Source organism: Nocardia sp. CA-145437 (assembly GCF_050956485.1).
In the GTDB taxonomy this organism is placed as follows: domain Bacteria; phylum Actinomycetota; class Actinomycetes; order Mycobacteriales; family Mycobacteriaceae; genus Nocardia.
Genome location: NZ_CP191204.1, coordinates 6,706,944 through 6,931,641 on the forward strand (window position 1 = coordinate 6,706,944; position 224,698 = coordinate 6,931,641).

Annotated in this window: 221 protein-coding genes, 3 rRNA genes, 2 pseudogenes and 1 riboswitch (1 of these 227 running past the window's edge); of the genes and pseudogenes, 97 read left to right on the forward strand and 129 right to left on the reverse strand. The window is 68.6% G+C overall.

The annotated features are described in order from the left end of the window. Nucleotides 1-45 precede the first annotated feature (45 nt). The gene (locus ACQPYY_RS30960; protein ID WP_357281786.1) at nucleotides 46-537 is read left to right on the forward strand and encodes a YajQ family cyclic di-GMP-binding protein; all 492 of its coding nucleotides are present in this window, start codon (nucleotides 46-48) and stop codon (nucleotides 535-537) included. Between the two features lie 76 nt (nucleotides 538-613). Here ACQPYY_RS30960 and htpX read toward each other — a convergent pair whose 3' ends face one another. Both htpX and ACQPYY_RS30970 read right to left on the reverse strand, forming a co-directional pair. Further along, nucleotides 614-1,495, reverse strand: coding sequence for a zinc metalloprotease HtpX (htpX, locus tag ACQPYY_RS30965; RefSeq protein ID WP_379092320.1), 882 nt, complete (start codon nucleotides 1,493-1,495; stop codon nucleotides 614-616). A gap of 168 nt (nucleotides 1,496-1,663) precedes the next feature. Next, on the reverse strand, nucleotides 1,664-2,686 hold the full coding sequence (locus ACQPYY_RS30970; RefSeq protein WP_357281789.1) for a polyprenyl synthetase family protein: 1,023 nt from the start codon (nucleotides 2,684-2,686) through the stop codon (nucleotides 1,664-1,666). 179 nt (nucleotides 2,687-2,865) lie between these two features. Here ACQPYY_RS30970 and ACQPYY_RS30975 point away from each other — a divergent pair, with 179 nt between their 5' ends. Then, entirely contained in the window at nucleotides 2,866-4,140 is a 1,275-nt protein-coding gene (locus ACQPYY_RS30975) for a geranylgeranyl reductase family protein (protein ID WP_433591944.1), read from the forward strand. Beyond that, entirely contained in the window at nucleotides 4,137-4,556 is a 420-nt protein-coding gene (locus ACQPYY_RS30980; RefSeq protein WP_379092313.1) for a helix-turn-helix transcriptional regulator, read from the forward strand. The genes ACQPYY_RS30975 and ACQPYY_RS30980 overlap by 4 nt, the downstream gene beginning before the upstream one ends. A gap of 56 nt (nucleotides 4,557-4,612) precedes the next feature. Here ACQPYY_RS30980 and ACQPYY_RS30985 read toward each other — a convergent pair whose 3' ends face one another. After that, nucleotides 4,613-6,262, reverse strand: a complete 1,650-nt coding sequence (locus tag ACQPYY_RS30985; RefSeq protein ID WP_433591945.1) for a purine-cytosine permease family protein — start codon at nucleotides 6,260-6,262, stop codon at nucleotides 4,613-4,615. 196 nt (nucleotides 6,263-6,458) lie between these two features. Between ACQPYY_RS30985 and ACQPYY_RS30990 the strand changes: the two genes are divergently transcribed. Beyond that, nucleotides 6,459-6,896 (forward strand): VOC family protein, encoded by a 438-nt coding sequence (locus ACQPYY_RS30990; protein WP_433591946.1) that lies wholly within the window; start codon nucleotides 6,459-6,461, stop codon nucleotides 6,894-6,896. Between the two features lie 49 nt (nucleotides 6,897-6,945). On the opposite strand, the gene ACQPYY_RS30995 is transcribed toward ACQPYY_RS30990, so the two are convergent. After that, a complete protein-coding gene (locus ACQPYY_RS30995) occupies nucleotides 6,946-7,449 on the reverse strand; it encodes a DUF2505 domain-containing protein (RefSeq protein WP_379092304.1) in 504 nt (167 codons plus the stop codon). 39 nt (nucleotides 7,450-7,488) lie between these two features. Between ACQPYY_RS30995 and ACQPYY_RS31000 the strand changes: the two genes are divergently transcribed. The 4 genes from ACQPYY_RS31000 to ACQPYY_RS31015 all read left to right on the forward strand — a co-directional run bounded on the left by ACQPYY_RS31000 (nucleotide 7,489) and on the right by ACQPYY_RS31015 (nucleotide 14,609). Then, nucleotides 7,489-7,983, forward strand: a complete 495-nt coding sequence (locus ACQPYY_RS31000) for a DUF3592 domain-containing protein (RefSeq protein WP_379092301.1) — start codon at nucleotides 7,489-7,491, stop codon at nucleotides 7,981-7,983. Between the two features lie 151 nt (nucleotides 7,984-8,134). Then, complete coding sequence (locus ACQPYY_RS31005) at nucleotides 8,135-8,848, forward strand: demethylmenaquinone methyltransferase (protein ID WP_379092298.1); 714 nt, start codon at nucleotides 8,135-8,137, stop codon at nucleotides 8,846-8,848. Between the two features lie 145 nt (nucleotides 8,849-8,993). Continuing rightward, nucleotides 8,994-13,424 (forward strand): molybdopterin-dependent oxidoreductase, encoded by a 4,431-nt coding sequence (locus ACQPYY_RS31010; protein ID WP_433591947.1) that lies wholly within the window; start codon nucleotides 8,994-8,996, stop codon nucleotides 13,422-13,424. Between the two features lie 117 nt (nucleotides 13,425-13,541). After that, the gene (locus ACQPYY_RS31015; RefSeq protein ID WP_433591948.1) at nucleotides 13,542-14,609 is read left to right on the forward strand and encodes an alpha/beta hydrolase; all 1,068 of its coding nucleotides are present in this window, start codon (nucleotides 13,542-13,544) and stop codon (nucleotides 14,607-14,609) included. A gap of 4 nt (nucleotides 14,610-14,613) precedes the next feature. On the opposite strand, the gene ACQPYY_RS31020 is transcribed toward ACQPYY_RS31015, so the two are convergent. Then, nucleotides 14,614-15,648, reverse strand: a complete 1,035-nt coding sequence (locus ACQPYY_RS31020; RefSeq protein ID WP_433591949.1) for an aldo/keto reductase — start codon at nucleotides 15,646-15,648, stop codon at nucleotides 14,614-14,616. 85 nt (nucleotides 15,649-15,733) lie between these two features. Between ACQPYY_RS31020 and ACQPYY_RS31025 the strand changes: the two genes are divergently transcribed. Further along, complete coding sequence (locus ACQPYY_RS31025) at nucleotides 15,734-16,366, forward strand: TetR/AcrR family transcriptional regulator (protein ID WP_433591950.1); 633 nt, start codon at nucleotides 15,734-15,736, stop codon at nucleotides 16,364-16,366. 64 nt (nucleotides 16,367-16,430) lie between these two features. Here the strand turns inward: ACQPYY_RS31025 and ACQPYY_RS31030 are convergent, their stop codons facing one another. After that, on the reverse strand, nucleotides 16,431-17,009 hold the full coding sequence (locus tag ACQPYY_RS31030) for a TIGR03086 family metal-binding protein (protein WP_433591951.1): 579 nt from the start codon (nucleotides 17,007-17,009) through the stop codon (nucleotides 16,431-16,433). 173 nt (nucleotides 17,010-17,182) lie between these two features. On the opposite strand from ACQPYY_RS31030, the gene ACQPYY_RS31035 reads away from it, so the two are divergent. Beyond that, nucleotides 17,183-17,416, forward strand: a complete 234-nt coding sequence (locus ACQPYY_RS31035) for a hypothetical protein (protein ID WP_379092279.1) — start codon at nucleotides 17,183-17,185, stop codon at nucleotides 17,414-17,416. An 88-nt stretch (nucleotides 17,417-17,504) separates the two neighbouring features. Continuing rightward, nucleotides 17,505-17,759, forward strand: a complete 255-nt coding sequence (locus tag ACQPYY_RS31040) for a hypothetical protein (protein WP_379092276.1) — start codon at nucleotides 17,505-17,507, stop codon at nucleotides 17,757-17,759. Here the strand turns inward: ACQPYY_RS31040 and menD are convergent. Continuing rightward, entirely contained in the window at nucleotides 17,756-19,390 is a 1,635-nt protein-coding gene (menD, locus tag ACQPYY_RS31045) for a 2-succinyl-5-enolpyruvyl-6-hydroxy-3-cyclohexene-1-carboxylic-acid synthase (protein WP_433591952.1), read from the reverse strand. The two genes, ACQPYY_RS31040 and menD, sit on opposite strands and share 4 nt — an antisense overlap. 88 nt (nucleotides 19,391-19,478) lie before the next feature. Between menD and ACQPYY_RS31050 the strand changes: the two genes are divergently transcribed. Then, nucleotides 19,479-20,306, forward strand: a complete 828-nt coding sequence (locus ACQPYY_RS31050; protein ID WP_379092270.1) for a siderophore-interacting protein — start codon at nucleotides 19,479-19,481, stop codon at nucleotides 20,304-20,306. A gap of 101 nt (nucleotides 20,307-20,407) precedes the next feature. Here ACQPYY_RS31050 and ACQPYY_RS31055 read toward each other — a convergent pair whose 3' ends face one another. Then, nucleotides 20,408-20,854, reverse strand: a complete 447-nt coding sequence (locus ACQPYY_RS31055) for a DUF6918 family protein (protein ID WP_379092267.1) — start codon at nucleotides 20,852-20,854, stop codon at nucleotides 20,408-20,410. A 351-nt stretch (nucleotides 20,855-21,205) separates the two neighbouring features. On the opposite strand from ACQPYY_RS31055, the gene ACQPYY_RS31060 reads away from it, so the two are divergent. The 8 genes from ACQPYY_RS31060 (at nucleotide 21,206) to ACQPYY_RS31095 (ending at nucleotide 27,759) form a co-directional block, all read left to right on the forward strand. Beyond that, complete coding sequence (locus ACQPYY_RS31060) at nucleotides 21,206-22,099, forward strand: 1,4-dihydroxy-2-naphthoyl-CoA synthase (RefSeq protein WP_379092264.1); 894 nt, start codon at nucleotides 21,206-21,208, stop codon at nucleotides 22,097-22,099. Between the two features lie 72 nt (nucleotides 22,100-22,171). Beyond that, nucleotides 22,172-22,564 (forward strand): VOC family protein, encoded by a 393-nt coding sequence (locus ACQPYY_RS31065; protein WP_433591953.1) that lies wholly within the window; start codon nucleotides 22,172-22,174, stop codon nucleotides 22,562-22,564. 90 nt (nucleotides 22,565-22,654) lie between these two features. Further along, nucleotides 22,655-23,863, forward strand: a complete 1,209-nt coding sequence (locus ACQPYY_RS31070) for an inorganic phosphate transporter (protein WP_379092258.1) — start codon at nucleotides 22,655-22,657, stop codon at nucleotides 23,861-23,863. 9 nt (nucleotides 23,864-23,872) lie between these two features. Next, nucleotides 23,873-24,142, forward strand: a complete 270-nt coding sequence (locus ACQPYY_RS31075) for a hypothetical protein (RefSeq protein WP_379092255.1) — start codon at nucleotides 23,873-23,875, stop codon at nucleotides 24,140-24,142. Nucleotides 24,143-24,236: 94 nt separating this feature from the next. Then, nucleotides 24,237-24,545: a DUF3349 domain-containing protein gene (locus ACQPYY_RS31080; protein ID WP_433594772.1), complete on the forward strand. Its 309-nt coding sequence runs from the start codon at nucleotides 24,237-24,239 to the stop codon at nucleotides 24,543-24,545. Nucleotides 24,546-24,603: 58 nt separating this feature from the next. Continuing rightward, on the forward strand, nucleotides 24,604-25,740 hold the full coding sequence (menE, locus tag ACQPYY_RS31085) for an o-succinylbenzoate--CoA ligase (RefSeq protein ID WP_433594773.1): 1,137 nt from the start codon (nucleotides 24,604-24,606) through the stop codon (nucleotides 25,738-25,740). A 169-nt stretch (nucleotides 25,741-25,909) separates the two neighbouring features. Then, nucleotides 25,910-26,923, forward strand: coding sequence for an ATP-binding cassette domain-containing protein (locus tag ACQPYY_RS31090; RefSeq protein WP_379092249.1), 1,014 nt, complete (start codon nucleotides 25,910-25,912; stop codon nucleotides 26,921-26,923). Beyond that, nucleotides 26,920-27,759, forward strand: coding sequence for an ABC transporter permease (locus ACQPYY_RS31095; protein WP_433591954.1), 840 nt, complete (start codon nucleotides 26,920-26,922; stop codon nucleotides 27,757-27,759). The genes ACQPYY_RS31090 and ACQPYY_RS31095 overlap by 4 nt, the downstream gene beginning before the upstream one ends. 66 nt (nucleotides 27,760-27,825) lie before the next feature. Here ACQPYY_RS31095 and ACQPYY_RS31100 read toward each other — a convergent pair whose 3' ends face one another. After that, on the reverse strand, nucleotides 27,826-31,497 hold the full coding sequence (locus tag ACQPYY_RS31100; RefSeq protein ID WP_433591955.1) for an AfsR/SARP family transcriptional regulator: 3,672 nt from the start codon (nucleotides 31,495-31,497) through the stop codon (nucleotides 27,826-27,828). A gap of 149 nt (nucleotides 31,498-31,646) precedes the next feature. Here ACQPYY_RS31100 and ACQPYY_RS31105 point away from each other — a divergent pair, with 149 nt between their 5' ends. Together ACQPYY_RS31105 and ACQPYY_RS31110 are read left to right on the forward strand one after the other, a co-directional pair. After that, nucleotides 31,647-32,102, forward strand: coding sequence for an SRPBCC family protein (locus ACQPYY_RS31105; protein WP_379092240.1), 456 nt, complete (start codon nucleotides 31,647-31,649; stop codon nucleotides 32,100-32,102). 60 nt (nucleotides 32,103-32,162) lie between these two features. Further along, entirely contained in the window at nucleotides 32,163-33,032 is an 870-nt protein-coding gene (locus ACQPYY_RS31110) for a 1,4-dihydroxy-2-naphthoate polyprenyltransferase (RefSeq protein ID WP_379092238.1), read from the forward strand. 23 nt (nucleotides 33,033-33,055) lie between these two features. On the opposite strand, the gene ACQPYY_RS31115 is transcribed toward ACQPYY_RS31110, so the two are convergent. From ACQPYY_RS31115 to ACQPYY_RS31130, 4 genes are all read right to left on the reverse strand, one after another. Beyond that, the gene (locus tag ACQPYY_RS31115; protein WP_357281832.1) at nucleotides 33,056-33,436 is read right to left on the reverse strand and encodes a phage holin family protein; all 381 of its coding nucleotides are present in this window, start codon (nucleotides 33,434-33,436) and stop codon (nucleotides 33,056-33,058) included. Between the two features lie 67 nt (nucleotides 33,437-33,503). Beyond that, a complete protein-coding gene (locus ACQPYY_RS31120; RefSeq protein WP_387302247.1) occupies nucleotides 33,504-34,094 on the reverse strand; it encodes a Clp protease N-terminal domain-containing protein in 591 nt (196 codons plus the stop codon). After that, a complete protein-coding gene (locus ACQPYY_RS31125; RefSeq protein WP_147207290.1) occupies nucleotides 34,094-34,315 on the reverse strand; it encodes a helix-turn-helix domain-containing protein in 222 nt (73 codons plus the stop codon). The genes ACQPYY_RS31120 and ACQPYY_RS31125 overlap by 1 nt, the downstream gene beginning before the upstream one ends. A 69-nt stretch (nucleotides 34,316-34,384) precedes the next feature. Then, nucleotides 34,385-34,618: a hypothetical protein gene (locus tag ACQPYY_RS31130; RefSeq protein ID WP_433591956.1), complete on the reverse strand. Its 234-nt coding sequence runs from the start codon at nucleotides 34,616-34,618 to the stop codon at nucleotides 34,385-34,387. A gap of 195 nt (nucleotides 34,619-34,813) precedes the next feature. Here ACQPYY_RS31130 and ACQPYY_RS31135 point away from each other — a divergent pair, with 195 nt between their 5' ends. Then, a complete protein-coding gene (locus ACQPYY_RS31135; RefSeq protein WP_433591957.1) occupies nucleotides 34,814-35,698 on the forward strand; it encodes a helix-turn-helix domain-containing protein in 885 nt (294 codons plus the stop codon). 38 nt (nucleotides 35,699-35,736) lie between these two features. On the opposite strand, the gene ACQPYY_RS31140 is transcribed toward ACQPYY_RS31135, so the two are convergent. After that, nucleotides 35,737-36,822 carry a PLP-dependent cysteine synthase family protein gene (locus tag ACQPYY_RS31140; protein WP_379092226.1) on the reverse strand — a complete coding sequence of 362 codons (1,086 nt, stop codon included), beginning with the start codon at nucleotides 36,820-36,822 and terminating at the stop codon, nucleotides 35,737-35,739. Then, the gene (locus ACQPYY_RS31145; protein WP_357091000.1) at nucleotides 36,819-37,130 is read right to left on the reverse strand and encodes a DUF4229 domain-containing protein; all 312 of its coding nucleotides are present in this window, start codon (nucleotides 37,128-37,130) and stop codon (nucleotides 36,819-36,821) included. The genes ACQPYY_RS31140 and ACQPYY_RS31145 overlap by 4 nt, the downstream gene beginning before the upstream one ends. A gap of 253 nt (nucleotides 37,131-37,383) precedes the next feature. Between ACQPYY_RS31145 and ACQPYY_RS31150 the strand changes: the two genes are divergently transcribed. From ACQPYY_RS31150 to ACQPYY_RS31160, 3 genes are all read left to right on the forward strand, one after another. Further along, entirely contained in the window at nucleotides 37,384-37,614 is a 231-nt protein-coding gene (locus ACQPYY_RS31150; RefSeq protein ID WP_213559159.1) for a BldC family transcriptional regulator, read from the forward strand. A gap of 82 nt (nucleotides 37,615-37,696) precedes the next feature. Then, the gene (locus tag ACQPYY_RS31155; protein WP_357281842.1) at nucleotides 37,697-37,885 is read left to right on the forward strand and encodes a hypothetical protein; all 189 of its coding nucleotides are present in this window, start codon (nucleotides 37,697-37,699) and stop codon (nucleotides 37,883-37,885) included. 174 nt (nucleotides 37,886-38,059) lie between these two features. Then, nucleotides 38,060-38,260, forward strand: a complete 201-nt coding sequence (locus tag ACQPYY_RS31160; RefSeq protein WP_357281844.1) for a hypothetical protein — start codon at nucleotides 38,060-38,062, stop codon at nucleotides 38,258-38,260. Nucleotides 38,261-38,268: 8 nt separating this feature from the next. On the opposite strand, the gene ACQPYY_RS31165 is transcribed toward ACQPYY_RS31160, so the two are convergent. The 7 genes from ACQPYY_RS31165 to hemL all read right to left on the reverse strand — a co-directional run bounded on the left by ACQPYY_RS31165 (nucleotide 38,269) and on the right by hemL (nucleotide 46,324). Then, nucleotides 38,269-39,459 (reverse strand): Rieske 2Fe-2S domain-containing protein, encoded by a 1,191-nt coding sequence (locus ACQPYY_RS31165; RefSeq protein ID WP_433591958.1) that lies wholly within the window; start codon nucleotides 39,457-39,459, stop codon nucleotides 38,269-38,271. 140 nt (nucleotides 39,460-39,599) lie between these two features. Next, the gene (ccsB, locus tag ACQPYY_RS31170) at nucleotides 39,600-40,589 is read right to left on the reverse strand and encodes a c-type cytochrome biogenesis protein CcsB (RefSeq protein WP_379092215.1); all 990 of its coding nucleotides are present in this window, start codon (nucleotides 40,587-40,589) and stop codon (nucleotides 39,600-39,602) included. Further along, on the reverse strand, nucleotides 40,589-42,208 hold the full coding sequence (gene resB, locus ACQPYY_RS31175; RefSeq protein ID WP_433591959.1) for a cytochrome c biogenesis protein ResB: 1,620 nt from the start codon (nucleotides 42,206-42,208) through the stop codon (nucleotides 40,589-40,591). Before resB ends, ccsB begins: the two co-directional genes overlap by 1 nt. A 1-nt stretch (nucleotide 42,209) precedes the next feature. After that, nucleotides 42,210-43,034 (reverse strand): cytochrome c biogenesis CcdA family protein, encoded by an 825-nt coding sequence (locus tag ACQPYY_RS31180; protein WP_433591960.1) that lies wholly within the window; start codon nucleotides 43,032-43,034, stop codon nucleotides 42,210-42,212. Nucleotides 43,035-43,039: 5 nt separating this feature from the next. Beyond that, a complete protein-coding gene (locus tag ACQPYY_RS31185) occupies nucleotides 43,040-43,678 on the reverse strand; it encodes a TlpA family protein disulfide reductase (RefSeq protein WP_433591961.1) in 639 nt (212 codons plus the stop codon). A 70-nt stretch (nucleotides 43,679-43,748) separates the two neighbouring features. Then, nucleotides 43,749-44,354 (reverse strand): histidine phosphatase family protein, encoded by a 606-nt coding sequence (locus ACQPYY_RS31190; protein WP_379095695.1) that lies wholly within the window; start codon nucleotides 44,352-44,354, stop codon nucleotides 43,749-43,751. A 632-nt stretch (nucleotides 44,355-44,986) separates the two neighbouring features. Further along, entirely contained in the window at nucleotides 44,987-46,324 is a 1,338-nt protein-coding gene (gene hemL / locus ACQPYY_RS31195; RefSeq protein WP_433591962.1) for a glutamate-1-semialdehyde 2,1-aminomutase, read from the reverse strand. A gap of 272 nt (nucleotides 46,325-46,596) precedes the next feature. Here hemL and ACQPYY_RS31200 point away from each other — a divergent pair, with 272 nt between their 5' ends. After that, on the forward strand, nucleotides 46,597-46,980 hold the full coding sequence (locus tag ACQPYY_RS31200; protein WP_379092207.1) for a hypothetical protein: 384 nt from the start codon (nucleotides 46,597-46,599) through the stop codon (nucleotides 46,978-46,980). Between the two features lie 47 nt (nucleotides 46,981-47,027). On the opposite strand, the gene ACQPYY_RS31205 is transcribed toward ACQPYY_RS31200, so the two are convergent. The 5 genes from ACQPYY_RS31205 to hemB all read right to left on the reverse strand — a co-directional run bounded on the left by ACQPYY_RS31205 (nucleotide 47,028) and on the right by hemB (nucleotide 49,915). Beyond that, entirely contained in the window at nucleotides 47,028-47,252 is a 225-nt protein-coding gene (locus ACQPYY_RS31205; protein ID WP_433591963.1) for a hypothetical protein, read from the reverse strand. A 116-nt stretch (nucleotides 47,253-47,368) separates the two neighbouring features. Further along, nucleotides 47,369-47,605: a hypothetical protein gene (locus tag ACQPYY_RS31210; protein ID WP_379092201.1), complete on the reverse strand. Its 237-nt coding sequence runs from the start codon at nucleotides 47,603-47,605 to the stop codon at nucleotides 47,369-47,371. Further along, nucleotides 47,605-48,117: a hypothetical protein gene (locus tag ACQPYY_RS31215; protein WP_433591964.1), complete on the reverse strand. Its 513-nt coding sequence runs from the start codon at nucleotides 48,115-48,117 to the stop codon at nucleotides 47,605-47,607. Before ACQPYY_RS31215 ends, ACQPYY_RS31210 begins: the two co-directional genes overlap by 1 nt. Before the next feature lie 279 nt (nucleotides 48,118-48,396). Next, nucleotides 48,397-48,906: a hypothetical protein gene (locus tag ACQPYY_RS31220; RefSeq protein WP_379092197.1), complete on the reverse strand. Its 510-nt coding sequence runs from the start codon at nucleotides 48,904-48,906 to the stop codon at nucleotides 48,397-48,399. Nucleotides 48,907-48,937: 31 nt separating this feature from the next. After that, nucleotides 48,938-49,915, reverse strand: coding sequence for a porphobilinogen synthase (gene hemB / locus ACQPYY_RS31225; protein ID WP_379092194.1), 978 nt, complete (start codon nucleotides 49,913-49,915; stop codon nucleotides 48,938-48,940). Between the two features lie 184 nt (nucleotides 49,916-50,099). Between hemB and ACQPYY_RS31230 the strand changes: the two genes are divergently transcribed. Beyond that, nucleotides 50,100-50,420, forward strand: a complete 321-nt coding sequence (locus tag ACQPYY_RS31230) for a hypothetical protein (protein ID WP_357090974.1) — start codon at nucleotides 50,100-50,102, stop codon at nucleotides 50,418-50,420. An 87-nt stretch (nucleotides 50,421-50,507) separates the two neighbouring features. Here ACQPYY_RS31230 and ACQPYY_RS31235 read toward each other — a convergent pair whose 3' ends face one another. The 6 genes from ACQPYY_RS31235 to ACQPYY_RS31260 form a co-directional block, all read right to left on the reverse strand. Further along, the gene (locus tag ACQPYY_RS31235) at nucleotides 50,508-50,750 is read right to left on the reverse strand and encodes a hypothetical protein (RefSeq protein ID WP_379092191.1); all 243 of its coding nucleotides are present in this window, start codon (nucleotides 50,748-50,750) and stop codon (nucleotides 50,508-50,510) included. A 321-nt stretch (nucleotides 50,751-51,071) separates the two neighbouring features. Beyond that, on the reverse strand, nucleotides 51,072-52,634 hold the full coding sequence (locus ACQPYY_RS31240) for a bifunctional uroporphyrinogen-III C-methyltransferase/uroporphyrinogen-III synthase (RefSeq protein ID WP_357090970.1): 1,563 nt from the start codon (nucleotides 52,632-52,634) through the stop codon (nucleotides 51,072-51,074). Then, nucleotides 52,631-53,695, reverse strand: a complete 1,065-nt coding sequence (gene hemC, locus ACQPYY_RS31245) for a hydroxymethylbilane synthase (RefSeq protein ID WP_379092187.1) — start codon at nucleotides 53,693-53,695, stop codon at nucleotides 52,631-52,633. The genes ACQPYY_RS31240 and hemC overlap by 4 nt, the downstream gene beginning before the upstream one ends. Continuing rightward, a complete protein-coding gene (locus tag ACQPYY_RS31250; protein ID WP_379092184.1) occupies nucleotides 53,692-55,080 on the reverse strand; it encodes a glutamyl-tRNA reductase in 1,389 nt (462 codons plus the stop codon). The genes hemC and ACQPYY_RS31250 overlap by 4 nt, the downstream gene beginning before the upstream one ends. After that, entirely contained in the window at nucleotides 55,077-55,889 is an 813-nt protein-coding gene (locus ACQPYY_RS31255) for a redox-sensing transcriptional repressor Rex (protein WP_379092180.1), read from the reverse strand. The genes ACQPYY_RS31250 and ACQPYY_RS31255 overlap by 4 nt, the downstream gene beginning before the upstream one ends. Nucleotides 55,890-56,233: 344 nt before the next feature. After that, the gene (locus ACQPYY_RS31260; RefSeq protein ID WP_379092177.1) at nucleotides 56,234-56,494 is read right to left on the reverse strand and encodes a glutaredoxin family protein; all 261 of its coding nucleotides are present in this window, start codon (nucleotides 56,492-56,494) and stop codon (nucleotides 56,234-56,236) included. Between the two features lie 102 nt (nucleotides 56,495-56,596). On the opposite strand from ACQPYY_RS31260, the gene ACQPYY_RS31265 reads away from it, so the two are divergent. Beyond that, nucleotides 56,597-57,631, forward strand: coding sequence for an HAD family hydrolase (locus ACQPYY_RS31265; protein WP_379092174.1), 1,035 nt, complete (start codon nucleotides 56,597-56,599; stop codon nucleotides 57,629-57,631). Nucleotides 57,632-57,693: 62 nt separating this feature from the next. Here the strand turns inward: ACQPYY_RS31265 and ACQPYY_RS31270 are convergent, their stop codons facing one another. From ACQPYY_RS31270 to ACQPYY_RS31310, 9 genes and pseudogenes are all read right to left on the reverse strand, one after another. Beyond that, complete coding sequence (locus ACQPYY_RS31270; RefSeq protein WP_379092171.1) at nucleotides 57,694-58,713, reverse strand: lysophospholipid acyltransferase family protein; 1,020 nt, start codon at nucleotides 58,711-58,713, stop codon at nucleotides 57,694-57,696. Continuing rightward, nucleotides 58,710-59,741 carry an NAD-dependent epimerase/dehydratase family protein gene (locus ACQPYY_RS31275; protein ID WP_357091348.1) on the reverse strand — a complete coding sequence of 344 codons (1,032 nt, stop codon included), beginning with the start codon at nucleotides 59,739-59,741 and terminating at the stop codon, nucleotides 58,710-58,712. Before ACQPYY_RS31275 ends, ACQPYY_RS31270 begins: the two co-directional genes overlap by 4 nt. A 222-nt stretch (nucleotides 59,742-59,963) precedes the next feature. Beyond that, nucleotides 59,964-60,065: a 30S ribosomal protein bS22 gene (locus tag ACQPYY_RS31280; protein WP_003402602.1), complete on the reverse strand. Its 102-nt coding sequence runs from the start codon at nucleotides 60,063-60,065 to the stop codon at nucleotides 59,964-59,966. 195 nt (nucleotides 60,066-60,260) lie between these two features. Further along, entirely contained in the window at nucleotides 60,261-60,506 is a 246-nt protein-coding gene (locus ACQPYY_RS31285) for a helix-turn-helix domain-containing protein (protein WP_154790969.1), read from the reverse strand. 208 nt (nucleotides 60,507-60,714) lie between these two features. Then, on the reverse strand, nucleotides 60,715-61,536 hold the full coding sequence (gene proC / locus ACQPYY_RS31290; RefSeq protein ID WP_379092168.1) for a pyrroline-5-carboxylate reductase: 822 nt from the start codon (nucleotides 61,534-61,536) through the stop codon (nucleotides 60,715-60,717). Nucleotides 61,537-61,601: 65 nt separating this feature from the next. Beyond that, nucleotides 61,602-62,498 (reverse strand): thioesterase family protein, encoded by an 897-nt coding sequence (locus ACQPYY_RS31295; protein ID WP_433591966.1) that lies wholly within the window; start codon nucleotides 62,496-62,498, stop codon nucleotides 61,602-61,604. Between the two features lie 102 nt (nucleotides 62,499-62,600). Next, nucleotides 62,601-63,521 carry a sugar phosphate isomerase/epimerase family protein gene (locus ACQPYY_RS31300; RefSeq protein ID WP_379095692.1) on the reverse strand — a complete coding sequence of 307 codons (921 nt, stop codon included), beginning with the start codon at nucleotides 63,519-63,521 and terminating at the stop codon, nucleotides 62,601-62,603. 22 nt (nucleotides 63,522-63,543) lie between these two features. Beyond that, nucleotides 63,544-63,837, reverse strand: a pseudogene (locus tag ACQPYY_RS31305) (hypothetical protein); the annotation flags it as partial. Nucleotides 63,838-65,354: 1,517 nt separating this feature from the next. After that, the gene (locus tag ACQPYY_RS31310; RefSeq protein WP_433591967.1) at nucleotides 65,355-66,347 is read right to left on the reverse strand and encodes a hypothetical protein; all 993 of its coding nucleotides are present in this window, start codon (nucleotides 66,345-66,347) and stop codon (nucleotides 65,355-65,357) included. Nucleotides 66,348-66,412: 65 nt separating this feature from the next. On the opposite strand from ACQPYY_RS31310, the gene ACQPYY_RS31315 reads away from it, so the two are divergent. From ACQPYY_RS31315 to ACQPYY_RS31335, 5 genes are all read left to right on the forward strand, one after another. Continuing rightward, the gene (locus tag ACQPYY_RS31315; protein ID WP_433591968.1) at nucleotides 66,413-67,330 is read left to right on the forward strand and encodes a hypothetical protein; all 918 of its coding nucleotides are present in this window, start codon (nucleotides 66,413-66,415) and stop codon (nucleotides 67,328-67,330) included. A 110-nt stretch (nucleotides 67,331-67,440) separates the two neighbouring features. After that, a complete protein-coding gene (locus tag ACQPYY_RS31320) occupies nucleotides 67,441-68,292 on the forward strand; it encodes a hypothetical protein (RefSeq protein ID WP_433591969.1) in 852 nt (283 codons plus the stop codon). A 53-nt stretch (nucleotides 68,293-68,345) separates the two neighbouring features. After that, complete coding sequence (locus ACQPYY_RS31325; protein ID WP_433591970.1) at nucleotides 68,346-68,966, forward strand: hypothetical protein; 621 nt, start codon at nucleotides 68,346-68,348, stop codon at nucleotides 68,964-68,966. A gap of 55 nt (nucleotides 68,967-69,021) precedes the next feature. Continuing rightward, nucleotides 69,022-69,570: a hypothetical protein gene (locus ACQPYY_RS31330; protein ID WP_379092147.1), complete on the forward strand. Its 549-nt coding sequence runs from the start codon at nucleotides 69,022-69,024 to the stop codon at nucleotides 69,568-69,570. A 269-nt stretch (nucleotides 69,571-69,839) separates the two neighbouring features. After that, nucleotides 69,840-70,196 carry a hypothetical protein gene (locus ACQPYY_RS31335; RefSeq protein ID WP_433591971.1) on the forward strand — a complete coding sequence of 119 codons (357 nt, stop codon included), beginning with the start codon at nucleotides 69,840-69,842 and terminating at the stop codon, nucleotides 70,194-70,196. A gap of 102 nt (nucleotides 70,197-70,298) precedes the next feature. Here the strand turns inward: ACQPYY_RS31335 and ACQPYY_RS31340 are convergent, their stop codons facing one another. The 3 genes from ACQPYY_RS31340 to ACQPYY_RS31350 all read right to left on the reverse strand — a co-directional run bounded on the left by ACQPYY_RS31340 (nucleotide 70,299) and on the right by ACQPYY_RS31350 (nucleotide 72,787). After that, entirely contained in the window at nucleotides 70,299-70,988 is a 690-nt protein-coding gene (locus ACQPYY_RS31340) for a response regulator transcription factor (RefSeq protein ID WP_357090946.1), read from the reverse strand. After that, nucleotides 70,985-72,235, reverse strand: a complete 1,251-nt coding sequence (locus tag ACQPYY_RS31345) for a sensor histidine kinase (protein WP_379092141.1) — start codon at nucleotides 72,233-72,235, stop codon at nucleotides 70,985-70,987. The genes ACQPYY_RS31340 and ACQPYY_RS31345 overlap by 4 nt, the downstream gene beginning before the upstream one ends. A 165-nt stretch (nucleotides 72,236-72,400) precedes the next feature. After that, nucleotides 72,401-72,787, reverse strand: coding sequence for a winged helix-turn-helix transcriptional regulator (locus ACQPYY_RS31350; protein ID WP_379092138.1), 387 nt, complete (start codon nucleotides 72,785-72,787; stop codon nucleotides 72,401-72,403). An 88-nt stretch (nucleotides 72,788-72,875) separates the two neighbouring features. Between ACQPYY_RS31350 and ACQPYY_RS31355 the strand changes: the two genes are divergently transcribed. The 3 genes from ACQPYY_RS31355 (at nucleotide 72,876) to ACQPYY_RS31365 (ending at nucleotide 75,250) form a co-directional block, all read left to right on the forward strand. Further along, a complete protein-coding gene (locus ACQPYY_RS31355) occupies nucleotides 72,876-73,535 on the forward strand; it encodes an NADPH-dependent F420 reductase (protein ID WP_433591972.1) in 660 nt (219 codons plus the stop codon). 34 nt (nucleotides 73,536-73,569) lie between these two features. Continuing rightward, a complete protein-coding gene (locus ACQPYY_RS31360) occupies nucleotides 73,570-74,133 on the forward strand; it encodes a TetR/AcrR family transcriptional regulator (protein WP_433591973.1) in 564 nt (187 codons plus the stop codon). A 79-nt stretch (nucleotides 74,134-74,212) separates the two neighbouring features. Continuing rightward, complete coding sequence (locus ACQPYY_RS31365; RefSeq protein WP_433591974.1) at nucleotides 74,213-75,250, forward strand: medium chain dehydrogenase/reductase family protein; 1,038 nt, start codon at nucleotides 74,213-74,215, stop codon at nucleotides 75,248-75,250. A gap of 90 nt (nucleotides 75,251-75,340) precedes the next feature. Here ACQPYY_RS31365 and ACQPYY_RS31370 read toward each other — a convergent pair whose 3' ends face one another. The 6 genes from ACQPYY_RS31370 to ACQPYY_RS31395 form a co-directional block, all read right to left on the reverse strand. After that, nucleotides 75,341-77,389, reverse strand: coding sequence for a CocE/NonD family hydrolase (locus ACQPYY_RS31370; RefSeq protein ID WP_433591975.1), 2,049 nt, complete (start codon nucleotides 77,387-77,389; stop codon nucleotides 75,341-75,343). A 242-nt stretch (nucleotides 77,390-77,631) separates the two neighbouring features. Beyond that, entirely contained in the window at nucleotides 77,632-78,369 is a 738-nt protein-coding gene (locus ACQPYY_RS31375; protein ID WP_379092123.1) for a phosphoglyceromutase, read from the reverse strand. A 4-nt stretch (nucleotides 78,370-78,373) separates the two neighbouring features. Beyond that, nucleotides 78,374-79,312 (reverse strand): ROK family protein, encoded by a 939-nt coding sequence (locus tag ACQPYY_RS31380; protein ID WP_433591976.1) that lies wholly within the window; start codon nucleotides 79,310-79,312, stop codon nucleotides 78,374-78,376. A 76-nt stretch (nucleotides 79,313-79,388) separates the two neighbouring features. After that, nucleotides 79,389-79,967 (reverse strand): YbjN domain-containing protein, encoded by a 579-nt coding sequence (locus ACQPYY_RS31385; protein ID WP_379092117.1) that lies wholly within the window; start codon nucleotides 79,965-79,967, stop codon nucleotides 79,389-79,391. Continuing rightward, nucleotides 79,964-81,370, reverse strand: a complete 1,407-nt coding sequence (gene mshA / locus ACQPYY_RS31390; protein WP_433594774.1) for a D-inositol-3-phosphate glycosyltransferase — start codon at nucleotides 81,368-81,370, stop codon at nucleotides 79,964-79,966. The genes ACQPYY_RS31385 and mshA overlap by 4 nt, the downstream gene beginning before the upstream one ends. Before the next feature lie 98 nt (nucleotides 81,371-81,468). Next, nucleotides 81,469-82,293 carry an alpha/beta fold hydrolase gene (locus ACQPYY_RS31395; RefSeq protein WP_379092111.1) on the reverse strand — a complete coding sequence of 275 codons (825 nt, stop codon included), beginning with the start codon at nucleotides 82,291-82,293 and terminating at the stop codon, nucleotides 81,469-81,471. A gap of 110 nt (nucleotides 82,294-82,403) precedes the next feature. On the opposite strand from ACQPYY_RS31395, the gene ACQPYY_RS31400 reads away from it, so the two are divergent. The 5 genes from ACQPYY_RS31400 to ACQPYY_RS31420 all read left to right on the forward strand — a co-directional run bounded on the left by ACQPYY_RS31400 (nucleotide 82,404) and on the right by ACQPYY_RS31420 (nucleotide 87,570). Next, entirely contained in the window at nucleotides 82,404-83,138 is a 735-nt protein-coding gene (locus tag ACQPYY_RS31400) for an SDR family NAD(P)-dependent oxidoreductase (protein ID WP_357281898.1), read from the forward strand. A gap of 145 nt (nucleotides 83,139-83,283) precedes the next feature. Beyond that, complete coding sequence (locus tag ACQPYY_RS31405; RefSeq protein ID WP_357281899.1) at nucleotides 83,284-84,318, forward strand: 3-oxoacyl-ACP synthase III family protein; 1,035 nt, start codon at nucleotides 83,284-83,286, stop codon at nucleotides 84,316-84,318. Between the two features lie 6 nt (nucleotides 84,319-84,324). Further along, nucleotides 84,325-85,206: a hypothetical protein gene (locus ACQPYY_RS31410; RefSeq protein WP_433591977.1), complete on the forward strand. Its 882-nt coding sequence runs from the start codon at nucleotides 84,325-84,327 to the stop codon at nucleotides 85,204-85,206. Between the two features lie 31 nt (nucleotides 85,207-85,237). Next, nucleotides 85,238-85,990 carry a glycosyltransferase gene (locus ACQPYY_RS31415; protein ID WP_433591978.1) on the forward strand — a complete coding sequence of 251 codons (753 nt, stop codon included), beginning with the start codon at nucleotides 85,238-85,240 and terminating at the stop codon, nucleotides 85,988-85,990. Then, nucleotides 85,987-87,570 (forward strand): class I adenylate-forming enzyme family protein, encoded by a 1,584-nt coding sequence (locus ACQPYY_RS31420; RefSeq protein WP_433591979.1) that lies wholly within the window; start codon nucleotides 85,987-85,989, stop codon nucleotides 87,568-87,570. The genes ACQPYY_RS31415 and ACQPYY_RS31420 overlap by 4 nt, the downstream gene beginning before the upstream one ends. Here the strand turns inward: ACQPYY_RS31420 and ACQPYY_RS31425 are convergent. The 3 genes from ACQPYY_RS31425 to ACQPYY_RS31435 form a co-directional block, all read right to left on the reverse strand. Further along, nucleotides 87,544-89,082 (reverse strand): hypothetical protein, encoded by a 1,539-nt coding sequence (locus ACQPYY_RS31425; RefSeq protein WP_433591980.1) that lies wholly within the window; start codon nucleotides 89,080-89,082, stop codon nucleotides 87,544-87,546. The two genes, ACQPYY_RS31420 and ACQPYY_RS31425, sit on opposite strands and share 27 nt — an antisense overlap. A 71-nt stretch (nucleotides 89,083-89,153) precedes the next feature. Beyond that, nucleotides 89,154-90,359, reverse strand: coding sequence for a L,D-transpeptidase (locus ACQPYY_RS31430; RefSeq protein WP_379095689.1), 1,206 nt, complete (start codon nucleotides 90,357-90,359; stop codon nucleotides 89,154-89,156). Between the two features lie 97 nt (nucleotides 90,360-90,456). Further along, on the reverse strand, nucleotides 90,457-91,548 hold the full coding sequence (locus ACQPYY_RS31435; protein ID WP_433594775.1) for a UDP-N-acetylmuramate dehydrogenase: 1,092 nt from the start codon (nucleotides 91,546-91,548) through the stop codon (nucleotides 90,457-90,459). A gap of 44 nt (nucleotides 91,549-91,592) precedes the next feature. On the opposite strand from ACQPYY_RS31435, the gene ACQPYY_RS31440 reads away from it, so the two are divergent. From ACQPYY_RS31440 to ACQPYY_RS31450, 3 genes are read left to right on the forward strand one after another with little or no spacing between them, the layout of a single operon-like run. After that, the gene (locus ACQPYY_RS31440) at nucleotides 91,593-92,078 is read left to right on the forward strand and encodes a DUF2505 domain-containing protein (protein ID WP_433591981.1); all 486 of its coding nucleotides are present in this window, start codon (nucleotides 91,593-91,595) and stop codon (nucleotides 92,076-92,078) included. A gap of 31 nt (nucleotides 92,079-92,109) precedes the next feature. Continuing rightward, nucleotides 92,110-92,625, forward strand: a complete 516-nt coding sequence (locus ACQPYY_RS31445; protein WP_379092093.1) for a DUF2505 domain-containing protein — start codon at nucleotides 92,110-92,112, stop codon at nucleotides 92,623-92,625. Next, nucleotides 92,595-93,395: a class I SAM-dependent methyltransferase gene (locus tag ACQPYY_RS31450; protein ID WP_433591982.1), complete on the forward strand. Its 801-nt coding sequence runs from the start codon at nucleotides 92,595-92,597 to the stop codon at nucleotides 93,393-93,395. Before ACQPYY_RS31445 ends, ACQPYY_RS31450 begins: the two co-directional genes overlap by 31 nt. 109 nt (nucleotides 93,396-93,504) lie before the next feature. Here ACQPYY_RS31450 and ACQPYY_RS31455 read toward each other — a convergent pair whose 3' ends face one another. Next, nucleotides 93,505-94,992, reverse strand: coding sequence for a hypothetical protein (locus tag ACQPYY_RS31455; protein WP_433591983.1), 1,488 nt, complete (start codon nucleotides 94,990-94,992; stop codon nucleotides 93,505-93,507). An 82-nt stretch (nucleotides 94,993-95,074) separates the two neighbouring features. Further along, entirely contained in the window at nucleotides 95,075-95,689 is a 615-nt protein-coding gene (locus ACQPYY_RS31460; RefSeq protein ID WP_379092084.1) for a hypothetical protein, read from the reverse strand. 112 nt (nucleotides 95,690-95,801) lie between these two features. Between ACQPYY_RS31460 and ACQPYY_RS31465 the strand changes: the two genes are divergently transcribed. After that, on the forward strand, nucleotides 95,802-96,992 hold the full coding sequence (locus tag ACQPYY_RS31465; protein WP_433591984.1) for an LmeA family phospholipid-binding protein: 1,191 nt from the start codon (nucleotides 95,802-95,804) through the stop codon (nucleotides 96,990-96,992). A 10-nt stretch (nucleotides 96,993-97,002) separates the two neighbouring features. Here the strand turns inward: ACQPYY_RS31465 and deoC are convergent, their stop codons facing one another. After that, entirely contained in the window at nucleotides 97,003-97,662 is a 660-nt protein-coding gene (deoC, locus tag ACQPYY_RS31470) for a deoxyribose-phosphate aldolase (protein ID WP_433594776.1), read from the reverse strand. Between the two features lie 62 nt (nucleotides 97,663-97,724). Here deoC and ACQPYY_RS31475 point away from each other — a divergent pair, with 62 nt between their 5' ends. Continuing rightward, a complete protein-coding gene (locus ACQPYY_RS31475) occupies nucleotides 97,725-98,285 on the forward strand; it encodes a GNAT family N-acetyltransferase (RefSeq protein WP_379092074.1) in 561 nt (186 codons plus the stop codon). 58 nt (nucleotides 98,286-98,343) lie between these two features. Beyond that, nucleotides 98,344-99,225 (forward strand): formyltetrahydrofolate deformylase, encoded by an 882-nt coding sequence (gene purU / locus ACQPYY_RS31480; RefSeq protein WP_379092071.1) that lies wholly within the window; start codon nucleotides 98,344-98,346, stop codon nucleotides 99,223-99,225. A 65-nt stretch (nucleotides 99,226-99,290) separates the two neighbouring features. On the opposite strand, the gene ACQPYY_RS31485 is transcribed toward purU, so the two are convergent. The 6 genes from ACQPYY_RS31485 to ACQPYY_RS31510 form a co-directional block, all read right to left on the reverse strand. Beyond that, nucleotides 99,291-100,295, reverse strand: a complete 1,005-nt coding sequence (locus ACQPYY_RS31485; protein ID WP_433591985.1) for an alpha/beta fold hydrolase — start codon at nucleotides 100,293-100,295, stop codon at nucleotides 99,291-99,293. 147 nt (nucleotides 100,296-100,442) lie between these two features. Beyond that, nucleotides 100,443-101,465 (reverse strand): alpha/beta fold hydrolase, encoded by a 1,023-nt coding sequence (locus tag ACQPYY_RS31490; protein WP_433591986.1) that lies wholly within the window; start codon nucleotides 101,463-101,465, stop codon nucleotides 100,443-100,445. 169 nt (nucleotides 101,466-101,634) lie between these two features. Then, complete coding sequence (locus tag ACQPYY_RS31495; protein ID WP_357090891.1) at nucleotides 101,635-101,919, reverse strand: DUF2516 family protein; 285 nt, start codon at nucleotides 101,917-101,919, stop codon at nucleotides 101,635-101,637. Between the two features lie 141 nt (nucleotides 101,920-102,060). After that, on the reverse strand, nucleotides 102,061-102,738 hold the full coding sequence (locus ACQPYY_RS31500; RefSeq protein ID WP_379092062.1) for a heparin-binding hemagglutinin: 678 nt from the start codon (nucleotides 102,736-102,738) through the stop codon (nucleotides 102,061-102,063). Next, on the reverse strand, nucleotides 102,735-103,271 hold the full coding sequence (locus tag ACQPYY_RS31505) for a helix-turn-helix domain-containing protein (protein ID WP_357281927.1): 537 nt from the start codon (nucleotides 103,269-103,271) through the stop codon (nucleotides 102,735-102,737). The genes ACQPYY_RS31500 and ACQPYY_RS31505 overlap by 4 nt, the downstream gene beginning before the upstream one ends. 136 nt (nucleotides 103,272-103,407) lie before the next feature. Then, the gene (locus ACQPYY_RS31510; RefSeq protein ID WP_357282049.1) at nucleotides 103,408-104,703 is read right to left on the reverse strand and encodes a DUF445 domain-containing protein; all 1,296 of its coding nucleotides are present in this window, start codon (nucleotides 104,701-104,703) and stop codon (nucleotides 103,408-103,410) included. 186 nt (nucleotides 104,704-104,889) lie between these two features. On the opposite strand from ACQPYY_RS31510, the gene ACQPYY_RS31515 reads away from it, so the two are divergent. The 3 genes from ACQPYY_RS31515 (at nucleotide 104,890) to ACQPYY_RS31525 (ending at nucleotide 108,505) form a co-directional block, all read left to right on the forward strand. Then, nucleotides 104,890-105,630 (forward strand): TetR/AcrR family transcriptional regulator, encoded by a 741-nt coding sequence (locus ACQPYY_RS31515; RefSeq protein ID WP_379092058.1) that lies wholly within the window; start codon nucleotides 104,890-104,892, stop codon nucleotides 105,628-105,630. Between the two features lie 129 nt (nucleotides 105,631-105,759). Further along, complete coding sequence (locus ACQPYY_RS31520) at nucleotides 105,760-107,193, forward strand: ABC1 kinase family protein (RefSeq protein WP_433591987.1); 1,434 nt, start codon at nucleotides 105,760-105,762, stop codon at nucleotides 107,191-107,193. Between the two features lie 70 nt (nucleotides 107,194-107,263). Next, nucleotides 107,264-108,505, forward strand: a complete 1,242-nt coding sequence (locus ACQPYY_RS31525; RefSeq protein ID WP_379092052.1) for a saccharopine dehydrogenase family protein — start codon at nucleotides 107,264-107,266, stop codon at nucleotides 108,503-108,505. A gap of 13 nt (nucleotides 108,506-108,518) precedes the next feature. Here ACQPYY_RS31525 and ACQPYY_RS31530 read toward each other — a convergent pair whose 3' ends face one another. Continuing rightward, a complete protein-coding gene (locus ACQPYY_RS31530) occupies nucleotides 108,519-109,475 on the reverse strand; it encodes a hypothetical protein (protein WP_433591988.1) in 957 nt (318 codons plus the stop codon). A gap of 81 nt (nucleotides 109,476-109,556) precedes the next feature. On the opposite strand from ACQPYY_RS31530, the gene ACQPYY_RS31535 reads away from it, so the two are divergent. Beyond that, the gene (locus ACQPYY_RS31535; protein WP_433591989.1) at nucleotides 109,557-110,180 is read left to right on the forward strand and encodes a TetR family transcriptional regulator; all 624 of its coding nucleotides are present in this window, start codon (nucleotides 109,557-109,559) and stop codon (nucleotides 110,178-110,180) included. Nucleotides 110,181-110,186: 6 nt separating this feature from the next. Here the strand turns inward: ACQPYY_RS31535 and ACQPYY_RS31540 are convergent, their stop codons facing one another. Next, a complete protein-coding gene (locus ACQPYY_RS31540) occupies nucleotides 110,187-110,735 on the reverse strand; it encodes a TetR/AcrR family transcriptional regulator (RefSeq protein WP_433591990.1) in 549 nt (182 codons plus the stop codon). Nucleotides 110,736-110,867: 132 nt separating this feature from the next. Here ACQPYY_RS31540 and ACQPYY_RS31545 point away from each other — a divergent pair, with 132 nt between their 5' ends. The 5 genes from ACQPYY_RS31545 (at nucleotide 110,868) to ACQPYY_RS31565 (ending at nucleotide 114,998) form a co-directional block, all read left to right on the forward strand. Then, nucleotides 110,868-111,803 (forward strand): esterase/lipase family protein, encoded by a 936-nt coding sequence (locus ACQPYY_RS31545; RefSeq protein ID WP_433591991.1) that lies wholly within the window; start codon nucleotides 110,868-110,870, stop codon nucleotides 111,801-111,803. Nucleotides 111,804-111,928: 125 nt separating this feature from the next. After that, nucleotides 111,929-112,636 (forward strand): ESX secretion-associated protein EspG, encoded by a 708-nt coding sequence (locus ACQPYY_RS31550; protein ID WP_379092037.1) that lies wholly within the window; start codon nucleotides 111,929-111,931, stop codon nucleotides 112,634-112,636. A 49-nt stretch (nucleotides 112,637-112,685) separates the two neighbouring features. Continuing rightward, nucleotides 112,686-113,537: a polyphosphate kinase 2 family protein gene (locus ACQPYY_RS31555; RefSeq protein ID WP_379092034.1), complete on the forward strand. Its 852-nt coding sequence runs from the start codon at nucleotides 112,686-112,688 to the stop codon at nucleotides 113,535-113,537. 88 nt (nucleotides 113,538-113,625) lie between these two features. Next, nucleotides 113,626-114,432: a DsbA family protein gene (locus ACQPYY_RS31560; protein ID WP_433591992.1), complete on the forward strand. Its 807-nt coding sequence runs from the start codon at nucleotides 113,626-113,628 to the stop codon at nucleotides 114,430-114,432. Next, the gene (locus tag ACQPYY_RS31565; RefSeq protein WP_433591993.1) at nucleotides 114,432-114,998 is read left to right on the forward strand and encodes a vitamin K epoxide reductase family protein; all 567 of its coding nucleotides are present in this window, start codon (nucleotides 114,432-114,434) and stop codon (nucleotides 114,996-114,998) included. The genes ACQPYY_RS31560 and ACQPYY_RS31565 overlap by 1 nt, the downstream gene beginning before the upstream one ends. 10 nt (nucleotides 114,999-115,008) lie before the next feature. Here the strand turns inward: ACQPYY_RS31565 and ACQPYY_RS31570 are convergent, their stop codons facing one another. Continuing rightward, entirely contained in the window at nucleotides 115,009-116,121 is a 1,113-nt protein-coding gene (locus ACQPYY_RS31570; RefSeq protein WP_379092025.1) for a S1C family serine protease, read from the reverse strand. A 66-nt stretch (nucleotides 116,122-116,187) separates the two neighbouring features. After that, entirely contained in the window at nucleotides 116,188-116,925 is a 738-nt protein-coding gene (locus ACQPYY_RS31575; RefSeq protein ID WP_433591994.1) for a ZIP family metal transporter, read from the reverse strand. Between the two features lie 106 nt (nucleotides 116,926-117,031). Between ACQPYY_RS31575 and ACQPYY_RS31580 the strand changes: the two genes are divergently transcribed. Further along, nucleotides 117,032-118,084: an NAD(P)-dependent alcohol dehydrogenase gene (locus ACQPYY_RS31580; protein ID WP_433591995.1), complete on the forward strand. Its 1,053-nt coding sequence runs from the start codon at nucleotides 117,032-117,034 to the stop codon at nucleotides 118,082-118,084. Between the two features lie 64 nt (nucleotides 118,085-118,148). Here ACQPYY_RS31580 and ACQPYY_RS31585 read toward each other — a convergent pair whose 3' ends face one another. From ACQPYY_RS31585 to aceA, 6 genes are all read right to left on the reverse strand, one after another. Continuing rightward, nucleotides 118,149-118,340, reverse strand: coding sequence for an antitoxin (locus tag ACQPYY_RS31585; protein ID WP_357281948.1), 192 nt, complete (start codon nucleotides 118,338-118,340; stop codon nucleotides 118,149-118,151). A gap of 75 nt (nucleotides 118,341-118,415) precedes the next feature. Next, nucleotides 118,416-118,796, reverse strand: a complete 381-nt coding sequence (locus ACQPYY_RS31590; RefSeq protein WP_357281949.1) for a VOC family protein — start codon at nucleotides 118,794-118,796, stop codon at nucleotides 118,416-118,418. Nucleotides 118,797-118,906: 110 nt separating this feature from the next. Beyond that, nucleotides 118,907-119,611 carry a helix-turn-helix transcriptional regulator gene (locus ACQPYY_RS31595; RefSeq protein ID WP_433591996.1) on the reverse strand — a complete coding sequence of 235 codons (705 nt, stop codon included), beginning with the start codon at nucleotides 119,609-119,611 and terminating at the stop codon, nucleotides 118,907-118,909. A gap of 200 nt (nucleotides 119,612-119,811) precedes the next feature. Further along, nucleotides 119,812-122,127 carry a 5-methyltetrahydropteroyltriglutamate--homocysteine S-methyltransferase gene (gene metE / locus ACQPYY_RS31600; RefSeq protein WP_379092013.1) on the reverse strand — a complete coding sequence of 772 codons (2,316 nt, stop codon included), beginning with the start codon at nucleotides 122,125-122,127 and terminating at the stop codon, nucleotides 119,812-119,814. A gap of 218 nt (nucleotides 122,128-122,345) precedes the next feature. Next, nucleotides 122,346-123,218 carry a 3-hydroxybutyryl-CoA dehydrogenase gene (locus ACQPYY_RS31605; RefSeq protein WP_379092010.1) on the reverse strand — a complete coding sequence of 291 codons (873 nt, stop codon included), beginning with the start codon at nucleotides 123,216-123,218 and terminating at the stop codon, nucleotides 122,346-122,348. Nucleotides 123,219-123,488: 270 nt separating this feature from the next. Further along, nucleotides 123,489-124,778: an isocitrate lyase gene (gene aceA, locus ACQPYY_RS31610; RefSeq protein ID WP_213559092.1), complete on the reverse strand. Its 1,290-nt coding sequence runs from the start codon at nucleotides 124,776-124,778 to the stop codon at nucleotides 123,489-123,491. Nucleotides 124,779-125,294: 516 nt separating this feature from the next. Between aceA and ACQPYY_RS31615 the strand changes: the two genes are divergently transcribed. After that, a complete protein-coding gene (locus ACQPYY_RS31615) occupies nucleotides 125,295-125,774 on the forward strand; it encodes a DUF1772 domain-containing protein (RefSeq protein WP_433591997.1) in 480 nt (159 codons plus the stop codon). A 75-nt stretch (nucleotides 125,775-125,849) separates the two neighbouring features. Here the strand turns inward: ACQPYY_RS31615 and ACQPYY_RS31620 are convergent, their stop codons facing one another. Together ACQPYY_RS31620 and ACQPYY_RS31625 are read right to left on the reverse strand one after the other, a co-directional pair. Further along, nucleotides 125,850-126,062, reverse strand: a complete 213-nt coding sequence (locus tag ACQPYY_RS31620) for a hypothetical protein (protein ID WP_433591998.1) — start codon at nucleotides 126,060-126,062, stop codon at nucleotides 125,850-125,852. Beyond that, nucleotides 126,059-126,493, reverse strand: coding sequence for a hypothetical protein (locus ACQPYY_RS31625; protein WP_433591999.1), 435 nt, complete (start codon nucleotides 126,491-126,493; stop codon nucleotides 126,059-126,061). The genes ACQPYY_RS31620 and ACQPYY_RS31625 overlap by 4 nt, the downstream gene beginning before the upstream one ends. Nucleotides 126,494-126,775: 282 nt before the next feature. Here ACQPYY_RS31625 and ACQPYY_RS31630 point away from each other — a divergent pair, with 282 nt between their 5' ends. The 3 genes from ACQPYY_RS31630 to ACQPYY_RS31640 all read left to right on the forward strand — a co-directional run bounded on the left by ACQPYY_RS31630 (nucleotide 126,776) and on the right by ACQPYY_RS31640 (nucleotide 131,286). Beyond that, nucleotides 126,776-129,388: a tetratricopeptide repeat protein gene (locus ACQPYY_RS31630; RefSeq protein ID WP_433592000.1), complete on the forward strand. Its 2,613-nt coding sequence runs from the start codon at nucleotides 126,776-126,778 to the stop codon at nucleotides 129,386-129,388. A 121-nt stretch (nucleotides 129,389-129,509) separates the two neighbouring features. Continuing rightward, on the forward strand, nucleotides 129,510-130,247 hold the full coding sequence (locus tag ACQPYY_RS31635) for a nucleotidyltransferase family protein (RefSeq protein ID WP_433592001.1): 738 nt from the start codon (nucleotides 129,510-129,512) through the stop codon (nucleotides 130,245-130,247). Between the two features lie 13 nt (nucleotides 130,248-130,260). Further along, nucleotides 130,261-131,286, forward strand: a complete 1,026-nt coding sequence (locus ACQPYY_RS31640; RefSeq protein ID WP_379091995.1) for an XdhC family protein — start codon at nucleotides 130,261-130,263, stop codon at nucleotides 131,284-131,286. Between the two features lie 14 nt (nucleotides 131,287-131,300). On the opposite strand, the gene ACQPYY_RS31645 is transcribed toward ACQPYY_RS31640, so the two are convergent. The 6 genes from ACQPYY_RS31645 to ACQPYY_RS31670 all read right to left on the reverse strand — a co-directional run bounded on the left by ACQPYY_RS31645 (nucleotide 131,301) and on the right by ACQPYY_RS31670 (nucleotide 136,392). Continuing rightward, nucleotides 131,301-132,401 (reverse strand): ABC transporter substrate-binding protein, encoded by a 1,101-nt coding sequence (locus tag ACQPYY_RS31645; RefSeq protein ID WP_433592002.1) that lies wholly within the window; start codon nucleotides 132,399-132,401, stop codon nucleotides 131,301-131,303. A 79-nt stretch (nucleotides 132,402-132,480) separates the two neighbouring features. After that, a complete protein-coding gene (locus tag ACQPYY_RS31650; RefSeq protein ID WP_433594777.1) occupies nucleotides 132,481-133,275 on the reverse strand; it encodes an ABC transporter permease in 795 nt (264 codons plus the stop codon). 32 nt (nucleotides 133,276-133,307) lie between these two features. Beyond that, nucleotides 133,308-134,060 (reverse strand): ABC transporter permease, encoded by a 753-nt coding sequence (locus ACQPYY_RS31655; RefSeq protein WP_433592003.1) that lies wholly within the window; start codon nucleotides 134,058-134,060, stop codon nucleotides 133,308-133,310. Next, on the reverse strand, nucleotides 134,057-134,860 hold the full coding sequence (locus ACQPYY_RS31660) for an ABC transporter ATP-binding protein (protein WP_357281969.1): 804 nt from the start codon (nucleotides 134,858-134,860) through the stop codon (nucleotides 134,057-134,059). The genes ACQPYY_RS31655 and ACQPYY_RS31660 overlap by 4 nt, the downstream gene beginning before the upstream one ends. 85 nt (nucleotides 134,861-134,945) lie before the next feature. Next, on the reverse strand, nucleotides 134,946-135,299 hold the full coding sequence (locus tag ACQPYY_RS31665) for a hypothetical protein (protein WP_379091983.1): 354 nt from the start codon (nucleotides 135,297-135,299) through the stop codon (nucleotides 134,946-134,948). A 160-nt stretch (nucleotides 135,300-135,459) separates the two neighbouring features. Beyond that, nucleotides 135,460-136,392, reverse strand: coding sequence for a hexose kinase (locus tag ACQPYY_RS31670; RefSeq protein WP_379091980.1), 933 nt, complete (start codon nucleotides 136,390-136,392; stop codon nucleotides 135,460-135,462). A gap of 116 nt (nucleotides 136,393-136,508) precedes the next feature. Between ACQPYY_RS31670 and ACQPYY_RS31675 the strand changes: the two genes are divergently transcribed. After that, nucleotides 136,509-136,949, forward strand: coding sequence for a DUF4254 domain-containing protein (locus tag ACQPYY_RS31675; protein ID WP_379091977.1), 441 nt, complete (start codon nucleotides 136,509-136,511; stop codon nucleotides 136,947-136,949). Between the two features lie 287 nt (nucleotides 136,950-137,236). Here ACQPYY_RS31675 and ACQPYY_RS31680 read toward each other — a convergent pair whose 3' ends face one another. Further along, complete coding sequence (locus ACQPYY_RS31680) at nucleotides 137,237-138,754, reverse strand: ATP-dependent DNA ligase (RefSeq protein WP_433592004.1); 1,518 nt, start codon at nucleotides 138,752-138,754, stop codon at nucleotides 137,237-137,239. Nucleotides 138,755-138,859: 105 nt separating this feature from the next. Here ACQPYY_RS31680 and ramB point away from each other — a divergent pair, with 105 nt between their 5' ends. From ramB to ACQPYY_RS31720, 8 genes are all read left to right on the forward strand, one after another. After that, nucleotides 138,860-140,269: an acetate metabolism transcriptional regulator RamB gene (ramB, locus tag ACQPYY_RS31685; RefSeq protein ID WP_433592005.1), complete on the forward strand. Its 1,410-nt coding sequence runs from the start codon at nucleotides 138,860-138,862 to the stop codon at nucleotides 140,267-140,269. A gap of 343 nt (nucleotides 140,270-140,612) precedes the next feature. Then, nucleotides 140,613-141,848: an urea ABC transporter substrate-binding protein gene (gene urtA, locus ACQPYY_RS31690; RefSeq protein ID WP_379095680.1), complete on the forward strand. Its 1,236-nt coding sequence runs from the start codon at nucleotides 140,613-140,615 to the stop codon at nucleotides 141,846-141,848. A gap of 247 nt (nucleotides 141,849-142,095) precedes the next feature. Next, nucleotides 142,096-142,983 carry an urea ABC transporter permease subunit UrtB gene (gene urtB / locus ACQPYY_RS31695; RefSeq protein WP_379091965.1) on the forward strand — a complete coding sequence of 296 codons (888 nt, stop codon included), beginning with the start codon at nucleotides 142,096-142,098 and terminating at the stop codon, nucleotides 142,981-142,983. Continuing rightward, nucleotides 142,980-144,167 carry an urea ABC transporter permease subunit UrtC gene (urtC, locus tag ACQPYY_RS31700; protein WP_433592006.1) on the forward strand — a complete coding sequence of 396 codons (1,188 nt, stop codon included), beginning with the start codon at nucleotides 142,980-142,982 and terminating at the stop codon, nucleotides 144,165-144,167. The genes urtB and urtC overlap by 4 nt, the downstream gene beginning before the upstream one ends. Next, complete coding sequence (gene urtD / locus ACQPYY_RS31705; protein ID WP_379091959.1) at nucleotides 144,164-145,030, forward strand: urea ABC transporter ATP-binding protein UrtD; 867 nt, start codon at nucleotides 144,164-144,166, stop codon at nucleotides 145,028-145,030. Before urtC ends, urtD begins: the two co-directional genes overlap by 4 nt. Further along, nucleotides 145,014-145,706, forward strand: coding sequence for an urea ABC transporter ATP-binding subunit UrtE (urtE, locus tag ACQPYY_RS31710; RefSeq protein ID WP_357281988.1), 693 nt, complete (start codon nucleotides 145,014-145,016; stop codon nucleotides 145,704-145,706). Before urtD ends, urtE begins: the two co-directional genes overlap by 17 nt. Nucleotides 145,707-145,718: 12 nt before the next feature. After that, nucleotides 145,719-146,543, forward strand: a complete 825-nt coding sequence (locus tag ACQPYY_RS31715; protein WP_433592007.1) for a GntR family transcriptional regulator — start codon at nucleotides 145,719-145,721, stop codon at nucleotides 146,541-146,543. Between the two features lie 115 nt (nucleotides 146,544-146,658). Continuing rightward, on the forward strand, nucleotides 146,659-147,198 hold the full coding sequence (locus ACQPYY_RS31720) for a carboxymuconolactone decarboxylase family protein (RefSeq protein ID WP_357090805.1): 540 nt from the start codon (nucleotides 146,659-146,661) through the stop codon (nucleotides 147,196-147,198). A gap of 9 nt (nucleotides 147,199-147,207) precedes the next feature. On the opposite strand, the gene ACQPYY_RS31725 is transcribed toward ACQPYY_RS31720, so the two are convergent. Continuing rightward, the gene (locus tag ACQPYY_RS31725; RefSeq protein ID WP_433592008.1) at nucleotides 147,208-147,852 is read right to left on the reverse strand and encodes a GNAT family N-acetyltransferase; all 645 of its coding nucleotides are present in this window, start codon (nucleotides 147,850-147,852) and stop codon (nucleotides 147,208-147,210) included. Nucleotides 147,853-147,962: 110 nt separating this feature from the next. Further along, nucleotides 147,963-148,742, reverse strand: a complete 780-nt coding sequence (locus ACQPYY_RS31730; protein ID WP_433592009.1) for a TetR/AcrR family transcriptional regulator C-terminal domain-containing protein — start codon at nucleotides 148,740-148,742, stop codon at nucleotides 147,963-147,965. Between the two features lie 123 nt (nucleotides 148,743-148,865). Here ACQPYY_RS31730 and ACQPYY_RS31735 point away from each other — a divergent pair, with 123 nt between their 5' ends. From ACQPYY_RS31735 to ACQPYY_RS31750, 4 genes are all read left to right on the forward strand, one after another. Then, complete coding sequence (locus ACQPYY_RS31735; RefSeq protein WP_433592010.1) at nucleotides 148,866-149,243, forward strand: VOC family protein; 378 nt, start codon at nucleotides 148,866-148,868, stop codon at nucleotides 149,241-149,243. Between the two features lie 133 nt (nucleotides 149,244-149,376). After that, on the forward strand, nucleotides 149,377-149,730 hold the full coding sequence (locus tag ACQPYY_RS31740) for a YciI family protein (RefSeq protein WP_357281998.1): 354 nt from the start codon (nucleotides 149,377-149,379) through the stop codon (nucleotides 149,728-149,730). A 29-nt stretch (nucleotides 149,731-149,759) separates the two neighbouring features. Then, nucleotides 149,760-150,974 carry an RNA polymerase sigma factor gene (locus ACQPYY_RS31745; protein WP_433592011.1) on the forward strand — a complete coding sequence of 405 codons (1,215 nt, stop codon included), beginning with the start codon at nucleotides 149,760-149,762 and terminating at the stop codon, nucleotides 150,972-150,974. Between the two features lie 137 nt (nucleotides 150,975-151,111). Beyond that, nucleotides 151,112-151,618: a transglycosylase SLT domain-containing protein gene (locus ACQPYY_RS31750; RefSeq protein ID WP_379091943.1), complete on the forward strand. Its 507-nt coding sequence runs from the start codon at nucleotides 151,112-151,114 to the stop codon at nucleotides 151,616-151,618. Between the two features lie 40 nt (nucleotides 151,619-151,658). On the opposite strand, the gene ACQPYY_RS31755 is transcribed toward ACQPYY_RS31750, so the two are convergent. Then, nucleotides 151,659-152,510 carry an SDR family oxidoreductase gene (locus ACQPYY_RS31755; protein ID WP_433592012.1) on the reverse strand — a complete coding sequence of 284 codons (852 nt, stop codon included), beginning with the start codon at nucleotides 152,508-152,510 and terminating at the stop codon, nucleotides 151,659-151,661. A gap of 109 nt (nucleotides 152,511-152,619) precedes the next feature. Between ACQPYY_RS31755 and ACQPYY_RS31760 the strand changes: the two genes are divergently transcribed. After that, nucleotides 152,620-153,018, forward strand: a complete 399-nt coding sequence (locus tag ACQPYY_RS31760; protein ID WP_379091937.1) for a winged helix-turn-helix transcriptional regulator — start codon at nucleotides 152,620-152,622, stop codon at nucleotides 153,016-153,018. An 8-nt stretch (nucleotides 153,019-153,026) separates the two neighbouring features. Further along, the gene (locus ACQPYY_RS31765; protein ID WP_433592013.1) at nucleotides 153,027-153,506 is read left to right on the forward strand and encodes a nucleoside deaminase; all 480 of its coding nucleotides are present in this window, start codon (nucleotides 153,027-153,029) and stop codon (nucleotides 153,504-153,506) included. A 75-nt stretch (nucleotides 153,507-153,581) separates the two neighbouring features. Here ACQPYY_RS31765 and ACQPYY_RS31770 read toward each other — a convergent pair whose 3' ends face one another. The 4 genes from ACQPYY_RS31770 to ACQPYY_RS31785 all read right to left on the reverse strand — a co-directional run bounded on the left by ACQPYY_RS31770 (nucleotide 153,582) and on the right by ACQPYY_RS31785 (nucleotide 158,048). Then, entirely contained in the window at nucleotides 153,582-154,244 is a 663-nt protein-coding gene (locus ACQPYY_RS31770) for an MAE_28990/MAE_18760 family HEPN-like nuclease (protein ID WP_433592014.1), read from the reverse strand. A gap of 24 nt (nucleotides 154,245-154,268) precedes the next feature. Further along, nucleotides 154,269-155,372: a DUF262 domain-containing protein gene (locus ACQPYY_RS31775; RefSeq protein ID WP_433592015.1), complete on the reverse strand. Its 1,104-nt coding sequence runs from the start codon at nucleotides 155,370-155,372 to the stop codon at nucleotides 154,269-154,271. A 142-nt stretch (nucleotides 155,373-155,514) separates the two neighbouring features. After that, nucleotides 155,515-156,918, reverse strand: a complete 1,404-nt coding sequence (gene lpdA, locus ACQPYY_RS31780) for a dihydrolipoyl dehydrogenase (protein WP_433592016.1) — start codon at nucleotides 156,916-156,918, stop codon at nucleotides 155,515-155,517. A gap of 128 nt (nucleotides 156,919-157,046) precedes the next feature. Further along, nucleotides 157,047-158,048 (reverse strand): dipeptidase, encoded by a 1,002-nt coding sequence (locus ACQPYY_RS31785; protein ID WP_433592017.1) that lies wholly within the window; start codon nucleotides 158,046-158,048, stop codon nucleotides 157,047-157,049. A 118-nt stretch (nucleotides 158,049-158,166) separates the two neighbouring features. Between ACQPYY_RS31785 and ACQPYY_RS31790 the strand changes: the two genes are divergently transcribed. From ACQPYY_RS31790 to aspA, 3 genes and pseudogenes are all read left to right on the forward strand, one after another. Beyond that, the gene (locus tag ACQPYY_RS31790; RefSeq protein WP_433592018.1) at nucleotides 158,167-160,236 is read left to right on the forward strand and encodes a prolyl oligopeptidase family serine peptidase; all 2,070 of its coding nucleotides are present in this window, start codon (nucleotides 158,167-158,169) and stop codon (nucleotides 160,234-160,236) included. A gap of 39 nt (nucleotides 160,237-160,275) precedes the next feature. After that, nucleotides 160,276-160,638: pseudogene (locus ACQPYY_RS31795) on the forward strand (cyclic nucleotide-binding domain-containing protein); the annotation flags it as partial. Nucleotides 160,639-160,767: 129 nt separating this feature from the next. Beyond that, on the forward strand, nucleotides 160,768-162,174 hold the full coding sequence (gene aspA / locus ACQPYY_RS31800; protein ID WP_433594778.1) for an aspartate ammonia-lyase: 1,407 nt from the start codon (nucleotides 160,768-160,770) through the stop codon (nucleotides 162,172-162,174). A gap of 22 nt (nucleotides 162,175-162,196) precedes the next feature. Here aspA and ACQPYY_RS31805 read toward each other — a convergent pair whose 3' ends face one another. The 10 genes from ACQPYY_RS31805 to ACQPYY_RS31850 form a co-directional block, all read right to left on the reverse strand. Further along, entirely contained in the window at nucleotides 162,197-163,039 is an 843-nt protein-coding gene (locus ACQPYY_RS31805) for an alpha/beta fold hydrolase (protein ID WP_433592019.1), read from the reverse strand. Between the two features lie 81 nt (nucleotides 163,040-163,120). Continuing rightward, nucleotides 163,121-163,753, reverse strand: a complete 633-nt coding sequence (locus ACQPYY_RS31810; protein WP_357090781.1) for a TetR/AcrR family transcriptional regulator — start codon at nucleotides 163,751-163,753, stop codon at nucleotides 163,121-163,123. A gap of 691 nt (nucleotides 163,754-164,444) precedes the next feature. Further along, nucleotides 164,445-165,053, reverse strand: a complete 609-nt coding sequence (locus tag ACQPYY_RS31815) for a peroxidase-related enzyme (protein WP_433592020.1) — start codon at nucleotides 165,051-165,053, stop codon at nucleotides 164,445-164,447. Then, nucleotides 165,046-165,558, reverse strand: a complete 513-nt coding sequence (locus tag ACQPYY_RS31820; protein WP_433592021.1) for a hypothetical protein — start codon at nucleotides 165,556-165,558, stop codon at nucleotides 165,046-165,048. Before ACQPYY_RS31820 ends, ACQPYY_RS31815 begins: the two co-directional genes overlap by 8 nt. Next, nucleotides 165,555-166,571, reverse strand: coding sequence for a putative FMN-dependent luciferase-like monooxygenase (locus tag ACQPYY_RS31825; protein ID WP_433592022.1), 1,017 nt, complete (start codon nucleotides 166,569-166,571; stop codon nucleotides 165,555-165,557). Before ACQPYY_RS31825 ends, ACQPYY_RS31820 begins: the two co-directional genes overlap by 4 nt. Continuing rightward, entirely contained in the window at nucleotides 166,568-167,317 is a 750-nt protein-coding gene (locus ACQPYY_RS31830; RefSeq protein ID WP_433592023.1) for an ABC transporter ATP-binding protein, read from the reverse strand. The genes ACQPYY_RS31825 and ACQPYY_RS31830 overlap by 4 nt, the downstream gene beginning before the upstream one ends. After that, on the reverse strand, nucleotides 167,310-168,179 hold the full coding sequence (locus ACQPYY_RS31835; protein ID WP_433592024.1) for an ABC transporter ATP-binding protein: 870 nt from the start codon (nucleotides 168,177-168,179) through the stop codon (nucleotides 167,310-167,312). Before ACQPYY_RS31835 ends, ACQPYY_RS31830 begins: the two co-directional genes overlap by 8 nt. Continuing rightward, entirely contained in the window at nucleotides 168,172-170,043 is a 1,872-nt protein-coding gene (locus ACQPYY_RS31840) for an ABC transporter permease (protein WP_433592025.1), read from the reverse strand. The genes ACQPYY_RS31835 and ACQPYY_RS31840 overlap by 8 nt, the downstream gene beginning before the upstream one ends. Next, nucleotides 170,044-171,207, reverse strand: coding sequence for an ABC transporter substrate-binding protein (locus tag ACQPYY_RS31845; RefSeq protein ID WP_433592026.1), 1,164 nt, complete (start codon nucleotides 171,205-171,207; stop codon nucleotides 170,044-170,046). A gap of 69 nt (nucleotides 171,208-171,276) precedes the next feature. Further along, nucleotides 171,277-171,394: riboswitch (SAM riboswitch) on the reverse strand. 153 nt (nucleotides 171,395-171,547) lie between these two features. Then, complete coding sequence (locus ACQPYY_RS31850) at nucleotides 171,548-172,183, reverse strand: HAD family hydrolase (RefSeq protein WP_433592027.1); 636 nt, start codon at nucleotides 172,181-172,183, stop codon at nucleotides 171,548-171,550. Between the two features lie 158 nt (nucleotides 172,184-172,341). On the opposite strand from ACQPYY_RS31850, the gene ACQPYY_RS31855 reads away from it, so the two are divergent. Then, the gene (locus ACQPYY_RS31855) at nucleotides 172,342-173,169 is read left to right on the forward strand and encodes a GNAT family N-acetyltransferase (RefSeq protein ID WP_433594779.1); all 828 of its coding nucleotides are present in this window, start codon (nucleotides 172,342-172,344) and stop codon (nucleotides 173,167-173,169) included. Between the two features lie 165 nt (nucleotides 173,170-173,334). On the opposite strand, the gene ACQPYY_RS31860 is transcribed toward ACQPYY_RS31855, so the two are convergent. The 8 genes from ACQPYY_RS31860 to ACQPYY_RS31895 form a co-directional block, all read right to left on the reverse strand. Next, entirely contained in the window at nucleotides 173,335-173,772 is a 438-nt protein-coding gene (locus ACQPYY_RS31860) for a MarR family winged helix-turn-helix transcriptional regulator (RefSeq protein WP_433592028.1), read from the reverse strand. Then, a complete protein-coding gene (locus ACQPYY_RS31865) occupies nucleotides 173,765-174,190 on the reverse strand; it encodes an SRPBCC family protein (protein ID WP_433592029.1) in 426 nt (141 codons plus the stop codon). Before ACQPYY_RS31865 ends, ACQPYY_RS31860 begins: the two co-directional genes overlap by 8 nt. Nucleotides 174,191-174,334: 144 nt before the next feature. After that, on the reverse strand, nucleotides 174,335-176,362 hold the full coding sequence (fusA, locus tag ACQPYY_RS31870) for an elongation factor G (protein WP_433592030.1): 2,028 nt from the start codon (nucleotides 176,360-176,362) through the stop codon (nucleotides 174,335-174,337). 175 nt (nucleotides 176,363-176,537) lie between these two features. Next, nucleotides 176,538-176,885 carry a YrdB family protein gene (locus ACQPYY_RS31875; RefSeq protein WP_379091901.1) on the reverse strand — a complete coding sequence of 116 codons (348 nt, stop codon included), beginning with the start codon at nucleotides 176,883-176,885 and terminating at the stop codon, nucleotides 176,538-176,540. Between the two features lie 210 nt (nucleotides 176,886-177,095). Further along, complete coding sequence (locus tag ACQPYY_RS31880; RefSeq protein ID WP_433592031.1) at nucleotides 177,096-179,249, reverse strand: TerD family protein; 2,154 nt, start codon at nucleotides 179,247-179,249, stop codon at nucleotides 177,096-177,098. Between the two features lie 66 nt (nucleotides 179,250-179,315). After that, nucleotides 179,316-179,432 (reverse strand): 5S ribosomal RNA (rrf, locus tag ACQPYY_RS31885). A 168-nt stretch (nucleotides 179,433-179,600) separates the two neighbouring features. After that, nucleotides 179,601-182,707 (reverse strand): 23S ribosomal RNA (locus tag ACQPYY_RS31890). Nucleotides 182,708-183,030: 323 nt separating this feature from the next. After that, nucleotides 183,031-184,547: ribosomal RNA gene (locus tag ACQPYY_RS31895) — 16S ribosomal RNA — on the reverse strand. Together the 16S, 23S and 5S rRNA genes form the textbook arrangement of a ribosomal RNA operon. 446 nt (nucleotides 184,548-184,993) lie before the next feature. Between ACQPYY_RS31895 and ACQPYY_RS31900 the strand changes: the two genes are divergently transcribed. Together ACQPYY_RS31900 and ACQPYY_RS31905 are read left to right on the forward strand one after the other, a co-directional pair. Continuing rightward, nucleotides 184,994-185,275: a hypothetical protein gene (locus tag ACQPYY_RS31900; RefSeq protein ID WP_433592032.1), complete on the forward strand. Its 282-nt coding sequence runs from the start codon at nucleotides 184,994-184,996 to the stop codon at nucleotides 185,273-185,275. A 58-nt stretch (nucleotides 185,276-185,333) separates the two neighbouring features. After that, a complete protein-coding gene (locus ACQPYY_RS31905; protein WP_379102249.1) occupies nucleotides 185,334-186,206 on the forward strand; it encodes an SDR family NAD(P)-dependent oxidoreductase in 873 nt (290 codons plus the stop codon). Between the two features lie 12 nt (nucleotides 186,207-186,218). Here ACQPYY_RS31905 and ACQPYY_RS31910 read toward each other — a convergent pair whose 3' ends face one another. After that, nucleotides 186,219-187,349: a DUF4386 domain-containing protein gene (locus ACQPYY_RS31910; RefSeq protein ID WP_433592033.1), complete on the reverse strand. Its 1,131-nt coding sequence runs from the start codon at nucleotides 187,347-187,349 to the stop codon at nucleotides 186,219-186,221. 8 nt (nucleotides 187,350-187,357) lie between these two features. Continuing rightward, nucleotides 187,358-188,308 (reverse strand): NAD-dependent epimerase/dehydratase family protein, encoded by a 951-nt coding sequence (locus ACQPYY_RS31915; protein ID WP_433592034.1) that lies wholly within the window; start codon nucleotides 188,306-188,308, stop codon nucleotides 187,358-187,360. A 148-nt stretch (nucleotides 188,309-188,456) separates the two neighbouring features. Here ACQPYY_RS31915 and ACQPYY_RS31920 point away from each other — a divergent pair, with 148 nt between their 5' ends. Further along, on the forward strand, nucleotides 188,457-189,158 hold the full coding sequence (locus ACQPYY_RS31920) for a TetR/AcrR family transcriptional regulator (protein WP_433592035.1): 702 nt from the start codon (nucleotides 188,457-188,459) through the stop codon (nucleotides 189,156-189,158). Nucleotides 189,159-189,374: 216 nt separating this feature from the next. On the opposite strand, the gene groL is transcribed toward ACQPYY_RS31920, so the two are convergent. From groL to ACQPYY_RS31970, 10 genes are all read right to left on the reverse strand, one after another. Then, complete coding sequence (gene groL / locus ACQPYY_RS31925) at nucleotides 189,375-190,997, reverse strand: chaperonin GroEL (protein WP_379102259.1); 1,623 nt, start codon at nucleotides 190,995-190,997, stop codon at nucleotides 189,375-189,377. Nucleotides 190,998-191,239: 242 nt separating this feature from the next. Next, on the reverse strand, nucleotides 191,240-191,542 hold the full coding sequence (locus ACQPYY_RS31930; protein ID WP_357284604.1) for a hypothetical protein: 303 nt from the start codon (nucleotides 191,540-191,542) through the stop codon (nucleotides 191,240-191,242). Nucleotides 191,543-191,649: 107 nt separating this feature from the next. Next, nucleotides 191,650-192,405, reverse strand: a complete 756-nt coding sequence (locus tag ACQPYY_RS31935; RefSeq protein WP_433592036.1) for a Clp protease N-terminal domain-containing protein — start codon at nucleotides 192,403-192,405, stop codon at nucleotides 191,650-191,652. Between the two features lie 66 nt (nucleotides 192,406-192,471). Beyond that, nucleotides 192,472-193,554 carry an NAD(P)/FAD-dependent oxidoreductase gene (locus ACQPYY_RS31940; protein ID WP_433592037.1) on the reverse strand — a complete coding sequence of 361 codons (1,083 nt, stop codon included), beginning with the start codon at nucleotides 193,552-193,554 and terminating at the stop codon, nucleotides 192,472-192,474. A gap of 108 nt (nucleotides 193,555-193,662) precedes the next feature. Further along, entirely contained in the window at nucleotides 193,663-194,541 is an 879-nt protein-coding gene (locus ACQPYY_RS31945; protein WP_376963863.1) for an RNA polymerase sigma-70 factor, read from the reverse strand. 32 nt (nucleotides 194,542-194,573) lie between these two features. After that, nucleotides 194,574-195,029, reverse strand: coding sequence for a hypothetical protein (locus ACQPYY_RS31950; RefSeq protein ID WP_376963860.1), 456 nt, complete (start codon nucleotides 195,027-195,029; stop codon nucleotides 194,574-194,576). Between the two features lie 132 nt (nucleotides 195,030-195,161). Continuing rightward, a complete protein-coding gene (locus tag ACQPYY_RS31955) occupies nucleotides 195,162-195,515 on the reverse strand; it encodes a UBP-type zinc finger domain-containing protein (protein WP_376963857.1) in 354 nt (117 codons plus the stop codon). Further along, nucleotides 195,515-196,996: an ATP-binding protein gene (locus ACQPYY_RS31960; protein ID WP_379102265.1), complete on the reverse strand. Its 1,482-nt coding sequence runs from the start codon at nucleotides 196,994-196,996 to the stop codon at nucleotides 195,515-195,517. Before ACQPYY_RS31960 ends, ACQPYY_RS31955 begins: the two co-directional genes overlap by 1 nt. A gap of 12 nt (nucleotides 196,997-197,008) precedes the next feature. Then, a complete protein-coding gene (locus tag ACQPYY_RS31965) occupies nucleotides 197,009-198,682 on the reverse strand; it encodes an FAD-dependent oxidoreductase (protein WP_376963851.1) in 1,674 nt (557 codons plus the stop codon). A gap of 18 nt (nucleotides 198,683-198,700) precedes the next feature. Next, nucleotides 198,701-198,901 (reverse strand): hypothetical protein, encoded by a 201-nt coding sequence (locus ACQPYY_RS31970; protein WP_379102268.1) that lies wholly within the window; start codon nucleotides 198,899-198,901, stop codon nucleotides 198,701-198,703. Nucleotides 198,902-199,163: 262 nt separating this feature from the next. Here ACQPYY_RS31970 and ACQPYY_RS31975 point away from each other — a divergent pair, with 262 nt between their 5' ends. Together ACQPYY_RS31975 and ACQPYY_RS31980 are read left to right on the forward strand one after the other, a co-directional pair. Continuing rightward, nucleotides 199,164-199,622, forward strand: coding sequence for an SRPBCC family protein (locus ACQPYY_RS31975; protein ID WP_433592038.1), 459 nt, complete (start codon nucleotides 199,164-199,166; stop codon nucleotides 199,620-199,622). 15 nt (nucleotides 199,623-199,637) lie between these two features. After that, nucleotides 199,638-200,336, forward strand: coding sequence for an SIMPL domain-containing protein (locus ACQPYY_RS31980; protein WP_376963842.1), 699 nt, complete (start codon nucleotides 199,638-199,640; stop codon nucleotides 200,334-200,336). 4 nt (nucleotides 200,337-200,340) lie between these two features. Here ACQPYY_RS31980 and ACQPYY_RS31985 read toward each other — a convergent pair whose 3' ends face one another. Then, entirely contained in the window at nucleotides 200,341-201,369 is a 1,029-nt protein-coding gene (locus ACQPYY_RS31985) for a beta-ketoacyl-ACP synthase III (RefSeq protein WP_433592039.1), read from the reverse strand. Nucleotides 201,370-201,656: 287 nt separating this feature from the next. Here ACQPYY_RS31985 and ACQPYY_RS31990 point away from each other — a divergent pair, with 287 nt between their 5' ends. The 4 genes from ACQPYY_RS31990 to ACQPYY_RS32005 all read left to right on the forward strand — a co-directional run bounded on the left by ACQPYY_RS31990 (nucleotide 201,657) and on the right by ACQPYY_RS32005 (nucleotide 207,065). Continuing rightward, on the forward strand, nucleotides 201,657-202,373 hold the full coding sequence (locus ACQPYY_RS31990) for a phosphatidylserine decarboxylase (RefSeq protein WP_379103678.1): 717 nt from the start codon (nucleotides 201,657-201,659) through the stop codon (nucleotides 202,371-202,373). After that, nucleotides 202,370-203,260, forward strand: coding sequence for a CDP-diacylglycerol--serine O-phosphatidyltransferase (pssA, locus tag ACQPYY_RS31995; protein WP_376963833.1), 891 nt, complete (start codon nucleotides 202,370-202,372; stop codon nucleotides 203,258-203,260). The genes ACQPYY_RS31990 and pssA overlap by 4 nt, the downstream gene beginning before the upstream one ends. A gap of 53 nt (nucleotides 203,261-203,313) precedes the next feature. Further along, complete coding sequence (locus ACQPYY_RS32000; RefSeq protein WP_433592040.1) at nucleotides 203,314-205,584, forward strand: AAA family ATPase; 2,271 nt, start codon at nucleotides 203,314-203,316, stop codon at nucleotides 205,582-205,584. Between the two features lie 140 nt (nucleotides 205,585-205,724). Next, entirely contained in the window at nucleotides 205,725-207,065 is a 1,341-nt protein-coding gene (locus ACQPYY_RS32005; protein ID WP_379102276.1) for a hypothetical protein, read from the forward strand. A 12-nt stretch (nucleotides 207,066-207,077) separates the two neighbouring features. Here ACQPYY_RS32005 and ACQPYY_RS32010 read toward each other — a convergent pair whose 3' ends face one another. The 5 genes from ACQPYY_RS32010 to ACQPYY_RS32030 form a co-directional block, all read right to left on the reverse strand. Further along, the gene (locus ACQPYY_RS32010) at nucleotides 207,078-208,442 is read right to left on the reverse strand and encodes a DUF5933 domain-containing protein (RefSeq protein ID WP_433592041.1); all 1,365 of its coding nucleotides are present in this window, start codon (nucleotides 208,440-208,442) and stop codon (nucleotides 207,078-207,080) included. Between the two features lie 185 nt (nucleotides 208,443-208,627). Next, nucleotides 208,628-209,776 carry a glutamate--cysteine ligase gene (locus ACQPYY_RS32015; protein ID WP_379102281.1) on the reverse strand — a complete coding sequence of 383 codons (1,149 nt, stop codon included), beginning with the start codon at nucleotides 209,774-209,776 and terminating at the stop codon, nucleotides 208,628-208,630. A 16-nt stretch (nucleotides 209,777-209,792) separates the two neighbouring features. Beyond that, a complete protein-coding gene (gene sodC / locus ACQPYY_RS32020; protein ID WP_379102284.1) occupies nucleotides 209,793-210,470 on the reverse strand; it encodes a superoxide dismutase[Cu-Zn] in 678 nt (225 codons plus the stop codon). A 150-nt stretch (nucleotides 210,471-210,620) separates the two neighbouring features. Next, nucleotides 210,621-211,190, reverse strand: coding sequence for a LytR C-terminal domain-containing protein (locus tag ACQPYY_RS32025; protein ID WP_433592042.1), 570 nt, complete (start codon nucleotides 211,188-211,190; stop codon nucleotides 210,621-210,623). 91 nt (nucleotides 211,191-211,281) lie between these two features. After that, nucleotides 211,282-211,599 carry a DUF3263 domain-containing protein gene (locus ACQPYY_RS32030; RefSeq protein ID WP_379102288.1) on the reverse strand — a complete coding sequence of 106 codons (318 nt, stop codon included), beginning with the start codon at nucleotides 211,597-211,599 and terminating at the stop codon, nucleotides 211,282-211,284. Nucleotides 211,600-211,804: 205 nt separating this feature from the next. Here ACQPYY_RS32030 and ACQPYY_RS32035 point away from each other — a divergent pair, with 205 nt between their 5' ends. The 3 genes from ACQPYY_RS32035 to ACQPYY_RS32045 are packed head-to-tail and all read left to right on the forward strand — an operon-like array spanning nucleotide 211,805 to nucleotide 214,275. Then, the gene (locus ACQPYY_RS32035) at nucleotides 211,805-212,428 is read left to right on the forward strand and encodes a peptide deformylase (protein WP_433592043.1); all 624 of its coding nucleotides are present in this window, start codon (nucleotides 211,805-211,807) and stop codon (nucleotides 212,426-212,428) included. A 6-nt stretch (nucleotides 212,429-212,434) separates the two neighbouring features. Further along, nucleotides 212,435-213,409, forward strand: coding sequence for an N-acetylglutamate synthase, CG3035 family (locus ACQPYY_RS32040; protein WP_433592044.1), 975 nt, complete (start codon nucleotides 212,435-212,437; stop codon nucleotides 213,407-213,409). Between the two features lie 50 nt (nucleotides 213,410-213,459). Beyond that, a complete protein-coding gene (locus ACQPYY_RS32045) occupies nucleotides 213,460-214,275 on the forward strand; it encodes an exodeoxyribonuclease III (protein ID WP_433592045.1) in 816 nt (271 codons plus the stop codon). Nucleotides 214,276-214,292: 17 nt separating this feature from the next. Here ACQPYY_RS32045 and ACQPYY_RS32050 read toward each other — a convergent pair whose 3' ends face one another. The 4 genes from ACQPYY_RS32050 to ACQPYY_RS32065 form a co-directional block, all read right to left on the reverse strand. Beyond that, on the reverse strand, nucleotides 214,293-214,931 hold the full coding sequence (locus ACQPYY_RS32050) for a hypothetical protein (RefSeq protein ID WP_357284658.1): 639 nt from the start codon (nucleotides 214,929-214,931) through the stop codon (nucleotides 214,293-214,295). 138 nt (nucleotides 214,932-215,069) lie between these two features. Beyond that, complete coding sequence (locus ACQPYY_RS32055; RefSeq protein WP_433592046.1) at nucleotides 215,070-216,896, reverse strand: acyl-CoA dehydrogenase; 1,827 nt, start codon at nucleotides 216,894-216,896, stop codon at nucleotides 215,070-215,072. Nucleotides 216,897-217,060: 164 nt separating this feature from the next. Beyond that, nucleotides 217,061-217,237 (reverse strand): hypothetical protein, encoded by a 177-nt coding sequence (locus tag ACQPYY_RS32060; protein WP_379102300.1) that lies wholly within the window; start codon nucleotides 217,235-217,237, stop codon nucleotides 217,061-217,063. A 162-nt stretch (nucleotides 217,238-217,399) separates the two neighbouring features. Next, nucleotides 217,400-219,319 (reverse strand): acyl-CoA dehydrogenase family protein, encoded by a 1,920-nt coding sequence (locus tag ACQPYY_RS32065; protein WP_433592047.1) that lies wholly within the window; start codon nucleotides 219,317-219,319, stop codon nucleotides 217,400-217,402. A 124-nt stretch (nucleotides 219,320-219,443) separates the two neighbouring features. Here ACQPYY_RS32065 and ACQPYY_RS32070 point away from each other — a divergent pair, with 124 nt between their 5' ends. From ACQPYY_RS32070 to ACQPYY_RS32085, 4 genes are all read left to right on the forward strand, one after another. Continuing rightward, nucleotides 219,444-220,070, forward strand: coding sequence for a TetR/AcrR family transcriptional regulator (locus ACQPYY_RS32070; protein WP_379102304.1), 627 nt, complete (start codon nucleotides 219,444-219,446; stop codon nucleotides 220,068-220,070). Nucleotides 220,071-220,109: 39 nt separating this feature from the next. Next, nucleotides 220,110-221,315, forward strand: coding sequence for a homogentisate 1,2-dioxygenase (locus ACQPYY_RS32075; RefSeq protein WP_433592048.1), 1,206 nt, complete (start codon nucleotides 220,110-220,112; stop codon nucleotides 221,313-221,315). 1 nt (nucleotide 221,316) lies between these two features. Beyond that, nucleotides 221,317-222,495, forward strand: coding sequence for a fumarylacetoacetase (gene fahA, locus ACQPYY_RS32080; RefSeq protein WP_433592049.1), 1,179 nt, complete (start codon nucleotides 221,317-221,319; stop codon nucleotides 222,493-222,495). A gap of 102 nt (nucleotides 222,496-222,597) precedes the next feature. Next, on the forward strand, nucleotides 222,598-224,698 hold the 5' portion of the coding sequence (locus ACQPYY_RS32085) for an MMPL family transporter (protein ID WP_433592050.1). Its footprint extends 164 nt past the window's final position; the window shows 2,101 of its 2,265 coding nt (coding positions 1-2,101); the start codon lies at nucleotides 222,598-222,600; the stop codon falls past the right edge of the window.

Sequence of the window (224,698 nt, forward strand, 5' to 3'; positions counted from 1 at the left end):
GGTGTTGGAACATCCCGAATATCCGGTCTCGGACAGGAGAAGAGTGTGGCGGATTCGTCGTTCGATGTGGTCAGCAAGATCGATCGCCAGGAGGTGGACAACGCCCTGAACCAGGCTGCCAAGGAGCTGAGCCAGCGCTACGACTTCCGCGGCACCGGGGCGAGCATCGAATGGTCGGGCGAGGAGAAGATCATCCTCAGCGCCGAGTCCGAGGACCGCGTGAAGGCGGCCCTGGACGTGTTCAAGGAGAAGCTGATCCGCCGCGACATCTCGCTCAAGGCGTTCGACGCGGGCGATCCGCAGGCCTCCGGCAAGGTGTACAAAATCACAGGCACCCTGGTCCAGGGCATCACCACGGAGAACGCGAAGAAGATCGCCAAGAAGATCCGTGACGAGGGCCCCAAGAGCGTGAAGGCGCAGATCCAGGGCGAGGAATTGCGCGTCAGCAGCAAGAGCCGCGACGACCTCCAGTCGGTCATCTCCCTGCTCAAGGGCAGCGACTTCGAGATCGCCCTGCAGTTCGTGAACTACCGCTAGGAGCGGTGGGACAGGTTGGGGGCTTCGCCCCCACACCCCCGAAGAAGGGATCCCGGGGGCATGGCCCCCGGCCTCCTCACTGGCGGGGGCCGCCCGCCAACTCCTCGAGGCGGGCGATGCGGTCCGCCATCGGGGGGTGGGTGGAGAACCAGCGGGCCATCTTGTCGCCGGCCCGGAAGGGGTTGGCGATCATCAGATGGGACTGGGCGGTCAGCTGCGGTTCGGGGGGCAGCGGGGCGGCCTGGGTGCCGCGTTCCAGTTTGCGCAGGGCCGAGGCGAGCGCCAGGGGGTCGCCGGTGAGTTCCGCACCGTCCTGGTCGGCCTGGTATTCGCGGGAGCGGGAGACGGCCAGTTTGATGAGCGTGGCCGCGATCGGTCCCAGCAGTGAAACCAACAGCAGCGCAATGACATTCGGACCCTCGCCATTGCGGTTGCCGCCGCCGAAGGCGCCCGCGAAGAAGGCCAGGTTGGCCAGGCCGGAGATGACCGAGGCGAGCGCGCCCGCGACCGACGAGATCAGGATGTCGCGGTTGTAGACGTGGGACAGCTCGTGCCCCAGCACCGCGCGCAGCTCCCGTTCGTCGAGGATCTGCAGGATTCCGGTGGTGCAGCAGACCGCGGCATTGCGCGGATTACGGCCGGTGGCAAAGGCATTGGGCGCGTTGGTGGGGCTGATGTACAGGCGCGGCATGGGCTGGCGGGCGGCCGTGGCCAATTCGCGCACGATGCGGTACATGGCGGGGGCTTCCAGCTCGGTGACCGGCTGCGCGTGCATCGCCTTCAACGCCAGCTTGTCGCTGTTGAAGTAGGCGTAGGCATTCATGCCCACCGCCAGCACGATCGACAGGATCAGGATCGTGGGGCTGCGGAAGAGCGCTCCCACGAACACGATCAGCGCCGACATCCCGACCAAGAGTCCGAACGTCTTCAACCCGTTCGCATACCCGTGACTGTGCAATTCTTGCCCTCCGCTTCGCTCCGGGCGGGTTCGCGGCCCTGGAGGTCTCGTTCTTCCCTCCCTCCGCTCGGTCCGGAACGAGACGGGCCGCGAACCACCAAGTGGCGCCCATACGGGTCGTTACACCTGGTCAACGATACGGGCCGGGAACAGGTTCCCCCGGGAGCGTCAGCCGACCCGTTCGATGGTGTAGCGGACCAGCTGCTCGAGCGCGTCGTTGGCCGGGCCGCCGGGCAGGGCCGAGAGTTCGGCGTGGGCGATGTCGGCGTAGCCATGCAGCTTCTCCTTGGCCAGCACCAGGCCGCGCGAACGCGACAGCAGGTAGAGGGCCTCCTCCACGTCGGCGTCGGTCTGCGGCGGGGTGGCCAGCAGCTTGCGCAGACGGTCACCCTCGGCGCCCTCGTCGCGCAGCGCGTAGAGGACGGGCAGGGTGTGCACGCCCTCGCGCAGGTCGGTGCCGGGGGTCTTGCCGGACTGCTCGGACGCCGAGGAGATGTCGATGATGTCGTCGGCGATCTGGAAGGCGGTGCCCACGGCGTCGCCGAGGCGGGCCAGGCGTTCCACGTGGTCCAGGCTCGCGCCGGAGAAGGTGCCGCCGAAGCGTCCGGCGGCGGCGATCAGCGAGCCGGTCTTCTCCCACACCACGCGCAGGTAGTGCTCGACCGGGTCCTGGGACTGCCGGGCGCCGATGGTCTCACGCATCTGGCCGGTGACCAGCTCGGCGAAGGTCTCGGCGATGATCCGGACCGCGTCCGGGCCGAGGGTCGAGACCAGGCGGGAGGCGTGCGCGAACAGGTAGTCGCCCGCGAGGATGGCGACGGAGTTGCCCCAGCGGGAGTTCACGCTGGGGGCGCCGCGGCGCATGGAGGCCTCGTCCATGACGTCGTCGTGGTACAGGGTGGCCAGGTGCACCAGTTCCACCACGGTGCCCGCGACGACCAGGTCGGGGCTGGTGGGGTTGGGGCCGAGCTGGCCGGTGAGGATGGTGAACAGCGGGCGGAAGCGCTTGCCGCCGGCCTTGGCCAGGTGCAGCGCCGCTTCCTGCAGGAATTCCTCGCCGTCGGACAGCTCGGTGATGAGCAGGTCCTCGACCTCGATCAGGCCCTTGCGCACTGTGGCGGCGAGCTCGGGATCGCCAAGATCCACCCCCGCGACCACGGTGCTCTCATCGCTCACAGCTGATGCGCTCATTTCTTCTCCCAGTGCCGCGTCCGACCCCACGCCAAAGAACCTAGCGTGTGCGTCGATCACCCCCTATGGACACCACCGTAGTGCGACCAACGAAACACCCGCCACGCGAATCGAAACGCCCGGCGGCGAACCCCGGGGCAAATATGCGCGCGCGGTGATGTGCTGCGAGTATTGGTCGCATGGGTTCATCGGAAGTCGCGCCCGAGCAGGGGAAATCGTCGGATGTTCTGCCGGCGCACGCCGATATTCTGGTCGTCGGCGCTGGTCCCGCCGGGTCCGCCGCGGCCGCGTGGGCGGCGCGCGCGGGACGGGACGTGCTGATGACCGATTCGGCGCTGTTCCCCCGCGACAAGACCTGCGGCGACGGGCTCACCCCGCGCGCCACGGCCGAACTGGAGCATCTGGGGCTCGGCGACTGGGTGCGGGCGCACACCGTGAACCGGGGCCTGCGGATGGCCGGGTTCGGGCGCGAGGCCCTGCTGCCCTGGCCCAACGGGTCCTTCCCCACCTACGGAAGTGCCGTTCCGCGAACCGAACTCGACGACAAACTGCGCGAGACCGCGGTCAAGGCGGGGGCGCGGATGGTGGACGGCGCCAAGGTGGTCGAGGTGGCCCGCGAGGGCGACCGGGTCACCGGCGTGACCATCAAGACCGACGGCGGGCTGCGCGCGGTGTCCTGCAAGACGCTGATCGTGGCGGACGGGGTGCGCTCCCCCGTCGGCAAGATGCTGGGCCGCACCTGGCACCGCCAGTACGCGTACGGGACCGCGGCGCGGGCGTACATCAAATCCGAGCGCAGTGACGACGAGTGGATCACCTCACATCTCGAATTGCGTGATGCGAACAATGAATTGATTCCCGGTTACGGCTGGGTCTTCCCGCTCGGCAATGGCGAGGTGAATATCGGCGTCGGTTCGCTGGCCACCGAAAAGCGGCCCTCGCATATCGCGTTGAAGCCGTTGCTTCAGCACTATGTGTCGCAGCGGCGCGCGGAATGGGGTTTCGAGGGCGAGGCGCGGGCGGTGGCGTCGGCGCTGCTGCCGATGGGGGGCGCGGTGTCGAACCTGGCCGGGCGCAACTGGGCGCTGGTCGGCGACGCCGCGGGCTGCGTGAACCCGCTCAACGGCGAGGGCATCGACTACGGCCTGGAGGGCGGGCACATGCTGGCCGGGCTGCTGGACCAGCCGGACCTCACCCATATCTGGCCGGACCTGCTGCGGGAGCGCTACGGCCGCACCTATTCGGTGGCGCGGCGACTGGCCGGACTGGCCACGCATCCGCGCACGGTGCCGCTGGGCGGGCCGCCGCTGATGCGGTCGAAGCTGTTGCAGCGCACCGCGGTCCGAGTGATGGGCAATCTGGTGACCGACGAGGACCTGGATCTGACCGCCCGCCTGTGGCGGGGCGCGGGGCGGGCCTCGATGCGGATCGACAAGCTGCAGCCGTTCTCGTGAACGCCCGGCCGGTTCCCGAGGAGCTGCTGCCGCATCTGCGGCGAGCGCGGGATCTGGCCGACCGGAATTACGCGGAGCCGCTGGACCTGGACAGTCTGGCGGCGGCCGCGGGGGTGTCGAAGTACCACTTCCTGCGGTGTTTCGCGGCCACCTACGGCAAGACGCCCGCCCTGTATCTCGCCGAGCGGCGGATCGAGCGGGCGCAGGATCTGCTGCGCGCCACCAATGTGACGGTGACCGAGGCCTGCATGCTGGTGGGCTACAGCAGCCTCGGGTCGTTCAGTCGTAAATTCACCGACCTGGTGGGGATGTCGCCCTCGGAGTATCAAGCGAAGTTCGCTGCCGAGGGGGCACCCCATATTCCCGGTTGCTACGTCTTCATGCACGGTCTCTCGGATCGGAAACGCGCGGACTGACGCGACCCCGTGGCGAGGCCACGGGGTCGCGGGGTGAATTCAGCTGGGCGCGGGTCTCATCGAGACGGCAGCACGTGGATTCCGGTCTTGTCGGTGGAGAGGGCCAGCGAGCTGATGTACTGGATCTCGCCCTCCGGTCCCGGCACCGCGGACGCGATCATGTCGGGTCGCTCGAACTCCATGCCGGTGACGACGCAGGTCAGCGTCTCCCCCGACGGGTTGCCGTGCTCGTCGAACATGGGCAGGTCGATGCCGTCGTGGTCGCGGCGCAGGTAGTACTTGCCCTTGGTGAGGAAGGCGGTGAGCGGGGTGGCCAGGAACGAGACCAGCACGGCCACGATGGGCGAGTACGGCTTCAGGGTCTCGCCGAAGATCCCGAAGAAGGTCATGATCGACAGCGCCGCCGACAGGCCGAAGCCGACCAGGCCGACCGGGTTGAAGTCGTAGAGCATGCCGCGGCGGAACTCCGGTTCCTTGGGCGAGAGCTTCAGGAGGTACTTGTTGATCGCGATATCCGTTGCGACGGTGACGATCCAGGCGATACCGCAGTTGGCGTAGAAGCCGAGGATGTTGTTGAGGAAGTCGAACATGTTGGCTTCCATCAGGATCAGCGCGATGGCCAGGTTCAGGCCGAGGAACACGATCCGGCCCGGGTAGTTCTTGGTGACGCGGGTGAAGGAGTTGGTCCACGCCAGCGAACCCGAATACGCGTTGGTCACATTGATTTTGATCTGGCTGATCACGACCAGCACCACGGCCAGGGTCATGGCCAGCCAGGACGGCATCATGTCGCGGTAGATCTCGAGGAACTGGTGCACCGGCTGGTTGGCGATGTCCTGCGCGCCGGGCAGGTTGGCGATCAGGTAGACCGCCAAGAAGAGGCCGACGACCTGCTTGATGGCGCCGAACAGCACCCAGCCGGGTCCGGCCAGCAGCATCCAGCCCCACCACTTTCGGGCGTTCTCGGGTGTCCGGGGCGGCATGAAGCGCAGGTAGTCGATCTGCTCGGCGATCTGGGCGATGAGCGAGAGGCAGACGCCGGCGGCGAGCAGCGCGCCGGACAGGCTGACGCCCTTGCCGTCCTGACCGCCGTAGGACAGGAAGGCTCCCACCGAGTCGGGGTGGCGGACCAGCAGGAAGCCGAACGGCAGCACCATCAGGATCAGCCACAGCGGGGTGGTCCACACCTGCAGTTTGGCGAGGGTGTTCATGCCGTAGATGACCAGCGGGAAGATCATCACCGTGGACACCAGGTAGCCGATCGGGAGCGGCACGTGCAGGCCGAGTTGCAGGCCCTGCGCCATGATCGAGCCCTCGAGGGCGAAGAAGATGAAGGTGAAGGAGGCGAACACGATGTTCGTCACCACCGAGCCGTAGTACCCGAAGCCGCTGCCGCGGGTGATCAGGTCCAGGTCGACGTTGTAGCGGGCCGCGTAGTAGGCCAGCGGGAAGCCGGTGATCATGATGATGATCGCGAAGATGCCGATGCCCAGCAGCGCGTTGCCGGTGCCGTTGGCGATGCCGATGTTCGCGCCGATGGAGAAGTCGGCCAGGTAGGCGATGCCGCCGAGCGCCGAGACGCCGACCACCGCCGGACTCCATTTCCGGTAGCTGCGGGGCGCGAACCGCAGCGTGTAATCCTCCAGCGTCTCCTTGGACGCGGCCACCGCGTTCGCCGTGGGGGTTTCGACTTGAACCACCGGCACTCCTCGTTCGGGCTCGTCGCGAGCTGTTTTCCGATTCGAGGGTGGTCAGCGATTGTTGATCTTGGCTTTCCGGACGATTGCACGGCTGTTACGGCGACCTCACTGAGGTTCCGAGTGTGTGAACTCAGCAATCCGGGCGTGAATCGCGCAATTTCGGAGAAGCCGGCGGCGGGGGCTCGTCCATAGCCTGGAAACCATGACGACCATTACCAATGTCTCGCTCGTGACCGTCTACGTGACCGACCAGTCGGCCGCCAAGACCTGGTACATCGACAAACTGGGTTTCGTCGAGGGCAGCGATGTCACCATGGGCGACAACGGCTTCCGCTGGGTGACGGTGGCGCATCCGGATCATCCGGAGCTGGAGGTGACGCTGATGATCCCGGGTCCCCCGCTGGACGACAATCTCGCCGAGGCCATCCGCCGGTCACTGGCCAACGGCACGCACGGCGCGCTGGGCCTGCGAACCGACAACTGCCAGAAGACTTTCGACGAGCTCACCGCCAAAGGCGTGGAGTTCGTGCAGCCGCCCGCGGAGCGCCCCTACGGCGTCGAGGCCATCATCCGCGACAACTCCGGCAACTGGCTGGTCCTCACCGAGCCACGGGAGTTCGATCCGAACTTCGGGCAGTAGCGACCGGGCCCGTGGATGCGGGACCACCCCCGCATCCACATTCCCGGGATCAGGCGTTCTGTGCGGCGAACCAGGTTTCGACGGACTTGCGTTCGCTGTTCATGACCTTCTTGAGCAGGTTCTCGACCAGCGGTTCGATAGCCCCGCCGACCAGCGGGACCTTCACGTCGACCGTGCCGGTGGCCTCGATCTCGGAACCCTCGGCGGTGGGCCGCAATTCGAACGCGCCCGCCATCTCGGTGGTGATGCCACCGGAGCGGCCGCTGAAGCTGCCCCGCGCGACGCCGTCGGTCAGCGGACCCCAGGCGTCGGTGCGCTCCAGCATGAGCTCGCTCTTGAGGACCTTCTTGACGATGCCGGGAATCTGGTCCTCGGGGGCCTTTTCGGTCATCTGGATCCGAATCGTGCCGGGCCCGTCCGGGTGGGTGAGCTCCAGCGTGGCGGTCGGCGCCGCCGCGAAGCGGGACTGCCACATCTCGTCATTGGTGAGTGCCCGGTGAAGCTCTTCGACCGGGATGCTGTACTGCACGGTGAAGCTGAATTTTCGGGACATGGCGACGACCGTAGCCCAGCGATGGAATAGCCTGCTGAAGTGTCGGAAACTAGCCAGTCTCCCAGGACTGAACAGCGGCAGGCGGTTCGGTGGCGGCGGGCTCGGCTCGGGATCGTCATCGCCGCGGCGACGGTCAGCTTCCTGGCCGTGCTGCTGGTGCTCGCGGCCTGGCGCGACGACCATCTCATCAATAGCGATCGGGGCGTGACCAGCGCCGAAGTGCTCTCGGCGGGCACGCTGCGGTCCGCGGTCATCTTCGTCACCCCCGACGGCGAGACCCACAACCCGAAGACCGGCGTGCTGTACCCGACCAAACTGACCGCCGGCGAGCGCATCAATGTCGAATATCGGCGCAGCGATCCCGATCTGGTCCGGGTGGCGGGTCGCGATGCCCGTGTCGCCGTCATCCCCGCACTGTCGGTCATCGTGGTCGCCTGGGCCATCGCCATCCCCGCCCTCTGGCTGCTCGGCTCGCCCCCGACCCGCTGGCTCGGCGCACTGCGGGCCCGCGTGCGAACTAGGCTGCGACAATAGACAGTCCCGACATTCGCCCAAAGGTTCGCGGCCCGTCTCGTTCTGGACTGAGCGGAGCGGAGGAGCGAAGCGGAGGAGCGGAGGGAGGGAAGAACGAGACCTCCAGGGCCGCGAACCCGCCCGGAGCGAAGCGGAGGGCAAAATAAGCACCGTGGCGAAAATCAGGCAGCGGGAGTCGTTTCGGGCCCAGCTGGACAAGCAGCCGAACGAGGTCGCGTCGATGTTCGACGGGGTCGCGAAAAGGTACGACATCACCAACACGGTGATGACCGGCGGCATCGACCGGTACTGGCGGATGGCGACCCGGAAAGCCCTGGCGCTGCGGCCCGGCGAGCGGGTGCTGGATCTGGCCGCCGGAACCGGCGTCTCGACCGTGGAACTGGCCAAATCCGGAGCCTGGTGCCTGGCCGCCGACTTCTCCCAGGGCATGCTCGCGGCCGGACGCTGGCGCAATGTGCCCATGGTCGCCGGTGACGCCATGGCCCTGCCCTTCGCCGACGACTCCTTCGACGCCGTCACGATCTCCTACGGGCTGCGCAATGTGTCCGACCCGGACCTGGCGCTGCGCGAGATGCTGCGGGTGACCAAGCCCGGCGGGCGGCTCGTGGTGGCCGAGTTCTCCACCCCCACCCTCCCGCCGTTCCGGACGGTCTACATGGAGTACCTGATGAAGGCGCTGCCGCAGGTGGCCAGCGCGGTCAGCTCCAACCCGGACGCCTACGTGTACCTGGCCGAGTCCATCCGGGCCTGGCCCAACCAGCCGCAGCTGGCCATGCGGATCGCGGACGCGGGCTGGTCGGCGGTGAAGTGGCGCAATCTCACCGGCGGCATCGTGGCGCTGCACCGCGGCTACAAACTGGGCTGACGACCGCCTCCGACCTGTGGCGTTGCTCACGATAGCGAGATCGGCCCCCACCTCACAGCCGCGAAAAATGGCTGTGAGGTGGATTGTCATCTGCCGATAACTTTCGGTAAATCCCCCGCAACTCGGGGTGGCTTAACTCGGAACCATGCCCGAACAGCCGACGCCCCCGACGAGCACCCGGACCGCGTGCTCGTACTGCGGGGTGGGCTGCGGCATCACGGTGGAAACCACCACCGGCCCGCTCGGGCTGCCGGTGATCGCCAAGGTCAAGGGCGACAAGGAACACCCGGTCAATGCCGGTCGACTGTGCACCAAAGGCAACACCCACGCCGAGATGATGGCCGCGCCCGGCCGCATGGAGACCGCGTACCGCCGCCCCGAACGCGGCCAGCCGCCCGTTCCCATGCCGGTCGACGAGGCCGTTCACGAAGCCGCCCAACGACTTCGCGTGATCCTCGACACGGATGGACCCGACGCCATCGCGCTGTACGTGTCCGGCCAGCTGTCGATCGAGGCCCAGTACCTGGCCACCAAACTCGCCAAGGGCCACCTGCGCACCGTGCACATGGAAGCCAATTCGCGGCTGTGCATGGCCAGCGCGGCCAGCGGTTACAAGCTGTCGCTGGGCGCGGACGGGCCGCCCGGCTCCTACGACGACCTCGACCACGCCGACCTGTTCTTCGTGATCGGCGCGAACATGGCCGACTGCCACCCGATCCTGTTCCTGCGCATGGCCGATCGGCTCAAGGCGGGAGCGAAACTCATCGTGGTGGACCCGCGGCGCACCGACACCGCCGCGCGCGCCGACCTGTTCCTGCAGATCAAGCCGGGCACCGATCTGGCACTGCTGAACGGGCTGCTGCACCTGCTGGTCGAGAACGGCGACATCGACGCCGACTTCATCGCCGAGCACACCGAGGGCTGGGAGGACCTGCCCGACTTCCTGGACGCCTACACCCCGGACCTGGTCGCCCAGGTCACCGGGCTCGCCGAGGCCGACATCCGCACCGCCGCCGAGTGGATCGGCGCGGCCGGCGAATGGATGTCGCTGTGGACCATGGGGATCAACCAGTCCACGCACGGCACCTGGGCCACCAACACCATCATCAACCTGCACCTGGCCACCGGCGCCATCTGCCGCACCGGCAGCGGGTCGTTCTCCCTCACCGGGCAGCCCAACGCCATGGGCGGGCGCGAAATGGGTTACATGGGACCGGGACTGCCGGGCCAGCGCAGCGTGCTCGCCGACGCCGACCGGGCCTTCGTGGAAGCCGAATGGGGACTGGAACCCGGCACCATTCGCGCCGAGCCCGGGCCCGGGTCGATCGAGATGTTCCGCGGTCTGGCCGACGGGCGGATCAAGGCCTGCTGGATCATGTGCAGCAATCCGGTCGCCTCCATGGCCAACCGGCGCACCGTGATCGCCGGGCTGGAGGCCGCCGACCTGGTGATCGCCCAGGACGTGTACACCGACACCGCCACCAACGCCTACGCCGACCTGCTGCTGCCCGCCACGCTGTGGGCGGAGGCCGATGGCGTGCAGGTGAATTCGGAACGCAACCTGACCCTGCTGCAGCGCTCGGTCGAGCCGATCGGCGACGCCCGGCCGGACTGGCAGCTCATCGCGCAGATGGCGACGGCGCTCGGCTTCCCCGGCTTCGACTACGCCTCCAGCGCCGAGATCTTCGACGAGATCCGCCGCTTCGCCAACCCGGCCACCGGATACGACCTGCGCGGCATCGACTACGACCTGCTGCGCGCCGGACCCGCGCAATGGCCGTGCCCCGATCCGGCCCAGCGGCGCAACCCGATTCGCTATGTGAACGACGGCGTCAGCCAGGCCCTCTTCACCGACGCGGACGGGAACACGCCCCGCCTGGCCTTCGCCACCGCGAGCCGCAAGGCCGTGTTCTGGCCGCGCCCGCACCTGCTGCCCGCCGAGATGCCCGACGAGGACCACCCGTTCGTCCTCAATACCGGCCGCCTGCAACACCAGTGGCACACCATGACCAAGACCGGGAAGGTGGCGAAACTGAACAAGCTCAACGGCAAGCCGTTCCTGGAAGTGCACCCCGACGACGCCGCCCGCCTCGAGGTCCGCGACGGCGACCAGCTCGAGATCGCCTCGCGCCGCGGCCGCGCCGTGCTGCCCGCCCTGCTCAGCGACCGCGTCCTGCCCGGCACCTGCTTCGCGCCCTTCCACTGGAACGACGAACAGGGCGAATACCTGACCATCAACGCCGTCACCACCGACGCGGTGGACCCGATCTCGCTGCAACCGGAGTTCAAGGTCTGCGCGGTGCGCCTGCGCAAGGTCGCGGCCCTGAGCACGGCGACGACCGGCGACCCCGAGACGGAAACGGACGCCGCCGGACGGATTCCGGCCACACCCGAGCTCGGCGGCGCACCCGTGCCCGCGGTCGGCGGCGTGGATCTCGGCGGCCCGCATCCGCTGGCGGTCATGCTCGGACTGGAGACCGCCACCGCGCCCACGCTCAGCGAGGTCGAGCGCATCTACCTGGGCGGGTATCTCGCGGCGCTGCAGAGCCTGCCGGTCAGCGGGGTACCGGTGCTGCCGACCACCGCGCCCATCTCCGACCGCAGCCGGGCGTGGATCGACGGCCTGCTGGGCGGGATGTACTCCCGTGGCGCGCAGCCGCTCTCGGCCGGGGTCGCGGAGGTGTCGATCGGATTCGCGGCGGACGTGGGCGCCGGATTCACCGGCCGGTCCGACGGCGGCGAGAGCGCGGAGGCTCCGGCGCGGACCGTCACGATCCTGTGGGCCTCGCAGACCGGAACCGCGGAGGATCTGGCCGCGGCCCTGACGACTCATCTCGTGGAGTCGGGCTTCGCGCCGCGGCTCCTGGACATGGACTCGGCCGAACTGTCCGATCTCACCGGGGATGTGCTGGTCATCAGCAGCACCTTCGGCGACGGCGGGCCACCGGACAATGGCGCGGACTTCTGGGAACGATTGAACGACAGCGCGATCCGGCTGACCGGGATGCGCTTCGCGGTGTTCGCGCTCGGCGACTCCTCCTACGACGACTTCTGCGGCCACGGCCGCAAGCTGGACGAACTGCTCGCCCAGCGCGGCGCGACCCGGCTGCTGCCGCGCGTGGACAGCGAGCCCGACCACGAGGACGTGTCCGCGGCCTGGTTCGACGCCGTGACCGGCGTGCTCGCGGACGCAGCGGGCGACGCGGCCATCGGCGGCGGGAACCGAGGCGGGTCCGGTGCGGGACCGCGGGGCGGACATTCCACGCCGCCCTTCGGCGCTCCGGGCGGCCGGGGTTCCGGCGGCGCGTCCGTCGGCGGCACGCCCACCTGGAACGCTGCCGGTCGTGGCGGCGCGGGCGCTTCGAGCCCGCTCGGACACGGTGCCGGCGGCCCCGGAAGCGCCCGGGGCGCAACGGCTGTCGCTCCGGTTCGGACCGGCGCCGCCGCGCCATTCACCCGGAATTCTCCGGTGCTCTCGAAACTGGTTCGCAATGAATTGCTTTCCCGCGAAGGTTCCGGGAAAGAGGTGCGGCAGTTCGGGTTCGATCTGAGTGATCCGGAGACCACCTACGAGGTCGGGGATTCGCTGGGCATTCGGCCCGCGAATTGCGAGTCACTGGTGCGGGAATGGCTGGCGGCGACAGGTCTCGACGGCCATCGGCTGATCGAGATCGACAATGGCGAGCTACCGCTGGCCGAGGCGCTGCGCACGCATTACGACATCACGCGGGTGAGTGCGGATCTGTTGTCGTTCGTGGCCGAGCACAACGCCAATCCACGCCTGGCCAAGCTGTTGCGCCGGGACAATCGCAATGAGCTGGACGGATATCTGTGGGACCGGCAGGCGGTGGACGTGCTGCGCGATTTCCCGGTGCGGGCCGATCTGGTCGAGTGGCTGGGCGCGCTGAAGAAGCTACAGCCGCGCCAGTATTCGATCTCGTCGAGTCCGCTGGTGAGCCCGGACGAGGTGCAGCTGACGGTCGGCGTGGTGCGCTACGGCGATCCGGCGGCCATCGGGTCGGCGGCCCGGCGCGGCGGCGTGAGCTCGACCTTCCTGGCCGATCGCGCGCATGCCGAGGTGCCGATCTTCCTGCAGCGGGCCCCGCACTTCCGGCCGCCGCTGGACCCGACCGCGCCGATGATCATGGTGGGCCCGGGCACCGGCATCGCGCCGTTCCGCGGCTTCCTGCAGGAGCGCCGGGCGCTGGGGTGCACGGGCCGCAACTGGCTGTTCTTCGGCGATCAGTACGCGAAGGACAATTTCTATTACCGGGCCGAGCTCGAGGACATGTTCCGCTCCGGTTTCCTGACCCGGCTGGATCTGGCGTTCTCGCGCGATCAGCGGGAGCGGATCTACGTGCAGCACCGCATGATCGAGCACGGCGCGGAGTTGTGGGCGTGGCTGCGTGAGGGCGGGCATTTCTACGTGTGCGGTGACGCGGCGCGAATGGCGAAGGACGTGGACGACACCCTGCTGAGGATCGCGCGCATTCACGGCAAGCTGAGCGAGGACGGCGCGCTGGCGTTCAAGAAGCAGCTGGTGGCGGAGAAGCGGTACGTGCGCGACGTGTACTGACTGGTTCGATTCCGGCACCTCAAATGTGAAACTGTGGTATTTGTAACTCGCCCGTCCAGTCTCACCGGCGGGCGAGCCGTCCCGCGACGGCTGCCAGCAGCACGAAGGGCCGGGAGCGTGAACGGTCGGATCAGTCGAATCACCGGACGAATCGCGGTGGCGGCCCTCGCGGCCGCCGCGACCCTGAGCCTGGGCTGCGTGCCCGCCGGCGCGGACCCCACCGCAGCCCCCGTCGCCCCCGGCGTCAGCGTCCCCGACTTCAAGACCGAGGACGGCTCCTACATCAAGAGCGTCGCGGCCCTTGACAGCCGCCATGTTGTCTTCACCGTCTACTCCGCGGCCATGAACCAGACCTTCCCGGTCGATGTCCAGCGCCCGGCCGACACCTCCGAACCCGCGCCCACGCTGTATCTGCTCAACGGCGCGGGCGGCGGCGTGGACGCGGCGACCTGGCAATTGCGCACCGACGCACTGGATTTCCTGTCCGACAAGAACGCCAATGTCGTGCAGATTATCGGCGGCGCGTTCAGCTGGTACACCGACTGGATGCAGGCCGACAAGTCGCTCGGCGTGAACAAGTGGTCCACCTACCTCGGCAAGGAACTGCCGCCGCTGATGGACGCGGCGCTGGGCAGCACCGGCAACAACGCCATCGCCGGGATCTCCATGGCCGGTCTGCCCGTGCTGAATTCGGTGATCTTCAACCCCGGCCTGTTCAAGAGCGCCGCCGTCTACAGCGGCTTCTTCCAGACCACCACGCCACTGGCCCGCGAGGCCATCAAGATGGTCACCGAGCTCTACGGCGGCGGCAAGGTCGAGAACATGTGGGGCCCCGAGGGCGGCCCGATGTGGGCGGCCAACGACCCCACCCTGAACGCCGAGAAACTGCGCGGCACCAACCTTTTCATCTCCACCGGCAACGGCATCCCGGGCGCGTTCGACATGCCCGGGGCGCGCGGCCGCATGGAGAAGCCCGAGGACACCGCCAAAACGGTCGCGCTGGGCTCGCTCATCGAGGCCAATTGCGAACTGTCCACGGTGATCCTGCAGAAGCGCCTGGAATCCATGCGCATTCCGGCGACCTTCGAATTCCGCAGCAGCGGCACCCACATCTGGGGCTACTGGCAGGACGACCTGAAGGCGTCGTGGCCGGTGCTCGCGCAGGGTCTGTTCCCGCCCGCGTAACCGCCTACACGACAGGCGGATTGACGCGCGCGAAGTCCCCCAGCCGGTAGTACGGGTAGTAGGGGTAGGGCGGCGTCACCGCGCTCACCTTGTCCAGCCGGGCGATCTGCTCGGCGTCCAGGCTCCAGCCCACCGCGCCCAGATTCTGGCGCAACTGCTCCTCGTCGCGCGCGCCGACGATGACGGTGGCCACGGTCGGGCGGCGCAACAGCCAGTTCAGGGCGATCTGCGGGACGGTGCGGCCGGTTTCGGCGGCGATCTCGTCGAGCACGTCGACCACGTCGTAGAGCAGCTCGTCGTCGACAGGCGGCCCGGCCTCGGCGGTCTTGTGCAGGCGGCTGCCGGGCGGAAGCGGTTGGCCGCGACGGATCTTCCCGGTGAGCCGCCCCCAGCCGAGCGGACTCCAGACCACCGCGCCGACACCTTGGTCCAGGCCCAGCGGCATGAGCTCCCATTCGTAGTCGCGCCCGGCGAGCGAGTAGTACACCTGGTGCGCGACATAGCGCGGGAAGCCGTGCCGGTCCGCGGCTGCCAGGGATTTCATCAGCTGCCAGCCCGCGAAGTTGGAGGCGCCGACGTAGCGGATCTTGCCGGAGCGCACCAGCGAGTCGAGGGCCGAGAGCACTTCCTCGACGGGCGTGCCCGCGTCGAAGGCGTGCAGCTGGAACAGGTCGATGTGCTCGACACCGAGCCGGCGCAGCGAGCCCTCGACCGCCGAGATCAGCCGGGCGCGACCGGATCCCGCGTCGGCCGGGCCCGGCCCGGTGGGCAGGGTGGCCTTGGTCGAGATCAGCACGTGGTCGCGGCGGCCCCGGATCGCCTCGCCCAGTACCTCTTCCGACGCGCCGTCCGAGTAGACGTCGGCGGTGTCGAACAGGGTGACGCCCGCGTCCAGGCTGATGTCCACCAGGCGGCGGGCCTGGGCCGCGTCGGTGTCGCCCCAGGCCGAGAAGAGTTCGCCGCGGCCGCCGAAGGTGCCCGCGCCGAAACTCAGGGCCGGAACCAGCAGACCGGACGCGCCGAGCCGACGGTATTCCATGATCACCACTCCTAACGGAACCATAGTTTCATTAACACCGAGGACGCTACACTCGTCTCGCCGCAAACGGAACTGGAGACCCGTTATGAACCAGGACACAGCGAGCCCCGGCTCGGTCCGCCCCGGTGGACGCACCGCGCGCGTCCGCGAATCCGTGCTGCGCGCCGCGGGCGACCTGCTGGCCGAACGCGGCTACGCCACCCTCGATCTGGCCGAGGTCGCGACCCGCGCCGAGGTCGGCAAGACCACCGTCTACCGCCGCTGGCGCACCCCCGCCGGACTGGTCTCCGACCTGCTCGCCGAGATGGCCGAAACCTCACTCCCCCACAGCGATACCGGCACCCTGCGCGGCGACCTGGTCGCCAATGCGCGGCTGGTCGGGAAGACCCTCACCGACCCCCGGCAGGGCCGCCTGTTCCGGGCCGTCATCGCCGCCGCCACCAGCGACGACACCGCGGCCGCGGCGCTGCGCGCCTTCTACGACACCCGGCTCACCGAATGGTCGCCGTGCGTCGAAGCCGCCGCCGCACGCGGCGAGGTTCCGGCCGGAACCGACCCGCGCGCCGTGCTTTCCGCCGTCTCCGCCCCGCTCTACTACCGCCTGCTGGCCAGCGGCGACCCGGTCGACGAGGCCACGATCACCGCCGCGGCGACGGCCGCCGCCCTCGCCGCCGAACAGGGCGTATTCGTCTCCGGCACAGGGCGATCCGCGCCCTGAGTCTGCCGTCCCGGGGCGTGGGCGCGACCCCTCGCCGCGCCCGCGCCCCGGCTCCGAGCCCTGATCAGTCCCGGGTCCAGGCCGGATCGCGGCCGGTCAGTCCCAGGACGCGGTCCAGCAGCGGCGCCTCGGCCGGAATGTCGACCACCGGCCCGAAGAGTCCCGGGATGCCATCCCTCGGGGTGTCGCGCAGCATGCCCAGCAGCACCGCGAGATCCGCGCCGGCCGGATCGTAGGGTCGCTCCGTCGCGCGGGCCAGGTCCCAGCCGTGCACGATCAGCTCGTCCAGCGCGAACTCGGCCATCGTCGCTGCGGGGGCGAGGATGCCGCCGACCTCGGTCTCCCCCGACCACGCGGCCGGTTCGCGCCAGGCCGCCACCAGCGACTTCAACTGCGCCGGAATGCGGTCCCGCCAGTCCCCGGGCAGGGTCCCGGCACCGGGCTCGGGCGGCTGCGAGCGGCCGATCATCTCCTTGGTGGCGCCCTGACGGAAGCCCTCGGTGAAGCCGAGCACGTGGACCAGCATGTCGCGAACGCTGATCCCGGACGGCGTGCGGCGCTCGAGGTCGGCGGCGGAGACGGCGGCGACCACCGCCTCCAGCCCACCCGCGGCGGCTTCCAGATCGAATTCCGGAGTGGTCATGGTTCCTCCCGGAGGCATGCCGAACCGCCGGTGCGGCCCGGTCGGTCATAAGGACGGGGCGGGGCCGCGGAATTCATCGCCGGGCGCGCGAATGCGCTTGCACCGCCGCGTCGCAACCGGTTCGTTAGGTGCGATCAGCGGCGAAAAGCCCTGGTGGGGAGGAGAATTGATAGATGAAGGGTGATCGTGTGGAGATCGTCGTCGACACCGGCGACGGGTCTCGGAACTACGAAATCGTGGCCACCAGAGCGGGCCGCCGCATCGAAACCCGCATCGCGCGCGGGATTGTCGAAGTCAGTGAGGTGACCAGAACCGGGGGACCGGTACGCACGGCCCGCTTCATGGCCGGGCGGGTACTCGCCCTGGTCGAGTATCCCGCCGACGACAGCCCCCACCCCGGCGAGTGACGCCCGGCGGCGGTTGCCGATCGCCGTGAGCAGGGGCATTCTCGAAGGTGGCCGCCTGCACGACCCCACCGGCAGAGAGGAGCCAGCGATGATCGATCGAATCGACGCGGTGCCCGAGGCCGACTACGTCGAACAGCACATCGCCGCCTACCCGGCGGACGAGCCCTACCCCGATGCCGACGCCTACCCGGACCGCGACGTGCGCGCCGAGCGGGTCGTCGACTCCGATACCGAGATCACCCCGCTGCCCGCCGACGACAACGGCTGGACCGCGTCCGAGGGTGACCTCGTCGAGCAGGCGATCCCCGTCCCGATGGGGGACGACTGGGACCTGCCCGGCTAGTTCGACACTCCCGCGCGCACGGTGGCGTGCAGTTCCCGCAGGCTCGACCGCTCGGTCGCGACCTCGAGCACACGGATGCCGTGCGCACGCCCGACCAGCTCGTCGGCCAGCTGGGACGGGTCGACCTGGCGGTGCGGAATCCGGTAGGCGGCGCACAACGCCGCCAGATCCATGCCGTGCGGGGTGCCGAAGACCCGCTCGAACACGCCCGCGTACTGCGGGTCGCCCTGTTCGAGCAGTTCGAAGATGCCGCCGCCGTCGTCATTGGCGACCACGATGGTGAGATCCTCCGGCCGCGGCTCGCCGGGGCCGATGAGCAGGCCGGACGCGTCGTGCAGGAAGGTCAGGTCGCCCATCAGCGCGATGGTGCGGCCGGGATGGGTGAGCGCCGCGCCGACCGCCGCCGAGACGGTGCCGTCGATGCCGGCCACACCGCGATTGGACAGCACCCGAATGCCGGGGCGCGGGTGCGCGACCAGGGCCGCGTCGCGGACCGGATTGGACGCGCCGAGCAGCAGCTGGTCGCCGTCGCGCAGGGCGCCGAGCACCACCGCCGCGACGTGCAGACCGGTCGGCTTCGGGTGCCCGGCCAGCTCGGACCGCACCACCGACACGGCCTTCTCGTTCAGCTCCCGGCACAGCTCCAGCCATTCCGGCCGGGGCGCGCCGTGCGTCACCGCGCGGGTGCCGGTGCCCACCACATTGCCGGATACATCGGGCCAGCGCGGGCCCGTGGTCAGCGCGAACACGGTGACCTCCGGGTCGGCGAGGACCTTGGACACCTGCCGGTGCAGGGTCGGCCGGCCGGTGATGATGGCCTGCTTCGGCTTCAGCAGCGGCAGGGCCAGCGGATGCAGGGCCGGGCCGTGCATGGGCGCGGTCGGCTCGGCCACGGTCGGCAGCGCCGCGAGCTCGGGGCGATGGCCCGCGCCGTGGCCGGAGATGACCACGGTGTCCGGGGTCAGGTCGATGTCGAGCGGCACGTCCAGGGTCGCGTATTGGGTTGCGGTCCAGGGCTGTTCGCCGTCCCGGCCGGCGGGCAGCGAGTCGCCGGCGGCCAGGTCCGGGACCAGCGGTTCGCGCAGCGGGATGTCGAAGTGCACGGGCCCGGCATTGCCGGAGCGGGTGCCGCGGGCGGCGGCCAGCACCCGGCACACCGCCGAGCGCCACACGCTGTTCTGCTTCGGGTAGAGCTCGGCGCCGGGCTCGTCCTCGGCCAGTCCGAGGCTGATGGCGGCGCGCACCTGGCTACCGAACAGGCCGAACTGCTCCACCGTCTGATTCGCGCCGGTGCCGAGCATCTCGTAGGGCCGGTTGGCGCTGAGCACGATCAGCGGGACGCGGGCGTAGTTGGCCTCGAGCACAGCGGGCCCGAGATTGGCGACGGCGGTGCCGGAGGTCATGACGACGGGCACCGGGCGGCCGCTCGCCACGGCCAGGCCGACGGCGAGGAATCCGGCGCTGCGCTCGTCGATGCGCATATGCAGCCGGATCTTCCCGGCCTGGTCAGCGGCCTGTAAGGCGAAGGCCAGCGGCGCGTTTCGCGATCCCGGGCACAGGACCACGTCTCGCACTCCGCCGCGCGCGAGCTCGTCGACGACGACGTGCGCCTGTGCTGTCGATGGATTCACGCCTCCAGCCTCTCAGACAGCCCGGCCGGGCGCTGCGTCGGCCCGATCACACCTATACCGAAAAGTTAGGGTTTGCTAACCTAATCGAATGGCGAAGCGCAGCAAGCATGTCAAGCCCGAGCACCGGGAAATCCTCACCGCCGAAGTACTGGCCAGCAAACGGATCAGCCCGCATTTCGTGCGGGTCACCCTGGGCGGACCCGGCCTGACGGGCTTCACCGCCATGGGCTTCGACCAGTGGTTCCGGCTGTTCATGCCGGGCCGCGACGGCGACCTCCGCCTGCCCACCTCGGCCAGCAACCTCGGCTGGTACGCGCAATACCTGATGATGGGCAAGGAACACCGGCCGCTCGCCCGCAACTACACCGTCCGCGACTACCGGGCCGCCGGATTCGGCGAATACGGCAGCACCGCCGAGATCGACATCGACTTCGCCATCCACGGCGACGACACCCCCGCCTCCGCGTGGGCGAACACCGTCACCCCCGGCTGCAAGGCCGGACTGCTGGACGAGGGCATCACCTACCAGGCCCCCGACCACTGCGAGTGGACGCTGCTGGTGGGCGACGAGAGCGCGCTGCCCGGCATCGCCGGCGTGCTGCGCTCACTGCCGCGTGAGGCGAAGGGCGCGGCCTACATCGAGATCCCGTCCGCCGAGGACAAGCAGGAACTGGGCGAGCCCGCGGGCGTCACGGTGAACTGGCTGGTCCGCACCGACGCGCACGGCGAGGTCGGGGTGCTGGCCGCAGAGGCGGTGCGGCAGGCCGAGATTCCCGGCGCCGGCGTCTACGCCTTCGTGGCGGGCGAGCAGAAGCTGGCCGCCGGCGTGCGGCGGCATCTCGCGCAGGAGCGCGCGATCCCGAAGGCGGACATCACCTTCACCGGCTACTGGCGGGTCGGCAAGTCCCAGGGATGAATCGGTCGCGAGTGCCCCCGAACCACCTCGCGGGCATTCGCACACGACCTCGGACGGACCCCGTTCGCGGCCCCTCGCCGGGCCGCGAACCGGTCGGTTGATTAACCAGCGTGACGCTGAACCAGGTCACCCAGACGCGGAAGAGCCTCGGCGACATGCTTCTTCGCCGACGAGCGCATGGAGTTGTAGACCTTGGTCAGCGCCGGACGCGACGAGGCCTCGGCCCGCGCGTCGGTGACCGACAGGAGCGCGTCGGCGACCTCGTCCTGCTTGGACACCAGCAGATCGGCGAACGAACCCGCGCCACCGTTCTGGTACTCGGCCCAGTACGGCTCGAGCTGCTCGACGAACTTGGGCACGAAGGACTCCAGCGCGTCACCCACGATCGAGGGGCTGACCTTCTTGATCGCGGCGTAGCCGCCCTTGACGACGAGGCCCGACGCGCCGCCCTTGTCCGACACCTCCTCGTCCAGAACCTTCTCCGCATCCGCGATGAAGGCGGGACGCTTGGCGTCATCGAGCAGGGATTCAGACAGTGCTGCAACCACTTTCAGGTTCCTCCGGATAGTTTTTCGATGAACGAGCGCACGCAACTATACGCACCGGTGTCCCCGCGCACACGATGCCAATGCGCTGCTACTGCCACAGCAGCAACAGCACTGTAAAGCACCCGCAATCGATTGGCAGCGTTTCACTTTCGGCGACTGTTCCCCGGTCGTTCATTTCCCCACGGGTAACAAGTGACCGCTTTGGCCTTCGGACGGTCCATCGGCTAACGAGCAGCGCCCTTGTCGGATGGCCGAATTCCGCCGCCGCGATTCCGGGTGACCTGCGAAACACCGCGCCGAACTGCGGTGGGTCTTCACCACGGCGAGAACCGGAACAGTATGTTCACTCCCGTGACCTTCAATGCGACGCTGTGGCGGCCCGTTCCGGGATTCGAGAACCTCACCGACATCACGTACCACCGGCACGTCGAGCAGGGCACGGTCCGGATCGCCTTCGATCGCCCCGAAGTCCGCAACGCCTTCCGGCCGCACACCGTCGACGAGCTCTATCGCACCCTCGACCACGCCCGGATGACCTCCGACGTCGGCGCGGTCCTGCTCACCGGGAACGGCCCCAGCCCCAAGGACGGCGGCTGGGCCTTCTGCTCCGGCGGCGACCAGCGCATCCGCGGCCGCAGCGGCTACCAGTACGCCTCCGGCGAGACCGCCGACACCGTGGACGCCGCCCGCGCCGGACGCCTGCACATCCTCGAGGTGCAGCGGCTCATCCGCTTCATGCCCAAGGTGGTCATCGCCCTGGTCAACGGCTGGGCCGCGGGCGGCGGGCACAGCCTGCACGTGGTCTGCGACCTCACCCTGGCCTCCCGCGAGCACGCCCGGTTCAAGCAGACCGACGCCGACGTGGGCAGCTTCGACGGCGGATACGGCAGCGCCTACCTGGCGAAGATGGTGGGACAGAAGTTCGCTCGCGAGATCTTCTTCCTGGGTCGGCCGTACACCGCCGAGGAGATGCACGCCATGGGCGCGGTCAACGCGGTCGTGGATCACGAGCAGCTCGAAGACGTCGCGCTGGAGTGGACGGCCGACATCCTGGGCAAGTCGCCCCAGGCCATCCGGATGCTGAAGTACGCGTTCAACCTTCAGGACGACGGACTGGTCGGTCAGCAGCTCTTCGCGGGCGAGGCGACGCGGCTGGCCTACATGACCGACGAGGCGGTCGAGGGCCGTGACGCGTTCCTCGAGAAGCGCGACCCGGACTGGACGCCGTACCCCTACTACTTCTGACGCTCCGGAACTCGCGGGGCCTTCGCCTCGAACCTTCGGGCGCGGCAAACGACGAGCTGTCATGCTGCACTCATGGAGATACTGAGCAGTCGGGTCATTCTCCGGCCGAGCGATTACGAGCGGACCCTGGCCTTCTATCGGGATGCGCTGGGGCTGGCCATCGCTCGCGAATATCCGGGCGGGACGGTCTTCTTCGCCGGGCAGGGACTGCTCGAGGTGGCCGGGCACGGGCGCGCGGGCGACGCGCCGAGCGGGTTCGCGGGGGCGATCTGGTTGCAGGTGCGTGACTGCGCGGACGCCGCCGCGGAACTCGCGCTGCGCGGGATCGCCATCGACCGCGCGCCCGTGCGCGAACCCTGGGGACTGATCGAGATGTGGCTCCGGGACCCCGACGACGTGCCGCTGGTGCTCGTGGAGATCCCGGCCGATCATCCGATCCGGCGAGACATCCGGGGCGACGACTGAGGCCCGCGGGCCTTAGCACGAAGGTAACTGTGAAACACGTCCGGGGCACCGGTTAACAGACCGTAAAGACCATGACGCAAACTGATCGGTGTGTCTGCCGAACTGCTCGTTCTGCTGATCGTTGTTTGCACAGCCTTGGCGTTCGACTTCACCAACGGATTCCATGACACCGCGAACGCGATGGCTACCTCCATCGCCACCGGGGCGTTGCGGCCGCGTACCGCCGTACTCCTGTCCGGGGCGCTGAATCTCATCGGGGCTTTCCTCAGTGTGGCCGTCGCGGCGACGGTGGCCTCGGGCATCGTCGACCTGTCGGAGGTGAGCGGACGGGCCCTGCTCGACATCGTCTTCGCGGGTCTGGTCGGCGGCATTCTGTGGAATCTGTTCACCTGGCTGTTGGGTTTGCCGTCCAGTTCCTCGCACGCCCTGTTCGGCGGCATCATCGGCTCGACACTGGCCGCCCTGGGCCTGCACGGCGTGATCTGGACCGCGGGCAGCAAAGGCGTCATCGCCAAGATCATCATCCCGGCGGTGCTCTCCCCCGTCGTGGCCGCGCTGGTCGCCTCGGCCGCCTCCTGGCTGGTGTACCGGATCACCAGCGGCAGCAACGAGAAGACCGTGTCCCGCGGTTTCCGCTGGGGACAGATCGGCACCTCGTCGCTGGTCTCGCTCGCGCACGGCACCAATGACGCGCAGAAGACCATGGGCATCATCTTCCTGGCGCTGATCGCGCACGGTTCGGCCAAAGCCACCGATCCGCTGCCGCTGTGGGTCATCGTGTCGTGTGCCGTCGCCATGGCCGCGGGCACCTGCCTGGGCGGCTGGCGCATCATCCGCACCCTGGGCAAGGGCCTGGTCGACATCGCGCCGCCGCAGGGCTTCGCCGCCGAATCCACCAGCGCGGCGATCATTCTCACCTCGGCCCACTTCGGCCTGCCGCTGTCCACCACGCAGGTGGTGACCGGATCCATCCTCGGCTCCGGCATCGGACGGCCCGGCGCGGAGGTGCGCTGGAACGTGCTCGGCCGCATGGTGGTCGCCTGGGTGCTGACGCTGCCGCTGGCCGGTGTGGTCGGCGCGATCTGCTGGGCCGTCCTGCACGGCATCGGTGGCACGGTCGGCGTGCTGGTGGTGTTCGGGCTGCTGATCGCCATGGCCGCGCTGATCTGGTACCGCTCCAAGCGCGCCGTGGTGAACTCGCACAACGTCACCGCCGACTGGGAGGGCGAGCCCGCTCCGGCCGCCCCCGCGGCGCCGGCGCAGCCCCACCGCAATGACGACACCGTCGGAATCGGCTAGGAGACCGCGATGCACACCCTGCTCTCCAACCTCTCCGACCTGTGGCGAGTCGTGCTCGCCGCCATGCTCTTCGGGGCCGGGCTGCCCACCGTCTTCGCCGTCGGCATCCGCTGCCGGGCCCATGTGGACGACGGCGCGACCGGGGTCACCCGCACCGCCGCGCTGGTCGCCTCCACCGTCTGCTTCGCGGTGGTCATGATCGCGGTGGTGGTCGGTGTGCTCTTCATCGCACGCGGCTTCCTCGCCACCCGACTCGGAATTCACCTGCTCGGCGCGTGACGCCGCCTCATCGAAAGGCACGCTCGTGAGTACCCCCGAACAGCCGACCCCGCCCGCCGCCGACCCGGCTCCCGCCGCGCCGCCGCGCCAGAACGTGCTGCAGAAGGTGCTGGACTGGCTCAAAGCCGGATATCCGCAGGGCATCCCGCAGTCCGATTACGTGGCGTTGCTGGCCGTCCTGCACCGGCGGCTCACCGACTACGAAGTGCACCTGGTGGTGGAGCGGCTGGTCCGGGACCGGGTCGCGACCCCGGACATGGATCGCGAGGACATCGAGCGCGCCGACATCGAGGCGGCCATCGCCCGAGTTGCCAAGGAGCAGCCCGGCGAGGACGATATCGCTCGGGTGGCCTCCAGGCTCGCAGCCGGCGGTTGGCCGCTGGCGACACCGACGTCCGACTGACCGCACTAGACGGAATGACACGATCGCGAACGTGAGCAATACCCTCCGAATCCTTCCCATGCCCACCGGCGCAGCGGTGGGCGAAGTATTGCCGCATCTGCGAGAAGCCTTGGAGGGCAACGGCCCGGCCTGGCTGCCCGTTCCCACCGCCGACCGCCGTGAGACCCAGCGCCTGAGTTCCAGCCTGCGGCCCGGCGAGGCCATCGACGAGGAAGTGGCCCTGGTGGTCACCACCTCCGGCACCACCGGAAACCCCAAGGGCGCCATGCTCAGCGCCGCCAATCTGCGGGCCAGCGGCGACGCCACCCACGAGCGCCTGGGCGGTCCCGGACAGTGGCTGCTGGCGCTGCCCACCCATCACATCGCGGGCATCCAGGTGCTGCTGCGCAGCATCCTGGCCGGGACCGAACCGACCGTGCTCGATGTCTCCGGCGGCTTCCTGCCCGAGGCCCTGGTCGGCGCGATCGCCGGCATGCGCGGCCCGCGCCGCTACACCTCCCTGGTCCCCACCCAGCTGATCAAGGCCCTCGACGAGCCCGCCGCCACCGCCGCCCTGGCCGGACTCGACGGCGTGCTGGTCGGCGGGGCCGCCACCCCGAAACCCGTGCTGGACCGCGCCCGCGCCGCGGGCATCACCGTCTTCCGCACCTACGGCATGAGCGAGACCTGCGGCGGGTGTGTGTACGAGGGAGTACCGCTGACGGGCACCGAGGTACGCATCGAGGACGGGCGGGTGCTGCTCGGCGGCGACATGATCGCCCAGGGCTACCGCAATATCCCCGACCACCCCGCCTTCGCCGAACCCGGCTGGTTCCGCACCGAGGACGCGGGATTCGTCGAGGACGGCGTGCTCACCATCACCGGCCGCCTCGACGAGGCCATCATGACCGGCGGGCTGCTGGTCATCCCGCAGGTCGTCGAGGCCGTGCTGATCACCCACCCCGCGGTCTCCGAATGCGTGGTCCTCGGCCTGCCCGACGACCGGCTCGGCCAGCGAGTGGCCACCGCCATCGTCCCAGCTGCCGGGGCCGACGCCCCCACCCTCGACGAACTGCGCGACCACGTGGTCGCCGAACTCGATGCCATCGCCGCCCCGCGCGAGCTGGCGGTGCTCGACGAACTGCCGCTGCGCGGGCCCGGCAAGCCCGACCGCGCCGCGCTCCGCCGGCTCCTGCTGGCCGCCTCCCCCAGCTGACGCTCGATCGATCCGGGCCCGCCCATCCGCCGATGGACGGGCCTTTTCGCTGCTCAGGGCACCCCCGGAACCCCGCGCAAGCGGCCCTTGCGTCGGCTCGCGACGCCCTTGCGTGCGCGTGCAATCGCCATGCAAGCGGGGTGCAAGGCGCGGTCCGCAAGGTGTAGCCATGACTTCTTACACACCTGCTGAGACGCTCGCCATCGAGGCGGACGGCCTGGTCAAGGTCTTCGGGGAGCAGCGGGCCGTCGACGGCGTCAGTCTCGCGGTGCCGCGGGGGGCCGTCTACGGCGTGCTGGGCCCGAACGGCGCCGGCAAGACCACGACCATCCGCATGCTCGCCACCCTGCTCCGCCCGGACGGCGGCAGCGCCCGCATCTTCGGCCGCGACGTGGTGGCCGAACCGACCGCGGTCCGCTCCCTGATCGGCGTGACCGGCCAGTACGCGTCCGTCGACGAAAAGCTCACGGCCACCGAGAATCTGGTGATCTTCTCGCGACTGCTCGGCCTGTCCCGGGCCGAGTCGCGGCGCAAGTCCGCCGAACTGCTCGAGGAATTCGGCCTGACCGAGGCCTCCGACAAGGCGCTGGAGAACTTCTCCGGCGGCATGCGGCGCCGCCTCGACCTGGCCGCCAGCCTGATCGCCCGGCCGCCGCTGCTGTTCCTCGACGAACCGACCACCGGCCTGGACCCGCGCACCCGCGCCCAGATGTGGGACACCATCCGGCGGCTGGTGCGCGACGGCTCCACGGTGCTGCTCACCACGCAGTACCTGGACGAGGCCGATCAGCTCGCCGACCGGATCGCGGTCATCGACCGCGGCAAGGTCATCGCCGACGGCACCTCCGACCAGCTCAAGTCCTCGGTCGGCCTGTCCACCCTGCAACTCACCCTCGCCGACCGCGACCGCATCGACGAGGCCCGGATCCTGGTGGGCGAGTTCCTGTCCCGCGCCGCGGGCCGCGCCGTCGAGGCCACCATCACCCCCGAGGCGGGCCGCGTCACCGCGCCCCTGCCCGACCCCTCCATCACCACCGACGTCCTGATCCGGTTGCGCGAGAACGACATCCGCATCGACGAGATCAATGTCGCCAAGCCCAGCCTGGACGAGGTCTTCTTCGCCCTCACCGGACACGGCGCCGAGGACGAGACCGACAACGACACCGAACGGAGCGCGGCATGACCACGACTCTCACCGCCCCCACCGGGCGGCGCGCGGCCACGGCCGCCCCCATCCCCGAAGTCTCCAACCACATCCCGTTCAAGCAGACCGTGGCGAACTCGCTCACCATGGCCTACCGCGGGATCGTCAAGATCAAGCACAATCCCGAGCAGCTGTTCGACGTCACCGTCCAGCCGATCCTGTTCACCGCCCTGTTCGCCTACATCTTCGGCGGCGCCATCGGCGGCAACGTGCACGACTACCTGCCCATCCTGATCCCCGGCATCCTGGTCCAGACCGTGGTGCTGACCTCCGTCGTCACCGGCACCCAGCTGCGCGAGGACATGGACAAGGGCGTGTTCGACCGCTTCAAATCCCTGCCCATCGCCCGCATCTCGGCGCTGGCCGGCGCGCTCATCGCCGACATGGTCCGCTACGGGCTGGCCACCACGCTGACCATCGGCATGGGCCTGATCCTCGGCTACCGTCCCGCCGGCGGCGTGGCCGGTGTCGTGGTCGCCGGACTGGTCGTGGTGTTCTGCTCCTTCGCGATCAGCTGGATCTGGGCGCTGATCGGCATCACCGGCAAGAGCGCCCCCGCGGTCCAGGGCATGTCCATGATGATCATGTTCCCGCTGACCTTCATGTCCGGCGCCTTCGCCCAGGTGTCCACCATGCCCGGCTGGCTGCAGGGCATCAACAAGGCCAACCCGGTCTACTACATGGTCGAGTCCGCCCGTGAACTGATGAACGGCAACGTCTACAGCGCCAACCTGGCCTGGTCGCTCATCGGCTCGGTCGTGGTCATCCTGGTCTTCGCGCCGCTCGCGGTGCGGGCCTACATGCGCCGCGCCTGACCCGCTCCGAACACACGCCCGCCCACCGGAAACTCCGGTGGGCGGGCGTTTTTCGTGCGTCCGGGATCAGAGCACGCCGTCGAGCTCGCCCAGGAGCTCGATGATGCGCTCGGCAGCCTTGCGGCGGCCCAGCCCCGCGACCGCGTGCAGCGCGGCGTCCAGCCGCTCGTCGCCCAGTGTCGAGCGGTGCAGGTCGAGGTGCCGGGTCCAGCGCATGGACGGATAGTCCTGGCGACCGAAGACCCGCTGCGACAACGCCAGCAGCTCCAGACCGCGATCGACCTCCGAGCCGGTGGCCAGCAGGCAACTGCCGACCGCGCACGCCACCGAACCCAGCTGCGGCAGATCCCAGTACTGGCCCAGCTTGCGGACCGCGATGTCGGTCAACTCGGCGGCCACCCGGCGGACCAGGTCCGCGCGGCCGTGCAGGACATGGGCGTCGATGGTCACCGCGGCCAGGATCATGTCGCCGGGGCCGGGCACGGTGACGCTCGCCGGCCAGTCCAGCAAGGGCAGCACCTGCCGGAACCGGCGTAACCCGGTGTCGGTGTCACCTTCGACGAGTTCGATTTCCGCGAGCGCGGCCGCCACCACGGCCAGCCGGTGATTCGGCTGGGTCACGGGGGCATCGACCGCGGGAATGCCGCCGTAGGAGCCCAGCACCGGCTCCAATGCCCGCCGCGCCGCCGCCGGTTCGCCCGAACCCGCCAGCGCCACAGCCAGATAGCTGCGCATCTCGACGCTCTCGTCCCAGGCCCGGAACTCCTCCATGAGCTCGACGGTCCGGCGGTAGTAGCCGACCGCCGCCGGGTACCGGCCCGACTGGCCGTGCAAGCTGCCCAGGTGCTGGGAGGTCATCGCCGAGTTCCAGATGTCACGATCGGCATTGATGCGCATGGCGGTCTCGGCGTCGCGGATCGAGCCGTACACGATGCCATTGTTCTCACACAGGTTGGCGCGCAACAACAATGCCGTGACCTGGATCTGCTGATCGCTCGACCGCGTGCCGTAGGCCAGTCGCCTGGCCAGCTGCACGGTGGTGTACGACCGCGTCACCAGTTCGCCGAGAAAACGGAACACCGGGCTCATCGGAGCGCCGGAGCTCAGGGTGCGGCGGACCCAACTGCGGACCGTCGCCACCTCGCGCAGCTCGGGATTGCCGAACAGCATGTGCAGGCCCAACATCAGATTGCCCAGCACCTGCAGATCGGTCTCCGCGGTGACCGGCGGGCGGACGCGGGCCGGCACCGTCATGATCCGCCGCGACCAGCTGATCAACTCCATGTGCGCCCCGCGCAGCACCCACAATCCCGCCAGCACCGGGAACACCGTGTGCACCACGGCCGCGTCCCGGCGCTCGACGGCGTGCCGCAGCACCGCGACCAGGTTGTCCTGTTCATCGGACAGGGTCAGCACGGTGGAGATCTGTTCGGGCGATTGATAACCGGCCACCGTCTCCACCGCGAAAGCCCTGGCCCACTCCGACATCCGGTCCATCAGCGGACCGGCCTCACCGGTGAGGGCGAGCTGCTCGTCGCCGAATTCCCGAACCGTTTCCAGCATCCGGTAGCGGGTGCCGCCCTGTTCGTCCTCCAGCACCGTCAGCAGGGACTGGCTCACCAGACCGTCGACCGCAGTGGGGACATCGCCGATCTCGGGTCCGGACAGCACGGTCTCGGCCGCGGCGAGGGTGAACCCCGCAGGAAATCGGCACAGCCGGCGCAGGGCGATGCGCTGCGGCTCGTCGAGCAGGTTCCAGCTCCACTCGATCACCGCGTACAGGGTGCGGTGCCGCTGCGGCGAACTGCGATCGCCGCTGCGCAGCAGGGTGAATCGGTGATCGAGGCGGGAGTCGATCTCCTCCACGCTCATGGTGCGCACCCGCGCCGCCGCCAATTCGATGGCCAGCGGCAGACCGTCCAGGGTGCGGCACAGCCGGGCCACCACCTCCGGGTCCAACCGCACCGACGGCCGCACCGAGCGGGCGCGGGCCTCGAACAGTTCGGTGGCGGGCGAGCCGGCGGAGTCGATTGTCAACGGCGGCAACGGGTAGACGGCCTCGGCCGTGATCTCCAGCGGCGCGCGGCTGGTGGTGAGCACGGTCAGCTGCTCGCTGGCGCCGACGAGGTCGGCCACCAGTTCGGCCACCTGCTCGATCAGGTGCTCGCAGTTGTCGAGTATGAGCAGGGTCGGCCGCACCGCCAGCGCGTCCCGCAGCCGCTGGCCGATATCACGGCGGCGCTGCTGGAGCAGCATGTTCGTCTCCCAGTCGGCGACGCCGAGGGTGGCCGCGATGGCGACTTCGATCTCGGCGCGGGTGTCGGCCGCGCCCGCCGCATCGGCGCGCAGCGAGGCCAACTCCACCAGCGCCACCGCGGTGTCGTGGGACAGGCGCGCGCCCAGCTCATTGGCGACGCGGGTCTTGCCGGTGCCGCCCGGGCCGAGCACCGTGGTCACCCGGGAGGTCCGGACCAGCTGCTCGAGCCGCTCCAGATCGGATTCGCGGCCCAGCAAGGGATTCGGCGCGACCCGCAGGCCGATAGCGGTCTCCCCCACCGGTTCCCGCGCGCCCGCCGCGTGCTGTGCGCCCAGCACCCGGCGCAGGGAACGCACCTGTCCGGCGGTCACGGGCGCGTCGGACAACGGCGCGCCAGGCGAATCCGCCTGTGCGCGAATCGCGATCGGCCCGCCGCCATGGCCGTTCCGGCGAGCGCCCCGAACCGGGTCCGCGGGATCGACGGCCCCACTCGCCGCGGAACCCGGTCCCTCAGGACGACCTTCGCCCGCGTCGCCCTGGCTCGCCGAATAATCCTGACCACCCGGCCCACGCAGGCCTGCCGGATCGCTGTCCGCCACCGGGTAGCCCGGGACCGCGATGATCCTCGTGCCCGCGCCGCCGTGGTCCGGAGTCGCGCTCCTCGGGGCGGCGGGCGCGCCGGGGAGCGGTTCGCCGCGCAGGATGGCGGTGTTCAGCGCCACCAGCGCGGGGCCCGGGTCCGCGCCGAGCTGGTCGACCAGGCGGGTGCGCAGGGTGGCGAAGACGTCGAGGGCCTCGTTGACGCGGCCCGACGTCGCCAGCAGACGCATGAGGGTGGCGTGCGCGGGCTCGTCGAACGGGTCGGCGGCCACGGCGTGCTGGGCCAGTTCGATGGCGGCGGGCAGATCGCCGATCGCCTCGCGGGCGGTCAGTTCCAGGGTGTCCAGGGCGCGGCGGCGGGTCGTGGCCTGAGCGGCCAGGTCCTCGGCGACCGGTCCGGGCGGCAGGTCCGCGCCGGGTTCGCCGCGCCACAGCGCGCGGGCGGCGGCCAGCAGTTCCAGGCAGGCGGCGTGGTCGCCGGCGGTATGGGCTTGGCGGGCTTGCCTTTCGAGAGACCGCGCCAGACTCAGGTCGACCTGGTCGGCGGTCAGCATGAGCCGGTATCCGGCCGGGCCGATCTCGAGCACGCCGTCGGGCAGCGCCGAACGCAGCCGCGAGACCTGGGTGTGCAGGGCGTTCATCGGCGCACGCGGCGGATCCTCACCCCACACCTCGTCGATCAAGGCCTGGGCGCTGCGGCTGCGGCCGGGGTGCACGGCCAGGGCCGCCACCAGCAGCCGGGCCCGGGCTCCGGGTACAGCGGTGAGCGCGCCGTCGCGGCGCAGGGCGATCTCACCCAGCAGTGCCACCAGGATCGAGTCGCCCACATCCGCCACCCGCGCGCTGCCCGCGCCGCTCGAACTGCCTTTTTCCGAATTCATTCCCAACCAATCGTAGGTGAGCGATCCCGCTGCCGCCGGACGCGCCGGGCCGCGAACGCGGGTACCGGCTTACCCGAGCGACCGGACTCGCGGCCACCGGTTTTGCCGAGGGTCGGCCGGCGGCCGGCGGCAGCACCTAGGCTCTGGGCATGGCCGAATTCGACATACAGCGGGAAACGGTCATCAAGGCCGATCCCGCTCAGGTTCAGGCGCTCGTCGACGACTTCCACCAGTGGCGCAAGTGGTCGCCGTGGGAGGACGCCGACCCCGCCATGGAACGCACCTACAGCGGGGCCGACCGCGGTATCGGGGCCCGCTACTTCTGGAACGGCAACCGCAAGGCCGGGCGCGGCGACATGGAGATCACCTCCGCCACCGCCGACGCCATCGGCATCAGACTGCACTTCGAGAAGCCGTTCAAGGCCACCAACCAGGTCACCTTCGAATTCCGCCCGCAGGGTGACACCACCGCCGTGACCTGGCGCATGCGCGGCGAGCAGAACGGCCTCATGGCCCTCGTCGGCAAACTGATGCCGATGGATCGCCTGGTGGGCAAGGACTTCGAGAAGGGCCTGGCCCAGCTCAAGGCCGCCGCCGAGGCCTGAGCCACACCGCCGTCGAACTGGGCGGGCACGGCCCGCGCACCTCGCATTAGGCTGCGGTGCATGGCTACAGCAGCACAGTGGATCGAGGGCGCGCGGCCGCGCACCCTTCCGAACGCCATCGCCCCGGTGCTGGCGGGCACCGGCGCCGCGGCCTCGATCGGCGGGTTCGTGTGGTGGAAAGCGGTGCTGTGCCTGCTGCTTTCGGTGGCGCTCATCATCGGCGTCAACTACGCCAACGACTACTCCGACGGCATTCGCGGCACCGACGACGAGCGGGTCGGCCCGCTGCGGCTGGTCGGCTCCAAGCTCGCGAGTCCGGCCGCGGTGCGCAATGCCGCCATCGCCTGCCTCACGATCGGCGCGATCATCGGGCTGGTGCTGGTGTTCACCACCGCCTGGTGGCTGATCCTGGTCGGCGCGGCCTGCCTGGCCGGGGCGTGGTTCTACACCGGCGGCCGGAACCCGTACGGGTACAGCGGCTTCGGTGAGATCGCGGTGTTCGTGTTCTTCGGCCTGGTGGCGGTGCTGGGCACCGAGTTCGTGCAGGCCGGGCGGGTCGACTGGGCGGGGCTGGTGTGCGCGGTGTCGGTCGGCGCCTTCTCCAGCGCGGTGCTGGTCACCAATAATCTGCGCGACATCCCCACCGACACCGAGTCGGGCAAGCTCACCCTGGCCGTGCGGCTGGGCGACGCCCGCACCCGCACCCTGCACCAGGTGCTGATCCTGGTCCCGTTCCTGGCACTGGCCCTGCTGGCCTGGAGAAGTCCCTGGACCCTGGCCGCGCTGGTCGCGTTGCCGGCGGCGGTGAAGGCCAATGAGCCGGTCCGGTCCGGCGCGAACGGGCCGGGTCTGATTCCCGCCCTCGCCGGGACCGGTCAGGCGATGCTGATCTGGTCGATCGTGGTGGCCGCCGCGCTGGCCATCGGCTGACCCGCGCGGACGGTCCGCGGCGCTCAGTCCTCGTCGGGGACCAGGACGCCGAGCACCCAGTTCACCAGCGAGATGATGATGCCGCCGAGCACCGCGGCCCAGAATCCGTCCACCCGCAGGCCGTACTCCGTGGTCTCGGTGATCTTCGCGGTCAGCCACAGCATGAGCGCGTTGATCACCAGCAGGAACAGGCCCAGCGACACGACGATGAAGGGGAACGAGAGCACCTTCACGATCGGTTTCACGAGTGCGTTCACGATCGCGAACACGACCGTGATGGCCGCGATCACCAGGATCTTGCTCTGGGTGGTGTCTTCGGGGGTCTTGATCTCGATGCCGGTCACCCAGGCGGCGGCCAGCCAGATGGCCACCCCGTTGATCAGCAGACGTATCAGTAGCGTCATGCCCCGATCGTAGGGCGAGATCGGCGCGGCGGCCGGATATCGCGTACCGGCCGGACGGTGGCACCGGTCAGGCCGCGCGATCCAGGTACCCGGTCACCGCGTCCCGCAGGGTGCGGACCGCGTCGTCGTCGCCGAGCAGGCGGCGGGTGACCGGGTTGGGCGCGCGCAGCACGGCCAGCACCATGTGCCCGGCCTCGATGCGGTCGGCCTTGCGGGCCAACGCCTCCCGCAGCGACAGCTCGACGATCTTCTTCGAATCCGAGGTGAAGGGAATGTGGCCGCGCGGGCCGCCTTCCGCCCCCCAGTACTTGCGCCAGCGCGATCCCTCGGGAGGAACGGCCGCCTCGTCGAGGGCGTTCTCGCCGAAGGTCGCCTCGAGGCTCTCCCGGACGGCGTCGAGATCGATGCCGATGGAGCGCAGGGCCTCCGCGTCCTCGGCGCCGAGCGGTTCCCCGGTCCGCTTGCGGGCCAGCGCCTCTCGCACGTCGTCGGCGGTGAGGCCGTGCGCCGCAAGGATTTCCCGCAGGCCGCCGTCGGGGCAGACCAGCAGTCCGAGCAGCATGTGCTCGACCTCGATGGTCGAGGAGCACAGGTCGCGCGCTTCCTCCTGGGCCAGGACGACCGCGGTGCGGGCGGGTTTGGCGAATCGTTCGAACATCAGCGGATACCGCCCTTCCGGTTGTACTTCTGGTGGACCGCCTGCCGGCTGACCTCGAGCGCGTCGGCGATGGCCTGCCAGGACCAGCCCTGCGTGCGGGCATTGGTGACCTGGATGGCCTCGAGTCGCTCGAGCAACCGGCGCAGTGCGAGCACCGCGCGGAGCCCGACCTGAGGGTCGGGGCTGCCGGCGGCGGCCGCCAGAGTCGTTGCTTCACTCATGACTGTCAATTTACGTTGACATCCACGGCGCGTCAACGAAAATTGACACCAGAAAGGGGGCGTTCGCCGTCAGCAGAAGGGGACGAAGGGGGCGTAGTCGCGCACGCAGCCGTCGGTCCAGTCCCACAGCTCGTCCGGGTCGGTCGGGATGCCGTTCTGGAGCCGCAGTCGCCAGCCGCCGGGCACCTTCTCCCACAGATCGCCGTCGCGATCCTTGTAGAGCCCGAACGCGGACGGCTCCCAGGCGTTGATCTTCGTGCCGCCCTGCGTGGTGATGGCGCTGCCGCGCGCCGATGAGATCACCCATGGCCCGAATGTGACATTCACATCTCCGGCCGACCGCGGTTGCTGCCCCAACTCGACTCCCCATTTGTTGTTGTTTCAAACTATTGGAGCAGAACGGACTGCCCGAACCCTCGTCCAGCGGGAACCACACGGGTATCCGTCGGCAACCGCGCGTGTAACTGACGGCCATACAAGTAAGGTCTGCCTAAGTAAATGGATGGAGTACCTACGTTCGGCGAGTACATTCGCCAGCGCCGCACCACCGCGAATCTCACGCGTCCCCAACTGGCCTGGCTGGCCAACCTCTCGGTGCCCTACCTGACCAAGATCGAAGGCGGCGCCAACCCCTCCCGACGGGTCATCGAATCCCTGGCGACCGCGCTCAAACTGACGCCGGTCGACTTCGAGTACGCGCTCGTGCTCGCCGAGGGACCGCTGCCGCGCATCGAACCCGACCTGCCGACCCCGGCCGACCTGGACTACCTGGACCTGTTGAACCCGGGCATCGGCGCGTACGTCAGCGGACTGTGGGACATCCTCGCCGTCAACGCCGCGCACCAGGAGTTCTTCCCGGAACTGGTGGCCGGATCCAACTACCTGGAATGGCTGATCTTCAATCCGATCTCCCGGACCGTCATGGTGAACTGGGACAACGAGGTTCGCATGGCGGTCAGCCGCTTCCGCATGCAGCTGGCCCGCACCTGCGAGGAGGAGCGCGGCGCCCAGATCCTCGACCAGTGCCTGGCCGATCCGGACTTCGCACTGCTGTGGCATTCGGACACGGTCGCGGTCGAGCGCGGGGATCTCACCAAGTTGGTGCGGGATCCGCGCACCCTGGCCATTACCGAGATGCGGATCAATATGTGGCGCACCCAATCCACGTTGCATTCGTGGCTTCTGGTGATGGGCACGGTGGTCGATCGACCCACCGCGGTGACCCGTCCGGTGATGCGGCAGCGCCCCGAAACGTCAAGGGCTATTAACACCTCAGAGGGTGGCGTTACCCCGTCGAGACGCGCGAAAAACGTTGCGCCAGGTAAGGATCCGATGCCCACGACCCCGTTGCAGCAACTCGATAGCAAACTTGCCGATGGGTGACCAACCGATATCGGCCGACCTGTCGTGCCGTGCGAAAACTAGCCCGACCAAGTACCGGTAGCGATGAATTCGGTCAGCACCGCGGTCGGCTCGGCCAAGCTCAGCCCCTGGTCGGCAACCCATACGTCATTGAAATAGGTTCCGGCATAACGGTCTCCGCCGTCACAGAGCAGCGTCACCACACTGCCGGTACGGTTCGCGGCGATCATCTCGGCAATCAGGGCAAAGGCCCCCCACAGATTGGTACCCGTGGAGCCGCCCACGCGTCGGCCCAGCACCGTGCTCGCGTGCCGCGTGGTCGCCACCGAGGCCGCGTCGGGCACCTCGATCATGCAATCCACCACGGTCGGAATGAACGACGGTTCCACCCGCGGCCTGCCGATGCCCTCGATCCGAGACGGCATACCGGTCTGATAACCCAGGTCATCGAGCTCGTAACCGCCATAGAACGCCGAGTTCTCCGGATCCACCACGGCCAGCCGGGTCTCGTGCCGCTTGTAGCGCAGGTAGCGGCCGATGGTCGCGCCGGTACCGCCGGTCCCCGCGCCCACCACCACCCACGCCGGCACGGGATGGGTCTCCAGGGTCATCTGCTGGAAGATGGACTCCGCGATGTTGTTGTTGCCGCGCCAGTCGGTGGCGCGCTCGGCATTGGTGAACTGGTCCATGTAGTGGCCGCCGGTCTCGGCCGCCAATCGCGCCGCCTCGGCATAGATGTCGGAGGCGCGTTCCACCAGGTGACAGCGTCCGCCCTGGGCCTCGATGAGGGCCAGCTTCTCCGGAGACGTCTTCGCCGGGACCACGGCCACGAAGTCCAGGCCCAGCATCTTGGCGAAATAGGCCTCGCTGATCGCGGTCGATCCTGACGAAGCCTCCACCACCGTGGTGCCCTCGGTGACCCAGCCGTTGCAAATGGCGTAGAGGAACAGTGATCTCGCCAGCCGGTGCTTGAGGCTGCCCGTCGGATGGGTGGATTCGTCCTTCAGATACAGCTGAACGCCCCACTCCGGGGGCAGCGGGTAGCGCAGCAAATGCGTGTCCGCGCTGCGCTGGGAGTCCGCGTCGATGAGCCGGACGGCATTGTCCACCCAGGCCCGGGGTGCGCTGCGATCGCAGCGTTTCACTGCTCGCCCTTGCCCTGCAGCCTCGAGCGCAGCTGGTCGCGGTCGGCGCGGCGCTTGGCGTCCACGGCGGCGATGTCCCGGTTCACCTGGGTCCGCAGCTTCTTGAACAGCACCAGCGACAGCGGCATGGCGATGAGCAGCGCGAACAGCAGGGCGACGATGAGGGGAATGGACACCTTCACCGCGGCGGCGACGCCCACGATGATCGCGGTGATGACGGCGACCAGCCCGAGCCGGGCCACCGTGTAGAGGGCCAGATTGCGCGCCAGGCTACGGCCCGCACCGTCGGGTCGGGTTGCTTCACTCACGCGGTCCAGACTAGGGGACGGCGGATCGGGAAACGGCCGCGACCCTCGTCCGCCCAGGTCAGACAGGCCAACCGGTCTGTATGTCGCTGGCCGTTCGCTACAGCGCGGCCAAACGTGACCGTAAACACATAACGGATATCCGTTTTGTCTATTACTTCCTCTTTACCAAAGCGAGACCGTTCGAACACCCAGGGGGTGCAGTGCAACGATGTCGCTACTGATGAGGGATCTGTCGAAACGGAAAGGTTTGCGAATGACTGCGTTCACCGCGGCGAGCCGCGCATTGGGTTCCGTCACCGGTCAGGACACCCTGCTCACCCCAGGCCAAGTCGCTGCCATGTTCCATGTCGATCCGAAGACCGTGACCCGGTGGGCTCACGCGGGTCGGCTCGGCTCCCTGCGGACTCCGGGCGGTCACCGCCGGTTCCGGGAGTCCGAAGTTCTGCAACTCCTGCGGTCCCTCACCACCGAGGCCCGCGTGTAGCACCGATATTCACGGATTACCGCCCGCTTCACGTGCCGCGGGTACGCGCTCGGATTACCCTCGAAGTCAGGAGGTGAGCGACGTGGCGTACCTGTTGGCACTCATCGCGGTAGTGACCGTCGCGATGCTGTGCTGGAAGGCCTTCGGACCCCAGCGATCGGCCGGCACCGGCCCAGCACCCGCTCGGCGCAACCGCGTTATCGGTCCCGAAGACGATCCGGATTTCCTCGCCAAGCTCTCCCGGGAGCATCGCGACGGCGAATCCACCTGATTTACCGAAGTTCCGCCAATGAAGTAGCCATAGCGATATATGTGACCGTCCCCCGTGGAACCGCTTCGGCGCAGCCCACGGGGGATCGTCGTTTTTTTCCTGGTCTGGTCCGCGCCCGACGCGCGCATACTGGGGCAGTCCGGTTCCACAGCGGGGCCCATCCGGAGGTGCCTGATGGAGCGTGAACAGAACCTGTCGCAGGACGCCCGGCGCAAAGCCGGGGACGAACGAGCCGCCGCACGGCGGGCCGAGCGACACGGGCAACTATCGGACATGCACCTGATCCGTGAGGAATCGGGCGCGGACTACGAGCCGCTGACTCGGGGTCAGGTGCGTATGACCGACGTCGAACTAGGCGAGTACGAGCACGGCTGAGCAAACCCTCAGTGGCTGAGGGCGTCCTCCTCCGCCTTGCGGCGCAGGTTCTCGGCCACCTCGGCCTCCCAGGCCTCGTTCGCCTTGGTGGTGTCGACCTCGAACTCGAAGCGCTGCACCGACTTCGGGTCGATGTCGGCGACGTCCACGTAGAACTGGTCGTACCAACGGCGCAGCTGGTAGACCGGGCCGTCCTCCTCGGTCAGCAGCGGGTTCTCGATCTTGGACTTGTGCTTCCAGATCTCGACGTCCTGCAGGAAGCCGTCGCCGATGCCCTTGGTCATCTTCTTGGCGATCTTGTCCGCCTGGGCGTCGTCCACACCCTGCGGCTTGCGCACCGACATGCCGTACTGCAGCACGAACGCGTCCTGCGAGATCGGGTAGTGGCAGTTGATCAGCACGGTCTCGAGCTCGAAGCCGCTGTAGTTGTTGACCAGCGGATTGACCATGTACGACGGGCCGAAGTACGAGGCCACCGACTTCAGGGTGGAGTCGCCGCCGTACTGGGTGGCCATGCCCTTGTCCGGGCGGGCCGTGGAGTCCAGGTACTGGGTCGCGATGTGGCCCTCGAAGACGTTCTTGAAGTACGTCGGGTACGCGTAGTGGATGTAGAAGAAGTGGGCCATGTCGACCACGTTGTCGATGATCTCGCGGCAGTTGGAGCCCTCGATGATCATGGACTCCCAGGTCCAGTCGGTCCAGCCGTCCCCGATCGTCTCCAGGCCGTTGCCCTCGGCGTCGGTGAACGGACCCTCGATGTAGGGGATGGTCACCTCGTCGGTGGGCGGGTTGCCCTCGTGGTCGTGCCACACGAACAGTTGTCCGTTGCGCTCCAAGGTGATCCACGAGCGCGTGCGCGCCAGCGGCGGCACCCGGCGGGCATACGGGATGCCGGTGCACTTGCCGTTGCCGCCCCAGCGCCAGTCGTGGAACGGGCACGCGATGGAGTCGCCCTTGACCTCACCCATGCTCAGATCGCCGCCGAGGTGACGGCAGTACGAGTCGAGCACGTGCAGTTCGTTCTTGCTGTCGGCGAAGATCACCAGCTTGGTCCCGAAGGCCGAAACCTGGTGCGGCTTACCGTCGCGGAACGCGCCGGCCAGTCCGAGGCAGTGCCATCCCCGCGCGTACCGCGTCGGCGCCTCGCCCACATCGATCTCGCGCACCTTGCGAACCCGGCCCTCCGGCGTCACTGCCATCTCGAGCACCCCTTCACTAAAACTAGAACATGTTCTAATCACTGTCGCTTAATACCGTACAGCGCAACAGCACTCAGGGGTAGTGCCAGCACGAAGAAGGCCCCGGCACGGATGTGCCGGGGCCTTCGAGAACAGCTGGATCAGTTCAGTCCGGCATACGAGTGCAGGCCGCTGACCACGATGTTGATGATGAAGAGGTTGAAGAGCATGGCCACGAAACCGGCGATGTTGATCCAGGCGGCCTTGGTGTCGCGCCAGCCGGAGGTGGCGCGGGCGTGCAGGTAGGCGGCGTAGAGAACCCACGCGATGAAGGAGCAGGTCTCCTTCGGGTCCCAGCCCCAGAAGCGGCCCCAGGCGGCCTCGGCCCAGATCGCGCCCAGGATGACGCCCGCGCCGAAGATGGGGAAGCCGATGATGGTGGTGCGGTAGGCCAGACGGTCCAGGAGCTGGGCGTCGGGGAGGCGGCGGGCCAGCTGGCCCCAGATGTTGTCGGCCTCCGCGCCTGCGGGCTGCCAGATGCGGAACAGGAACAGCAGGCTCGCGATACCCGAGACCAGGAAGACGCCCGAACCGATCGAGATCACGGTGACGTGGATCGGGAGCCAGTAGGACTTCAGGGCGGGGACGACGGGAGCCGCGTCCACGTGCAGCTTGGTGCCCGCCAGGAACAGCAGGATCAGGACCGGGGTCAGCAGGAACGACCACATGCCGCGGTAGCGCTGGTCGTTCAGCAGGACCAGGCCGAGCAGGACCGCGGCGGCACAGGCCATCGAGATGAACTCGAACATATTGCCCAGCGGGAAACGGTGGGTCGCGAAGCCGCGCAAGACGATCGAGGCCACGTGCACGCCGAAGCCGACGAACAGGACCGCGAAGCCCATGTTGCCGAGACGCTCGGAGAACGGGCGACCGGCGCCGCGCGACTCCACCTTGCCGGGCACGTTCGGCGCGGGCGGCTCGGCGACCGGTTCGGAACCGCCACCGGCGGTGACCAATTCGCGGGTGGTGGTCGGCACCGTGCGAGTGAGGGCGAACTGCCAGACCAGCATGATCCAGACCAGCGCGTAGATCACGATGGCCGATTTGAATCCGAGATCGCTGTAGGAGGCGAGATTCTCGTCGATCGGCATTACTTCTCTCCCGTCAGCAGCCGCTCACGCAGGCGGTCGAACTCGCCGCCCCAGCCGGCCTGGTCGGTGCGGGCCAAACCACCCATTTCTACTACGGTACGTCGTACACCGTCGGACGCCTCGCCGGGGTACACCCGCAACCAGATGCGACGGCGCTTCACCAGCAGCGACACCAACAGGCCCGCCATCATGGTCAATGCCGTCACCAGCACCCACTGCTGCGCCGGATCGTGCGAGACCTGCAGGTTCACGAACTCTTCCGCGCCGTCGAAGGTCACCTTGGTGCCATCGGACAGGGTCGAAGTCTCCCCCGGCTTCAGGTTCACCCGCTGTTCCTTCACCAGCCGGCCCTGCTTGATCATCTCCGGATCCAACGCGAACAGCGACTGCGCGCGGCCGGTGTCCAGACCGGTGTCGCCCTTGTAGATGTCGATGGCCACCGCGGGATCGTTCATCGCCGGATACCGGGAGGTGAGCAGCTGGCCGTGCATGAGCGCGGTCGGCGCGAACAAGCCCTGGATCGCCACCTGATGCTTGCGGCGCTCCTCCTCGCTCGGATACATGCCGCCCGGCGGGTCGATGCGCAGCACGCCCGAGGACAGGAAGGTGGTGGCGTCGTCCGGCTTCCACTGGATGGCCTCGGTGCGGGTCTGCCCGTTCGGGAAGGTCACCGTGAACTTGGGCGCGAAACCGTGGCCCTGCAGGTACACCCGGTCCCCGGCGACGCGCAGCGGATGGTTCACCTGGATGGTGGTGTCGTTCCACTGTCCGGAGGCCAGGTCGGCGCCGGTCTGGTACTGGATGTTCGAGGTGAACATCGCCGCCTGACCGTTCTTCAGGTAGTCGGCCTTGAAGTCCTTGACCCGCACGCACATCGGGGTCAGCCCGGTGCCGTCGTTGACATTGCCCGCGCGGAACGAGTCGAACACCGCGGGCGAGGTGGTGCAGAAGCCGGGGCCGTCATTGGCGAGCACCACGACATTGCCCTCGTAGCCGAACAGCTTGCCGATCGCGATCGCCGCCAGCAGGCCCACCAGCGCGAGGTGGAAGACCAGGTTGCCGAGTTCGCGGGTGTAGCCCTTCTCCGCGGACAGGGTCAGCTCCCCGTCCCGATCGCCCGGCTGCACCACCGCGCGCCAGCCCCGCATCTGGCCGCGGGCCCGGTCCAGCACCTGCTCCGGGGTCTCCGCGTCGGTGCCGGACCAGTGGTGCGGCAGGCGGGACAGGTTGCGCGGGGCCTTGGTCAGCGGCGCGCGCAAGGCCCGGTAGTGGTCCACGCAGCGCGGCAGGATGCAACCCACCAGCGAGACGAACAGCAGCACGTAGACGGCCGTGAACCAGAAGCTGGAGAACACGTCGAACAGCTGCAACCGGTCCATCCACGGACCCAGGGTCGCGCGATTGCGGATGTAGTCGTCGACCTTGCCCGCGTTGAGACTGCGCTGCGGCAGCAGCGCGCCCGGAATGGCGGCCAGGGCCAGCAGGAACAGCAGCATGAGCGCGGTGCGCATGCTGGTCAGGCCGCGCCAGGTGTTGCGGAGCAGACCGAAGCCGCGGCGCAGCGGCGACTGACGCGGCGGACGGGCGAGGGCGCTGGGGGTTTCGATGGTGGCAGTCATGTCAGATCGGCAGGGTCACATTCGAGACGAAGGCGTCGCGGACCCAGGAGACGAACACGTCCCACGATCCGGTCACCAGGGCGATGCCGACGGCCACCAACAGCAGCCCGCCGGTCACCTGGATGGTGCGGGAATTACGGCGCAGCCAGCCGACGGCCCGCAGCGCGGTCGCCGAACCGAAGGCCAGGACGATGAACGGCAGCCCCAGGCCGAGGCAGTACGCCACGATCAGCGCCACGCCGCGCACCGCGGTAGTGCCCTCGGTGCCCGCCGACACCGCCATCACACCCGACAGCGTCGGGCCGAGGCATGGGGTCCAGCCGAGCGCGAACACCGCGCCCAGCAGCGGGGCCCCGACGATGCCGGTGAAACGGCGCGGCTCCATGCGGGTGTCGCGCTGCAGCATCGGGATCAGGCCGATGAAGGCCAGACCCATCACGATGGTCACCACGCCGCCGACCCGTTGCAGCAGTTCACGATTGAGGGTCAGCGCCTGCATGGTGCCGAACACGGTGGTGGCGGCCAGCACGAACACGACGGTGAAGCCCGCCACGAACAGCGCCGCCGCGCCCGCCACGCGCAGGCGCGCCGAATTGCGGCCCGCCACCGCGGTCTTCGCGCTCCGCGCCGACTCCACCGTCACCGGCGGGGCCTCCGCGCCGACCACGCCCGCCAGATACGACAGGTAGCCGGGAACCAAGGGCACCACGCACGGCGAGGCGAACGACACCAGGCCCGCCAGCAGGCACGCGCCCAGCGCGAGCAGCAGCGGTCCGGAGGCGGCGGTCTGCTGGAACGAATCCCCCACGCTCGCCAGGTAGGTCACGTGATTCACTGCTCGGCCGCCAGTCGATCCACCACCGGCCGCAGGTCCTCGGCCAGCAGGCTGCGCAAGAACACCGCCGCCACCCGATGCTGCTTGTCCAGCACGATGGTGGTGGGGATGACGCTGGTCGGGAACTTGCCGCCGAGCGCGAGCAGGCTGCGCATGGCCGGGTCGTAGACGGAGGGGTAACCGACCTTGTTGTCGGTCACGAAATCCTGGGCCTTGTCCTTCTGGTTGTCGCGCACGTTGATACCCAGGAAGGCGACGCCATTGTCCTTGGTCGCCTCGTAAACCTGTTCCAGCGCACCGACTTCCGCGCGGCACGGGCCACACCACTGGCCCCAGATGTTGAGCACCACGACCTTGCCGGGGAAATCGTCCACCGACGTGGTCTTGCCGTCGTGCATCAGATCCGGGCCGGACAGCTTGCCGATGGTGCCGCGCGCGGACGGCGGATCGTAGAAGATCTCCGTCTTGCCGCCCGGCGAGACGAAATCGAAGGTGCCGCCCTGGGCCACCGCGTCCTTGCCCGCCGTCGTGCACCCGGTGAGCAGGGCCACCACGGTCAGCCCCGCCAGCAGGCCCGCCACCCGCCGCAGCGGGTGACGGACGAACGCGGGCCGGGACGCGATGGCGCGGCTCATGCTGCGCCCTCCAGGCATGAGCGAGGGGCCTGCGTGGTTACGCACGCGACCGCCTCCGGGCCTGACCCGCTCATGCCCCGGTCACCGTGGGATCGGAGGCGCCGGCGGGCTCCGAGTAGACGATGTCGATCAACGTATCGCCCTGGTAGACCAGGGAAGTCAGCGACGCCAGCGAGCACTGCCGGTTCCGCGGGTCGTGCCAGAGGCGCTGACCCTGCAGGAAACGGCGCAGCGTCCACACCGGCAGCTGATGCGACACCAGCACGGCCTCGCGACCGGCGGCCTCCACCCGCGCCTTGTTCACCGCGGCCAGCATGCGGTGCGCGATCTGCAGATACGGCTCGCCCCAGGACGGGGTGAACGGGTCGCGCAACTTCCACCAGTGGCGGGGCTTGCGCAGCGCACCGTCGCTCGCCGAGACCCGCAGGCCCTCGAAGGTGTTGCCCGCCTCGATCAGATTGTCGTCGGTGCGGATGATCAGGCCGTGGCCCTTGGCGATCGGATCCGCGGTCTCCTGCGCGCGCTGCAGCGGCGAGGCCACCACCAGCGCGATGTCGTGATCGGACAGCGAACGCGCCACGGCCTGGGCCTGCGCGCGGCCGGTCACCGACAGCTGGAAACCGGCCAGGCGGCCGTAGAGGACACCGTTCGGATTGTGGACCTCGCCGTGGCGCATGACGTGGACGATCGTCTCGACGTCACTGGCCACGTCACCGGGGAGAATCAGGCCGCCACCGGTGCCGGAGACCGGGGCCGGAGCCTCGGTGTCGGCGACCGTGAGGTCGGCTTCCGAGACGGCAGACTCGTCGGTCTGGGGATCGACCTCGACAACGATCTCGGACGAGAACGCGGCGGGGGCGGATTCCACGGCCTCGGCGGGGGCGAGCTCCGTGGCCTCGCTGAGGGCATGCTCCGTGGCCTCGCCGGGGGCAGGATGCGCGGCCTCGGCGGGCGCGGGCTCGACAGCCTCGGCGGGCGCGGAGTCCGCCGGCTCGGCGGTCTCCTCGGCCCGGGCGGGGGCGGCGAACCGCTCGGCCGCGGCGACGGCGGCCTCGAAGACCGGCTCGGGGTCCTCGGTCACGACCACGCCGGAATCGTCGGATTCCGTTGCGGCGGGCTCGGGTTCGGCCTCTGCCCCCGGTGCGACGGTCACGTCGCCCGCCGGGGCGACAGCGATGTTCTCACCGGTCTCGGCGAGTTCGTCCTCGGCTTGGCGGATGGAATCCAGGAGGCGGGTGGCCTCTTCGGCGGAGAGAGGAGCCTCGTGCTGGGCGGGGGCGGGGACGCCCGAGTCGGGGTGGACGGAGCTCACGCGGCGGATCCTTCTGGAGTGGCGGCCGCCGCGGCGCGCGCGGCGGCGGGGAGGGCGGCGGCGATGCGGTCGAACGCGTCCTCGTCGAGAGCGGCCGAGACGAACCAGGCTTCGAAGGCGCTCGGGGGCGCGTACACACCGGCATCCAGCAGCGCGTGGAAGAAGGCTGGGAAACGCCAGGTCTCGGCGGCCTTGGCGGCGGCGTAGTCGGTGACCGGGTTCTCGGCGAAGAACACGCTCACCATATTGCCCGCGAATTGCACCCGGTGCGCGACGCCTTCGGCGGTCAGCGCCTCGGTGAGCAGGCCGCCCAGGCGCTCGGAGTTCTTGTTCAGGGTGGCGTACACCGACTCGTCGGCGGTGCGCAGCGTGGCCAGACCCGCGGCCACCGCGACCGGGTTCCCGGACAGGGTGCCCGCCTGGTAGACCGGGCCCAGCGGGGCCAGGTGATTCATGATGTCGGCGCGCCCACCGAACGCGGCGGCGGGCAGGCCGCCGCTCATCACCTTGCCGAAGGTGTACAGGTCGCCGGCCACGCCGTCGATGCCGAACCAGCCGGAGTGGCTGACTCGGAAACCGGTCATGACCTCGTCCATGATCAGCAGCGCGCCGTGCTCGGTGGTGAGCCGGCGCAGGCCCTCGTTGAAACCGGGGACCGGCGCGACCGCGCCCATATTGCCCGCGGCGGCCTCGGTGATGACACACGCGATCTCGCCCGGGTGGGCGGCGAAGGCGGCGGCCACGGCCTCGAGGTCGTTGTAGGGCAGCACCAGGGTGTCGGCGGCCTGGGCGCCGGTGACGCCGGGCGAGGTGGGCAAGCCCAGGGTGGCGACGCCGGAGCCGGCGTCGGCCAGCAGCGCGTCCACGTGCCCGTGGTAGCAGCCGCTGAACTTCACGATCTTGGTGCGGCCGGTGAAGCCGCGGGCCAGCCGGACCGCGCTCATGGTGGCCTCGGTGCCCGAGTTCACCAGGCGCACCCGGTCGACCGGAGCGACCCGGGCCGCGATGGCCTCGGCGAGTTCGATCTCGGCCTCGGTCGGCGCGCCGAAGGACAGACCGCCGGTGGCGGCCCGCTGCACGGCCTCGACGACCACCGGATGCGCGTGCCCGAGGATCATCGGGCCCCACGAGCACACGAGGTCCACGTAGTCGTTGCCGTCGGCGTCGGTCAGCGTGCACCCGCGCGCGGAGGCGATGAACCGCGGCGTGCCGCCCACGGAATTGAACGCCCGCACCGGCGAATTCACGCCGCCGGGAATGACCGCCGCGGCGCGTTCGAAAAGGTGGGCTGAGACCGGGACCGACGCCTGGCTCACACGCGGAGAAGAACTCACGGCACCCAGTCTCTCAGCCGCCCCCGCCCCCGTCGACGACAGGGTGTAGTCGAGTGGCTCTTCCCACAGCCAACCCGTCATCTTCGCACCCTGGATCGAAGCGCGCATCCCGAAGGCCGACGGCTGAGATCATGGGAGCCGGCGAGCGGGTCTTCGATGACGCGGATCCGAGCAACACGCCGAAGTGAGATTCGGACAACGTAATTCGCTACTAGATAGCTGATGCGTAATGTCTCGACGTAGGAAACGGCTTCTGAGAGAGGGCGGGACGTATGCGGGTCGTTCGGTTCGGGGTAGGGATCATCGCGGTGGCGGCCGGGCTGGCCGCCGCGCCGGGGGTGGCGCAGGCCGCGGTGCCGCTGGTGCAGATCGACCAGGGGCGGGTGGGGGTGGCGCTGTCGCATCAAGAGACGGCCGCCATCGCCGACGGGCCTTTACCCGCGGTGGTCAGCATGTTCGTGCCGTTGAGCCGGATGGGCGCGGGCCTGGAGCCCGACACCACCATCTACAAGGACGACAAGGGCGGCGTGCACGCCTCCCTGCGCCAGGTGATGATGGAGGCCGCCGATCATCCCGACGGCACGGTGACCCTGTTCGTGAACCTGCCCGGCACCAAGGGCGGTCGCGTGCTGGATGTTTACCAGAACTGGAACTGAGGCGGAGACGGCGGCGCGGTCTGCGGTCGCGCCGCCGCACCCCCCCGCTACGGGAGCGGAATCCCCAGGCAGAACGCCGCCCATCCGGTGGACAGCAGGCAGTTCAGCTGGGGCGGTAGTAGGTCTTGCCAGGACATCGCCACCAACGGTGACCGGTAATCCGGGACGGTATCGACCGGGGCCGCGGCGGCCGGAGCCGCGACCACAGCGCCGACGAGCCCCGCGGCCAGCACCGCGGGGGCGATGCGTTTCACGAGTTCTGCGCGCTTCATGCGGATGATTCTCCGCGCCGGTCCGAGGGCGACAAGGCGAAACCCGACTTCGCACCCCTCAAATCGGTGTGTCGGACCGGGCTCGCCGAGCGCGAACCGTCGAATCGGACAAAACGTCAGCGGGTGAGCCGAACCGCCCGCGTGGCCCCGTCGATCAGCGACAGTCCGGCCATGATCACCAGCGCCGCGGACCCCGCCAGCCACGGCCCGACATAGCGGGTCGCACTGAACGACGGCGCCTCACCCTGCGCCTTGAACACCGTGGTCTGCACCCCGTGCCGCCAGCACCACACCGCCGCGACGGCCAGCACCGGAACCAGCACGATCTCGGCCGCTATCGTCAGCCACCGCATCACAGCGCCTCCCGAGGCTCGTCGTCGGTCCCGCGCGGGTGGCCCAGGGCCTCGGTCAGCGCCGCGCGCAGCGTGACATGGTCACGCGCCCACGCCTGCACCAGGCGACCGTCGGTCAGCTTCAAGCCGATTCCCTTGCGCCGCCGCGGTACTCCGGTCAGCTCGCCCAGCGCCCGCGCGGACTGCCAGTCCTCATAATCCCAGGACTCCTCGTCGTCTTCGGGCAGCACCTCGGCGATGTCGCGCAACGGCACCACCTCGGTGCCCTCGCGCAGCTGTTCCGCGGTCAGCTCGACACTGATGTGCCGCTTGCCCGCGATCACCTGCAACCAGACGAACCCGGCCAGCAGCACGCCGCAGAAGACGAGCCCGAACCGGTGGATGTCGCCGCCCCGGAACAGCTCGATGACCAGGATGATCGCGCACAGCGCGGGTCCGTAGGCGATGGTCCGCCAGCGCGCGCCGGGTTCGGAGAACAGCACGGCCCCGGGGGCGTTGATGGCCTCACTCATAGGTCGAGCGTAAAGATCGCGGAACGACTCAGTGGGCCAGGCCCGGAATCAGGAGTACGGCGAGGGTCAGCAAGCCGAAGAGGAACAACAGGCTCAGCACCGCGATATCGCGCCGCAGGCTGTGCGGCTGCTGGATCACCACTCGCATCGTTGCTCCGCCTTCCCGGGGGGCTCGAGGCGCATGACGTAACGCGCGACGGCCGACTTCCGGTTCCCGAAATAGTTGTGACAGCCCTCACCATAACGCGTTGTCACCCCCGTAACAAACTCGGCGGTAACCTAGCGCGGTCCGGGCCGGAAGTAGGCGTCGGATTCGCTTCGGTAGCAGAGGAATACGGCCCCGCCCGCGAGCACCGCCTGCACGATGCCCGCGCCGCCGGCGATCAGCGCGGCCACGCCGCTCTCCTTGGCGCCGACGCCGAACAGCGTGCCCGCCGCGCCGAGCACCAGGAAGATGCCGAAACCGGTGAGAACCGCTCGGGCCCAGTTCTTTCCGCGCCCCAGCTGCCACACCACCGCCACCCCGGCTCCGGACAGCACCAGCCAGAACACCGCGACCAGCACGAACACGACGGCGGCCCAGACCTCCACCTGCGCCAGGGTGACCGCCGGTTGCTGCTCCTTCACCTGGTCGAACATCTGCTGCGCCAATTCGTTCCGCTGCCCGAACTGCGCGATCAGCGAGGCGATCAACTGCACCAGCCCGACCCCGAGCGCGGCGTACCAGAGCTGACAGGCGGTGCCGACGTCCTCGGGCGCCGGACGCGCCGGATCGTTCGGCGGGACCATGGGATTCACGATCAGAGCTACTCGTTCCGGTTCAGGCCAGCCAGTGCGCGGCCTCGGTGGCCCAGTAGGTGAGCACCATGTCCGCGCCCGCCCGCCGGATCCCGAGCAGCGATTCCAGGATCGCGCCGTTGCGGTCGATCCAGCCGCGCTCGGCGGCGGCGGTGATCATCGCGTACTCGCCGGAGATCTGGTAGGCCGCCACCGGCACCGTGGACCGGTCCGAGACCTCGCGCAGGATGTCCAGGTACGACATGGCGGGCTTCACCATGACGATGTCCGCGCCCTCGAGCAGATCCAGTTCCAGCTCACGGATCGCCTCCCGGCGGTTGGCCGGATCCTGCTGGTAGGTGCGCCGATCACCCTGCAGCGAGGAGCCGACGGCCTCGCGGAACGGCCCGTAGAACGCGGAGGCGTACTTGGCCGCGTAGGCGAGGATGCCGGTGTCGGTGTATCCGGCGGCGTCCAGGCCCGCGCGGATCGCGCCCACCTGGCCGTCCATCATGCCGCTGGTGCCGAGCAGGTCGGCGCCGGTCGCGGCCTGCGCCAGCGCCATCTCGACGTAGCGGGTGAGGGTGGCGTCGTTGTCGACCGCGCCGTGCTCGTCGAGCACGCCGCAGTGGCCGTGGTCGGTGAATTCGTCGAGGCAGGTGTCGGCCATGACGACCGTCGAGTCACCGACCTCCGACACCAGTGCGGACAGGCCGCGGTTCAGGATCCCGTCCGGGTCGCTGGCCCCGCTTCCCTGGGCGTCCTTGTCCTCGGGCTTCGGAACGCCGAAGAGCATGAGGCCGCCCACGCCCGCGGCCACGGCTTCGGCGGCCGCCTTGCGCAGCGAGTCCATCGAATGCTGGAAAACGCCTGGCATGGAGGAGATCTCACGCGGTTCGCCGATACCGTCGGCGACGAACATGGGCAGAATCAGGTGCCGCGGCTCCAGGCTGGTCTCGGCGACGAGCCGACGCATGGCGGGAGTGCGGCGCAACCGCCGAGGGCGGTCCATTCCGGTCATGCTCGCATGATATGCCCGGCTCGTGACCGGGGTGCGCGCGCCTCCGGCGCCGGGCCCGGTCGACGTCCAAAGTCATTGTGAGCAGCCGTTTTTGTCGGTGGGTCCGAGTAGAATCGAAGATGTGTTCGAAGGGATCGCGCCGCATTCGAAGGCGCGATCCCGGATCGCGACGGGAGGATTGGCCGTGCTCGCAGCCGTTACCAGCATGTCCGGCAAGGTGAACCGGGGCGCCGGGGTTCCGAAGAAGGGGGAGGTCATCGATCACGCGTGGCGGCCGCTGGCCAAGCAGCCGCTGCCGGCGGGGCGGCCGCGCACGTGGTACGTCTCGCACAACCGGCGATTGAAGGCCATGCGGCTGGCCATCGCGCTCCTGGATTCCGGGTCCTTCGGGCCCGACCAGGCCACCAACGAAAAGATCAGGGAGACAGCCGAAGTCATCGGCGTGCACCAGCCCTCGGACGCGACCTGCCGCATGGTCCGCCGCCTGATGGCGGCCCAGCGCTGACCGCCACGCGGCTCCGCTGAACGCGGCGGAGGCGCGCCGACGTCCCCACGACCGGACGTCGGTGCGCCTCCCACGCCCGTGCGGGCGCTAGGAGTTCAGGCAGCCGGTCTGGGTCGATCCCGGCGTGCCGGGATTGCTCGAACCGCTGGTCAGGCACTTCAACAGCGTCTGCAGGACGGTCACGGCGGGAATGCCGGACGAGCTGACCCCCGGCGCATCGGCGACCGGCGCCGCCACGCTCGGGGCCTCGGCGAGAGCCGCCGCCGGGGACAGACCCGCGCCCAGCGCGAGTCCACACATCGCGATCAGGCCGACTGAAACACGCTTCATGAATGTTCACCTCTCGAAGATCGAATACCGAATGCAGCGTAAGCATTTCGCTTCCGGATGAAACGACGACAGTTCCTTGGGCATCCACCCAGCGAATCGGCGAGGCCGACATGCTCGCCCGGGCCGGAGGTCCTGCCGCGGACCCGTTGTTCGCGACCGGGCCGATCGATGACACGCACGCCGCGCCGCGCCGGAATCGGTCTCCGGGCCGAGCCGAACCACTCCGCGCCGTCACAGGTCCCGACCGTGCCGGGCGTGAGAACGACCCCGGCCCCGCGTCATCGTGACGCGGGGCCGGGGTGGCCGTTCATCGTGCCGAAGCTAGCGGCTGCGGCGGCTCTTCTTGCGCGGCGGCGGCAGCAGACCCTCGGCGCGCAGGTGGGCGGCGTGCTCGGCGAGCGCCTCGACGAGCGGGCCGACCTGGGCCACCTCGGGCTGCACGTCCACGCGCAGACCGAATTCGATGGCCGTCTCGGCGGTCTTGGGTCCGATGCAGGCCACGATGGTGCGGGCGTGCGGCTTGCCGGCGATGCCGACCAGGTTGCGGACCGTGGAGGACGAGGTGAACAGCACGGCGTCGAAGCCGCCGGTCTTGATCATCTCGCGGGTCTCCGCGGGCGGCGGGGACGCGCGCACGGTGCGGTAGGCGGTGACGTCGTCGATCTCCCAGCCGCGGTCGCGCAGGCCCTCGGCGAGGGTCTCGGTGGCGATGTCCGCGCGCGGCAGCAGCACCCGGTTGACCGGGTCGAAAACGTCGTCGTAAGGCGGGAAGTCGGCCAGCAGACCCTCGGAGGACTGCTCACCGGACGGCACCAGCTCGGGGTTGATGCCGAAGGAGCGCACCTTCTCCGCGGTGGCCTCGCCGACGCAGGCGATCTTCACGCCGCTGAACGCGCGGGCGTCCAGGCCGAATTCGCCGAACTTCTCCCACACCGCGCGCACCGCGTTGGTGGAGGTGAAGACGACCCACTGGTAGCGGCCGTCGACCAGGCCCTTGACCGCGCGCTCCATCTGGGCGGGGCTGCGCGGCGGCTCGACCGCGATGGTCGGGACCTCCATGGGGATGGCGCCGTGGTTGACGAGCTTCTCGCTCATCTCGCCGGCCTGCTCCTTGGTGCGCGGCACCAGCACGGTCCAGCCGTAGAGAGCGCGGGACTCCCACCAGGAGGTCTTGGCGCGCTTGTCCACTTCCTTGCCGACCGTGACCACCAGCGGGCCGACCAGCTCGGAGGCGGCGTTGTTCAGGGTCGCCAGGGTGGCGTCGATGGTGCGCTGCTGGCGGGTGGTGCCGCGCACCGTCACCGCGACGGGCGTCTGCGGCGCCAGGCCGTGTTCCACCAGCGCCGAGGCGGTCTCGGCCAGGTGGCCGGAGGTGGCGTGCAGCACCAGCGGGCCGGGCGCGGCCGCGACGGCCGCCCAGTCCACCTCGCCGCGGACGTCCACCACGGTGTGGCTGGAGCCGAGTTCGATACCCGCGTAGGCGGGCACGGTGGTGCCGGCCGAGAGACCCGGCAGCACCTCGAAGCTCAGATGCGAGCGGGTGACGGCGTTGATCTCCTGGATGACCGAGTCGGTGGTCATCGGGTCGCCGGAGACCAGGCGCACCACGTCGGAGCCGCCGCGGGCCTCCGCGATCAGGGTCTTGGCCACTTCGGCGGCGTCGCCCAGGGCGGGGCGCACGTCCACCGGGCGGGTCCCGTCGGCGCTCTCCTCGACCGCGATGCCGATCAGGGCGAGCACGCCCTTGTCGACGTCGGGATCGGTGAAGGCCAGCGTCGCCCGGCCGAGCACCTCGCGGGCCCGCACGGTCAACAGCGCCGGGTCACCGGGCCCTGACCCCACGAAAAGGATCCGACCGGGATTCTTCTTCGTCACTCGGCTCATCGGCTGTTCTCCATTGGGCTGGGATTGCTGTCGTCGGTGAGCTCAGCGGATTCCTCTGTGACGCTGAGCAGTTCGCGCGCCCCCAGCTCCAAGAGCTCGCGCGCCAGTGCCCGCCCCAGGTCCGCGGCATCCGCGACCGGTCCGACCACTGAAGCCCGGATCACATCCGAGCCGTCGATCGCCGCCGCGCAGGCGCGCAGCGACAACTCCTCCACCACCCGGCCGTCGTCGTCGAGCGATTCGACGACCTCCGCCAGCGCGCCGATCGGCGCGGTACAACCGGCCTCCAAGTCGGCCAGCAACGCCCGTTCCGCGGTGATCGCGGCACGGGTGCCGGGATCGTCGAGGGCGGACAGGATGGTCACGAGTTCGGTGTCCTCGCTGCGGCATTCGACGGCCAGCGCACCCTGCGACGGGGCGGGCAGCATCTGCACCGGTTCGAGCGATTCGGTGACGACGTCCAGGCGGTCGATGCGAGCCAGCCCGGCCCGCGCCACCACCACGGCATCCAGTTCACCGGAGGAGACCTTGCCGATCCGGGTGTCGAGATTGCCGCGCAGCGGCACGATCTCGATGCCCAGGCCCAGCGCCTTCAGCTGTGCGGCGCGCCGCGGCGCGGAGGTGCCGACCTTCGCGCCCGCGGGCAGCTCACCCAGCACCAGGCCGTCGCGCGCCACCAGCGCGTCGCGCGGATCCTGCCGGGGCGGGATAGCGGCGATGTCGAAGCGCGGATCCTGCGCGGTCGGCAGATCCTTGTACGAGTGGACGGCGATATCGACCGTGCCCGCGGCCAATTCCTCGCGCAGCGCGGCGGTGAACACGCCCACGCCGATCTTCTGCACGGGATCGGTGGCGTTCTGGTCGCCGGCGGTCTTCACGATGACCAGCTCGGCCTGCTGGCCGTTGGCGATCAAGGCGTCACGCACGTGCCCGGCCTGGGTGAGGGCCAGCAGACTGCCGCGGGTGCCGATGCGCCACGGGGCGTCGACCGTTCCGCGACCATAGGCCTGCTCCGCAGAGGGAGCGGTTATGTCGTTCTCGTGCACCATTGCTCCGGTCATGCGATGTGCCCCTGTTCGTCCCCCGGGTGGGCGGCGGTGAAATCATCGGCCAGTTCGCCCTGCAGGGCGGAGATCTCCATCGGCGCGGCAACCGCTTGCGCCGCACCGGGTTTGAGTTCGAACAGCTCGCGCAACGCCTCGGCGTAGCTGTCCCCGCCGGGTGTGGAGGCCAGCTGCTTGACCCGCACCGTCGGCGCGTGCAGCAGTTTGTCGACCACCCGTCGCACGGTACGGGCCACCTCGTCGCGTTCGGTGGATTCGAGTCCCGGTAGTCGGGAGTCCAGGCGCAGTAGCTCGGCCTCGACCACGTCCGCGGCCATCTGGCGCAGCGCGGCCACGGTCGGGGTGACCTCGGCCATGCGCTGTCCGGCAAGGTATTTGGAGAGTTCGTCGGCGACGATGGTGCGCGCGGCGGCGGTGTCGTCGGCGGCCGCACCGGCCGACGGGTCGCGCTGCAGCGTCTCGATGTCGATGACGGTGACCCCGGGCAGTCCGGCGACCGCGTGGTCCACGTCCCGGGGCAGGCCCAGGTCGCAGATGACCAGTTCCTCGGCGCCCGGCTTGGCCGACAGCGCCCGGTGCACATCGGCGAGGGTGACCACGGTGCCCACCGCGCCGGTACAGGTGATCACCACGTCGGCGGCGGCCATGGCCTCGGCCAGCCGGTCCATCTCGATGGCCTCGGCCTCGACGCCGTGCATGGTGGTGGCCGTGTTGGCCAGCCGCTGCGCCTTCTCCAGGGTCCGGTTCACCACGATGACCTTCGCGGCCCCGCCGCGCGCCAGCTGCGCCACCGCGAGCCCGCCCATCGCGCCGGCGCCCAGCACCAGTGCGGTGCGCCCGGCCAGCGGGCCCTGCACGGCGGCCGCGCGATCCAGCGCCACCGACACCACCGACGCGCCCGCGCGGTCGATCCCGGTCTCGGAGTGCACCCGCTTGCCGACCCGCAGCGCGTGCTGGGCCAGCTCGTGCAGGGTGCGCCCGGCGGCCTGCTGGGCGTCGGCGGCGGCGTAGGCGGCCCGGATCTGGCTGAGGATCTGCTGCTCGCCGACCACCATGGAATCCAGGCCCGAGGACACCGCGAACAGGTGCTCGGCCGCGGCCTCGGCGTAGCGCACATAGGCGTGCTTGGTGAGTTCGGGCAGCGGCAGCCCGGAATGCTTGGTGAGCAGTTCGCCGATCTCGCCGAGTGCGGGGTGGAAGGCGTCGACGACCGCGTAGACCTCGATGCGGTTGCAGGTGGAGACGATCATCGCCTCGGACACGTGCGTGGAGGCCAGCATCTTGTCGGTCAGCTTGGGCCGGTCGGTCTCGGTGATGGCGATCTTCTCCAGCACCGCCACCGGTGCGCTGCGATGTGAGATGCCGACGAGAAGCACGCTCATGGCTGGACCACCGCTCCCTTGCTGGTTGTGTCCGCGGTCTGGATCGTCGTCACCCGGCGGATCGGGGTGGACACCACGTTCGCGTCGGCGGAGCCGACCACGGCCGCGGCGGCGCTCATCGCGTCCTCGGCGGCCGATTCCGCGTTGCGGGCCCGCTCGAACGACAGCAGCTGCATCTCCACCGCGAGATCCACCCGTCGCACCTCGACGGTGGCCGGGGCCTCGAGAGCCAGGGCCGAGAAGCTCAGCACGCACTGCAGACCGGCCTCGACCAGCAGATCGCACACGCCCTGCGCGGCGGCGTCGGGCACGGTGAGCACGGCGATGGTGGGTTCCAGCGTGGCCACGGCGTCGGTCAGCTCGGCCACGTCGCGGACGACGAGTCCGCCGACGGTGGTCCCGATGACCGCGGGATCGTTGTCGAACAGCCCGACCATGGCGAAACCGCGGCGGCGGAAACCGCCGTAGCCGACCAGCGCGCGCCCCAGGTGACCGGCTCCGACCAGCACCACCCGGTGTCCCTCGGAGAGACCGAGCACATCCTCGATGCGGTCGCGCAGCTTGATCACGTCGTAACCGACACCACGCACGCCGTTGGGTCCGAGGAAGGAGAGATCCTTGCGCAACTTGGCCGAACCGACACCCGCCGCGACAGCCAGTTCCTCACTCGATACGATGGCTACAGCGTCGTCGGCGAGTACGGCGAGCACCCGGAGGTACGTGGCCAGCCGGGCCACCGTGGCCTGCGGGATGTCCTTCTGCAGAGCCTTGGAGACGCCAGTCGGCGGCGTCTCTTGCTGCTCTGTCACGTCGCTTGCGCTCCTCGTCCGGCCGGGGGTGAGTGTCCGGGTTCTTTTGTCGACCCGACGCCGGGAGACCGTCGCGGTCCTTGCAGGCGAGGTCGAGTCAGGTTCAGGGGGTCGCTTCCGCTGCCCGAGAAGGCGGGTCGCGTGCCACCACCGTAACCGCTTGTGAAGCCCTGCACAAAGTCGGTGAATTCAGTCACTTTGCGGCGGGCTCCGGCCCCGGGTTCATTCAACCCTCATCAGCGCGAACCCGCTACGCAACACACCGGACGGGACAGACGGAGGGGGACCCCGGCGGAAAGCCCGGAAAATCCCCTATAACGCCCGGTTTCGCGAGGTAGATCCGGTTATTTCGCGAGGTCGGCGCGCAGCCGCGGCTCGTCCACGTCGAAATAGCTGTGCTCCCGGCCGTCCAGCAGCACCACCGGCAGCCGGTCCCCGTATTCGGCGCGCAGGCCCGGATCGGTGGCGGCGGCCGCGTCCACGTCCACCGTGGTCACCTCGACGCCGAACTCGGCGCAGATCGGGCGCAATTGTTCGAGTGCGGTGTGGCACAGCCCGCACCCGTCCCGGGTCAACAGCGTCACAGCATGTGGCGAATCGCTCATGGCCACCATCTAACAACTTCCCGATATGTCGTTCACCGTCTACGTTGCGGCCACTCCCGGGCGTTACTGTTGAGTTGTTCGCGCTAACAGGCGGAGGTACTGGTGCCGGAACGTTCGAAAGAGCAGGGAACGGGCTTCATCGCGGGACGATTCGGTGAATTCCCGGCGCGCTGGGGTCAGGGACTGGCTGACCTGCAGGATCAGTTCACCCGCATCACCCGCAGCCCCTTCGGTCCGACCGAGGAAGAGGTCCGCGCCAACCTGGCCGGCGAGGCCAGCGCCGACGCCGCGATCGCCCTCCACGACGCCGAGCTGGCGCTGCGCGACCTCGGCGACACGCCGACGCCCACGATCGCCCGCGACCTCACCGCCGCGGCCTTCTTCGACGTCGACAACACCATGGTGCAGGGCGCGTCGATCGTGCACTTCGCGCGCGGGCTGGCCTCGCGCAAGTACTTCAAGACCTCCGACCTGGTCGACATGGCCTGGAAGCAGGTCAAGTTCCGGGTCACCGGCAAGGAGAGCCACTCGGACATGGCGTCCGGCAAGGAGAAGGCGCTGTCCTTCATCGCGGGCCGCCCGACCGCCGAACTCGCCGCGCTCGGCGAAGAGATCTACGACGAGATCATCGCCGACAAGATCTGGCCCGGCACCCGGGCGCTGGCCCAGATGCACCTGGACGCGGGCCAGCAGGTCTGGCTGGTCACCGCCACGCCGGTGGAACTCGCGCAGGTGATCGCCAAGCGGCTCGGTCTGACCGGGGCGCTGGGCACGGTCGCCGAGAGCGAGGACGGCGTGTTCACCGGCCGCCTGGTCGGCGACATCCTGCACGGACTCGGCAAGGCGCACGCGGTGCGCACCCTCGCCATTCGTGAGGGCCTGAACCTGAAGCGCTGCACGGCGTACTCCGACAGCCACAACGACGTGCCGATGCTCTCGCTGGTCGGCACCGCGGTGGCCATCAACCCGGACGCGGATCTGCGCGAGGTCGCCAAGAATCGCGGCTGGGAAGTGCGGGACTTCCGCACCGGGCGCAAAGCCGCGAAAGTCGGTGTGCCCACGGCCCTCGCGCTCGGCGCGGCGGGCGGCGCGGCCGCGGCCGTGCTGTCCCGGAAACGCGAAGCCAAGGCCAGCTAGCGCGAAAAGCGACCGGCCCGCTCCCATTCGGGGCGGGCCGGTCGCTGGTCCGTACCAATTATCTAGCCGGTGAACGGATTCCGGCGCTTGATCAGATTCTTGTACAGCGAGCCCTGAATGGTTTCGCGGACCTGATCGGTGATTTCGAACATCGTCATCGGATCATCGGCGTCCGCGGGCTCGTATCCGGCGGTGGAAATCGGCTCGCCGAATTGGATGTACCACTTCGACGGGAACGGAATCGCGCCGAGCGGACCCAGATGCGGAAACAGCGGCGTCACAGGGAAATACGGAATACCGAGCAGCCGCGCCAAAGGCTTGATATCGGCCAGCTTCGGATAGATCTCCTCCGAACCCACGATCGAGCACGGAATGATCGGCACCCCGGTGCGCACCGCCGCCGACACGAAACCGCCACGGCCGAAACGCTGCAACTTGTACCGGTCCGAATACGGCTTTCCGATGCCCTTGTAACCCTCGGGGAAAACACCGGCGACTTCGCCCGCACGCAACAGCCTTTCGGCGTCCGCGGGACAGGCCAGGGTGTGCCCGGCCTTGCGAGCCAGTCCGCCCAGCAGCGGCGTCTCGAAGATCAGGTCGGCGGCCAGCAGGCGCAGCGCGCGCTGCTTGGGATGCCGGTCGTGCACGGCCAGCTGCAGCATCAGCCCGTCCAGCGGCACCGTGCCCGCGTGGTTGGCCACGATCAGCGCGCCGCCCACCTCGGGAATGTTCTCGATACCCGACACCTCGACCCGGAACCACAGGTCCGACAGCGGCCGCAGCATCGGCAGGATCACCGATTCCAGCAGGTGCTCGTCCAGGCCGAACTCGTCGACCTGGTAGTCGCCGGTGAGGCGGCGGCGGGCGAAGTCGGCCGTGTAGCGGACCCCGTCGGCCACGGTTCCCCGGATCATCTCCCCCAGCGACTTGGGCTGACGCGCTTCGACTTCGGCGAGCCGATCGGTCAGCGAGGTCACCGGGGTGAGCGCCGGTTCCCCCGCCGGCCACACCCGTGACGGGCGATTGTGCCGCGCCTCGAAATCCACGTCGTGAAGTCGAATCACCTTCGCTACATCACTCATTGGTGTGCTCCCGTCCCGGCCCCGAGCAGGCCGAGAAGTTTGTTTTCTGCGGCGTCGATCCACGCGGGATCGATCACGGGCCGCAACGCTGCGCCCCCTATGAAGTCGTCGAAGGCCTGCACCGTGGTCCAGCGCGGGCCGAAGCCCAGTTCGGTCCGCATCCGGGTGGTGTCCAGGCCACAACCGAAATGGAAATAGTCGATCTGCTCGGCGGTGAACTCCCGCATCACCGGGCCCATCACGGTGCGCCCGACACTGCGGAACACCGAGTACGGGACAGGCAGTTCGACCCGCCCGGCCCGCCGGATCGCCTGCGACAGCGCCATCGCGCCGTCCCCAGCCACATTGTAGGTGCCGCCGGGGGCCGTCATGGCCCCGTGCACCAGGGCGGCGATGCCGTCCTCCTCGTGCAGCAGCTGCATACGCGGATCCCGGCCCAGAATGGTCGGCGTGATCGGCGAGCGGAAGTACTGCACGCCCCGCTTGGCCAGCTGCGGGCCCACGATCGGCGGGAACCGCAGGATGGCCGCCGAGATGTCGGGCCGCCGCCGGGCCAGCCCGCGCACGAAGCCCTCCACCTCGATCATGTCCCGCGCGAACCAGCCGCGCGGCGGGGTGCGGGCGCTCATCTCCTCGGTGAACTTCACCGGGTCCTTGGCGCTGCACCCGTAGACGGCGGAGGAGGAACGCACCACCACTCGCCGCACGCTGGAAGCCTTGCGACACACCGCGAACAGCTGCATGGCGCCCAGGACGTTCATGTCCTTCATGGCGGCCCGGCCGCCACCGGAGGGCGGGCGCGACAACGCGGCGGGATGCACCACCGTATCGACCTGATTTCCGTCGATAACCTTGCGGATCAACGGATTACGAATATCGGCGCGCACGAATTCGGCGCGGCCCATACGACGCAGCAGCTCACGGCTGGGCTGTTTGGCGTCCACGGCGATGATGCGTTCGACGGCCGGGTCGGCCGCCAACCGGGCCACCACATTGCCGCCGAAGAACCGGCTCGCACCGGTCACCATCACCACCTTGGGCGGTTGCCCGTCCCGAGTCCCTGCCACTCCGGATCCCACCTGGCCCCCATGCCTTGAATTGTCATCGGGCGTTTTTCCCGCTCCCAGGGTAACCGGCGAGTAGGGGGCATTCGAAGAGTATTAACCAGGATCTAACGATGAGTTCGATCACCAGTGAAGAACGAAAGCCCGCCACCGACGGTGACGGGCTTCCAGCTACGACGCAGCGGCTTACTTGCCGAGTTTTCTGCGCTGCACGCGCGTGCGGCGAAGCAGCTTGCGGTGCTTCTTCTTCGACATGCGCTTGCGGCGCTTCTTGATCACAGAACCCATAGGGTTGTTCCTCGCGTTCTCTCGGGTCATCCCCGCTTCCGCGGGGTGCACACTGTCTGACCCTGCACAGTCCCTACCCGATACGGGCCGAGATGGACCCGGCGGCACCACCGGCACGTACAGGATGCCGGTTCATGCTACCGGGCCACTCTCGGGCGAACGAAACGGGTGGGGCCGATCGGTTATCGGGCCGTACTACCCCGCATCGAAGTAGGACGTCTCCAGATAGTCGTGCACCGCCTTGGCGTGCACCCGGAAGGAACGCCCCACCCGCACCGCGGGCAGCTCTCCCGAATGCACCAACCGGTACACCGTCATTTTGGAAACCCGCATCAGATTCGCGACCTCGGCAACGGTGAGGAACTGCGTTCCCCCTCCGATGACGGATCCCGCGGTGATTGGGCTGTTTCCGGACCTCGCTTGGCTGTTTCCAGACATCATTGCGCCACTGACCTCCGGCACGTCCGCGCCGCCGGCTTCCCCACCGGCGGAACAGACACGCACGTGCTCCTTGAAGCTTAGCGGGACCAGTGGGATTGCTGCGACGGGTGTGAGAAATCAGCCTTTGCTGTGGCGAGTCGGCCTACGGCAGCAAACTAGCAACCGAGCAGTATTGGAAAGTGGGGAGCACACTCACCCACTGTCAACGTTAGTCCGCGATCGCGCCGAGTTCGGCGGAACGACGTTTTGCCGCGTGCAACGCATCGTGGAAAGCCGATCGCACCGCACCCCGCTCCAACTCCCGCAGGCCCGCCGCGGTGGTCCCCGCCGGCGAGGTGACGGCCGCGCGCAATTCCACGGCAGACTGGCCCGACTCCTCCAGCAGCGCGGCCGAACCGAGCATCGTCTGCGTGACCAACTGGGTGGCCACGTCGCGGGTCAGGCCCAGGCCCACCGCGCCGTCGATCATCGCCTCGACGATCAGGAAGAAGTACGCCGGACCCGAACCGGACACCGCGGTGACGGCGTCCATCTGCGCCTCGGAGACGGTCACCGCCTTGCCCACCGACTCCAGCATCTCGGTGACCAGGCCCAGCTGTTCCTTGCGGGCGTAGCGGCCGGGGGCGATGGCGCTCATGCCCTGGCCGACCAGCATCGGGGTGTTCGACATGACCCGCACGACCGGGAAGCCGGCGGGCAGCTTGGATTCCATGCGCGCGGTCGTCACCCCGGCCGCCAGCGACACCAGCACCTGATCGTGGTCCGCCGCGCCGAGCTCGGCCTTGCCCAGCTCGGTCAGGACCGCGTCCACATCGTTGGGCTTCACCGCGATCACGATGAGATCGGCCGACTTGCCGGCATCGGCGATGTCGTCGGTGGCACGGATCCCGAACCGGTCCGCCAGCGCCTCGGCGCGCGCCGGCACCGGCTCGACCACCACCAGATCCTTGTTCGCCCGCCCGGACTCGAGCAGGCCCGCGATCAGCGCCTCCCCGATCCGACCCCCACCGATTACCGCAATCCTCGTCATAGCATTCAAGGCTATCCCGCCTCCCCGAGCCTTCAGCGCGCGGCTGAGAGCCGTTGGCGCCGGCGTCAGCGTGCTTGGGGGATCAAGGCCAGCTGGCGGCTCTGGGCCACGATCGCGCCCGTGGAGTCGACGACGAGCTGGTCCTCGTCGAACATGCGATTGCCGACCTCGCGGGCGTGCGCGATGACACGCAGCCAGCCCGGGGCCGGGCGGCGGCGCAGGTAGGTGGTGAGCTGGACCGTGGGGGCCCAGCCGAAGTGGCCGAGGTTCATCGGGACCGGCGGGCTCATGTCGGCGGACATGAGCGCGAAGAAGGCGGACACGTCCGGATCCTGCTCGTCACCCGCGAAGGGGCGGATCCACAGGCGCAGGCGGGGTTCGGACTTCTCGCCGGCGAGGAAGCGGGCCCAGGCCGGATCGAGGGCGACCGAGGAGCCCCGGGCCACGTGCACGATCTTGCCCATGGGGTTGCGGTCGTCGTAGAAGAGCGCGTCGGCGGGCGGTTCCGCGGGCATGTCGCCGACGTGGTCGGCGGCGTACTGCGGATCCCCGTCGTCAAGGTGGCTGAACGTGAGAGCGGTGTGCACCAGGGTGCGGCCGTCCTGGATCAGGCTCGCGTCGACGAGGGCGATCTGGCGGCCCAGCTTGCGGGTCCGGACCTCGTACTCGACCGCGCCGGGGACGGGCGCGCCGAGGAAGTCGGTGCTGGCCGAGATGGGGAACATGGCGGCCTGTTCGGGGGCCGTGCGGCGCAGCCATTCGGTGGCCGCGGCGGCGCTGCCCGCGACCATGGTGCCGCCGTGCAGTTTGTCGCCGATGGTCCAGGTGGACTCGATGGATCCCGCGAAGCGGCCGGCGCCGGGGGTGGTCGCGTCGAGCTCGGTCAGCGTGCAGACGCGACTGAACGGCGTGTCGGCCAATTCGCTCGTCGACGCCGGGTCGACGGTCAGCTCCGTTGTCATCCGCTGTCCTTCCACTGGGTTTTGTACAGCGTAAATGGACCCGGTGAAAATTCCGGACGGGTGGTGGGATGAATCACCCCGGCAACCGCGCCGAATGACAACTCAGCCGCGATGCGCGGCCGTCGGCTCCGGCGTCGGGGCGGGCGAGAATCCGTTCAGATGCTCGCGCGCGAACGACAGCGCCCGATCCAGCATGGCCGCCCGATCCATCGTGGTGCGAGCCATCTGGGTGTTCACCTCGATCACCGCCTGACCGTCGAAACCGTTGCGCATCAACATGTCACAGAGTTCGGCCACCGGCTGGGTGCCCTCCCCCGGGATCAGATGCTCGTCGGTGGCGGCGCCGCGGCCGTCGGCGAGGTGCAGATGGGTCAGACCCGAGCCCATGCGCTGCGCCAGCACCAGCGGATCCACGCCCGCGGTCGCGGTGTGCGAGGTGTCCAGGGTGTAGTGGCGGTAGCCGGTCTCGGTCGGGTCGTAGGAGGGGCTGAAGGTGGTGATCGACGGCCCGGGCCCGCCCCGGCGGCGCAGCCGGTCGATCGAGCTGCCGCGCAGCAGGGTGTCGGCGCGCATCGGGAACATGTTCTCCACCGCGACCGCCACCGGCGACGAATTCTCCAGTTCCGCAACCTGTTTCGCGAATCCCTCGGCGTAGCGGCGCTGCCAGCGGAAGGGCGGATGCACCACCACGGTGGCCGCGCCCAGCGCCTCGGCGGTGTGCACGCTGCGGGTCAGTTTCGCGATCGGGTCCGACCCCCAGACCCGTTGCGAGATCAGCAGACACGGGGCGTGCACGGCCAGCACCGGCACGTCGTATTTGTGCGCGAAATGCTGCACGGTGGAAATGGACTGGCTGGCCGGTTCCGCCCAGACCATGAGCTCGACACCGTCGTAACCGAGTTCGGCCGCGTACCGGAACGCCGCCTCGGTGTTCTCCGGATACACCGACGCCGTCGACAACCCGACCCGGACTTCCCCGCGCCCCGCCCGGCCCTCGGTGCTCGCCCCCTGCGCTTGCACGATATTCCCCACTGCCGCTCCCTGCTCAGTTCGTACTGAGTAGAAAGGCTAGCGGTCCGAGCGTCACGAAGACGCCTACGACGACGGCAATCACAGTGCTGAAAATGTCATCGGTGCGGCGCAGCACTCGGACCAACGCGACCAGGCCGAGGATCACGACCATGGCCAGGGCCAGGGCAACCCACGGGAGCACTTCCCACATGCGTTCGAAGCCCTTGAACAGCAACATGCCCGCGACCGCGGCGCCCACGCTCTGACCCGCGATCACCAGCCACTGCCGGCGGTTCTCGTCCTCGTCCGACCGGCCCGCCGACCGCGCGCCCGCGGCCCGCGACCGCGCGGGCCGAGCGGCCGTGCCGCGACCGGCCTTGCGGGTGAGGGCGCCCGCCTTCCGGGTGAGCGCGGAGAACCGCGCGCCCATCGACGACGCGGGCTCGTCGTCGTAGTCGTCGTAGTCGTCCTCGTCGAGCGGCTCGTAGAAGTCGGTGAGGTGGTCGTCGGGTTCCGGCTCCGGCGCGACCGCCCCGCGGCCCCGGGAACCGAAGCCGCGGCGTTTGCCCGCGTTGCCCGCGTTGCGCGCATTCCGCTCGGCGCGCTCGTCCTCGCGCTGCTGGGCGTCGCGCAGCAGATCTCCGGCGACCGACTGACCCGACAGCAGTTGCTGATCGTCGTCGGCGAGCGAGGACCACGCGGCGGTCGGCACCGCGGCCTGATCACCACGGTCCGGTTCGGCGTCGGGTCCCGGTCGTCTTCGCGCCGACCACTCCGGCAGCCCGGTGGCCGCGCCGTGATCGACACCGCCGCGGCGATCCCCGAACGGCGGGGCGGGCTGCGGTTCGGGGGCCGGCTGACGCTGCGACTGGGCCTCGGCGTGCCGGCGGGCCGAGCGCGACATCGGCGGGGCGGCCGCGGCCTGCGGCGGTTCGAAGGCGGGACGGTCCTGATGCGGAGCGCGCGGCAGCGGCTCGGGCCCCGGCGGCGGCGACCACGCGGGGGCGGCCTGGTTGAACTGGGTGTGGTCCTCGAAGGGTGGGCGGGCCACCGCCGGGTTGAACTGGGTGCGCGAGTCGCGCTCGGCGCGGGCGGCGATGTCGCGCATGGCGTCCGAGGCGGCGTCGCGGGTCGCGCCGTTGTCGCCCAGGACACCGCTGTCGGCTCGGGAGCCGCTGTCGCCGCGGAAGGGGCGCACCTCGTCGGTGGTGTCGTCCTCGGGGTCGTAGCGGCGGCGGCGACCGCCCTCACGGGGCGCGGGCGCGGCGGGCGGTTCGGCGCCCAGGCCGTCGAGCGCGAAGTCGGAGTCCAGCGGATCGGGCTTGCGGCGGCGGCCGGAGCGGGGCTCGACGGGGGCCGGGGCCGGGGTCTCGGTGGGGGGCCAGTCCAGACCGGCGGACCAGCTCTGGCCGGACGGCTCGGGTAGGGACGGCGGCTGCGGGGCGGGGGCCAGCGGGTCGTAATACGAGATGGGCCCGGACAGCGGCGAATAGGCGGGTTCGGGCTCTGCTACCGAATAGGACGAATAGTCCGGTTGGGGCGGGGCCGCGGGAGTGGAGAAGTCGGAGTAATCCGAATAGTTCGAGGAATCAGCGTAATTCGAGAAGTTCGAATAGTTGGAATAGTCCGATTCCGTGGCGGCGGGCTCGGGCTCGGCGGCGGCTTCCTCGTCCGGCGCGGCGTGGGAGGACGATCCGGGCACGATCGGAATGTCACCGGTCAATTCGGCGACGGAAATGCCCCGGCCGCTTCGGCGTCTGCGACCCCCGCCGCTCGCGGAGCCGCCGCTTTGCTGCCCGTTCCGCGCCAGTAGCTCGGCGACGGACAGCTGACTTGAATCCTCGGTCATCGAGACACCGTTTCGATCGGGCCCGTCAGGCCGCTGTCGGGGCCGCCGGCTATCGGTTCGCTATCAAGGTCGGTATCCAATTTGCGCAAGATCAATCCCTCTCGCAGCGCCCAGGGACAGATGTCGAGCGTGTCCAGGGACAGTGCCCGCATACTCGCCTCCGCGACCAGCGCACCGGCCACGAGCTGTTGTGACCGGTCAGAACTTACGCCTTCCAATTCTGCCCGGTCGGCGGCTGTCATTCTCGATATGAACGCAATCAGCTGCCGCAGGCCGGAACTGGTCAGGGTACGCCGCACTCGGGGTCCCGCAACAGAGGGGGCGGCACCGGTCAGCCGGGCCAGCGAGCGGAAGGTCTTGGAGGTGCCGACGGCCAGATCCGGGCGGCCCACCTCGAGCAGTTGCTTGCTGGGCAGCACCAGCTCGGCGTCGAGCCAGTCCCGCAGTACCGCGACCCGGCGCTTGCCGGGCGGGTCGTTGCGCAGCCAGTCCCGGGTGAGGCGACCGGCGCCCAGTTGCAGCGACAGGGCCATGTCCGGGTCCTCGTCCGCGCCGTTGCTCATCTCGAGCGAGCCGCCGCCGATATCCAGATTGAGGATCCGCCCGGGGCTCCAGCCGTACCAGCGGCGCACCGCGAGAAAGGTGTGTCGAGCCTCATCGACACCGGAGAGCACCTGCAGTTTGACGCCGGTCTCGGCGCGGACCCGGGCCAGCACCTCATCGGAGTTGGTGGCCTCGCGGACCGCGGAGGTGGCGAAGGCCATCAGCTCCACACAGCCGGAAGTCTTTGCGATACTTGCGAATTCGGTTACGGTGGCGGTCAGCTTGGCGGCCCCCGCTGGCGTGATCCGCCCGTGGTCGTCCATGCTCTCCGACAGTCGCAGGGCCGACTTCGTCGAACTCATCGGCATCGGGTGTCCACCACGATGCGCGTCCACCACGAGCAGGTGGACGGTATTGCTTCCCACATCGAGTACACCGAGCCGCACATGAACACGGTACTGGGTGCGTCAGGACTTCTGGCCAGGCGACTGAGCTGTTAGCGTTCCGCACTGTGACGACAGGGGCATCGGCGAGCGGACCGACCGGGCTGCGACCAGCGGCGAAGATCGACCCGACGCCCGAAGTAGAACTCGACTTCCCGCGCGAGTGGATCGAATTCGTCGATCCAGCAAATGACGAGCATTTGATCGCGGCGGATCTGACCTGGCTGCTTTCGCGCTGGACCTGCGTTTTCGGCACACCGGCATGTCAGGGCATCATCGACGGCCGCGAGAACGACGGCTGCTGCTCGCACGGCGCGTTCCTCTCCGACGAAGAGGACGGCAAGAAGCTGCACAAGGCTGTGAAAATGCTCACACCCGAGGATTGGCAGCTCATGGGCGAGGCGACCGACGACCAGGGCCGCGTCCGCAAGAAGCTGTACCTCGAAGAGGACGACCTCGACGACGAACCCGCGCTGCGCACCCGGCGCGTCGACGGCGCGTGCATCTTCCTCAACCGGCCCGGTTTCAGCGAGGGCATCGGCTGCGCGCTGCACACCATGGCGCTGCGCAAGGGCCTGGAACCGCTCACCGTGAAGCCGGAGGTGTGCTGGCAGCTGCCGATCCGCCGGACCCAGGAGTGGGTGGAGCGGCCCGACGGCGTGGAGATCCTGCGCACCGCGATCGGCGAGTACGACCGCCGCGGCTGGGGTCCGGGCGGACTGGACCTGAACTGGTACTGCACCGGTTCCCCGGATGCGCACGTCGGCACCCGGCCGGTATGGGAGGCTTACGCGCCGGAGCTGATCGAGCTGATCGGCAAGCCCGCGTACGACGAACTGGCCGCGCACTGCCGTCGGCGGCAGGGCCTCGGCATCGTCGCGGTGCACCCGGCGACGGCCATCGCGGAGGAGAAGGCGGCGGCCGCCGCGGCCAAGCCGGTGACCAGCGCGAACGCGCCGAAGAAGGCTCGGTCCGCGAAGAAGTAGCGGAATACTTGCCAGTAACTTTCTGAAAACACCGTATTTCACATAGCTGCTCGCTTACTGTGCCTCGGACCCCTACCTACCTCGGGGGTCGCAGCACAGGAGTACGCATAGTGAGCACAATCCCCTTGGGCGGCCGTCACATCGGCGCCGGACTGGCCGCTCTGGCCATCGCGACCGGCGCCGTCTCGGTCCTGGTCACGCACGAGGCCCCCGAAGCCCACGCGACCGTCGACTCGATCACCATCTCGGGTTCGAACTGGACCGTCGGCCAGACCTACACCCTCAGCGCCGACCTCTCCGGCGCATCCTTCGGGCTCCTCGTCTACTGGGAAGACAACGGCCATCCCATCACCAGCCCGGCCTCCAAGGTGCCGTGGCCGCCCTACCACTCGAGCACCGACTGGACCCCGACCACGCCGGGCCAGCACAACATCACCCTGAAGCAGGGCAGCTCGACCAAGTCTCTGGTCGTGAACGTGAGCAGCGGCGTCACCACCACGACGGCCCCGCCGACCACCACGACCACCGTGCCGCCGACCACCACCACGGTGCCGCCGGTCACAACGACCGAACCGCCGACCACCACCACGGTGCCTCCGGTCACCACCACGGAACCGCCGACCACCACCACGGTGCCTCCGGTCACCACCACGGAACCGCCCACCACCACCACGGTGCCTCCGGTCACCACCACGGAACCGCCCACCACCACCACGGTGCCTCCGGTCACCACCACGGAACCGCCCACCACCACGACGGTTCCTCCGACGACGACGGTGCCGCCGACCACGACGACCGAACCGCCGACGACCACGACCACGGTCCCGCCGACGACCACGACCGACCCGACGACGACCACCACGGTCCCGCCGACCACCACGACGACGCCGCCGACCACGACCACCCCCGCGCCCAGCGGTGGCGGCACCGGTAGCGCCAACGGCCTGCCCTTCGGTCTCTGATCGTTCTCCGAGTTCTTTCTCTCCGAATTCCTTTGGTACACACAGGAGTACGCATGCGCACGACCACCGTTCGCCGTCTCGGCGCCGGGCTGGCGGGCCTCGCCATCGTCACCGGCGGGTCCCTGGCCCTGGCCACCCATCAGGCCCCCGAGGCCCACGCCACGGTCGACTCGATCACCATCTCGGGTTCGAACTGGACCGTCGGCCAGACCTACACCCTCAGCGCCGACCTCTCCGGCGCGTCCTTCGGGCTCCTCGTCTACTGGGAAGACAACGGCAACCCGATCACCAGCCCGGCCTCCAAGGTGCCGTGGCCTCCGTACCACTCGAGCACCGACTGGACGCCGTCCAGCGCGGGCCAGCACGTCATCACCCTGTCCCAGGGCAGCTCGACCAAATCCCTGGTCGTGAACGTGAGCAGCGGAACCACCACCACGACGGCCCCGCCGACCACCACGACCACGGTCCCGCCGACGACCACCACCACGGTGCCACCGACCACCACCACCACGGTCCCGCCGACCACGACCACCACGGTCCCGCCGACCACCACCACGACCGACCCGACGACGACCACCACGGTCCCGACGACCACGGTGCCGCCGACCACGACCACCACCGCGCCGAGCGGTGGCGGCACGGGCAGCGCCAACGGCCTGCCCTTCGGTCTCTGACCGATCTTCCCCAGTTCCCTTGGGGCACAGCGCTGGACATCACAGAGGAGTAGTAATGCAGAGCAAGTCTTCGGGCCGGTCGATCAGAGCGGGGATGGCCGGTCTCACCGTCGCGTCCGCCGCCGCGGTCGCGGTCGCCCTGGCCCCAGGGGCGAACGCCACCGTCGACGTGATCACCGTGTCCGACAACGCGCCGACGGTCGGGGGTACCTACACCCTCAGCGCCGATCTCTCCGGTGCGTCGTTCGGCCTGCTGGTGAACTGGAACGACAACGGCGTGAGCCTCACCGACGGCGTCGGCATCATCCCGTGGCCGGCGTACCACTCGAGCGTCACCTGGAAGCCCACCACGCCGGGCCAGCACATCATCACGGCCTCGCAGGGCAGCAGCACGCAGACCCTGATCGTGAACGTGTCGGGCGGCACCACCACCCCGCCGACCACCACGACCCCGCCGACCACCACCGCGCCGCCGACCACGACGGCTCCGACCACCACCAAGCCGTCGACCGGCGGCGGTGGCAGCATCGGCTCCGGCAGTGCGACCGGTAGCGCGGGCAAGCTGGTGGGCGGTCTGCTGAGCGGCCTCTTCGGCAGCAGCTAGCGAATCGCCTGACGCGATCGGGCGTGCCGGGTTCTGCGGAACCCGGCACGCCCGTGCTCGTTTGTGGCGTGGGTCTCGACGGTGCGGCGCGCGTCATAGTGTCCGGAAGGTGAACAAACGGTGCAGGTCGGAGACAATCCAATCAGGCTGCACAGAAGTATATTTCGCATAACCGCCGGTCCGATGACCTCGCGTTGTGAATAGTCGGAAGTGCCCACGACATCGATCCGCTATTGCGAATTCACCGGAACGTGTTAGACATCGTGGCCATGATCAAGAAAATCCTCGCCGTCTCCGCCCTGACCGCCGGTGCGGTTATCGCCATTGCCCCGCAGGCGTTCGCCGATAACACCGATCCGACCGCGTACTCCGATCGCACCGCCGATTTCGTCGTGTACAACGACCCGGCCGTGCTGGGCGCGAAGGACTCCGGCAAGCAGATCGTGGTCAGCCCCTACGGCACCAGCCACACCATCGCCTGCCGCGGCAACGGCGCGGACGTCGCGTGGTACGACTGCATGCAGCAGGACAACCCCGGCCTGGGCTGGATCATCCTGGAGAAGCAGGAACTGCCCGGCCTCGGCCCGGCGTGGGTCTACACCATGAAGTCCGACCCCAACGCGTAGTGCACCGGCCGAACGGGTAAGCCCGGAAACTGGTCGGGGAGAAAGACGAAACCCGCCCGCTTCGTGAATTCGAAGCGGGCGGGTTCTGCGTTCGGGGCGGTTCTAGGCTTCCAGCTTGTAGCCCAGGCCGCGCACCGTGACCAGGTGTTCGGGCTTGGCCGGATCGGCTTCGATCTTCGAGCGCAGGCGCTTCACGTGCACATCGAGGGTCTTGGTGTCGCCGACGTAATCGGCGCCCCAGACGCGGTCGATGAGCTGGCCGCGGGTGAGCACGCGCCCGGAATTGCGCAGCAGGTATTCGAGCAGGTCGAATTCCTTGAGCGGCAGCGTCACCGCCTTGCCGTTCACCTGAACGGTGTGGCGGTCCACGTCCATGCGCACCGGGCCGGCCTCGAGCACCGCGGTCTCGCTGCCGTTGTCGGGCTCCTCGCCGGCGCCGCGGCGCAGCACGGCCCGGATGCGGGCGATCAGCTCGCGCGAGGAGTAGGGCTTGGTGACGTAGTCGTCGGCGCCCAGTTCCAGGCCGACCACCTTGTCGATCTCGCTGTCGCGCGCGGTCACCATGATGACCGGGACGCTGCCGCGCACTCGCAGCTGCTTGCACACGTCGGTGCCGCTCATGCCGGGGAGCATGAGGTCGAGCAAGACGATGTCCGCGCCCGAGCGGTCGAACTCGGCCAGCGCGGACGGGCCGTCGCCCACCACGGTGACCTCGAACCCCTCCTTGCGCAGCAGGAACGCGAGCGGATCGGCCAGCGACTCCTCGTCCTCGACGATCAGCACACTCGTCATCGGGTTGCCTCCACACCGTTGGTTCTGGCCCGCCCGAGGGGGCGCGTGCCGTTTTCCTTCTTGGCCACCGGAACACCGGTGGCAAGTCTCTTGTCGACCTGCCCGTGGGAATCGGCAGGGTGGGCCGGGATGCGCAGGGTGAACGTCGATCCGGTGCCCAGTTTGCTCCACAGGGTGATCTCACCGTTGTGGTTGGCGGCCACATGCTTGACGATAGCCAGCCCGAGGCCGGTACCGCCGGTGGCACGCGAGCGCGCCTTGTCGGCCCGGAAGAAGCGTTCGAAGACGCGTTCCTGGTCTTCCTTGGAGATGCCGATGCCGCGGTCGGTGACGGCGATATTGATGTAGCCGCCGCGCAGCGCCCGGCTCACCGACACGTGGGAGCCGCGCGGGGAGTACGCGATGGCGTTCTCGACCAGGTTGGACAACGCGGTCACCAGCAGGGTCTGGTCGCCGAGCACCTCGAGGCCGCTGCCCGCGTCGGTGGACACGGTGATGCCCGCGGCCTCGGCGGTGGTGCGGGAGCGTTCGATGGCCTGGGTGACCACGGTGTCGACGTCGACGGCCTCGAGTTCGGGCAGCCGTTCGGCGCCCTGCAGCCGCGACAGCGCGATCAGCTCGGTGACCATCTTGCCCATGCGTCGGGCCTCGCCGTGCAGGCGTTCACCGAAGTGCCGGACCGAGTCGGGATCGTCCGCGGATTCCAGCAACGCCTCGGCCAACAGGCTCATGGCCCCGACGGGGGTCTTGAGTTCGTGGCTCACATTGGCGACGAAGTCGCGGCGGGTGGCCTCCATGCGGGCCTGTTCGGAGTCGTCGTCCGCGAACAGGACCACGAAGTTCGGATTCTCCTGCGAGAGCGGCCGGGCAACTCCTCGGACAGCGAGGCGGGCGCGGCCGGGCATGGGAATCTTGGCGGTCAGCTCGAACTCGACGTCCTGGCCCCCGGCCAGCACCTGCTCGACCGCCGCCCACGCGCGCTCGTCGAGCAGGCGGTCGTGGACCACGCCCAGCTCCTCGGCCCGCGGGTTGACCAGGACCACGTCCCGGTACTGGTCGACGACGGCGATGCCGGATTCGGAGGCGAGCACGATCAGGTCCAGCACCTGGGACATGGTCAGCCCGGTGTCGGTGGCGGCACGCATCCGCTCCTGGCGAGCGTTCACATACGGAATGAGCAGTCCGCCGACGGCCAGTCCTACTACGGCCGCCAGGACTGCCAAAAGCACGGCCTGTGGAACGCTCACACTTTGAATCGTACGGTCGCCGACGCGGGGTCAAACCCCGGGTGCAGGAAGTTTCACGCAGGTCATAGGTCCTTCCACCCTCGTTAGCCGGGTGTTCACGCGATGTTCGGTCTGCGTGTCGTGGCCGGTGAGCGCCCTTGTGGCAACCGCTTTCGCCGCGGCGGTTCAGTCCTCGGGATCGCCGTAGAGGGCGGTGCGCACGGTGTCGCCGTGGCGGTCGGCCCACTCCCCCAGCGCGAAGATCGGAATCAGCAGATCACGACCCGCGGGGGTCAGCGAATACTCAACGCGCGGTGGCGCTTCCGCGTATCGGCGATGTTCCAGCAACCCCATCGCCTGCATCCGCCGCAGGGTCTGGGTGAGCATCTTCTGACTGATGCCGCCGATGGCGCGGCGCAATTCCACGGGGCGCATCGGGCCCTCGCGAAGTGTGTAAACGATCACTGTCAGCCATGAATTGCCGAATACGTCTACCGCCAGCCGCGCGGGGCAGTCCGATTCGCGGCCGCCGTATTCGGCGAACCGCACCGGTTCGGTGCTCTCGACCGTCATGCCTCCACCCTGCCACCGCCATTGGGCACCCGGGAGTGCGCTTCGGAATTCCTAGCGTCGTCATCACACGCCACACCAAGGAGATGACATGCGAATCGGAATCATCGGGGCCGGGCAGATGGCCCGCGCTCTCGGCGCCGGCTGGGCCGCGGCCGGGCACGAGATCGTGGTCGGCGCACGGACTTCCACGCGAGCGGCGGAGGCCGCCGCCGCGATCGGGTCCGGCGCCCGCCCCGCCACCGTGTCCGAGGCGGCGAATTTCGGCGACGCCACCCTGCTGGCCGTGCCGGTGGCCGCGTTGACGGACATCCTCACCGACCAGCGTGAGGCCCTCACCGGGCGCACTCTGATCGACTGCACCAATGCGTTCGCCCCGGACACCGGCGGCTTCGGTCTCTCCGAACCCGCGGTGGCCGAACGCATCTCGGCCGCGGCGCCCGGCGCCAAGGTCGTGAAGGCGTTCAATCTGCTGGCCGCCGAGGTGTGGGCGGGCCCTGATCGCGAGTTCGACGGCCGCCCGGTGACGGTGCCGCTGTGCGGCGATGACGAGGCGGCGATCGCGCTCGTCTCCGGCCTCGCCGAGGACCTGAAGCTGCGCCCGATCCCCGCGGGCGGCCTGTCCCGGGCCCGATATCTGGAGGCCACCGCGGCTTTCGTGGTGGGCCTCTGGTTCACCGGTCGTGACGCCCGTGCCCTGTTCCCGCCGCTGGAAGCGGCCTTCGCCGTTCCCGACGAGTCGGAGGGCTAGCGGAGATCCCGAGAGTGAGTGTACAGTCACTCACATGAGCAGACGCGGGATCGCACTCTCGACTTCGGACGTTCGACGAGATGCCGTGCTGGATGCGGCGATCACCGAGTTCGCCAAGACGGGATTCCATGGGACGCCGATCAATACGGTCGCCGCCGCGGCCGGAATCTCACCCGCGTACGTGTTCAAGCTCTTCCCCAGCAAGGTGGAGTTGTTCGTCGCCGCCCTGGACCGCTGTTTCGAACGGGTCGAGGGCGCCCTGGCGACCGGCGCCGCCCGGACCCCGGGCGGCGATCCGGAACAGGTCCTGTACGAGATGGGCGGGGCCTACGCCGAATTGATCGCCGACAAGAGCCTGCTCATGCTGCAGGTGCACGCCCTCTCGGCGGCCGACGTGCCCGATATCGCCGAGGCCGTGCGCCGCGGCCTGCGGCGGGTCACCGAGTTCGCCGAAACCCGTTCCGGCGCGACCGGCCCCCAGGTGCAGCGGTTCATGGCCTACGGGCAGTTGTGCCACCTGATCACGACCCTCGGCCTGGATGCCGGCGAAGGCGCCTGGGCCGCCACCCTGACCGCGGGCATCCGCCACTTCGACTGACCGCGCACGCCCTCGGACGAGGGCGTTTTCTTCACCTCAAGAGTGATTGACCGATCACACACCTGGAAGGGATCGACCCATGTCGAACATCATCGCCACCGAAGTAGTGCTGCCCGGACGCGTCGAGCCGGAGGGCCTGACCGTCACCACGCGCGTATTGCCGCAGCCCGGCCCCGGCAAGGCGCTGGTCCGTATGGAGGCGACCGGGGTTTCCTTCGCCGAGCAGCAGATGCGGCGCGGCAAATACTATGACCAGCCCGCGTTTCCGTTCGTGCCCGGCTACGACGTCGTCGGCGTGGTGACGGCGGTCGGGGCCGGGGTCGATCCGGCCCTGATCGGCCGCCGGGTCGCGGCGCTGACCAAGATCGGCGGCTGGAGCAGCCATCTCGCGGTGCCCGCGGATGATCTGGTGCCGGTGCCGGATGGCCTGGCGGCGGACGCCGCGGAGACCTTCGTCGTGAACGGCATCACCGCCTGGCAGATGCTGCACGGGAAGGCGAAAGCCCGTGCGGGGCAGACCATCCTGGTGCACGGCGCGAACGGCGGCGTCGGGTCGACGCTCGTGCAGCTGGCGCGCGCGGCGGGGATCCGGGTGATCGGGACCGCGTCGGCGCGCAATGCGGACGCGGTGGCCGAGCTCGGCGCTCTGCCGGTGGACTATCGCGGGGATGTGGCCGCCCAGGTGCGGGCGCTGGCTCCGGGCGGGGTGGACGCCGTCTTCGATCATGTCGGCGGCCCCGGCATCGTGGACTCGTTCGCGCTGCTCGCGCCCGGCGGCACCCTCGTCTCCTACGGCAGCGCCGCCACCAAGGACGAGGAGGGCAATTCCCGGCTGCCGGTGCTGAAGCTGTTCGCCCGCCTGCTGTGGTGGAATGCGCTGCCCAACAACCGGAGCGCGTCCTTCTACAACATCTGGGCGGGCCGCCGCCGGCGTTCCCGGTTCCAGGCGCGCCTCGCGACGGACCTGGGCGCGGTCCTCGACCTCGCCGAGCGCGGCGCGCTGCACCCGCAGATCGCGGCCCGAATCCCGTTGCGGGAGGCCGCCCGGGCACTCGCCCTCGCCGAATCCGGCACCGTCACCGGCAAAGTCGTGATCGTCGCCGACCCCGAGTCCTGAGCCGCCTGCCCGCATGCGGCCGGAAAGAAAAAAGCCCCGGGCGTGCACGCCGTTGTGCACGCTCGGGGATTCGATCCCGGGTGGGCGGTGTCACCAGCCGGTGTTACCGCGGACCGGGATGTTCACGAAGCTCGGACGGTCCGGGTCGAGCTGCAGGTGCTGCGGCCTGAGACCGGTGTCGATGAGCATCGGGAGGATGGGCAGGCCCTTGGGGAAGTTGCCCGCGAACACGTCCACGCGCAGGCGGTGGCCCGGCTGCAGGACGGCCTGTGTGCCGCCGAGGGCGATGTCGAGGGTGGTGGCCTCGCCGGGCACGGTCTCCTGGCGCTTGTCCAGCGAGGTGAAGGCGCGCGGGTCGGTGTAGTCGCCGTTCGGGGAGCGGCTGCTGCGGTCCTCGTCGACCTGGCGCAGCGAGGCCATGAGCTCGCCGGAGGTCAGCACGGTGGACTGGCCGTCGGGGGCGACGTCGTTGACGGTGACGGTCCAGTAGCCGTCGGCGGCGTCCTGAACGGTGTTGAGGTGCACCGCGATCGGGCCCGAGATGGTGATGGCCTCGGCGACCGGCGCGCTGGTGAAGGTGAGCGCGTTGGTCTCGGCGACGCGGGAGTCCTTGGAGCAGCCGTCGATCAGGTTGAGGATGCCCGCGGTGGCCTGGGCGGCGTCGTTGGAGCAGACGGTGGACAGGCCGGGCGCGACGGTGAGCCGGTCACCGTCGCCGTTGGCGGCCGCGGTGAGCGAGCCGTCGTGCAGGCTGTTCGCGGTGCCGGAGGGCTGCGCGGAGAAGTACATGCGCCGGTAGTCGGCGGCCTCGGAAGCCGGTGCGGTGGGCCCGAATCCGCCCTGGGTGTTCCAGCCGCCGCCCTGCGTCTTGAGGGTTACCGGACCGTAGGCGTCGATGCCGTTGTCGATGCCCTTGAGCCACTTGTCGAACCAGGCGCGCTGCAGCACGTCCAGGCGCGGCGGGGCGCCGACGCGGTTGACGTCCGCACCGGAGGTGACGTGGTAGGTGTTGCCCATGAGCAGCTGCTTCTGGCCGGGCGGCAGCGGAATCTGGTTGTAGATCTTGGATTCCGAGTAGGTGAACAGGTCGTGCCAGCCGCCGGTGACGAAGGTCGGGATCTGGATGCGGCTGGGGTCGCCGAGCCAGTCCTGGCGGTCCTGGGTGAACCCGTTGAGCATGTCCTTCACGCGCGGGTCGAGACTGTCCATGGTGGTGGAGGTGTAGGCCGACATCAGCACGTCGAGGTAGCCGAAGGGATCGTTGACACGATCCTGCAGCCACTTGAAGTCGAAGGTGCCCGCGGCGATGGAGGCCAGGTCCGGCACCCACTTGAGGCCGTTGATGGCGCTCAGCCACAGCGGGATGAAGTTGAAGCCGAAGCCGCCGCCGGGCGCGAGCACGTCGTCGATGAGGTCGCTGCCGGGCACGATCGGGAAGATGGCCTTCAACGCGGGCGGCTGCTTCTCGGCGGCCTGCACCTGGTTGATGGCGCTGTAGGACAGCCCGCTCATGCCGATGCGGCCGTTGGACCAGCGCTGCTTGGACGCCCAGTCGATGGTCTCGACGGTGTCCTGCTGTTCGCGGCCGCGCAGCATGTCCCATTCGCCCTGCGAGAATCCGGTGCCACGCACGTCCACGACGACCTGCGTGTACCCGGACTTGATGAGCTGGCGGTCGACGGAGAAGTTGCGGAGTTCGCCGTTGCCCGCCGCGTTCAGCAGTTCACCGAAGCCGGTGAGCGGAGTGCCGTCGAGGTGGATGTCGCGGAAGATGTTCAGGAGCGCATCGGACAGGCCCGGAATCGAGAAGGCGCTGTCGGCGACGTTCGACACCAGCTTGGTGTAGGGCGTCATGTTCAGCACGGTCGGCGTCGGGGTGTCGATGGGTCGGCCCGCGGCGTCGGCCGGGTGGTAGACGTTGCCCTTGAGGACGGTGCCGTCACTCATGGTGATCGGGACGTCCCATTCGATGAAGACGTTGGGGTACTGCTGCGGCCCGTCCTCGGCGGCGGTCCAGGCGGCGCCGGCGGCGCCGCCATCGGGTCCGGTCGGGATGATGGCATCGGCGGTGATGCCGGTCAAAGGCAGGAGCAGAGCGGCCGTGGCGGCTAAAACCATGGCCTGTAGCGCGTGCTTCATCGAACGTGATCTACCTCTCGCAGGTGGTCGAACGCCCAGCAGCATATCTACCAGAAAGTAAGTTGCAAACCCCGGTTACAGGTACTGATTTGAATGCACGAACCCCCGGCAAATTCTTTTGCGCGACACCGGAATACCCTACGGTCACGTAGCGTGATGGGTATCACAGTCGAATCATAAGACAATAATGCCCCGGCCAATCCGATTGGCCGGGGCATTATTTCGAGTGTTTCAGGGTGAGACTATTTCCCGCCCTGGTTCGCGACGGCGGCGGCGCCGGCCGCGGCGGCCTCCGGGTCGAGGTAGACACCGGCGCCGAGCGGGCGCAGGTTCTCGTCGAGCTCGTACTTCAGCGGAATGCCGGTCGGAATGTTCAGCCCGGCGATGTCCTCGTCGGAGATGTTCTCCAGGTGCTTCACCAGCGCGCGCAGCGAATTACCGTGCGCGGCAACCAGAACGGTCTTGCCGGCACGCACATCGGTCGCGATGGTGTCCTCCCAGTACGGGACCATGCGGGCGACGACGTCCTTGAGGCACTCGGTCGCGGGGACCTCGATGCCCGCGTAGCGCGGGTCGCCGTCCTGGCTGTACTCGCTGTCGACCTCGATCGGCGGCGGCGGGGTGTCGTAGCTGCGGCGCCACAGCATGAACTGGTCCTCGCCGTACTGCTCCTTGATCTCCGCCTTGTTCTTGCCCTGCAGGGCGCCGTAGTGGCGCTCGTTCAGACGCCAGTCGCGGACCACCGGAATCCAGTGGCGGTCGCAGGCGTCGAGAGCGTTGTTGGCGGTGCTGATCGCGCGGCGCAGCAGCGACGTGTAGACGATGTCCGGCAGAATCCCGTGCTCGGCGAGCAGCTCGCCGGCGCGCTTGCCTTCCGCGACACCCTTGTCGGTGAGGCGAACATCCACCCAGCCGGTGAACAGGTTGAGGGCATTCCATTCGCTCTCGCCGTGGCGCAGCAAAACGAGGGTGTACGTCATGGGGTCATCCTCCCACGAGCAGCGCCGCGCCCCGCAGGGTGGCCTGATCAGTGAGTTCGGAGGGAACGACCCGCAGTTCCCGCAGGAAGCGCAGGCGGGCGTGGCCGAGCGCCGCCGCGCGCAGCGGCTGCCACAGCGGCTCCCCGGACTGCGCGAAGCCGCCGCCGATGACGACCAGATCGGTGTCGAGCAACGCGGCCGCGGAGGCGACCGCCGTCCCGATGGCGGTGCCGGCCCGGGCGAGCGCTTCCATGGCGAGCGGCTCCCCGTCGCGCGCGGCCTGCGCCAGTTCCACCCCGGTCCTGCCCTCCCACCCCTGCCGCTTGGCCCAGCGCACCGCGGACTTGCCGCTGCCGACGGCCTCCACGCAGCCGAATCCGCCGCAGGCGCAGGGCTCTTCGTTGCCGGGCACCACGATGTGGCCGACGTGTCCGGCATTGCCGGTGCGGCCCATGACGACCCGGCCGTCACTGATGATCCCGCCGCCGATGCCCGAGGACACGGTCAGGCAGAGCGCGTTGTTCGCGCCGCGCGCCGCGCCGAGCCGGTGTTCGGCCAGCGCCAGGCAGGCCCCGTCGAGGGCGAAGCGAATCTCGGCCTCGGGGAACACTTTCCGCACCGCGCCGACCACGGGGAAGCCGTCGGCCCATTCCGGAATGTTGAGCGGGCCGCACACCCCGGCGGTGACGTCCACCGGTCCCGCGGACCCGATCCCGACCGCGGTCACCATTTCCCCGGCGGCCACGGTGCTCAGTAATTCACGGCAGGCCGCCCACACCCCGGACTCGGGGACAGCGACACGTTGGGGTTTCTCGGGCGCACCCGTCGAATCGACCAGTGCGGCCGCGAATTTGGTCGCTCCGATATCCAGCGCAAGCGCCACCATGGCTCCCCCGCCTCTCCGAGACTTCAGCGCACGGCTCAGATTCGTCCGAGTTGGCATTGCGTGCCCGCGGTGGTGAGCCGAACCTATTGTGGACGTCCCCGACAAGTTACCCTGACCGGCACGAAATCAGTTCTCACCCTGGCATACGGGGCAGCGTGTCGGCGTCCTCGATGAGGTGTTCGAAGGCGCGTAGATTCTTCAGCGATTCGCCGCGCGAGACCCGCCATTTCCATTCCTTGCGAATGGATTCGGCGAAGCCGAGTTCGAGCAGGGTGTTGAAGTCGGCGTCGACGGCCTCGAGGATCTGGCCGAACCAGCGGTCCAGTTCGTCGGAGGTGACGCGGTCGTTGGACATGCGCCCGACCAGGTAGATGTCGCCGACCCGGTCGATGGTGTAGGCCACGCCGTAGAGGCGGCGATTCCGGCGCAGCAGGAATTTGTAGACGCCCTCGAAGTTCTCGTCGGGCTTGCGGCAGACGAAGGATTCCATCCGCACGCCGTGCTTGCCGACGCCGACGCCGATGACGGTCTTGAGTTTGCGCTCGCCGGGCAGCACCACCGCGAACAGGTCGGGCGCCTCGCGCGAGTACTCGATCTCGCGGTCGCGGAGCGTGTCGTCGATGAGTTGTGCCGCGGCCCGGGCGGTTTCGTCGTTCAAACCACCGCTGCTGGCATGCGGGCGCGGCGTCCAGTCGCGCTCGACCTCACTCATCTGCGTACCGCTCCCGTCCGCCGCCGCCATGCCAGGTCAGCCTCCCCGCGTGCCGACCTCGGGCTGACAGCCAGCCGTGTCAGTGCTCTTGCGCGATCAGTATGCAGACTACCGCGCACCCGATTGCCCCGAGCCTGCGACAACGCGGCCGAGTAGCTGTCCAGCAGCCCGTCGGCGGTGTGCGCCCAGGAGAAGTTGGCCGCGTGCTCGACGGCCGCCGCGCCCATGAGTTCGAGCCGGACCGGGTCCTCGAGCATGCTGCGCAGCGCGGCCGCCCAGTCCGGTGTCTGGTGGCCGGGAACCAGCAGGCCGGAGACGCCGTCGCGGACGGCGGTGCCGAGCCCGCCCACGTCGGCGGCCAGCACCGGGGTGCCGCTGGCCTGCGCTTCGATGGCGACCAGGCCGAAAGACTCGTTGTAGCTGGGCACCGCGACCAGGTCGGCGGCGCGGTACACCTGCACCAGCCGGTGCGCGGGCTGCGGCGGCAGGAAGGTGACGCGATCCGAGATGCCCAGGGCCGCAGCGAGTTCGATGAGCGCGTTGGGCCGTTCCAGCCCGCTGCCGGAGGGTCCGCCCACGATCACCACGCGCAGCGGCCGCGCGGGCGGCACCGGCTGCGCGGCCTCCTCGGCGAGCAGGTGCGCCGCGGCGCGAACCAGCACGTCGGGGGCCTTGAGCGGCTGGATGCGGCCGATGAAGGCGACGATCCGCTCGTCGGCACGCAGGCCGAGCTCGGCGCGGGCGGCGAGCTTGTCGCCGGGGTGGTAGCGGCTCAGGTCGGCGCCGGGCAGCACCACGTCGATGTGCTCGGGGTCGGCGCCGTACAGCTCCACGAGCTGGCGGGCCTCTTCGCCGGTGTTGGCGACCAGCCGGTCGGCCTCGGCGACGATCTGCTTCTCACCGATCTCACGGACCGCGGGCTCGGGGCAGTCGCCCTCGGCCAGGAAGGCGTTCTTGACCGCGGCCAGGGTGTGCGCGGTGTGCACCATCGGCACCCGCCAGCGGTCCCGCGCGAGCCATCCGACCTGGCCGGACAGCCAGTAGTGCGAGTGGATCAGGTCGTAGTGGCCGGGCAGGTTGCGCGCCTCGGTGCGCAGCACCTCCGCGGCGAAGGGGCACAGCTGGGTCGGCAGGTCGAACTTGTCGAGCCCCTCGAAGGGCCCGGCGACCACATTGCGGACCAGCACGCCGGGCGCGGCCTCGACGACGGGTTCGTCATTGGAGGAGGTGGCGCGGGTGAAGATCTCCACCTCGGTGCCGCGGCGGGCCAGTTCGAGGGCGGTCTGCAGAACGTAGACGTTCATGCCGCCCGCGTCGCCGGTTCCGGGCTGCGCCAAGGGTGACGTATGCACCGATAGCACGGCAATCCGATTGGGCCGTAGCTCCGGGCGTTGACTCACCACTCCAGTGTGCACGGGGGTTACAACGCCCCATGCACGGGTTACCTTCCCAAGTGACCTGACTCACAAGGATATTCGTCAACGTGAATGCAATACCGCTATCACCGCAGGTCTCGCGCGAAAGCAGCGATTTCGGCGGCGAATCGCTCCGGATCCTCGATGAACAGACCGTGCTGGGCGCCCTCCCAGTACGAGGTCCGCACATCGGGCGCGGAGGCGGCGATGTGGCGGCCGTTCTCGATGGGAACCACCGGGTCAGCGGTGCCGTGCAGCACCAGGACGGGGATGTCGAGGCCGCGCAGGGTGTCGGTGTTGTCGACCGTCCGGTAGAACAGCGCCTTGCGGACCCGGGGCAGGGTGGCGATGCTGCCGCCGAACAGCCGCTGGGCGTCCACGCCCTTGTCCCGGCCGGGGCCGGTATTGGCATTGCCGAAGGCGGCGAAACCGCGCATGGCCTTGCCCGCGCTCTCGTCGAACACGTCGGGGATGGCCTTGGCCATGCCGGGCCCGGTCTCCGCGCCGGGCACGCCGCGGCCGATATTGGCCTGCGAGCCGGTGTAGACGACGCCCGCGAGGGCCGCGGTGCCGTGCGCGGTGAGGTAGTCGGAGGCGACGATGCCGCCGTACGACCAGCCCAGCAGCAGCGCACCGGAGGTGATGTCCTCGGCCGCGAACACAGCGGCGATATCGGCGGCCCAGTTCTTCGGATCGTCGTAGCCGGTCGCGGGGGCGTCGGAGTAGCCGTGCCCGCGCAGGTCCACCGCGATCACCCGGAACTGCTCCGCGAGCAGGTCGGCCGAGCGTCCCCAGCAGCGCAGATTCCCCGACCAGCCGTGCAGCAGCACCAGCGGCCGCGCCCCTTCCGGACCCGTCACCTGGTAAACGATGGTCGTGCCGTCCGCGCTCACTGCTTCCCGAATCGCCATAGGAGTGAGGCTAACCGGCAGCGCTGCCGGGATCTCGCGCCCGCCGCGGCACCGGCGGCGGGCGCGGGCCGAGAAGGGGCAGGCCAGGGTTCCTGCCTAAGCTCGGAGGCATGAGCACTCGTACCGCTGTGGTGACCGGAGCCAGTTCGGGTATCGGCGAGGCAACCGCCCGCGAACTCGCCAAGCAGGGGTACCACGTGTACGTGGGCGCACGCCGGGTCGAGCGGCTGGAGAAGCTGGCCGAGGAGATCGGCGGCACCCCGCTGGCCCTGGATGTGACCGACGAGGAGTCGGTACGCGCCTTCACCGAGGCGGTCGAGCGATGCGACGTGCTGGTCAACAATGCCGGTGGCGCGAAGGGACTGGCCCCGGTGCTCGAGGCCGATCTGGACGACTGGCGCTGGATGTGGGAGACCAACGTGCTGGGCACGCTGCGGCTGACCAAGGCGCTGCTGCCCAAGCTGATCGCCTCCGGGGACGGCCTGATCGTCACGATCACCTCGATCGCCGCCTTCCACGCCTATGACAACGGGTCCGGGTACACCTCGGCCAAGCACGCGCAGGCGGTGCTGCACCGGACGCTGCGCGGTGAGCTGCTCGGGCAGCCGGTGCGGCTGACCGAGATCGCGCCGGGCGCGGTGGAGACGGAGTTCTCGCTGGTGCGGTTCGCGGGTGACGCCGAGCGTGCGGCGAGTGTGTATCAGGGCATCGATCCGCTGGTGGCGCAGGACATCGCGGAGGTGGTGGGTTTCGTGGCGTCCCGCCCGCCGCACGTCAATCTGGACACCATCACGGTGACGCCGCGGGATCAGGCCGGGCCGGGGCGTTTCGCGCGTCGTTCCTGACCGCGGCGCGCGGCGCGGCGTAGTTGTGTTGCGCCGCATCGCAGTTCACGGCCCCATGATCTGAATCACGGATTCTTCAAAATCGGAATCCGCGCGCCGCCCGCTGCTAGCGTCCCCCGCAACCGAGGGCGGCTTGGAGCGAAACATGGTGAGATCACGCATCGAGGCGGTCGGGTCGTACCTGCCCGCCACCGAGATATCGACCGCGGAGCTGCTGGCCCAGCTGGCCGTCGACTCCCCCATCGACCTGGAGCGGATCAGCGGCGTGCGGCACCGCCGCCGCTGCGCCGAGGACGAGGACTCCTTCACCGTGGCGATGGCCGCGGCCCGGACCGCCCTCGACAATTCCCGCTACGACGCCGCCGATCTGGATGTCGTCATCTCCTGCTCCATCACGCGCATTCGCGGCGACGAATTCTGCGTGGAACCCTCGTTCGCGCTCATGCTGCGCAACGAACTCGGCGCGACCGGGGCCATCCATTTCGACGTCTCCAATGCCTGCGCGGGCATGATGAGCGGAGTTCTGGTGCTGGACCGGATGATTCGCGCGGGAATGGTGCGGCGCGGCCTGGTGGTCTCCGGCGAGTACATCACCCCGATCTCCGATACCGCGGTGCGCGAGATGTCGGAGAAATACGATCCGCAGTTCGCGTCGCTCACCGTCGGCGACGGCGCGGCCGCGGTGGTGCTGGACGGCGACGGCACCGCCGACGAGGGCATCGACTACGTCGAACTCAATACCAGCGCCGGATTCGCGCAGTTGTGCCTGGGCATGCCCAGCGACCGCAGTTCCGGTATCGCGCTCTACACCGACAACCGGGCCATGCACAACGAGGCCCGCTATCTGCTGTGGACCACCCGGCAGCGGGATTTCCTGGCCGCGCGGGGCAGCGATTTCGCGGCGGAGGGCTACGACCACGTGATCCACCATCAATTCAGCGCGCCCGCGGTGGAATTGGTGTCCAAGATCGCCGAACGCGAATTCGACGCCCCGATACCGCCCGCGCTCATGGTGCTGGACCGGTACGGCAACACCGCGTCCACCTCGCATTTCGTGGTTTTACATGACGCGCTCAAACAACAGCGGATAGCGTCCGGGGCGAAAGTACTGATGGTCCCCGCGGCTTCCGGCGTCGTTGCCGGGTTTCTGTCGGTGACGCTCGGCGACCTGCGGGTGTGATGCGGTATGGGAATCGTGATTTCTTCCATCGTCACCGAAATCGGTGGCGGCAGTTCGATCGAGCAGGCGGCGGCCGCCGCGCGCCGGGCCATCGCGGAGGCGGGCAGCACGCCCGCGCGGATCGACGCGCTGATCAATACCGGCGTCTACCGCGACTCCAACATGGTGGAACCGGCTATGTCCGCGCTGATCCAGCAGCAGGTGGGCATCGGCCTGGAGTATCGCAGCGGCGATGTGCCCTGCCTGTCCTTCGACCTGATGAACGGGGCCTGCGGCATTCTCAATGCCATCCAGGTCAGTCAGGCGCTGCTGGAGTCACCGACCGTGCACCGGGTGCTGCTGGTGTCCGGCGACGCGCACCCGTCGACATCGCCGCGGCCGCAGCCGGGTTTCCCGATCAAGCCGGTCGGTGCGGCCATGCTGCTGGAGAAGGCCGCGGGCCCGGCCGGATTCGGGGCGCTGCACATCAGCGCCACCGACGGGCGGCCCGGATCGGAGGGATTCGTGCGGCTCCCGGAGATGGGGACGACCGGTCGGTCCTCCATCACGGTGCACCGCCCCGCCGACGTCGAAGCGCTCCTGCACCACGCGGTCTCGGCCGCGACCGAAGCCCTCGAGGTGGCCGACGCGCCCCTGGACCGCACGATGCTGATCTGCGGGCGACCCACCCCCGACTTCCCGGCCCGGCTCGCCGAGCGCTTGGGCCTCGCCCCCGGAGCGGTCAGCGCCGACGACACCGACGGCGACGCCCACACCTCGGCCTTGCCCGTCGCGTTCCTGGCGGCCCGCGACAGCGGCGGTCTCGACCATGCCGACGTAGCCTTGTTCGTGGCCGCCGGGGCGGGCCCGTCGGCCGCCGCCATCGCGTACCGCCTGCCGAAACCGTAAGTCGCGGTAAGCAATTCCTCCGGGAGGGGCCATGAACGAGCTGTGGGTGATCGTGCCCGCCTACAACGAGGAACACGGCATCACCGCCACCCTGGCGGCACTCGCCGGGCAGCGGGACCGGGACTTCACCGTCCTGGTGGTGGACAACAACTCCACCGACGCCACCGTGAAGGTGGTGCGCGACTTCGCCCTCGCGCATCCGGAGCCGCGGATCGAGATCGTCACCGAGGAACGCAAGGGCACCGGCGCGGCCGCCGACACCGGCATGCGCCACGCCATCGCGGCCGGGGCCACCCGCCTGGCCCGCACCGACGCCGACTGCCTGCCCGCCCCCGACTGGATCGCGCGGATCCGGGCCGCCTTCGACTCCGGGCTGCGCCTGGTCAGCGGTCAGCTCATCCCCCGCACCGACGAGGGCGTGAGCCTGCTGGACCGCACCGTCGTCCGGGTCGCCCTCGAGGTGGCCTCGCAGTTCGGGAAACTCCGGCCCGGCAACCAGGATCCGCGCTACCTGGGCCCGTACGTCATGACACCCGGCTGCAATATGGCCATCACGGCCGAACTGTACGAGGCCGCCGGCGGTTTCCCGCGCACCGCCATCGAGGAACTGCACGAGGACCGGGCGCTGGTGAACGCGGTCCGCACGCTCACCACCGACTACGGGCTGCGGCGCGACGTGCGGGTGTACGGGTCCAACCGGCGCGTGAAAGCCTGGGGTGTGCGCAAGACCCTCGCCTGGTACGCCGACCACCGCTACAAACCGGAGCAGGTGGACATCCGGTGACGTCTGGATACCCGTCAGCGGGCGAGGATTTCGTCGCGCTGCTGCGTGAGCAGGTGCTGCGCACCCCCGACGCCCCCGCCCTCGGCATGATCGGCGAACAGCCGCTGAGCTTCGCCGAACTCGACGCCCGCATCCGCCTGGTGGTGAAACGCCTGCACAGCAAGGGCTTCGAGCCCGGTGACCGGATGCTGTTCTCCATCCGGCCCTGCGTGGACGCGGTGGTGCTGGTGTTCGGGACCATCGCGGCGGGCGGCAGCATCGTGTTCGTGGACCCCGGTGTCGGGCCCGAATTGTTCGCGCGCCGACTGGAATTGGTGAAACCCGGCTGGGCCGCCACCGAATCACTGCTCTACCTGCTGAGCGGGCCGCTCCAGAAGTACGGCCGCCGGCTCGGCCTCTCGCTACCGGAATTCGGACAGCTACCGGTGCGCCACATCCACAGCGGCCCGCGCCTCCCCGGGACGCCGCGCGGCTCCATCCCGCTCGGCCACCTGATCGGCTCCGAACCCGGCTGGTCCGGCCCCGCCACCGGCGCCACCGTGGACGCGCCGATCGAGGATCCCGACGCCGAGGCACTCATCGTCTTCACCTCCGGCACCACCGCGGACCCGAAAGCCGTGGTGCACACCCGCGGTTCACTGGGCGCGGGCCTGGCGGCCGTGGCGGGCGCCACCACCCTGATGCCCGGCTCGCACCTGCACACCGAGCAGCTGATGATGGGCTTACCCGCGGTGCTGGAGGGGGCGCGCTGGTCCATGCCGCGCTATCCCCGCTTCAGCACCCATGTCGATCCGCTCGGCTTCGCCCGCACGCTCGGCCCGGCGGGCGGCCCGGACAGCGCCACCCACGCCTTCCTCACCCCCGCCGACCTGGTGGTGATCCTCGACGCCGTCGACGCCGGGCGGCTGACCGCACCGGCCCACCTCGAGGAGATCTCCCTCGGCGGCGCGCCCGTCACCACCGCGCTGCTGCGCCGCGCCCGCGCCGCCCTCCCCGGCACCGAATTCCTGGCGGTCTACGGCATGACCGAGATCCTGCCGGTGGCAATCACTTCCGGCGCCGACAAACTCGCCTTCGAGGGCGCGGGCGACCCGCTCGGCTTCCCGTGCGACGGCGTGGACGCGCGCATCGCCGACGACGGCGAACTCATCCTCGCCGGCCCCAACCTGTGCCGCGGTTACCTCGGCGAACCCCCGCTGAAGGAGATCGCCACCGGCGACCTGGCCCGCTTCGACGGCGGCACCCTGGTCCTGATGGGCCGCAAGAAGGACATGATGATCCGCGGCAAGACCAATATCTATCCGGGCCTGTACGAACCGGCCATCGTGGGCGTCGAGGGCGTCCGCGAGGCCGTCATGATCGGCATCCCCGACGAGATCGGCGACGAGCGCGTCGTCCTGGCCGTCGTCGCCGACCTGCACGCCACCGACCTCGCGGCCCGTCTCCGCCGCGAATTACCCGCCCTCATCGACGTTTCCGCCCTGCCCGACGACATCGTCCTGGTCGACGAGATCCCCGTGACCGGCCGCACCAGCAAGCCCGACCGCGCCGAACTACGCGCCCGCCTGCAACGCCGCTGACGGATCCGGCCGCCGCGCCAGCACGGCCAGCACCGCGTCCGCGAAAGCCTCCGCCCGCGCCGCGGGCAACGCCGGTTCGGCATGGCAGAACCCGAGGTGCATCTCCGCATGCGCCGTCGTCACCGCGACCGTCATGACGCTCACGCACGAATTCGACGCGGCCACCCGCAACCCCGAAAGCCGCCACGCCCCGGCCCTTTCCGGAAACTCGACCCGCCCCAGATTCGTGACCGACACATTCCACGGCGCACGCCGATCCACCAGTTCCGCCAGCCGCCGCCCGGATTCCAGTGTGCGCGGCGTCCCGAACCGCATCCCGGCCACCGTCGCCAGATGCCGCCCCTGCCGCACGCCACGATCCAACTGCCGCTTCACCGCCCGCGCCGCCTCCCACAGCGAAACACCGCGCCCGAACGGCACGAACCCGACCAGCACCGGCGCGTACACCCCCAGCTCCTCCGCATCCACCCGCGGACCGAGCGATTCCCGGAAATCCACCGGCGACCCGACTCCCACGGCACCGCGTCCGCGGGCCGCCCCGGCGCCCCGCGCGCCGATCGCCAGGCCCTCGCGAGGTCCGAACCTCGAGACCCGACGCGCCGCTGTCCTCGCGCCCGGCCCGGACGTCGCGCACCGGCCTCCTGAAAGCTCCGCACCCCCCGGCGCCTCCGCAGCCGCAGTCGGGATCTCCCGGGGCGCCTCGCCGTCGATCAACCCGGATTCCCCCGCGCCGATCACATCGGCGACCGCGGCCGCCAGGGCCACGTGCACGGTCACCCCGGCTCGGCGGCAATCGATGATCAAGGCGGCCAGCGCTTCCCGGCCGAGCACCCGGTGCACGACCCGGGTCCGCCGCTCGGACAACGCCGCCACCGTGCCGGTCAGCCGTCGCGGTCGCCGCACCAGCGCGCCGATCTGATCGGCCAGGGTGGTGTGCGCCCAGCGCCGGAAGCCGCGCGCGCCACGGGGAATCAGGTCGTCAGCGGCCGGGACCGGAGGCCGCGTGGCTACCGGCCCGGGCAGATCCGCCGCGTAGTCGATCAGCTTGCGCAGCAACGCCAGCAGGGAGCGGCCGTCGGCGATGATGTGGGAGATCGTCAGAACGATGTCGTGGCTTTCGCCGTCGGAATCCGCCCCGGCGACGATATCGGTGATGCGCGCCAAGCCGTTCGCGATGTCGATGGGTTCGGCGATTTCGGCGTCGACCACGCGCACCCAGTCCCCGGAATCACGGGATTGGATCCGCCGCACCGGAATTCGTGGTGCGGGTCGTGGGCGCAACCATGGATCACTGCCAACATTGTCCGAAATACCCATCCGCAGTAGCGGATATTCCGCGACCAGGATCGCCGCCGCGGATTCCAGCCGCTCGACCGGAATCCGCCCGTCGACGCGAACACGCGCGGTGCAGTTGGCCGGCGACATCCGGTCGATGATCCAGAACCATCGCTCCGAAGGACTCAGGGCGCGCCCGGAATCCGTTGCCGCCGTTCCCTTCCGGCCCGCGACCATGGACACTCCTCACCACGGCGTTACTCGGCGAGGACCTTAACCCGGCGGTCGCGGGCGCGCGATTCGAGTGGTCAGCGACCGCCGACCGGCTGGGGCGGGAGCGGGGTGGCCGAGATCTGGTTGTGCGGTTCGCCCTGCAGGGCGGACAGGCCCTTCCAGGTCTCCCAGTCGATGGTCCAGTCGTAGATGTCGCCGTCGGCCGCCGACAGCTGGATGCGGGTGCCGGTGACCTCGACCGGGTCGCCGTAGAGCGCGGTCGGGAAGTAGGCCTGGGCATCGGCGGTGCTGAGGTTGATGCAGCCGTTGGTGACGTTCGAATTGCCCTGGGCGGACGCCGATTGCGGATTGGCGTGAATGAACTCGCCATTGTTCGAGATGCGCACGGCCCAGCGTTCCCGCACGTTCGTGTAGAACGGCGGATTCGACATCATGAAGTCCTCGTACTTCTCCGTCACCACGTGAATGCCGGAGCGAGTGACATTGCGGTCCTCGTTGCCCTCGCCGTAGCTGCACGCGAAGTCGAAGATGGTCGCGCCGTCCCGCACCACCTGGACGCGGTGGCTGGGCGCGGAGGCCTTCACGATCTGGGCGCGGCCGATGCGGAAGTCGGAGGTGAGATCGGAGTCGCCGTACAGGCCGCCGCCCATGTCCAGGCCGTACAGCTTGGCGCCGAGGTGCACGGTGGTGCCGGGCTGCCAGTACTCGCGGGGGCGCCAGTGCGCGCGCGAGCCGCCGTTGTCGTCCTGCAGCCAGGCCCAGGAGCCCTCGGTGGCCGGGGTGGCGGTGACGGTGAGCGCCTTCTCGACGGCCGCCTTGTTCTCGACGTGCCCCTTGAACTGGAGCATGATCGACGCGGCGATGCCGACCTCCTGCCCGTCGCCGATATTGACGGTGGCGGGAGCGGTCTTCTTGGGGTTGACGGTGCTGAACTTGCCGTCGATCGCGACCGGCTTGTTGTCGGTGCCGATGGCGGTGCCGGACCAGGTGTAGGTGGCGCCGTAGCCGAGCGGCTCGTTCACCGTGAATTTGCTGCGAGTGGCATCGAATGTGCCGGTTACCTGTTTGCCATTGGCATTGGCCAGCGCCAGCTGGTCGATCCGCCCGTTGGTGACGGTGACGGTGACCGGCGTGGTCGGGTTGACCTGCTCGGCGCCGGCGGCCGGTTCCAATTTCACGGTGGCGACGGGTTCGGCAGGTTTGGCCGTGCCGCCGTTCTTGTTCGACGACGAGCAGGCCGCCGCGATGACCGCTGTCGACGCCACCAGTGCGGCACGCATGGCCGACCGGCGGGACAGTCCTCGATTACTCACTTGTTCGACCCTACCCCCGCAAACCGTGTATCCCGGACGCTGTTCTAGTGGTGGACACCACCCGCTACAGGCTCACTCCCACGGTCACGGGTTCGGGTTCCAGCTCGATGCCGAAGCGCTCGGCAACCCCTTCGCGAACCGTGCGGGCGAGGGTCGCCAGATCGGTCGCGGTAGCCGCGCCCCGATTGGTCAGCGCCAGCGTGTGTTTGGTCGACAACCGCGCCGGAGACCCGTCGCCCGGAAAGCCCTTGGCGAAGCCGGCGCGCTCGATGAGCCAGCCCGCCGAGAATTTTACCCCGCCCTCGGCCGGGTAGGTGGGCACGGTGACATCCGCGCCGAGATGTGCGGCGATCGCGGCGCGCACAGCCTCCACCCGCTCATCCGGAATGACAGGGTTGGTGAAAAACGAACCGGCACTCCAGGTGTCGTGATCGGCCGGGTCCAGCACCATGCCCTTCCCCGCCCGCAACCGCAGCACCACCTCGCGCACATCGGCGGCGGGCCGGGACTCGCCCTCGGCCGCGCCCAGCGCGCCGGCCAGTTCCCGGTACCCCAGCGGCGCGCTGGAACCGTCCGCGCGCAGCGCGAATTCGACGGCCAGCACCACCGCGGCGGAACTGTGCTTGAGAATCGAAGTGCGGTACCCGAATCCGAGCTCCCCGGGCGCGACCCAGCGGATCTCCCCGGTGGCCCGGTCCAGCAAACGCACCCGGCGCAGCAAACTCGCCACCTCGACGCCGTAGGCGCCGACATTCTGCACCGGCGTGGCGCCCGCGGAACCCGGGATGCCGGACAGACATTCCAGGCCGCCCAGTCCCGCCGCCACCGTGGCCGCCACCACCGCGTCCCAGTTCGCGCCCGCCTCGGCGAGCACCGAGTCCGCGCCGATCTCCACCCCGTCGGTGGCGATCCGCACCACGACCCCGTCGAAGCCGTCGTCACCGATGAGCAGGTTGGAGCCGCCCGCGACCAGCAGCACCGGAATCCCGGCGGCGTCCAGTTCCCGGACCGTGGCCACCAGTGCTTCGGTGGTCTCGCAGTCGGCCACGGTGGCCGGGCCGCCGACCCGCAGGGTCGTCAGTTCCGCCAGCGGGACCCCGGCACGCAGCCGCGCACCGGTCGCGGCCAGCAGGTCCCGCAGGTCGTCGAACGACACCACCCGAGAAGTACGCACAGGCACAGACGGTAGCCTGTCCGACCATGGCGACACCTCTGGCCTTCACTGGGCACTCGACACATCCCATGGCCGCGGTGCGCGCTGCGTTCGCGAACGAGCAGTACTGGAAGGACCGCATCGAGGCGGTCGGCGGCCCCAACGCCCGCATCGAGAGCCTCGCCATCAATGGTGACCAGGTGCGTGTCGACATGGTCCAGACCATCCCGGCCGCGGAACTGCCCGCCCAGATCACCGCGATCAAGCCCGACGGCCTGACGATTCCGCGCACCGAGATCTGGCACGGCAACGGCGGCACCGTCGAGGCACACGTGGACGGCGCGCCCGCGACCATCACGGGCAGCCTCACCGTCACCGAGGACGGCGCCGGCTCCACCTTCGTGGTCGACGCGACCATCGAGGTGAAGATCCCGTTGTTCGGCAAGAAGATCGAGGCGGCCATCCAGCAGCACCTCACCGAACTGCTGGAGCGCGAGGCCGAGTTCACCGACAATTGGCTGAGTTCTCACTGACCGAGGTCGCCCGGCAGTAACCTGAGCGATCGTGGCCCGCCGACTCGACTATTCCGCGCGGTATTCGCTGCACACCACCCACCAGGTGTACGCGGCGATGACGAACCGTGAGCACTGGGACGCCCGCATCGAGGAACTGCGCAAGCACTCCCCGAACGACATCGTCAGCCTGGAGTCCGGCGACGACGGCATCACGGTCGAACTACGTCACGTGCTGCCCCGCGACACCCTGCCCGAGATGGCGCAGATGGTGGTGCACCGGGACATGGTCATCACCCGACGGGAAACCTACGGGCCGTACGGTCCCGAGGTGACCGGCGCCTACACCGCCGAAATCCCCGGCAGCCCTGGCACTCTCGGCGGCAGCATGCGGCTGTTCCCCACCGAGACCGGCTGCACCCTGCGCACCTCCTCGCGGGCCCAGGTCAATGTTCCGTTCCTCGGGCGCAGGCTCGAACAGCTCATGCTGGTGAATCTGGTGGACCTGTTCCGCGCCGAAGCCGAGGTGACGAAGGTTTGGCTGGATCAGCAGCACCCCGTCGGGTAACCAAACCCATCGGCACGATCACCCGCGGCACCACCGGGATCAACCGGCTGCGCCGCGGGGACCGGTGGATGATGCACGACCCGCTCGTCACCGGAAGATTGCTGGACGCCGCGGATCCACTGGTGGTGGATCTCGGTTACGGGGCCAGCCCGGTCACCACGCTGGAGCTGGCGGCCCGGCTGCGGACCGTGCGGCCCGATCTCCGCGTGGTCGGCCTGGAGATCGATCCCGAACGGGTGGTCCCGGGCCGGGACGGAGTGGTGTTCGCCCGCGGCGGTTTCGAACTCGCGGGTCTGCGGCCGACCCTGGTGCGCGCCTTCAACGTGCTGCGCCAGTATCCGGAATCCGCCGTCCCCGAAGCCTGGTCGACCATCCAGTCCGGTCTGACCCCCGACGGCCTGCTCCTCGACGGCACCTGCGACGAACTCGGCCGCCGCTGCGCCTGGGTCCTCCTGGACCGCACCCGCCCCCTGTCCCTCACCCTGGCCTGGGACCCCTTCACCGTCGACACGCCCTCCGACATCGCCGAACGCCTCCCCAAGGCCCTCATCCACCGCAATATCCCCGGCGAACCCATCCACACCCTGCTGACCGCCGCCGACCGCGCCTGGTCCGTCGCCGCGCCGCTGGCCCCCTACGGCCCCCGCGTCCGCTGGCGCCACGCCGCGAACCTGCTGCGCGAGCAGGGTTTTCCGCTCCGCGCCTACCGCCGCCGCCTGCGCGACAACATCCTGACGGTGCCGTGGTCCGCCGTCGCGCCCCTGCCCTGAGCGGTCTCGCGAGTTACCCTGTCCCCCTACGGTCCCCACACTCCGGCCCCCGACGGGGCGCCAGTGGCCGACCGCAGGCCGCACTGATCCGCGGGCACCCACGCGCGGATCAGTGGAGCTTGTGGAGCAGGTCCCGCACCGTGCCGGAGATCGCGGCCGGAGCGAGCAGCGACCGCGGCGCGAAGGGCTGCCGCCACAGACCGCCGTGGGCGGCGCCCGCCGCGAACAGCGCTTCCGGGTTGGATATTCGCGGCTCGCCGGGCGCGTACAGGTCGGCGACCAGCTTCGCGGCGAGCAGGGTCCGGGCGGTGGCGGGGTCGAAGATCTCGATGCCGAAGCGGGAGGACGCCCGGTACGCGGCCGCGCGCCAGCCGTTCTCGCGGGCGAGACCGCGGGTCCAGGCCGGCGGGGCCACCGTGAACGACACGGGGCAGCCCGCCGCGGCGGCCAGCACCGCCCGCCAGCGCGGCAACCGTTGCGCCAGTGCGTAATCCGGTCCGGCCAACGCGGGCAGGTTGTCGAACAGCCCCCACGCGCCGCCCTCGGTGTCGAAGATCGGGCGGGTGTAGTTGAGCCGGTACAGCGAGTGCGGCGCCACCCGGTGCAGCAGATCCTGCGCATTGCCGCGGAAACCGCGCTGCGCCAGGTGATCCCGGGCGGCCGCCACCACCGACGCCGGGACCGCGTAGGTGTCGGTCGGCGAGCCCAGCATGGCCAGCGCCGCGTCGGGGTGATGCCGCAGCACCGCGTCGGCGAGCACATCGGAGGCCACCGCCAGCCGCACCCCGGCAGCACCGGGCAGCCCGGCGTAGAGCCCGAGCACCGGCCGCGCGTCACTGTGCGCGGTGATCCATTGCGCCAGGGCCGGAAAGCCTCGGGAGATGTCGACGCCGGGTTCGCCGTCCGCGACGGGGTAGCGCATGACTCCCGCGCCGGACTTGGCGGCCGCCCGCAGCCGCTCCCAGCGCACCCGCCCCGGCCGATCGACCGCGAGCACTTCCGCGCCCCAGTTCAGCAGCGGCCGCAGCGGACCGAGTTCCGCGCCCGCCCCGGTCACGGTGACCTGGAAACCGGGTAGCGCCAGCCACTCCGGATGGTCGATGACCCGCTCGATCGCGGCCACGAAATCGGCTTCCAGGATGCCGTGGGTCTGCCATTCGGCCAGGCGCAGCCGCAGCGCGTCCTCGGCCAGCAACAGTCCGCGCCACGGCACCTCGAGCCGCTTCGCCGCCGCGGCCTCACCGGCCACCGCGGCGGTCTCCAGCCCGGCGCCAGCGGCCTCGGCGTCCATGTCGACGGTGTCCAGGGCCGCGACCGTGCGGCCGACGGTGAACCGCAGCATGTGCCGCACCGAGCCCAGTCCGGCCTCGGCCATGCCGATCGAGATCTCGGGCGCGCTGATCGCCAGCGCCGTCATCCCCCGGAAGACGCGGTGGTAGCCGTGCCGCCAGTCGCGGCAGGTCTCCACGGATTGCGCCAGGTCGGCGTCGTAGGGCCGGATCGCGTCGGCGACGACGGCGGCCGAGAACATGTCCGCGATCCGTTCGGGCGGGCCCGGCGGAAACACCAGATCCCACACGCCAGCACCGGTCCCCATACCAGTCACCCTGCCACGAATCGCGCGCCCGCAAAACTCGAAACCCGCACCCCGCGCTCCGCGGAATGCCGTCCGGCGAACGCTAGCGGTGATCTTCCTGCGCGCGAGCCAGCGCGCGATGCAGCCGGGCCGCGGAGGCCGGGTCCAGAGCCGCACTGGCGGAACGGATCTCGGCCCGGGCGCAGCGATGGATGGCGACGGCGTCGGACACCACCTCGTCCAGGGCGACCTGCCCGATTCCGGCCTCGGCCAGATCCATGACGGTGCGCAGCGGCGTCGTCACCAGGAACGCGCCCGCCGATTCCACGTCCTTGCGCGCGAAACTGCGCCGCAGCACCACCAGTCGCGGCGACAACGGGAACCGCCCGACCCGCGCCGACAGGTGCACGAACCGCGGCCGCAACCGGCCCAGCCCGTGCAGTTCGGCGGCGCTGTGGTGGGAGACGGCGGCCGCCCCGTCGAACCAGGCCGACCACATGGCGTACTCGTCGAGCGGCCCGTCGGGCCAGTCGGCCAGCCGCAGCAGCCCCACCCCCGACCGCAGCACGCTGCCGTCGCGTAATCCGTCGCGGATCCGGACCTCACATCCGGTGCGCAGTACCTGCCGGGTGGTGAAGTATCCCGCGTGCCGCCCGGCCTGCTCCCGCAACGCGTCCCATCCGTGTTCCGGATCCCCCGGTGCCGCGTTCCCAGCCATGGCACTCAGGATAAGCCGGACCCATGTGTGTTATGTCACAATCCGCGGCTGTGTGCCGACACCTCACAGGATGCACAGAGCTCACACAGAAAGCTCGGGAAGAATCGCCCCCATGAGTTCGGAACCCACCTCGGACGACGCAACCACGCGCGACACCTCCGCCGCGCAGCCGGTCGACCCCACCGTGCGGCCCGGCGACTCCACAGCGCAGCCGGTTGACCTCGATAAACCGGACGCCACGCCCACCGAGGTCCTAGGTGCGAGACAGGACGCGGCCACCGACTGGTGGAACGATCCCGCCCACACCGGCGCCCCGGCCACCCCCGATCCCGACGAGCCCACCCGGGTCCTGCACCCCGGCGAGGCCGCCTACGCGGCGGGCGCGACCGGCCATCCCGGCACCGGCTCGACGCCGACCGCCGACACCGCGAAACTCGCGAACGGCACCGGCCCGACCGCGGTTCTGCCGGGCGGACCCGGTTATCCGGCAGGACCTTCGGGTCCGATCACCCAATCCGGCGGTATGCGGGTGCCACCGGGCACCCCGCCGCCCCCGGCGAAAGCCGGTGGCGGACAGACCGGTTCGTCCGGTCCGCGGCGCAGCCGCAAGAAGACCCTGCTGATCGTCACCCTGGTGGCCGCGCTGCTGGTCGCGGGCGGACTCGCCGGCGGCGAAGCCTGGGCCCGCCACAAGGTCCAGAAGTGCATCAGCTCGCAGTTCGAGGCCCAGATGGGCTCCAAGATCGACGTCTCGTTCGGCTGGAAACCGCTGCTGCTCACCATGATCGACCACAAGGTCGGCGAGGTCACCGTGCAGAGCGACGATTCCAAGTTCGGCCCGGCCCAGGGCATGGTCGTGCACGCGACCTTCCACGACGTCGAGACCAAGGACGGCGGCAAGCAGGCCAGCGTCGGCAGCTCCAACGCCGACGTCACCTGGAGCAATGACGGCATCACCCAGACGATGGCCGGTCTGGTCTCGGCCACCGCCTCCGATCCCGCCACCGGCACACTGAGCTTCGCGGTGCTGGGCGGCCTGGCCCAACTGCAGGTCAAGCCGAAGATCGTGGACGGCAAGATCGAGGTCGAGACGGTGCAGGCGTCGCTGCTCGGCTTCGGGCTGCCCACCGACCTGGTGTCGGGCATCGTCCAGCTCATGACCGAGAGCCTGCAGACCTACCCGATGGGGTTGACCCCCAACAAGGTCGAGGTCACCAAGGAGGGCCTGCACATCACGCTGCAGGGCGGAAACACCGTGCTGCAGGCGGATCCGAACGCCCAGCAGCAGCCCATCCTCTGCTGACCGACCGCCGTCAGACCGGAAAACCTTCCAGCACTGCGCGAGACCGGGACAGACCCAGCCGGGTGGCGCCGGCGGCGATCAACTCCGCCGCCTGCGCCGCGTCCCGGATCCCGCCGCTGGCCTTCACCCCCAGCCGCCCGCCGACCGTCTCGGCCATGAGCCGCACCGCATGTGCGCTCGCACCGCCCGCGGGATGAAAACCGGTGGAGGTCTTCACGAAATCCGCGCCCGCGCGTTCCGCGGCCCGGCACACCTCCACGATGGCGTCATCGCTCAACGCCGCCGCTTCGATGATCACCTTGAGCAGGGCGCGATCTCCTACCGCCTCCCGCACGGTGACGATGTCGGAGAGCACGGCGCCGTACTCGCCCGCGCGCGCCGCGCCGACGTCGATGACCATGTCCACCTCGGCCGCACCCTGCTCCACCGCGAGCCGCGCCTCGGCCCCCTTCACCAGCGAATGATGTTTGCCGGAAGGGAAACCCGCGACCGTGGCCACCACCAGACCGGGCGCGCGCACCGGCAACATGGACGGCGACACGCAGATCGCGAACACCCCCAATTCACGCGCCTCGGCCACCAGCGCGGTCACGTCCGCGGGGGTGGCATCGGGTGACAGAAGTGTGTGATCGATCATCTCCGCCACGTCAGAGCGGGAAATCTTCGGCATGAGCACCGAGTTTGGCACATCTTTGTTGCGGGCCGCCGCCGCTGTCACGCAGACTTGTAGGCGTGCTGATCCGTCGTGAACGTACCGGCGATGCCGCCGCGATCGACGCGGTACACCGCGGCGCTTTCGGTGCGAGCCCCGATCGCCCCGCGGCTGCCGACGGCGATTCCCCTTCCTCCCACGCCTCCGGCGACCCCGTCGAAGTGGGCCTGGTGCACACGCTGCGCGACGACGCGGCCGTCTGGGTCCCGACCCTGTCGCTGGTCGCGGAGGTCCACGATCAGGTGGTCGGCCACGTCTGTCTCACCCGCGCGACGGTGGGCCCGTTCCCGGTGCTGGCGCTGGGGCCGCTCGGGGTGCTCCCGAACCATCAGGCCGCGGGCATCGGCTCGGCCCTCATGCACTCCGCCCTCGGGGCCGCGGACGCCCTCGACGAGCCCCTCGTGGGCCTGCTGGGCAGCCTCGAGTACTACCCGCGCTTCGGCTTCGTACCCGGCACCCGGGTGGGCGTCATTCCGGACCAGCCGGACTGGGCCACCCACTTCCAGGTCCGCACCCTCACCGCCTACGAACTCGAGATCAAGGGCGACTTCCACTACGCCGAGGCGTTCTACGCGCTCTGACCGGGGCGTGCTTCACCCCTGTGCCGCGAGCCGGGCGGTTGCTGGGAGTATGTCCCTCATGAGTTCCACCCTGGACGACCGTCGCTACGTGCTCACCCTGGGCTGCCCGGACCGTCCCGGCATCATCGCCCGCATCACCTCGTTCATCGCCGATTTCGGCGGGTCGATCGTGGAGGCGGGTTACCACTCCGACCTGGAGACCGGGTGGTTCTTCACCCGGCAGGCCATCAAGGCCGCCACCGTGCCGTTCGACCTGGACGAGCTGCGCGACCGGTTCACCACCGTCGCCGCCGAGCTGGGCCCGGAGACCGACTGGCAGCTGCACGACTCCGGGGAACGCCGCCGCGCGGTGCTGCTGGTCTCCAAGGACGGCCACTGCCTGCACGACCTGCTGGGCCGGGCCGCCTCCGGCGAGCTGCCCGCCACCATCGAGGCCGTCATCGGCAACCACCCCGACCTGGCCGGGATGACCGAGGCGCACGGCATCAAATTCCACTACATCCCGTTCCCGAAGGATCCGGCCGAACGCGGTCCCGCCTTCGAGCAGATGCGGGACCTGGTCGACGCCCACGACCCGCACGCGGTGGTGCTGGCCCGCTTCATGCAGGTGCTGCCCGCCGAACTGTGCGAGCACTGGGCGGGCAAGGCCATCAATATCCACCACAGCTTCCTGCCGTCCTTCGTCGGCGCGCGCCCGTACCACCAGGCGTTCGCGCGCGGCGTGAAGCTGATCGGCGCGACCTGCCACTACGTGACCGCCGAACTGGACGCGGGCCCGATCATCGAGCAGGACGTCACCCGCATCGACCACTCCGACACCGTGCGCGACATGGTCCGGCAGGGTCGCGACATCGAGCGCGTGGTGCTGGCCCGCGGTCTGCGCTGGCATCTGGAGGGCCGGGTGCTGGTACACGGCCGCCGCACGGTCGTCTTCGAATAGAACCTCGAAAAGCCAACGCCCGCCCCGGCTTTCCCGGGGCGGGCGTTGTCGTTCGTTCGTCCGGCTCAGCCGGCGACGGCGACCGGGTCGCGGCGCGACCGGCGGATGACGCGGTGCAGCTCCACGTTGAACGCCTTCTCGGCCTCGATGTTCACCAGATGCCCGGTGGGCAGGATGGTGTACCGGTCGAGATGTCCGGCAACGGCGAGGGTGTCGGCGATCTCGCGCGAATGCACCTCCGGCAGTAGCCGATCGTGCGAACCCGCGACCACCGTGGTCGGAACCGTCAAATGCGCCGCGGCGCCGTGCAGATCGAGTTCGAGCAGGCCCCGGGCCACGGCAGCGCGCACCGACGGGCGGCAGGACCGGACGATCGAGGTGCCGAAGAGGATCTGGTCGCGGGTGGCTTCCGGAGTCATCAGCCGATGCTTGGCGATCATGTTGACCGCGGGCCCGCCGGGCAGCGGCACCGGGGTGCCGAACAACGCCAGCGCCAGCCAGTCCGGCCCCGGGATCACGTCATTGAGCAGCGGAATCACGGTGGCGCGGTTGGGAATCTGCCGCGCGGCGGTGGTGGCGAGCAGCACCGCCGAGGCCCGATGCCGGACCTGGTGCGGATAGCGTTCGGCCCACGCCTGAATGGTCATGCCGCCCATGCTGTGCCCGACCAGCACCGCGCGCCGGCCCGGGGCCAGCACCGCGTCGAGCAGGTCGGAGAAGTCGTCCGCGAGCTGATCGGCGCTGAAAAGGCGTGTGCCGCTCTCGCTTTCGCCGTGGCCGCGCTGATCGAAGGCGATCACCCGGTACTCGCCCGCGAAGGCGTTGATCTGCGGGTTCCAGTATTCGATGGCACAGGACCAGCCGTGCGCCAGCACGATCACGTCACCGTCGGCCGGTCCGTAGGCGTGGACACGCAGCTTCGCGCCGTCCCGCGTGGTGACGGGGAGGACCTCGGTGGGCCGCGGGGAGTTGAGCGATGCGGTCCGGTAGGCCCGGTTCCGCAGCCCGGAACGGAAGGGCGCGGTGAGCGCGTCGACGCCGACACCCGCCTCTGGCAGTTTCACCAGCATGAGCACTCCTTTGTGTTCCAGACCACAGTATCGCGCTAACCGGGGTGCTTGCAACAGCAAGCGGGTATATATCTTCTTGCTATACAACAATGTTCGCGGTGTACGGCCTCGCGAATAAGGTCCCCCAGGGGTGAGCGAGCTCACCCCTCAGGCGCCCACCACCTTCGCCGTAACCCCGAAAGCGTCCTGGGCGACCCGTGCGAGTTCGGCATTGAACTCCCTATAGGCCTCCACATTGCCGAGGTGCCCGGTCGACAGCACCCGATAGGAGTCCAGGCTGCCGGTCTCGGTGAGCATCTCCACGATCCGCTCCGCGTGCACCGGCGGGGTCAGGTCGTCGGCCGAACCCGCGATGACGGTGGTCGGCACCGTCAGGTTGGCCGCGCCGCGCCCGACATCCAAATAGGACAACAGGGTCCCGAAGCGCCCCCGCACCCGCGCCGGGCAGGACCGCACGATATTGAGGCTGAAGTCCGCGATGTCGCCGACCGACGCCAGGCTCATGACCTGCCGGCGGAACACCCACCGCACCGGCGAGACCGGCGGGAACACGATCCGCGCGCTCAGCCCGAGCAGCCCCATCCGGAACGGCAGCGCGGCCGCGCCGCGATTGAAGAACGGGACCACGGTGGTCTCGGCGATCAGGCCGCCGGCCGCGGTATTGGTGAGCAGCACCGCGAGCAGCTGCTTCCGCACCCGCTGCGGGTAGCGGCCCGCCCAGGCCTGAATCGTCATGCCGCCCAGGCTGTGTCCCACCAGTACGGCCCGCTGACCCGGCCGCAGCGCCGCGTCGAGGACCTCGGCCAGATCGTCGGCGAGCTGGTCGGTGGTGAGCGGGGCGCTGCCCTCGTCGCTCTCCCCGTGCCCGCGCACGTCGTAGGCGATCACGCGGTATTCCCCGGCGAAGGCGTTGATCTGGGGATTCCAGTATTCGAGGCAGCAGGTCCAGCCGTGCACCAGCACGATCACATCGCCGTCGGCGGGACCGTAGGCGTGCACCCGCAGCCGGGCGCCGTCGGAGGCGGTGACCGGCAGGACCTCGTAGGGTCCGGCGGGCGGATTCAGATCCGCGGTGCCGTAGGTCCGGGTGCGCAGGTCGGCCCGGTGCGCGAGCACCAGGTCACGGACCTTCCGGCCGAGGTCCGCAGGGTGAGGCAACGTTGCCCGCATAGGACACTCCTTTGTGTTACTGATAGATACAGTAACTCGGAGTACCGGGTGCTAGCTAGTGCAAGCACCCGAAAAGTTCCCCGGTCGGAATCCACCGCACACCGTGCCGGACACAAAAAAGAGGCCGCCACCCGGTGATCCGGGTGGCGGCCGACGTTCTCGGGCCCGACTACCAGCGTGGCCCGCGCTGGATCTCATCGACCTTGGGTCGCACATCGGCCAGGTAGACACCGGTCGCGACCACCGCCGCGATACCGAGGAACCCGACCGCGGTCTGCCCCAGCAGCAACCCGCCCAGCGACGCCAGCAGAATGGCGATCCACACCGGCTTGGTCAGCTTGTCCACGGCCGTGAAGGCATCCGGACGCTGACGAATCGCGTGCACGAGGGCGAACACGGTCATGCCCATCGCGGCCAGCCACAAGACCCACAGAATCAGTCCGGGTATTCCCATCACGCCACCATCATACGGAGCGAAGACCCGGCCACCGCGACTTCCGGGCACGACACGAATCCGCGCGGCCCCCGAAACGAGCGTCGCCCCCGCGCACCGGAGTGCGCGGGGGCGACAAGCTCTTTCGCGAAACGCGAAGACCTACTTCTTGGCCGGGGCGGCCTTCTTGGCGGGCGCGGCCTTCTTGGCCGGAGCCTTCTTGGCCGGGGCGGCCTTCTTGGCGGCGGGGGCCTCGTCCTCGACCGGAGCGGTCTCGGTGGTCACGTCCACGACCTCGGCGTCGACGGTCTCGTCGGCCGGGGCCTCCTCTTCCTTGGCGGTGAAGCCGAGGTACGGACCGACCTGGTCGGTGACCTTGCCCAGCACGTCCTGGGTCTGGGCCCGCAGGTCGTTGTAGCGGGACTCGACGAGCTCGAAGCGGTCCTCGAAGGCCGGGTTCGCGCGCAGCTTCTCGACGGTCTCCTCGCCGCGGGCGGCCAGGTCGGCGTAGAAGTCCAGCAGCTGGTGGTAGTACTGGTCGACCAGCTTGCGCAGCTCTTCGGGGGTGGCCTTCTCGCGCAGCTCGGCCAGGTCCTCGGGCAGCTCGGACGGCAGCGCCTGCACGCGCTGGCGCAGCGTCTCGGCCTGCTCCTGCAGGTCGGCCGGAAGGTTGGCGAAGCGCTCGCGGGCCTCTTCGATGCGACCCTGCACGTCCGCGGAGTTGGCACGCTCACGGATCTGCGAGACGGCGTCGGTCACAACGGCGTAGAGGGCGTCGCCGGCACCGACGGTGGCGTAGATCGGCTTGGTGACGGTGGCGGTCAGATTCGATTCGGTCATGATGGTTCGCTCTCCTGGCGTGGCGGAACTTCGGTTGTGCGGTGCGGAACTTCGTTGTCCCTGTTTCCCCCGGGAACGCCCCCCATTAGCTCCGTTGCGTCCCCTCTGTCCTCGTTAGCCTGGTTCTCCCGGCAAAACGATTCATAGATGTCCAGGAGGACCTGCTTCTGACGTTCGGTCAGTCCGTTGTCGGCGAGCAAGGCATCCCGGACCGGGCCGTGCGGCCTCTGCTCGAGGTACCCGGCCCGCATGTACAAGACCTCCGAGGAGACCCGCAGACCCTTGGCGATCTGCGCGAGTACCTCGGCGGACGGGTTCCGCAGCCCGCGCTCGATCTGACTCAAGTACGGATTGCTCACCCCCGCCAGTTGTGCGAGCTGCCGCAGCGAGACCTGGGCGGCCTCGCGTTGCGACCGGATGAAGCCCCCGATGTCGTGAGCCGCGTTGGCTACGCGGCCCGACCGGTCTCCGGCGGCGGACGTCTCCGCCGCGTCGCCTTCGATCGGTTCGGGAACCTCGGGATCGTGCTTCATCACTCACCTTCCGGCGGTTGTGGGGCCAATTCTAGGACGGGGTGCTAACTCTTGCAAGCGCTCTGTTAGCACGCCCTATCGATGCCAGGTCGGCAAACACTCAGCGCTTCAACCGAAGCGCTAATTGGTCAATTGTTCAGCCATTGAACAGCAAATGCGAAACGGTGTAGATCACAAGGCCCGCAAGCGAACCCACGACCGTGCCGTTGATGCGGATGAATTGCAGGTCCTTGCCCGCCGCCAATTCGATCTTGCGCGAAGCCTCCTCGGCATCCCAGCGCGCCACCGTGTCGCTGACCAGACCCGCGAACTCGGCGCCGTAGTTGGCGACCAGGTAACGGACGCCCCGCTCCAGCCAGCCGTCCACCTGATCGCGCATCGCCGGGTCCGAGGACAACCGCTCACCCAACTGCAATACGTTCTCCGACACCTTGCGCCGCAAGGTCGAATTCGGATCGTCGGCCGATTCCAGGATCACCCGCTTGGCCGCCCGCCAGGTGGCCTGCGCCATCCCGGTGACCTCGCGCCGGCCCATCAGCTCGGTCTTGATCTTTTCCGCCTTCTCGATCATCGCCTCGTCGAATTGCAGATCGTGGGCGAATTCCTCGAGGAAGCGGTTCGCGGCCAGCCGCACCTCGTGATCGGGCTGGGTCCGCACCTTCCAGGTGAATTCCACCAGCTCTCGATAAATGCGTTCGGCCAGGAGCGAATTCACGAATTTGGGCGCCCACGAGGGAGCGTCCCGGTTCACGATGCGGTCGAGGGTCTCCTGCGAGTCCAGCGCCCACTGGTGCGCGCGCTCGGCCAGCAGGTCCAGCAGCGGAGCCTGCCGGTTGTCGGCGATCAACTCGTTGAGGACCTTGCCGATGGGCGGGCCCCACAGCGGTTCCGCGATCCGCTTCACGATGGTCTGGTCGATGATCTGCTCGACGTCCTCGTCGCGCAGCACGCCGATCACCGCGCGCAGAATCGTCGCGCTCTCGTCGGAGATCCGTTCCGCGTTCGCCGGTTCTGCCATCCACCGGCCCAGCCGCAACGGAATCTGCGCGGAATTCACCTTCACGGCGACGGCGTCGGGCGAGAGGAAATTGGTGCGCACGAAGTCACCGAGGCCCTCCCCCACCTGATCCTTCTTCTTGCGGATGATCGCGGTGTGCGGGATCGGCAGACCCAGCGGATGCCGGAACAGGGCGGTGACGGCGAACCAGTCGGCCAGCGCGCCCACCATGCCCGCCTCGGAAGCGGCCTTGACGTAGCCCACCCACTCCCCGCCCCCGCCGCGGGAACTGATCCACGCGCAGACGATGTAGATGACGGTGGCCACGGCCAGGAAGCCCGTCGCGATGGCCTTCATACGCCACAGCTCGCGCTTCTTACCCTCTTCGTCCAGGAGATCGGCGAACGCTCCGCCGCCGGTGGGAACGGTCTTCATCGGCTTCGGCTCGGTCTGCGCGAGTACCCCGGCACTGCCGGCAGGTTGCTCCATGACTTCCATTCTGGCGCGTGATGTGACGAACTCCCCGCCACCGGGCCCTTCCCGAACGGCGGCGATCCACAGCATGGGAGGCTTAAGCTGAATAGGCCCAGGCCCAGGACGCGAACAAGGAGCCAACGCAGCGTGACCACCAAAGGCAGCGTGAGTGCAGCCGTCGAGGCGGCCACCGGTCCACGCGGGGGTCGTGTGGACGGCCGCAAACGCCGCTGGCAGCAGCACAAGATCGACCGACGCGAAGAACTGGTGGACGGCACCCTCGCCGCCATCCGTAAGCGCGGCGGCGATGCCGGAATGGACGAGATCGCCGCCGAGATCGGCGTCTCCAAAACCGTGCTGTACCGGTACTTCTCGGACAAGCAGGATTTGACCCGCGCCACCATGGAACGGTTCATCGAGACCACCCTGATGCCGCGCATCTACGGCGCCATCAGCGACGACCTCGACGAATACCAATTGGTCCGCAACACGCTGGCGGCGTATGTGCACACCGTGGATTCGGACACCGACGTGTACCGGTTCATCATGGGCAACGGCGCGGCGACCGACACCTCCACCCTCGCCGACTTCGAGAAGTTGTTCGCGCAGGTGGTCTCCGCGGTCATCATCGACAAGTCCTTCGACCGCGGCCTGCAGACCGAAGGCGCCATGCTGTGGTCCTACGTGCTGGTCGGCGGCGTGCAGCTGGCGACGGACTGGTGGATCTCCAACCGCACCATGTCCAGCGAGGAAATGCTCGACTACCTCACCATGATGGCCTGGAGCGCCATCGAGGGCATGGTCCGCGCGGGCGGCGACCGCCATTACTTCAACTCGCGCCCCCACGTGCTTCCCGATGCGGAGAACACCCCAAACAGTGCTAGCTGACGGCTAGCACTGGAGTTCCCAGTGTGGTTAGTCTGAGGTCGGCGGAGCGCACCCTCTGAGACGCTCACATCACAGGGTTTCCGCCATGTCGGCACCAACGGGGGTGTTGGCTCCCATGGAGGGTCACTGATGGCGAAAGAGCTGCCCACATCCAGGCTCGCGCGGGGGACGAAGCTGGGAATCGCTGTAGCCGGTAATGCCTTGCGCGCCCAGAAGACCCGGCGTTCCATGCGCGGCAGATCCGAGGCGGTGCGCGCCCGGATGGCCGAGGAATCCATGATCCGGGCCACCGAACAGATGGTCATGGTGCTCGGCACCATGAAGGGCGTCGCCATGAAGCTCGGGCAGATGCTGTCGGTGCTGGACCTGGACCTGGTGCCGCCCGAGCATCGGGAGCGGTTCCAGCGGCGGCTCGCGGTGCTGCGCGACAGCGCGCCCTCGGTGTCGTTCGAGGTGATGCGGGCGGTCATCGAGGAGGACTTCGGGCAGCCGCTGGAGCAGGTGTTCACCGAATTCGATCCGGAACCCGTCGCCGCCGCCTCGATCGGGCAGGTCTACCAGGCGACCCTGCACGACGGCCGCGAGGTCGCGGTGAAGGTGCAGTACCCGGGCATCGACACCGCCGTCCGCGCGGACCTGAAGAACCTGGCCATGTTCCGCCGCATCCTGCAATCCGCCATGCCGTGGGTGACCCCGGCCGTGCTCGACGAGCTGCGGCTGAACCTGGAGAGCGAACTCGACTACGTTGCCGAGGCCACTACCCAGAAGCAGATCTCGGACCTGTTCGCCGGGCACCCGTTCATCGTGGTGCCCACCACCTACCCGGAACTGTCCACCACCCGCGTGCTGGTCAGCGAGTACTTCCCCGGCCGCGGCTTCGAGGAGATCCGGGAAATGCCCGCGGCCGAACGGAATCGGATCGGCGAGATCATCTACCGGTTCTACGTGGGCTCGCTGTTCACCTTCAACGAGTTCTGCGGCGACCCACACCCCGGCAACCTGCTGCTCGGTTCCGACGGCCGGGTCGCGTTCCTGGACTTCGGGCTCTACAACCGGATGGATCCCGAACACGTGCGCTTCGAGGCCGTCTGCATCCGCGCGGCCGCCGAGGAGCGGGCCGAGGACCTGCGCGACCTCATGGTGCAGCGCGGCGTCATCGAATCGCCAGAGGAGATCACGCCCGAGGAATGCCTGGAATACGTGCTCGCCGCGTGTGAATGGGCGCTGGTGGACGAGGAACTCACCATCACCCCCGAACTGGCCTCCGGAGCCTTCGTCCTCGCGGTGGACCCGCGGGCCACCGACTTCGAGGGCATGAAACAGCAAAATCTGCCGCCCGAACACCTGTTCTCCCGCCGTGCCGACTTCCTGACCTTCGGCATGCTCGGGCAGCTGGAAGCGACCGGCAACTGGCACCGCATCGCGCGGGAGTGGCTGTACGGGGACGAACCGGTCACCGAACTCGGCCGCGCCCATCACGAATGGCTGGCGAGCCGACCGGCTCCCACGCCCACCACCGGGGCACCCACCAAGAAGCCCCGCAAGCGCGCCGCCAAGGCGTGACAAACCCGACTCTCGGGGCTCGGGCCTCGGTCCTTCGCCCCCGAACCAACGAAACGGATTGGTGAGACCTGTGGCCGCAAGGGAATTCGACATCGCGTTATTCGGGGCGACCGGCTTCGTGGGCAAGCTGACCGCGCAGTATCTCGTGGAGGCGGCGCCCGCGGGCGCGCGTATCGCGCTGGCGGGCCGTTCGCTGGAGAAGCTGGCCGCCGTCCGCTCGGAACTCGGCCCGCTCGCCGCGGAATGGCCGCTGGTCCAGGCGGATTCGACGGACCAGGAGAGCTTGAACGCGCTGGCGGCGCGGACCAAGGTGGTCGTCACCACCGTGGGTCCGTACCTGCGCTACGGGTTCCCGTTGGTCCAGGCGTGCGCGGAGAACGGCACACACTACGCCGACCTGACCGGCGAGCCGCTGTTCATCCGCGAGTGCATCGACCGGTTCGGCGACAAGGCCGCCGAGACCGGCGCGAAGATCGTGAATTCCTGCGGCTACGACTCGATCCCGTCGGATCTGAGCGTGTACCAGCTGTACCAGCGCAGCGTCGCCGACAATGCCGGTGAGCTCACCGACGTCACCCTGGTGGCGTGGCTCAAGGGCGGAATGAGCGGCGGCACCATCGATTCCGGGCGCGCCATGATGGAGGCCATCGCCGAGGATCCAGCCAAGGCGTCGGTGATGTCGCACCCGTATTCGCTGAGCCCCGACAAGTCCATGGAACCCGATGTCGGCCGCCAGTCCGACCAGGCGTGGTCCCGGGCCTCCGACATCGACCCGAGCCTGAACGGCTGGGTGGCGACATTCATCATGGGCGCGCACAACAGCAAGGTGGTGCGCCGCTCGAATGGCCTGCTGGGCTGGCCGTACGGCAAGAACTTCCGCTACCGCGAGGTGATGAGCGCGGGCTCGTCCGCCACCTCGCCGCTGGTCGCCGCCGGTATCGCGGGCGGCATCGTGGCCACCATGGCGACAGGCGCGGTGTTGTCGCGGGTGGCGCTGGGCCGCAAGCTGCTCGACCGCATCGTGCCCGCGCCGGGCACCGGTCCGAGCGAGAAGGCCCGCCGCAGTGGCTGGTTCACCATGCGTACCTTCGCTCACACCACCTCGGGCGCCAAGTACGAGTGCACCTTCGCGGGCAAGGGCGACCCCGGCTACCAGGCCACCTCGGTCATGCTCGGCCAGGCCGGACTCTGCCTGGCCTTCGACGACCTGCCGGAGCTGGCGGGCATCCTCACCCCCGCCTCGGCCATGGGTGACGCGCTGACCGAGCGGCTGCGCGCCGCCGACATCACCATCGAGGTCACTCCCGCCTGACCAGGCTCGGCGGTCACGCCGGGGTGCTGTACTTCACGATCAGCTCGCGATATTTCTCGAAGGCGGGCTTCGGCGTGTAATCCGAACGCAGGAGCCCGAATTCGAGGTTCATGTCGCCCTGATCGCTGGCCGAATCGCGGAGGCCGAAGTGCTCGTAGGTGGTGATGTTGAGCTCGTCGGCCAGGCCGTCGACGAGTTCGACCATGGTCTCGAGCACCTCGGCCTGCCGCGCGTAGGACCGTCCCGGCCCGGTGGCCCAGCCGTTTTCGCTGATGTGGATGGGTGTCGCGGCGGGTATGCCCGCGGCGGCGAGGCTGTCGCGGCGGAAGCCGGTCAGCACCGCGGTGGCGGCGGCTTCCAGCTCCGCGGCCGGTAGCGGCCGGAAGACATCGGGGAAGAAGTCCAGCCCGACGTAGTCCAGCGCGTCGGCGAATTCCGGCCCGCCCAGGCGGCCCAGGTCGGTCCAGTACTCCTGGGCCGGATCGAAGGCCGGCGCCGCGTTGCAGCCGATCCGCACCGCGAGGCCGAGCCGATCCACCTCCGCGCGAGCGGCCCGCACCCCTTCGACCACGGCCCGCCGGACCTGCGGAAAGTCGCCGTTGCCGCCGGGGCCGGCGTGGTTGGGCTCCTGCGCGATCTGCAGCGTGGACAGCACCGGCCCGTGCTCGCGAATCTGCTTGCGCAGGAACGCGAGCCAGCCGGTGAGGTCGTCGCCGGGCTCGTGGAAGCACACCACCAGATCGAGAGTGCGACGCGCCCCGGCGTACTGCCACGGCCGCGGCGGGGCCTCCTGGAACCCGCCGCGCGCATCGCTGTACAGGACGTATCCGCGCACCACGAACGGGTGCTCGCCGTGCAGTTCGTCGAGGGCGGCCGCGATGCGGTCGGCCCGTTCCGGCGGGCCGGGGGTGACGTTGCCGTACTGGTCGCCGCCGAGCCCGCCCGGGTAGATGCCGAATCCGAGAGTCATGGTCCGACCGTACCTCGAATTTTGGTGTCACACCATTTTTAGGGTCACACCTATACTGGCCGCGACCGGAAGGAGCGATCGTTGGCACTGCGCGAGGAGAAGAAGCGCGCCACCCGGACCGCACTGGCCGACGCGGCCATGGCGCTGTTCGTGGAGAAGGGGTTCGACAGGGTCACCGTCGCCGAGGTCGCGCGGGCCGCGAACGTGTCGGTCAATACCGCGTTCAACTACTTCCCGACCAAGGAGGACCTGTTCTTCGACCGTCAGGACGAGGTCGTGAACCGGCTCGCGGCGGCGGTGCGCGATCGCGAACCGGGCGAGTCGGCCGCGGCGGCGGTTCGGCGTTCCTTCCTCGACCGGGTGCGCCGGGACGATCCGACGCTCGGCCTCGCGCCCGCCGCCACCACCTTCTGGCAGCTGATCGACGACAGCCCGGCACTGCAAGCCCGCTTGCGGCGGCTCGGCGAGCAGACGGAGAACGCGCTCGCCGAGGCGCTGGCCGAGGCCACCGGCGCCGAGGCGGACGACCCGGTTCCGCGGCTCGTCGCGGCCGCTCTCGCGGGTCTCGATCGCGCACTGCACGCCGAGATCCGCCGAGCCATCCTGGCCGGCGCGGCTCCGGAGACGGTGCGGGCCATGGCGATTCGAGCGGCCACCGACGGATTCGATGCGGCCGTGACGGGGCTCGCCGGCAGCGAGCGGTGAGCCGGGTCAGCCCGGGACGCGGTCGATCAGTGCGGTGAGCGCGGCGCGGAGGTCGGGACGGGCCGCGCCGGAATACAGTTCGGACAGTGCGATTTCGGCGACCATGGCGATCACCAGGTGCGCCACCGCGGGCGGGTTTCCCCAGCCCAGCGTTTCGATATCGGGCGCGATCATGACGGCCACGAGGTGATTGCGGGCCGTCACCTCGTCGAGCAGGTCGGCGTCGGTACGGGATTGGGCCAGGAAGGCTTTCGTGCCGCGAGTCGCGAGGCAGGCGTCCAGGTACGCGGCGAGGCCGGCGTGGAGGCGGGCCGGGCCCGGCTCCAGGTCACCGATGGCGGCGAGGACCAGGGCGGTCAGCTCGTCGTGGTAGCGGCGGTGCAGAGCCACCACGTAGCTGCGGCGGTCCGGGAAGTGGTGGTAGAAGGTGCCTTTCGCCATCCCCGCCGCCTGCACGACAGCGTTCACGGACAGTCCGGCCAGGCCCGTACGGGCGGCCACGTCGGCCCCCGCGTCGAGCAGGGCGTTGCGGCCGGGTTCCGCTGGTCGTGGCATGGCCGAAATCCTTTCCTGGGCCGAGGCTTTCCCCGAGGGTACATCGCGGGCTAGCCTATGACCGACCGGTCGGTCATGCCCGGCGCGCTGGGGGCGCCGGGCGTACGACCGCCACGAACACCGGGAGCACCCATGTCGCGATCGGCCGCCGGCCGTCTCACCCTCGCCGCCTTGTTCACCGCGGGCCTGTGCGCCGCCGCCCTCACGGGCCCGGCCGCCGCCGACCAGCCCGATCCGTCCTACAGCTATTTCGGCGGGCTGGCCGCCGAGCTCACCGCGCCGGGGCACCCGCCGCCCGGCGCGAACGACTGGTCCTGCACACCGACCGCGGCGCACCCGAATCCGGTCGTCCTGCTGCACGGATTGGGCAATGACACCGTCGGCTGGAACACCCTCTCGCCGGTGCTCGTGAACGCCGGGTACTGCGTGTTCACCACGACCTACGGCACGGGCGCGCTCGGACCGATCATGGGCGCGGTGACGCCGGTCGAGACCAGCGCCCGGCAGATCTCCGACTTCATCGACCGGGTACGCGCCGAAACCGGTTCGGACAAGGTCGATCTCGTCGGCCATTCGATGGGCGGCGCGGTCCCCTTCTACGCCCTGAACCATCTCGGCACGGCTCCGAAGATCGACCACTACGTGGCGCTGGCCGCGCCGCTGCACGGCTCGACGGTGAGCGGTCTGGCGAATCTGCAACCGCTGCTCGAATCCACCGCACCCGGAAGGGAATTGGCGGCGCAGTGCGGTCCCTGCCAGCTGTCGCCCGGTGCACGGGTCGCGGTGGACCTGAACCCGGACCCGGCCATCGCCCCGGCGATCCGGTTCACCACGGTCGTGTCCCGCTACGACGAGATCGCCACTCCCTGGACCACCGGCCTGCTCGACGGCCCGAACGTCGACAGTGTGGTGCTGCAGGACCTGTGCGCGACCGACTACACCGAGCACTTCGAACTGCCCGCGGATCCGGTGGCGGTGCGGGTGGTTCTCAATGCCCTCGATCCCGAACACGCTCAGCCGGTGTCCTGCACGGTCGTGCTGCCGTTCGCGGGGCCGCCGGTCCGATAGAAATCCTCCGCCCGGATGCGACAGGTCACGAACTGCGCTCGAGCGTGACGGCCAGCACCCGCAGAATCTCTCCGGTAGGGTCGCGGGCGGGACGGAGGTGGTTACCGAGAAAGGGGGTCGGCCACGTGAAATGGATCCTGACCCCGGACGAGTTCGCGATCATCTGGACCCGCGAAACCGATCTGGAACGCCGTCCCTACCCGCTCGACACGAGTCCCGCGGCAACCGAGAACCCCGGCGGCGCATCGCGATTCGGCCCGCTGGCGCTGGGCGCGCCGATGCCGCGCCACCTGCGTCGCACCGACCCGGACCTGGCCGCCGCCCTGGCGCTGTGCGCCCGCACCGACACCACGACCGTCACCCTCTACGGCGAACGCACCGCCCGGCCCGGCGCCCGGCGCATCCTCGCCTTCGCGGCGGTGGGCCAGCAGCGGGCCGGGATCCTGGTCTCGATGCCGGACGCGGTGACCGTATCCCTGTGTCCCGCCGAGCATCTGGGCCGGGAACTGGTGGAGATCATCGGGTCCGCGCCGCCCGGACGGCTGGAAACACTGCGCGAACCCCAGCAGTCCGTGCTGTATCCCGACGCCGCCGGAGCCGGGGAGGAAGCGGATCGCTTCCGCCGCAAGCTGCGCGAGCCCGTGGACGGGCGCGGCTTCATCACCGTCTCGGTGGAACCGGCGAATCCGCTCTCGCCGCCGACCCGGCACCGCACCTGGCTCGACTTCTCCGGCGACGGCCGCTACCTGCTCACCACGGCCGCCGATCTCACGTTGACCCCGGTCACCGACGAGGAACTGGCCGCCCAGCTGGTGCACCTGGCCCGGGTCTGATTCGGCGCGGTTGCCTGCGGGAAACCACGCCGCGTGCTACGCATGACGAATGGCGAAGGCGACATCCTGGTCCAAACCGGTCACCAAGGCGCTACGCGCCGACGGCATCTCGGTCGCGGACCTGAATCCGTCCACGACTCCGGGCTTCAAGGGCGACAAGCGTGCCGGTGAGGCCCTGCTGGAGGAGCGCCGCGCGGTGCTGTCGGATCTGCAGGAGAAGCTCTACGCCAACGGCCGCTCCGGCGACACCCGCAGTGTGCTGCTGGTGCTGCAGGGCATGGACACCGCGGGCAAGGGCGGCATCGTCCGGCACGTGATCGGCTCGGTCGACCCGCAGGGCGTGGACCACGCGGCCTTCGGGGTGCCGACCGCCGAGGAACGCAAACACCACTACCTGTGGCGGATCCGCAAGCAGCTGCCGCGCGGCGGGCAGCTCGGCGTGTTCGACCGCTCGCACTACGAGGACGTGCTGGTGGTCCGGGTGCACGAGCTGGTCCCGCCGGAGGTGTGGGGCAAGCGCTACGACGAGATCAACAAGTTCGAGCGCAAACTGGTCGACGACGGCACCACCGTGGTGAAGGTCGCCATGTTCGTCTCCCTCGACGAACAGAAGAAGCGGCTCATGCAGCGGCTGGAACGCCCCGACAAGTACTGGAAGTTCAACCCCGCAGACATCGACGAGCGCGGCTACTGGCCGCAGTACCAAGAGGCGTACCAGGCGGTCCTGGACCGCACCAATACCGACTACGCCCCCTGGTACGTGCTGCCCTGCGACTCCAAGTGGTACGCCCGGCTGGCCGTCACCGAACTGCTCATCGACGCGCTGCAGGGCCTGAAACTCGACTGGCCGCCCGCCGGCTTCGATATCGAGGAGCAGAAGAAACGCCTCGCCCGGGCGTGATCCCCGTCCCCCGCCCGCCCGCTTGCTGGTTTCTCTCAGGTTCGCGGGTGAAGATGGGCCCGCACATGTCGTGACTACGGAAGGTGTGGTGAGCGCAGAGGTGAGCAACAAACCGGGTCGGAACCCGCTGGCGCAGGCGGCCAAGGCCGACCGCAACCGCAGGATCCTCATTCAAGTGGCGGTGGCCGTCGTCCTGCTCGGCCTGATCGCCGGCATCGGCATCACCCTGGCGACGCGCAAGCACAACGACGACAAGGCCGCCGAGGGCTCGAACACGTTCCACTGGAATGCCGAGCAGGCCGCGCTGGTGCCGCCGAACCTCACCCCCGAGGGCGCGATCCGGATCGACAACACCGCCGCACCCGCGCCCGCGGGCAAGCAGAAGGCGTCCGTGCGCGTGGTCGCCGACGTGCAGTGCCCCGCGTGCAACATGTTCGAGAAGGCCAATGCCGACGCGCTGGCCAAGGCCGTGCAGAGCGGCCAGGCGGTGGTGGACTACAACATCATCACCTTCCTCGATCGCGCCTCCAACGGCAATCAGTTCTCCACCCGCGGGTCCTCGGCCGCCTACGTGATGTACGAGGCCGACCCGTCGAAGTTCCAGGGCTGGCTGTCCGCCATGTACGAGCACCAGCCCAAGGAGGGCGGCAACGGCATGAGCGACGACCAGCTCATCAAGATCGCCAAGGACGCCGGGTACACCGATCCGGCCGTGGCCCAGGCCATCAAGGACGGCAAGTACACCACCTGGGTGAAGCAGCAGACCGACAAGGTCTTCGCCACCGGCGTGAAGTCCACCCCGACGGTGTACGTGAACGGCGCCCAGGTGTCCGATTCCCAGGCCCTCATGTCGCCCGGCGGCATGACCTCGGTGATCGAGAACGCGAGCAAGTGATGATCTCCGCTGGACCCCGATCGGCGTGGCCGCTGCTGCTGGCCGCGCTGATCGGCTGGGGGGCCTCGGTCACGCTGCTGGTCGAGAAGTTCAAGTCGCTCACCGAACCCGGCTATCGGCCGTCGTGCACGATCGACTCGACGCTGTCGTGCACCACGGTGATGGCGGACAAGACGGCGTCGATGTTCGGATTCCCCAATCCGATCATCGGCGTGGTGGGGTTCTCGGTGTTCGTGACCATCGGGGTGCTGCTGGTCTGCGGAATCTCGTTGCCGCGCTGGTTCGTCGGCGGCATGTGGGCCGGTCTGCTGGCGGGCGTGGCGGCCATCGGCTGGCTGGTCTGGGACGCCACCTTCCAGATCCACGCGCTGTGCCCGTGGTGCATGGTGGTGTGGGCGGTGACCCCGGCCATGTTCGCCATCGTGACCGGACTGCTGTTCGGCCGGTCCCGCGGCGTCGCGCTGATCATCGCGGAGTGGCGGTGGACGCTGGTCGCCGTGTTCTACGCGGTGGTCATCCTGATCGTGTACGTCCAGTTCCAGTCGTACTGGAACAGCAAGTTCTGATCGGCCGGGACTAGTTCGGCGGGCCGACGGTGAGGGACACGCTCACCGTCCGGCGCGCCCCGCCCGGTTCGCTGATCTCGAGCCGCACCACATCGTCCGGTTTATGGGCGTTGAGTGCGGCTTTCAGCATTTGTGAGCCCGTGATGGGCCGGTCGTCGAGGGCGGTGATGACCTCTCCGTCGGCGAGCCCGGCCTCGTAGGCGGGCAGTCCGTAGATGGCGACGTCGATGCGCGCGCCCGCGGGCGCCCCCGACTGCGCGGACGGCTGCGCGTCGGAGGTGAGGATCCCGAGCGTGGCGGTGGGGCCGATGTGCACGGTGTCGGTCGGTGTGCCGGAACGGATCTGGCGGACCACGCCCATGGCGGTGTCGATGGGCACCGCGTAGCCGTTGGGCCCCTTGCCCACCGCCTTCGCCGCCTCGCCGGAGGCGGCGGTGACGACCCCGATCACCGAGCCGTAGCGGTCCACCAGCGCACCGCCGGACTGCCCGGCGGCGACCGCGGCCGCGACCTCGATCATGCCGCGCAACGACTTCCGCGTCAGGTCGGCCGAATTACGCGCCACGATGGACGAATCCAGATTGGTGATGGGCCCGCCCACCGCGGTCGGCGATCCGGTGCCGCCGGCATTGCCGATGGCCAGCACGTCGTCGCCCACGTGCAGCGGGGCGGAACTGCCGATCCGGGCGGCCGGGAGGCCGCCCGCGCCCTGCAGATCCAGCAGGGCGATATCGGCCATGGCGTCGTAGCCGGCCACGGTGGCGGTGTAGACCGCGCCGGTGCCGACATCCGAGACCGTCACGGTGTCAGCGCCTTTGATGACGTGATGGCTGGTCAGCACCTCCCCCTCGGCGCTGAGCACGATGCCGGACCCGGCCGCGCCCATGCCGTAGGGGCGGATGCCCGCGGTGATGTTCACCAGCGCCGGTTCCGCGACCCGCGCCACCAGCGTGACGTCCAGCGGAGGCAGCGGCGGGCCGGTCAGACCGGCGGTGACGTAGGTGTCGCCGAAGGGCCAGCGGGGCAGTTCGCCGCGGTAGCCGAGGAATCCGGTGATGCCGAGCACGACCACGACGAACAGCGCGAACACCCGGCCGCCGCCACCGCGTCTGTCGCTGTCCACGGACCCTCCCGATTGCGGTTCGCCCGCCGGCTCGAGCAAGCGTCTCTCTACCGGTGTACCAGCATTTCAATGGCTCAGCGCCACAACGCCCAACATGAAAAGCACACCGGCCAGTGTGCATACCAGCGGTCCGCGGGCGGGTTTGCCCGCGTGCGCCTCGGGCAGGATATCGGCCGTGGCGAGGTAGAGCAGGAAGCCCGCGAAATAACCCAAGAACAGTCCGACCAGTCCGGACGGAACCTTGACCACCGTGCCGATCACCGCACCGATCACCGGCGCCACCGCATCGAGCCCGAGCATGATCAGGCCACGCTTGCGGGCATTGCCGTACAGCGTGGCCAGCGTGAAAGTGTTGAATCCGTCCGCGAAGTCGTGGCAGATCACCGCGATGGCCACCGCCACACCCGTCGCCGCCCCCGCCTGGAAACCGAAACCGATACTGAGGCCGTCGAGGGTGCTGTGGAACACCAGCCCGCCCGCGGCCAGCAAACCCAGCGAACTGAAGTCGTGGTTGTGCTGGTGCGCCACGAATTCTTCCTCGTGGCCGGTGTGGATGGCCATCGACCGCTCGATCACGTGAACCGTGAAGAAACCGACCACCGCGGCCAGCAGCGGCACCGGAACGCCGAGCGCCTCGGTGTCGTCCAGTTCGAGGGCCTCGGGCATCAGATCGAAAGCCACCACCCCGAGCATGACGCCCGCGGCCAGCCCCAGTACCAGTCGCTTGCGCTCGCCGATGCGCACCGCCAGCAGCCCGCCCACCAAGGTCGAGCAGAACGACAGGAACGACAGCAGAATCGCCATTCCGCCAGCATGCCGACCGATTGCGGGCCCATCGGCACGGCACGCCGGGGTGGGAAAAGGGACGAAAGGTTTGAGCTCCGGGGGATGCGGGGGTAGGCATGACTTCATGAGCACCGCTACCGCCTATGCCGTGAACGCCCCGGACGGGTCCTTCGAGAAGGTCGCCATCGAGCGCCGCGAACTCGGCCCCCACGACGTGCTGATCGACGTGAAGTACGCGGGCATCTGCCACTCCGACATCCACACCGCCCGCAACGAATGGCACAGCACCGCCTACCCGTGTGTGCCCGGCCACGAGATCGCCGGAATCGTGGCCGCCGTCGGCTCCGAAGTGACCCGGCACAAGGTCGGCGACCGGGTCGGCGTGGGCTGTCTGGTCGACTCGTGCGGCGAATGCGAGCCCTGCGTGGCCGGGGAACAGCAGTACTGCACCCGGGCCGCGGTCTGGACCTACAACTCCCCCGTACCCGCCGAACAGCAGGCGGGTGGGCGCACCCTGGGCGGCTACTCCACACAGATCGTGGTGACCGAGGGCTTCGTGCTCGCCATTCCCGAGGGCATCGGGCTGGATGCGGCCGCGCCGCTGCTGTGCGCGGGCATCACCCTGTTCTCGCCGCTGCGGCACTGGAACGCCGGGCCGGGCAAGCGGGTCGCCATCATCGGCATGGGCGGGCTCGGGCACATCGGCGTGAAGATCGCCGCGGCCATGGGCGCGGAGGTGACCGTGCTCAGCCACTCGCTGTCCAAGCAGGACGATGGCCGCCGATTCGGCGCGCACCACTACTACGCCACCGGTGACCGCGCCACCTTCAAGCAGCTGCGCGGCAGCTTCGACCTGATCATCAACACCGTGTCCGCGGACCTGCCGATCGAGGACTACCTCAAGCTGCTGCGCCTGGACGGCAGCCTGGTGGCGCTCGGCCTGCCCGACAAGCCCTACAGCGTGCGGGTCTCGGCGCTGGCCGGTTTCCGGCGCTCGCTGTCCGGCTCGATGATCGGCGGTATCGCGCAGACCCAGGAGATGCTGGACTTCTGCGCCGAGCACGGCATCGGCGCGGAGATCGAGGTCATCCCCGCCGACCGCATCGACGACGCCTACGAGCGCGTGATCGCCTCCGACGTGCGCTACCGCTTCGTCATCGACGCCGCCACCATGTGACGCCACGGGGTATTTCGCACCGGCCGCCGCGAAATACCCCGCGCCGCACGTCCTGCACCGACGGCTACTGGCCCGACTGCTCGCGCAGGGCCTGCTTGGCGGCGTCCTGCACCTTGTCCACCGCGCCGGCGAACTTGCCGTCGGTCTGCTGGTCCAGCGCGTCGCCGGCCTTGTCGATCAACGGCTCCAGCTTGTCGGCGTGCTGACCCGCCAGCTCCGCCGCCTTGCCCGCCGCGTCCTTCAACTGATCGAACATGCCCACGATCCACTCCTGTCTCGAAACAACGTCCAGGACAGGCTATCTCCGCGCGACGGGCGGGACCGCCGCCGCTCAGTTCGCGGGCGGCGGGCTGAAGACGCCGAAGCGGTTGCCGGAGGTGTCGAGCAGTTCGGCGAAGACCAGGCCGTTCTTGGCGGTCATGGGCTGCAGGAACACCTTGCCGCCCTGCTTCTCGGCCGCGGCCAGGGTCGCGGCGACGTCCTGGACCAGCACGTAGAAGATGGCGTGGTTGGCCGAGGCGTCGTCGACGTGCGCGAGGCCGCCGGCGGGCATCTCATTGCCCGGGTAGGTGATGAGGTCGTAGCCGCTGTCCTGGTCCGGGTCCTGCGCGAAGTTCCAGCCGAACAGGCCGTTGTAGAAGGTCTTCACCGAGTCGGGCTGGTCGCTGCCGACCTGGAACCAGGCGACGGTGTTGAAGGGCGGGGTGGTCATGGCTGTCTCCTGTGCGGTCGTCATGGATTTCTTGTGCCCCACCACGATCTCGCCGCCCGGCGACAACCCCCTGTCGGTGTTTCCCGATCTTTTGTCGGTGTTTTCCGGACCTAGCCGAGCGAGATCATCCGGATCTCGTGCACCGGCTCGGCCGGGCTGCACGTCTCGATGGACCGCTCCGCCCCGATCCGCTCGGTCAGCTCGATCGCCTTCATCCGGTCGAGCCGGAAATTGCGCGGTTCGTCGCGCAGCAGGCACCAGCCCAGCAGGTACCAGCCCCGGCCGCCGTGCAGCAAGGCCACCGGTTCCACCTCGCGCTCACTGTGCACGCCTGCCCGATCCAGGTATTCGATGCGCAGCACCCGCCGCGCCACCACGGCCTGCTCCACCTCGGGCGGCACCGGCATGGGCGCGACCGCCTCCGGTGATTCGAGCAGCCGCACCCGCAGCGCCAATTGCCGTGCCGCGGCGGCATTCTGGGCGGACATGGCGGCCAGGATCTTGCGCAGCGCGCTGCGCCCCGCATCGGCGAACGGACCGCCGTCGGCGCGCGCCACCGCGACGGCCAGCGCCACCGCCTCGGCCGCGGTGAAGTTGAGCGGCGGCAGCGACATGCTCTTCTCCAGCGCGTACCCGCCCCGCCGCCCCACATCGGCGTAGATGGGGACACCCGACTGCTGGAGCGCGCTGATATCCCGCTCGACCGTGCGCACGCTCACCCCGTGCCGCGCGGCGAGTTCCCGTGCGGTGCGCAGGCGCGGCGACACCGCCCGCAACTCCTCGACGATCGCGTAGAGCCGGTCCGTGCGGTTCACGCCCACACCGTAGCGAGGCCCACCGACATTTCCGGGAGTCCGCGGACCCACTTCCCCCGCTGGTCCGGCGGTATCTGATCGCCCTTCCGGTCGTGGGTGCGCCAATCGCGGGTTCATGACCGATTCGTGACAGCGAACGCGCGGAACCCCGGTCCGATCGGCGGATCGAACCGGGGTTCCGGGGTGAGAACGCTACGGCCTCAGGCGGTTTCGCCCGCAGCCGCTTCCGCGCGGCGGCGGACGCGACGGGCGGCGGCCACCATATTGCGCAGCGACGGATCCAGCTGCCAGTGGTGACGGGTCTTGAGACCGCCGTCCGGGTTGGCCCACAGTCGTTCCGGGCTGACCGCCTCGGCGGCCGCGGTGAGCAGCTCGTCCAGTTCGTCGATGTCCGGGATCCGCGCGGACCGCGATTCGTAGACGCCGGGCCCGACGCCGTGGGTGAGGCCGCGTCCCTCGGCGCAGTCCTCCTTCAACGCCTCCAGCACCCATTCGATGGAGCGGGTGGCGACGATGGCGGTGACGTCGGCGTCGAGTTCCTCGATGGCCGCCACCACGTCGCCGCGGCTGGAATAGCCGATGTGCGTGTGGATCTGGGTCTCGGGCTTGATGCCGGAGGTGGCCAGCTTGAACGCGCCGACCGCCCAGCGCAGGTACTCGGCCTGTCCCTTCTTGCGCAGCGGCAGCAGCTCGCGGATGGACGGCTCGTCCACCTGGATGATGGCGATGCCCGCCTTCTCCAGGTCCACGACCTCGTCGCGGATGGCCAGCGCCACCTGGTCGGCGGTCTCGTAGAGCGGCTGGTCCTGACGCACGAAGGAGCGGGCGAGCATGGTGACCGGACCGGTGACCATGCCCTTGACCGGCTTGTCGGTGAGCGATTGCGCGTACGCGGTCCACGACACCGACATGGGTTCGGGGCGGGCCACGTCGCCGTACACGATCGGCGGGCGCACACAGCGGGAGCCGTACACCTGCACCCAGCCGAAGTGGGTGGTGGCCATGCCGTCCAGCTGTTCGGCGAAGAACTGGATCATGTCGTTGCGCTCGTGCTCGCCGTGCACCAGCACATCCAGGCCGATGTCCTCCTGCAACCGGATGGTGGACTCGATCTCGGCTTCGATGCGCTTGCGGTACTCGTCGAATGACAAACGGCCCTGACCGAGGTCGTGCCGCGCCTGCCGGGCGGTCGCGCTCTGCGGGAACGAGCCCAGCGTGGTGGCGGGCACCAGCGGCAGCTGAAGTTTGGCCTGCTGCGCCAGCTTTCGCGTCTCGTACGGTTCGCGCACCCGCATCTGCGGGGTCACGGCGTAGACGCGCTGGCGCACCGCGTGCTTCTGCTTGAAGTGCACCGAGGTCGGCTTCTTGCGCCACTTCTCGGAAGGGCCCTCGGTCAGCGCCTTGGCCAGCGAGACCACTTCCAGCACCTTCTGCTTGGCGAAGGCGAGACGGTCGGCGACATTGCCCTCCAGCTCGTATTCGCGCAGCACGTCGTAGGGCACGTGCAGCAGCGAGGCGCCGGTGGACACCACCATGTCGGGGCAGACCTGGGCGAGCGCGTTGAGGTATTCCAGCGTCACGTACCGGTCGGCGCGCCACACATTGGTGCCGCTGATGACGCCGGCGTAGAGCCGCTTGCGCTTGATGCCGGGGATGGCGGCCAGGTCCTCGGGCCGGACCCGGTAGCTGGCCAGGTCCAGGCCGATGGCCTCGACCGCAGTGCGGCACAGGATTTCGGTGGCCTCACCGAAATCGCCGTACGAACCGGTGACCAGCATGCGCGGGCGCAGCGGGGCCTTGGACAGCCGCTGGTAGGTCTTCTCGAACAGCTCCATGGTGGAGGGCGAGCGGTCGCTGGTGAAACAGGGCTCGTCGAGCTGCACGCAGGTCGCGCCCCGCTTGGCGAGCACCTCGAACAGTTCCTCGTACACCGGTAGCAGCTTGTCGAGCAGCACCAGCTTGTCGAATTCGGTCTCGCCGGGCACGTGTCCGGTCTTGGACAGCAGCAGCAGCGACAGCGGGCCGAGCACCACCGGACGCAGCTCGATGCCCGCGGCCTTGGCGCGGTCGAATTCGTCGAGCAGCGCTTCGGGGTGCAGTGAGAACTCGGTGTCGGTCTCGAGTTCCGGCTGCCGGTAGTGGTACGGCGTGTTCAGCAGCTTGACCAGCTCGAGCGGCGGCAGATCGGGCCGGCCGCGAGCCATCAGGAAGTAGAAGTCCAACGGGTCCAGGCTGTCCCGGAAGGGCTCGAACCGCTGCGGGACCGCGCCGAACAGCAGCGCGTTGTCGAGAATGTGGTCGTAGTAGGAGAAGGTGTTGCCGGGGACCTGGGTCAACCCGGTGGCGGCCAGCTCCAGATACTGACTCTCCTGAATCTCGCGCCCGACCGCGAGCAGTTCGTCACGGGAAAGCGTGCCGTGCCAATACGACTCGAGTGCACGCTTGAGTTCGCGGTGTTGCCCGATCCGCGGGTAACCCAGAATGCTGGACCCGAATCCGTCGGCGACGTTGACCATGAGAAGGACACTCCTTCCGAGCTGCGGGCTAACCCGCCTCTCCGCGCCTTCAGGCCAGACTAAGAGCCGTAGCCAATGCACACGCGGCCGGCGGTCAGGTGCAGCGCCAATTTTGGACGTACCCGACGAGTTACCCGATTCTTACGAAATCAGTTGTCACGTTACCCGCAACAAAGAACCGGGCGACTCATCGTTTGGCTGCTTCTAGCCTGCTGCTTCTAGCCTCGGTTGTACTGGTAGAAGCCCGCTCCGGCCTTCTTACCGAGGAGACCCGCTTCGACCATGCGCATCAGCAGCGGCGGCGCGCTGTAGAGCGGCTCCTTGAACTCCGAGTACATGGAGTCGGCGATGGACTTCACGGTGTCGAGGCCGACCAGGTCGGTCAGCGCCAGCGGGCCCATCGGGTGGGCACAGCCCAGCACCATGGCCTTGTCGACGTCTTCCTTGGTGGCGAAACCGGATTCGACCATCCGGATGGCCGAGAGCAGGTAGGGCACCAGCAGCGCGTTGACCACGAAACCGGAGCGGTCGGCGGAGCGCACGACCTGCTTGCCCAGCACGTCGGCGGCGAACTGCTCGGCGCGCTTGGTGACGGTCTCGGTGGTCTTGAGGGTGGTGACCAGCTCGACGAGCGGCAGCACCGGCACCGGGTTGAAGAAATGCATGCCGACCACCCGCTCCGGGTTGTTGGTCGCCACGGCGATCTTCATGATCGGAATGGAGGAGGTGTTGGAGGCCAGCACCGCGTTGGGGTCGGTGACGACCTTGTCGAGTTCGCTGAAGATCGCGGTCTTCACGTCCTCGTTCTCCACGACGGCCTCGACCACCAGCTGGCGGTCGGCGAAGTCGCCGAGGTCGCTGGTGAAGCGCAGCCGCCAGGCGGCCTGCTCGCGCTCGCGCTCGGTGATCTTGCCGCTGGACACCCCGCGGTCCAGCGACCGCAGGATGCGGGCGCGACCGGCGGCAGCCAGTTCACGGGTCTGTTCGAAGACGAGCACATCGACGTGTGCTCGGGCGCAGACCTCTGCGATGCCCGCGCCCATCTGTCCGGCACCGATAATGCCGACGCGCTGAATCTTTTCGCTGCTCACGTCCCGCTCCTGCTGTTTGGCCGTCGTGGCTGTGGATGAAGGCGTCGTACCGAACGACCCTGCGCCTTCTTAAGGTCTCGAAAAAACGGACTTGCAAAAAACGCTATAGGAAAATGCCCTCCCCGCCGGGGCTGTCGACGGGAAGGGCGGGTGAACACCCCGCCGGGAGAGGCTTGCCATCTCTCCCGGCGGGAGTTCGAGGTTCCCGGGGCGGCGGAGGTTGTGATGCGACTACCGCCCCGGGTACAGGTCCTCAGGACCTGTTGTGGCTCAGTGGAACTGACCCTCTTCGGTGGAGCCCTTCAGCGCCGCGGTGGAGGTGTTCGGGTCCACGGTGGTGGCGATGGTGTCGAAGTAGCCGGCGCCGACCTCACGCTGGTGCTTGACGGCGGTGAAGCCACGCTCGGCGGCGGCCTTGAACTCGCGCTCCTGCAGGTCGACGAACGCGGTCATGCCCTCGCGGGCGTAGCCGTGCGCCAGGTCGAACATGCCGTAGTTCAGCGAGTGGAAGCCGGCCAGGGTGATGAACTGGAACTTGAAGCCCATGGCGCCCAGCTCACGCTGGAACTTCGCGATGGTGGCGTCGTCCAGGTGCGCCTTCCAGTTGAAGGACGGCGAGCAGTTGTAGGCCAGCAGCTGGTCCGGGAACTCGCTGCGGACGGCCTCGGCGAACTTGCGCGCGACCTCGAGGTCCGGCACGCCGGTCTCCATCCAGATGAGGTCGGCGTAGGGGGCGTAGGCCTTGGCACGCGCGATGCAGGGCTCGATGCCGTTCTTGGTGCCGAAGAAGCCCTCGGCGGTGCGGGTGCCGTCCAGGAACTCGCGGTCGCGCTCGTCCACATCGGAGGTGATGAGGGTGGCGGCCTCGGCGTCGGTGCGGGCGATGATCACCGACGGCACGTCGGCGACATCGGCGGCCAGACGCGCGGAGGTCAGGGTGCGGATGTGCTGCTGGGTGGGGATCAGCACCTTGCCGCCCAGGTGGCCACACTTCTTCTCGGAGGCCAGCTGGTCCTCCCAGTGCACGCCGGCCGCGCCGGAGGCGATCATGGCCTTCTGCAGCTCGTAGGCGTTCAGCGCGCCACCGAAGCCGGCCTCGGCGTCGGCGACGATCGGGGCCAGCCAGTTGGCGACCGAGGTGTCACCCTCGACCTTGGCGATCTCGTCGGCGCGCAGCAGCGCGTTGTTGATGCGACGCACCACGGCCGGAACCGAGTTGGCCGGGTACAGCGACTGGTCCGGGTAGGTGTGGCCGGACAGGTTGGCGTCACCGGCGACCTGCCAACCGGACAGGTAGATGGCCTTCAGGCCGGCGCGAACCTGCTGCACGGCCTGGTTGCCGGTGAGGGCGCCCAGCGAGTTGATGTAGTCCTCGTTGTTGACGAGATCCCAGAGGATCTCGGCACCACGGCGAGCGAGGGTGTGCTCCTCGACGACGGTGCCCTGCAGCTTCACGACCTGCTCGGCGGTGTAGTTGCGGGTGACGCCCTTCCAGCGGGGGTTGGTGTCCCAATCCTGCTGAAGTTCCGCAGCGGTCTTCGGGGTGCCGACCTTCGACATCTCTGACTCCACTTCTTCGTTCGGTCTCGGTAGCCCCGCGAGTCGAACTCCGAGGCGGATGTTCGACCACTGCTGGAGCGGCAATTTGCAGACTTGCTAGGCCCGCGAGGTGTACTTCCACACGATGGCACAGGAAAAAATGTCCGTCTACCTGTTGCAAGTGTGAATCCCCGCTAGCTTTCACCGGCATCTTGCTAAGCCTGCAAAATTTGCCTGTTAATAGCAGCGGTGGAATCTACTTGCCAGTAGCGCTGACGTGCAGTTTTGCATAACGCCCGTACTGTTTGGGTGATGCGGGCCACCGGTGCGTGACGCGCCGACGGCCGTCGAGATGTGAGCACCTTCACAGCACAGTCTGATCTTGGTGGTTGTGAGGCACGCCACCGGGGTCCGAATTCCAGACCGTTCGGTCGACCGAGAACCAAATTTCTAGCATCGCTAGACAATCTAGCCAGAGTGTTGTTATCGTTGCTTCAGTTCCTAGCGCCGCTAGATTTCAGCCGAAAGAGGCCCCCGATGTTCATCCTGACCGGCCAGATCCTCGCCGCCCTCGCGATCCTCGCCAATGCCGTCGTCTACGGAACCGACTGGTCCGTCGCCCTCATTACCCGGTCCGTCTACCGCGACCACCTCGACGACGCGACCGTGACGATCAGCGCCGGCTGGGGTCACTACTACGGCGACAAGCGCATGCCGATCTTCGGCGCCGGCGGCATCATCACCGCCGTCCTCGCCCTCGGCTGCGCGATCGCCGGCGGGCAGGCCGCCGCCGCGGTCGCCGCCGGACTCGCGCTCGCGGCCCTGCTCACCTGGCTGGCCTGCTACGTCCTCATCGCCAAGCCGATCAACACCGCGCAGACCGCGGCCGCGCGGACCGGCGTCATCCCCGCCGATGCCCGTGCGCTGCAGGACAAGTGGGACAGCATCCTCAATGCGCGGGTCGCCCTGCAGACCGTCGCCCTGTCCGGCCTGATCGCCGCTCTGGCCCTGTTCTGACCGTCGCCCCACCCGGCATCCCCGAGGCCCCGCACCGAATCCGGTGCGGGGCCTCGGGTTTCCGGCGGGCACCCCTCAGCCCGTCGCCGGCTCGACGAGCGCCACGGGCGGCGGGGTCGGCGGCGGGCCGGGTTCGGTGGACACCCGGGTCCCGCAGCCGGCCGCCACCACGAGCATGACCGTGACGGCGAACGTCAGTACCGCAGCGCACCCGATGGCGAACCATCCGGCATGGATCCGGCGCGGGAACGGCACGTACATGCCGAGCCCGCCGACGTAGATGATCATCGGATCGCTTCCTGCTCAGGCCGGGTCCGGACACCGGTGGCCGCCTCGCGGGACCCCGAGGGTCGGGGATGGCATCGCTCGATCGGCCGCCGCGCCCGCGTCTCGCCTTCCTCGCGCGACTCCGCCTCCGCGTCGCCGCCGGTGTCGCGCAGGGCGAGCAGACACATGGCCTCGGTGAGGCCGAGCCCGATCAGCGCGGCGTGCAGGCTCGCCGCTTCGGCGTCGAATTCCGCTGTGGGCCCGGGAAATCCGAGCAGTATCAACTCCGCGAGCCGGACACCGGCCAGGGCCTGTTCCCTGGTCAGTCGCCGGGTCGTGGGCAGGTAGGAGAGCACCCACCGTCCCCGTCCCCGCTCGGGCACATCCACCCGGAACGCCACCTCGTGGGCGACGTCCGAGGTGATCAGCCACTCGTACTCCACTACGGCCATCGATCCGATCCTCCGTTCCATTCGGACCCGCCCCGTTCCGGCATTGCCCGACGCTTCCATTGGACCGTCCGCGAGCCGCCGTCCCCGTACCGCGTTGTCCCGCCGTTTCTTCCCGGCCCGGTCCGGCTCCGACCTGCGCCGAGCGTGGGCCCCGGCCCGGAAGTTTCCCGCCCGGCCCCGGATTTCTTCGCTACCGTCGATAGCGAATACAGCTGTCCGCCAAGCGAATACGCCCGGTGCACCGATTGCCGGGCGATGGCGGGCGGGCGAGGAGGTGCCCCGATGGAGTCGACCGCCGCTTCCTCGCAGGAGATCGCCCGGCTCGGCCGTTCGCTGCGGGCGCTCGGTCTGAGCGAGCAGACCCTGGTGGAGCCGCTGGCCGTCGAGCTGATGCGGCGGGGGCTGCGGCCGCGGGCGGCGTGGCGCAAGGCCAACGGCCTCAATCAACGGCAGGCCGCAGAGCGGTTCAATCAGCTCGCGCCCCTGGTGGATCCGGACGGCCACCGGGAGCCGCGGATGAAGAACAGCCGTCTGTGCGAGATCGAGAAGTGGCCGGCCCGCACACCGGAGGGGTACGGCTATCGGGCGCCCGCGCTGCACACGCTGGAGTTGCTCGCGCTGGTGTACAACACCACCTGGGATCGGCTGGTCGACATCGAGGATCTGGCGCATCTGTCGCCGGGTGATCGCCGCGCCTACCAGGCCGCGCGGGAACGCCTGGGGCTCAACCGGACCGGGGCCGGGCAGTTGTACGTGCCGACGGCGGATTCGACGACCTTCATCGGGCGCCGCCATCCCCTGGAGGAGATGCGCCGCCGGGTGGACCTGCACTTCCTGGGCGACTCCCGCGCGCAGTTGATCACGGGTGTCGCCGGGGTGGGCAAGACCGCCTTCACCCGGCAGCTGGTCGCCAAGTTCGCGGACCGCTTCCCGGACGGCGCGGTGTGGCTGGGGATGCGCAGTCACGATCGGGACGCGGGCGCGGCCAGCGCGTCCCGCCTGCTGGCGGCGGGCCTGAGTCAGTTGGGGGTGCGGCCGCCGCTGCGGGCCGATCAGGGCCGGTTGGCGCAGCTGTGGCGGCGGGAGACCGCGGGGCGACGGCTGCTCGTGGTGTTCGACGATGTGCTGGAGAGCAAGCAGATCCGGCCGCTGCTGCCGCAGTCGCCGAGCTGCTTCGTGGTGATCACCAGCCGGCGGCCGCTGACCGGCATGGTGCGGGTCAATCAGCTGGAGCTGGAGCCGCTGGGCCCGGACGAGGCCGAGGAGATGCTGGCCACGCTGGGCAATCTGGGCGCGGGCTACGACTCCGCAGCGGCCCGCCGGATCGTGGAGGTGGCGGGCGGGCTGCCGCTGCCGATCCGCTTGGTGGCGGGCCGGATCAGCCGCCGGCCCGGACTATTGGCGGACCTGCGTGACGACCTCGACGCCCTGAGCACCCTGGTGACGCTGCCCGCGGCCGGGCCGAGCGTGGGTATGTGCCCGGCGGAGCTGATCCTCGACAAGTTCTCCGCCGAGGACGAGTCCATGCGCGACGCCTTCGCCCTCTCGTACGCCCGGCTCCGCGACGAGGAGGCGCGTCGCGCGGTGCGGCTGCTCGGCTGGTTCCCGAGTTCGACGGTGTCCTCCGATGATTTCGCGGCCATGGCGCAGGCCGAGGACTCGGCCGCGAAACGCCTGCTGCAGCGGGTCTTCGAGGACGGGATGATCGATCAGCTCGCCAGCCGTCCGGGTCATCAGCGGTATCGGATGCACAATCTGCTGCACCTCTACGCCCGCTGCCGTGCCGACGCGGAGAGCCTGCCCGGCGAGCACGGGGCCGCGCTGGGCCGCCTGCTCGGGCACTATCTGGAGACGGCGAGCGGTATCGGCAAACCGCGTCCGTTCGACACCGTGCATCCGCACGCGGGCCGCGACTTCCGGAATCCGAACATGGCCGTCATGCAGGCCCGGCTGTGGTTCGAGGAGCGGCTGGGCACGATGCTGGCGTGCGCCCGCACCGCCGAACGCACCTCGGACACCGCGCGGTTCGCCGATCTGCTGGCCGGGCAGCTCGCCACCCTGGGCTATCTGGCCGAGAGCCGCAGCATGTTCGAGCTCGCCACCTCGATCAATCACGCCATCGGCGATCGGACCGCGGAATGCGACGCCTGGTACGGCCTCGGCCACCTGCTCAAGACGGTGCGCGAATACTCCAGGGCGGCAGTGTGTTTCGAACATGCCCGGCGGCTGGCCGAGGACATCGGCGATCATGCCCGCACCGCCCGCGCCCTGCTCTGGCATGCCGCCGCGCTACGGCACCAGGATCGCCGCGATGCCGCCCGCGACGCGGTCCGGCAGGTCCTGCGCATCGCGCATTCGCTCGGTGACCTGCACCTGGAGTGCGACGCCCTGCGCGAGCTCGGCCATATCGAGCGGCTCAGCGAGCGATACGCCGCCGGCGACGAGTACTACCACCGGGCGCACGCCATCGCGCTGCGGATCGGGGACGGCTACTGCGAGGGCTGGTCGGTGTGGGGACTGGGCGGGATCGCGGGTCTGCGCGGCGATCTGGACGAAGCCTGGACGCTGTTCGAGGAGGCGTACCGGATCAGCAAGGAGATCCCGGACACCCTGCTCCAGATCGACACCCTGCGCGGTTTCGGCCACATCCACCGCAATCGCGGCGAATTCGACGCCGCCCGCATCAAATACGAGGAGTCGCGCGCCCTCACCCGCGGCATGTCCGACGCGGGCGGCGAGGCGGCCGCGTGGTGGGCGCTCGGCGAGCTCGAACGCCGCGCCGACAACCCGGCCCTGGCACAGGTCTATCTGGAGAAGGCCCGCACGCTCTGCGAGGGCATCGACCCCGCCCGCCTGCTGAAGGTCCAGCAGACGCTGACCGCGCTCGGCTCGTGACCGCGCGGCCCATCGGTGCGGCCCGCACCGTCCCATCTGGTCCGATGTGCGGCGGGCCGGTCGGGCTACCCTTCTGGTCACTTGGCCAGCGAACCTGCGCGGGCCGGATTACCCTGCTCGCGTGAGTCCCGAACGCTGCGATGGAATTCTGCTCGCGGCCGGTGCCGGTCGGCGATATGGCATGCCGAAAGTGCTGGCCGAGGGTGGCGCGTGGCTGCGCGGGGCGGTGCGGGCGCTGCGGGACGGCGGCTGCGAACGGATCGTCGTGGTGCTGGGCGCGACCGGGCCCGCGTATCGGGCAGCGAACGGCGGCTGGCTGGTGTCGCAAACCTCGGGCATAGCGATACCCGAAGGCGTGCAACCTATTTGGGCCGAGGACTGGGACCTCGGGCTGAGTGCGTCGACCCGCGCGGGCCTGGCGGCGGCAGCCACGCCCGGGATCACCACACGCTTCACCGGGACCGGCGAATCCACGACAACAGCAGGTCAGCCCGCAGATTCAACAGTTGCGGCGCGGACTGTCGCGGCGGGGAACGCCGATGCCGGCGCGGCCCACTCCCCCGCCGAGTTCGTGGCCATCATGCCGGTGGACACGCCGGACGTCGGCCCCGAGGTGGTGGCGCGGGTGATCGCGGCGGCGCGAACGAGCGAGAGCCGTGTGGCGCGAGCGTTCTTCGGGTCGGTCCCGGGTCATCCGGTGGTGCTGGGGCGCGCGCACTGGGCCGGGGTCCGCGCGAGCGCGGAGGGAAATTCAGGGGCGGGCACTTATTTACGGGAACGAGCGGATATGGTGTGCGTCACGTGCGATGACCTCGCTACGGGGATCGATCGGGATTATCCGGCGGGCAGCGCACTGTGAGCGGGAGCATGTGATGCGGGAAATCATCGACGACCTTCTTCGGGTGTGGCACAGCGGGCGAACCGGAGGGTTGGCCACTCTCGTTCGGGCGCAGGGCGCGACACCGGTGCCGATCGGTTCGGCCATGGTGGTGGACGCCGACGGCCGGGCCTTCGGATCCATCTCGGCGGGCTGCGCCGAGGCCGCCGCGTACGAGGCTGCCGCGGAATCGGCGCGCACCGGTCGGCGCGGGCTGCAGCGGTTCGGTCCGGGCAGCGGTCTGGATGCCCAGATGGACTGTGTCGGCACCCTCGACGTCTTCACGGAACCGTTCTCGCGCAGGCACTTTCCGGAATTCCCGGATATCGCGGCGGATATCGACGCGCAGCGTCAGGTCACCCTGTTCACCGTGGTCTGGCACTCCGATCCGGATGTGATCGGGCAGCACCTCATCACCGATCGCAAGCACGGCACCGAGCTGGTCTCGCTCCCCGACTCCGACGTGTTCGTGTCCTCGTTCGCCCGCCCGCCGCACCTGATCCTGGTGGGGGCCAATGCTTTCGCGAGCGCGCTGGCCACCCAGGCCCGGCTGCTCGGCTACCGGATCACCATCGTCGACGCCCGCCCGACCTTCGCCAACTCGACCGCCTATCCCGGCTGCGAGGTGGTGGTCGACTGGCCGCACCGCTATCTCAACACCCTGGCCTCGGCCGGTGAGATCGATCGCGACACCGCCATGGTGGTGCTCTCGCACGACCCGAAATTCGAAATCCCTTTGCTCACCGTCGCTTTGCGACTACCCGAGCTGGGGTATCTGGCCGCCCTGGGTACCTCGGCGTCGCACGGGCATCGACTGGAGGCCCTGCAGGCGGGCGGTTTCAGCGACGAGACCCTGTCCCGCCTGCACTCCCCGGCGGGCCTGGACGTGGGGGCGCGCACCCCGGCCGAGACCGCCGTCTCGATCGCCGCGGAACTGCTGGCGGTGCGCAACGGCAGGTCGGCGGAGCCGCTGTCCGCCTCGCCGGGTGGGGGCCGGCGGCACGTGCAACTGGCGCGCTGACCCCCGATCCCGGTCTACTGCTTCAGTTCCGGGTGCTCGGCGAACATCTCCTTCAGCACCGACAGGTCGAACAGCTGGTCGGCCTTGATGTCGATCTTCGACTTGCCGAGCGCCGCGATGTTCTGCGCGATGAGCTCGTCGGTCATGGTGAACAGGCCGTTGGCCTTGGTGTTCGCGGAGACCACGAGATCGTTCTGCGCCATCGCCTCCAGTGATTGTTCCTTCAATTCCAGGCGCTGGTCCTTGCCGTACACCTCGACGGCCAGCCGCGCCCCCTCGCCCGGGTTGGCGACGGCGTCCTTCCAGCCCTTCACCTCCGCCATCAGGAACGCCTTCAGCTTGTCGCGTTCGGTGTCGATGGTCTTCTGGTGCACGGTGAGAGTCTCGGCGACCAGCGGCAGCCCGAAGTCGGCGAACAGGAAGTTGATGTTCTGGAAACCCTTGGACGCCAGCGTGATCGGCTCGTTGGTGGCGTAGCTGACCCACCCGTCCACCTCGCCGTTGGCCAGCGGCGTCGGATCGTATTGCGCGGGCACCACGGTGACGTCGCCCGGTGACATGTTGTTGGCGGCGAGCAGCGCGTTGAAGATGAGCTGATTGGTGTCCTGCACCCCGATCTTGCGGCCCTTCATGTCCTGCGGGCTGCGGATCGGCTTGTTCGCGGCGCTCACGATGCAGAAGGGGTTCTTCTGATACGTGGTGCCGACGATCTTGGCGGGCAGACCTTCCAGAATCGCGGGCGCGGTGGTCTGCGGCGCGGACATGCCGATCCAGATCTTGCCGGTGCCGAGCCCGGCCTCCACCGAGGTGCTGGCCGCGCCGCCCGCGATCAGATTCACCGACCCGAATCCGGCGTCCTTGTAATAGCCCTTGGAATCGGCGAAATACTCCCCCGCGAATTCGATGTTCTTCAGCCAGGACAACTGCACCGCCACGGTCCCGAACTTGGAACCGTCGGCGACACTGCCGTTCCCGCCGCCCGACGAGTCCTTTCCGCAGGCGGCGAGCACCCCGGCCCCGCTCACCGCCGCACCGGCCAGCCCGGCGTAGCGGAAGAAGGAGCGACGGCCCATGGACAACTGCGCGACCGGAACCGGCCGGAACAAACCACTCATGCGGCGAATGTAGGCGGTTTCGATTTCCGATTTTTTGCTTTGACCAACGTATTTGTATGCGCCGCGTTAACTCGTGTGCTCAATCCCGTCCGGTGCGCGGCGAGAACCGCGCCAGCACCAGGTTCTCCACTACGCCGACCACCGCGTAGGCCACCACCGACACCACCGTGACCAGCGCGATCGAGGCCCACAACCGGTTGTACTGGAACGTGGGAATCGCACGGATCAGGCCCGCGCCCAAACCTGTTCCACTGCCCAGCCATTCGCCGAGCAGTGCCCCGATGAGCGCGCCCGGCACCGAGATTCGCGCCGCCGCGAACACCGACGGCAGCGCGGCGGGCAGCGCCACCATGCGCAAGGCCGTCCAATGCGAGCCCCCGTAGGCCACCACGAGTTCGGTGGCCTGCCGGGGCGCGGACCGCAAGCCGGTCATGATCATCACCAGCGCCGGGAAGAACACCACGATCGCCGCCATGACGGTCACGCCCAGCAGCCCGCGGCCGAACACCAGCACGATGATCGGGGTGATCGCGACCAGCGGCACCGACCGCAGCAGCATGGCCACCGGCATGAACGCCTGCGCCACCGCCGGGACGCCCACGAACACCGCGGCCACCAGCAGCGCCGCACCCATCCCCGAACCGAACCCGATCGCCGCGTCCCGCAGCGTGATCCGCAGTTCACCGACGATGACCTTGCGGGCGGACTCGGAGGTGGGCCCGGTGACCAGGTACCGCCACACCTCGCCCGGACTCTTGCCGACCAGCCCGACCTGCGGATACAGCTTCAGGAAGCCGTACCACAGCGCCACCAGCAGGATCAGCGAGACCAGCAGCGGCAACAGGAATCTGCCGATCGGCCGCAGCACGTTCAGGGTTCTCATCACGCCTCCGGTCGCCGTCCGCATCACGCCTCCGCCCGAGTCCACGGCACCGCGATGCGGGCCGCCAGCGCCACGATCGCGTAGCCGAGCCCGGCCAGCGCGGCCGCGGCCAGCGCCATGCCCCAGGTGCGCGGCACGTTGTAGGCGGTCTGCGCGGCGGTCAGCGCCACTCCGATGCCGCTGTCCACGCCGCCCAGGTACTCGCCGATGATCGCGCCCAGCACCGCGGACGGCGCGGCGATCTTCAAGGCCGCCAAGGTGTTCGGCAGCGCCGCGATCAGCTGCACCCGCCACAGTCGCTGCCAGCGTCCGCCGCCATAGGCGCGCACCAGATCCAGTCCGGTGGGATCGGCCGAGCGCAGGCCCGACACCGTCCCGACCATGGTGGTGAAGAAGCAGTACATGGCCGCCAGGAACACCGTGGGTGTGCGGCCGCCGAACACCACCAGGATGATCGGCCCCAGCGCCAGCAGCGGCGTGCAGTAGCTGAGGATGGCCAGCTGGGTGACCAGCATTTCGATCGGCGGGATCAGCACCACCAGCACCGCCAGCACGATGGCCAGCCCGTTCCCCCACGCGAAGCCCTGCAGCGCGCCCCACGCGGTGATCCGGAAGTTCGGCCCGTAGAGCGCCCAGCCATCGGTGTACATGGTGTGCAGCACCGTCCACGGGCTGGGCACCGTGCCGCCCGCGACGCGCAGCTCGGCCAGCAGGGTCCACAGCAGGAGCAGCGCGAGAATGCCCGCCGCGCCGCCGATTCGGGACAGGCGGTTCATTCCGTCGCCACCCCTCCGTGCCCGCTGCGCCCGAACAGCAGCTCCGACAGATAGTCGTGCAGCTTGTGGAATTCGGGGGTGCGCATCATCTCCGGGGTGCGCGGCCGCGGCAGATCGATCTCGACGATCTCCACCACCCGGCCCGGCCGCGGGCTCATCACCGCGACCACGTCGGAGAGGAAGACGGCCTCGGCGATGCCGTGCGTGACCATCAGGGTGGTGGCGGGCTTCTCGGTCCAGATGCGCAGCAGTTCCAGGTTCAGCCGCTGCCGGGTCATGTCGTCGAGCGCGCCGAACGGTTCGTCGAGCAGCAGGATGGTCGGTTTCACCACCAGGGCGCGCGCGATCGAAACCCGTTGCCGCATACCGCCGGACAGCTGCGCGGGCTTGCTCTTCTCGAAGCCCTCCAGCCCGACCAGCGCGATCAGGTCCGCGATCAGCTCCCGGTCCACCGGCAGGCCCGCCACCTGCAATGGCAGCTTGATATTGGATTCCACACTGCGCCACGGCAACAGCGCCGAATCCTGGAAGGCGATCCCGAACTGATGCCGCCGCCGCAGCTCGGCCGGGGTCTCGCCATTGATCCGCGCCGTCCCCGCCGACGGCGACTCCAGATCCGCGAGGATGCGCAGGATCGTGGACTTGCCGCAGCCCGAGGGCCCCAGCAGCGACAGGAACGCGCCCTGTTCGGTGTGCAGATCCACCGCGTCCAGGGCGGCCACCGTCCGCCGCCCCGACCGGAAGGTCTTGCTCAGCCCGCTGATGTGAATGCCCGTCCCCGCGGCCACTTCCGAACTCATAAGGCCACGGTAGGTGCCCGCAATTGCGGGCGGATTGCGAATGAACGGACGAGATGACCGACTTGTTACGGTGCGGCCGGATCGTTCACCAGAAGCTCGACGGCTCGAACCAGTCCCGCGCCTCGCGGCGGAACAGCAGCACGATCACCGCCAGCGACACCAGCGGACCCAGCGGACCCGGCGGCCGACCGTCCAGGATCGACGGCACCGTCCAGAACATGTTCAGAACCGCCACCAGGATCGCGCCGACCCGGATCGCCTGGCCCTCGGAATGGAAGGTCAACCCCACCAGCCCGAGCAGCAGCGCCGGGACGAACGGCACCCCGGTCACGATGGCCGCCTTCGCACCCATCAACCAGCCCGAGGCCGCCACGCACAGCACGCCCAGCACGCCCATGCCCACGGCGAGCACCTGCGCCGCGCGCACCACCCGCGGCATGCGATATCCATTCCCGACACCCGACCCTCGATCGGGTTGAGTCTCCAGGTCCGACACTCCCCCAACGTAACCCCGAGTCATCCCCCGATCGGGCCACCACGCCGCCGGGTCTGTTTTCCCGGCCGCGGCCGTCGCCGCCCGTGGTTGAGCACGGTGCGATCTACGGCCGGACCGCGACCGTCTCCAGTTCCCGCACCCGCACGGTGGGCAGCAGCCGGTCCCGCAGCACCCGGTCGATCTCGCCCGCGACCGGGATCACCACCGCCGCGGCCGAGGTGGCGACCGCGTCGGCGAGCAGTGCCGGCCAGTCGGGGGCGGCCTCGGCGGCCAGCGCCGCGATGATGGCCGCCACCGCCGCGTCCCCCGCCCCGGTGGGGTTGCCCGCCAGCGGCTTCGGCAGCGCGGCCGTCCAGGCCCGGGTCGGGGTCACCGCCACCATGCCGTCGCCGCCGCGGGTCACCACCACCGCGCCCACACCGTCCGCGATCAGCGGATCCACGGCCCCCAGGATCTCCGGAACGGTGCCCGCCGGGCGGCCGGTCAGCCGTTCCAGCTCCTCGACATTCGGGGTGAGCACGATGCCCGGCACCCGCGCCGCCAATTCCAGTGTCTGACCGTCACAATCGCAGACCGTGGGCACGCCCCGGGCGATGGCGGTCCGGGCCAGCTCGGCGGGCAGCCCCGCGCTCACCCCGCCCGGCAGCGACCCGGAGATGACCAGCCCGCTCATGTCCGACAGCAGCCCCGCCACCCGCACCCGCAACTGATCCACCGCGCGCGGCTCGGTGACCCGCGGCCCCGGCTCCCACAGCGCGGTCGCGGTGCCGTCGTCGGACTCACTGATCACCACGGTGCGCCGCACCCACGGCAGCGCGTGCACGAAGTCCACCGGCATCTCGAGTTCCGCCGCGGCCGCGAAGGAGTGATCCGAGAATCCGGTGGCGCGGGCGTACTTGCCGAGCTGGTTGAGCACCCGCGTGACATTGATGCCACGCCCGCCCAGCCGCTGGTCCACCGAGTGCACCCGATGCGCGCGACCACGCTCGAAATGCTCCACCCGGTAGGTCATGTCGTAGGCGGGGTTCATGGTCACGGTGACGATCACTCCACCATCACGGCACGTCACGGCACCGGATGCAACCCCTGGACGGCAATGTGGCACCGAATGTCGTTGCCGTTCGGAGACATTCGAGGGGCAGGATGTCGGCCGTGCATCCGCTCCCGCCGAAACACCTCCTGCTGCAGGCCTGCCGCGGCCTGCCCCCCGACAACCATCCGGTACTGCGCTGCGCCGGATTACTCGCGGACCTGCACGAGCGTCGGCTCACCTCCGCCGATGGCACCAACCGCATCGACCATGACCGGGCCCGGCTGGTGCACGACATCGACTGCTGGGTGGCGGCCGAGATGCCCAAGGCCGCCCGCGACGCGCACCTGCACACCGAGACCGTCGGCACCGTGGTGGACCGGCTGGCCCAGTTCTCCGCGCTGGCCTACCTGTCCCTCGCCATGTCGCCCGACGCCGCCACGCTCGACGCCGCCCAGCGGCTCACCGAATTGGCCATCGCCTACGAGGATCTCGCGGGCGAACTCGCGGCGGGCCGCCGCCGGCTGCCGAACCTCACCGGCACCCACGACTACGAATCCTGACCGCCGCGAGAGATGACCGCGGCCGGCGGTGCCCGGCGAGGGGGCGGGGCACCACCGGCCACAAGGTGGACCATGCGCAATCCACCGTCGAGTCGGCGGATGGCACGGGGCGTGCAGGGAATTCCGCGTGGGAGATGCGGTGGCAGTTCCTGCGACGACCCGTCACCTGACAACCGTCCGCCGAAGCTCGACCACCGAATCGTGCGATACGAATCTCGGAGCGACCCAGGTTTCAGCTGTGAATCCCCTGTGAGAGGACCGGCTCTCGGGATTCTCGGGGAAAGCCCCTATTTCGCCTCGGGTAGCAGGGCCCGAATGGTGTCGATGGTGTCGGCCTGGCGGGGTTCCTTGTCGGGGCGATAACGAACGACCCGGGCGAAGCGGAGGGCGACTCCGCCGGAATAGCGGGGGCTGTTCTGCACTCCGTCCAACGCGATCTCGACCACCAGTTCCGGATGGAGATAGACGGTATTCGCGTCGCGATCGCGTTCATGGCGGGGGAATTCACTGGTCTGCCATTGCAGCAGGGCATCGGTGAGGCCCTTGAACGTCTTGCCGACCATGATCGGCGGCCCGCCCTGCGGATCCCGCGCGCCCAGATGAAGATTCGACAGATAGCCGGTGCGGCGGCCGTAGCCCCATTCCGCGCCCAGCACGATCAGGTCGAGGGTGTGAGTGGGCTTGATCTTCTGCCAGGCCCGCCCACGACGGCCCGCCGCATACGGCGCGTCCAGGGATTTGATCATGATGCCTTCGTGCCCCGCGGCGAGCGCACCGTCGAAATACTCGGCGGCGCGTTCGGGATCGGGGGCGATGAGCGCCGGGATGCCGAGACCCCCGGCCACCTCGGTGAGCGCCCGGCGGCGATCCCGCAACGGCGCGTCGAGCAGATCCTCCCCGTTCAGATGCAGGCAGTCGAAGAAATACGGGTGCAGCAGCAGTTCCTGGGCGACGGTCGCGCCGAAGCGGCTCATGGTCTCCTGGAACGGCCGCGGCCGCCCGGAATCGTTGAGCGCCAGGGTTTCTCCGTCGAGCACGACACTGGTGCAATCCAATTTCCGCACCAGTTCCACCAATTCGGGAACGCTCGCGGTGATATCGCGCAGGGTCCGGGTGAACACCCACACCTGGTCGCCGTCGCGGTGCACCTGGATGCGCGCGCCGTCCATCTTGTGCTCGACACTGACCTGCCCGTCGAATTCGGCCACCGCCTCCTCGAGGCTGGCGCCGGGCGAGGCCAGCATCGGCTGGATGGCCCGCCCCACCTGGAGCCGGAACGCCTCCAGGGCCGCCGCCCCGCCGGTGCGGGCCGCGACCGCGGTCACCGGCAGCTGCCCGGACAGCATGTGCGCCCGCCGCACCGCGGCGATCGGCACGTCGAAGGCGACGGCCACGGCTTCGGCGACGATGGCGGTCAGCGCCCCCTGCCGCATCTCCCCGGTGAGCAGGCGGATCAGGAAGTCGTGCTCGTCCCGCACGGCGGCCCCGAACAGGGTGGCCAGCAGCTTCTGCCGCCGGGCGGCCGACCCGGAGCCGCTCACCCCGGAAAGCTGCTCGAAGAAGTTGTCCACAGTTTCCACGGCCAGGGTGGGGACGGTCGCGGACTCCACCTCGAGCCCGGTCAGCGTTCGCCATCCGGTGCCGATCCGGCCCTGGGTCAGCTCGCCGGACAACCATGCCACGACCTGCGCCAACTCCCCCGCCTCGGCCCGTTTCAGCAGCTCGGCGAAGATATTGATCTTGTTCTTGCGGGACGATGTCGCCCGCACGGCGGCTGATGCTTCGACCACTTCGGACAAGAGCATTTCCCGACGGTATCCCGGGCTACCGACATCGGTGTGATGCATTGCTCAGCGGGTCTGCTAATCCTGCGATTGGCAGGGATGTGAATTCGCCAATAAACTGGGCGCATGGCCAAGACTTACGTCGGAGCGCGGCTGCGGCAGCTGCGCACCGAGCGCGGTTTGAGTCAGGTCTCGCTGGCCAAGAAGCTCGAGATCTCGGCTAGCTATCTCAATCAGATCGAACACGACGTGCGCCCGCTCACCGTACCGGTATTGCTGCGCATTAGCGAAGTCTTCGGCGTCGACGCCGGCTTCTTCTCCTCCCAGGACGACACCCGGCTCATCGCCGAACTCCAGGAGGTCGTGATGGATCAGGAACTCGGGGTGGAGGCCGACGCGCAGGAGATCGCCGAAATGGTGTCCGCGCATCCGGGTTTGGCGCGCGCCATGGTGAACATGCACCGCCGCTATCGGAACACCACCGCCCAGCTGGCCGCGGCCACCGAGGACCGGTTCGCCGACGGCAGCGGTTCGGCCGCCATCTCGAAACCGCACGAGGAAGTCCGCGACTACTTCTATCAGCGCCAGAACTACATTCACGAATTGGACACCGCCGCCGAGGAACTCACGCATCGCATGCGTTTCCACGGCGGCGACCTGAAACGTGAGATCCCGCGCCGCCTCTCCGACGCCCACGGTGTCCAGATCGTCGAACGCATCGACCTCGGCGACGGCGTCCTGCATCGCTTCGACCCGATCGCCCGCCGCCTCGAGATCGCCCCCCACCTCTCCGGCGGCCAGCGCGTCTTCAAACTCGCCGCCGAACTCGCCTATCTGGAATGCGGCGACCTCATCGAAAAGCTGGTGGCCGAGGGCAATTTCTCCAGCCAGGAGTCGATCGTGCTGGCGAAATTGGGCCTGGCCAACTATTTCGCGGCCGCGACCGTCCTGCCGTACACCCATTTCCACGAGGTGGCCGAGGACTTCCGCTACGACATCGAACGCCTGTCGGCCTTCTTCACGCAGAGCTACGAGACCATCTGCCACCGCCTGTCCACCCTGCAGCGCCCCAAACTCCGCGGCGTCCCGTTCTCCTTCGTCCGCGTGGACCGCGCCGGCAACATGTCGAAACGCCAGTCCGCGACCGGCTTCCACTTCTCCTCCAGCGGCGGCACCTGCCCCCTGTGGAACGTCTACGAGACCTTCGCCTACCCCGCGAAGATCATGACCCAGATCGCCCAGATGCCCGACGGCCGCAAGTACCTCTGGGTGGCCCGCACCGTGGAACGCCGCGCCACCCGCTACGGCGAACCCAGCAAAACCTTCGCTATCGGCCTCGGCTGCGAACTCCGCCACGCCGGCCGTACCGTCTACGCCGACGGCCTGGACCTCAACGAGCCCAAGGCAACTCCGATCGGCGCCGGCTGCCGGGTATGCGAACGCTCCAACTGCCCCCAGCGCGCCTTCCCACCCCTCGGCAAATCCCTGGACATCAGCGAACACCGAAGTTCCATATCCCCGTACATCATTCAGTAGGGCCGCCGCCCGAGGCCGCCTCACTGCTCACATCGCGCCGGTGCCAGCTGTCAAAATACTCGGACAGACGACCGAAACCATGTGTGAGCTGCGTCGATGACTCGTCCGCACGATCCGAATCACGGTGCGGTGAGCAGAATTTCATGCCCGTGCAACATGGGAAATCGGACATTAATCGAGAGTCATTCCGGCGCAACACTTCACGTTTACCTTTCGTTCCACGAATACAGCCGCTGTATACGCGGCGGTATTCGCAAGCGGCGCAGCCGACGTCGCCGAACATGTGAACCGAAGGATCCGCCCCATGCACGACTCTTCCCGCCGGGACAGGGCTTCCCGCCTGATGAAGGCGATCACCATTCCGACCGCGTTGGCGCTGTCCGCCGTCATGGTCGCCGGCTGTGGATCGCGTGACAGCGACACCGCGTCCGGATCCAATGCCAAGTCCTGCGTGGACACCTCGAAGGACACCATCAAGATCGGTTCGCTGCATTCGCTGACCGGCACCATGGCGATCAGCGAGGTCACCGTCGCCAATGCCACCAAGCTGGCGGTGGATCAGATCAACGCGGCGGGCGGGGTGCTCGGCAAGAAGGTCGAGGTGGTGCTCGAGGACGGCGCGTCGGACCCGAAGACCTTCGCCGAGAAGGCCGAGAAGCTGGTCAGCTCCGACTGTGTCGCCGCGGTGTTCGGCGGCTGGACCTCCGCGTCCCGCAAGGCCATGAAGCCCAAGTTCGAATCGCTGAACTCCCTGCTGTACTACCCGGTTCAGTACGAGGGCCTCGAGGACTCGAAGAACATCTTCTACACCGGCGCCACCACCAACCAGCAGATCATCCCCGCGCTGGACTACCTGAAGCAGAAGGGCGTCACCTCCCTCTACCTGGTGGGTTCGGACTACGTCTTCCCGCAGACCGCCAACCGGGAGATCAAGGCCTACGCCAAGGCCAACGGCATCGAGATCAAGGGCGAGGACTACGCGCCGCTGGGCTCCACCGATTTCTCCACAATCGTCAACAAGGTGCGCAGCGCCAAGGCGGGCGCGGTGTTCAACACCCTCAACGGCGACTCCAATGTGGCCTTCTTCCGCGAGTACGCGAACGCGGGCCTGAAAGCCGCCGAGATGCCGGTGGTCTCGGTGTCCATCGCCGAGGAGGAGGTCGGCGGCGTCGGCGTGCAGAACGTCGCGGGCCAGCTGACCGCCTGGAACTACTACCAGACCGTCGACACCCCGCAGAACAAGGCGTTCGTCTCCGCGTACAAGGCCGCGTTCGGCGCCAACAAGCCCACCTCCGACCCGATGGAGGCCGCCTACACCTCGGTCTTCCTGTGGAAGAACACCGTCGAGAAGGCGAAGTCGTTCGCGGTGGCCGACATTCAGAAGGCCGCCGACGGTGTCAGCTTCGACGCCCCGGAGGGCACCGTCACCATCGACGGGTCCAACCACCACATCACCAAGACCGCCCGCATCGGCGAGATCCGCCCCGACGGGCTCATCTACACCGTGTGGGACTCGGGCAAGGCCATCGCGCCGGACCCGTACCTGAAGAACTACGACTGGGCCAAGGGCTTGAAGTAGCTCGGCTACCGCCGATGAGGGGCGGCTGGTGCGGTTCGAAAACCGCACCAGCCGTACGGCGGCCGATAGAGAAGCTGAAAAAAAACATGCATTACAACGCCAAAGAGTCCCTGTCCACCGCCCCGATGGTTCGCGGCCCGTCTCGTTCTGGACTGAGCGGAGCGGGGGAGCGAAGCGGAGGAGCGGAGGGAGGGAAGAACGAGACCTCCAGGGCCGCGAACCCGCCCGGAGCGAAGCGGAGGGCACATTGAACACAGCCGTTGTCGGACAGCTGTTCACGGGCCTGAGCCTGGGCTCGATCCTGCTGCTCGCCGCGCTGGGCCTGTCACTGACCTTCGGTCAGATGGGCGTCATCAATATGGCGCACGGCGAATTCATCATGGCCGGTTGTTACACCACTTATGTTGTGGAGCAACTGGTCTCGGCGACCGGCGTGGCGCTGATCGTGTCATTGTTCGCCGGTTTCCTGGTCGGCGGCCTGCTCGGCGCCGCCCTGGAAATGGGGCTCATCCGCTGGATGTACGACCGCCCGCTGGACACCCTGCTGGTCACCTTCGGTGTCGGGCTGGTGTTGCAGCAGGCGGTGCGCGACATCTTCGGCGCCCCCGCCAAGAACGTGGTCGCGCCCGAATGGCTGACCGGCGGCATCGGGATCGCGGGCACCGTGGTGCCCAAGACCCGCATCTTCATCATGGTGCTGGCCGTGGTGGCGGTGATCGCGCTGGCCACCGCGCTCAAGACGACCCCGCTGGGTCGGCGCATCCGGGCGGTGGTGCAGAACCGCAGTCTGGCCGAAACCTCCGGCGTCTCTTCCCGTCTCACCGACATCAGCACCTTCTTCATCGGGTCGGGACTGGCTGCCGTGGCCGGTGTCGCCCTGACCCTGATCGGCTCCACCAGCCCCACCATCGGGCAGTCGTATCTGGTGGACGCGTTCCTGGTGGTCGTGATCGGCGGCCTGGGACAGATCAAGGGCACCGTGATCGCGGCCTTCGGTATGGGGTTGCTGAACTCGTTCATCGAGTACTCGACCACGGCGACGGTCGCGAAGGTGATCGTCTTCATCGTGGTCGTGATCTTCCTGCAGGTCCGCCCGCAGGGTCTGTTCACCGTCCGGACGAGGAGTCTGGCATGACAACCATCCAGCGCCTGAGCGCCCACTCTTCGCTGAAAGCCCTGGGCGGCTTCGCCATCGCCGCCATCGTGCTGTTCGGGCTCGCGCCCGCGCTGCTCAGCGATTTCCGGCTGAGCCTGCTCGCCAAGTTCCTGTGCTTCGCCATCGTCGCGGTCGGCATCGGCCTGGCGTGGGGCCGCGGCGGCATGCTCACCCTCGGCCAGGGCGTGTTCTTCGGGCTCGGCGCGTACATCATGGCCATGCACCTGCAGATGGCCGACGCCGCCAAGGCGCACGAGGACGTACCGGAGTTCATGGTCATCGCCGGCGTGCCCGAACTGCCGTCGTACTGGCGGCCTTTCGAATCCGCGCCGGTGGCGATCCTGGCCATCGCGGTGCTGCCGGCCGCGCTGGCGGCGGTGCTCGGCTTCGGCGTCTTCAAGCGCCGGGTCAAGGGCGCGTACTTCGCGATCCTGAGCCAGGCGCTGGCGGCGGCGCTGGCGATCCTGCTCACCGGGCAGCAGACCATCGGCGGGTTCACCGGTTTGAGCGACTTCCGCTCGTTCTTCGGCTTCCGCCTCGACGATCCGGTGAACCGGCGCATGCTGTTCTTCATCGCGGCGGCCACGCTGCTCGCGGTGGTGGCGGTGGCGCGGCAGCTGATGCACAGCCGGTACGGCGAACTCCTCGTCGCCGTGCGTGATCAGGAGGAGCGGGTTCGTTTCCTCGGCTACGACCCGGCCAATATCAAGATCGTCGCCTATGTGGTGGCCGCGTTCTTCGCGGGTATCGCGGGCGCGCTGTTCACCCCGATCGTCGGGATCATCTCCCCCGCCGACATCGGCGTGGTCCCGTCCATCGCGTTCCTGATCGGCGTCGCCATCGGCGGCCGCACCACCCTGCTCGGGCCGGTGCTGGGCGCGATCGGCGTGGCCTGGGCGCAGACCACGTTCTCCGAGAACTTCCCCTCGGCGTGGACCTACTTCCAGGGTGCGCTGTTCATCGTGGTGGTCGGTTTCATTCCGGCCGGGCTGGCCGGATTCGGGCCGATGGCCAAGCGGCTGCTGGAGCGGTGGCGACCTGCCGGGGCCGCCGACACCGCCCCGGCGCCCGCCGAACCCGAACCCGCCGCCGACACCGCGGCCGACACCCAGCCGCATGCCGAGGCCGAGCCCGCCGCCGAGCAGAAGGTGGAAGCCCGATGACCACACCCGCACCGAAGCTCGGCGGCAACGCCGGCATGGACAGCGAATACCTCGAGATCCGCGGCCTCTCGGTCAGTTTCGACGGCTTCAAAGCCGTCTCCGACGTGGACCTCACCGTCCTGCAGGGCGACCTGCGGTTCCTCATCGGACCCAATGGCGCGGGCAAGACCACCCTCATCGACGCCATCACCGGACTGGTCCCCGCGACCGGTTCGGCGCAGAAGACCGGCGCCGAGCTCATCGGCCGCAAGGTGCATCAGATCGCGCGCCTGGGCGTCGGCCGCACCTTCCAGACCGCGAGCGTGTTCGAACAGCTCACCGTGCTGCAGAACCTCGATATCGCGGCGGGCGCGGGACGGTCGGCGCTCACCATGCTGCGACGGCGCAAGTCGGTGCTGCCCGCCATCGAGCAGGCGCTGGAGACGACCGGGCTCACCGCGCTGCGCGACAAGCCCGCCGGCGTGCTCGCGCACGGCCAGAAGCAGTGGCTCGAGATCGGCATGCTGCTGGTGCAGAACGCGTCGGTGCTGCTGCTGGACGAACCGGTGGCGGGCATGAGCGCCGAGGAACGCGAGGAGACCGGAAACCTGTTGCGCCGCATCGGCGGTGAGCGGGTGGTCATCGTGGTCGAGCACGACATGGACTTCATGCGCGCGTTCGCCAGTTCGGTGACCGTGCTCGCGGGCGGCCGGGTACTCAGCGAGGGCACGGTGGAGCAGGTGCAGGCCGATCCGAAGGTGCAGGAGGTCTACCTCGGCACCGCCGCGGCCGGTGAGCTGCCGCCCGCCGAGGAGCACACCGCCGCCGGCACAGAGCAGGAATCGGACGAGGCGAAGGAGGCCACGAATGCTGGAACTCGTTGACCTACACACCGGCTACGGCCGGACCGAAGTGATTCACGGTGTGTCCCTGACGGTTCCGGACAACGGCGTGGCCGCCATCATGGGCCACAACGGGGCCGGCAAGACCTCGCTGCTGCGCGCGGCGGTCGGACTGCTGCCCGCCAAGTCCGGGAAGATCCGCTTCGGCGGCGAGGACATCACCAAGATGTCGCCGTCGCGGCGGGTCAAGCGCGGCATCGCCTACGTGCCGCAGGGGCAGCAGAGTTTTCCACAGTTGTCCACAATGGAGAACCTGCAGGTGGTGGCCGACGGCCGGGCCAAGGGCAAGGAACTCATCGCCGAAGCCCTGGACCTGTTCCCGGCGCTGCGGGAACTGTTGACCCGTAAGGCCGGACTGCTCTCCGGCGGTCAGCGCCAGCAGCTGGCCATCGCCCGTGCCCTCATCACCGAGCCGAAGCTGCTGATCCTGGACGAGCCGACCGAAGGCATCCAGCCGTCGGTGGTCGCCGAGATCGAGCGCACCATTATCGATCTCACCGCCCGCGGCGGCCTGAGCGTGCTCCTGGTGGAACAGCACATCGGTTTCGCCCTGCAAGCCGCGCAGCAGTTCTACGTGCTGCGCTCGGGCCGCGTCACGTCCTCCGGGGAGGGCGGTGCGGGCGCGGAATCCGCTGTGCGCCTGGCCATGGCGATCTGATCGGACAGCGGCGTGAACGCGCGCAGGGGGCGCATTCCGTTGTCGGAGCGGGTCTACCGCGCGCTCCAGCAGGATCTCGCGGCCGGGGTGCTGGTGCCCACCGAGCGGCTCGGCGAGGAACGACTCGCCGAGGCGTACGGCGTCTCCCGCACCCCCGTCCGGGAGGCGCTGGCCCGGCTGCTGTCCGACGGCCTGCTGGAACGTCACCCCGACGGCCTGTACCCGTACCGGCCCCGCGTCGACGACCTGGGAGACCTCTACGAACTCCGAATCGTGCTGGAAGCCAGGGGTATCCAGCGGCTGCAGACCACGGCGTCCGGCTGCCCCGACGCCCTGCCCGCCCAACCGGCCGGACCTGATGAACCGGTCGCGACCGACCCCGCCGCCTCGGCATCGCCGGCGGCGTCGCGAACCATCATCGCCGCGCCCCCATCACACGGCCGCGTGCTACTCGACTCGGCCGCGGTCCGGCGGGAACTCGAATTCTGGAAGGACCTGCGCGACCAGCCGCCCGCACCCGACACCGACCTCATCACCGCCGACGAGCGTTTCCACACCACCGTCCTGCTGGCCGCGGGCAATGCCGCGCTCGCCGAGGCACTCTCGGCGGTCCAGGCCCGCGTGCGCCCCGTGCGCGCCCTGGACATCCCCACCCCGGGCCGCATCGCCGCCATGGCCGAGGACCACATCGCCATCGCCGAACACCTGCTCGCGGACGACCTCGACGCCGCCCTGCGCGCCCTGCTCGCCCACTTGGCCAGCTCCCGCGCCCACGTCCTGACCAGAGCTCGCCGCGCCGTGGAACTCACCAGACTCGCCCGCGCGGTCCGGGAATGAACCGACCGAGCCGCCACCGACCGGCCGGTGCGCGGACGCGTCGCGACGCACCGGGCACGGCGGCGCGCCCCGCCACGGTCTGGCGGGTGGCCCAGACAGGGTGTTGACTGGAGCCATGGTGTCGACGAAGCCACGCATCGCTCCCGGCCGTCTGCGGGAGCTCGGACCGGTCAACTGGGTTGTCTGGCAGGCGCTTTCCCGCGCCGCCGGGACGGACGACGCCCACCTGTTCAGCACGCTGGGCCGCACCGGCGGCCTGTTCCGTGGCTGGCTGCACTTCTCCGGGCGGCTGATGCCCGGCGGCAAGCTGCGGCGCTACGAATCCGAACTGGTCATTCTCCGCGTCGCGCACCTGCGCGAATGCGAATACGAGACCGACCACCACATCCGGCTGGGACGGCGCGCGGGCGTCACCCCCGAGATTCTGGACCGGCTGCGCGAGGGGCCCGCCGCCGCGGGCTGGACCGACAAGGAACGCGCCCTGCTCACCGCCGTCGACCAGCTGGTCACCACCCGCGACCTCGACGACGCCACCTGGCAGGCGCTGGCCGCGCACTACGACGAGCAGCGGCTCATCGAGATCGTGCTGCTCACCAATCAGTACGAGGGCCTGGCCAGCACCATCACCGCGCTGCGCATCGAGACCGACCACTGACCGGAAGCCCTAGCGGCGCAGGCGGAAGACCGGCTGGGTGGCGGCCTCGTACGGGAGGGCCGGTTCGGCGGGGCGGGCGGGCTGGATGCGGGCGTGCAGGTGCATATCGTGCCAGCCGTCGGTGTGCAGACCCGCGCTGCGATTGATGCCCTCGAGGATGAAGCCGGATTTGCCGGCCACCCGGCAGGATTGGGCGTTGTGCACGGAATGACGTAATTCGAGGCGGTGGAATCCGGCCACCTCGAAGGCCCAGCCGACCAGCGCTTCCACCGCCCGCGGCGCGATGCCGCGACCGCGGGCCGCCGGGATCACCCAGTACGCGATCTCCGCCTCGCCGTGCCACAGCTCCATGTGATGCAGTGAGGCGCGGCCCATCAGCCGGCCGCTGCGACTGTCCGCCACGGCCCAATTCGCCGCCGCGCCACCGCTCCACGACCGCGCCCACGAGTCCACCCAGTCCCCGACCTCCTCGACGGTGTCGGCGGTGCGCACGTGCCAGCGGGCGATAGCTGGATCCTGGAATGCCGCGTACACCTCGGGGCCGTCGCGCCGCAGCCACGGCCGCAGGACCAGTCCCTCCCCCACGGGAAGCACCGGCTGCGCTGCCCTGGTGAAGGTTTCGGCGGCAACGATTTCCGGGGCCGATCGGGGCATAGCTGAAATTCTGCCGCCACCCGCCGCTCCGTGCGGCGATATTGAGACCATCGTCCCGGTCGGTCTGTGCCAGGTTCGCGGAAGAGACAGAGGCGCTCAGGGGTTCTCGATCAGTGTTCGGGACTCTCGATCAGGCCCGCCAGCCCGTCGAGGACCCGAGCGAGACCGAATTCGTAGGCGTGGTCGGCGCTGTAGGCGCTGTCGTGCGCCTGCCCGGCCGCCTCGCCGACCCGCGCCGCCAAGGGGTAGCGCTCGGCGTCGAACACCCGGGCCAGCAGCGGAGCCGCGCGCTCCCACCAATCATGGTCGGATTGCCCGCTTTCCGCGGCCGCCCCGGCGGCGTCGATCGCGAGCTGCGCGGTGGCGGTCACGAACCCCAGCACGTACGTGAGCGCCGCGTCCATATCGAGGTCGCCGAGGCCGAGGCCGTCGAAGGCCCGCAGTTCGTGGTCGTACTTCGCCGCCACGCCGGGCCCCAGCGGCGGGCGCGTGGTGGGCAGGTACGCCACCCACGGGTGCGCCGCGAGCATGACGCGGTTCTCGGCGGCGATCGTGGAAACCCGGTCCCGCCAGCCCATTCCGCTCAGGTCGTGGCGCTCCATGCGCTGGTAGACCGTGTCGAGCATGAGATCCAGCAGTTCCGCCTTGCCCGGCACATAGGTGTAGGTGGCCATCGGCGTGATGCCGAGCGCGGCCGCGACCGAGCGCATGGTGAGCGCGGCCAGGCCCTGGGTATCGGCGATCCCGAGCGCGGCCGCGACGACGGCGTCCACGGTGGTGCGCTGTTTGGGCCCGCGCGCCGACCCGCCCGCGCCGGGCTCGCGCCAGAGCAGTTCCAGCGTTCGCACCGGGTCTCCCGCGCTGCTGCGCTCCCCGCCTTTCGCGGCCATTCGCGTCACCTCCGCCGCCGATCGTATCCATGTGACGGTCATCACTTTGCATCCCGCCGGGAATGTCCGTACAAAGTATAGCGTACTTAGTACAGAGTTAACCGGCGCCACCTAGGAGGACCCTTGAACGTCACCGCATCCGCGATCTCCCTGAACGTGCCCGACGAGACCGCCTCCGCGCAGTTCCTCATCGACCACTTCGGCTTCACCGAGAAGATGTCGGCCGACGGTTTCGTCAACCTGACCCGGCCCGACGCCGGCTTCGACGTCATCTACCTGCGCACCGGCCTCGGCAGCTTCAAGCCGGACCGCATCGCGGGCAGCGCCGGCCAGGGTCTGCTGGTGGTCTTCGTGGTGGATGACATCGATGCCGAATACGCTCGCGTGCAGGGCGAGGGCGTGCCGATCGTGACGCCCATCGAGACCGAGCCGTGGGGCGAGCGCTACTTCCAGGCGCTGGACCCCAACGGCATCATCATCCAGCTGGTGCAGTGGGTCTGACGGTGCAGTGGGTCTGACGGTGCGGCGGGTCTGATGGTGCGGTGGGTCTGATCCGGATGTCGATTCCGCCCCACCCCGTTCGAGGAGTAGGCGAGGGTCGGACCACGATCCCCACACGAAGGAGGATTCGACTATGCGACACCTGGTGCTGATTCGCCTGGACCCCGCCCAGGCCCCCGACGGTCCCGGCGACGACCTGATCGCGCGGGTCAACGAGATCATCGAGGAGATGACCAAGGCGGGCGTGCTGCTCGACACCGCGGGCCTGCGCCCGCCCGAGGAGGGCACCCGGATCCGGCAGTCCGGCGGCACGCAGACCGTCATGGACGGTCCGTTCACCGAATCCAAGGAGATCATCGGCGGCTACCTGCTGCTGCAGACGCGCTCCCCCGAGGAGGCGGCCGAATGGGCCTCCCGGTTCCTGCGCGTGCACGGACCCGAATGGGAGATCGAGGTCGAGGTGCGGCAGCTGGAAGGCCAGCACTGACTCCGCGGGAGGAGCGGGCGCGCCGGGCCGTGGAAGCGGCCTGGCGCATCGAATGGCCGCGGCTGGTGGCGGGATTGACCCGCCTGGTCGGGGATATCGCCACCGCCGAGGAACTCGCGCAGGACGTCCATGTGGCGGCACTGGAACAGTGGCCGTCCGCGGGCGTCCCGCCGAATCCCGGCGGCTGGCTCATGCTCACCGCCAAACACCGGGCGGTGGACCGCATCCGGCGCGACGCGAACTTCGCCCGGAAGCTGGAACTGCTGGGCCGGGAGGCGATCACCGCGGAAGCGCCGGTGGGCGAACCGGACCCGGTGATCGCCGACGACCTGCTGCGCATGATCTTCACCGCCTGCCATCCGGTGCTCACGCCCCCGGCGCGGGCGGCGCTCACCCTGCGCATGGTGGGCGGGCTGACCACCACCGAGATCGCGCGCGCCTATCTGGTCCCGGAATCGACGGTGGCGCAACGGATCGTGCGCGCCAAACGCACCATCGCCGCCAAAGCGATCCCCTTCGAGGTACCGGAGGGCGCGGAGCTGACCGCGCGACTGGACTCGGTGCTCGAAGTGATCTACCTGATCTTCAACGAGGGCTACGCGGCCACCTCCGGCGAACGCTGGGTGCGCGCCGAACTGTGCGAGGACGCGCTGCGCCTGGCCCGCATCCTCACCGGACTGCTGCCCGGGGAACCGGAGGCGCACGGCCTGGCGGCCCTGCTGGAATTACAGGCCTCACGCACCACGGCCCGCAGCGATTCCGGCGGCGGCCCGATCCTGCTGCCCGATCAGGACCGTTCCCGCTGGAACCGCCTGTACATCGAACGCGGACTGGCCGCCCTGGCCCGCGCCCACACCCTGAACCGGACGCGGGAACTCCCGCCCGGCCGCTACGCCCTGCAGGCCGCCATCGCCTCGGTGCACGCGGTGACCCCGGCCGCCGCCGACACCGATTGGCGGCGCATTGCCGGACTGTATGCCGTGCTCGCGCAACGATTTCCGTCACCGGTCGTGGAGTTGAACCGCGCCGTGGCGGTGGCGATGGTGCACGGGCCCGCGGCGGGCCTGGAGTTGATCGACGCGGTCGCAGCGGATCTGGACGGCTATCACCTGCTGCACGCCGTGCGCGGGGATCTCTTGGAACGGCTGGGCCGGACCGCCGAGGCGCGGGCGGCATTCGAGCGGGCGGCCGAACTCACCGCCAATGACAGCGAGCGCGAACTGCTGCGCGGGCGGGCGCGCTGACCAGCGCGTCAGCGCCGATCAGGGAGTTCCCCGCGTGTCGCTCACCCCGTCACCGAAGTTCAAGGGCGTACGGTCGGTTTCTGATTGGAAGACACATGGGGTCTGTTTTTTCGTGAACGACACGGAAGGACCAGGCGTTGCCCGCTTCCCACGAGAACACCGCCCGCCGGCGCCCGATCCGAGTCGCGGTACTCGGACTGCTGGCGGCGGCCATCGCGCCCTTGACGGTCGGCGTCACGCACGCCGACGCTCGCACCGAGATCGCCAACCCCGTCTCCGCCACCGGCGTCCCGGTCGCGCTTCCCCTCGATCCGGCCTCGCTGCTGCAACTGGTCGGCTCGGCCCAGCGCTATTCGAAGCCCGCCCTGCAGACCATGTCCCGCTTCATGGTCCCGTTCGACCAGTGGGATTCGTTCAACCACATCATCACCCGCGAGAGCGACTGGCAGGTGTTCGCGATCAACCCGACCTCGGGCGCGTACGGGCTGCCCCAGGCCCTCCCCGCGCACAAGATGTTCAGCGAGGGCCCGGACTGGATGTTCAACCCGCTCACCCAATTGCGCTGGGCCTACCGCTACATGGTCGAACGCTACGGCAGCCCCAACAACGCGTGGGCGTTCTGGCAGGCCCACAACTGGTACTGAGCCTGCCCGTCCGCTCGATCGGTCCAGCCCGAGCCCTCGATCAGTTGAGCGCCGCCCGGAACACCTCGGCCACCGGGGTGGTCGGGCGGCCCAGCAGCCGCTGCAGGTCGCCGGAGTCGACAGCCAGGATGCCGCCCGCGATCCCGGCGTCGGCATCGGCCAGCACCGCCGCGTATCCGGCGTCCAGGCCCGCACCCTGCAGCGCGGCCGCGTAATCCTGCTGCGGCAGATCCTCGTAACGCACCGGCTTGCCGGAGACCTCCGAGATCACCTGCGCCAGTTCGGCGTACGAGAGGGTCTCGTCGCCGCCGAGCTCGTAGACCTTGCCCTCGTGCCCATCGGTGGTGAGCACCCGGGCGGCCGCCTCGGCGTAGTCGGCCCGCGCCGCGCCGGATACCCTGCCGCCCCCGGCCGCGCCGTGCAGCACGCCGCTCGCGACGGCGTGGCCCAGACCGCCGGCGTAGTTCTCCCAGTACCAGCCGTTGCGCAGCAGGGTGGTCGGGATGCTCGCCCCGGCCAGCACCGCCTCGGTGCCGATGTGCTCCTGGGCGAGGATCAGCGGATTGCGGTCGGCCTGCGGAATGCTGGTGTAGGCCAGCAGTTTCACGCCCGCGGCCTCGGCGGCGCGCAGCACATTGGTGTGCTGGGCGACGCGCTTGCCGAACTCGTTGCCGGAGACCAGCAGCACGCGGTCGACGCCCTGGAAGGCGCGTTCCAGCGCCGCCGGATCGTCGAAGCTCGCGACCCGCACCTCGACGCCGCGCTCGGCCAGGTCGGCCACCTTGGCGGGATCGCGGACCACGGCGACGACGGGCTGCGAACCGTCCTTCAGCAACGCCTCGACGACCAGGCGACCCAGCTGACCACTGGCTCCGGTGACTGCGACGGTCATGACTACCTCCAGGTTCGATGGAATGAACTGCACGCTCGACATGTACTAACTAATAGTAAGCACATGCTATTCCTGAACCGCTACCCGAATGGCAGGTAACCTGAATCTCATGAACGCCCGGCCTTCCGACCAGTCCTTCACGGACGACCCGACCCTGGAAGCCGACGTCTTCGCCCGCAACTGCGCCTCCCGCCCGGTCCTGCAGGACGTCGCCAGCCGCTGGGGCGTGCTCGCCCTGGCCGCCCTGCGCGAGGGCCCCTACCGCTTCTCGGCGCTGCGCCGCCGGGTCGACGGCATCTCCGAGCGCATGCTTTCCCAGACCCTGCAGACCCTGGAACGCGACGGCATGGTCAATCGCGAAGTCCAGCAGTCCATCCCGCCGGTGGTCGAGTACACCCTCACCGACCTCGGCGCGCGGGTCGCCGACCAGCTCGTCGGCCTCATCGACATCCTCGAGTCCAATCTCGCGACCATCGAAGCGGCGCAGTCCGCCTACCACCGCCCGTAAGGAGCCGAATGTCCGCCGACACCGATCTGCAGTACCTGGAACGCTGCGTGGAGCTGGCCGCCGAGGCCCTCGACGCGGGCGACGAGCCGTTCGGATCACTGCTGGTCGACGCGGAGGGCAAGGTCCTGGCCGAGGACCGCAACCGGGTCTCCGGCGGCGACGCCACCCGCCACCCCGAATTCGAGCTGGCCCGCTGGGCCGCCGACCACCTCACCCCCGAGCAGCGCGCCACCGCCACCGTCTACACCTCCGGCGAACACTGCGCCATGTGCTCGGCCGCCCACGCCTGGGTCGGCCTGGGCCCGATCGTCTACGCCGCCTCCACCGCCCAGCTCACCGAGTGGCTCGACGAGTTCGGCGTCCCCGCGGGCCCGATCCGCCCCCTCGCCATCCAGGAGGTGGCCCCGTCCATCCCGGTCTCGGGCCCCTTCCCGGAACTCACCGACCGCGTCTACGCCCTCCACCGCCGCCTGCACCTGGCCGACTGAGCCTTACCAAGGCCGCCCCAACAATTGCGGGGCGGCGTATGCACCAAGCCAATCGCCGAAGTGATACACATTCACTTAGGTCGAATCAGCCAGATCACCGTTGAGCAGAAACAGAGAATCAGCAACGCTATCTATCAGCTGATTCGCAAAATAATCCATTAGCACTACCACGCCGTCAATCCGCTCAATGACCTCATCCGCCTCATACGATACGAGCTCTCCATGGGCAACCTTATTTCGCGCATCCAACAGCTTGGCATCTACGAAAGCCATACGCGTCTGATAAATATCCAGGAAATCAAGGCCCAGCCCAACCACAAGATCTTGAAATACTCTTGACGAGAGGTTACTCTCGGTTTTGATGATCTTATCAGGACTTAAATTGAACACCTGGCTTCTACAGGTGTCCATTTCCTTGAGAACTGTAGCCAGATACCGCGCCTTATCACTTGAACCCGCACGCTTGAAATGAGATGACATACACGCGGCTTGAAGCGGAAGCTTCAGTTCCGATGCATTCAACTCCTGTCCATTAATGTACTTAATATATCGAGTGCCAGCTTCTTTTATGAAGCCCTCCCAGTGAGCATAAGACAACATTACGGCAGCCCTGTTAATGCAACTGAGGCGATCCACATTCACACGATCTGTGTCGATCATAAACCGCAACCGAGTAAGTTCGCGCTTACGCTTAGCCAGTCCACCGTGCAACCGCTCGGCGAAATCTTCAGGATTCATTTGAGACCTAAGCGAATCGAAATATCACCCAAGAAACAACTGACGACCGTATGGAATCGTCTTCCGCATTCGCGTATCCGCCCTTAGGCCTGTCGCATACCCGGAGGCAAATTGCTCCTCCGACCAGAGCTCCTGTTGCTTGTCCTCAATTTCCGAGGATTCTACTTCGCGGTTATCCAAGGCGAATCCAATACCGAGAGCAAGGGCTTCAAAGGCAGTCAGAGAGAACGGCCCTTCCGCTCGCCCCTTGGCAAGATTCCACTTCCTCATAGCCTCGCCACCTGCCCCTTCCCGCAGGATTCGGAAGGTCTTCTCGAAGACTTCCTTCTCCCGTTGCAAATTGACACTGTCCAAATCCACCAACGGAACAATCTCCTCGGTCAGGAAATCTCCGATATTTCCAATCGTTGAGAGCCGATCCTCGGGTACACGCCTTAGCGAAATGAATCGCAACGCTAATTCCATATGGTATCGCTCGTCAAGGAGCCGATCGGGAAGATTGAGTACATACCGGAAATCGTCCGACTCAGCGAGATCGACCAGCCACTTGTAATGGTTCTGACTCATACTAACCAACAGGCAATTTCTCAGCTCTTGAGGGCTTGCGATACTACCGTATGAGTTCAAACGTTGGAATAGATCATACTTTGCTCTATTATCACTTTCCCGCTTGATTATCTTTACATCAATTCGGGCTCTCTTGAAGTCCAGCCGCTGACTAGCGTCCAGGCAATACGGCGCCTCCTCGATTGGCTCGAATGATGTCCCCTCCAAGCTCTTCAAAAAAGGCCCAGCTGAGCAAACGAAAGGTTTGATCATCCGCCCCTCATCATCCCGCAGAACACCCATGAACTGAAAGATCGTAGAGAGCCGTTGGACGCCATCGACAACATCCCAAACGCCTTTCTCATTCTGAGCGACAAAGATGCTGGGAAGAGGAATCCCTAAAAGGATACTTTCGATGAGTCGCGACTTCTGCGTGTCGGTCCACCGAAAGATACGCTGAAACTCCGGATGGACGTCAATTTCTCCGTCGCGATACAGATTAACGAGCTCACCAATGGACATGGGATAAGCATCGGTGGCTATCTGCCGCCGGTATTCAATTATCTCCGACTCAAGGGACATACGAATGAGTCTAGCGGCTGTATTGCGACAGACCAAGGGGAAAGTGCTTACCTAAATCGGAATGGATACGACCATGAGCCAAAAAGAGCCCACTGTCGGATTGCACTCCGACAACGGGCTCTCATGCTTTGCGCTGCGCCAGTCAGAAGTTGATCATGTGGCCGGCGAGGCCGTGGATCGCTTCCTGAATGGCTTCCGACAGGGTCGGGTGGGTGTGGACGTTGCGGGCGACCTCGTTGACGGTGAGGTCCCACTTCTGGGCCAGGGTCAGTTCCGGCAGCAGCTCGGAGACGTCCGGGCCGATCAGGTGGCCGCCGAGCAGTTCCCCGTACTTGGCGTCGGAGATCAGCTTGACGAAGCCCTGCGCGTCGCCGAGGCCGTGCGCCTTGCCGTTCGCGGTGAACGGGAAGGTGGCGACCTTGACGTCGTAGCCCTCGTCCTTGGCCTGCTGCTCGGTGAGGCCGAAGGAGGCGACCTGCGGCTGGCAGAAGGTGGCGCGCGGCATCATGCGGTAGTCGCCCAGCGCCTGGGTCTCCGCGCCCGCGATGGTCTCGGCGGCGACCACGCCCTGCGCCTCGGCGACGTGCGCGAGCTGCAGCTTGGCGGTGACGTCACCGATGGCGTAGATGCCGGGGACGTTGGTGCGCATGTAGTCGTCGATGGCGATGGCGCCGCGGTCGGTGAGCGCGACGCCGGTGTTCTCCAGGCCGTAGCCCTGCACGCGCGGCGCGAAGCCGACGGCCTGCAGCACCTTGTCGACGGTGACGGTCTCGATGGCGCCGGTCTTGTTGTCCTTGATCGCGACGGTGACCTTGGAGCCGTCGTCTTCCATGGACTGCACGGCCGCACCGGTGGTGATGGTGATGCCGAGCTTCTTGTACGCCTTGGTGATCTCCTTGGAGATATCGGCGTCCTCGTTCGGCAGGGCGCGGTCCAGGAATTCGACGATGCGCACGTCCACGCCGTAGTTCTTGAGGACGTAGCCGAACTCCATGCCGATGGCGCCCGCACCCACGATGAGGATGGAGCCCGGCAGGTCGCGGGTGAGGATCTGCTCCTCGTAGGTGACCACGTTGGCCGACAGCGAGGTGCCCGGCAGCAGCTTGGTCTCGGTGCCGGCGGCGATGATCACGTTGTCGAACGTGATGTCCTCGGTGCCGCCCTTGGTGAGCGCGACCGAGAGCGACTTCGGGCCGGTGAAGGCGCCCTTGCCGTCGAACTCGTCGATCTTGTTCTTCTTCATCAGGAAGTGGACGCCCTTGACCCGGCCGTCCGCGACCTTGCGGCTGCGGTCGAACGCCGCGCCGAAGTCGAAGGTCGCGTTACCCGAGATACCGAAGGTCTTCGCTTCCTTGGTGAAGATATGAGCCAGCTCCGCGTTGCGCAGCAGTGCCTTGGACGGAATGCAGCCCACGTTCAGGCACACGCCACCCCAGTATTTCTGCTCGACGATCGCTGTTCGCAGGCCGAGTTGAGCGGCACGAATCGCGGCGACGTAACCGCCGGGACCAGCGCCGAGAACGACGACATCGTAGTGGGAAGTCACGGCTTCGAGACTAGACCTGTTGCCGGGTGCTCACTCAGCCATCCCCCGCCCGGGTGAGACCGGGAGCACGTGAGAGCGGTCACTCCCACATCATGGAAACGACCGATCAGTTCGCTATGCAGGCGGAATCAGCCGCGCCACACCTGCCGGGCGACGCGCGCGAAGTTGCCGCCGAAGACGGCCGCCCGGTCCGCGACGGAGAAGCCGCGGTCGGCCAGCGCCGCGTCCAGGCCGCGCACCCCCGCCGTGCCGAGCAGATCTTCCGGTGGCGTCCACTGCAATTGGCCGTAGCGGAGGTACTCCTGGGAATAGCTCTCCGGATTCTCGGCCAGCTCCCGATTGAAATCGTCGGCGTCGAAGGAGTAGTCCGAGCCCACCCCGACGTGCTCGATACCGACCAGTTCCGCCCCGTAGGCGATGTGGTCGGCCATGGCCTCCACCCGCCCGGCCCGATCGGCGGGCTCGTTGCGGCCCAGGAAGATGCCGACCCCATTGACACCGATCACCCCGCCGGTGGCCGCGCACGCCTTGGCCTGCTCGTCGGCGATATTGCGCGGATGTTCCCACAGTGCCGCGAAATTCGAGTGGCTGTAGATCATCGGGACGCTGGTGACCTCCGCGATGTCGAGGCCGGTGCGGCGCGAGCAGTGCGACCCGTCGGCGAACACGCCCACCTCGTTGAGGGTGCGGATCAGGTCGCGTCCGTAGGCGGTGAGCCCGGTGTCCTCGGTATCGAGGCAGCCGCAGCCGGCGGCATTGGCGTGGTTGTAGGTGGGCAGCAGCGAGCGCAGCCCCAGTTCGTGGAACAGCTCGACATTGTCGAGATCGCCGTCCAGCGGCCCGGCGTCCTCGAGGTCGAAGGCCAGCGCGATGGTGGACTCGGTCTCCGCGGTCGGTGTGCCCGGCCAGGCGTCCTCGATGTCGTGCACCAGCCGGAAACGGCCGTCGGTCAAGGCATCCCGCCGCAGCTGGGTGACCAGTTCCAGCGAGTCGCGGGTGGTCTGCGGCGAATATCCGATGTTCACCGAGAGATACGAGCCCATCGGGTACCGAATCAGCTCGGTGACGTCCGCGGTCGGCAGTAATGGCAGGCAGCAGTGCTGTTCCCACAGCCGGGGCTCATGCGACACCCGGCAATCCTACTGACCGGACGATGCGGTCAGCGCCACCCGCGCCCGACTGTCATTGCCACCGTGCTCGGCAACACGTTCGCGACCGGCGAACGCGCCCCTGGGCAACAATGAGGGCATGACCGGTGTTGGACAGGGTGTGACCGATCCCTACCTGTGGCTCGAAGAAGTCGAGAGCGACCGCGCGCTGGCGTGGGCCGAGGAACGGAACGTGGTGTCGAAGGAGCGTTTCGCCTCGACCGAGCGTTTCGGCGAACTCGAGGCGCGTGTGCTCGCCATGCTCGACACCGACACCCGCATCGCCTATCCGAGCCGGCGCGGCCCGTGGCTCTACAACTACTGGCGCGACCGTGAGCACCCCAAGGGCCTGTGGCGGCGCACCACCTTCGCCGAATACGCCAAGGCCGAGCCGGACTGGGAGATCCTCATCGACCTGGACGCACTGGCCGCGGCCGAAGGCGAGAACTGGGTGTGGGGCGGCGCGGCGGTGAAGCGCCCGGAGCAGCGGCGCGCGCTGATCAGCCTGTCGCGCGGCGGCGCGGACGCCAAGGTGATCCGCGAATTCGATATCGAGGCGAAGACTTTCATCGACCCGGCGGACGGCGGCTTCCACCTACCCGAGGCCAAGTCCGACTACGCCTGGATCGATCACGACACCATCTACGTGGGCACGGACTTCGGCCCCGGTTCCCTCACCGACTCCGGCTATCCCCGGGTGGTGAAGCGCTGGCGGCGCGGAACCCCCTTGGCCGAGGCCGAATTCGTGTACGAGGGCCTGTCCACCGACGTGGCCGTCTCGGCGGGCTACGACCGCACCCCCGGCTACGAACGGCACTACCTGAGCCGCGCCACCGACTTCTTCAACGAAGAGGTCTACCTGCTCGAGTCCGACGACACCTTGCGGCTCATCGAGGCCCCCACCGACGCCGACGTCTCCTGGAACAAGGAGTGGCTGCTGGTGCGGCCGAAGACCCCGTGGGAGGTGAACGGCTCGACCTATCCGGCGGGTGCGCTGCTGGCCGCCGACTTCGAGGAATTCCTCTCCGGCGCACGCGATTTCGAGGTGCTCTTCACCCCCGACCCGCACACGGCCCTGCACGGCTACAGCTGGACCGAGAATCACCTGCTACTGGCCACCCTGCACGATGTGCAGACCGAACTGCACGTGCTCACCCCCGGCCCGGACGGCTGGACCCGCGCGCCGCTGGCCGACGCGCCGGCCATGTCCACCACCAGCGTGATGAACCTCGACCGGCTCGAGGGCGGCGACGAATTCATGCTCTCCACCAGCAGTTTCACCAGCCCGGCCACGCTCATGTCGAGTTCGGTGGGCGGCGCGGTGGAGGTGCTGAAGCAGGAGCCCGCGTTCTTCGACGCCGACGGTATGGAGACCGAGCAGTTCTTCGCGCGTTCCGACGACGGCACCGAGATCCCGTATTTCGTGATCCGCCACCGTGATCTGCGGGGCACCCCCGGACCGACCGTCATGTCCGGCTACGGCGGCTTCGAGGTGTCGCGCCGCCCGGCCTACAGCGGCGCGGTCGGCATGGGCTGGCTGGAACGCGGCGGCACCTACGTCATGACCAATATCCGCGGCGGCGGCGAATACGGCCCGGAATGGCACACCTCGGTGCTGAAGGCCAACCGGCACAAGGCCTACGAGGATTTCGCGGCCATCGCCCGCGACCTGGTGGCGCGCGGCATCACCACCCACGACCAGCTGGGCGCGGTGGGCGGCAGCAACGGCGGCCTGCTCATGGGCGTCATGCTGACCCGCTACCCGGAGCTGTTCGGGGCCATCGTGTGCCAGGTGCCGCTGCTGGACATGAAGCGCTACCACCTGCTGCTGGCGGGCGCGTCCTGGATGGCCGAGTACGGCGACCCGGACAAGCCCGAGGAGTGGGAGTACATCGCCAAGTACTCGCCGTACCAGAACACCAGCGCCGAGCAGACCTATCCGCCGATCCTGCTCGCCACCTCCACCCGCGACGATCGGGTGCACCCCGGCCACGCCCGGAAGATGGCCGCGCGCTTGGCATCCGAGGGCCATGAGGTCTGGTACTACGAGAACATCGAGGGCGGCCACGGCGGCGCCGCGGACAACAAGCAGTCCGCGTTCCAGGCCGCATTGGTCTACGAGTTCTTCCTCCAGCAACTGATGGACGGTGAACGGCCACGTCGCGCTTGAAAGATCCGCCCGTTTCGGAAAGATCGGACTCGGGTGCCGATGTGGGGTTTTCCCACCGAGCGAGGAGTCGACGTGGCCGAACTGGACGAGCTGATCAGTAGCACCGCCGCGGCCACCGGACTCGATCCGGAGGACGTCCGCGCCTTCGCCGCCACCGCCGAGCGGCGCGAATACCCGGCCGGGGCGGTGCTGTTCCACGAATCCACGCCGCGCGAGTGGGCGGGCATCGTGGTGGAGGGCGAGATCCGGATCACCTCCGGCCTCACCGGCCACGTGGTCGAGCTCGCCCTGCTCGGGCCCGGCAGCCTGATCTCGGAGATCGCGCTGGTCGACGACACTCCCCACACCGCCACCGGGCGCAGCGTCACCGGCGCGGTCGTGCTCACCGTGCCCCGGGCGACCCTGCGGGAACTGGCCGTCCTGCACCCGGATCGCTACTACCGCATGGTCTCCCGGGTCGCCCAGCTGGTCGCGCACCGCATGCGCGCGGTCTCCGCGCAGCTGTCGGCCGCCATCGCGGCCCAGCAGCCGCTGGGCGGCATTCGCACCGAACACGATTCGCTCGGCACCCGGGAACTGCCGGCCGACGCGTACTACGGGGTGCAGACCCTGCGCGCGGTCGAGAACTTCCAGATCTCCGGCATCGAGCTGCGCAAGTTCGGGCACCTGGTCAATGCCCTGGCCCACGTGAAAAAGGCTGCGGCCCTGGCCAACGCGGAACTCGGCGCGCTCGCCCAGCCCAAGGCCGACGCCATCGTCGCGGCCTGCGACGAACTGCTCACCGGCCGTCTGCGCGAGAACTTCGTCGTCGACATGGTGCAGGGCGGCGCGGGCACCTCCACCAACATGAACGCCAACGAGGTGATCGCCAACCGCGGCCTGGAGCTCATGGGCCACCGCAAGGGCGAATACCGATACCTGCACCCCAACGACGACGTGAACCGCTCGCAGTCCACCAATGACGTCTACCCCACCTCGGTGAAACTGGGCGTCTATCTGTCCCTGCAGGACGCCTCCGCGGCGCTGGGCGAACTGCAGAACGCGCTGCGCGCCAAGGCCGTCGAATTCGCCGACGTGATCAAGATGGGCCGCACCCAGCTGCAGGACGCGGTCCCGATGACCCTGGGCCAGGAATTCGGCGCGTACGCGGTCATGATCGGCGAGGCCATCAACCATCTGCAGCGCATCGGCGGTGACCTGCTGGCGGTGAACATGGGCGCGACCGCCATCGGCACCGGCATCACCAGCCCGCCCGGCTACGCGGACCTGGTCACCGTCAAGCTCGCGGAAATAACTGGATTGCCCATCGTGCAGGCCGAGAACCTGGTCGAGGCCACCCAGGACTCCGGCGATTTCGTGGCGGTGTCGGCCACCCTCAAACGCGCCGCGGTGCAGCTGTCCAAGATCTGCAACGACCTGCGGCTGCTGTCCAGCGGTCCGCGCGCGGGCCTGGGCGAGATCAATCTGCCCGCCATGCAACCGGGTTCGTCGATCATGCCGGGCAAGGTCAACCCGGTCATCCCGGAGGTGGTCAGCCAGGTCTGTTTCCAGCTCATCGGCTACGACATGACCGTCACCATGGCCGCCGAGGCCAGCCAGCTGGAACTCAATATGGCCGAGCCGATCATGGCCCACGACCTCATGATGGGCACCATGATGCTGCGCAATGCCGCGGTCACCCTGACCAGCCGCTGCATCACCGGCATCACCGCCAACCGGGAGCACTGCCGGGATCTGGTGGCGCACAGCATCGGACTGGTGACCGCGCTGGTGCCGACGCTGGGCTACGAGCAGTCGGCGGCCATCGCCAAGGAGGCGCTGGAGTCCGGCGGCAGTGTCTACGACCTGGTGCTCGAGCGCGGAGCCATGACCAAGGCCGAACTCGACGACCTGCTCAGCCCCGAGAAGATGACCGCGCCGCGCTCGCGGCGGCTCTGAGCGCCCCCGATCCGCTGACGAATCAGCGGTCCCGCAGCCACTTTTCGACATAGTCGATGGTGGAGCCGGGATCGCTGATCCAGCCGTTGTGCCCGAGCGGGGCCGGGTTGTGCCAGGTGGTGATGTCGGCCTGCGGCATTTTCGCGAGCAGGTGCCGGGCCGATCCGCGCGGGGTCAGCTCATCGCCGGTCAGGGTGATCGACAGGACCGGCAGTTTCAGCCGCCCGATCCGCTCCTCGTAGTCGATATCGGCTCCGGCGGGTTCGAACCTGCCGGTGCGGGCCAATCGCGCCCAATCGGCGATGAGCGCCTTGGACTGCCGCCCGAAGCCGCCCGCCGTGACCATGTCGCCCGGCCAGAACCCGGCCAGATTGGCCGTCAGCGACAGCGCCGCGCTGCCGACCGCGGCCAGCCCCGAGTACCCGCGGAAATGCGGTGTGCCGGACGCGATGAGGATGAGCCCGCCCAGCCGCCCCCGGATCCGGGACGCGTACATGGCGCCCAGCTGGCCGCCCATGCTGTGGCCGAGCAGGTACGGGGTGCTGTCGGGGAAGCGCAGGCGCACGGCCTCGAACATGGCCGGGAAGTCCACCGCCACCAAGTCCTGATAGCCGTAGCGGGACGGTCCGGTCGCGGGTCCGCCGCCGTTGCCGCGGATCTCCAGCAGCGCCACATCGAAACCCCTGGCCGCCAACGGCATTCCGAACAGCGAGTAGTACTCCCCCGGCACGCCGAGGCCGGGGGCGATCACCACGACCGGCCGCGGCGTGTCGGCGGTGATCGGATGCCGGTGCGAGCCCTTCGCCGGGATCAGCCGCACCGGGATCGTGGTTCCGTCGGGCAGCTGGATCGGCACCGTCTCCATGATCGGCACGCTACCCGTAAAGTTCGCGCCCGTCCGCGAGGCGGACGGGCGCGAAAGAGCGTCGGAAGGTGGGTTTTCGGGTCAGGCGCTGACCGCGCCCATGATGATGCGGCGCAGCACCTGGATGACGTCGTCGAGCGGCTGGCGCGGATCGGAGCCGCTCCAGGCGTCGACCACGTAGTTCACCGCGCCGATGATGGCGAGCACGCGCATTTCGTAGTCGCCGGGCGGGATCTCGCCGTGCAGGGCCGCGTCCTCGGCGGCGCTGGCCAGCAGTGCGCCCCAGGCGCGGCGCAGCTCCAGGCGGAATTTCTCCACCTTGGGGCCCGCGCCGACGACCTCGACGAGCGCGACTCTGGCCTTGCGCGGATCTCGTCCGATGGACTCGATGTAGGCGCGGACCGCCGCGTCGATGATGTCGATGGCGCTGGCGTCGGAGTGCTCGGCGATGGTGGCCGCCACGGCTTCCCGCGACTCGCGATCGATGTGCTCGTAGAGCTCGAGCAACAGCGATTCGCGACCGGTGAACTCCTCGTAGAACTGTCTGGAGGAGAGTCCGGCGTCCTTGCAGATGGCTCCGACGGAACTATTGGCGTATCCATCGCGCGCGAACACCGTGAGCCCGGACTCCAGAAAACGCGCACGACGCTGCCGCTGCCGGTCTTCTACGGGCTGCCCGGCGTACATTCTTCCCGCGTTCGTTTCCTGTGACATTGCGCCAGACAATACCGAAGGGCCCGATCCCCTCGTCATGGATCGGGCCCTTCGTTTGAACCTTCGACTTACCGCGCGTTAGCCGAAAGTTGGCTCAGCAACGTCGGGCCAGGCGACGCACCCGGGACGGTGGGTATAGGCAGGGGAACCGTCCCAAGTTCGGTACGCGGGTCCGGGGGGAGAGACTCGCGGCCCGATGTCGCATTGACCCGAAAGTCACTGATCGTTTGCCGTTCATCACGATACAGAGCAGGCGAACTGGACGGAATACTTTTCGAGGAACTTTTTAGGTTTTATTTGAGCGTCCCTCGCGACGCGCCGCCGGACCAGCACCGGAGCCTGGCGCAGGGGCGGAGTACCCCCTGCCGAAGCCGGATAATCCGGACACGAAAAAGGGCCCGATCCCCACAAGCGCGGGAGGGCCCTTCCGCATCGCTCCGACACCCGTTCAGTTGCCGAAAGATGGCGCTCGCGTGGCTACTTGGCCGAAAGGCTCGCCGAACCGGTAGCCAGCAGCTTGAACAGGGTCTGAGAAAGAACATCCGAAAGGAAGTTCGCCATGGTGGTGCTCCGATCCGAACGATTGCCAGTGTTGTCACTGACTGTTTGCCCTCGCGACGATACCGAGCCGACGCCCCCGGAGGGAAGATGACGGATGAACTTTCTAGAACCAACTCGATACAGCACTGGATTATGCGGGCACCTCCGGTTCCCCGAGGGTGAGCATCAATCGGTTGGCCCACGAGAACGAGGCCGCCGACAACACCAGATCGTGCAGCTCGGCGGCATCGAAACCCAACTGCCGCAAGCGGTTCAGATGGCCGGTGGTAGCCCGGGGCGGATTCGCGGCGAGGGCGTCCACGAAATCGATGACCGCGTCCCACCTTTCGTCGATCCGCACGTCGTTGCCTTCGTCCAGCAACCGCTGAACATCCCCGGGCCGCTTGGACAAAGCAGATGTGAAACGTGAATGAACGGAGGCGCAGTACTCGCACCCGTTGTGCCGGGAGGTAACGGTCGCCGCGAGTTCGCGCTCCGCGCGGGTCAGTCCCCCTCGACCGTAGAAGATCTCTTTGTCGTTGCCACTGCGATGCGCCAGCACCTCCGGGTTGCGCGCAAGTAGCCGGAAGTACGGCCCGATCCCGCGATCGCCCTCCAGCAGGGGTTTCTGCAACTCATCGGCATCGGCCAGCCGGATGGGTTCCACCCACGGCACCCAGTCCAGCTGGTCCTGCGTGAATCCCGTTGGCCTGCGTCCGTTTTCGACGCTGCGCACCTCGCTCGCGCCCCGCTCACCCATGGTCCGCTCCGATCAGTGTGAGACCGGCCAGCAGCCGGACCTGGAAATGCACGAATCCGATGAGCTGCGCCACCGTGACGATGTCGCGCTCGGACAGCCCGGCCGCGCCCAGGGCATCGATATCCGCGCAGGTGATGGCGGCGGGCGCGGTCGTGACCCGCGCGGCGTGCCGCAGGATGGCGGCGAGCACCGGATCCCCCTCGGCCGGAGCCGTTCCCAGCCCGGCGTAATGCGCGGCCAGCTCGGGCGCGCCCGCCAGCTCCGCCACCGCCACGGCCGCCGCGATCAGCCGGTCCCGCCCGACGGTCGCGGCCGCCGGACCGTTCAGCAACGCCTCGTAAACCCCCTGCGTATGCGCGATCACCGCCGGGCGCGTCGCCCGCAGCGCCCGAACCGCGTCCGCGCGTGGGCCGAGTACGGCATCGATGACATCGGCGGACCGGTCCGCCTCCGGTTCGGCCGGGGCGAGTGGCGCCGCCTCGACGGCGGCGGTCGCTTCGGTCACGAGGAAGTCCTTTCGTCGGGTCGCCAACCCAGTTGCGGGGCAACCTTGGTGGCGATGAGTTCGATGGAGCGCAGGGTGGCGGCATGGCCCGGGTCGACCGGGTGGACCTGCACGATGAAGTCGGTGGCGTGCCGCAGCGCCACGTCGGCGGCGAGCTGCTCCACCACCTCGTCGGGCGTGCCGACGTAGATGTCGCGCAGCACCTCGGCGACCGAATCGGCCACCTCCGGCCCGCCGTTGCGACCCAGCTGATCCAGGAACCGGGCCGCGCCGCGCTCGGCCAGGGCCCGGGCCTCGGCGTGGTCGTCGGCCACGAAAACGCCCCGGGACGCGCCGATTCGCGGTTTCGCACCCGGCGGCAGCGCGTCGAGATAGGCGTCGACCAGCGGCTGCTGGATCTCCCACAGGGTGGCCGCGGGCGCGGCCGGATCCCGCGGCTGCGCCTTCGACAGCAGCAGTCCGTCACCCGCGCGGCCGGCGCGCGCCGCGCCGGCGGCCGAGAAGGTGGCCTGCCACAGCCGGTCCCGCAGTCCGGGCGCGGGCGGATTGAGCCCCCGATCCCCGATCAACGGCGTTCCCGCCAGGGCGGCGGTGACCTTGGCGAGTTTGTCCGCGTACAGCCGCTGCCGGTCGAGATCGGCCGCCTCGAACAGTTCGAAGGCGTGCCGGGAGCCGCCCGCGCCGAAGCCGAGTTCCAGCCGCCCGCCCGACAGCTCGTCCAGCACGGCCGCGTCCTCGGCGACCCGGATCGGGTCCTCCAGCGCCAGCGTCACGATGGCGGTCCCGACCCGGATCCGCGGGAACCGGGCGGCCGCGTGCGCCAGGAACACGAACGGCGACGGCAGCCCGCCCTCCGCCGGATCCAGGTGGTGCTGCGCCACCCAGGCGGTGTCGTAGCCGAGCCGTTCGGCCAGTTCGATCTGGTCCAGGGCCTGCCGGTACACGCCGGCCGCGTCCTCGGCCGGGTCGGTGCGGACCAGGCGGGTGAAGAAGCCCAGGCGTCGTGCGGTCATGTCGTCACCTTTCCCAGGTAGGCATCGCGAACGGCCGGATCGCCGACCAGGTCCGCGGCCGGGCCGTGCAGGACGATCCGCCCCGTGCGCAGCACATTGGCGGTATGCGCGATGCTCAGGGCCAGCTCCGCCTGCTGTTCCACGATCAGGATGGCCAGGCCCAGTTCCCGATTGAGCCGGGCGATCTCCGACAGCACCCGATCCACGAACAACGGCGACAGTCCCATTGTCGGCTCGTCCATGCAGATCAGCCGGGGTTTGCTCATGAGCGCGCGGGCGAAGGCCAGCATCTGTTGCTCGCCGCCGGACAGGGTCCCCGCCCGCTGCGGCCGGCGCTCGGCCAGCCGCGGGAAATGCTCGAACAGCTCGGCGGCCCGCGCGGCCAGCACCGCGCGACGCTCCTTGCGGATGTAGCCGCCGACGAAGAGGTTCTCCTCGACGGTCATGGCGGGGAACACGCGTCGCGCCTCCGGCACCGAGGCCAGCCCGGCCCGGATCCGGGTGGCTGCGGGGGTGCCGCTCACGTCGACGCCGTCGATCCGGACCGCACCGGAACTCGGATGCAACAGTCCGAGAGCGGTTTTCATGGTGGTCGACTTGCCGGAGGCATTACCGCCGAGCAGGGACACGATCTCGCCGGGGCGGACCGTCAGCGACACCTCGTCGAGGGCCCGGGACGCCCCGTAATGCACCACCACGCGATCGAATTCCAGGATCGGCGTGGCGTTCTCGTCGAACTCAGACATCGACGGCCACCTTTCCCCCGGCCCGGCTGCGGCCCAGGTACGCCTCGATGACACGGGGATCGGAGAGCACCTCGTCGGGCGTGCCCGACGCGATGATCCGGCCCTCGTCCAGCACCAGCACCCGGTCGGAGAGCTCGTGGACCAGGTCCATCTTGTGTTCGACCAACAGCACGGTCTGGCCCTGCGCCTTCAATTCGGCCAGCTGCCGGCCGATTTCCGCGGTCTCGGTCTGGTTCATGCCCGCGGCCGGTTCGTCCAGCAACAGCAGATCCGGCTCGGACGCCAGCGCCCGAGCGATCTCGGTGCGGCGGCGATTGGCGTAGGACAGGGTGTAGGCGGGATGGTCGGCGCGCGGGACCAGCCGTTCCTCGAAACGTGCCAGCTGGGCGTCGATGCGGGCCGCCGACGCGCGTCGTTCGGCGCGCGCCGCCGGAGTCGGCACCAGGGCCACCCCCAGCTCGGCCAGCAGTGAAATCCACTCGAGCACCGGAATACCGGCCAGCGCGCGCAGCGGGCGGGTGGCGCGCAAGGTCGGCTGGAGACCGACGTCGACATTCTCGCGGACCGTCATATTGCCGAACACCCGGCCGTTCTGGAAGGTGCGCGCGATGCCCGCCGCGGCTGCCGCCTCCGGGCGACCCGGACGAATCCGCCTGCCACGCACCAGAACTTCCCCGGCATCCGGTCTCAGCACGCCCGAGATCAGGTTGACCGTCGTCGACTTGCCGGACCCGTTGGGCCCGATGATCGAGACGAATTCGCCGGGCGCGATCGAGAATTCGACCCCGTTCACGGCCTGCACGCCACCGAAGGCCCGCCGCAGGCCGGTGACGGTGAGCACCGCCTCGGCCGAGTCAGGCACCGACCGGGCTGGGCTTGTTGCCAGAGCTCTGTTCGTTTCCGACGACACGATCCCTCCTCACCAGAATTCCCTGCGGCCGGAACCGCACCACCAGCAGCAACACCAAGCCGTACAACACGATTCGCCACGACGGCGCGAGCCGCAGCACCTCCGGCACCCCGATCAGCACCGCCGCGCCCAGCACCGCGCCGTACGGCGACGCCGTGCCGCCCAGCACCAGGATGGTCACCACCAGCAGCGACATCGGCAGGTTGAACACGGTCGGATCGATGTAGGAGTACTGGTGCGCGAGCAGCGCACCGCCGATGCCGGAGAAGAACGCCGCCACCGCGAAGGCCAGCGCCTTGTAATCGCGCACCGGCACACCCGCCGAGCGCGCCGCCACCTCGTCGGCCCCGATGGCCCGGATGGCCGTGCCGAGGCGGGACCGCTGCACGCCGACGATGACCGCCACCACGACGGCCAGCACTGCCAGCTCCAGCCGGAAAATCTGGGTGTGCGTGGTGAATTCGTAGCCGAACAGGCTGGGCGCGGGGATCCCGAAGATGCCGTAACTGCCGCGGGTCACCGGCTCCCAATTGCGAATGATCGCCACCGTCACGATGCCGATGCCCAGCGTCGCGATGGCCACATAGTGACCGCCCAGCCGCCACAGCGGCGCGGCCAGCACCGAGGACGCCACCGCGGCGACGATCCCCGCGGCCACGATGGCCGGCAGGAAGGCCCAGCCGTGCGACACCGTCAGCACCGCCGAGGTGTACGCGCCGATGGCGATCGGCCCCGCCTGCCCGATGGCCAGCTGCCCGGCCGACCCGGCCACCAGCGTCATCGAGACCGCGATGATGGCGTAGGCCAGGATCTGGGTGCCCACCGAGATGCCGTAGTCGTCCGCGACGAGCGGAATCGCCACGCCCGCAACGGCGAACGCGATCAGCGCATGCCACCAGCGCACCCGCGGTTCCCGGCCGGAGCCGAGGAACGTGCCGGTCATCGGCTCGGATTCGATGGCGGGCGGGCGGGCCAGCAGGCCGCCCGGCCGCAGCACCAGGAAGATCACCAGCAGGCCGAAGGTGATCAGATCCCGATAGCCGTCACCGAACCAGTAGATGCCGAACGCCTCCACCAGGCCGAGCACGAAACCGCCGACGACCGCGCCTGGAATCGAGCCCAGCCCACCGATGGTGGCGGCCACGAACCCGGTCATGCCGACGATGCCGCCGCTGGTCGGTGAGATGTTCGAGTTGTAGAGGCCGACGAAGATGCCCGCCAGGCCACCCAGCCCGGAGGCGATGGCGAAGGCCAGCGACTGCACCCGGCCGACCCCGATGCCCATCTGCGCGGCGGCGTCCGGATCCTGCGCGGTGGCGCGAATGGCCAGGCCGTGGCGGCTGAACCGTAGGAACCCCCACAGCCCCGCCATCACGATGAGAGTGCTGGCGAACATGACCACGTCCGAGGTGCCGAACCGCACCCCGCCCACCTGAAAATTATTGGTGGACAGCACCTGCGGGAACGGCCGGGTGTCCGGACCGAACACCAGGGCGACCACGTTCTCGATGATCAGCCCCACCGCCACCGTCGCCAGCAGCGCGGCGATGGCCGGGGCGCGGCGCAGCGGCCGCACCGCCAGCACATCGATGGCGACGCCGACCAGCGCCGTCACCGCCACCACCACGACCAGCGCCGCCCACCACGGCACCCCGTGCTGGGCGATCAGCCACCAGCCCAGCACCGAACCGAACGCGAAGATCGCGCCGTGCGCGAAGTTGATGACATTGCTGACCCCGAAGATCAGGGTGATGCCCACGGCGATGAGGGCGTACGCATTGCCGTGGACCAAGCCCGCGATGAGCGTGTCGAACATCTACTTCTTGCTTCCGACCGGCACGAATTTGCCGTTCTGCAGCACCAGTTCGATCGGCTTCACACCGCTCGGGCGGCGGGTCTGCTGATCGAAGGCGAAGGTGCCCAGACCGATGCCGTCGAAGTCCTTGACCTCACGCAGGCCCTTCAGCACGCCCTCGCGGGTCGCCCCGCCGGCCTTGGCGGCCTTCACCAGCACGTTGAGGGCGTCGTAGGCGTAGACATTGAAGTCGCCCGGGTCGGTGTTGAACTTGGCCTTGAACTTGGTGACGAAGCTCTGGATCTTCGGGCTCGGATCCGACGGGGTGAACACGCCGTTCACGATGTCGCCCTCGGCCGCGCTGCCCGCCAGATCGATGAACTGCGGCGTGTTCTGGCCACCGAAGAACTGTCCGGTGAACCCGACGTCACGCAGCTGCTTGACCACCAGTGCGCCGTCCGGCCCGTAACCCAGGTGTACGAAGGCGTCCGGGTTGGCGTCGCGGCCCTTGATCAGCACCGGCCGGAAGTCCTGCGAGTCCGGCAGAATCGGCGAGGAATAGGCGATCTCGATGCCCTTCTCCTTGGCGAACTGCTCGAAGAACTTGAAAGCCTGCTTACCCCAGTCGGTTTCGAGATACACCACCGATACCTTCTTGGCCTTGGACTTCACCCATTCGGCATTGCGCTCCTGGAACACGTCCAAGGTGATCGACGGGCTCCACGAATAGTCGCCGCCCTTGGTGAAATCCACCGAGGAGTTGGTGAATCCGTACTGCACCAGTTTGCCGCGGTTGTACACCGGCGAGGCGGCGATGGAGGCGGGCGAGGAGAAGTCGCCCAGCTCGGCGATGATCGACTGGTCGCCGACGAACTTGGTTGCGATCGGCACCGTCTGTTTCGGATCCGACTGCGAATCCTCCCACTTCAGCGCGACCTTCTTGCCGTCGATCCCGCCCGCGGCGTTGATCTCGTCCAGCGCCAGGTCGAACCCCTGCTGCCAGAGCCGGCCGTACTCGGCCGAGCCGCCCGTCTTCGGGCCGGACACTCCGAAATACACTGTGTCCGAACCACTTCCGGGCGCGTCGCGGCCGCCGCAGGCCGTCGCCGATCCCACGACCAGAGCCGCCGCACCGACACCCACCGCGACCCGGAGAACACGCGACCGGGACCAGATCCTGCTCATTGCTACCTCTACATTCGCGCACCGGCACGCGGCCGGGCATGGGGACACGACCGCGACGCGAAGGGCGCGGTCTGGCGCTTGCGATGCCCGGCGGACATCACCTGGTCGTCACCCGGGGCACCCCACCGCCCACGCGAGGGTTGCCGATCAGCGAGCCGGGGCTCGAAAAACGCTGATACTCGTGACCGTGTCCAGAAAGGTAGCCGTGACAACCGGCGGCCGACACCGTTCGAATCACCCTGATGCCAAACGCCACCCGGCCCCACCGCCGGGAATTCCCCTGTAGCCCCCGCGAATTACCCCGGCGGCCGCATCGCCCCGCTGATGCGGCCACCAACCCCTACGTCAGATGCGCGGTCAGCCAGGCCGGGAACTCGGTCAGGTCCCGCAGCACCACGTCCGCGCCGGCCGCCGACAACTCCTCGGCCGCATACGGTCCGGTGGTCACCGCCACCGAGGTCGCGTCCGCCACCTTGGCCGCGCGCACATCACCGAGATGGTCGCCCACATAGATCGAGGCGCCGCGCTGGAGCAGCACCTCCCCCTTCTCCTCCGCCCACGCGCCGCCGACCAGTTCGTCGACCGCCAGCCCCAGATGGTCCAGATGCAGCTGCGCGTGCGGGCCGTTCTTGGCGGTGATCACCAGCACCCGGCCCCCGGCCTCGTGCACCGCCGCCAGCGCGTCCACCACGCCCGGCAGATGGTCCGACGCGTGCACCGCCAGCTCCGGATACATCTCCCGGTACATGGCCACCACGCCCGGCACCTCGTGCTCCGGGAACCATTGCGCCGCCTCGTGCGCCAGCGGCGGACCCAGCCGCGACACCACCAGCTCCGAATCGATAACCACCCCGGTCCTGGCGGCTACCGCGTCCCACACCGCGGCGATCCCCGGCCGCGAATCGATCAGCGTCATATCCAGGTCGAACCCGACCACCAGACCACCGGCGGAACCGCTCGAATCATCAACAGCCACGCTCCGACCCTACGGCCCGCCCGTCCCCGCCCCGCGCCTCGACCGCCACGATGTGACCCCGGCAACCGCCCACCGCGGCGGGCGGCACCGCGAAAATCAGCGGCGCGGCCACCGATCCGCGACCTAGGCTCGACCCCATGCCGAGCGATGAGGGAACGCTGTTCTGCGGGAGCGAGCTGGCCGCCCGCGTCGAGCGGGTGGAGACCGAGCTGATCGCCAAGGGCAGCGCGGCCGCCGCGGCCCGGCTCGAACCGGACACCGGCTTCGTGATCCCCCTCGCGGGCGGGGTCGCGTCCTTCGCCGAGGACGGGTCACCGCTGAACAAGATCGCCGGACTCGGCTTCGCGGGGATTCCCGACGAGGCCGAACTCGACGAGATCGAGCGGCTGTTCGCGGCCCGCGAGACGCCCGTGCAGGCCGAGGTCTCCCAACTCGGCGACCCCGGCATCGGAGAACTGCTCACCGGCCGCGGGTACCGGCTGGTGTCGTTCGAGAACGTGCTCGGCCGCGAACTGGGCGCGCCCCGGACGGCGGACGTCGCGCCGGGCGTCGAGGTGATGCCCAGCGGCGAAGACGAATTCGACATCTGGCTCACCGTGGTCGCGGACGGCTTCGCCCACCCCGACACCCAGGGCGTCGCCTCGCACGAGGAATTCCCCGCCGAGATCATCGCCAACGCCATGCGCGACCTGACCGGCGCGGCGGGTGTCCAGAGGTATCTCGCCCGGCGTGACGGCCGCGTGGCGGGCGGCGCCAGCCTGCGTATGTCCGACGGCATCGCCCAACTCACCGGCGCGGCAACCCATCCCGCGCATCGGCGGCACGGCGTGCAATCGTCGCTGCTGTCGGCCCGCCTCGCCGAGGCAGCCGCCGCCGGCTGCGACATGGCGGTGGTCACCACCCAGCCCGGCTCCAAATCTCAGCAGAACGTCCAGCGCCAAGGCTTCGCGCTGCTCTACACCCGGGCCATCCTGGTCAAGGGCTGACCGCCCGAGTACAGCCGTATCGCTGGCTCGCGCGGATGGCTTCCGCGCGCGGCGAAGGATCGCCGAACTCGTGCTCGAGGTCCTCCAGCACCGCGTCAGCACTCCGCGGTTCTTTGCCCCGCTACCGAGATCTGCCGTGGTGGGCGCCATCCGAGAGCGGCGGCGTCAGTTCGGGAGCCGGTGCGCGGCAATCGGTTTCAGCTGCTCGCGCAGTAGGTCGCCGTTTATGCCGAAGAGCTGCTCGTCGGTGTCGACGGCGATCCGCACGCCCCGGCTCGCCAATTCCCGGCCTTCCGCCGTGAGTTCGATGCGCAGCGCGCGAGCGTCGGCCGGGTCGGCGCACCGCGCCAGCAGGCCACGCTCCTCCAGGCCGCGAATCACCTTGGACGCCATCATCCGATCCGCGCCCGACATGTCGGCCACCTGCTGCTGGGTCGGCAGCTCCCCCGCCCGGCCCAACCACCCGGCCGAGGCCAGCAGATTGAACTGGGTCGGCGTGAGTCCGAGCGGACGCAGATTGCGTTCCAGCGTCGCCCGCCACTCCAGGGCGGCGTGGTGCAGCCAGAAGCCCGGACTCATGAGCGGTCCCCGTGGTTCAGCCACGCCGTCGTGCCTCCTGTTCCAATGCGACGAAGGTCAGCGGCATGTCCGCGCGCATGCCCTTCTCCCAGACGAGCTTGAACAGCGGGCCCATCGGCCCGTGCACCTCGACGTGCTCGGCCACCCGCACGCGGCCGTCGCCGAGCGGGACGTAGGTGCGGTGACCGCGCAGCTTCCCGAACGGGATGCCCGCCTCACTGGTCCACGAATGTCCCGGCTCCACGGCCACGATAGTGAACGGCCCGGCCGGCGCGCCCTTCGGCTTCACCCACCCTGTGGTCCCGGCCGCGAACTCACCGTCGATCCGGGACTTCTCCTCGTGCGGGTCCCATTCCGACCAGCGGTCGACATCGGTGGCGACCGCCCAGATGCGGTCCAGGTCGCCGGTGATCACGGCCTCTTCGGTGAACGAGTACATCATCGTCGTCTCCAATCGGGAAAATATGTTGTTGCGACAACAGTAAACGTAGTCGCGACAACAATCAAGCCCTTCCGTCGACCTCCGATCGATGGAAGGGCCCGATGACGGCGACACCATGTGCCGCCGCCACCGGGCGTCCGACCGCTACGGAACCGGCGCGTAACCCAGCGGGCGCGTCGTGAACGTGCCCCGGCCCTGCGTCCGGCTCCGCAAACGCGTTGCGTAGCCGAATAATTCGGCCAGCGGGACAGTGGCCGTCACGACCACCGTGCCGATGCGGGTCACCGACCCCGTCACCCGGCCCCGCCGGGCGGCGAGATCACCGAGCACCGCGCCGACATAGTCCTCCGGCACCGTGGCGATGAGCTCCACCAGCGGCTCCAGCACCGCCATGACACTGGCGCGCAAGGCTTCCCGCAGGCCCAGGCGGCCCGCGGTGCGGAAGGCCAGCTCCGACGAGTCCTTGGTGTGCGTCGCGCCGTCGGCGAGCGTGACCCGCAGACCCGTGACCGGATGACCCGCCAGCGGGCCCTCCGCCAGGGCATCCCGGCACCCGGCCTCGACCGCGCGCACGAACTCCGCCGGCACCCGGCCGCCCACCACCGTGGACTCGAACTCGAAACCCGTGGCCCCGGGCTCGGATTCGCGCAGCGGCCGCACGTCGAACACGATGTGCGCCCACTGCCCCGAACCGCCGTCCTGCTTGGCGTGCCGGTAGGTGAAGCCCCGCACGCCGCGCACCACGGTCTCGCGATACGCCACCTGCGGCCGGCCGACCGTCACGCTCAGCCCCCGGTCGCGGCGCAACTTCTCCACCACGACCTCCAGGTGCAGTTCACCCAACCCGGCCAGCAGCGTCTGCCCCGACTCCGGATCGGTCCGCACCGTCAGCGACGGGTCCTCCTCGGCCAGCCGGGCCAGCGCCACCGCCAGCTTCTCGGTCTCGGCGCTGGTCCGCGCCTCCACCGCCACCGACACCACCGGCTCGGTCGGAGCCGGCGGCTCCAGCAGCACCGGGGCATCCGGAGTGCACAGGGTCGCGCCCACCCGCACGGCCTTCGGGCCGACCAGCGCGACGATGTCGCCCGCGGGCGCGGACTCCACCTCGGCGTGCCGGTCCGCCTGCACCCGCAGGATGCGCGAAACCCGCTCGCGCCGACCACTGCCCGCGTCCAGCACGGTGTCGCCCTTGCGGAGGACACCCGAGTAGACGCGGACGAACGTCAGCCGACCCGTCGGCGTGGCATGCACCTTGAACGCCAAGGCCGCCAGCGGTTCCGCCGGATCCGCGGCCCGCACGCCCGCACCGTCACCCACCGCCGGCCGGTCCAGCGGCGACGGCAGGTAGGCGGCCACCGCGTCGAGCAGCGGCTCGATACCGATATCGCGGTACGCCGCACCGCACAGCACCGGGACCACCTCACCGGAGAGCGTCAGCTCCCGCAGCGCGGCGGCCAAGATATCCGCCGACAGCGCGGAGCGCTCGACGAACTCCTCGAGCGCCGCCGAACTCCGCTCCGCCACAGCCTCTTCCAGCGCCTTGCGAGCCTGCGCCACCGCATCCGCCATGTGGTCCGGGATCGCGGTCTCCGCGAATCCGTCCTCCCACCTGAGCGCACGCAGCCCGACCAGGTCCACCACACCGGTGAACACCTCACCGGAGTACACCGGCAACTGCACGAGCAACGGAGCCGGATGCAGCCGTTCCCGGATCGAGGCCACGGCGGCCGTCAGGTCCGCCCCGGCCCGATCCATCTTGTTGACGAACGCGATCCGAGGCACCCCGTACCGGTCAGCCCGCCGCCACACCGACTCACTCTGCGGCTCGACTCCCGCGACGGCATCGAACACCGCGACAGCGCCGTCCAACACCCGCAACGACCGCTCGACCTCATCGGAGAAGTCCACGTGCCCCGGAGTATCGATGACAGTGAACCGATGCCCGGCCCACGCACAGCTCACGGCCGCCGCGAAGATGGTGATGCCCCGATCCCGCTCCTGCGGATCGAAATCGGTGACGGTGGTCCCGTCGTGCACCTCGCCGCGCTTGTGGATGCTCCCGGTGAGGAACAGCATTCGCTCGGTCACCGTGGTCTTCCCGGCATCCACATGCGCGAGAATCCCCAGATTGCGAACAACGGACAGGTCGGGTCGAGAAACATTGGTACGCACGGTCTTCAGTCCTTCGTGCTGATCGGGAAAAGAACAGCGCGATTCCCCCGGACGGAGACACCGCTCCCGGGCTACTCGATACGGCCGCGCAGCCGACACCGAGTCGGCAAAGAAATCATGCTGCGACCGTATCCACCCGACAACCCTTGTGTCGCCTCAATTTTCACTTCGGTCCTCACAGCGACAGCTGCCCGAAGTGGATCACCGCCAGATTCGCGATCACCACCAGCGGGAAGACCACCGCGACCTTCCGATACCCCAACTGCCAGAGCCCCGCGGCCGCGCCACCGAAGACGAGCACCTTGGTCGCCACCGCGGCCACCGGTACCGAGAAGCTCGCCTCCGGCGCCGCGAACAGCCCCCACAGCACCATGGCCGCGACAGCCGTGCCGGCCCCCCGAAGAATCTTCGCGATGCGGCCGCGGCCGGTACGCACGCCCCAATAGGCCAGTGCGCCAACAGCAACCAGCTCGAAGACGAAGGCGAGAGTGAAGTTGAGGGTGGACCAGACAGTGGCGATCATAGCGACTCCGAGATCAGTGCTCTTTGTTTTGAGCAATGATCATCTATACGGCGATCCAAGTCAAGAGCACCGCTCTCGTTGGTGTCCAGGGGGCGAAATGCCGAGGCCCCCGGCGGTAAACCGGGGGCCTCGGGCGGCAAGGAAAGCGGAAGAGCTGAATTCGATTAGAAGGAAGCTCCCCCATGGCCTCGCCGGACATCACGGTAGCAGTCAAGCCGGGATCAGGTCACTCAGATTTTCCGGCGTGAACACCCGCGACCCCTCCGGCAAGCCCTCCGGGCGCGTCAGGCCGATGAACATGACCGGCTCATCGAAAGACCGCCCGTCCCACAGGGTTACCTCCTCGACCATGAGGCGGGCGAGGTAGGCGAGGGTCAGGTAGCGGCGATCGATCACAGCGCGCGCGAGCGCCGACGCCGAAACCTGGTTGTTCTCCACGGCATTGAAACCCGGCGCACCTCGTAGATTCAGGTGCAGCCACTTCACCCGCCACTCGCCGGACTGCGCACGGAAGAAGACCAGCGGCAACGCGACGCGCCCCGCACCGCGCAGGTCCGACTTCATGCGCACGGTGCGCGGCTCGTAGGGCAGGCCCCGCTGGTCACCATCCCGGAGCATGAAGCCGAAGAAGGACTCGGCCACCTCGTCGAAGCCCTCGCCGGAGTAGACATTCACCTGCGGCGCGATCGCGTGCGCCACCACCTTGTCCAGATCCAGCTCGATGAACTCCGACGCGCCCTCGGGGGCCGCGGTGATATCGCCGGAGTGCACACCACCCACGTCGGTCAGGTTGGTGTAGGACAGCCGGCCATCCAGCTCGTAATCCTGATCGAGCAGTAGCGCGGAAAGATCGAAGTCCGTGGACGCGGACCGTTCTCGCCAGTAGACGAAGAACCGGAGTCGCTCGCCGTACACCGGCGACACCGAACCGCGCGGCAGCACACCCAGGCCACCGCTGATCGCCTTACCGCTCAGGGGGAGAGCGATATCGACGGCGTCGGGATCGATCACCAGCCGGGACGGTGCGGGCAGGCGGCGCTTCAGTTCTCCGTCCAGTAATACGCGCAAGCGGTCGAGGACCTTCGCGTCGATCGGGTCCCGGCCATCCGGCTGTACCCGGCCACGGCCCAGACGGTTCGCGAACACCCGCTGCGCGACACCGTCGCGGTTGTCCACATGCTCACGGACGGACAGGATCACGCGGGCCGACACCATGCCGATCGTCGATTCGACCACCGTCAGCACCGCTTCCTGCTCGGCATCCGTTGTGGCCGTCCGCAACAGGCGATCGAGCGAGCGGAACAACAACCCGGGCGCGGCCCGCAACAGCTGTGCGGCGCCCACGACATCATCGACCGCCAACAACGCCTCGAACCGCGACATGAACGACCGGGCGCGCCGCTCACCCCGCGCGACCTCGAAAACCATTGCGGCATGCTCCCACCGCGGGAACTCGTGCGGATGCAGGCGCTCACCCAGTCGCTTCCACGCCTCCCGGTGCGCGGCCACATCGCCCAGCTTGGCCGGCTGATCCGCGATCACCGCATCCAATGCCACCAGCAGACCACGGCGCGAACGCCGCGACAGCGAACGGAACCGCGTAGGAGTCGACAGCGACACATCGCCCTCCGACAGCAGGCACGCCAGGCGCAGCACATCGGTGACCGTGTCGGCCAACAGCTTCTCACCCTCCGCGAGCCGGACCTCGTTGATGATCGCCCGGTGCTCACGCACCGGAATCGACTCCGGTTGCGGGCCGGACGCACAGTGAAGCGCCAACTCCCGAAGAATCGCCAGATCCTCCTCGCCGAGCGGCGTGGCCCGTCCGGCCAGAGACAGGTAGAGCGCGGACACCTCGTCCTCGAGCGACCGCCCGAGGTGCAGCACGGTCACCCGATCCCGCACGGACTCGATCAACTCATCATGAGCCGCAACCATTTCGGCATAGCCGTACTGATACCTCCCGTATTCGGGAAGAGCGAGCAGGTTCAACACGCCCTGCGCCAAACCCTCGGACACCGCGACGGCCGCCGAATCATCGCCGAGCGCGGCCAGCAGGCGGTCGGTCCAGAACTCCACGGAGTCAGGCACATTCGCCGGAAAGTCCTTGAAATACACATTGTGCTCGACATGCGCGCCGACCATCCGGCGCACGATCGGCAACACTCGCACCGCCACATCGATCACCGCCCCCGCGGCCGATCCCGACAGTCTCGCGACGAGTTCCCCGGAGAGCTTGAACCCCACGGACATCAATATCGCATCGAACTGCCGCGTGGCGACCACGCCGTCCCCGCCAGGCCCCTCGATACCGGGCAGTCGCAATGTACGGCTGACGACGAGCTCTTCAAGATCCCAACTCACCCGAGGATCTTCCCAAAAAACGCCGAAGACCCCCAGCTAATAAGCTGGGGGTCTTCGCGAATGATGTTCCGGCGGTGTCCTACTCTCCCACACCCTGTCGAGTGCAGTACCATCGGCGCAGGTGGCCTTAGCTTCCGGGTTCGGAATGGGACCGGGCGTTTCCCCACCGCTATAGCCGCCGTAACTCTATGAAACTGTCACATTCCATGTGCCAGAGAAGATTTTCGAGAGGCAACCCCTCGAACACCCAAACAAGTGGGGGTCCTAGGGGGAAACCCCCCTAGAAAATCCTTCTCCAACACACGGTCGTGTGTTGTTTCAGATACTGCACAGTGGACGCGTAGCTTCTTTGTTGGTAAGTCCTCGGCCTATTAGTACCAGTCACCTCCATGCGTTACCGCACTTCCAGTTCTGGCCTATCAACCCAATGGTCTGTTGGGGGCCTTACCCCCTCGAGGGGGTGAGAAACCTCATCTTGGAACAGGCTTCCCGCTTAGATGCTTTCAGCGGTTATCCCTTCCGAACGTGGCCAACCAGCCGTGCTCCTGGCGGAACAACTGGCACACCAGAGGTTCGTCCGTCCCGGTCCTCTCGTACTAGGGACAGCCTTCCTCAAGTTTCTAACGCGCGCGGCGGATAGAGACCGAACTGTCTCACGACGTTCTAAACCCAGCTCGCGTGCCGCTTTAATGGGCGAACAGCCCAACCCTTGGGACCTACTCCAGCCCCAGGATGCGACGAGCCGACATCGAGGTGCCAAACCATCCCGTCGATATGGACTCTTGGGGAAGATCAGCCTGTTATCCCCGGGGTACCTTTTATCCGTTGAGCGACACCGCTTCCACTTGCCGGTGCCGGATCACTAGTCCCGACTTTCGTCCCTGCTCGACCTGTCGGTCTCACAGTCAAGCTCCCTTGTGCACTTGCACTCAACACCTGATTGCCAACCAGGCTGAGGGAACCTTTGGGCGCCTCCGTTACATTTTGGGAGGCAACCGCCCCAGTTAAACTACCCACCAGGCACTGTCCCTGAACCCGATCAGGGTCCGAGGTTAGAGGTCCAATACGATCAGAGTGGTATTTCAACGATGACTCCACGAACACTGGCGTGCCCGCTTCACAGTCTCCCACCTATCCTACACAAACCGTACCGAACACCAATACCAAGCTATAGTGAAGGTCCCGGGGTCTTTTCGTCCTGCCGCGCGTAACGAGCATCTTTACTCGTACTGCAATTTCGCCGAGTCTGTGGTTGAGACAGCTGAGAAGTCGTTACGCCATTCGTGCAGGTCGGAACTTACCCGACAAGGAATTTCGCTACCTTAGGATGGTTATAGTTACCACCGCCGTTTACCGGGGCTTAAATTCTCAGCTTCGCTCCGAAGAGCTAACCGGTCCTCTTAACCTTCCGGCACCGGGCAGGCGTCAGTCCGTATACATCGTCTTACGACTTCGCACGGACCTGTGTTTTTAGTAAACAGTCGCTTCTCACTGGTCTCTGCGACCCAACCCAGCTCCCACCGCAAGGGTGTTCACCAGACCGGGCCCTCCTTCTCCCGAAGTTACGGAGGTATTTTGCCGAGTTCCTTAACCACAGTTATCTCGATCGCCTTAGTATTCTCTACCTGACCACCTGTGTCGGTTTGGGGTACGGGCCGTGTACCAACTCACTAGAGGCTTTTCTCGGCAGCATAGGATCACTGAATTCGCCTCAATCGGCTACGCATCACCTCTCAGGCTATATGTCTGGCGGATTTGCCTACCAGACGCCCTACAGGCTTACACCAGGTATTCCATCACCTGGCCCAGCTACCTTCCTGCGTCACCCCATCGCTTACCTACTACAGCCAGGGTCATGCGCAGCCGCGTTCCCTCTCGCCCGAAGGCTCGATAAGACCGCATTTGGGCACTTAGCACAACTGATTCGATATTTGGCGCGGATACACGGGTACGGGAATATCAACCCGTTGTCCATCGACTACGCCTGTCGGCCTCGCCTTAGGTCCCGACTCACCCTGGGCGGATTAACCTGGCCCAGGAACCCTTGGTCATTCGGCGGACGAGTTTCTCACTCGTCTTTCGCTACTCATGCCTGCATTCTCACTCGCATGGCCTCCACGGCTGGATCACTCCGCCGCTTCCCTGGCCATACGACGCTCCCCTACCCACCCAGACTCCTGGCTCGAAAGCGGGATAATGTCTGAGTGCCGCGGCTTCGGCGGTGTACTTGAGCCCCGCTACATTGTCGGCGCAGAATCACTTGACCAGTGAGCTATTACGCACTCTTTCAAGGGTGGCTGCTTCTAAGCCAACCTCCTGGTTGTCTTCGCGACTCCACATCCTTTTCCACTTAGTACACGCTTAGGGGCCTTAGCCGGCGATCTGGGCTGTTTCCCTCTCGACTATGAAGCTTATCCCCCACAGTCTCACTGCCGCGCTCTCACTCACCGGCATTCGGAGTTTGGCTGACTTCGGTAAGCTTGTGGGCCCCCTAGGCCATCCAGTAGCTCTACCTCCGGTGAGAAACACGCGACGCTGCACCTAAATGCATTTCGGGGAGAACCAGCTATCACGGAGTTTGATTGGCCTTTCACCCCTACCCACAGCTCATCCCCTCAGTTTTCAACCTAAGTGGGTTCGGGCCTCCACGACGTCTTACCGTCGCTTCACCCTGGCCATGGGTAGATCACTCCGCTTCGGGTCCATAGTGTGCGACTCAGGGCGCCCTATTCGGACTCGCTTTCGCTACGGCTCCCCCACACGGGTTAACCTTGCCACACACCGATGACTCGCAGGCTCATTCTTCAAAAGGCACGCCATCACCTATTACAGCTCTGACGGATTGTAAGCGCACGGTTTCAGGTACTATTTCACTCCCCTCCCGGGGTACTTTTCACCTTTCCCTCACGGTACTAGTCCGCTATCGGTCACCAGGTAGTATTCAGGCTTATCGGGTGGTCCCGACAGATTCACAGCAGATTTCACGGGCCCGCTGCTACTCGGGTGCCTACTACAACAGAGAACACGTTTTCGTCTACCGGACTCTCACCGTCTACGGTTGGCCATCCCAGACCAATTCGACTAACGCGATCTTTTCTGACTGTTGCTTGTCTCGGCAGAGACAAGAAAGTAGGTCCCACAACCCCGGCTATGCAACGACTGCCGTCTATCACACACAACCGGTTTAGCCTCTTCCGCTTTCGCTCGCCACTACTCACGGAATCACTGTTGTTTTCTCTTCCTGTGGGTACTGAGATGTTTCACTTCCCCACGTTCCCTCCACACGCCCTATATATTCAGGCGCGGGTAACACGACATCACTCGTGCTGGGTTTCCCCATTCGGAAATCCTCGGATCTCAGCTCGTTTGACAGCTCCCCGAGGCTTATCGCAGCCTACTACGTCCTTCATCGGCTCCTGGTGCCAAGGCATCCACCGTACGCTCTTACACACTTACTAACAAAGATGCTCGCGTCCACTGTGCAGTTCTCAAACAACACACAAGATTGATTCTGTATCTCAGCACCAGCCGGAACCCATGTTCCGCGGTATGACTGAAGAACCAGTCTCGTCGTTTTTTGCCTGGAAAGAACGTCTGTTCTTTCAGGACCCAACAGTGTGTCGATATATCTGCTCTGCCGGCCACATGGGACCGAACTTGATGAGAAGAGGTTGTCAGTGTTCCACCCATGAGCTTCCGCGGTCCCACGATTGGGGACTCAAACGGTCTCTGCCACAACCACATTCACCTGTGTGAAGCGTCGTGGAGAAGTGCTCCTTAGAAAGGAGGTGATCCAGCCGCACCTTCCGGTACGGCTACCTTGTTACGACTTCGTCCCAATCGCCAATCCCACCTTCGACAGCTCCCTCCACAAGGGTTAGGCCACTGGCTTCGGGTGTTACCGACTTTCATGACGTGACGGGCGGTGTGTACAAGGCCCGGGAACGTATTCACCGCAGCGTTGCTGATCTGCGATTACTAGCGACTCCAACTTCACGGGGTCGAGTTGCAGACCCCGATCCGAACTGAGACCGGCTTTAAGGGATTCGCTCCACCTCACGGTATCGCAGCCCTCTGTACCGGCCATTGTAGCATGTGTGAAGCCCTGGACATAAGGGGCATGATGACTTGACGTCGTCCCCACCTTCCTCCGAGTTGACCCCGGCAGTCTCTCACGAGTCCCCGCCATTACGCGCTGGCAACATAAGATAAGGGTTGCGCTCGTTGCGGGACTTAACCCAACATCTCACGACACGAGCTGACGACAGCCATGCACCACCTGTACACCGACCACAAGGGGGGCCATATCTCTATGGCTTTCCGGTGTATGTCAAACCCAGGTAAGGTTCTTCGCGTTGCATCGAATTAATCCACATGCTCCGCCGCTTGTGCGGGCCCCCGTCAATTCCTTTGAGTTTTAGCCTTGCGGCCGTACTCCCCAGGCGGGGTACTTAATGCGTTAGCTACGGCACGGATCCCGTGGAAGGAAACCCACACCTAGTACCCACCGTTTACGGCGTGGACTACCAGGGTATCTAATCCTGTTCGCTACCCACGCTTTCGCTTCTCAGCGTCAGTTACTTCCCAGAGACCCGCCTTCGCCACCGGTGTTCCTCCTGATATCTGCGCATTTCACCGCTACACCAGGAATTCCAGTCTCCCCTGAAGTACTCTAGTCTGCCCGTATCGACTGCAAGCTTGCAGTTGAGCTGCAAGTTTTCACAATCGACGTGACAGACCGCCTACAAGCTCTTTACGCCCAGTAATTCCGGACAACGCTCGCACCCTACGTATTACCGCGGCTGCTGGCACGTAGTTGGCCGGTGCTTCTTCTACAGGTACCGTCACTTGCGCTTCGTCCCTGTCAAAAGAGGTTTACAACCCGAAGGCCGTCATCCCTCACGCGGCGTCGCTGCATCAGGCTTTCGCCCATTGTGCAATATTCCCCACTGCTGCCTCCCGTAGGAGTCTGGGCCGTGTCTCAGTCCCAGTGTGGCCGGTCACCCTCTCAGGTCGGCTACCCGTCGTCGCCTTGGTGGGCCGTTACCCCACCAACAAGCTGATAGGCCGCGGGCCCATCTCGCACCAGTAAACCTTTCCAACAACCCCCATGCAGAGGCTGCTCATATCCGGTATTAGACCCAGTTTCCCAGGCTTATCCCAGAGTGCGAGGCAGATCACCCACGTGTTACTCACCCGTTCGCCGCTCGTGTACCCCGAAGGGCCTTACCGCTCGACTTGCATGTGTTAAGCACGCCGCTAGCGTTCGTCCTGAGCCAGGATCAAACTCTCCGTTGAAGACTCTAGACACGCTCCGAAGAGCGAATCAGAAGTATCTCGAACCAGAGTCCGAAAACCTAGCAAAATTAGTCGGTCGGAAAATGACCGACTTAAATGTCCAACCACCCTCACGGGGGTGAGAATGATTGGAACCAAATATATTATTTGGCACTGACATTCATCGACACACTATTGAGTTCTCAAAGAACACACGCACAAACGATCTCCCGGGCTCTTAGTCCCGCTCGATCGTGAGGCAACTTTTACAGCTTAGCCCAGCCGTATCAGCGGAACCAAATCCGCTGGTCAGGTGGAACTAGTGTGATCGTCAGGCGCTCCTCGTCCAACCTCGTTTCCCAGGCCCTTGGGGCTCCGGGTCGGTGTCCGTGTCGCTCTGACCTGGACTAAGTTACGTGTTGCTACGAACAGAAGTCAAATCGGCTGGTCAGAGGCATAATTCGCGGGTGTACGTGTGTGCTTGGTCGATTACGAGTGGCATTGCCGATGAGTTCGCGGAAAGACTCCCCGGCAATAAGGAAACCGACTGGCGCGTTAGTTGGCTGCCCGGCCGCCTCGTCACCCGTGAACAAGCGATCGCCGCCATGGAATTGGTGGAACTCCTCCTCGGCCCCGCGCATCCGAATGATCCCGCCACGCACGCGACCATCGCGGCCGCCGCCGCACTCCTCGGTATCCGTGCCATCGATGCCGCCGCCGTGCTCTCCGAACGTCATCCCCGGCGCTGACCGGGGCACGAATCCGAACCCCCACCGAATCCCGGTGCGGCACTTAGCATCACTGGGCATGCACGACATCAGTGGGCTGCTGCACAAGATCCGCCACGGCCTCGACACCCAGGTCAGCCTGTCCCGGCTGCGGCGCGACCGCACCCTCGCCGACGCCGTCGCGGGCCGGACCGTGCTCATCACCGGGGCTTCCTCGGGCATCGGACGAGTCGCCGCCGTGCGGCTCGGCGCGGCCGGGGCCACCGTTCTCCTGGTCGCGCGCCGCGCGGACGAGCTCTCGGACGCGGTCTCCGAGATCGAGGCCGCGGGCGGGCGGGCCGCCGCCTACCCCTGCGACCTCAATGACTTCGAGGCGCTCGACGCCATGACCGCGAAGGTGCTCGCCGACCACGGCCGGGTGGACATCCTCGTCAACAATGCCGGGCGCTCCATTCGCCGCCGGCTCGACGAGTCCTACGACCGCTTCCACGACTACGAGCGCACCATGCGGCTCAACTACTTCGCGGCGGTCCGCCTCATCCTCGCCTTCGCCCCCGCCATGCGGGACCGCCGCGACGGGCAGATCATCAACATCCTGTCGCTCGCCAACCTCTACGGCGGCCCCGGCTATGCCGCGTATGTCGCGTCCAAGGCGGCCCTCGACTCGCTCAGCACCAATCTGCAAGCCGAGACTCAGACCGAGAACCTCCGTTTCACCTCGATCTACCTCCCCCTCGTCCGCACCGACATGATCACCGCCAACCCCGTCTACCAGCAGGCCACCGCCAACGCGCTCACCGCGGACGAAGGCGGTCGGATCATCTGCGACGCCATCATCGACCGCCCCCGCCGGCTGGCCCCGGTCATGGGCCGGGTCGCCGCGCTCATCGACAGCGTTCTCCCCGAACGCGCCGACACCATTCGCAACGCCCGCTTCCGCCAAGGCATGTGAACCCGGCCGCCGTCACCCGCGACGGCGGCCCCACAACACGGCCAGCCCCAGCATCCACCCGCTCCACAGCACGTACCCGGCGAAGTTCGCCTGCTGCGCACCCGCCACCTGCCACGGGGCGGCCACACCGAGCAGGATCAGTGCCGCCGACATCGTGCCGAGGACCGCGAACCAGCGCGGGAAGCCCTCACGCCGCAGGACCGAGACCACCAGCACCGTCCAAGCGGCGGTGAACGAGTAGCCGAGCGTCTCACCGAGGAACGAACCCAACAGCCTGTTCCAGAACTCGAATTCCGTGACCACCGGGGAACTCCCGACCTCGGAAGCCGCATGAGCGGCGAGCCCCGGTACCAGCAGCGGCCAGCGCGACAGGCCGATCGCCTGCACCACCCCCGCCGCCACCCCGATACGCACCGCCCAGCGCATGCGCGGCGAATCCGTGCGACGGCCCACCCCCAGCGCGATCGGAACGAACAGCAGCGCGCCGACCACGAGCACCGAGAACCAGGCGACCACCGCGGACTCGTGCATCCGGAACGACGCCAGCACCTCCGCGCCCGGACGGGACAACACCCGCGGGTAATCGAAGACCGCGCCCAGACCGCCGAACCCGGCGTTCATGGACACCACCGCCGCCACGATCAACGCGGGCACGATCAGCACCCTCGCAGAGCGAGACGCTCGCCGGCCGGAACCAGTTGGTGCCACAGCGTTCACGACCGCGCCGCCGCTACCGGCGGTCGGGACACCTTCCACGCCGGTGATTTCGGCTGCCGCGGATACGCCGCCCGCGCTGCCGAACTCGGCGGCAACGGAGGCGCCGCCCGCGCTCGGAACCTGGGCGGGCACGGTCAGCGTCCCTGCGATGCCGGCCCGCCGCCGATCGGAACCGGTCGGCGCCACAGCGTTCACGACTGCGCGACCCGGGCGGGAGACGAGCACGGCGTCCACGCGTGCGGCTTCGGCCGCCACGGGCACACCATCCGCGCCGCAGACCTGGGCCGTGGCGGGCACACCGTCAGGGCTGGCGATCCGGGCGGTGGTGGGCACACCGTCAGTGCTCGCGATCCGGGCGGTGGCGGACGCAGAGGTGCTCGTCGGGTCGGGAGCGCCGGGCGAGACGGAATCGCGCATCGGAGACATGGCGGGGACTACCTTCCCGCGGCGGTATGGGCGGGAACGCCGCCGGGAAGTCCGTCGAGCGTGGCGCGCAGGGTGTCCTCGAGTGGCGTCGGCGCGAGCCCGAAACGGCTGGTGGCGGCGGAGGAGTCCAGGACGAAGGGGCGGTCGAACTGATAGCGCAGCTCACGCATTTCGCGGGCGTCGCGGTTGAACACGCCTGCCGCCCAGAGCAGTGCGGCGGGCAGGTGGCCGATGCGGGCGGGCGGCGCGCCGGCCACCGACGCGGTCAGGTCGGCGAGGGCTCGGATCGACAGCGGCGGCGCGGTGGGCACGTGCCAAGCTCGGCCCCAGGCGGTTTCGTCGCCGGCGACCGCGACCAGCAGGCGGGCGACGTCCGCGGTCGCGGTCCAGCTGTGCGGGGCATCCAGGTCCGCGGGGGCCAGGGCCCGCTTGCCCGCGAGCACGGCGGGCAACACCATGACGGTGAAAGCCGAGGTCGCGGCCGGGCCGAGGTAGTCCGAGCCGCGGACCTCGGCGGTGCGGATGCGCTCGGATCGGTGGGCGGCCAATTGCTCGGACCACATGTCCGCGCGCACCCGGCCCTTCACCGAGTTCGGGCGCAGCGGGTGGGACTCGGACACCGGGCCGTCGAATTCGCCGTAGGCGTACAGGTTTCCGACAGTGATCAGGGGCGCGCCGGAGCGTTCGGCCACCGTCAGGACGGCGTGGTGCAGGGTCGGGAAATCCTGTGACCAGCGGTGATAGGCGGGCTGGGCGCACTGGTAGAGGGTCGCCGCGCCCTGGCAGTGGATGAGCAGCGCCCGCGGGTCGGTGGCGTCGGCGGTGATCCGGTCGATGTTCGGGTGCTCGGGGCCGGAGCCGCTGCGGGTGACGATGCGGACGTGGTCGCCCCGGGCGGCGAGCAGCCGCGCGGTGGCCGTGCCCACCGGACCCGCTCCTATGACGACGTGCAGGGACATGAGGTCCTCGATCCTGTCGGATGGGTATTCCGAGAACACTGTTCTCGCGCTATCGACGGTAGGAGTGCACACCGTTTCCTGTCAAGAACACCGTTCTCTCAGTCGCCTGCCGTTCTCTCAACGGTTTGCTGTTCTCTACACTGCGACCATGTCCGCCGGATCCCTGCGCGCCCGCGTCCGCACCGAGATGATCGAGGAGATCAAGGCCACCGCCCGCACGCGGCTGGCCACCGACGGCGCCAATCTGTCGCTGCGCGGCGTCGCCCGCGACCTCGGCATCGTCGCCTCCGCGCTGTACCGCTACTTCCCCAGCCGCGACGACCTGCTCACCGCGCTCATCCTGGACGGCTACCGCTCCCTCGGCGCGGCCGCCACCGCCGCCCACGACGCTGCTGATGCGAATAACTCACGCGCGCAATGGCTTTCGGTCTGCACCGCCGTCCGCGACTGGGCTCTCGCCAACCCCACCGAATACGGCCTGCTCTACGGCAGTCCCATCCCCGGCTACGACGCGCCGAAGGACACCGTCGGCCCCGCCGCCACCGTCGTCCTGCTGCTCGCGGGCATCGCCACCCGGGCCGCCGCCGCCGGCCAACTCACCCCCGCCACCCTGCCCACTCCCCTACCGGCCCCCGTCCGCGCGGACCTCCACGCCCTCATCGAACAACAGTCCGCCGACCTGCCCGAAGAGGCCCTCGATCGCGTATTCGTCGGCTGGACACAGCTTTTCGGCCTGGTCACCTTCGAGATCTTCGGCCGCCTCGACGGCACCATCGAAGCCGTCGCCGACTACTTCCACCACCACATGAATCTGATGGCCGATCTCGTCGGCCTCCCCACGACCGACTGACTCCAACCCGCCACCCGACCGGCCTCGGCCCGCCACCCGACGATCTCGGCCCACACCCGACGATCTCCAGTTCAACACCGGCGTGGACGACCGCCCGGACCTGGGCCCAGGGTCAGAGTGTTTTCGGCGCCGAACCTCACCACACACAGCACTGAGCCCGGTCACCATGAGGTGACCGGGCTCAGCTCGATCAAATTCCGTTGCCGGAACGGCGGACTAGAAGTCCATGCCGCCCATGCCGCCGGTCGGGTCGCCCGCGGGGGCGGCCTTCTCCGGCTTGTCGGCGACGACGGCCTCGGTGGTCAGGAACAGGGCCGCGATGGAGGCCGCGTTCTGCAGGGCCGAGCGGGTGACCTTGACCGGGTCGGCAACGCCGGCGGCCAGCAGGTCGACGTACTCGCCGGAGTCGGCGTTCAGGCCGTGGCCGTCGGGGAGGTTCGAGACCTTCTCGGCGACGACGCCGGGCTCCAGGCCCGCGTTGAAGGCGATCTGCTTCAGCGGCGCGGACAGCGCGACGCGAACGATGTTCGCACCGGTGGCCTCGTCACCCGACAGGGTCAGCGCTTCCAGGGCCGGAGCCGACTGCAGCAGGGCCACGCCACCACCGGCGACGATGCCCTCTTCGACGGCGGCCTTCGCGTTGCGGACGGCGTCCTCGATGCGGTGCTTGCGCTCCTTGAGCTCGACCTCGGTGGCCGCGCCCGCCTTGATGACCGCGACACCGCCGGCCAGCTTGGCCAGACGCTCCTGCAGCTTCTCACGGTCGTAGTCCGAGTCCGAGTTCTCGATCTCGGTGCGGATCTGCTGCACGCGGCCCTTGATGGCCTCCGCGTCGCCCGCGCCCTCGACGATGGTGGTCTCGTCCTTGGTGATGACGACCTTGCGGGCCTGGCCCAGCAGCTCGAGGCCGGCGGTCTCCAGCGAGAGGCCGACCTCTTCGCTGATGACCTCGCCACCGGTCAGGATGGCGATGTCGGCCAGCATGGCCTTGCGACGGTCACCGAAGCCCGGGGCCTTGACGGCGATGGACTTGAAGGTGCCGCGGATCTTGTTCACGACCAGGGTCGACAGGGCCTCGCCCTCGACGTCCTCGGCGATGATCAGCAGCGGCTTGCCGGCCTGGATGACCTTCTCCAGCAGCGGCAGCAGGTCCTTGACGGTCGAGATCTTCGAGCCGACGAGCAGGATGTACGGGTCCTCGAGGACCGCTTCCTGACGCTCCGGGTCGGTCACGAAGTAACCGGAGATGTAGCCCTTGTCGAAGCGCATGCCCTCGGTGAGCTCCAGCTGGAGACCGAAGGTGTTGCTCTCCTCGACGGTGATGACGCCTTCCTTGCCGACCTTGTCCATGGCCTCGGCGATCAGCTCACCGATGGACGAGTCGCCGGCCGAGATACCGGCGGTGGCGGCGATCTGCTCCTTGGTCTCGACCTCCTTGGCGGTGTCGAGCAGCTTGGCGGTGACGGCCTCGACGGCCTTCTCGATGCCGCGCTTCAGGCCGAGCGGGTTGGCGCCGGCGGCCACGTTGCGCAGGCCCTCACGGACCAGCGCCTGGGCCAGCACGGTGGCGGTGGTGGTGCCGTCACCCGCGACGTCGTCGGTCTTCTTCGCAACTTCCTTGACGAGCTCCGCGCCGATCTTCTCGTACGGGTCCTCGAGCTCGATTTCCTTCGCGATGGAGACACCGTCGTTGGTGATGGTGGGGGCGCCCCACTTCTTCTCCAGCACGACGTTGCGGCCCTTCGGGCCCAGGGTCACCTTGACGGCGTCAGCGAGGGCGTTCAGACCACGCTCGAGACCGCGGCGAGCCTCTTCGTCGTACGCAATTGTCTTGGCCATTGCGTTGAGATCCTCCAGATCTGGGGATTGACAGTGTTCTGGCCAGGCATGGTGCCCGCGACGGACGACCGAGGAGCTTGTTAACCAGCCCGGCCTCACCGCCCCGACCTAGCACTCACAGGTATGGAGTGCCAAACCCATTTCTAGCACTCACCCCTTGCGACTGCAAGGTTGGGGCCGGGCCCCGAAACGCGCGGAAGACCGCACGAGTCGCCTCGTGCGGTTCGGTCGCCCGCCCGGCACTACGAGAAGTGCGAGCGGTCGTCGACCCGCAGCAGCAGGGCGATCAGCGCATCGGTGCGGCGCTCCTCGGGAGTGCGGGGCTCGCCGTGCTCGATGGTGACGAGTTCGGCGTCCTGCAGCAGGAGTTCGGCTTCGATACGCATGATCGCCCGAATGAACGGAGGAGCGACCTCGGGTGGGAGGTCTCCGTTCACGATGTAGCCGCCGTCGGGCGTGTCCTCTGTGGAGACATAGCTGAGCGCGCGCAGCAGGTCAGCGCGCTGCTCCCCCGCAACTAGGTCGGAACCCTCGTCGTCCGCCATTCCACAATCGTATCTGCCGCAACATGCTCCCCAGGGGATCCGGCCCGAGGACACCGGTCCCGGGACTTACATCACCAGGTCGGCAGCGGGGCGGAACGACACGCGGACTACTGCGTGTCCTCGGTGCCCGCCGGTGCGGCGGGCGCGGTCAGCGACGCCAGCAGGCCCGCGACGTCGGCCTGGACCGCGTCCTTGTCCAGGCCCAGACCGGACAGGATGCCCACGCCGTGTTCCAGATCGAGCAGGGCGAGCAGCAGGTGCTCGGTGCCGACGTAGTTGTGGCCGAGCCGCAGCGCCTCACGGAAGGTCAGCTCGAGGGCCTTGCGGGCCTGCGCGTCGAAGGGGATGAGCGGCGGGACCGGGTCACCGGTGGCAGCGGGCAGCGCGGCGGTGGCCACCCGGCGGACGGCGTCGGCGGAGATGCCCTTGGCCTCGATCACCTTGACCGCGAGCGATTCCGACTCCGAGAGCAGGCCGAGGATCAGGTGTTCGGGGCGGGTTTCCAGATTGCCGACGGCCCGGGCCTCCTCCTGGGCGGCCATCACCACCTGCCGCGCGCGCGGGGTGAAGCGAGCGAAACCGGCATTGGGGTCGAGAGCCGCCGCCTGTCCGGCGTCGGCGGGGGTCTTGGGGACGAAGCGCTTCTGGGCGGCCTGCTTGGTGACGCCCATGCTCTGGCCGATATCGGTCCAGGACGCGCCGGAGCGGCGGGCCTGGTCGACGAAGTGGCCGATCAGATGGTCGGCCACCTCGCCGATGTGGTTGCCCAGCACCACGGCGTCGGAGAGCTGCTCGAGCACGTCGTCGGGGCGGGCCTTCTTGATGCCGTCGATCAGGTCGTCGAGGCGGATCGAGTTCGTCATGCGTCAACTTTAGGTTGACCAAGCTAGCTTGGTCAACCATTGGTTGACGACTCATCGGCGCGTCGGTCAGAGCTTCGCCGCCCGGCCCACCGCGCCCACGATCTGCTCCTTGATCCACGCCGCCGTACGGCCGGTCAGCGCGATGCTGCCGTTCGAGTCGTCGGCCTTCATGAACTGGACCAGACCGTCGCGTCGGCCCAGGCTCATGCAGGTCAGGACGAAGCGCGGGGTGAAGGGCCCCGGCTGCCTGCCGCGCAGCCGGGCCGCGACGGCCGCACCCAGGTACTTGCCCGCGGGCTGCGCGGCCTGGCACGACATCCGGGCCTCGCGGCCGTTGTGCCCGATCATCACCGCCGCGTCACCGACCGCGTACACATCGGCGAGCCCGCGCACCCGCAGCCGGTCGTCGACCAGCACCCGTTCGCGTCCGTCCACCGGCAGACCCGAGCGGGCAGCCACCTCGGGCACCGTGAAACCCGTTGTCCAGAGCACGATGTCGGCGTCGACGTGGTCGCCGTCCACCAAGTCGAGGCCGGTGTCGGTCACCGCCGCTACCTTCGCGACCCGCACCTGGACGCCGAGCCGATCCAGGACGGCGCGAATGTGCGCGACGGCCTTGGGGATCAGCCAGCCGCCCGGCTCGTCCGAGCTGACCAGCACCACCTCGAGGCCGGGGTTGCTCTCGGCCAGTTCGGTGGCGGTCTCGAGGCCGGTCGCACCGCCGCCGACCACGGCGACCCGGCCGGCGAGGGCGGGAATCCGGCGCACATCCTCCGAGGTGGCCACGGTGTGCGCGAATTCGGCCGCGCCGGGCACCATCGAGAGATCGGCGCGGCTGCCCAGGGCGTAGATCAGCGAGTCGTACGCGACCGCCTCGCCGGTGGCCAGTTCGACGCGGCGAGCCTCGGTGTCGATGTGCTCGGCGCGGCCGTTGACGAACTCGATCCCCTTGGCCGCCAAGGTCTTCCGCAGTTCCCAACGGGCCACGTCCTGCCCGGCGGCGACCTGGTGCAGCCGCACCCGGTCCACGAATTCGGTGTGCAGGTCGATGACGGTGACGTGCGCGCCCTTGGCCTTGATCGCTTCCCGCGCCGCGGCCAGTCCCGCGTAGCCCGCGCCCAGAACGACGATTCGATGCTGCCCGGTCATGAGAGTGCTCCTTTTCACTTCAGGTACACAGTCGGCCCCGCTCGGTAGCCGACACCCTCTAGACCGGACAGCCCCGCGATCCCTGACAGAATCCGGGTGTGTCCTGCGTCACACGCGATCGTGCGACGCGAAATAGGTCAGCTTGTCCGGGTTCACCACGAGCTGGACCGAGGCGATCGAGTCGCCGTCGAAGCCGACGGAGATGGTGCCGAGCACGGCCCCGTCCGCGCGCACCACGAAGGCGGGCGCGGCATTGACCTCTTCGATCACGACGCTGATGTCGGCGCCGAAACTCGGGATCTTGCCGAACAGACCCAGCAGGTAGCGGGCCACCTTCTCCGCGCCGACGATCGGCCGCTTCGCGGCATTGACCTTCGAACCGCCGTCGGCCAGCGCCACGATATCGGCGGTGAACATGGACTCGAGCGCGGCGAGATCACCGGATTGCGCTGCGCTGAGGAACTTTTCGACCAGTTCCCGCGCGTGCGCCGGGGCCGATTCGAAGCGCGGCTTCTCCTCGTGCACCCGGTGCGCGGCGCGGCGATACACCTGTTGCGCATTGGATTCGGTGAGACCGAGCATGTCGGCGATCTCGCGGTGCGCGTAGCCGAAGGCCTCGCGCAGCACGAAGACCGCGCGTTCGGTGGGGCTGAGCCGTTCGGCCAGCGCCAGGAACGCCATCGACACCAGTTCCCGCTGTTCCGCCGATTCCAGTGGGCCGAGTTGGCCGTGGCCGGTGGGGACCGGTTCGGGCAGCCAGGGCCCGACGTAGGTCTCGCGGCGGGCGCGGGCCGAATCCAGCCAGCTGCGGCAGAGATTCACGAGGATGGTGGTCAGCCAGGCTTCGACCGAACGGATGTCGGTGCGATCGGTGCCGTGCCAGCGCAGGTAGGTCTCCTGGACGGCGTCCTCGGCCTCGGCGGCGGATCCGAGCATGCGGTACGCGAGCGCGAAGAGACGCGGCCGGTGCCGTTCGAATTCCACCACGTGTGCCGCCTCCCGGAAATTCTCCCGTGAGACTACTTGGGCGCCACCCGGATCGCGACGGCGACCGGGGTGTTGGCGTAACTTCCGGACATGCAGGCGAGTTTCGCCGTACTCAGCGCGGCATTGGGGCTGCCGTCCAGGAAGGACCCCGGGTGCGCGGCCAGTACCTGCTGGATGACCTGCCGTTCGGCGTCCTCGGTGAGGTCGCGGAAGTCGGCGCAGGTGGTCTGCGCGCCGTTGGGGGCACTGGTCTTCTTGGCCACCGTCGCGGCGGTGGGGACCGCGGCGGGGGCGTCGACGGGCGACTCGGCCGGGATCGCGGCCGTGGTCGGGGCGGCGCCGGTGGTTCTGGCCGCCGCGGTGGTGGTCTCGGCCTGTTTCAGGCCATTACTGCCACCGGCTTTGTCCGAACCACAGCCGGTGAGAGCCGCGCCCAAGGTGAGGGCCATCGCACCTGCGGTGAGGGCGACCATCGAAAGACGCTTCATACCCTGCTTTCCGAACTTTCCCGAGAGTGCCGAAGCGCCGGACCGGCCCGGCGCTCGCAGCAGCGTACCCGGCTCCGCCGGAGCCGGAAAGGAAAAGTCTGGTCGGCCGGGTTTTACCGGCCGGAGAGCGGGTCAGTTCAGACGCTGCTGCCAGTCCGCGGGCACCCGCTCGCGCGGACCCGGCACGCCCTGATCGGCCGGATGCGAGGTCGGGCCCGCCAGGTCGGGACCGCCGCTGTACATGTCCTCGGTCTCGAAGTTGTAGAACCAGTCCTCACCGGGCTCGTAGCTCTGGATGAAGGGATGCCCGGTCTCCCGGAAGTGCTTGGTGCCGTGCTGACTCGGCGAGTTGTCACAACAACCGATATGGCCGCACTCCGCGCAGCGCCGCAGATGGAACCACCAGCCGCCCGCGGCGTCGCATTCCAGACAGCCCGCCCCACTGGGCGGAACGCTCGGATCGATGCCCTTGATCTGCTCGGTCATCAGTTGCCTCCTGTCGTAGCCGGTTCCGCGTCGGCCTCCGCCGAGGCCGGGTTCGCCACCTCCAGCGGCAGCCGCACGATGAAACGCGTGTTCCCGGGCTCGGATTCGACCCGGATATCGCCGTGATGCTTGTTCACCACGATCCGGAAGGAGATGTCCAGGCCCAGCCCCGTGCCCTCGCCGACCGGTTTGGTGGTGAAGAACGGTTCGAAGATCCGGGTACGGATCTCGTCCGGCACACCCGGCCCGGTATCGCTGATTTCCACTGCCGCGCACTCGTTCTCGCGATAGGTACGGACGGTGAGCGTACCGCGCCCGCCCATCGCGGACACGGCGTTGTCGATCAGATTCGTCCACACCTGGTTGAGTTCGGCCGCGTAGCACGGCACCGGCGGCAGCGCCGGGTCGTACTCCTTGACCACCGTGATGTCGTCGCCGATCTTGCGGGCCAGCATGACCAGCGTGCTGTCCAGCAGTTCGTGCAGATCCACCACCTGGAACGGGGCCCGGTCCATCTGCGAGTACTGCTTGGCCGCGTGCACCAGCGAGGAGATCCGGTTGGTCGAGTCGGTGATCTCGTTCATCAGCAACTCGGTCTCGACGGTGTAGTTGAGCCAGCGCATGGCCGCCTCGAAAACGTCACCGCCGCAACCGGACAGGGTGCCGTGCACCTTCTCCATCCAGTCCACATCGAAACCGGCCTGCACGAAGTTGGGCGCGATGTCCCAGCTGTTGCCGACCCCGTGGTCCTCGAGCCAGTCGCCCAGCTCGTCCTCGCGGTCGGCGGCCTCCAGCGGCGTCAGCACCGGGGCCTTGGCGACCTGTGCGGCCGCCTCCTCCTGCAACTGGGCCAACGCCTCGAGGGTCTCGGAGTTGAACTTGCCGTGCGCCATCATCTTCAGCTTGTGCCGCATCCCGGCCACCCGCTCGCGCAGTGAGGAGGTGGCGCGCACGGCGGCGGCGGCCGGATTGTTCAGCTCGTGGGTCAGGCCCGCCGACAGCGAGCCCAGCGCCAGCAGCCGTTCCCGCTGGCCGATGCGCTCATTGGCATTGCGGTTGCCGAAGAAGACGCCCTCCAGCAGGTGCAGCGCCATCGGGAACCAGTCCTGCATCATCTTCGCGAAGGTGCCCGCGTCGAGGACGAAGAACTTCGACGGCCGGGTCACGTAGAACGACGCCGTGTAGGTCTGCTCGACCTTGTCGCCCATGTAGGCGGTCCACGCGCCCGAGTACGAGCCGACATGCTCGGTGCGGACGAGTTCGATCTCCTCGCCGCCCGACATCTTGGTCAGCCGGACCTCACCGTCCATGAGGACGTAGAAGCAGGTGGCCGGGTCGCCCTCGCGGAAAACCAGTCCGGGCTCGAACATCTCGACGCGGCCGTCGCGGCACAGCCAGGCCAGCTGCTCGTCGTCGAGCTTCTCGAACAGGAACAGGTGCCGCAGTTCGTTCGGGTCGCAGATCAATCGGGTGTTCCCCATGTACGCCTACTCCTACTGTTTCGCGAGCCAGCGGTGGACCAGCATGACGGCCATCGCGCCCTCGCCGACCGCGGAGGCCACCCGCTTGGCCGATTCCGAACGCACGTCACCGGCGACGAAGACGCCGGGCACGCTGGTCTCCAGATGCTGTGGGGGACGCGGCAGTTCCCAGCCCGCGGGCCGTTCGCCGTCCACCATGAGATCGGGTCCGGCCAGCACGTAGCCGGCGTCGTCGCGTTTGACGATGCCGTCGAGCCAGTCGGTTTCCGGTGCGGCGCCGATGAACAGGAACAACCGTTCGGCGTCCACCTTTTCTTCCGTCCCGGAGGCGTTGTCGCGCAGCACGATCCGCTCCAGGTGGTCATCGCCGTCGGCGGACACCACCTCGGTGCGGGTGTGCACCTTGATGTTCGGGATCTGCGCGATCTGCTGGATCAGGTAGTGCGACATGGACGCTTCGAGCGATTCACCGCGCACCAGGATGTGCACGGTGCGGGCGCGCCGGGACAGGAACACCGCGGCCTGACCCGCCGAGTTCGCGCCGCCCACGATGTAGACGTCCTTGCCGGCGCAGTCGCTGGCCTCGGTCATGGCGGAGCCGTAGTAGACGCCGCGGCCGGTGTACTCGTCGACGCCGGGGGCCGGGTGGTGGCGGTAGTTGACGCCGGTGGCGATCAGCACCGAATGCGCGGCGACGCTGCCGCCGTCGGCGAACTTCACCACGCGCGCCGAACCGCAGGCCTCCAGCGCCACCACCTCGCGGGCGGTGATCAGTTCGGCCCCGAACTTCACGGCCTGGCGGCGGGCGCGGTCGGCGAGCTGGGCGCCGGACAGGCCGTCGGGGAAGCCGAGGTAGTTCTCGATGCGGGAGCTCTGCCCGGCCTGGCCGCCGGTGGCGGTGCGTTCGACGAGCACCGTGCGCAGGCCCTCGGAGGCGCCGTAGACGGCCGCGCCCAGCCCGGCGGGCCCGCCGCCGACCACGATCAGGTCGTAGAAGTCGCTGGAGGCGTCGGTATTGAGGCCGACGCCCTCGGCCAGCTGCGCGTCGGTCGGCATGATCAGCACGTCGCCGCTGGGGTTGATGATGACCGGGCACTGGTCCTCGGTGGCGTTCGCCGCGGTCAGCAGGCGCGCGCCCTCCGGCTCGTCGACCTGGTACCAGCGATACGGCAACTGGTTGCGCGCCAGGAACTCCCGCACCTCCGAGCAGCGGGCCGACCAGCGGTGGCCCACCACCTTGGTCTCGGTCACGGGCTTGTGCTCGTCGCCGCGCCAGGCCTCCAGCAGGGCGTCGACGACCGGGTAGAGCTTCTCCTCCGGCGGGTCCCACGGTTTGAGCAGGTAGTGGTCGAGGTCCACCACATTGATGGCCTCGATGGCGGCATTGGTGTCCGCGTAGGCGGTGAGCAGCACCCGGCGGGCGTAGGGGTGCAGGTCCATGGCTTGTTCGAGAAATTCGACGCCGTTCATCCCGGGCATCCGGTAGTCGGCGATCAGCACCGCGGCCGGCTGGCCGCGCAGTTTCATCTCACGCAGGGCATCGAGGGCGTCCGCGCCGGACTCCGCCCGCAGAATCCGGTAATCCGCCCCGTACCGGCGGCGCAGATCGCGCACGACCGCCCGCGAGACGCCGGGGTCGTCGTCGACGCTGAGAATGGCCGGCTTGACGGCAGAGGGTGAAGTCACCTGACCAGTATCGCGGACTCAAATTCGGTGATGCTGAATGAGATCCATCTCGGTCGGGGTCAGTAATCGCTCGAGGCGTTCCTCGAGCGCCCGATTCGCCTTGCGGCCAGACGTGCCGGGTGGATTGGACTCGGCGGAATCCGCATCGGTTCCGGACTCGTCGGCGGGGAGGAGCGGGACGGTCTTGCTCTCCAGATGCAGAAGCGAACGCAGGTTCACGGCCGATCACCTCACGTTTCCCAATCGGAAGCAGGTGGCTGTGTCTGTAACTTCGTTTATCTCATATTGTGCGCCAGTCATTACATTTCGGACATCAACACCCCAACAATGTGACCCAAGCGATCTGGTCGCCGGGAACGACCCCGAGGTCGCATTTCATACGCCCAGGTCGGGGCTGGTGATCCACGCCACGGCCGCCCGGTGACCCAGGCCACGCGAACTAGGATGCCCGTAACCGACCGTCACGTCCCCGGAGGCAGCGTTGCCGAACACCCTCGAAGCCAGCATCGACATCGCGGCCGCGCCGGACCAGGTCTGGAGCGTCGTCTCCGACCTGCAGCGGATCCGCGAGTTCAGCCCCAACACCCTGCGCATGCAGCCGCTGGGCCGCACGGTCCGCACCGGCACCTGGACGGTGAACCTCAACAAGGCCGAGGGCTACGTGTACCCGAGCACGTCGCGGATCGTGCGCTTCGAGCCGAACCACGCGCTGGCGTTCCGGATGAACGAGAACGGCACCGTCTGGAGCTACACCCTCGAACCCACCGCGAACGGCGGCACCAAGCTGATCCAGCGCCGCGACGTGCCCAAGGGCAAGCTGCCGGGCTGGCTGCAGTTGACCGTCGACAAGGTCTTCGGCGGCGAGGCGGCCTTCGAGGGCGGGCTGGTCGACGGCATGAACGAAACCCTCGGCCGGATCAAGGAACTTCTGGAGCGCTGAGCGTAGGTTCGGCCCATGCGACGACTCACAGCGATCTGCGCCGCGGCCGCCGGTGTCGCGATTCTGGCGACCGGATGCGGTAGCTCGGACTCGGGCGACCGCACCGTGACGGTCACCGGCACCGGCAAGGTCCAGGGCACCCCGGACGTGCTCAATGCCGACCTCGGCACCGAGGTCAGCGCGACCGACGTGTCCGCGGCGGTCGATCAGGCCAATGCCAAGGCGAAGGCCATCACCGACGCCATGGTCACCGCGGGCGCCAAGCGCGAGGACATCAAGACCAGCGACCTGTCCGTCCAGCCCTCTTACGGGCCGGAGGGACGCACCATCACCGGCTATCGCGCCACCAACACCATGCATGTGGCCGTGCGCGACCTGCCCAAGGCATCCGGCATCCTGTCGGCCGCGGTGCAGGCGGGCGGCAACGACACCCGCATCAGCTCGGTCGCCTTCGGACTCGAGGACAACACCAAGCTGCTGGCCGACGCCCGCGCCCGGGCCTTCGACGACGCCAAGAGCCGCGCCCAGCAGTACGCGGACCTGTCCGGGCTGAAGCTGAAGAAGGTCAAGACCATCAGCGAGAACGGCAGCGGGCCCACTCCGACGCCGATGTACAAGGACGCCCTGCCCTCCGGGGCCGCGCCCACCATCAACCTCGAGCCAGGCCAGCAGACGGTCACGTTCACCGTGACCGCCGCCTGGGATATGGACTGACCGGCTACTTCCAGTTCGGCAGCTGGACCACCTGGGCCGCGTAGGACAGGCCCGCGCCGAAGGCGATGAGCAGGGCGGTGCCGCCGGGTTTGGCGTCGCCCTTGCGCATCATGGCCTCCATGGCCAGCGGAATCGAGGCGGCGGAGGTGTTGCCGGCCTCCTCGATGTCATTGGCCAGGGCGCAGTCCTTCGGAAGCTTCAGCACCCGGGCCATGATCTCGATGATCCGGCCGTTGGCCTGGTGCGGAACCATGGCGTCCAGATCGGCCGGGGTCAGCCCGGCCACTTCGATGGCGTCGCGGCAGACCTTCTCCAAAGAGTGTGCGGCCCAGCGGAACACGGCCGTACCCTCCATGGCGAGATAGGGCCGGACGGCATCGAGACCGCGTTCCTCGATCTCGGCGAAGAACTCCATCCAGTCCTTGTCCTGACGGATGGCGCGGTGCTGGGTGCCGTCCGAGCCCCACACGGTGGGCCCGATCCCGGCTTCGTCGGACGGGCCGATCACCACGGCGCCCGCGCCGTCGGCGAACAGGAAAGCCGTGCCACGGTCCTTCGGGTTGACCGTGGTGGTGAGCTTCTCCACGCCGATGACCAGGGCATTGCGGGCGGTACCGCCCTTGACCAGATCCGAGGCCAACGCGACCGCGTGGCAGAAGCCCGCACACCCGGCCGAGACGTCGAAGGCGGCCACATTCTGCAGGCCGAGTTCGGTGGCGATCTGCGGAGCCGCGGCAGGCGTCAGCAAGAGCCAGGTAGAGGTCGCGACGATGACACAGTCGATCGTGGCGGGATCGACTTCCGCGGCGTCGATGGCGTCGCGGGCGGCCGCGGCGCTCATGCTGATGATCGTCTCCTCGGGGGAGGCGAAGCGCCGGGTACGGATGCCGGACCGGGTCCGGATCCATTCGTCGCTGGAATCTATCGGCCCCGCCACCTCGTCATTGGTGACGATTCGCTCCGGCCGGTACACGCCGAGCCCGAGCATTGCCGTGTGCTCTGCCCCGCTGATCGAGGCAATTCGAGCAGACATTGGTTCTCCCTTATGTACTGCGTACTGCGCGTCGAACGTGACCTTCATCGAGTTCCCACCCCGCGGCCGGAATGCCGCATACATGAGGCTCCCTCAGCTTAATCCGGACAGCTTCTCATGTATGTGCTTCCGCTCACAATTGCGCATACGGTGACCAGTGCTTCACATACCGCCGGAAGATCGTTCGCCGAGGCCTTGGGCAACCGAGAACGCGAGCGTCCGACGCGCTTCCCGTAGTGTGTGACGCGGTCTATGACCGCAACCATCCGCGCATGAAAGAGGAGCTCGTGGCCCGTCGCCCCACCCCGCCCGGCACCCCGGAAACGACCGGACTCGGTCACGTGGCCGACCTGGTCCGATCCTCCATTCCACCGCTGCACCCGGCCGGCCTGCCGTTCGTGGCGGCGCCGCTGGCGGTGGCCGCGCTGGGCTTCCGCCGGAAGTGGGTGCGGCGCACCGGACTGGCCGCCGCCGCGGCCTGTGCCACCTTCTTCCGGCACCCGCACCGGGTGCCGCCGAACCGCCCCGGCGTGGTGGTCGCGCCCGCCGACGGTGAGGTCGCCCTGGTCGACACCGCGGTGCCGCCGGCCGAGCTCGGCCTGGGCGACGCCCCGCTGCCGCGGGTGAGCATCTTCCTGTCGGTGCTGGACGTACACGTGCAGCGGGTGCCGGTGAGCGGCCTGGTGGAGCAGATCGCCTACCAGAAGGGCCACTTCCTCTCGGCCGACCTGCCCGAGGCCAGCGACCGCAACGAACGCAACAGCATGGTCATCGAGACCGAGTCGGGGCAGCGGATCGTGGTCGTGCAGATCGCCGGTCTGCTGGCGCGCCGCATCGTGTGCGAGGCCAAGGCCGGTGACAAGCTGAGCATCGGCGACACGTACGGCCTGATCCGGTTCGGATCGCGCGTCGACACCTACTTCCCGGCCGGGACCAAGCCGTTGGTCACCCCCGGGCAGCGCACCATCGGTGCGGAAACGGTACTGGCCGAACTGGATTCATGATGGAGCAACTCGCGCCCGCGCCGTCTGCGCGCCGCCGCAACCGCACCATCCGGCTGCTGCCCAGCATGGTCACCGTGCTCGGCCTGTGCTCGGGCCTGTCGGCGGTGAAGTTCGCCATCCAGGGGCAGCTGGGGTTCGCGCTGGCGCTGGTCGGCGCGGCCGCGGTGTTCGACATGCTGGACGGCCGAATCGCCCGCATGCTGGACGCCACCTCCAAGATGGGCGCGGAACTGGATTCGCTGTCGGACGCCATCGCGTTCGGCGTCACGCCCGCCCTGGTGCTGTACGTGACCTTCCTGCACGCCGACAGCATCGGCTGGGTGCTGGCCTTGATGTTCGCGGTCTGCATGGTGTTGCGCCTGGCCCGGTTCAACACCCTGATGGACGACGACAACCGGCCGGACTGGCAGCGGGAGTACTTCGTCGGGGTGCCCGCGCCCGCGGGCGCCTTGATCGTGCTGACGCCCATCGCGCTGTCGGAGCAGTTCGGCGACGGCTGGTGGGTGAGCTTCCCGATGGTGGCGGTGTGGACCGTGCTGACGGGTCTGCTGTGCGTGAGCACGCTGCCGACGCTGGCCGTCAAGTCCGTGTCGGTGGCCCCGCGGACCGCGCCGATCCTGCTGGTGCTGGTCGCCCTGGCGGCCGCGCTGCTGGTCACCTATCCGCTGATCCTGATGATGGCGCTGGTGGTGCTGTACCTGGGCCACATCCCGTTCGCGGTGCACTCCGCGCGCTGGGTGGCCGCCCGGCCGGAGACCTGGAACCACAAGCCCGCCGAGCGCCGCGCCCAGCGCAAGGCCCAGCGCCGCGAGCGACCGCTGGCCGGACGGGTGCCTCGGGTGTCGACGGCGCGGCTGCGGCTGCGCCGTCCGGGCCAGCGCGAATGACCGGCCCGCGCGGATAGTCACCGGCGGCCGGTTCCCGCGGGCAGAATTGACGGGTGCCGGAATTCACGCTGACCGCGCAACGCAACTCCTCGGGCGGCGACGCCCGCTGGGGGCTGGTGCGCCTGCACCCCGAAGTCCTGATGGCGCTGGCCCTGCATCAGGGGCAGGGAGTCACCCTGACCGGCGGGCGGCGCACCACGGCCGTGGTGGGGACGTTCAAGCCGTCGCAGGGCTTCGGCACCGGCGTCGCCCTGCTCGACGAGGTGACGCTGTCGAACGCGAAAGTGCGCGACGGCGGTGACGTCACCATCGCCCCGGCCACCGAGACCGACGCCCGCCGCGTCTCGGTGACGGGTTCATCGCTGGCCATGGCCGCGATTCCGGAGTCGACGCTGCGGCAGGCGCTGCTGGGGAAGATCGTCACCGTCGGCGACACCGTCACCCTGCTGCCGCGTGACCTGCTGCCCAGCGACAATCCGGCCGCGGCCCGGAAGGCATTGAAGGGCTTGGGGATCGCCTGGACCTCCGAGGTGCTGACGGTGGTGGCCACCGAGCCGTACCCGGGCCCGGTCACCATCCTGCCGAGCACGGCGGTGACGCTGGGCACGACCTTCGGCTCGACCGACGCCCCGCTCGGCCTGCTCGACGACGTCCCCCTCGACGGTTCGCCGCTCGTCGCCGCCGAGCGCCCGGTGACGGCCGCCCCGACCTCGGCGGTAGCGGTCGCCGATCTGGCCGGGGTGCAGGCCCAGGCCGCGAAGCTGCGGGAGTGGCTGAACCTGGCGTTGGACGAGCCCGAGCTGTTGAAGGCGCTGGGCGCGAGTTCGCAGCTGGGCGTGCTGATCACGGGCCCGGCGGGCGTCGGCAAGGCGACGCTGGCGCGGGCGGTGGTGGGGTCGCGGCGGCTGGTGGAACTGGACGGCCCGGCGGTCGGCGCGACCGAGAGCGGCAAGCGTTTCCGCGATGTCGGCGACAAGATGCAGGAGATCGGTTCCGGCGCGGGCGGAGTCCTGCTGATCACCGATATCGACGCGCTGCTGCCGGCCGAGGCCGAGCCGGTGGCCACCATGATCCTGGATCAGCTGCGCCGGGTGATCGCGGTGCCCGCGGTGGCGGTGCTGGCGACCACCTCGAATCCACTGGGCCTGGACGCGCGGCTGCGCGGTCCCGACCTGTTCGATCGGCAGGTGTCGCTGCCGCTGCCGACCGCCGCGGTGCGGGCCGCGCTGCTCGAGCAGTTGTTGCGCAAGGCCCCGACCGAGGGCCTCGCGGTCGACGAGATCGCGCTGCGGACACCGGGATTCGTGGTGTCGGATCTGGCGGCGCTGGTCCGTGAGGCGGCGCTGCGGGCGGCGGCCCGGGCCAGCCGCGAACACCACGACAGCGGTCAGGACGTGGATCCGGTACTGCGGCAGGAGGATCTGGCCGGGGCGCTGGAGGTGATCCGCCCGTTGTCGCGGTCCGGGTCGGAGGAATTGTCCATCGGCAACCTGAGTCTCGACGATGTCGGCGACATGGTGGAGACCAAGCAGTCGTTGACCGAGGCGGTGCTGTGGCCGCTGAAGCATCCGGATTCGTTCGCGCGCCTGGGGATCGAGCCGCCGCGCGGGGTGCTGCTCTACGGGCCGCCGGGCTGCGGCAAGACCTTCCTGGTGCGGGCGCTGGCCGGGTCCGGGCAGTTGAGCGTGCACGCGGTGAAGGGCGCGGAGCTGATGGACAAGTGGGTCGGCTCCTCGGAACGGGCGGTCCGCGAGTTGTTCCAGCGCGCACGCGATTCCGCGCCGTCGCTGATCTTCCTCGACGAGGTGGACGCGCTGGCACCGCAGCGCGGGCAGTCCTCGGATTCCGGGGTGTCGGATCGGGTGGTGGCGGCGCTGCTCACCGAGTTGGACGGGGTGGAGCCGCTGCGGGACGTGGTGGTGGTCGGCGCGACCAACCGCCCGGATCTGATCGACACGGCGCTGACCCGGCCGGGCCGGTTGGAGCGGCTGGTGTTCGTGCCGCCGCCGGACGCCGACGCCCGAGCCGAGATCCTGCGCACCGCGGCCAAGTCGGTGCCGCTGGCCAAGGACGTGAATCTGCGGCGGCTGGCCCGTGAGCTGGACGGCTACTCGGCGGCGGACTGTTCGGCCCTGTTGCGGGAGGCGGCGCTGGCCGCCATGCGCCGCGATGTGGAGGCCGGGGAGGTGACGGCGTCGGATGTGGCGTCCGCGCGCAAGGCGGTGCGGCCGTCGCTGGATCCGGTACAGGTGGAGTCGTTGCGCTTGTTCGCGGCGAAGCGGGAGATGTCGGGTCCGCCGGGCGACCCGTCGGGCTATGTCTGATCGAGTCGGGCCATGTCCGATTTGATGCGCCCGGTCTGATTCCTCCGCCTACGCCCGAATGTGGCCGTAAGTTCGCCAAAAATCTACAAAGTAAGCGAGTCGGACCGATCGACACGCCGTGGGCCGGTACTTTTGCGCAGGTGAGGTCGTACAAGGTCGCTACCGAAACGATCACCGCGCTGGTCGCAGCACTGGTTGCTGGCCTCGCGCTGACCTTGCCCATCGACTTCGGCTGGACCTCGCAAAGTTCCGCCCTGCAACTGGATCTGCTCGCCTACAGCCTGCCCCGCGCCATCGCGGCCGGCGTGCTCATCGCCATGATCGTGGCGGTGCTGATCACCACCATGGGCAGCCCGTCGGTGGCCTGGTCGACCACGGTGGGCGGGCTGCTGGTGCTGGTCGCCAATCACACGCTGGGGCACGCGGGCGACCCGAATGCCTCGCTGTCGACCATGAACTTCATCGACTCGCTGTCGGGCGGCGTGATCCTGGGCGCGCTCGGGGCGGCGGTGCTGCATCACAGGCTGCCCGCCTTCGCCTGGACGCTGGGCGTTCTGATCAGTCTGCTGCTGGGTTCGGTGAATCCGGTGCCGCGGGTGGGCGGCAGCATCACCGACAACCTGCGGGACCACTGGCACGCCTCCGACATCCCGCCCATGTGGATGGTGCTGCTGGCCTTCGCGCTGGCCGTGTTCTCGCTACTGATCAATCGGAAGGGACCGGCCGCGCAGCGGCTGTCCATCGAGCTGCCGCTGGCCCCCATCCTGGCGGGCACGCTGATGGTGCTGATCACCTTGTTCAGCGCGGAGTGGCTGGCCCGGCACGGCGGCAGCGTGGCGGGCATCGTGCTCGCCGTGGTGACCTCGGTCGGCACCGCCATGATCGCGTCCATGCTGCTGCCGGGGCGGGACGGCGAGGTCGTGCTGGTCGCGGTGGGCGTCGGCGCGGTGGGCGCGGCCACCATCGCGGCGGAGATGCCGGCCTGGACGATTCCGCTGCTGGTGGCGGTGAGCGCGTTCGGCATGTGGGCGGGCAGTCAGGTGTCCGCGCCGATGCCGGCCCTGTGGCTGTCCATGCTGGTCGGGGTGTCGACGGCGCTCACCGGTGACACCGCCAAGGCGTGGCTGATCGTGGGCGGCGCGGCGCTGGTGTCCTGGCTGATCGGGTTCGGCCTGCTGGCGGCCCGGCCGCGGTATGTGCCGAGCCGGGTGCTGGGGACCGCCATGTTGTTCGTGCCGTCGGCGGTGCTGGGCATGCGGGATTTCGTCGCGCGCGGCGATTACGCGATGCAGTCGGGCAATTCGGGGATGTGCACGGTCAGCTCGGGTTCCACGGCGACGCCCGGCTGGACCTCGGTGCTGGTGGCGGGCGGGTGTCTGGCGGGCATGTTCCTGCTGCGGCGGTTGCGGCCGCTGCCGGTGCCGTCCGCGGCGGCGGCCACCCCGCCCGAGGGATCGTCGAACGGGGGCGCCGCCGGCTAGACCGGGGAACGGTCAGGCGCGGGCGGCGAGGTCCAGTTCCGCGGCCGGAGCGGTGGCGGGTTCGGCGAACCAGGTCCGGTAGAAGGCCGTCACGTAGGCGGCGGACAGGCCGATCACGAGGACGCCCGCCGGGACCGGGTGCTCGGCGAATTCGACCGACAGGTACCGGTAGGACAGCAGGAGTCCGGTGAACAGCGCGGCCCCCGCGCCGACCAGCTGGACGCGAGCGCGGTCCCAGCCGCGTTCGGGCGCGCGCAGCGCCGATTCGATGGCCAGGCACAGCACCGCGCCCGCCACCAGGTCCGCGCCGTAGTGGTACCCGAAGCCCAGCGTGGCCCCGATGGTGGCGAGCAGCCAGAAGGTTCCGCCCCAGCGCAGCCAGGTCGGTGCGGGCGCGCCGGTCAGCGGGTCGCGGCGGGAGTGGACGAAGATCGACAGCGCCCACGCGGTGTGCAGCGACGGCATGCAGTTGCGCGGGGCGAATCGGTCGAAGGCGATCGAGCCGGGCGTGAGGTCCACCGTCGGCACCACATTCGGCCAGTAGTTGCCGAGCGAGAAGGCGTGTCCTTCCGTGCCGTAGGCGAAGATCGGTCCGACGACCGGGAAGATGACGTAGAAGAGCGGTCCGATCAGCCCGATCACCAGGAAGGTCCGCACCAGGTAGTGCCCCGGCCACACCCCGGTCTTCACGACGTTGCGCAGCTGCCAGATGGTCACGATCATCGCGCCGACGGGCAGTTCGATGTAAACCCAGTGCAGGACAGCGGAAGCCACCGGTCCCAGCCACTCGAGCAGTTGCCCGGCCATCCAGGAGGGGTCGCCGAGGGCGTGGTCCACCAGCACGATGTGCTCGTCGAGGACGCGGGGTCCGGCGAGCACGGTGATGCCGAGCCAGACGTCGGCGACCTTGCTGGACAGCACCAGCAGGATGCCGAGCGCGGCGGCGTGCAGCGCGTTGGAGCGATCCTTGCCCTGCCACCGCCAGAGGGCGAGCCCGAGGATGCCGAGCAGCACCAGCACCGGCCCGTTGCCCATGGCCAGCGGACCGCCGGAGAGGCTGCGAATCGACTGGTAGGCGACGTCGATGCCGAGCGCCGTGCCGACGGCCACGCAGCGCCGCCGCCAGTCCAGTCCGATGAGCGCGAGCCCGAGTCCGGCCCACGGCACGGTGAAAGATTTGGCGTTGCCGACGAAGTCGTCCCGGATGCTCTCCAGCGGACCGGTGAAGTGGTGCTGGGAGGCGACGACCTGCAGGGTGAGGAGCGCGAGTGCGCCGACGGTCAGCACGGCCGTCATCCGGACGCGCGGCGACGGCATCCGCATCCCTGATCGGCGTGCTGCGCCGCCGGTCTGGGAACGCGGATCGTCGAGCAACATCCAGCCATAGTAAACGCCGTGTGAACGCCGACCCCATACCCAGTTGAACGCCGCATCCCACCCCGGATGAACAGCCCCCGGTCAGCGTGGTATCGCCGCTGGCCACGGCGTACAGCGGCCGCAGAATCGCGTAACTGAAATCACAGCAAGGGAACTCGCGCCGGTGAGCCGTACCGGCCCCGCCGTCACTGCTCGAGTTCGTGGACCAGCGAGTCGACCACCGACACCAGATCGCCCTGCGCGGCCGCGGCCACCCGGCGCTGTCGCTGATAGGACGCGCCGCGCTTGGGGATGTCGGCGACCATGGCGAGCTCGTTCTCGCAGCCGAGGCTCTTGGCGGTCGGCTCGAGCCGGTTGAGCAGGTCCATGAGGTCGTCGGTGACGAGCCGCTCATTGCTGTCGGCGTCGGTGATGATGATGGCGTCGAGCCCGTATCGCGCTGCGCGCCACTTGTTCTCCTGCACGTGCCAGGGCGGCAGGATGGCGGGCAGGGCTTCGCCGTTCTCCACCCGCCGGTCGAGATCGACCACGAGGGAGTGGATCAGGGCCACGATGGCGGCCAGTTCCGCCTTGGTGGGGATGCCGTCGCAGATGCGCACCTCGATGGTGCCCCATTTGGGTGCGGGCCGGATGTCCCAGTGCATGCCGCCGATCTGTTCGATCACACCGGTTTTCATCTGGTCGTGCACGAAACCCTCGAACTGGCCCCAATTGTCGAATTGGAAGGGCAGTCCGGCGGTGGGTAGCTGCTGGAACATGAGCGCCCGGTTGCTGGCGTAGCCGGTGTCGACGCCCGCCCACATGGGTGAGGAGGCGGACAGCGCCAGCAGGTGCGGGTACGACGGCAGCATGGCGTTGAGGATCGGGAAGACCTTGTCCGGGTGCGAGATTCCCACGTGCACGTGCACGCCCCAGATCAGCATCTGGCGGCCCCACCATTGGGTGCGCTCGATGAGTTCGTCGTAATGCGCACTGCGCGTGAGCTGTTGGGTGGACCATTGCGCGAACGGGTGGGTGCCCGCGCAGAACAGGTCGACGCCGACCTGGTCGGCGGCGCGGCGCACGGCGTCCTGGGTGGCGCGCAGTTCGTCGACGACCTCGCTCACGGTGTCGTGCTTGCCTGAGACGAGTTCGACGGTGTTCTTCAGGAGTTCCTTGGTGATCTGCGGGGTGCCGTCCCAGGCGCGCAGATCACCGCAGGCTTCGAAAACGGCGGCGGCGGTATTGGACAGGTCACGCGTCGTCTTGTCGACGAGCGCGACCTCCCATTCCACGCCGAGCGTGGGCCGGGGCGATGAATTGAAGGGGACCTTCGAAATGCCTGCCCCGGCCATGCTCACCTCAAGGGGTTCAGGCGACGACGCCGCAGGCGACCCGTGCACCCGCGTCGCCGGTCGCGAGGGTGTCCGCATCCGGTGCGGGCGCGTACCGGGTGGGAATGTTGCCGAAGTTGTCGGCGCCGGCGTGGATGATCAGGGCCTTGCCCTTGATCTCCTCCAGGGTGACGGCGTCGGTGGTGGTGACCAGCTTGGCGGTGCCGTCCTTGAGCACCTGGAGCGAGTCCAGGTCGCCGCTGGCGGGGTGCGCGTTCTGCTCACCGACCTGCAGGTGGCCGCCGGCGGACAGGAAGTCGCCGGGCGCGCCGCCGGAGGGGGCGGTGGAGTTGGTCTCGCACTTGCCGAACTGGTGGATGTGCAGGCCGTGGAAGCCGGGCTTGAGGCCGTGGGCTTCGACGGTGATCTCGAGGTGGTTGCCCACCTTCACGATGGACGCGGTGCCGACGGTGCCACCGCTGGGGTCCTTCAGGGTGACGGCGGTGGACTCCCGGGGGGCGTTGGTGTCGCCCTCGGTGCCGTGGCCGGTCGCTCCGCCCGCGGGAGCGGGCGAGCTGGTGAACACCGGCGGGGTCGTCCCCTTGACGTCACTCGATTCCTGGCTGTTGGAGCAGGCGGTGAGCCCCAGGGCCGCGACCGCGAGCACCGGAGCAACAGTCCACCAGGACGGGCGACGAGTTGAGGACGAGGCCATCGGGGAACTCCTTTACGAGTCCGAGTTTATCGGGAAAGCAGGGTGGACATACTTCGTACCGGACAAGATGATGCCAGAGCCGTGCCCGTGTCCCGTGGAGGGGCCGCACGGTTTCTTTCGGGCGTCGGCCGGGCTGTCGACGAACAGCGATCAGTTGCCGGTGACGATGACGATGACACCGGTGGGCGAATCCGAGATCCCGGGGAAGCGGGGTTCGGCGGCGCAGCCCAGTTCCGCGGCGATGGCCTTGGCCAGCGCCTGCTCCTTGGGCGAACTGCCGTAGTACACGGTGGTTTTCGGGATAACGCCGCCGGGATAGTTGCCGACCTCGGTGATGTTGTAGCCCTCACCGCTGAGCTGGTCGCCGGTCTTCTTGGCCAGTCCGGCGACGGTGCCGTTGTTGTAGACCCGGACCGGGAGGGACTTGTCGATGCCCGCGGCACCGGAGGTGGTCGGCGCGGCGGGCGTGGTGGGCGCGGTTGTGGTGGTCGTGGGTGCGATGGAGCCGGGCACCACCGACGGGGTGCCCGCCGCGGTCGAATTCTGCTGCGCCGCAGTGGTGGTGGCGGCCTCGGAGGTCGATCCGGCGCTGCTGTCCGAGGAGTCCGAACTCGACAGGGACATCGCGCCGATCCCGGCGAACACGATGGCCAGCGCGATCAGGACCATCGCCAGGGCCCGCAGCGGCGGACCGCCGGCCGGCGAATTCGGGTTGCTCACGGCGTCGAGCCTAATGGGTGCAGGGCCGCCCGCGCGGGATCAAGCGCGGACGCGGGCCGGGTGGAGACCTGGCTCACGGTCGCGGCGCGGCTCACACCTGGAAACCGAGACGGCGTGCGGCCCTGGTCTTCTGGCGGCTGGCGCGCAGCCGCCGCAGGCGCTTGACCAGCATCGGGTCCGCCGCCAGCGCTTCGGGCTTGTCGACGACCGCGTTCAGGACCTGGTAGTAGCGGGTTGCCGAGAGGTCGAACAGTTCGCGGATGGCTTCTTCCTTCGCACCGGCGTACTTCCACCATTTGCGCTCGAAGTCGAGAATCTCGAGCTCACGGCGGGAAAGCCCGTGCGCGCCATCCTCGTCGGAAGGACCGTCCTCGCTTGCGGGCATGTCGCGTGCCGCTGCGCTGTCCATAGTGCTCCCTCGCCGAGTGGTCACCAGACGAATATGGTGCTTGTGCGTCGGTGCCATTCAACCACGCGCCGCAGACAACGCGATGCGTACCGATCGGCGTGTTTTGTGACGTGAGCCCCGGCGTGTCGGGGGTTCCGGGCAGCGATCCGGACACGTCCCCAGGGTGTGATCACCCCGGTAAACACCGCACTATAGGGTGCTGAGCATGGCTATTCTCCCGATTCGCATTGTCGGCGACCCGGTTCTGCACCGCGCGACCACTCCGGTCACGCAGACCCCGGAAGAGCTGGCGCAGCTGATCGCGGACATGTACGAGACGATGGACGCCGCGCACGGGGTGGGTCTGGCCGCCAATCAGGTGATCATCGCCGACGAGGACGAGCTGTCGCCGCGCGTCTTCGTCTACGACTGCCCGGACGAGACCGAGGGCGGCAAGACCGTCCGCCGCCGCGGCTGCGTGGTGAATCCGGTGCTGGAGACCTCCGAGATCCCCGAATCCATGCCGGATCCCGACGATGACGAGGAGGGCTGCCTGTCGGTCCCCGGCGAGCAGTTCCCGACCGGCCGCGCCGACTGGGCCAAGGTCACCGGCACCGACGAGCACGGCGAGCCGGTCGAGCTGGAGGGCCACGGCTTCTTCGCCCGCATGCTGCAGCACGAGACCGGCCACCTGGACGGCTTCCTCTACGTGGACGTGCTGATCGGCCGCAATGCCCGCGCCGCGAAGAAGGCGATCAAGCGAAACGGCTGGGGCAAGCCGGGATTGAACTGGGTCCCGGGCACCGTGCCGGACCCCTTCGGACACGACGACGACGATCTCGACGACTGATCGGTCATGACCGACTCCGAGCCCGGCCCCGACGGCGCCGGGGCGCTCCCGCCGCTCGGCAAGCGGGTGGTGGTGCGCTACCGGCTGCCCGCGGGTTATCCACAGCCGTTGACGGATGTGATCGGCGAGCTGATCGCCGCCGACCCGCTGACCGTGCGCACCGCCGACGGCCAGGTGGTGTCGGTCGCCCGGGATCAGGTGGTGGCCTGGAAACCGCTCGGCCCCAGACCCATTCGGACCAGTGAGATCCGGTCCCTGGAAGCGGCGGCCGCGGACGGCTGGCCGGGCCTGATGCGATCCTGGATCGACGGCTGGCTGCTGCGGGCCGGGGACGGCTACACCTATCGCGCGAATTCCGCGGTGCCGCTGGGCGGTACGGACGGACCGGCGCTGATGAACACCGAGACCCTGCACCGCATCGGCGAGTGGTACACCGCGCACGGCCTGCCGCTGCAACTGCAGCTGCCCGATCGGCTGGCGACCCGGCCCGCGGAGTGGCGGACCTGGCACGAGACCCGGGTGCTGGCGGTCGACATCGAGACCATGCCGCTGCCGTCGGGCCCGTCCATGGTGCGATTCACGCCCGAACCGGACGGGGCGTGGCTGTCCATGCACCGGCATCGGGGCGGGGACACCGATGTCGGCTCGAGCCCGGTGGTGGACGTGCTGACCGCGGTCCGCGACGGTGAGCTCACCTTCGCCACACTGGGTTTGCCCGCGCCGATCGCCATCGGCCGGGCCGCGGTGACCACGGCTCCCGACGGCCGCCGCTGGGTGGGCCTGACCTGTGTGACGGTGGCGTCCGGGCATCGGCGGCACGGGCTGGGCGCGCTGGTGTGCGCGGAGATGATCCGCTGGGGCCGCACGCACGGGGCCACCCACGCCTATGTTCAGGTGTCGGACGAGAATGACGCGGCGCTGGCGTTGTACCAGGAGATGGGCTTCGTCGAGCATCACAGCTACCGGTACGCCGCGCCCTGATCGCGCGCCGCCCGCTCGCGTAAGACACTAGTTCCGAAAGGTTTACCGCTGTGCGTATCGCCACCTGGAATGTGAACTCGATCCGCACCCGGCAGGATCGGGTGCTGGCGTGGCTGGACCGCGCCGATATCGACGTGCTGGCCATGCAGGAAACCAAGTGCAAGGACGAGCAGTTCCCGTTCGAGGCGTTCGAGGCGGCCGGGTACGAGGTCGCGCACGTGGGCCTGAATCAGTGGAACGGCGTGGCCATCGCCTCCCGGGTGGGCCTGGACGATGTCGAGATCCACTTCCCGGATCAGCCCGGTTTCGACAAGGACGCGGGCGAATCCCTGTTGAGCGCACCGGTGGTGGAGGCCCGCGCGATCGGCGCGACCTGCGGCGGGGTGCGGGTGTGGAGCCTGTACGTGCCGAACGGCCGCGCGCTCGACGACCCGCACTACGCCTACAAGCTGGAGTGGCTGGCGGCGCTGCGGTCCGCGGGCGCCAAGTGGCTGTCGGAGGATCCGGACGCGCAGATCGCGCTGGTGGGTGACTGGAATATCGCGCCGACCGATCTGGATGTGTGGTCGCCGGAGTTCTTCGAGGGCAAAACCCATGTGTCCGAACCGGAACGGGATGCCTTCGACGCGTTCGGCGAGACCGGTTTCACCGACGTCATGCGGCCCTTCCACCCGGGCCCCGGCGTCTACACCTACTGGGACTACACGCAGCTGCGCTTCCCCCGCAAGGAGGGCATGCGCATCGACTTCATCCTGGCCTCCCCCGCCCTGGCCGCGCGCGTGACCGACGCGAACGTGGACCGGGAGGAGCGAAAGGGCAAGGGCGCCAGCGATCACGCGCCCGTGACGGCCGTCCTCGCGGACTAGTTCGGCCGGGCCCGGCTTCAGACCGGCCGGGCCTTGATGGCGTCGCGGGAGATGAAGACGTCGTAGGTGCCCGGGACGGCGATGACGGCATTGCCGTTGGTCGAGCGCACGAAAGGCCTGGTGTACCAGGTCTTGTCCTTCATGTCCTGGAAGAAGTCGGCGTCGCTGCCGTTGAGGAAGATCTGGTTCTGTTTGGTGGCGACGCCGTCGAGACGCTGGCCGTAGAGCCGGGTCACCTTGTATCCGGCATTGAAGCCGAGCGCGTTCACCCACGCCTCGAGTTCCACGATATTGGCCTGCAGCACCCACATGTCGCCCTCGACCTGGTAGGTCTTGTGCTGGTCGCCGTGGCCCTCGTCGCCGTAGAGGGTGAGGTTCACATCCAGCAGGTGTTCCTGCCCCGCAACGGGTTTGACCTCGACATGCGCGGCCTTCACTTCGCCGGTGAGTCCGAGGAAGGCCTGCAGGAGCGTGGTGATCCACAGGATCACCACCGCGACGAACGCCAGACCCGCCGCGCCCATGCCGCGTCCGACCAGCACACGCCAGCCGACCGTGCGGGCTTTCAGCACGGCCGAGACCAGTAGTCCGATGGCCGCGATGCCCAGCACCAACAGCACCATCTGGATCCAGCCGAAGGTAACCGGGAAGACCATGCCGTAGTTGTACCCGTTCGGCACGACACGTATCGGCGGGTCAGCAATGAAGTGTGCGTGTCATGACGGTGTGTCACCTGATCCCCCAACGAGATCCGGCCCCGCACCACGGGTGCGGGGCCGGAGTTCGCGTGCGAATCAGAAGGCCGCTTCGTCCAGCTTCATGATGTCGTTGTCGAGGTTCTCGATCACCGAACGCGAGGCGCTGAGCAGCGGTAGCTTGTTCTTGGCGAACCAGGACGCCACGCCGACCTTGCCGGTGTAGAAGTTCTTGTCCTTCTCGGCCGCGCCCGCGTCCAGCGCCGCCTGGGCGATGGCGGCGTGCTCGAGCAGTCGCCACGAGATGACGAGATCGCCCACGGCGTACAGGAATCGGACCGAGCCGAGGCCGACCTTGTAGAGCTCGTCGACCTGCTGCTGCGAGGCCATCAGGAAGCCGGTGAGCGCGGCCGCCATGGCCTGCACATCGGCCAGGGCCGCGCCGAGCAGTCCGCGCTCGATCTTGAACTGGTCGGGGCCGCCGTCGACGAACTGCTGGATCAGGCCCGCGACGTGTCCGAGCGCCACGCCCTTGTCACGAATGATCTTGCGGAAGAAGAAGTCCTGCGCCTGGATGGCGGTGGTGCCCTCGTACAGCGAGTCGATCTTGCAGTCGCGGATGTACTGCTCGATCGGGTAGTCCTGCAGGTAGCCGGAGCCGCCGAGGGTCTGCAGCGATTCGGTCAGCGACTCGTAGGCGCGGTCGGAGCCGCAGCCCTTCACGATCGGCAGCAGCAGGTCGTTGACCCGCTCGGCCAGTTCGGCGTCGGCGCCGTAATTGGCCTGCGCCACATCGGCGTTCTGGTAGGAGGCGCAGTACATGTAGAGCGCGCGCAGGCCCTCCGCGTACGCCTTCTGGGTGGCCAGCGAGCGGCGCACGTCCGGGTGGTGGGTGATGGTGACGCGCGGGGCGGCCTTGTCGGTCATCTGGGTCAGGTCCGCGCCCTGGACGCGCTGCTTGGCGTACTCGAGGGCGTTGAGGTAGCCCGTGGACAGCGCGCCGGTGGCCTTGGTGCCCACCATCATGCGGGCGTTCTCGATGACCTTGAACATCTGCGCGATGCCGTTGTGCGCCCCGCCGACCAGGTAGCCGACGGCGGGGATGTCGCCGCCGAAGGTGATCTCACAGGTGGGCGAGGACTTGATGCCCATCTTGTGCTCGACGCCGGTGACCAGCGCGCCGTTCTTGGCGCCGAGTTCCATGGTCTCCGAGTCGAACAGGAAGCGCGGCACCATGAACAGCGACAGGCCCTTGGTGCCGGGTCCGGCGCCCTCGGGGCGGGCCAGCACCAGGTGGAAGATGTTGTCGGCGGTGTCGCCGACGTCGCCGCCGGAGATGAAGCGCTTCACGCCCTCGACGTGCCAGGTGCCGTCGGCCTGTTCGATGGCCTTGGTGCGGCCCATGCCGACGTCGGAGCCGGCGTCGGGCTCGGTGAGCACCATGGTGCCGCCCCAGCGGTTCTCCCAGGCGTGCGCGGCCCAGCGCTTCTGTTCGTCGGTGCCCTCGTCGAAGAGGACCTTGTGCATGAGCGGGCCCATGTTGAAGAAGGAGGCCGAGTTGTTGGCGGCGACCAGCATTTCCTGGATGGCCCAGATGAGCGCGTTGGGGGCGGCCACGCCGCCCATCTCCTCGGCCATGCCCAGACCGGAGTAGCCGGCCTCGTTGACCGCGGCCACGGTCTTCTTCAGCGATTCGGGCACCGTGATGGTGTGCTGGTCGGGCAGGAACTCGACCGGGTTGCGGTCGGCGTCGGCGAAGGAGTCCGCGATCGGGCCTTCCGCGAGGCGCTTGGCCTCGGCGAGCATCTCCCGCGCGGTGTCGCCGTCGAGGTCGCCGTAGGCGCCGCTGTCCAGCAATTCCCCGATCCCCAGTACTTCGAACAAGTTGAACTCGATGTCTCGTAGGTTCGCCTTGTAATGGGACACGGAAGGGCCTCCTCGGCTGAAGTGTGCGACGCGGTTCTGAGATCAGAATCTGAGATCAAGCCGAAGGCTGCCGTACGCCTGTCCCCTTACGCAACCGTAGGCAGACGTCTTAACCGGCCGGGCCCCCGACAACCCGGCCCGATCGCGATAAGTTAACCGCGCCGTTATGCGCTCGAGCTGGAACTGCGACCGTACAACTCCTTGGCCTGCTGCGGAGTGACGGTGACGGGATTCACGGGAACCCCGGCTCGCATATGCTCCTCGAGCAGCCGGCCCGTCGTGGGCCCGATGAAGTTCTTGGCCACCCGCAGTTCCAGCCGGTCCCTCCGCAAGGCGGTCATGGCAGCCCGACGGCGGCCGGTCTCCCGCATCCACCGGGCAGCGTGGCGACGGCAGCCGGGGCCACCAGCCGGCTGCCCGCCCAGAGCTTCACGCCCTTGTCACGCGGAGTGAACAGCCGGTAGCGCATGCCGCGGCGAGTGCGGTTTCGGTGCGGTGTCGGATCAGGGGGTCATCTCGTAGGCTCCGGCCAGGGCGCGGACCTGGGTGAGAACGTTCTCGAAGCGGGCCGGGTCGGCGACCGGGCGGCGGACCAGGTCCAGGGCGCGGACCTGCTGGGCCTTGGTGGCGGTCGGCTTGGTGTGCAAAGTCAGTGCGTGCTTGGAGAATTCGCGCACGAACAGGTCGAAGAGCTGGTCGAGGACGGCCTCGTCGGCGCCCGCGATCTCGGCCTGTTCGAGGATGAGCTGCGCGTACGGGAGGGTGGTGAACAGCTCGCCGAGGCCGAAGAGGAAGTCGACGTCCTGCTGCTGTTCGGCGGTCGGAGTCGCCGCGGCCAGCAGGGTTTGGAGGGCCAGGGCCTGCTCGAGGAAGACCGCGACATTCGGGATGTGCGCGAACTTCTCGAACACCGGCCGCCAGTCGGCGAAGCGGATTTTGCCCAGCCCGCTGCTCGGGCCCTGCCGGAACAGGAATTCGTCGTCGGCGGCATCGCGGCGGGTGGGCACGGGAGCGTGTGCGGCGCGGGCGAATTCGGTCTTCAGCGCGGGCACGGCCTTGGCGGCCGGACCGGTGGCACGGCGGCTGGTCCAGCTCAGCGCGCCGGACACCGCGCGCACCGCGCCCTTGGGGGCGAGGCCCGCGCCGGGCAGGTACCGCAGCGCGGCCAGGCCCGCGTCGGCGGGATGGAACATGTAGTTGGGCAGGAACTTCAGCGACAGCGCCATGTTCACGTGCACGGTGCCTTCGAGCCGCGGCAGCCCGAACATGCCGACCATGGCCATGGGGAAGTACATGTCGTTCTCGAATCCGCGGGCGGCGATCACGTCGGCGAGGTCCTCGTACAGCTGCTGGCCGTGGCGGGTGACCGACATCTTCTCGATGGCGTTGAACAGCAGGTAGCGCCGGTCGTTCTCGTCCGCGGAGCGCAGGTAGTCGATGGCGCGCTCGCTGTAGAGCTTCATGCCGATCAGGCGCGCGTAGCTGTCCGCGAGCAGCGATTTCACCTGCGGGAACTCGGTCACGCGGTGCCCGAACAGGATTCGGTTCTCGGCGTGGGTGACCGCCTCGAACATGGCGTGCTCGCACGCCCCGACCGCGCCGAAGCCGAGGTTGAACTTGCCGACGTTGACGGTGTTCATGGCGGCGTCGAAGGCGGCGCGGCCGGTGTGCAGGATGTCGGATTCGGCGACCGGGTACTCGTCGAGATCGAAGGCGGCGACGTACATCTGGGAGTCGACGACGTTCTTGCGCAGCTTGTAGTTCTTGTGCCGGGAGTCGGCGGCGAAGAACAGGTAGCCGGAGTACTCCTCGTCGCTCATCTTCCGCAGGAAGTCGGACGAGTCGATGATCGGTTTGTCGGCGCGGCGACCGAAGACCGACACCATGCCGGCGAGGTTGCCGTTGCCGATGTAGTACTTGCCGCCGGTGGCGGTGTAGCCGCCGCCCGGTGTCGGCTCGAGCACCATGTCGGTGGCGTAGATGTCGGCGCCGTGGTCGCGTTCGGAGAGGCCGAAGGCGAAGATCTCGCCGGATTCCAGCAGTCCCGCGGCGCGGGCCTTGGCCTCGGCGTTGGCGCTCTGCCAGATCGGGCCCAGGCCCAGGATCGTCACCTGCCAGACGTACCAGTACTGCATGCCGTAGAAGCCGAGGATCTTGCTCATCATGGCGATGCGGGCGGTGTCCCAGCGCTTGTGCGGGTCGCCGCCGGCCTGCGCGGCCGGGGTCAGGAAGGTGGCGAAGACCCGTTCGCGCTTGATGAAGTCGAGGAAGTCGGCGTACCAGACGCGGTCGCGGTTCTCGGCCAGCAGCCGGACCTTGCCGAACGCCTCGAAGTAGTCGACGGTGGCCCGCAGCAGTCGCCGGGTCTCCGCGTCGAATTCGGCGAATTCGCAGGTCTTCGGGTTGAACAGGGTCTGACTCATCGGTCTTCGTCTCCTCCGGCCGTGGGCTCGCCCGGCTCCGCCGGGTGCTTTCATTCGTGAATGTAGCATTTTTGTTCGTGGCTGTAGGAAAGGCTCGCCAGGGCCGCTGCTATCGTCGGTGCGCATGGGCACCGATTCGGCGACACGACCACGCCAGCGCGCGCGGCATCTGGGTCCCGAACGCCGTCGCCCGCAGGTCCTCGACACCGCTCTGGAGATCGCCGTCGCCGACGGCATCGCGGCGGTCACCGTCGCCGCGGTGGCCGACCGCATGAAGGTCACCCGCCCCGTCGTCTACGCCTGCTTCGCCGATCGGGTCGAGCTGCTCGAGGCGCTCATCCGGCGCGAGGAGGACTACCTGGTGCAGGGTGTGCTGGAAACGCTGCCCCGCCGCCGGGTGGAAGCCGACGAGGCGGTGTTCGTGGAGGGCTTCCGCGCCCTGCTGCACACCGTCTCCCGGCGCCCCGACACCTGGCGGCTGCTGTACGGCAATCCCGATCCGGCCGTGGCGGATTCGTTCGGCAAGGGCCGGCTGCTGGCGGTGGAACGCTGCACCCGGCGACTACGCCCGACCCTGGCGGCCTGGGGCACCGCCGACGCCGAACACAAGCTTCCGGCCCTGGTCGAGTTGTGGGTGTCGGCCGGTGAGGGCGCGGTCCGCACGCTGCTGACCGAGCCGGGCGACTGGAATCCCGACACTCTCGGAGAGTTCGTCGGCGCGGCGGTCTACCGCGCCCTGCGTCACGCCTGACTACGATGGAAATCGACCATCGGTCAGCGGGAGGACGCCATGACGTTCTATCGGCAGGTTGGTTCGGTGCCGCCCAAGCGGCACACGCAGCATCGAGATGAGAGCGGCCGGCTCTATTACGAAGAGCTGATGGGAGAAGAGGGCTTCTCCGGCGATTCCTCGCTGCTCTATCACCGCGGACTACCCCCGGCCATCGTGGATTCGTCGGTGTGGGTGCTGCCGCAGCAGCGGCTGTTCCCGAATCATCCACTGCGGCATCGGCATCTGAAACTGCACGAACTGTTCCTGGGCGACAAACCGGGCGACAGTGATGTGGTGACCGGGCGGCGGTTGCTGCTCGGCAATGCCGACGTGCGCATCTCCTATGTGGCGGCGCTGCGCGAATCGGCGCTGTACCGCAATGCCATCGGCGACGAGCTGGCCTATATCGAATCCGGTTCGGGGCGAGTGGAAACCGTGTTCGGCACGCTGCCGGTGCGGCAGGGTCATCAGGTGCTGCTGCCGCGCGCCACCACCCACCGCTGGGTTCCGGACGGCCCGGAACCGTTGCGCGCCTACATCATCGAGGGCTCCGGCCATATCACCCCGCCGAAGCGGTATCTCTCGAAATACGGTCAGTTCCTGGAGAGTTCGCCCTACTGCGAGCGCGATCTCCACGCGCCGACCGAGCCGGTCCAGGTCGACGGCGAGAATGTGGAGGTACTGGTCAAGCACCGTCCCGCCGGTGAGATCGTCGGCACCAGCATGGTTTACGCCACCCATCCCTTCGATGTGGTGGGCTGGGACGGCTGCCTGTACCCGTTCGCCTTCGATATCGCCGATTTCGAGCCGATCACCGGCCGGGTGCACCAGCCGCCGCCGGTGCATCAGGCGTTCGAGGGCCAGAACTTCGTGATCTGCGATTTCGTGCCGCGCAAGGTGGACTACCACCCGCTCTCGATCCCGGTGCCCTATTACCACTCGAACGTGGACTCCGACGAGATCATGTTCTACTGCGGCGGAAATTACGAGGCGCGCAAGGGATCCGGGATCGGCCAGGGTTCGGTGTCGGTGCATCCGGGCGGGTACGCGCACGGTCCGCAGCCGGGAGCCTACGAGCGCAGCATCGGAATCGACTTCTTCGACGAACTGGCGGTCATGGTGGACACCTTCCATCCGTTGCAGCTGGGTGAGGGCGCGCTGGCGTGCGAGGACCCGCGCTACGCGTGGACCTGGTCGGGTAAGGGGCCGTCGGAATGGATCTGAATTGAGCAGCCGGGTACGTATCGAGGTCGCCGCGGATTCCGGTTTCGGCCTGGACCACCTGCCGTACTGCGTATTCCGACCCTCCGGCCGGGAACCCCGGGTGGGCGCCCGGCTGGGCGACACCGTGATCGATCTGGCGGTGGCACTCGATGATCCGATGTTCCATCAGCCCAGCTTGAACGCTTTCATGACCCAGGGGCCGCGGTGCTGGCGCGAGATCCGGGAGCGGGTGCGGACCGCCGCCGAGGCGGAACTCCCCGCGGCCGCCGCGCACGAGGTGCGCGCGGTCCGCCTGGATCTGCCGATCGAGATCGGTGACTACGTCGACTTCTACGCCAGCCTCGATCACGCCACCGCCCTGGGCCGCATGCTGCGCCCGGACGGTGAACCGCTGCTGCCGAATTGGCGGCATCTGCCGGTGGGCTATCACGGCCGCGCGGGCACCGTGGTGGTGTCGGGCACCGATGTCATCCGGCCGCACGGGCAGCGCCGGACCGACTCCGGCACACCGGATTTCGGCCCGAGCCGCCGCCTCGACATCGAGGCCGAACTGGGTTTCGTGGTGGGCGCGGGCTCGGCGCTCGGCACGCCGATCGGTACCGGCGAGTTCGCCGACCACGTTTTCGGGGTGGCTCTGGTCAACGATTGGTCGGCGCGCGATATCCAGGCGTGGGAGGGTCAGCCGCTGGGCCCGTTCCTGGGCAAGTCCTTCGCAACCAGCCTGTCGGCGTGGGTGACCCCGCTCGACGCCCTGGCCGCGGCCCGCATTCCGCTGCCGCCGCAGCATCCCGAGCCGCTGCCGTATCTGCGTGACGCCGCGGCCTGGGGTCTGGACATCGCGGTTCGGGTGGCCTGGAACGGGCAGCTGGTCTCCACTCCCCCGTACCGGCGCATGTACTGGTCACCGGCGCAGATGCTGGCGCACCTGACGGCGAACGGGGCCTCGACCCGCACCGGGGACCTGTTCGCGTCCGGCACGATCTCGGGCGCGGATCGCGGCGAGCGCGGGTCGCTGATGGAGATCAGCTGGGGTGGCGCCGAGCCCCTCGAATTGAACGGCGCGCAACGGACGTTCCTGCAGGACGGCGATGAGGTGGTGCTCACGGCAACCGCCCCGGCGGTCGGCGGCGGGCGGCTGGAGCTGGGCGAAGTCCGCGGGCGGATCGCGAAAGCCGAGTAATAGCCAGCTCGTATGGCCATGAGCATGGTCACTGAACCTACCGGTCGGTCGATCAGGGAAAGTACCGTTCCGAAAGTTTGCGACTTTCGGAGGGCGGCGTCGATGTTGACCACTTCTGCCCGGTTCGCCATGGCGCGCCCGCGCGCCGTGCTGGTGGCCGCGCTGCTGCTGATGCTGGTGTGCGGCGGCTTCGGGGCCACCGTCAAATCGCACATGGTCGGCGGCGGATATCTGACCGGCTCGCTGGAGTCGGTGCGGGCCAACGACTTCATCACGAAGAGCTTCCCCGGCGGCAATCCGAACCTCATCGTCATGGTGAGCGGTGACGGCGGCGTCAACAGTCCGCAGGTGCGCGCGGAGGCGCAGCGCATCACCGACACGTTGAGCCACGACTCGACGGTCACCGGCGTCCAGTCCTATTGGGCCAACAGCGCGGCCCGGCCCGACCTGGCCGCCGCGCTGAAGAGCAAGGACGGGCGACGCGGGCTGATCATGGCCACGGTGACCGGCACCGACACCGAGGTGCAGAACCGGGCCGCGGACCTGTCCACCGAGCTCAATGGCGACCGCGACGGCGTCCAGGTGCGGGTGGGCGGTATGGCCGGATCGTTCGCCGATATCAATCACCAGGTCGAGAAGGATCTGCTGCTGGCCGAGGCCATCGCGGTGCCGGTGTCGGCGCTGCTGCTGGTGCTGGTGTTCGGCAGCGTGATCGCGGCCCTGCTGCCGGTGGGCGTGGGGCTGTTCGCGATCGCCGCCACCCTCGGCATCCTGCGCGCCATGACCACGTTCATGGACGTGTCGATCTTCGCGTTGAACATGACCAGCGCGCTGGGCCTGGCGCTGGCCATCGACTACAGCCTGTTCATCGTCAGCCGGTACCGGGAGGAGCTGGCCAATGGGCGCGATACCCGGGCGGCGATCCTGCGGTCGGTGCAGACGGCCGGGCGGACCGTGGTGTTCTCCGGCCTGACCGTCGCGCTGGCGCTGGCGGCGCTGGCGGTGTTCCCGCAGCCGTTCTTCAAGTCCTTCGCCTACGCCGGTGTCGCCGTGGTGGTCGCGGCCGTGGGTGCGTCGGTGCTGCTGTTGCCCGCCGCGCTGATGCTGCTCGGCGATCGCGTCAATGCCTGGGATCTGCGGAAGCCGGTGCGCCGCTTGCTGGGTCGCGGTGAGCCCGCGCCGAAGCAGCCGGAGGAGACCTTCTGGTACAAGCTGGTCACCGGTGTCATGCGGCGGGCGCTGCCGGTCGCCGTGGTCACCGCGGCGGTGCTGCTCGCGCTCGGATCCCCGTTCCTGAAGGCGCATTTCGGTACGCCGGACGACCGGGTGATCGGCACCTTCGCCTCCAGCCGTCAGGTCGGTGACGCGCTGCGGCACGACTTCGGTGCCGATATGGCCTCCAGCGCGGTGGTGGCGCTGCCCGGATTCCACGGCGACACCAAGGAGATCGGCGCGTACGCCGCCCGCCTGTCGCAGGTGCCGGGGGTTCCGGCGGTGCTGTCCAGTGACGGCGTCTACGTGAACGGCGCGAAGATGGCTCCCGGCGTCCAGCAGATGGCCGGGCCCGACGGCGCGTATTTGTCGGTCGGCACCCGGATCGCCCCGTACTCCGCGGAGGGCAAGCAGCAGCTCGCCGATCTCCGCGCGGTGCCCGCCCCCGGCGACGTCCTCTTCGGCGGCGCGGCCGCCCTGAACGAGGACACCATGGATTCGGTGATCACCCGGCTGCCCTTGGCGGGCGCGATCATCGCGATCATCACCCTGATCCTGCTGTTCCTGTTCACCGGCAGCGTGGTGCTCCCGGTGAAGGCGCTCCTGCTGAACCTGCTGTCGCTGACCGCCACCTTCGGCGCCATGATCTGGGTCTTCGAGCAGGGGCACGGCGCGAGCCTGCTGGGCTTCACCTCCACCGGCAGCATCGACCTGTTCATGCCGATCCTGATGATCTGCCTGGCCTTCGGCATGTCCATGGACTACGAGGTCTTCCTGCTCTCCCGCATCCGCGAGGAGTGGCTGGCCTCCGACCGTTCGCCCGGGGCCAACACCCGTTCGGTGGCGCTGGGCGTGGCCCGCACCGGCCGCATCTTCACCGCCGCCGCGGGCCTGATGGCGGTGGTGCTGCTGGCGGTGGCCACGTCCGAGGTGGCCCCCATGAAGCTGTTCGGCATCGGCCTGGCACTGGCCGTCGTCTCCGACGCCACCG

Bases quoted from the DNA above. Each gene is read 5' to 3' on its own strand.
- ACQPYY_RS30970 (WP_357281789.1), bottom strand. From the start codon at position 2,686: ATGAGCGCATCAGCTGTGAGCGATGAGAGCACCGTGGTCGCGGGGGTG.
- ACQPYY_RS30975 (WP_433591944.1), top strand. From the start codon at position 2,866: ATGGGTTCATCGGAAGTCGCGCCCGAGCAGGGGAAATCGTCGGATGTT.
- ACQPYY_RS30990 (WP_433591946.1), top strand. From the start codon at position 6,459: ATGACGACCATTACCAATGTCTCGCTCGTGACCGTCTACGTGACCGAC.
- ACQPYY_RS30995 (WP_379092304.1), bottom strand. From the start codon at position 7,449: ATGTCCCGAAAATTCAGCTTCACCGTGCAGTACAGCATCCCGGTCGAA.
- ACQPYY_RS31010 (WP_433591947.1), top strand. From the start codon at position 8,994: ATGCCCGAACAGCCGACGCCCCCGACGAGCACCCGGACCGCGTGCTCG.
- ACQPYY_RS31020 (WP_433591949.1), bottom strand. From the start codon at position 15,648: ATGGAATACCGTCGGCTCGGCGCGTCCGGTCTGCTGGTTCCGGCCCTG.
- ACQPYY_RS31025 (WP_433591950.1), top strand. From the start codon at position 15,734: ATGAACCAGGACACAGCGAGCCCCGGCTCGGTCCGCCCCGGTGGACGC.
- ACQPYY_RS31030 (WP_433591951.1), bottom strand. From the start codon at position 17,009: ATGACCACTCCGGAATTCGATCTGGAAGCCGCCGCGGGTGGGCTGGAG.
- ACQPYY_RS31035 (WP_379092279.1), top strand. From the start codon at position 17,183: ATGAAGGGTGATCGTGTGGAGATCGTCGTCGACACCGGCGACGGGTCT.
- ACQPYY_RS31040 (WP_379092276.1), top strand. From the start codon at position 17,505: ATGATCGATCGAATCGACGCGGTGCCCGAGGCCGACTACGTCGAACAG.
- ACQPYY_RS31050 (WP_379092270.1), top strand. From the start codon at position 19,479: ATGGCGAAGCGCAGCAAGCATGTCAAGCCCGAGCACCGGGAAATCCTC.
- ACQPYY_RS31065 (WP_433591953.1), top strand. From the start codon at position 22,172: ATGGAGATACTGAGCAGTCGGGTCATTCTCCGGCCGAGCGATTACGAG.
- ACQPYY_RS31075 (WP_379092255.1), top strand. From the start codon at position 23,873: ATGCACACCCTGCTCTCCAACCTCTCCGACCTGTGGCGAGTCGTGCTC.
- menE (WP_433594773.1), top strand. From the start codon at position 24,604: ATGCCCACCGGCGCAGCGGTGGGCGAAGTATTGCCGCATCTGCGAGAA.
- ACQPYY_RS31090 (WP_379092249.1), top strand. From the start codon at position 25,910: ATGACTTCTTACACACCTGCTGAGACGCTCGCCATCGAGGCGGACGGC.
- ACQPYY_RS31095 (WP_433591954.1), top strand. From the start codon at position 26,920: ATGACCACGACTCTCACCGCCCCCACCGGGCGGCGCGCGGCCACGGCC.
- ACQPYY_RS31100 (WP_433591955.1), bottom strand. From the start codon at position 31,497: ATGAATTCGGAAAAAGGCAGTTCGAGCGGCGCGGGCAGCGCGCGGGTG.
- ACQPYY_RS31105 (WP_379092240.1), top strand. From the start codon at position 31,647: ATGGCCGAATTCGACATACAGCGGGAAACGGTCATCAAGGCCGATCCC.
- ACQPYY_RS31110 (WP_379092238.1), top strand. From the start codon at position 32,163: ATGGCTACAGCAGCACAGTGGATCGAGGGCGCGCGGCCGCGCACCCTT.
- ACQPYY_RS31115 (WP_357281832.1), bottom strand. From the start codon at position 33,436: ATGACGCTACTGATACGTCTGCTGATCAACGGGGTGGCCATCTGGCTG.
- ACQPYY_RS31120 (WP_387302247.1), bottom strand. From the start codon at position 34,094: ATGTTCGAACGATTCGCCAAACCCGCCCGCACCGCGGTCGTCCTGGCC.
- ACQPYY_RS31125 (WP_147207290.1), bottom strand. From the start codon at position 34,315: ATGAGTGAAGCAACGACTCTGGCGGCCGCCGCCGGCAGCCCCGACCCT.
- ACQPYY_RS31135 (WP_433591957.1), top strand. From the start codon at position 34,814: ATGGATGGAGTACCTACGTTCGGCGAGTACATTCGCCAGCGCCGCACC.
- ACQPYY_RS31150 (WP_213559159.1), top strand. From the start codon at position 37,384: ATGACTGCGTTCACCGCGGCGAGCCGCGCATTGGGTTCCGTCACCGGT.
- ACQPYY_RS31160 (WP_357281844.1), top strand. From the start codon at position 38,060: ATGGAGCGTGAACAGAACCTGTCGCAGGACGCCCGGCGCAAAGCCGGG.
- ACQPYY_RS31165 (WP_433591958.1), bottom strand. From the start codon at position 39,459: ATGGCAGTGACGCCGGAGGGCCGGGTTCGCAAGGTGCGCGAGATCGAT.
- ccsB (WP_379092215.1), bottom strand. From the start codon at position 40,589: ATGCCGATCGACGAGAATCTCGCCTCCTACAGCGATCTCGGATTCAAA.
- resB (WP_433591959.1), bottom strand. From the start codon at position 42,208: ATGACTGCCACCATCGAAACCCCCAGCGCCCTCGCCCGTCCGCCGCGT.
- ACQPYY_RS31185 (WP_433591961.1), bottom strand. From the start codon at position 43,678: ATGAGCCGCGCCATCGCGTCCCGGCCCGCGTTCGTCCGTCACCCGCTG.
- ACQPYY_RS31190 (WP_379095695.1), bottom strand. From the start codon at position 44,354: ATGCGCCACGGCGAGGTCCACAATCCGAACGGTGTCCTCTACGGCCGC.
- ACQPYY_RS31200 (WP_379092207.1), top strand. From the start codon at position 46,597: ATGCGGGTCGTTCGGTTCGGGGTAGGGATCATCGCGGTGGCGGCCGGG.
- ACQPYY_RS31205 (WP_433591963.1), bottom strand. From the start codon at position 47,252: ATGAAGCGCGCAGAACTCGTGAAACGCATCGCCCCCGCGGTGCTGGCC.
- ACQPYY_RS31210 (WP_379092201.1), bottom strand. From the start codon at position 47,605: ATGCGGTGGCTGACGATAGCGGCCGAGATCGTGCTGGTTCCGGTGCTG.
- ACQPYY_RS31215 (WP_433591964.1), bottom strand. From the start codon at position 48,117: ATGAGTGAGGCCATCAACGCCCCCGGGGCCGTGCTGTTCTCCGAACCC.
- ACQPYY_RS31220 (WP_379092197.1), bottom strand. From the start codon at position 48,906: ATGGTCCCGCCGAACGATCCGGCGCGTCCGGCGCCCGAGGACGTCGGC.
- hemB (WP_379092194.1), bottom strand. From the start codon at position 49,915: ATGACCGGAATGGACCGCCCTCGGCGGTTGCGCCGCACTCCCGCCATG.
- ACQPYY_RS31235 (WP_379092191.1), bottom strand. From the start codon at position 50,750: ATGAAGCGTGTTTCAGTCGGCCTGATCGCGATGTGTGGACTCGCGCTG.
- ACQPYY_RS31240 (WP_357090970.1), bottom strand. From the start codon at position 52,634: ATGAGCCGAGTGACGAAGAAGAATCCCGGTCGGATCCTTTTCGTGGGG.
- hemC (WP_379092187.1), bottom strand. From the start codon at position 53,695: ATGACCGGAGCAATGGTGCACGAGAACGACATAACCGCTCCCTCTGCG.
- ACQPYY_RS31250 (WP_379092184.1), bottom strand. From the start codon at position 55,080: ATGAGCGTGCTTCTCGTCGGCATCTCACATCGCAGCGCACCGGTGGCG.
- ACQPYY_RS31260 (WP_379092177.1), bottom strand. From the start codon at position 56,494: ATGAGCGATTCGCCACATGCTGTGACGCTGTTGACCCGGGACGGGTGC.
- ACQPYY_RS31270 (WP_379092171.1), bottom strand. From the start codon at position 58,713: ATGAGTGATGTAGCGAAGGTGATTCGACTTCACGACGTGGATTTCGAG.
- ACQPYY_RS31275 (WP_357091348.1), bottom strand. From the start codon at position 59,741: ATGGTGACCGGTGCGAGCCGGTTCTTCGGCGGCAATGTGGTGGCCCGG.
- ACQPYY_RS31280 (WP_003402602.1), bottom strand. From the start codon at position 60,065: ATGGGTTCTGTGATCAAGAAGCGCCGCAAGCGCATGTCGAAGAAGAAG.
- ACQPYY_RS31285 (WP_154790969.1), bottom strand. From the start codon at position 60,506: ATGATGTCTGGAAACAGCCAAGCGAGGTCCGGAAACAGCCCAATCACC.
- proC (WP_379092168.1), bottom strand. From the start codon at position 61,536: ATGACGAGGATTGCGGTAATCGGTGGGGGTCGGATCGGGGAGGCGCTG.
- ACQPYY_RS31295 (WP_433591966.1), bottom strand. From the start codon at position 62,498: ATGACAACGGAGCTGACCGTCGACCCGGCGTCGACGAGCGAATTGGCC.
- ACQPYY_RS31325 (WP_433591970.1), top strand. From the start codon at position 68,346: ATGCGCACGACCACCGTTCGCCGTCTCGGCGCCGGGCTGGCGGGCCTC.
- ACQPYY_RS31330 (WP_379092147.1), top strand. From the start codon at position 69,022: ATGCAGAGCAAGTCTTCGGGCCGGTCGATCAGAGCGGGGATGGCCGGT.
- ACQPYY_RS31335 (WP_433591971.1), top strand. From the start codon at position 69,840: ATGATCAAGAAAATCCTCGCCGTCTCCGCCCTGACCGCCGGTGCGGTT.
- ACQPYY_RS31340 (WP_357090946.1), bottom strand. From the start codon at position 70,988: ATGACGAGTGTGCTGATCGTCGAGGACGAGGAGTCGCTGGCCGATCCG.
- ACQPYY_RS31350 (WP_379092138.1), bottom strand. From the start codon at position 72,787: ATGACGGTCGAGAGCACCGAACCGGTGCGGTTCGCCGAATACGGCGGC.
- ACQPYY_RS31355 (WP_433591972.1), top strand. From the start codon at position 72,876: ATGCGAATCGGAATCATCGGGGCCGGGCAGATGGCCCGCGCTCTCGGC.
- ACQPYY_RS31360 (WP_433591973.1), top strand. From the start codon at position 73,570: ATGAGCAGACGCGGGATCGCACTCTCGACTTCGGACGTTCGACGAGAT.
- ACQPYY_RS31365 (WP_433591974.1), top strand. From the start codon at position 74,213: ATGTCGAACATCATCGCCACCGAAGTAGTGCTGCCCGGACGCGTCGAG.
- ACQPYY_RS31370 (WP_433591975.1), bottom strand. From the start codon at position 77,389: ATGAAGCACGCGCTACAGGCCATGGTTTTAGCCGCCACGGCCGCTCTG.
- ACQPYY_RS31375 (WP_379092123.1), bottom strand. From the start codon at position 78,369: ATGACGTACACCCTCGTTTTGCTGCGCCACGGCGAGAGCGAATGGAAT.
- ACQPYY_RS31380 (WP_433591976.1), bottom strand. From the start codon at position 79,312: ATGCCAACTCGGACGAATCTGAGCCGTGCGCTGAAGTCTCGGAGAGGC.
- ACQPYY_RS31385 (WP_379092117.1), bottom strand. From the start codon at position 79,967: ATGAGTGAGGTCGAGCGCGACTGGACGCCGCGCCCGCATGCCAGCAGC.
- ACQPYY_RS31395 (WP_379092111.1), bottom strand. From the start codon at position 82,293: ATGGCGATTCGGGAAGCAGTGAGCGCGGACGGCACGACCATCGTTTAC.
- ACQPYY_RS31400 (WP_357281898.1), top strand. From the start codon at position 82,404: ATGAGCACTCGTACCGCTGTGGTGACCGGAGCCAGTTCGGGTATCGGC.
- ACQPYY_RS31405 (WP_357281899.1), top strand. From the start codon at position 83,284: ATGGTGAGATCACGCATCGAGGCGGTCGGGTCGTACCTGCCCGCCACC.
- ACQPYY_RS31410 (WP_433591977.1), top strand. From the start codon at position 84,325: ATGGGAATCGTGATTTCTTCCATCGTCACCGAAATCGGTGGCGGCAGT.
- ACQPYY_RS31415 (WP_433591978.1), top strand. From the start codon at position 85,238: ATGAACGAGCTGTGGGTGATCGTGCCCGCCTACAACGAGGAACACGGC.
- ACQPYY_RS31425 (WP_433591980.1), bottom strand. From the start codon at position 89,082: ATGGTCGCGGGCCGGAAGGGAACGGCGGCAACGGATTCCGGGCGCGCC.
- ACQPYY_RS31430 (WP_379095689.1), bottom strand. From the start codon at position 90,359: ATGCGTGCCGCACTGGTGGCGTCGACAGCGGTCATCGCGGCGGCCTGC.
- ACQPYY_RS31440 (WP_433591981.1), top strand. From the start codon at position 91,593: ATGGCGACACCTCTGGCCTTCACTGGGCACTCGACACATCCCATGGCC.
- ACQPYY_RS31455 (WP_433591983.1), bottom strand. From the start codon at position 94,992: ATGGGGACCGGTGCTGGCGTGTGGGATCTGGTGTTTCCGCCGGGCCCG.
- ACQPYY_RS31460 (WP_379092084.1), bottom strand. From the start codon at position 95,689: ATGGCTGGGAACGCGGCACCGGGGGATCCGGAACACGGATGGGACGCG.
- ACQPYY_RS31465 (WP_433591984.1), top strand. From the start codon at position 95,802: ATGAGTTCGGAACCCACCTCGGACGACGCAACCACGCGCGACACCTCC.
- deoC (WP_433594776.1), bottom strand. From the start codon at position 97,662: ATGCCGAAGATTTCCCGCTCTGACGTGGCGGAGATGATCGATCACACA.
- purU (WP_379092071.1), top strand. From the start codon at position 98,344: ATGAGTTCCACCCTGGACGACCGTCGCTACGTGCTCACCCTGGGCTGC.
- ACQPYY_RS31485 (WP_433591985.1), bottom strand. From the start codon at position 100,295: ATGCTGGTGAAACTGCCAGAGGCGGGTGTCGGCGTCGACGCGCTCACC.
- ACQPYY_RS31490 (WP_433591986.1), bottom strand. From the start codon at position 101,465: ATGCGGGCAACGTTGCCTCACCCTGCGGACCTCGGCCGGAAGGTCCGT.
- ACQPYY_RS31495 (WP_357090891.1), bottom strand. From the start codon at position 101,919: ATGGGAATACCCGGACTGATTCTGTGGGTCTTGTGGCTGGCCGCGATG.
- ACQPYY_RS31500 (WP_379092062.1), bottom strand. From the start codon at position 102,738: ATGACCGAATCGAATCTGACCGCCACCGTCACCAAGCCGATCTACGCC.
- ACQPYY_RS31505 (WP_357281927.1), bottom strand. From the start codon at position 103,271: ATGAAGCACGATCCCGAGGTTCCCGAACCGATCGAAGGCGACGCGGCG.
- ACQPYY_RS31510 (WP_357282049.1), bottom strand. From the start codon at position 104,703: ATGAAGACCGTTCCCACCGGCGGCGGAGCGTTCGCCGATCTCCTGGAC.
- ACQPYY_RS31520 (WP_433591987.1), top strand. From the start codon at position 105,760: ATGGCGAAAGAGCTGCCCACATCCAGGCTCGCGCGGGGGACGAAGCTG.
- ACQPYY_RS31530 (WP_433591988.1), bottom strand. From the start codon at position 109,475: ATGACTCTCGGATTCGGCATCTACCCGGGCGGGCTCGGCGGCGACCAG.
- ACQPYY_RS31540 (WP_433591990.1), bottom strand. From the start codon at position 110,735: ATGCCACGACCAGCGGAACCCGGCCGCAACGCCCTGCTCGACGCGGGG.
- ACQPYY_RS31545 (WP_433591991.1), top strand. From the start codon at position 110,868: ATGTCGCGATCGGCCGCCGGCCGTCTCACCCTCGCCGCCTTGTTCACC.
- ACQPYY_RS31555 (WP_379092034.1), top strand. From the start codon at position 112,686: ATGGCGAAGGCGACATCCTGGTCCAAACCGGTCACCAAGGCGCTACGC.
- ACQPYY_RS31565 (WP_433591993.1), top strand. From the start codon at position 114,432: ATGATCTCCGCTGGACCCCGATCGGCGTGGCCGCTGCTGCTGGCCGCG.
- ACQPYY_RS31575 (WP_433591994.1), bottom strand. From the start codon at position 116,925: ATGGCGATTCTGCTGTCGTTCCTGTCGTTCTGCTCGACCTTGGTGGGC.
- ACQPYY_RS31580 (WP_433591995.1), top strand. From the start codon at position 117,032: ATGAGCACCGCTACCGCCTATGCCGTGAACGCCCCGGACGGGTCCTTC.
- ACQPYY_RS31585 (WP_357281948.1), bottom strand. From the start codon at position 118,340: ATGTTCGATCAGTTGAAGGACGCGGCGGGCAAGGCGGCGGAGCTGGCG.
- ACQPYY_RS31590 (WP_357281949.1), bottom strand. From the start codon at position 118,796: ATGACCACCCCGCCCTTCAACACCGTCGCCTGGTTCCAGGTCGGCAGC.
- metE (WP_379092013.1), bottom strand. From the start codon at position 122,127: ATGGTCAACGTCGCCGACGGATTCGGGTCCAGCATTCTGGGTTACCCG.
- aceA (WP_213559092.1), bottom strand. From the start codon at position 124,778: ATGTCGAAGGTCGGCACCCCGAAGACCGCTGCGGAACTTCAGCAGGAT.
- ACQPYY_RS31615 (WP_433591997.1), top strand. From the start codon at position 125,295: ATGTTCATCCTGACCGGCCAGATCCTCGCCGCCCTCGCGATCCTCGCC.
- ACQPYY_RS31620 (WP_433591998.1), bottom strand. From the start codon at position 126,062: ATGATCATCTACGTCGGCGGGCTCGGCATGTACGTGCCGTTCCCGCGC.
- ACQPYY_RS31625 (WP_433591999.1), bottom strand. From the start codon at position 126,493: ATGGCCGTAGTGGAGTACGAGTGGCTGATCACCTCGGACGTCGCCCAC.
- ACQPYY_RS31630 (WP_433592000.1), top strand. From the start codon at position 126,776: ATGGAGTCGACCGCCGCTTCCTCGCAGGAGATCGCCCGGCTCGGCCGT.
- ACQPYY_RS31640 (WP_379091995.1), top strand. From the start codon at position 130,261: ATGCGGGAAATCATCGACGACCTTCTTCGGGTGTGGCACAGCGGGCGA.
- ACQPYY_RS31645 (WP_433592002.1), bottom strand. From the start codon at position 132,401: ATGAGTGGTTTGTTCCGGCCGGTTCCGGTCGCGCAGTTGTCCATGGGC.
- ACQPYY_RS31655 (WP_433592003.1), bottom strand. From the start codon at position 134,060: ATGAACCGCCTGTCCCGAATCGGCGGCGCGGCGGGCATTCTCGCGCTG.
- ACQPYY_RS31660 (WP_357281969.1), bottom strand. From the start codon at position 134,860: ATGAGTTCGGAAGTGGCCGCGGGGACGGGCATTCACATCAGCGGGCTG.
- ACQPYY_RS31665 (WP_379091983.1), bottom strand. From the start codon at position 135,299: ATGCCGCGGGTGGTGCGCGCGGCGCAGGTGCTCGCCGTGGGCATGGGC.
- ACQPYY_RS31680 (WP_433592004.1), bottom strand. From the start codon at position 138,754: ATGCTCTTGTCCGAAGTGGTCGAAGCATCAGCCGCCGTGCGGGCGACA.
- ramB (WP_433592005.1), top strand. From the start codon at position 138,860: ATGGCCAAGACTTACGTCGGAGCGCGGCTGCGGCAGCTGCGCACCGAG.
- urtA (WP_379095680.1), top strand. From the start codon at position 140,613: ATGAAGGCGATCACCATTCCGACCGCGTTGGCGCTGTCCGCCGTCATG.
- urtC (WP_433592006.1), top strand. From the start codon at position 142,980: ATGACAACCATCCAGCGCCTGAGCGCCCACTCTTCGCTGAAAGCCCTG.
- urtD (WP_379091959.1), top strand. From the start codon at position 144,164: ATGACCACACCCGCACCGAAGCTCGGCGGCAACGCCGGCATGGACAGC.
- urtE (WP_357281988.1), top strand. From the start codon at position 145,014: ATGCTGGAACTCGTTGACCTACACACCGGCTACGGCCGGACCGAAGTG.
- ACQPYY_RS31720 (WP_357090805.1), top strand. From the start codon at position 146,659: ATGGTGTCGACGAAGCCACGCATCGCTCCCGGCCGTCTGCGGGAGCTC.
- ACQPYY_RS31725 (WP_433592008.1), bottom strand. From the start codon at position 147,852: ATGCCCCGATCGGCCCCGGAAATCGTTGCCGCCGAAACCTTCACCAGG.
- ACQPYY_RS31730 (WP_433592009.1), bottom strand. From the start codon at position 148,742: ATGGCCGCGAAAGGCGGGGAGCGCAGCAGCGCGGGAGACCCGGTGCGA.
- ACQPYY_RS31740 (WP_357281998.1), top strand. From the start codon at position 149,377: ATGCGACACCTGGTGCTGATTCGCCTGGACCCCGCCCAGGCCCCCGAC.
- ACQPYY_RS31755 (WP_433592012.1), bottom strand. From the start codon at position 152,510: ATGACCGTCGCAGTCACCGGAGCCAGTGGTCAGCTGGGTCGCCTGGTC.
- ACQPYY_RS31760 (WP_379091937.1), top strand. From the start codon at position 152,620: ATGAACGCCCGGCCTTCCGACCAGTCCTTCACGGACGACCCGACCCTG.
- ACQPYY_RS31765 (WP_433592013.1), top strand. From the start codon at position 153,027: ATGTCCGCCGACACCGATCTGCAGTACCTGGAACGCTGCGTGGAGCTG.
- ACQPYY_RS31770 (WP_433592014.1), bottom strand. From the start codon at position 154,244: ATGAATCCTGAAGATTTCGCCGAGCGGTTGCACGGTGGACTGGCTAAG.
- ACQPYY_RS31775 (WP_433592015.1), bottom strand. From the start codon at position 155,372: ATGTCCCTTGAGTCGGAGATAATTGAATACCGGCGGCAGATAGCCACC.
- ACQPYY_RS31790 (WP_433592018.1), top strand. From the start codon at position 158,167: ATGACCGGTGTTGGACAGGGTGTGACCGATCCCTACCTGTGGCTCGAA.
- ACQPYY_RS31805 (WP_433592019.1), bottom strand. From the start codon at position 163,039: ATGGAGACGGTGCCGATCCAGCTGCCCGACGGAACCACGATCCCGGTG.
- ACQPYY_RS31810 (WP_357090781.1), bottom strand. From the start codon at position 163,753: ATGTCACAGGAAACGAACGCGGGAAGAATGTACGCCGGGCAGCCCGTA.
- ACQPYY_RS31815 (WP_433592020.1), bottom strand. From the start codon at position 165,053: ATGGGTGAGCGGGGCGCGAGCGAGGTGCGCAGCGTCGAAAACGGACGC.
- ACQPYY_RS31825 (WP_433592022.1), bottom strand. From the start codon at position 166,571: ATGACCGCACGACGCCTGGGCTTCTTCACCCGCCTGGTCCGCACCGAC.
- ACQPYY_RS31830 (WP_433592023.1), bottom strand. From the start codon at position 167,317: ATGTCTGAGTTCGACGAGAACGCCACGCCGATCCTGGAATTCGATCGC.
- ACQPYY_RS31840 (WP_433592025.1), bottom strand. From the start codon at position 170,043: ATGTTCGACACGCTCATCGCGGGCTTGGTCCACGGCAATGCGTACGCC.
- ACQPYY_RS31845 (WP_433592026.1), bottom strand. From the start codon at position 171,207: ATGAGCAGGATCTGGTCCCGGTCGCGTGTTCTCCGGGTCGCGGTGGGT.
- ACQPYY_RS31865 (WP_433592029.1), bottom strand. From the start codon at position 174,190: ATGATGTACTCGTTCACCGAAGAGGCCGTGATCACCGGCGACCTGGAC.
- ACQPYY_RS31875 (WP_379091901.1), bottom strand. From the start codon at position 176,885: ATGATCGCCACTGTCTGGTCCACCCTCAACTTCACTCTCGCCTTCGTC.
- ACQPYY_RS31905 (WP_379102249.1), top strand. From the start codon at position 185,334: ATGCACGACATCAGTGGGCTGCTGCACAAGATCCGCCACGGCCTCGAC.
- ACQPYY_RS31910 (WP_433592033.1), bottom strand. From the start codon at position 187,349: ATGTCTCCGATGCGCGATTCCGTCTCGCCCGGCGCTCCCGACCCGACG.
- ACQPYY_RS31915 (WP_433592034.1), bottom strand. From the start codon at position 188,308: ATGTCCCTGCACGTCGTCATAGGAGCGGGTCCGGTGGGCACGGCCACC.
- ACQPYY_RS31920 (WP_433592035.1), top strand. From the start codon at position 188,457: ATGTCCGCCGGATCCCTGCGCGCCCGCGTCCGCACCGAGATGATCGAG.
- groL (WP_379102259.1), bottom strand. From the start codon at position 190,997: ATGGCCAAGACAATTGCGTACGACGAAGAGGCTCGCCGCGGTCTCGAG.
- ACQPYY_RS31930 (WP_357284604.1), bottom strand. From the start codon at position 191,542: ATGGCGGACGACGAGGGTTCCGACCTAGTTGCGGGGGAGCAGCGCGCT.
- ACQPYY_RS31935 (WP_433592036.1), bottom strand. From the start codon at position 192,405: ATGACGAACTCGATCCGCCTCGACGACCTGATCGACGGCATCAAGAAG.
- ACQPYY_RS31940 (WP_433592037.1), bottom strand. From the start codon at position 193,554: ATGACCGGGCAGCATCGAATCGTCGTTCTGGGCGCGGGCTACGCGGGA.
- ACQPYY_RS31950 (WP_376963860.1), bottom strand. From the start codon at position 195,029: ATGAAGCGTCTTTCGATGGTCGCCCTCACCGCAGGTGCGATGGCCCTC.
- ACQPYY_RS31955 (WP_376963857.1), bottom strand. From the start codon at position 195,515: ATGACCGAGCAGATCAAGGGCATCGATCCGAGCGTTCCGCCCAGTGGG.
- ACQPYY_RS31960 (WP_379102265.1), bottom strand. From the start codon at position 196,996: ATGGGGAACACCCGATTGATCTGCGACCCGAACGAACTGCGGCACCTG.
- ACQPYY_RS31980 (WP_376963842.1), top strand. From the start codon at position 199,638: ATGCGACGACTCACAGCGATCTGCGCCGCGGCCGCCGGTGTCGCGATT.
- ACQPYY_RS31985 (WP_433592039.1), bottom strand. From the start codon at position 201,369: ATGTCTGCTCGAATTGCCTCGATCAGCGGGGCAGAGCACACGGCAATG.
- pssA (WP_376963833.1), top strand. From the start codon at position 202,370: ATGATGGAGCAACTCGCGCCCGCGCCGTCTGCGCGCCGCCGCAACCGC.
- ACQPYY_RS32010 (WP_433592041.1), bottom strand. From the start codon at position 208,442: ATGTTGCTCGACGATCCGCGTTCCCAGACCGGCGGCGCAGCACGCCGA.
- ACQPYY_RS32015 (WP_379102281.1), bottom strand. From the start codon at position 209,776: ATGGCCGGGGCAGGCATTTCGAAGGTCCCCTTCAATTCATCGCCCCGG.
- sodC (WP_379102284.1), bottom strand. From the start codon at position 210,470: ATGGCCTCGTCCTCAACTCGTCGCCCGTCCTGGTGGACTGTTGCTCCG.
- ACQPYY_RS32030 (WP_379102288.1), bottom strand. From the start codon at position 211,599: ATGGACAGCGCAGCGGCACGCGACATGCCCGCAAGCGAGGACGGTCCT.
- ACQPYY_RS32035 (WP_433592043.1), top strand. From the start codon at position 211,805: ATGGCTATTCTCCCGATTCGCATTGTCGGCGACCCGGTTCTGCACCGC.
- ACQPYY_RS32040 (WP_433592044.1), top strand. From the start codon at position 212,435: ATGACCGACTCCGAGCCCGGCCCCGACGGCGCCGGGGCGCTCCCGCCG.
- ACQPYY_RS32050 (WP_357284658.1), bottom strand. From the start codon at position 214,931: ATGGTCTTCCCGGTTACCTTCGGCTGGATCCAGATGGTGCTGTTGGTG.
- ACQPYY_RS32060 (WP_379102300.1), bottom strand. From the start codon at position 217,237: ATGACCGCCTTGCGGAGGGACCGGCTGGAACTGCGGGTGGCCAAGAAC.
- ACQPYY_RS32065 (WP_433592047.1), bottom strand. From the start codon at position 219,319: ATGAGTCAGACCCTGTTCAACCCGAAGACCTGCGAATTCGCCGAATTC.
- ACQPYY_RS32070 (WP_379102304.1), top strand. From the start codon at position 219,444: ATGGGCACCGATTCGGCGACACGACCACGCCAGCGCGCGCGGCATCTG.
- ACQPYY_RS32075 (WP_433592048.1), top strand. From the start codon at position 220,110: ATGACGTTCTATCGGCAGGTTGGTTCGGTGCCGCCCAAGCGGCACACG.